At 64.7% G+C, this 230,686-nt stretch carries 170 protein-coding genes, 2 tRNA genes and 19 pseudogenes (2 of these 191 only partly in view); 93 read left to right on the top strand and 98 right to left on the bottom strand.

What is annotated here, in order from left to right; translation table 11 throughout:
- Positions 1-179, top strand: the end of a protein-coding gene (locus tag MPSD_RS18625) for an acyl-ACP desaturase (protein ID WP_223161290.1). Its footprint begins 826 nt before the window's first position; only the last 179 of its 1,005 coding nucleotides appear in the window; the start codon falls outside the window, past its left edge; the stop codon is at positions 177-179.
- A gap of 31 nt (positions 180-210) precedes the next feature.
- On the opposite strand, the gene MPSD_RS18620 is transcribed toward MPSD_RS18625, so the two are convergent.
- From MPSD_RS18620 to MPSD_RS18595, 6 genes are all read right to left on the bottom strand, one after another.
- Positions 211-1,173 carry a MerR family transcriptional regulator gene (locus MPSD_RS18620; RefSeq protein WP_086084823.1) on the bottom strand — a complete coding sequence of 321 codons (963 nt, stop codon included), beginning with the start codon at positions 1,171-1,173 and terminating at the stop codon, positions 211-213.
- Positions 1,170-2,681 (bottom strand): flavin-containing monooxygenase, encoded by a 1,512-nt coding sequence (locus MPSD_RS18615; protein WP_020786772.1) that lies wholly within the window; start codon positions 2,679-2,681, stop codon positions 1,170-1,172. The genes MPSD_RS18620 and MPSD_RS18615 overlap by 4 nt, the downstream gene beginning before the upstream one ends.
- On the bottom strand, positions 2,678-3,598 hold the full coding sequence (locus MPSD_RS18610; protein ID WP_020786773.1) for a hypothetical protein: 921 nt from the start codon (positions 3,596-3,598) through the stop codon (positions 2,678-2,680). Before MPSD_RS18610 ends, MPSD_RS18615 begins: the two co-directional genes overlap by 4 nt.
- A gap of 31 nt (positions 3,599-3,629) precedes the next feature.
- Positions 3,630-4,490, bottom strand: coding sequence for an SDR family NAD(P)-dependent oxidoreductase (locus MPSD_RS18605; protein ID WP_086084822.1), 861 nt, complete (start codon positions 4,488-4,490; stop codon positions 3,630-3,632).
- Position 4,491: 1 nt separating this feature from the next.
- Positions 4,492-5,487 carry an alpha/beta hydrolase gene (locus MPSD_RS18600; protein WP_188069158.1) on the bottom strand — a complete coding sequence of 332 codons (996 nt, stop codon included), beginning with the start codon at positions 5,485-5,487 and terminating at the stop codon, positions 4,492-4,494.
- A gap of 109 nt (positions 5,488-5,596) precedes the next feature.
- Positions 5,597-7,210, bottom strand: coding sequence for a (2,3-dihydroxybenzoyl)adenylate synthase (locus tag MPSD_RS18595; protein ID WP_232022887.1), 1,614 nt, complete (start codon positions 7,208-7,210; stop codon positions 5,597-5,599).
- A 235-nt stretch (positions 7,211-7,445) separates the two neighbouring features.
- On the opposite strand from MPSD_RS18595, the gene mbtG reads away from it, so the two are divergent.
- Complete coding sequence (gene mbtG, locus MPSD_RS18590) at positions 7,446-8,750, top strand: NADPH-dependent L-lysine N(6)-monooxygenase MbtG (RefSeq protein WP_086084820.1); 1,305 nt, start codon at positions 7,446-7,448, stop codon at positions 8,748-8,750.
- Positions 8,731-8,946, top strand: a complete 216-nt coding sequence (locus MPSD_RS18585) for an MbtH family protein (protein ID WP_011741377.1) — start codon at positions 8,731-8,733, stop codon at positions 8,944-8,946. Before mbtG ends, MPSD_RS18585 begins: the two co-directional genes overlap by 20 nt.
- A 4-nt stretch (positions 8,947-8,950) precedes the next feature.
- On the opposite strand, the gene nbtC is transcribed toward MPSD_RS18585, so the two are convergent.
- From nbtC to MPSD_RS18565, 4 genes are all read right to left on the bottom strand, one after another.
- Positions 8,951-12,025, bottom strand: coding sequence for a nocobactin polyketide synthase NbtC (nbtC, locus tag MPSD_RS18580; protein WP_086084819.1), 3,075 nt, complete (start codon positions 12,023-12,025; stop codon positions 8,951-8,953).
- Positions 12,022-13,341 carry a beta-ketoacyl [acyl carrier protein] synthase domain-containing protein gene (locus MPSD_RS18575; RefSeq protein ID WP_020786778.1) on the bottom strand — a complete coding sequence of 440 codons (1,320 nt, stop codon included), beginning with the start codon at positions 13,339-13,341 and terminating at the stop codon, positions 12,022-12,024. The genes nbtC and MPSD_RS18575 overlap by 4 nt, the downstream gene beginning before the upstream one ends.
- Positions 13,338-14,096 carry a thioesterase II family protein gene (locus tag MPSD_RS18570; RefSeq protein WP_086084818.1) on the bottom strand — a complete coding sequence of 253 codons (759 nt, stop codon included), beginning with the start codon at positions 14,094-14,096 and terminating at the stop codon, positions 13,338-13,340. The genes MPSD_RS18575 and MPSD_RS18570 overlap by 4 nt, the downstream gene beginning before the upstream one ends.
- A 109-nt stretch (positions 14,097-14,205) precedes the next feature.
- The gene (locus tag MPSD_RS18565; protein ID WP_020725936.1) at positions 14,206-14,772 is read right to left on the bottom strand and encodes a GNAT family N-acetyltransferase; all 567 of its coding nucleotides are present in this window, start codon (positions 14,770-14,772) and stop codon (positions 14,206-14,208) included.
- Positions 14,773-15,085: 313 nt separating this feature from the next.
- Between MPSD_RS18565 and MPSD_RS18560 the strand changes: the two genes are divergently transcribed.
- From MPSD_RS18560 to MPSD_RS18545, 4 genes are all read left to right on the top strand, one after another.
- Positions 15,086-20,098, top strand: coding sequence for a non-ribosomal peptide synthetase (locus MPSD_RS18560; RefSeq protein WP_020786780.1), 5,013 nt, complete (start codon positions 15,086-15,088; stop codon positions 20,096-20,098).
- Positions 20,095-24,633, top strand: coding sequence for a non-ribosomal peptide synthetase (locus tag MPSD_RS18555; RefSeq protein WP_086084817.1), 4,539 nt, complete (start codon positions 20,095-20,097; stop codon positions 24,631-24,633). The genes MPSD_RS18560 and MPSD_RS18555 overlap by 4 nt, the downstream gene beginning before the upstream one ends.
- A 35-nt stretch (positions 24,634-24,668) precedes the next feature.
- Positions 24,669-28,160, top strand: coding sequence for a non-ribosomal peptide synthetase (locus MPSD_RS18550; protein ID WP_119571741.1), 3,492 nt, complete (start codon positions 24,669-24,671; stop codon positions 28,158-28,160).
- Positions 28,161-28,443: 283 nt separating this feature from the next.
- Complete coding sequence (locus MPSD_RS18545; RefSeq protein ID WP_020786783.1) at positions 28,444-28,953, top strand: MTB12 family secreted protein; 510 nt, start codon at positions 28,444-28,446, stop codon at positions 28,951-28,953.
- Positions 28,954-28,990: 37 nt separating this feature from the next.
- Here MPSD_RS18545 and MPSD_RS18540 read toward each other — a convergent pair.
- From MPSD_RS18540 to MPSD_RS18530, 3 genes and pseudogenes are all read right to left on the bottom strand, one after another.
- A pseudogene (locus MPSD_RS18540) lies at positions 28,991-29,890 on the bottom strand (sigma-70 family RNA polymerase sigma factor).
- Positions 29,887-30,486 (bottom strand): carboxymuconolactone decarboxylase family protein, encoded by a 600-nt coding sequence (locus tag MPSD_RS18535; protein WP_086084816.1) that lies wholly within the window; start codon positions 30,484-30,486, stop codon positions 29,887-29,889. The pseudogene MPSD_RS18540 and the gene MPSD_RS18535 overlap by 4 nt, the downstream one beginning before the upstream one ends.
- Positions 30,487-30,580: 94 nt before the next feature.
- Positions 30,581-30,895 carry a type II toxin-antitoxin system VapB family antitoxin gene (locus MPSD_RS18530; protein WP_020786786.1) on the bottom strand — a complete coding sequence of 105 codons (315 nt, stop codon included), beginning with the start codon at positions 30,893-30,895 and terminating at the stop codon, positions 30,581-30,583.
- A gap of 272 nt (positions 30,896-31,167) precedes the next feature.
- Between MPSD_RS18530 and hrcA the strand changes: the two genes are divergently transcribed.
- The 3 genes from hrcA (at position 31,168) to MPSD_RS18515 (ending at position 34,200) form a co-directional block, all read left to right on the top strand.
- The gene (gene hrcA / locus MPSD_RS18525) at positions 31,168-32,199 is read left to right on the top strand and encodes a heat-inducible transcriptional repressor HrcA (protein ID WP_020786787.1); all 1,032 of its coding nucleotides are present in this window, start codon (positions 31,168-31,170) and stop codon (positions 32,197-32,199) included.
- A 74-nt stretch (positions 32,200-32,273) separates the two neighbouring features.
- Complete coding sequence (dnaJ, locus tag MPSD_RS18520) at positions 32,274-33,410, top strand: molecular chaperone DnaJ (protein WP_012395299.1); 1,137 nt, start codon at positions 32,274-32,276, stop codon at positions 33,408-33,410.
- A gap of 28 nt (positions 33,411-33,438) precedes the next feature.
- Positions 33,439-34,200 carry a 16S rRNA (uracil(1498)-N(3))-methyltransferase gene (locus tag MPSD_RS18515; protein ID WP_020786788.1) on the top strand — a complete coding sequence of 254 codons (762 nt, stop codon included), beginning with the start codon at positions 33,439-33,441 and terminating at the stop codon, positions 34,198-34,200.
- Between the two features lie 22 nt (positions 34,201-34,222).
- On the opposite strand, the gene MPSD_RS18510 is transcribed toward MPSD_RS18515, so the two are convergent.
- Together MPSD_RS18510 and MPSD_RS18505 are read right to left on the bottom strand one after the other, a co-directional pair.
- Positions 34,223-34,867: a maleylpyruvate isomerase family mycothiol-dependent enzyme gene (locus MPSD_RS18510; protein ID WP_086084815.1), complete on the bottom strand. Its 645-nt coding sequence runs from the start codon at positions 34,865-34,867 to the stop codon at positions 34,223-34,225.
- Positions 34,851-35,747, bottom strand: coding sequence for an alpha/beta hydrolase (locus MPSD_RS18505; RefSeq protein WP_086084814.1), 897 nt, complete (start codon positions 35,745-35,747; stop codon positions 34,851-34,853). Before MPSD_RS18505 ends, MPSD_RS18510 begins: the two co-directional genes overlap by 17 nt.
- A gap of 75 nt (positions 35,748-35,822) precedes the next feature.
- Between MPSD_RS18505 and MPSD_RS18500 the strand changes: the two genes are divergently transcribed.
- The 6 genes from MPSD_RS18500 (at position 35,823) to era (ending at position 40,564) form a co-directional block, all read left to right on the top strand.
- The gene (locus MPSD_RS18500) at positions 35,823-36,473 is read left to right on the top strand and encodes a TetR/AcrR family transcriptional regulator C-terminal domain-containing protein (RefSeq protein ID WP_020786791.1); all 651 of its coding nucleotides are present in this window, start codon (positions 35,823-35,825) and stop codon (positions 36,471-36,473) included.
- Positions 36,474-36,540: 67 nt separating this feature from the next.
- A complete protein-coding gene (locus MPSD_RS18495; protein WP_012395294.1) occupies positions 36,541-37,599 on the top strand; it encodes a PhoH family protein in 1,059 nt (352 codons plus the stop codon).
- An 18-nt stretch (positions 37,600-37,617) separates the two neighbouring features.
- Entirely contained in the window at positions 37,618-38,154 is a 537-nt protein-coding gene (gene ybeY, locus MPSD_RS18490; protein WP_011741360.1) for an rRNA maturation RNase YbeY, read from the top strand.
- Positions 38,151-39,473, top strand: a complete 1,323-nt coding sequence (locus MPSD_RS18485) for a hemolysin family protein (protein WP_012395293.1) — start codon at positions 38,151-38,153, stop codon at positions 39,471-39,473. The genes ybeY and MPSD_RS18485 overlap by 4 nt, the downstream gene beginning before the upstream one ends.
- Positions 39,466-39,672 carry a hypothetical protein gene (locus tag MPSD_RS18480; protein ID WP_020786792.1) on the top strand — a complete coding sequence of 69 codons (207 nt, stop codon included), beginning with the start codon at positions 39,466-39,468 and terminating at the stop codon, positions 39,670-39,672. Before MPSD_RS18485 ends, MPSD_RS18480 begins: the two co-directional genes overlap by 8 nt.
- Positions 39,662-40,564, top strand: a complete 903-nt coding sequence (era, locus tag MPSD_RS18475; RefSeq protein WP_012395291.1) for a GTPase Era — start codon at positions 39,662-39,664, stop codon at positions 40,562-40,564. The genes MPSD_RS18480 and era overlap by 11 nt, the downstream gene beginning before the upstream one ends.
- Here era and MPSD_RS18470 read toward each other — a convergent pair.
- A complete protein-coding gene (locus tag MPSD_RS18470; protein WP_020786793.1) occupies positions 40,561-42,060 on the bottom strand; it encodes an amidase in 1,500 nt (499 codons plus the stop codon). The genes era and MPSD_RS18470 overlap by 4 nt on opposite strands.
- A 61-nt stretch (positions 42,061-42,121) precedes the next feature.
- On the opposite strand from MPSD_RS18470, the gene recO reads away from it, so the two are divergent.
- Genes recO through MPSD_RS18455 form a run of 3 tightly spaced genes read left to right on the top strand, consistent with a single transcriptional unit; the run spans position 42,122 to position 44,242 of the window.
- Positions 42,122-42,919 carry a DNA repair protein RecO gene (recO, locus tag MPSD_RS18465; RefSeq protein WP_036427227.1) on the top strand — a complete coding sequence of 266 codons (798 nt, stop codon included), beginning with the start codon at positions 42,122-42,124 and terminating at the stop codon, positions 42,917-42,919.
- A complete protein-coding gene (locus tag MPSD_RS18460; RefSeq protein ID WP_011741355.1) occupies positions 42,912-43,802 on the top strand; it encodes a decaprenyl diphosphate synthase in 891 nt (296 codons plus the stop codon). The genes recO and MPSD_RS18460 overlap by 8 nt, the downstream gene beginning before the upstream one ends.
- Positions 43,802-44,242 (top strand): hypothetical protein, encoded by a 441-nt coding sequence (locus MPSD_RS18455; protein ID WP_015356468.1) that lies wholly within the window; start codon positions 43,802-43,804, stop codon positions 44,240-44,242. Before MPSD_RS18460 ends, MPSD_RS18455 begins: the two co-directional genes overlap by 1 nt.
- On the opposite strand, the gene MPSD_RS18450 is transcribed toward MPSD_RS18455, so the two are convergent.
- Both MPSD_RS18450 and MPSD_RS18445 read right to left on the bottom strand, forming a co-directional pair.
- Entirely contained in the window at positions 44,239-44,652 is a 414-nt protein-coding gene (locus MPSD_RS18450) for a Fur family transcriptional regulator (RefSeq protein ID WP_086084813.1), read from the bottom strand. The two genes, MPSD_RS18455 and MPSD_RS18450, sit on opposite strands and share 4 nt — an antisense overlap.
- A complete protein-coding gene (locus tag MPSD_RS18445; protein ID WP_011741352.1) occupies positions 44,649-45,044 on the bottom strand; it encodes an ArsR/SmtB family transcription factor in 396 nt (131 codons plus the stop codon). Before MPSD_RS18445 ends, MPSD_RS18450 begins: the two co-directional genes overlap by 4 nt.
- 192 nt (positions 45,045-45,236) lie before the next feature.
- Here MPSD_RS18445 and MPSD_RS18440 point away from each other — a divergent pair, with 192 nt between their 5' ends.
- A complete protein-coding gene (locus MPSD_RS18440; RefSeq protein ID WP_012395286.1) occupies positions 45,237-46,628 on the top strand; it encodes a glycine--tRNA ligase in 1,392 nt (463 codons plus the stop codon).
- A gap of 186 nt (positions 46,629-46,814) precedes the next feature.
- Here the strand turns inward: MPSD_RS18440 and MPSD_RS18435 are convergent, their stop codons facing one another.
- On the bottom strand, positions 46,815-48,017 hold the full coding sequence (locus MPSD_RS18435; RefSeq protein ID WP_420811943.1) for an ISAs1-like element IS2404/ISMul1 family transposase: 1,203 nt from the start codon (positions 48,015-48,017) through the stop codon (positions 46,815-46,817).
- Positions 48,018-48,806: 789 nt separating this feature from the next.
- Here MPSD_RS18435 and MPSD_RS18425 point away from each other — a divergent pair.
- The 6 genes from MPSD_RS18425 (at position 48,807) to MPSD_RS18395 (ending at position 55,044) form a co-directional block, all read left to right on the top strand.
- Complete coding sequence (locus tag MPSD_RS18425) at positions 48,807-50,345, top strand: phospholipase C (protein ID WP_086085906.1); 1,539 nt, start codon at positions 48,807-48,809, stop codon at positions 50,343-50,345.
- 626 nt (positions 50,346-50,971) lie between these two features.
- Entirely contained in the window at positions 50,972-52,174 is a 1,203-nt protein-coding gene (locus tag MPSD_RS18415) for an ISAs1-like element IS2404/ISMul1 family transposase (protein WP_420811942.1), read from the top strand.
- The gene (locus MPSD_RS18410; protein WP_086085779.1) at positions 52,150-53,664 is read left to right on the top strand and encodes a phospholipase C; all 1,515 of its coding nucleotides are present in this window, start codon (positions 52,150-52,152) and stop codon (positions 53,662-53,664) included. Before MPSD_RS18415 ends, MPSD_RS18410 begins: the two co-directional genes overlap by 25 nt.
- Before the next feature lie 286 nt (positions 53,665-53,950).
- Positions 53,951-54,268, top strand: a complete 318-nt coding sequence (locus MPSD_RS18405; RefSeq protein ID WP_012395276.1) for a hypothetical protein — start codon at positions 53,951-53,953, stop codon at positions 54,266-54,268.
- Positions 54,269-54,400: 132 nt separating this feature from the next.
- Positions 54,401-54,697: a type VII secretion system effector EsxM gene (esxM, locus tag MPSD_RS18400; protein WP_011739602.1), complete on the top strand. Its 297-nt coding sequence runs from the start codon at positions 54,401-54,403 to the stop codon at positions 54,695-54,697.
- Between the two features lie 62 nt (positions 54,698-54,759).
- Positions 54,760-55,044 (top strand): WXG100 family type VII secretion target, encoded by a 285-nt coding sequence (locus MPSD_RS18395; protein ID WP_011740938.1) that lies wholly within the window; start codon positions 54,760-54,762, stop codon positions 55,042-55,044.
- Between the two features lie 208 nt (positions 55,045-55,252).
- Here MPSD_RS18395 and MPSD_RS18390 read toward each other — a convergent pair whose 3' ends face one another.
- A complete protein-coding gene (locus MPSD_RS18390) occupies positions 55,253-57,241 on the bottom strand; it encodes a TPM domain-containing protein (RefSeq protein ID WP_020786799.1) in 1,989 nt (662 codons plus the stop codon).
- Between the two features lie 143 nt (positions 57,242-57,384).
- On the opposite strand from MPSD_RS18390, the gene MPSD_RS18385 reads away from it, so the two are divergent.
- Together MPSD_RS18385 and dnaG are read left to right on the top strand one after the other, a co-directional pair.
- The gene (locus MPSD_RS18385; RefSeq protein ID WP_020786800.1) at positions 57,385-58,662 is read left to right on the top strand and encodes a deoxyguanosinetriphosphate triphosphohydrolase; all 1,278 of its coding nucleotides are present in this window, start codon (positions 57,385-57,387) and stop codon (positions 58,660-58,662) included.
- Between the two features lie 41 nt (positions 58,663-58,703).
- Positions 58,704-60,674 (top strand): DNA primase, encoded by a 1,971-nt coding sequence (dnaG, locus tag MPSD_RS18380; RefSeq protein WP_020786801.1) that lies wholly within the window; start codon positions 58,704-58,706, stop codon positions 60,672-60,674.
- A 14-nt stretch (positions 60,675-60,688) separates the two neighbouring features.
- Here dnaG and MPSD_RS18375 read toward each other — a convergent pair whose 3' ends face one another.
- Positions 60,689-60,934 (bottom strand): hypothetical protein, encoded by a 246-nt coding sequence (locus tag MPSD_RS18375; RefSeq protein WP_011739606.1) that lies wholly within the window; start codon positions 60,932-60,934, stop codon positions 60,689-60,691.
- A gap of 206 nt (positions 60,935-61,140) precedes the next feature.
- On the opposite strand from MPSD_RS18375, the gene MPSD_RS18370 reads away from it, so the two are divergent.
- Positions 61,141-61,216: transfer RNA gene (locus MPSD_RS18370), tRNA-Asn, on the top strand.
- Between the two features lie 85 nt (positions 61,217-61,301).
- Here MPSD_RS18370 and MPSD_RS18365 read toward each other — a convergent pair.
- From MPSD_RS18365 to MPSD_RS18340, 6 genes are all read right to left on the bottom strand, one after another.
- Complete coding sequence (locus MPSD_RS18365) at positions 61,302-61,754, bottom strand: DUF4395 domain-containing protein (protein WP_012395272.1); 453 nt, start codon at positions 61,752-61,754, stop codon at positions 61,302-61,304.
- Between the two features lie 27 nt (positions 61,755-61,781).
- Positions 61,782-62,210 (bottom strand): thioredoxin family protein, encoded by a 429-nt coding sequence (locus tag MPSD_RS18360; protein WP_015356455.1) that lies wholly within the window; start codon positions 62,208-62,210, stop codon positions 61,782-61,784.
- Between the two features lie 10 nt (positions 62,211-62,220).
- Positions 62,221-62,907, bottom strand: coding sequence for a serine O-acetyltransferase (gene cysE / locus MPSD_RS18355; RefSeq protein WP_015356454.1), 687 nt, complete (start codon positions 62,905-62,907; stop codon positions 62,221-62,223).
- 2 nt (positions 62,908-62,909) lie between these two features.
- A complete protein-coding gene (gene cysK / locus MPSD_RS18350) occupies positions 62,910-63,842 on the bottom strand; it encodes a cysteine synthase A (RefSeq protein ID WP_020786802.1) in 933 nt (310 codons plus the stop codon).
- A complete protein-coding gene (locus MPSD_RS29580; RefSeq protein ID WP_015356452.1) occupies positions 63,839-64,255 on the bottom strand; it encodes a hypothetical protein in 417 nt (138 codons plus the stop codon). Before MPSD_RS29580 ends, cysK begins: the two co-directional genes overlap by 4 nt.
- 307 nt (positions 64,256-64,562) lie before the next feature.
- On the bottom strand, positions 64,563-66,209 hold the full coding sequence (locus MPSD_RS18340) for an NAD-dependent malic enzyme (RefSeq protein ID WP_086085778.1): 1,647 nt from the start codon (positions 66,207-66,209) through the stop codon (positions 64,563-64,565).
- A 416-nt stretch (positions 66,210-66,625) separates the two neighbouring features.
- Between MPSD_RS18340 and MPSD_RS18335 the strand changes: the two are divergent.
- The 3 genes and pseudogenes from MPSD_RS18335 to MPSD_RS18320 all read left to right on the top strand — a co-directional run.
- Positions 66,626-67,363, top strand: a pseudogene (locus MPSD_RS18335) (MFS transporter); the annotation flags it as partial.
- A 97-nt stretch (positions 67,364-67,460) separates the two neighbouring features.
- Positions 67,461-68,663, top strand: a complete 1,203-nt coding sequence (locus MPSD_RS18325; protein WP_420811941.1) for an ISAs1-like element IS2404/ISMul1 family transposase — start codon at positions 67,461-67,463, stop codon at positions 68,661-68,663.
- 22 nt (positions 68,664-68,685) lie between these two features.
- Positions 68,686-69,558, top strand: a pseudogene (locus tag MPSD_RS18320) (MFS transporter); the annotation flags it as partial.
- Between the two features lie 314 nt (positions 69,559-69,872).
- Here the strand turns inward: MPSD_RS18320 and MPSD_RS18315 are convergent.
- On the bottom strand, positions 69,873-70,505 hold the full coding sequence (locus MPSD_RS18315) for a PPW family C-terminal domain-containing PPE protein (RefSeq protein ID WP_232022590.1): 633 nt from the start codon (positions 70,503-70,505) through the stop codon (positions 69,873-69,875).
- Between the two features lie 324 nt (positions 70,506-70,829).
- Here MPSD_RS18315 and MPSD_RS18305 point away from each other — a divergent pair, with 324 nt between their 5' ends.
- The gene (locus MPSD_RS18305) at positions 70,830-72,032 is read left to right on the top strand and encodes an ISAs1-like element IS2404/ISMul1 family transposase (protein ID WP_420811940.1); all 1,203 of its coding nucleotides are present in this window, start codon (positions 70,830-70,832) and stop codon (positions 72,030-72,032) included.
- Positions 72,033-72,061: 29 nt separating this feature from the next.
- Here MPSD_RS18305 and MPSD_RS18300 read toward each other — a convergent pair.
- The 3 genes and pseudogenes from MPSD_RS18300 to MPSD_RS18285 form a co-directional block, all read right to left on the bottom strand.
- Positions 72,062-72,610 (bottom strand): annotated as a pseudogene (locus MPSD_RS18300) (PPE family protein); the annotation flags it as partial.
- Between the two features lie 905 nt (positions 72,611-73,515).
- Positions 73,516-75,213 (bottom strand): adenylate/guanylate cyclase domain-containing protein, encoded by a 1,698-nt coding sequence (locus tag MPSD_RS18295; RefSeq protein WP_020786806.1) that lies wholly within the window; start codon positions 75,211-75,213, stop codon positions 73,516-73,518.
- Between the two features lie 555 nt (positions 75,214-75,768).
- Entirely contained in the window at positions 75,769-79,977 is a 4,209-nt protein-coding gene (locus MPSD_RS18285; protein WP_086085825.1) for a bifunctional nitrate reductase/sulfite reductase flavoprotein subunit alpha, read from the bottom strand.
- Between the two features lie 445 nt (positions 79,978-80,422).
- On the opposite strand from MPSD_RS18285, the gene MPSD_RS18280 reads away from it, so the two are divergent.
- Both MPSD_RS18280 and MPSD_RS18275 read left to right on the top strand, forming a co-directional pair.
- Positions 80,423-80,899: an LppP/LprE family lipoprotein gene (locus MPSD_RS18280; protein WP_015356448.1), complete on the top strand. Its 477-nt coding sequence runs from the start codon at positions 80,423-80,425 to the stop codon at positions 80,897-80,899.
- A 223-nt stretch (positions 80,900-81,122) separates the two neighbouring features.
- Positions 81,123-82,646 (top strand): nitrate/nitrite transporter, encoded by a 1,524-nt coding sequence (locus tag MPSD_RS18275; RefSeq protein ID WP_020786810.1) that lies wholly within the window; start codon positions 81,123-81,125, stop codon positions 82,644-82,646.
- 376 nt (positions 82,647-83,022) lie between these two features.
- On the opposite strand, the gene MPSD_RS18270 is transcribed toward MPSD_RS18275, so the two are convergent.
- From MPSD_RS18270 to MPSD_RS29575, 6 genes and pseudogenes are all read right to left on the bottom strand, one after another.
- A complete protein-coding gene (locus MPSD_RS18270) occupies positions 83,023-83,706 on the bottom strand; it encodes a class I SAM-dependent methyltransferase (RefSeq protein ID WP_232022587.1) in 684 nt (227 codons plus the stop codon).
- Between the two features lie 273 nt (positions 83,707-83,979).
- On the bottom strand, positions 83,980-85,182 hold the full coding sequence (locus MPSD_RS18260) for an ISAs1-like element IS2404/ISMul1 family transposase (RefSeq protein WP_420811928.1): 1,203 nt from the start codon (positions 85,180-85,182) through the stop codon (positions 83,980-83,982).
- A 119-nt stretch (positions 85,183-85,301) separates the two neighbouring features.
- Positions 85,302-86,453: a cation:proton antiporter gene (locus tag MPSD_RS18250; protein WP_086085862.1), complete on the bottom strand. Its 1,152-nt coding sequence runs from the start codon at positions 86,451-86,453 to the stop codon at positions 85,302-85,304.
- Between the two features lie 74 nt (positions 86,454-86,527).
- On the bottom strand, positions 86,528-87,085 hold the full coding sequence (locus MPSD_RS18245; protein ID WP_015356444.1) for a flavin reductase family protein: 558 nt from the start codon (positions 87,083-87,085) through the stop codon (positions 86,528-86,530).
- 19 nt (positions 87,086-87,104) lie between these two features.
- A pseudogene (locus MPSD_RS18240) lies at positions 87,105-90,968 on the bottom strand (amino acid adenylation domain-containing protein); the annotation flags it as partial.
- Positions 90,893-92,584, bottom strand: coding sequence for an acyl-CoA dehydrogenase family protein (locus MPSD_RS29575; protein ID WP_036426452.1), 1,692 nt, complete (start codon positions 92,582-92,584; stop codon positions 90,893-90,895). The pseudogene MPSD_RS18240 and the gene MPSD_RS29575, both read right to left, overlap by 76 nt.
- Before the next feature lie 968 nt (positions 92,585-93,552).
- Here MPSD_RS29575 and MPSD_RS18235 point away from each other — a divergent pair.
- Positions 93,553-95,016, top strand: coding sequence for a tryptophan halogenase family protein (locus MPSD_RS18235; RefSeq protein ID WP_232022584.1), 1,464 nt, complete (start codon positions 93,553-93,555; stop codon positions 95,014-95,016).
- On the opposite strand, the gene MPSD_RS18230 is transcribed toward MPSD_RS18235, so the two are convergent.
- The gene (locus MPSD_RS18230; RefSeq protein ID WP_420811928.1) at positions 95,017-96,219 is read right to left on the bottom strand and encodes an ISAs1-like element IS2404/ISMul1 family transposase; all 1,203 of its coding nucleotides are present in this window, start codon (positions 96,217-96,219) and stop codon (positions 95,017-95,019) included. It lies immediately after the preceding gene.
- Between the two features lie 146 nt (positions 96,220-96,365).
- Between MPSD_RS18230 and MPSD_RS18220 the strand changes: the two genes are divergently transcribed.
- Entirely contained in the window at positions 96,366-96,569 is a 204-nt protein-coding gene (locus MPSD_RS18220; RefSeq protein ID WP_232022583.1) for a hypothetical protein, read from the top strand.
- Between the two features lie 49 nt (positions 96,570-96,618).
- Here MPSD_RS18220 and MPSD_RS18215 read toward each other — a convergent pair whose 3' ends face one another.
- A complete protein-coding gene (locus MPSD_RS18215) occupies positions 96,619-98,562 on the bottom strand; it encodes an acyl-CoA dehydrogenase family protein (RefSeq protein ID WP_020786817.1) in 1,944 nt (647 codons plus the stop codon).
- A 125-nt stretch (positions 98,563-98,687) separates the two neighbouring features.
- On the opposite strand from MPSD_RS18215, the gene MPSD_RS18210 reads away from it, so the two are divergent.
- Together MPSD_RS18210 and MPSD_RS18205 are read left to right on the top strand one after the other, a co-directional pair.
- The gene (locus MPSD_RS18210; protein ID WP_012395253.1) at positions 98,688-99,422 is read left to right on the top strand and encodes a VIT1/CCC1 transporter family protein; all 735 of its coding nucleotides are present in this window, start codon (positions 98,688-98,690) and stop codon (positions 99,420-99,422) included.
- Positions 99,419-100,579 carry an esterase-like activity of phytase family protein gene (locus tag MPSD_RS18205; RefSeq protein ID WP_086085487.1) on the top strand — a complete coding sequence of 387 codons (1,161 nt, stop codon included), beginning with the start codon at positions 99,419-99,421 and terminating at the stop codon, positions 100,577-100,579. The genes MPSD_RS18210 and MPSD_RS18205 overlap by 4 nt, the downstream gene beginning before the upstream one ends.
- Here MPSD_RS18205 and MPSD_RS18200 read toward each other — a convergent pair.
- Positions 100,552-103,079: pseudogene (locus tag MPSD_RS18200) on the bottom strand (ATP-binding cassette domain-containing protein). The gene MPSD_RS18205 and the pseudogene MPSD_RS18200 sit on opposite strands and share 28 nt — an antisense overlap.
- Before the next feature lie 151 nt (positions 103,080-103,230).
- The gene (locus tag MPSD_RS18195) at positions 103,231-103,707 is read right to left on the bottom strand and encodes a MarR family winged helix-turn-helix transcriptional regulator (RefSeq protein WP_012395250.1); all 477 of its coding nucleotides are present in this window, start codon (positions 103,705-103,707) and stop codon (positions 103,231-103,233) included.
- 118 nt (positions 103,708-103,825) lie between these two features.
- Here MPSD_RS18195 and MPSD_RS18190 point away from each other — a divergent pair, with 118 nt between their 5' ends.
- Both MPSD_RS18190 and MPSD_RS18185 read left to right on the top strand, forming a co-directional pair.
- Entirely contained in the window at positions 103,826-105,898 is a 2,073-nt protein-coding gene (locus MPSD_RS18190) for a DUF2232 domain-containing protein (protein WP_084472556.1), read from the top strand.
- Positions 105,895-106,755, top strand: a complete 861-nt coding sequence (locus MPSD_RS18185) for a CbiQ family ECF transporter T component (RefSeq protein WP_086085486.1) — start codon at positions 105,895-105,897, stop codon at positions 106,753-106,755. The genes MPSD_RS18190 and MPSD_RS18185 overlap by 4 nt, the downstream gene beginning before the upstream one ends.
- Here the strand turns inward: MPSD_RS18185 and MPSD_RS18180 are convergent.
- The gene (locus tag MPSD_RS18180) at positions 106,752-107,204 is read right to left on the bottom strand and encodes an Rv2324 family transcriptional regulator (RefSeq protein ID WP_012395248.1); all 453 of its coding nucleotides are present in this window, start codon (positions 107,202-107,204) and stop codon (positions 106,752-106,754) included. The genes MPSD_RS18185 and MPSD_RS18180 overlap by 4 nt on opposite strands.
- Positions 107,205-107,327: 123 nt before the next feature.
- Here MPSD_RS18180 and ddaH point away from each other — a divergent pair, with 123 nt between their 5' ends.
- Genes ddaH through MPSD_RS18160 form a run of 4 tightly spaced genes read left to right on the top strand, consistent with a single transcriptional unit; the run spans position 107,328 to position 111,812 of the window.
- Positions 107,328-108,203: a dimethylargininase gene (ddaH, locus tag MPSD_RS18175; RefSeq protein ID WP_020786822.1), complete on the top strand. Its 876-nt coding sequence runs from the start codon at positions 107,328-107,330 to the stop codon at positions 108,201-108,203.
- Positions 108,200-109,444, top strand: coding sequence for an ornithine--oxo-acid transaminase (rocD, locus tag MPSD_RS18170; RefSeq protein ID WP_020786823.1), 1,245 nt, complete (start codon positions 108,200-108,202; stop codon positions 109,442-109,444). Before ddaH ends, rocD begins: the two co-directional genes overlap by 4 nt.
- A 29-nt stretch (positions 109,445-109,473) precedes the next feature.
- Positions 109,474-110,943, top strand: a complete 1,470-nt coding sequence (locus tag MPSD_RS18165; protein ID WP_036426455.1) for an amino acid permease — start codon at positions 109,474-109,476, stop codon at positions 110,941-110,943.
- A complete protein-coding gene (locus MPSD_RS18160) occupies positions 110,940-111,812 on the top strand; it encodes a universal stress protein (protein ID WP_020786825.1) in 873 nt (290 codons plus the stop codon). Before MPSD_RS18165 ends, MPSD_RS18160 begins: the two co-directional genes overlap by 4 nt.
- Positions 111,813-111,842: 30 nt before the next feature.
- On the opposite strand, the gene MPSD_RS18155 is transcribed toward MPSD_RS18160, so the two are convergent.
- Genes MPSD_RS18155 through MPSD_RS18145 form a run of 3 tightly spaced genes read right to left on the bottom strand, consistent with a single transcriptional unit; the run spans position 111,843 to position 114,866 of the window.
- Positions 111,843-113,171, bottom strand: coding sequence for an ABC transporter substrate-binding protein (locus tag MPSD_RS18155; protein ID WP_012395243.1), 1,329 nt, complete (start codon positions 113,169-113,171; stop codon positions 111,843-111,845).
- Positions 113,168-114,007 carry a carbohydrate ABC transporter permease gene (locus MPSD_RS18150; RefSeq protein ID WP_015356431.1) on the bottom strand — a complete coding sequence of 280 codons (840 nt, stop codon included), beginning with the start codon at positions 114,005-114,007 and terminating at the stop codon, positions 113,168-113,170. Before MPSD_RS18150 ends, MPSD_RS18155 begins: the two co-directional genes overlap by 4 nt.
- The gene (locus MPSD_RS18145; protein ID WP_020786827.1) at positions 113,994-114,866 is read right to left on the bottom strand and encodes a carbohydrate ABC transporter permease; all 873 of its coding nucleotides are present in this window, start codon (positions 114,864-114,866) and stop codon (positions 113,994-113,996) included. The genes MPSD_RS18150 and MPSD_RS18145 overlap by 14 nt, the downstream gene beginning before the upstream one ends.
- 34 nt (positions 114,867-114,900) lie before the next feature.
- Between MPSD_RS18145 and MPSD_RS18140 the strand changes: the two genes are divergently transcribed.
- Genes MPSD_RS18140 through MPSD_RS18125 form a run of 4 tightly spaced genes read left to right on the top strand, consistent with a single transcriptional unit; the run spans position 114,901 to position 119,462 of the window.
- On the top strand, positions 114,901-116,418 hold the full coding sequence (locus MPSD_RS18140; RefSeq protein WP_086085485.1) for a TldD/PmbA family protein: 1,518 nt from the start codon (positions 114,901-114,903) through the stop codon (positions 116,416-116,418).
- On the top strand, positions 116,415-117,788 hold the full coding sequence (locus MPSD_RS18135) for a TldD/PmbA family protein (protein ID WP_015356428.1): 1,374 nt from the start codon (positions 116,415-116,417) through the stop codon (positions 117,786-117,788). Before MPSD_RS18140 ends, MPSD_RS18135 begins: the two co-directional genes overlap by 4 nt.
- Before the next feature lie 40 nt (positions 117,789-117,828).
- Complete coding sequence (locus MPSD_RS18130) at positions 117,829-118,683, top strand: carboxymuconolactone decarboxylase family protein (RefSeq protein ID WP_015356427.1); 855 nt, start codon at positions 117,829-117,831, stop codon at positions 118,681-118,683.
- Positions 118,684-118,688: 5 nt separating this feature from the next.
- A complete protein-coding gene (locus MPSD_RS18125; protein ID WP_015356426.1) occupies positions 118,689-119,462 on the top strand; it encodes a hypothetical protein in 774 nt (257 codons plus the stop codon).
- 289 nt (positions 119,463-119,751) lie between these two features.
- On the opposite strand, the pseudogene MPSD_RS18120 reads toward MPSD_RS18125, so the two are convergent.
- Positions 119,752-122,531, bottom strand: a pseudogene (locus MPSD_RS18120) (cation-translocating P-type ATPase).
- A 231-nt stretch (positions 122,532-122,762) separates the two neighbouring features.
- Here MPSD_RS18120 and MPSD_RS18115 point away from each other — a divergent pair.
- Complete coding sequence (locus MPSD_RS18115) at positions 122,763-123,314, top strand: VOC family protein (protein WP_020786835.1); 552 nt, start codon at positions 122,763-122,765, stop codon at positions 123,312-123,314.
- A gap of 101 nt (positions 123,315-123,415) precedes the next feature.
- Here MPSD_RS18115 and MPSD_RS18110 read toward each other — a convergent pair whose 3' ends face one another.
- From MPSD_RS18110 to MPSD_RS18100, 3 genes and pseudogenes are all read right to left on the bottom strand, one after another.
- Complete coding sequence (locus tag MPSD_RS18110) at positions 123,416-123,883, bottom strand: DUF6197 family protein (protein ID WP_015356423.1); 468 nt, start codon at positions 123,881-123,883, stop codon at positions 123,416-123,418.
- Between the two features lie 340 nt (positions 123,884-124,223).
- Positions 124,224-124,382: pseudogene (locus tag MPSD_RS18105) on the bottom strand (MMPL family transporter); the annotation flags it as partial.
- A gap of 231 nt (positions 124,383-124,613) precedes the next feature.
- Positions 124,614-125,402: a hypothetical protein gene (locus MPSD_RS18100; protein WP_232022581.1), complete on the bottom strand. Its 789-nt coding sequence runs from the start codon at positions 125,400-125,402 to the stop codon at positions 124,614-124,616.
- Between the two features lie 833 nt (positions 125,403-126,235).
- Between MPSD_RS18100 and MPSD_RS18095 the strand changes: the two genes are divergently transcribed.
- Positions 126,236-126,309: transfer RNA gene (locus tag MPSD_RS18095), tRNA-Ile, on the top strand.
- 44 nt (positions 126,310-126,353) lie between these two features.
- On the opposite strand, the gene MPSD_RS18090 is transcribed toward MPSD_RS18095, so the two are convergent.
- The 8 genes from MPSD_RS18090 to MPSD_RS18040 form a co-directional block, all read right to left on the bottom strand.
- Positions 126,354-126,548 (bottom strand): site-specific integrase, encoded by a 195-nt coding sequence (locus tag MPSD_RS18090; protein ID WP_232022580.1) that lies wholly within the window; start codon positions 126,546-126,548, stop codon positions 126,354-126,356.
- Positions 126,549-126,578: 30 nt separating this feature from the next.
- Entirely contained in the window at positions 126,579-126,983 is a 405-nt protein-coding gene (locus tag MPSD_RS18085; protein ID WP_020786839.1) for a site-specific integrase, read from the bottom strand.
- Between the two features lie 242 nt (positions 126,984-127,225).
- Positions 127,226-127,843, bottom strand: coding sequence for a nuclear transport factor 2 family protein (locus tag MPSD_RS31075; RefSeq protein ID WP_174524109.1), 618 nt, complete (start codon positions 127,841-127,843; stop codon positions 127,226-127,228).
- A gap of 939 nt (positions 127,844-128,782) precedes the next feature.
- A complete protein-coding gene (locus tag MPSD_RS30290; RefSeq protein WP_086085484.1) occupies positions 128,783-130,171 on the bottom strand; it encodes a PE family protein in 1,389 nt (462 codons plus the stop codon).
- Positions 130,172-130,407: 236 nt separating this feature from the next.
- On the bottom strand, positions 130,408-130,692 hold the full coding sequence (locus MPSD_RS18060; RefSeq protein ID WP_015356416.1) for a WXG100 family type VII secretion target: 285 nt from the start codon (positions 130,690-130,692) through the stop codon (positions 130,408-130,410).
- 117 nt (positions 130,693-130,809) lie between these two features.
- Positions 130,810-132,012, bottom strand: a complete 1,203-nt coding sequence (locus MPSD_RS18055; protein WP_420811939.1) for an ISAs1-like element IS2404/ISMul1 family transposase — start codon at positions 132,010-132,012, stop codon at positions 130,810-130,812.
- A 173-nt stretch (positions 132,013-132,185) separates the two neighbouring features.
- Positions 132,186-132,488: a WXG100 family type VII secretion target gene (locus tag MPSD_RS18045; RefSeq protein WP_015356413.1), complete on the bottom strand. Its 303-nt coding sequence runs from the start codon at positions 132,486-132,488 to the stop codon at positions 132,186-132,188.
- Positions 132,489-132,595: 107 nt separating this feature from the next.
- On the bottom strand, positions 132,596-133,654 hold the full coding sequence (locus tag MPSD_RS18040; protein WP_086085826.1) for a PPE family protein: 1,059 nt from the start codon (positions 133,652-133,654) through the stop codon (positions 132,596-132,598).
- Between the two features lie 2,249 nt (positions 133,655-135,903).
- Here MPSD_RS18040 and MPSD_RS18025 point away from each other — a divergent pair.
- The 5 genes and pseudogenes from MPSD_RS18025 to MPSD_RS30575 form a co-directional block, all read left to right on the top strand.
- Positions 135,904-136,611, top strand: a complete 708-nt coding sequence (locus tag MPSD_RS18025; protein WP_020786844.1) for a VOC family protein — start codon at positions 135,904-135,906, stop codon at positions 136,609-136,611.
- A 133-nt stretch (positions 136,612-136,744) separates the two neighbouring features.
- Positions 136,745-137,503, top strand: coding sequence for a glycine betaine ABC transporter substrate-binding protein (locus MPSD_RS18020; protein WP_015356409.1), 759 nt, complete (start codon positions 136,745-136,747; stop codon positions 137,501-137,503).
- Between the two features lie 407 nt (positions 137,504-137,910).
- Positions 137,911-138,645 carry a hypothetical protein gene (locus tag MPSD_RS18015; protein WP_020786845.1) on the top strand — a complete coding sequence of 245 codons (735 nt, stop codon included), beginning with the start codon at positions 137,911-137,913 and terminating at the stop codon, positions 138,643-138,645.
- A 310-nt stretch (positions 138,646-138,955) separates the two neighbouring features.
- Entirely contained in the window at positions 138,956-139,564 is a 609-nt protein-coding gene (locus MPSD_RS18010) for a sensor domain-containing protein (RefSeq protein ID WP_020786846.1), read from the top strand.
- Positions 139,565-139,879: 315 nt separating this feature from the next.
- Positions 139,880-140,146: pseudogene (locus MPSD_RS30575) on the top strand (hypothetical protein); the annotation flags it as partial.
- Between the two features lie 141 nt (positions 140,147-140,287).
- Here the strand turns inward: MPSD_RS30575 and MPSD_RS18000 are convergent.
- The 3 genes and pseudogenes from MPSD_RS18000 to MPSD_RS17985 form a co-directional block, all read right to left on the bottom strand.
- The gene (locus MPSD_RS18000; RefSeq protein WP_015356406.1) at positions 140,288-140,977 is read right to left on the bottom strand and encodes a hypothetical protein; all 690 of its coding nucleotides are present in this window, start codon (positions 140,975-140,977) and stop codon (positions 140,288-140,290) included.
- Between the two features lie 251 nt (positions 140,978-141,228).
- Positions 141,229-142,077, bottom strand: a pseudogene (locus MPSD_RS17995) (hypothetical protein).
- Positions 142,078-142,578: 501 nt separating this feature from the next.
- Entirely contained in the window at positions 142,579-145,317 is a 2,739-nt protein-coding gene (locus MPSD_RS17985) for a PE family protein (protein ID WP_119571740.1), read from the bottom strand.
- A 316-nt stretch (positions 145,318-145,633) separates the two neighbouring features.
- On the opposite strand from MPSD_RS17985, the pseudogene MPSD_RS29555 reads away from it, so the two are divergent.
- Positions 145,634-146,059, top strand: a pseudogene (locus tag MPSD_RS29555) (transposase family protein); the annotation flags it as partial.
- 698 nt (positions 146,060-146,757) lie between these two features.
- Positions 146,758-148,323, top strand: a complete 1,566-nt coding sequence (locus MPSD_RS17970; RefSeq protein ID WP_012395194.1) for a phospholipase C — start codon at positions 146,758-146,760, stop codon at positions 148,321-148,323.
- A gap of 42 nt (positions 148,324-148,365) precedes the next feature.
- Here the strand turns inward: MPSD_RS17970 and MPSD_RS17965 are convergent, their stop codons facing one another.
- Positions 148,366-149,802, bottom strand: coding sequence for an amidase (locus MPSD_RS17965; protein ID WP_020786851.1), 1,437 nt, complete (start codon positions 149,800-149,802; stop codon positions 148,366-148,368).
- Between the two features lie 103 nt (positions 149,803-149,905).
- Here MPSD_RS17965 and MPSD_RS17960 point away from each other — a divergent pair, with 103 nt between their 5' ends.
- A complete protein-coding gene (locus MPSD_RS17960; RefSeq protein WP_020786852.1) occupies positions 149,906-151,063 on the top strand; it encodes a zinc-binding dehydrogenase in 1,158 nt (385 codons plus the stop codon).
- Between the two features lies 1 nt (position 151,064).
- A pseudogene (gene arr, locus MPSD_RS17955) lies at positions 151,065-151,483 on the top strand (NAD(+)--rifampin ADP-ribosyltransferase).
- Here the strand turns inward: arr and MPSD_RS17950 are convergent.
- Complete coding sequence (locus MPSD_RS17950) at positions 151,480-151,908, bottom strand: nitroreductase/quinone reductase family protein (protein ID WP_015356399.1); 429 nt, start codon at positions 151,906-151,908, stop codon at positions 151,480-151,482. The pseudogene arr and the gene MPSD_RS17950 sit on opposite strands and share 4 nt — an antisense overlap.
- 30 nt (positions 151,909-151,938) lie before the next feature.
- Positions 151,939-152,784, bottom strand: a complete 846-nt coding sequence (locus MPSD_RS17945; protein WP_086085675.1) for an oxidoreductase — start codon at positions 152,782-152,784, stop codon at positions 151,939-151,941.
- A gap of 114 nt (positions 152,785-152,898) precedes the next feature.
- Here MPSD_RS17945 and MPSD_RS17940 point away from each other — a divergent pair, with 114 nt between their 5' ends.
- Positions 152,899-153,465 (top strand): TetR/AcrR family transcriptional regulator, encoded by a 567-nt coding sequence (locus MPSD_RS17940; protein ID WP_012395188.1) that lies wholly within the window; start codon positions 152,899-152,901, stop codon positions 153,463-153,465.
- 104 nt (positions 153,466-153,569) lie between these two features.
- A complete protein-coding gene (locus MPSD_RS17935; protein ID WP_020786855.1) occupies positions 153,570-154,400 on the top strand; it encodes an LLM class F420-dependent oxidoreductase in 831 nt (276 codons plus the stop codon).
- Positions 154,401-154,510: 110 nt separating this feature from the next.
- Here MPSD_RS17935 and MPSD_RS17930 read toward each other — a convergent pair whose 3' ends face one another.
- Together MPSD_RS17930 and MPSD_RS17925 are read right to left on the bottom strand one after the other, a co-directional pair.
- Complete coding sequence (locus tag MPSD_RS17930) at positions 154,511-155,866, bottom strand: aspartate aminotransferase family protein (RefSeq protein ID WP_012395186.1); 1,356 nt, start codon at positions 155,864-155,866, stop codon at positions 154,511-154,513.
- Positions 155,863-156,378 carry an Lrp/AsnC family transcriptional regulator gene (locus tag MPSD_RS17925; RefSeq protein ID WP_012395185.1) on the bottom strand — a complete coding sequence of 172 codons (516 nt, stop codon included), beginning with the start codon at positions 156,376-156,378 and terminating at the stop codon, positions 155,863-155,865. The genes MPSD_RS17930 and MPSD_RS17925 overlap by 4 nt, the downstream gene beginning before the upstream one ends.
- Before the next feature lie 121 nt (positions 156,379-156,499).
- Here MPSD_RS17925 and MPSD_RS17920 point away from each other — a divergent pair, with 121 nt between their 5' ends.
- The 3 genes from MPSD_RS17920 (at position 156,500) to MPSD_RS17910 (ending at position 161,356) form a co-directional block, all read left to right on the top strand.
- On the top strand, positions 156,500-157,990 hold the full coding sequence (locus tag MPSD_RS17920) for a gamma-aminobutyraldehyde dehydrogenase (RefSeq protein ID WP_086085674.1): 1,491 nt from the start codon (positions 156,500-156,502) through the stop codon (positions 157,988-157,990).
- 289 nt (positions 157,991-158,279) lie between these two features.
- Positions 158,280-159,497, top strand: coding sequence for a saccharopine dehydrogenase family protein (locus MPSD_RS17915; protein WP_036426461.1), 1,218 nt, complete (start codon positions 158,280-158,282; stop codon positions 159,495-159,497).
- Positions 159,498-159,637: 140 nt separating this feature from the next.
- On the top strand, positions 159,638-161,356 hold the full coding sequence (locus MPSD_RS17910) for an APC family permease (protein ID WP_020786858.1): 1,719 nt from the start codon (positions 159,638-159,640) through the stop codon (positions 161,354-161,356).
- Between the two features lie 16 nt (positions 161,357-161,372).
- Here MPSD_RS17910 and MPSD_RS17905 read toward each other — a convergent pair whose 3' ends face one another.
- Positions 161,373-162,131: a dienelactone hydrolase family protein gene (locus MPSD_RS17905; protein WP_086085673.1), complete on the bottom strand. Its 759-nt coding sequence runs from the start codon at positions 162,129-162,131 to the stop codon at positions 161,373-161,375.
- A gap of 347 nt (positions 162,132-162,478) precedes the next feature.
- Between MPSD_RS17905 and MPSD_RS17900 the strand changes: the two are divergent.
- Positions 162,479-163,285 (top strand): annotated as a pseudogene (locus tag MPSD_RS17900) (L,D-transpeptidase); the annotation flags it as partial.
- 132 nt (positions 163,286-163,417) lie between these two features.
- On the opposite strand, the gene MPSD_RS29550 reads toward MPSD_RS17900, so the two are convergent.
- The gene (locus tag MPSD_RS29550; protein ID WP_020786861.1) at positions 163,418-163,996 is read right to left on the bottom strand and encodes a hypothetical protein; all 579 of its coding nucleotides are present in this window, start codon (positions 163,994-163,996) and stop codon (positions 163,418-163,420) included.
- A gap of 465 nt (positions 163,997-164,461) precedes the next feature.
- Between MPSD_RS29550 and MPSD_RS17890 the strand changes: the two genes are divergently transcribed.
- Complete coding sequence (locus MPSD_RS17890; protein ID WP_020786862.1) at positions 164,462-165,742, top strand: PE family protein; 1,281 nt, start codon at positions 164,462-164,464, stop codon at positions 165,740-165,742.
- Positions 165,743-166,010: 268 nt separating this feature from the next.
- Here the strand turns inward: MPSD_RS17890 and MPSD_RS17885 are convergent, their stop codons facing one another.
- From MPSD_RS17885 to MPSD_RS29545, 6 genes and pseudogenes are all read right to left on the bottom strand, one after another.
- Positions 166,011-168,188 carry a glutamine synthetase III family protein gene (locus MPSD_RS17885; protein ID WP_086085672.1) on the bottom strand — a complete coding sequence of 726 codons (2,178 nt, stop codon included), beginning with the start codon at positions 168,186-168,188 and terminating at the stop codon, positions 166,011-166,013.
- A gap of 398 nt (positions 168,189-168,586) precedes the next feature.
- Positions 168,587-169,318, bottom strand: a complete 732-nt coding sequence (locus tag MPSD_RS17880; protein ID WP_020786865.1) for a TetR/AcrR family transcriptional regulator — start codon at positions 169,316-169,318, stop codon at positions 168,587-168,589.
- 71 nt (positions 169,319-169,389) lie between these two features.
- Positions 169,390-170,592, bottom strand: coding sequence for an ISAs1-like element IS2404/ISMul1 family transposase (locus tag MPSD_RS17875; protein ID WP_420811896.1), 1,203 nt, complete (start codon positions 170,590-170,592; stop codon positions 169,390-169,392).
- Between the two features lie 508 nt (positions 170,593-171,100).
- Entirely contained in the window at positions 171,101-171,229 is a 129-nt protein-coding gene (locus tag MPSD_RS30285) for a hypothetical protein (protein WP_020725846.1), read from the bottom strand.
- Between the two features lie 105 nt (positions 171,230-171,334).
- A complete protein-coding gene (locus tag MPSD_RS17860; protein ID WP_232022886.1) occupies positions 171,335-173,344 on the bottom strand; it encodes an ATP-binding protein in 2,010 nt (669 codons plus the stop codon).
- A 234-nt stretch (positions 173,345-173,578) separates the two neighbouring features.
- Positions 173,579-173,764, bottom strand: a pseudogene (locus tag MPSD_RS29545) (hypothetical protein); the annotation flags it as partial.
- Between the two features lie 173 nt (positions 173,765-173,937).
- Here MPSD_RS29545 and MPSD_RS17850 point away from each other — a divergent pair.
- Positions 173,938-175,140, top strand: a complete 1,203-nt coding sequence (locus MPSD_RS17850) for an ISAs1-like element IS2404/ISMul1 family transposase (protein WP_420811938.1) — start codon at positions 173,938-173,940, stop codon at positions 175,138-175,140.
- Positions 175,141-175,158: 18 nt separating this feature from the next.
- Here MPSD_RS17850 and MPSD_RS17845 read toward each other — a convergent pair.
- Positions 175,159-175,827: pseudogene (locus MPSD_RS17845) on the bottom strand (serine/threonine-protein kinase); the annotation flags it as partial.
- 805 nt (positions 175,828-176,632) lie between these two features.
- Between MPSD_RS17845 and MPSD_RS31070 the strand changes: the two are divergent.
- Positions 176,633-177,223, top strand: a pseudogene (locus tag MPSD_RS31070) (PPE family protein); the annotation flags it as partial.
- Positions 177,224-178,118: 895 nt separating this feature from the next.
- Here the strand turns inward: MPSD_RS31070 and MPSD_RS17835 are convergent.
- Positions 178,119-179,321: an ISAs1-like element IS2404/ISMul1 family transposase gene (locus MPSD_RS17835; protein WP_420811934.1), complete on the bottom strand. Its 1,203-nt coding sequence runs from the start codon at positions 179,319-179,321 to the stop codon at positions 178,119-178,121.
- A gap of 250 nt (positions 179,322-179,571) precedes the next feature.
- Positions 179,572-180,711, bottom strand: a complete 1,140-nt coding sequence (locus MPSD_RS17825) for a BTAD domain-containing putative transcriptional regulator (protein ID WP_086084933.1) — start codon at positions 180,709-180,711, stop codon at positions 179,572-179,574.
- Positions 180,712-181,098: 387 nt separating this feature from the next.
- On the opposite strand from MPSD_RS17825, the gene MPSD_RS17820 reads away from it, so the two are divergent.
- Together MPSD_RS17820 and MPSD_RS17815 are read left to right on the top strand one after the other, a co-directional pair.
- Positions 181,099-181,635 carry a MerR family transcriptional regulator gene (locus tag MPSD_RS17820; protein ID WP_232022576.1) on the top strand — a complete coding sequence of 179 codons (537 nt, stop codon included), beginning with the start codon at positions 181,099-181,101 and terminating at the stop codon, positions 181,633-181,635.
- Positions 181,607-184,558 carry a DUF4349 domain-containing protein gene (locus MPSD_RS17815; RefSeq protein WP_086084934.1) on the top strand — a complete coding sequence of 984 codons (2,952 nt, stop codon included), beginning with the start codon at positions 181,607-181,609 and terminating at the stop codon, positions 184,556-184,558. Before MPSD_RS17820 ends, MPSD_RS17815 begins: the two co-directional genes overlap by 29 nt.
- Positions 184,559-184,658: 100 nt before the next feature.
- Here the strand turns inward: MPSD_RS17815 and MPSD_RS17810 are convergent, their stop codons facing one another.
- The 4 genes from MPSD_RS17810 to MPSD_RS17795 form a co-directional block, all read right to left on the bottom strand.
- Positions 184,659-185,789, bottom strand: coding sequence for a mechanosensitive ion channel family protein (locus MPSD_RS17810; protein WP_086084935.1), 1,131 nt, complete (start codon positions 185,787-185,789; stop codon positions 184,659-184,661).
- 102 nt (positions 185,790-185,891) lie between these two features.
- On the bottom strand, positions 185,892-186,611 hold the full coding sequence (locus MPSD_RS17805) for a TVP38/TMEM64 family protein (RefSeq protein ID WP_086084955.1): 720 nt from the start codon (positions 186,609-186,611) through the stop codon (positions 185,892-185,894).
- A gap of 53 nt (positions 186,612-186,664) precedes the next feature.
- Positions 186,665-187,291: a hypothetical protein gene (locus MPSD_RS17800; protein ID WP_020786871.1), complete on the bottom strand. Its 627-nt coding sequence runs from the start codon at positions 187,289-187,291 to the stop codon at positions 186,665-186,667.
- A 539-nt stretch (positions 187,292-187,830) separates the two neighbouring features.
- Positions 187,831-188,613 (bottom strand): ribonuclease T2 family protein, encoded by a 783-nt coding sequence (locus MPSD_RS17795; protein WP_020786872.1) that lies wholly within the window; start codon positions 188,611-188,613, stop codon positions 187,831-187,833.
- A gap of 164 nt (positions 188,614-188,777) precedes the next feature.
- On the opposite strand from MPSD_RS17795, the gene MPSD_RS17790 reads away from it, so the two are divergent.
- Both MPSD_RS17790 and MPSD_RS17785 read left to right on the top strand, forming a co-directional pair.
- Positions 188,778-190,868 (top strand): hypothetical protein, encoded by a 2,091-nt coding sequence (locus tag MPSD_RS17790; RefSeq protein ID WP_020786873.1) that lies wholly within the window; start codon positions 188,778-188,780, stop codon positions 190,866-190,868.
- On the top strand, positions 190,861-192,192 hold the full coding sequence (locus MPSD_RS17785; protein WP_086084936.1) for an RNA-dependent RNA polymerase family protein: 1,332 nt from the start codon (positions 190,861-190,863) through the stop codon (positions 192,190-192,192). Before MPSD_RS17790 ends, MPSD_RS17785 begins: the two co-directional genes overlap by 8 nt.
- A 232-nt stretch (positions 192,193-192,424) precedes the next feature.
- On the opposite strand, the gene MPSD_RS17780 is transcribed toward MPSD_RS17785, so the two are convergent.
- Positions 192,425-193,267, bottom strand: a complete 843-nt coding sequence (locus tag MPSD_RS17780; RefSeq protein WP_015356380.1) for a PhzF family phenazine biosynthesis protein — start codon at positions 193,265-193,267, stop codon at positions 192,425-192,427.
- A 79-nt stretch (positions 193,268-193,346) separates the two neighbouring features.
- Complete coding sequence (locus tag MPSD_RS17775) at positions 193,347-193,763, bottom strand: DUF6632 domain-containing protein (protein ID WP_011740684.1); 417 nt, start codon at positions 193,761-193,763, stop codon at positions 193,347-193,349.
- A 113-nt stretch (positions 193,764-193,876) separates the two neighbouring features.
- Here MPSD_RS17775 and MPSD_RS17770 point away from each other — a divergent pair, with 113 nt between their 5' ends.
- A complete protein-coding gene (locus MPSD_RS17770) occupies positions 193,877-194,809 on the top strand; it encodes an SAM-dependent methyltransferase (protein WP_020786876.1) in 933 nt (310 codons plus the stop codon).
- The gene (locus tag MPSD_RS17765) at positions 194,806-195,441 is read left to right on the top strand and encodes a class I SAM-dependent methyltransferase (RefSeq protein WP_020725830.1); all 636 of its coding nucleotides are present in this window, start codon (positions 194,806-194,808) and stop codon (positions 195,439-195,441) included. The genes MPSD_RS17770 and MPSD_RS17765 overlap by 4 nt, the downstream gene beginning before the upstream one ends.
- A 22-nt stretch (positions 195,442-195,463) precedes the next feature.
- Here the strand turns inward: MPSD_RS17765 and MPSD_RS17760 are convergent.
- Positions 195,464-196,330: pseudogene (locus MPSD_RS17760) on the bottom strand (allophanate hydrolase-related protein); the annotation flags it as partial.
- Positions 196,331-196,642: 312 nt separating this feature from the next.
- Between MPSD_RS17760 and MPSD_RS17750 the strand changes: the two are divergent.
- The gene (locus tag MPSD_RS17750) at positions 196,643-197,071 is read left to right on the top strand and encodes a DUF6636 domain-containing protein (RefSeq protein ID WP_015356375.1); all 429 of its coding nucleotides are present in this window, start codon (positions 196,643-196,645) and stop codon (positions 197,069-197,071) included.
- A 51-nt stretch (positions 197,072-197,122) separates the two neighbouring features.
- On the opposite strand, the gene MPSD_RS17745 is transcribed toward MPSD_RS17750, so the two are convergent.
- Positions 197,123-198,133: a zinc-dependent alcohol dehydrogenase gene (locus tag MPSD_RS17745; RefSeq protein WP_036426471.1), complete on the bottom strand. Its 1,011-nt coding sequence runs from the start codon at positions 198,131-198,133 to the stop codon at positions 197,123-197,125.
- Positions 198,134-198,294: 161 nt separating this feature from the next.
- Between MPSD_RS17745 and MPSD_RS17740 the strand changes: the two genes are divergently transcribed.
- Together MPSD_RS17740 and MPSD_RS17735 are read left to right on the top strand one after the other, a co-directional pair.
- Entirely contained in the window at positions 198,295-198,843 is a 549-nt protein-coding gene (locus MPSD_RS17740; protein WP_012395158.1) for a hypothetical protein, read from the top strand.
- Positions 198,844-198,976: 133 nt separating this feature from the next.
- Complete coding sequence (locus tag MPSD_RS17735; protein ID WP_012395157.1) at positions 198,977-199,270, top strand: putative quinol monooxygenase; 294 nt, start codon at positions 198,977-198,979, stop codon at positions 199,268-199,270.
- Positions 199,271-199,299: 29 nt separating this feature from the next.
- Here MPSD_RS17735 and MPSD_RS17730 read toward each other — a convergent pair whose 3' ends face one another.
- The gene (locus MPSD_RS17730) at positions 199,300-200,349 is read right to left on the bottom strand and encodes an amidohydrolase family protein (protein ID WP_036426472.1); all 1,050 of its coding nucleotides are present in this window, start codon (positions 200,347-200,349) and stop codon (positions 199,300-199,302) included.
- 165 nt (positions 200,350-200,514) lie between these two features.
- On the opposite strand from MPSD_RS17730, the gene MPSD_RS17725 reads away from it, so the two are divergent.
- Complete coding sequence (locus MPSD_RS17725) at positions 200,515-201,264, top strand: class I SAM-dependent methyltransferase (protein WP_020786883.1); 750 nt, start codon at positions 200,515-200,517, stop codon at positions 201,262-201,264.
- Between the two features lie 24 nt (positions 201,265-201,288).
- Here the strand turns inward: MPSD_RS17725 and MPSD_RS17720 are convergent, their stop codons facing one another.
- Positions 201,289-202,497 carry a multidrug effflux MFS transporter gene (locus tag MPSD_RS17720; protein WP_086084937.1) on the bottom strand — a complete coding sequence of 403 codons (1,209 nt, stop codon included), beginning with the start codon at positions 202,495-202,497 and terminating at the stop codon, positions 201,289-201,291.
- Between the two features lie 164 nt (positions 202,498-202,661).
- On the opposite strand from MPSD_RS17720, the gene MPSD_RS17715 reads away from it, so the two are divergent.
- Positions 202,662-203,444 carry an MBL fold metallo-hydrolase gene (locus tag MPSD_RS17715; protein WP_020786885.1) on the top strand — a complete coding sequence of 261 codons (783 nt, stop codon included), beginning with the start codon at positions 202,662-202,664 and terminating at the stop codon, positions 203,442-203,444.
- Positions 203,445-203,471: 27 nt separating this feature from the next.
- Here the strand turns inward: MPSD_RS17715 and MPSD_RS17710 are convergent, their stop codons facing one another.
- Complete coding sequence (locus MPSD_RS17710) at positions 203,472-206,105, bottom strand: ATP-binding protein (RefSeq protein ID WP_086084938.1); 2,634 nt, start codon at positions 206,103-206,105, stop codon at positions 203,472-203,474.
- Between the two features lie 206 nt (positions 206,106-206,311).
- On the opposite strand from MPSD_RS17710, the gene htpG reads away from it, so the two are divergent.
- On the top strand, positions 206,312-208,258 hold the full coding sequence (gene htpG, locus MPSD_RS17705; RefSeq protein ID WP_020786887.1) for a molecular chaperone HtpG: 1,947 nt from the start codon (positions 206,312-206,314) through the stop codon (positions 208,256-208,258).
- On the opposite strand, the gene MPSD_RS17700 is transcribed toward htpG, so the two are convergent.
- The 5 genes from MPSD_RS17700 to MPSD_RS17680 form a co-directional block, all read right to left on the bottom strand.
- Positions 208,259-209,230, bottom strand: coding sequence for an aldo/keto reductase (locus MPSD_RS17700; protein WP_020786888.1), 972 nt, complete (start codon positions 209,228-209,230; stop codon positions 208,259-208,261).
- Between the two features lie 116 nt (positions 209,231-209,346).
- Positions 209,347-209,985 (bottom strand): TetR/AcrR family transcriptional regulator, encoded by a 639-nt coding sequence (locus MPSD_RS17695; RefSeq protein WP_012395149.1) that lies wholly within the window; start codon positions 209,983-209,985, stop codon positions 209,347-209,349.
- Positions 209,986-210,195: 210 nt separating this feature from the next.
- Complete coding sequence (locus MPSD_RS17690; RefSeq protein ID WP_011740670.1) at positions 210,196-210,381, bottom strand: rubredoxin; 186 nt, start codon at positions 210,379-210,381, stop codon at positions 210,196-210,198.
- Position 210,382: 1 nt separating this feature from the next.
- The gene (locus MPSD_RS17685) at positions 210,383-210,550 is read right to left on the bottom strand and encodes a rubredoxin (protein WP_015356364.1); all 168 of its coding nucleotides are present in this window, start codon (positions 210,548-210,550) and stop codon (positions 210,383-210,385) included.
- Positions 210,550-211,770: an alkane 1-monooxygenase gene (locus tag MPSD_RS17680; protein WP_015356363.1), complete on the bottom strand. Its 1,221-nt coding sequence runs from the start codon at positions 211,768-211,770 to the stop codon at positions 210,550-210,552. Before MPSD_RS17680 ends, MPSD_RS17685 begins: the two co-directional genes overlap by 1 nt.
- Positions 211,771-211,979: 209 nt before the next feature.
- Between MPSD_RS17680 and glgX the strand changes: the two are divergent.
- The 3 genes and pseudogenes from glgX to MPSD_RS17665 all read left to right on the top strand — a co-directional run bounded on the left by glgX (position 211,980) and on the right by MPSD_RS17665 (position 215,955).
- A pseudogene (gene glgX, locus MPSD_RS17675) lies at positions 211,980-214,124 on the top strand (glycogen debranching protein GlgX).
- A gap of 199 nt (positions 214,125-214,323) precedes the next feature.
- Positions 214,324-215,089, top strand: a pseudogene (locus MPSD_RS17670) (SDR family oxidoreductase).
- A 50-nt stretch (positions 215,090-215,139) separates the two neighbouring features.
- Positions 215,140-215,955, top strand: coding sequence for an SDR family NAD(P)-dependent oxidoreductase (locus tag MPSD_RS17665; RefSeq protein WP_086084939.1), 816 nt, complete (start codon positions 215,140-215,142; stop codon positions 215,953-215,955).
- 13 nt (positions 215,956-215,968) lie between these two features.
- Here the strand turns inward: MPSD_RS17665 and MPSD_RS17660 are convergent, their stop codons facing one another.
- Genes MPSD_RS17660 through MPSD_RS17650 form a run of 3 tightly spaced genes read right to left on the bottom strand, consistent with a single transcriptional unit; the run spans position 215,969 to position 218,948 of the window.
- Complete coding sequence (locus MPSD_RS17660; RefSeq protein ID WP_020786893.1) at positions 215,969-216,997, bottom strand: acyl-CoA dehydrogenase family protein; 1,029 nt, start codon at positions 216,995-216,997, stop codon at positions 215,969-215,971.
- Positions 216,994-218,172 (bottom strand): acyl-CoA dehydrogenase family protein, encoded by a 1,179-nt coding sequence (locus tag MPSD_RS17655; protein ID WP_086084957.1) that lies wholly within the window; start codon positions 218,170-218,172, stop codon positions 216,994-216,996. The genes MPSD_RS17660 and MPSD_RS17655 overlap by 4 nt, the downstream gene beginning before the upstream one ends.
- On the bottom strand, positions 218,172-218,948 hold the full coding sequence (locus MPSD_RS17650; protein WP_015356358.1) for a crotonase/enoyl-CoA hydratase family protein: 777 nt from the start codon (positions 218,946-218,948) through the stop codon (positions 218,172-218,174). The genes MPSD_RS17655 and MPSD_RS17650 overlap by 1 nt, the downstream gene beginning before the upstream one ends.
- Before the next feature lie 70 nt (positions 218,949-219,018).
- Here MPSD_RS17650 and MPSD_RS17645 point away from each other — a divergent pair, with 70 nt between their 5' ends.
- Positions 219,019-219,837 (top strand): SDR family NAD(P)-dependent oxidoreductase, encoded by an 819-nt coding sequence (locus MPSD_RS17645; RefSeq protein WP_086084940.1) that lies wholly within the window; start codon positions 219,019-219,021, stop codon positions 219,835-219,837.
- 36 nt (positions 219,838-219,873) lie between these two features.
- Here the strand turns inward: MPSD_RS17645 and MPSD_RS17640 are convergent, their stop codons facing one another.
- Entirely contained in the window at positions 219,874-220,380 is a 507-nt protein-coding gene (locus tag MPSD_RS17640; RefSeq protein ID WP_086084941.1) for a hypothetical protein, read from the bottom strand.
- 166 nt (positions 220,381-220,546) lie between these two features.
- The gene (locus tag MPSD_RS17635; RefSeq protein ID WP_020786898.1) at positions 220,547-221,374 is read right to left on the bottom strand and encodes a helix-turn-helix domain-containing protein; all 828 of its coding nucleotides are present in this window, start codon (positions 221,372-221,374) and stop codon (positions 220,547-220,549) included.
- A 131-nt stretch (positions 221,375-221,505) separates the two neighbouring features.
- Between MPSD_RS17635 and MPSD_RS17630 the strand changes: the two genes are divergently transcribed.
- Positions 221,506-222,438 carry a hypothetical protein gene (locus MPSD_RS17630; RefSeq protein ID WP_232022574.1) on the top strand — a complete coding sequence of 311 codons (933 nt, stop codon included), beginning with the start codon at positions 221,506-221,508 and terminating at the stop codon, positions 222,436-222,438.
- Positions 222,439-222,483: 45 nt separating this feature from the next.
- Here the strand turns inward: MPSD_RS17630 and MPSD_RS17625 are convergent, their stop codons facing one another.
- Entirely contained in the window at positions 222,484-223,821 is a 1,338-nt protein-coding gene (locus tag MPSD_RS17625; protein WP_020786900.1) for an adenylate/guanylate cyclase domain-containing protein, read from the bottom strand.
- A 143-nt stretch (positions 223,822-223,964) separates the two neighbouring features.
- Here MPSD_RS17625 and MPSD_RS17620 point away from each other — a divergent pair, with 143 nt between their 5' ends.
- From MPSD_RS17620 to MPSD_RS17590, 7 genes are all read left to right on the top strand, one after another.
- Positions 223,965-224,327 (top strand): bleomycin resistance protein, encoded by a 363-nt coding sequence (locus MPSD_RS17620; RefSeq protein ID WP_172607291.1) that lies wholly within the window; start codon positions 223,965-223,967, stop codon positions 224,325-224,327.
- Between the two features lie 193 nt (positions 224,328-224,520).
- Positions 224,521-226,311, top strand: a complete 1,791-nt coding sequence (locus MPSD_RS17615) for a heavy metal translocating P-type ATPase (RefSeq protein ID WP_223161134.1) — start codon at positions 224,521-224,523, stop codon at positions 226,309-226,311.
- A 195-nt stretch (positions 226,312-226,506) separates the two neighbouring features.
- Positions 226,507-227,508 carry an Acg family FMN-binding oxidoreductase gene (locus MPSD_RS17610; protein ID WP_012395134.1) on the top strand — a complete coding sequence of 334 codons (1,002 nt, stop codon included), beginning with the start codon at positions 226,507-226,509 and terminating at the stop codon, positions 227,506-227,508.
- A 61-nt stretch (positions 227,509-227,569) separates the two neighbouring features.
- On the top strand, positions 227,570-228,151 hold the full coding sequence (locus MPSD_RS17605; protein ID WP_086084943.1) for an Rv1733c family protein: 582 nt from the start codon (positions 227,570-227,572) through the stop codon (positions 228,149-228,151).
- 85 nt (positions 228,152-228,236) lie between these two features.
- Positions 228,237-229,373, top strand: coding sequence for a 4Fe-4S dicluster domain-containing protein (locus tag MPSD_RS17600; RefSeq protein WP_086084944.1), 1,137 nt, complete (start codon positions 228,237-228,239; stop codon positions 229,371-229,373).
- Positions 229,366-230,223: an FAD/NAD(P)-binding protein gene (locus tag MPSD_RS17595; protein WP_086084945.1), complete on the top strand. Its 858-nt coding sequence runs from the start codon at positions 229,366-229,368 to the stop codon at positions 230,221-230,223. Before MPSD_RS17600 ends, MPSD_RS17595 begins: the two co-directional genes overlap by 8 nt.
- Positions 230,224-230,686, top strand: partial view of an NADH-quinone oxidoreductase subunit B family protein gene (locus MPSD_RS17590; RefSeq protein WP_086084946.1) — the 5' portion only. Its footprint extends 293 nt past the window's final position; only the first 463 of its 756 coding nucleotides appear in the window; it begins with the start codon at positions 230,224-230,226; its stop codon lies off the right edge, out of view.

The following is a 230,686-nucleotide window of genomic DNA, read 5'->3' as shown; positions in this document are numbered from 1 at the left end:
GCGAGGCCGCGTGGATGCGCGACGATCTCGGTGTGCTGATCAAGGAGCTCGAACAAGCCGGCGACAAGTTCGACGAGTCCAAGCAGCGCTACCTCGAGCGCGAGGAGCGCAGGGCAGAGAAGATCACCGCCAGTCGGGTGCTCAAAACCGAAGGGACGCTTACCCTCAGCAGAATGTGATCACCGAGCCGGTTGGCCCGGCATCGGTGGCTCACGGTGCCTGCTGGCGCCGCAGGGCGGGTTGGGCCTCCGAGGATTGCTCGATGTAGTCCGAGAGTAGGCGGCTGACCAGTGACTCGATGGTTGATTCGATCGAGGACGCCAGCGTCGCGGTGATCGATGCGACGGCTTGGGTCCGGAACCGGATCAGCATGGTGATCAGCTCGGCGATCTCGGCGTCACCGGGCAGCGGCTCGCCCGGCTTGATCCGATCCACAACATGCTCGGCGCCGGCTCGCACCAGCAGGTCGCTGATCTCGTCGACCTTGGGAAGGATCTGCTCGTGCAGGTCGATGAGTTTGTCCATGCTGATGCCATAGCCCCGTACCTCGTTGAATGCGTCAATGAGTTTGGGGCGGGCAATGATCGCCTGGGTGCCGTCGATGCGGATCAGTCGCAGCGCCACCAGCCGTTCGAATGCCAGTGGATCGTCGACGCGCCGCTGAGCCTGGGCAAGTGGCATGGCTTGCGGTTTCTCGGTGGTCCAGCTGCCGACGATGGCCGTCTCCAAGCCCAGGACGTCGCCGAGGTTTCTGCCTTCCTCCCAGGCGCTAAGCATCTCTCGAACATGTGCGATGTTGTACCCCCGGTCGAGCATGGACGTGATGAGCCGAAGCCGGATCAGATGGGTGTCGTTGAACAACGCGATTCGGCCGACCCGCAGCGGCGGGGGCAGCAGGCCGCGGTCTCGGTACACCCGAATGTTGCGGGTGGTGGTGCCGGCCAGTCTGGCCAGTTCGTCGATCCGGTATTCACCTGAGGCCGCGCCACCATTGGAGTGCCGGACGGCCGCATCGAAAAGTTGTGTCACAGCGGCTTCGATGAACTCGCCAAGCTCCCGCGATTGGCGCCGGACACGTTTCGGCGTGCGCCGCACGTTGTGCAGCACGCTGGCTATGGTGCCGGGGTCGGGTCGCGCCGATCGGTCGTTGGTCATGTCACCGTTGGGGATCATGCCGTCGAGGTCACCAGGCTGCCGGCGTCTTGGGCGACCGCATGGTAGTGGCCGTAGCGGAAATCCCGCATTTGGCAAAGGTACTCGGTGGCAAACCCGGGAAACATCGACCCGTTGAACCCCTCTTTGGTGAGATACCAACTGCGGCAACCCGACATCCACGTCGTCTTGGCAAGCCGACGCTGGATTCGCTCGTTGTAGCGGCGCTGGACGTCTGCACGCACATCGAGATAGCGCAGGCGTTCGTCGAGGATCGTGGTGATGGCGCGCACCGCGTAGTCGAGTTGGCCTTCGATGTACACCAGCAACGAATTGTGCCCGGGCCCGGAGTTCGGTCCGGTCATGAAGAACAGATTGGGATATCCGTGTGCGTTGATGCTCTTGTAAGCCTGTGCGCCGTGGGCCCATTCATCGGCCAGCGACCGGCCGCCGATGCCGGTGACCGGGAAGGGAGGTCCCGTCAGATGGACGTCGTAGCCGGTCGCGAACATGATGCAGTCCAGGTGATGCTCTAGACCATCGCTGGTCCGGATGCCAACCGGGCTCAGCGTCGCGATCGGCCAGTCGATGAGTTTGCAGTTCGGGCGTTGCAGCGCGGGATAGTAGTCGCTGGAAACCAGCATGCGCTTGCAGCCCGGGCGGAAGTCCGGCGTCAGTTGGCGGCGTAACCACCGGTCTTTGACCTGACCGCGAAGATGGGCCTGGCCCAGTAACGCCACCAGCGACGTCAGCGGAGTGTTCCACACCAACGCGCCCGCGGTGGCCTCGTGGCCCCAGAACAGGGCTTGTCGCGCGAGTTGTTGAGCAGCGGGGACTTTGGTGAACAAGGCCTGCACGGCGGGTGGCGTGGCGACGTCGAGCCGTGGCAAGACCCAACAGGGGGTGCGCTGGAAGACCTTGACGAAGCCGGCCTGATTCACCAGTTCCGGGACGATTTGCACGGCGCTGGCTCCGGTGCCGACAACGGCGACTCGCTTGCCGCTGAAGTCGTAGTCGTGGTCCCAGCGCGCGCTGTGGATCTTGTGACCTTCATAGCGATCCAGGCCCCGGATGTCGGGGAAGCTGACATCGGAGAGCGGACCGGAAGCCAGGATGACGGTCCGGGCCCGAAACCTTTCGCCCGCCTGCGTTGTCGCGGTCCAGATGCCGGTGTCTTGGTTGAATGTGAGGCCAGTGACTCGTTGGCCGAACCGGATGCGATCACCGATACCGAACCGGTTCACCATGGCCTCGATGTGCCGGTAGATCTCCGCGGCGGGGGAGTAGGTGCGTGACCACTTGGGGTTGCGGACGAACGAGAACGAGTACAGCAGTGAGGGTATGTCGCAGCTGGCGCCCGGATAGGTGGTGTCGCGCCAGGTTCCGCCGATCCGGTCGCCGCGCTCCAGAATCACCACCTCATCGGGGTTGCTCAAACCGGCCTCGGCGAGTCGGATTGCCGCACCCAGTCCGGTGAGGCCCGCTCCCACAATCAGCGTCGCGTAGGCGTGATCGGGCGCCATGGTCACGCCGCTGGCCGATAGGTGAGTTCTTTGAACCAGCTGGGTATCGGCTTCAACAAGGGCTTGGGGTAGTAGTCCGACAGCCACACCATGGAGTTGGCCAGTAGGTGATAGGGGTGGCTCGGGTTGACCACCATGGCGGCATGGCGCTTGAGGACGCGGTACGCCGGAACCCGTGGTGTTTTCGCGCTGCGCTCGCCGAGTTGCCTGAAGCGCTTGACCGCGTTGTACAACCGCTCCGGTTCCATGCCCATGCCGGCCATCTCATTGCGCACCCGGTTGAGCAGCGGTATGTAGATGAGTGCGCCGATGATCAGTCCCGGCGAGGCGATATTGCCGACGAACTCGATCGCCAGCCGGCGCGCCGTGGCGTGCCCGATCATGTCGAGCACCTCGAAATCCACGGCGATGTGCCGGGATTCGTCGTTGTTGATCTTCTCGAACACCTGGTGGCACACCGGATCTTCGACGCTATCGAGGAGGAACTTCAACAGCGCCCCGTCGAGCGCCACTTCGAGCATCGGAATCACGGTGCCCAGCACGGACAGCGGCATGCCATCCGAGTAGGTGTCCAGCCATTCGATAGCCAACCGGATGTTGACGTTGGGTTTGGGAAGTTCGCCCTCGTCGAGCATGCCCCAGCGCTTCATCAGGGCTAGCTCGGCGTTGGCGTGGCGCTGTTCTTCGGCGTGAAAATACCGGTAGATTTCCGCGATTGTCGGGTCGGGGGCTTTCTTGGCCAGCGCGGCGAAGCCGCGCGCCCCGATGTTCTCGATCCAGCACAGGTCCGCCATGAATGCCTTGAGCTTGGGCCGGAATTCGGGCCGAATGGTATCGGCGCCCGGTGCTTCCCAGTCGATGTCGGCGAGCGCCCACTGACGATCCTTGATCTTGGCGAGCATAGCTTCCATGTCGATCGTCACCAGAAGCTCCTTCCGTTGGTGAAACGGGCTCTTAGCGCATCGTCGCCCGCAAAATCAGACCGGCCGCCCTGGTGTATGTGCCGGGCGCCATCCGCTTGATGTTCCACCCGATCTTGGCGTTCAGCTGGGGCATGCAGTACAGATCGCCGCGGTCGTTGGCGTCCAGACAGATGCGTGCCACCTTGTCGGGCGAAAATCCGGTCCAGCGAATGAGTTTGGTGACGACCTCGCTGGACTGCTCGCTGATCCGACCGGACTCGACGATGTTGGTCTTGACGAAGGTCGGGCACAGCACGGTGACATTGATGCCGGTGCCGGATAGTTCGGCGGCCAGGGTTTCCGATAGTGAGAGCACCCCAGCCTTGCTGACGTTATAGGCGGCCATGCCCGGAGCCGCGCCGAATGCGGCGGCCGAGGCGACGTTGATGATGCCCCGCGGGCCGACCGCCCGTCCGGCCTCCCGCAGGATGGGGGTGAAAACATGGCAGCCATGGATCGGGCCCCAGAGATTGATGCCCAGGGTCCATAACCAATCATCAAGGGGGATTTCGCCGATACCCGCGCCGCCAGCACCGACGCCGGCGTTGTTGATCACCAATGTCGGCGGTCCATCGAACCAGGCTTGTGAGCGTTCGGCCAGCGCCGTCACGTCTTCGATGCGTGAGACGTCGCAGCCGATCGAGATGGCTCTGGCGCCCGCCTCGGTCAGCGCTGCGACCGTGTTCTGGGCGGCCACTTCGTCGATGTCGCTGCAAACTACCGCGCTACCGCGGCGACCGAGTTCGAGCGCGAATGCGGCGCCGATTCCGCTGCCCGCTCCGGTGACCACCGCCAGGGCATCGTGGCTGGTCTTTCGGGACTTGCCCAGCAGCTTGTCCAAGGGACCCAACATGTCAGACCGCCTCGGCAGTAGCGTTGTCCTGCAATGAGCCTGCGATGAACGCGGAGGCGTAGGCCATGGCTTTGGCGGCCTCCGGAGTCATCCGCGGCAGTGCCTGGAATACGTGCATCTGATCGGGCCAGACCTGCAGTTCGCAGCGGCCACCGGCAGTGCGAATGTCGGCGGCCAGCTGACGCGCATCCGCCTCCAGCATCTCGGCCGCGCCGGCCTGGATCAGCGTGCTGGGAAGTGGCGATCCGCCCGCGACGTCGAGGCTGAGGCGGTGATGGGTGGGATCGATCCCGGCGTGGTAGAGGCCGACCACGCGCGCCGCGGTGGCCGCTTGGACGGCGGGATCGGGCTTCGTCCGTTCGCGTGCGGCCGAGAGCCCGAAGGTCAGGTCGATCAGCGGTGAGAACAGCACCAGTGAGGCCGGCGGCCGGGCGGCGACGTCGGGCTGCAAGAGCAAATCAACCGATAGGTGACCGCCCGCCGAATCGGCCACCACGACCATGCGTTCCGGCGACAAGCCGCATGCGCCCGGCAGCCAGTCCCACCCGGCCCGCACGTCGTCGGCGGCGGTGGGGAAGCGGTGTCGTGGCGCCAATCGGTAGTCGACGCTGAACACCGGTAGCCCGGTGAGTGAGGACAGCCAAGCCGTCAGGCGCCGGTGCGTCCGGGGTGAACACATGGTGTAGCCGCTGCCGTGCACGAAATAGATTGCGCCGCTGCGATTCGGTGCGGGCCCGGTCGGCAGGTGCGGCCCGTGGACCCATTCGCCGACGACCCGGCGCCCGTCTGGCAGAACAGAGTTCACCGGTTTCACGTGGGTGCCCGACAGTGATGGGCCGAGCGTGCCCATCAGCCGCGCGATGACCTGGCGCGTCATCCAGATTCCCCAGGCGCGCTCCGGCGGTATTGCCGCGGTGATGGGCGGCATCATTATCGAGCTCACCGCTACCGCGGTGCGGGACCGCAATGACCCGCGGACCGGAACGACGTCCGTCATAAAATGCAGTCAATACCAAATGGTGACATTAGTCAATGTCACTTTTTGTCGGTCGGCTATGTCGGCTCGGCGGACCCGCATGGCGGCGTGGCGGACGTGATTGCCCTGCTCAGGTCTCCGTGGTTGTCAGGATCTGGCTCGCGATCGCCTTCTTGTCGATCTTTCCCACCGGTGTGGTCGGCAGCGACGGCATCGCGACCAGCCGATCGATGCGGATATGTGCGGCCACGCCACGCTGCTCGAGATAGTCATTGAGTCCCGACAAGGTCTGCGGCGTCTGCGGTGGCCCCGCGAAAACAATTGCAGCGCAGATCAGCTCGCCCATATCCGGGTCCGGCAGTGGCACCGCCGCGGCCGAGCGGATCGCCGGGTGGCTGAGCAACTGTTCTTCGAGGTCCTGGGCCGAGATGGTCTCACCGCAGCGGCAGATGATGTCTTTGACGCGCCCGGTGACCTGCAGGTAGCCGTCGTCGCGGAGTCGGACCAAGTCGCCGCTGCGATAGAAGCCGGCTGGATCGAAGCAGCGCTCGTTGTCTCGGTCGGCGCAGAAGTAGCCGTTGATGGTGTAGGGACCGCGCACCAGTAGCTCGCCCTCTGCGCCGGGAGCCACCGGCGCGCCCGCGCCGTCGACAATGCGCAATTCGTCAGCGGAGCACAGGGGCCGGCCCTGGGTGTGCTCGAGGAGGTTCGGCGGATCTTCGAGGCGGGTGAAGTTCAGCAGTCCTTCGGCCATCCCGAAGACCTGTTGCAGCCCCGGGGTCAATGCCTCTCGTGCCTGGCGAGCATCCTCGGGCTCCAATCTGGAGCCACCAACTTGCAATAGCCGCAAAGACTTCGGGGTTACCGGCTCCCAATCACAGGCCTGGGTCCACAGTTTGGCCAGCGCGGGTACCAGCGCCGTGACGGTGACGCCGTGGCGCTCGATCAAGGTGAAGGCGGCCTCCGGGCTGGGGTCGGTGCTGAAAACGATGGTGGCGCCGACGGCCATCGAGCCGAGTATGCCCGGACATGCCAACGGGAAGTTGTGCGCCGCCGGCAGCGACACGAGGTACACGTCGTCAGCGGTCAGCCGGCACAACTGCGCACTCGCGGTGGCGTTGTAGACGTAGTCGTCGTGTGTTCGGGGGATCAGTTTCGGAGTGCCGGTGGTGCCACCTGAGACGAGTAACAAGGCGGGCGATGTGGTGTCGACATCGATGTCGGGTGTGGCGCCTTCGGACAGCGACGACCACGGCAGAAAGGGCCCGGACTCGCCGTCGATGATGACGTGGCGCAACTGGGGGTGAGCGGCGACCAACCGCTCGGCCATCGACCGGTAGTCGAAGCCGCCGGCGTGCTGCGCGACGATCAAACCCACCGCACCGCTGACCTCGGCGAAGTGGTGCAGTTCTGCCAGCCGGTGTCCGGTCAGGCACATCACCGGGATGGCTCCGGCGCGCAACAGGCCGAACAAGGCGACCGCGAACCGGCACGAATTGGGTAACTGCAGCAGCACCCGGTCGCCCGGTGCGATGCCCAGCGAAACGAAGCCCGCGGCGGCTCGATCGGCCAGTTTGTCCAGTTCGCAGAACGTATGGCTGGCGCCGGCGTCGACCACACCCACTCGGTCAGGCCAGCGTGCGGCCGCTTGCCGCAACAGCGAGCCGATGCTGCGACCGGTCCAATAACCGGCGGCGCGGTAGCTGGCCACTCGTTCGGGTGGGTACGGAATGAACCCGGCCACCGGCCCCGGTCGAGGCGGCTGGGCGGATGTAACAGGCACTCGGCGACTCCCCTTGGGGCGTGCGTTTCCCACCCCTCGGACCATAGGGTAGCGTACTCGAAGTTAGGACAGCCTGGGCTAAGGATGGGAGGTGGCTGGTGGGCGGCGCCACCCTCGCCGGGATGCTGGCGAACTGGAAATGGCAGCGCTATTACCCAACGTGCTCCCGCGGCCATGTGCGATTGCTGGGCGCCGCATGAGCGCCACGCTCGCGATTGTCGGGGCCGGCGCGAAGGCGGCGGCGGTGGCGGCGAAGGCGGCGGTGCTACGCGAGATGGGCGTCGAGGTTCCTGACCTGGTTGCCATCGAGTCAACCGGGGTGGCCGCGAACTGGCGAGCCGGCGGCGGCTGGACCGACGGCCGGCAGCGGCTGGGTACCAGCCCCGAAAAGGACGTCGGTTTCCCCTATCGGTCGGCGCTGTGGCCGGGCCGCAACGCCGAAATCGACGAGCGGATGATTCGGTTTAGCTGGCAGTCTTTTCTGGTCGACACCGACCAATTTGTCGGCTGGGTGGACCGGGGCAGGCCGTCGCCGGCCCACGACACGTGGGCGCAGTACTTGCGCTGGGTTGCCGACCGGGCTGGTCTGGAAGTCGTTGGTGGCGAGGTAGTTCAGCTGTCGGTCGACGAATCTCGCTGGGTGGTGCATACGGCCGACTCGAGTCTGACCGCAGACATGGTGATGTTCACCGGGCCTGGCCAGCCGGAAAGATCGATCCTTGCCCACGATCCGCGGGTGCTGTCGATTGCCCAGTTCTGGCACCGCGCGGCACAACATGAGCGGATTGTTGCCGAACGCGTCGCGGTCATCGGCGGTGGCGAGACCGCCGCATCAATCCTCAATGAGCTGTTTCATCATCGGGTTTCGGCGATCACGGCCTTCTCGCCGCAGGCGACCCTGTTCACCCGCGGTGAGGGCTTCTTCGAAAACTCTCTGTTCTCCGATCCCGCCGGGTGGCGCAATCTGGCCCTGTCGGAACGGCGCGACTGCATCGCTCGCACCGACCGTGGGGTGTTCTCGGCGCGCGTACAGGAATCCCTGCTCACCGACGAGCGAATCCGGCATATGCGCGGGCGGGTTGCTCGTGCGGTCAACCGCGACAACCGAATCTGGCTCACGCTGTCCACCTACTGCTGCGGTGAACCCCGCGAGACCTTGCATGACTTCGACCTCGTCATCGACGGTTCCGGCGCCGACCCGTTGTGGTTTCTATCGTTGCTGAGTCAGGATGCGGTGGACTTGCTGGAGCTGGGGCTGCAGGCGCCGCTGACCTGTCAGTGGCTCGAGGAATCCATCGGTGCCGATCTGGCTGTGTCCGGCGTTGCCCCGAAAATGTTCCTGCCGAATCTGGCCGGCCTCAACGAAGGTCCGGGATTTCCGAATCTGAGTTGTCTGGGTCTGCTGTCCGACCGCATCCTCAGTGCCGAACTCGGCCTAGCGCCCGCACCGGTTGGGACCAATCGGTCAAAGGGGAGAAGCGATGAGCACCAATCCGTTTGATGACGAAGACGCCATGTTTTATGTGCTGATCAATGACGAGGAACAGCACAGCCTGTGGCCGACATTCGCCGATGTGCCCGCCGGCTGGCGGGTAGCGTTCGGCGCGGACACGCGCGCCGATTGCCTGTCCTACGTCGAGCAGCACTGGGCCGACATCCGGCCCAAGAGCCTGCGCGACGCGATGGCCGGCAACTAACCGTTCACCGCGAACCGAGCTGGGCAAGCACGTCGGCGATCGACGCCCCGCCGAGCAGATCCGAGACCTCTAGCTCGTGATCAAACTCGGCCTTGACGCGCCGGCGTAGCTCCAGCGCCTGCAACGAATCCAGTCCGAGCGCGACCATGGGCACCGACGTGTCGATCCGCTCGGCGCGCTCCGCGCCAATCGCTGCGGCCAGCAGGTTGCTGAGTCGTCCCGGTAGGTCCGCCGGCTCGGCCGGCGCAGCGGTCTCGCTGACGGGCGAGAGCAGCTCTGATACCAGCGGGCCGTAGCCAAAGGTTTCCAGTACCGGGCGGGCGCGATCGAAGTTGAATGCCGCGACGATGGCATTGCGGCCGAGCCGCTGCATTCCCAACGCGATCGCCTCGGCGGGCGGCATCGGGATCACACCGATGGCGGCCAACTGCGCCATGCTCGAGGCATCGAGATCGAAATGCACGGTCCACTGGCCCCACTGCACGGAGACGCAGTCCAGCCCCTCGGCCCGCAGCCGGTGGGCCATCGCGTCCAGCATTCGGTTGGCCGCGGCGTACATGACCTGTCCGCGACCACCGATGGTGGCCCGTGCCGAAGAGCACAAAACGATGCGACAGCCATCAGTCCTGGGGAAAGCGTCCAGGACCTGCCCAATGCCGACAACCTTGGCGTAGAGCGCATTGTCGGCGTCATCGGTGGTGATGTCGGAGAACTCCACCGACGCATAAGCCACGGCGGCATGGATGATCAGATCCGCCGGTGTGGACCGGTGCTGCGCTGCCAACCGCGATACCGCAGCGGGGTCACCCACGTCGCATCGGGTGACAGCGATCTGGGCGGCTGTCGCCGAGCGGAGCTGCGCCAGGCGCTCCGCCACCGCAGCAGACTCGCCTGATCTGCTCACCAGAGTGATTCTCCGTGCGCCGCGGTGGGCGAAGTGGTCGCAGAATTCGAGCCCGAGGTTGCCGGTCCCGCCGATGATGAGCACGTGTTCTGGACACGCGCCCGCACCGTGCACCACCGCGCCCTCGCCCGCCACGATCCGTTTGGCATAGAAAGCGCCGTCGCGATATGCCAGCTCCGGTTCGTTGGCTGTGTGCAGCGCCGCCACAATGGGATGCGCCCAGTCTTGGGCCGTCGCTCCGGCCGGCAGATCCAGGTGGCGGAATCCCACGCCCGGGTGTTCGGCGCCGATGCTGCGAAAGCCCGCGCTTGCCGCCGCGTGCACCGGATCTGGCGGCCCATCCGCGGCGGTCGCCGCCTCACCGCCCACCGTCACCAGCCAGCAGTCGGTGACCCCGGTGTCGACTCCGGGCCACCACGCCCGGTTCGAAAAGAATCCTCCGACCTCGGCGGCGGCGGCGCGGCCATCCAGTTTCGGTGTTTCCGGAAGCAGAATGACCAGCGTGTTGACATCCGCTCCGGTGCCGTCATTTTCGCCATTGACCACCCGAGCCGTGGCCCCGGCCTGGTGGGCCGCGGCAGTCATCGCGGTGGCGAGCTGGGCGCAGGCTCCGGTGGGGTCAACAATCCCGACGACCCGTGGCGGCGTAAGCGAGCGCTGCGAGAGCCGCACCCATTCTTCGACCAGCAGACGCGCCGGTGTGGTGTCCGCGGTCGCGTCGGGGACCGACGGTGCTGCGGGAGCAACTGATACCGACGGCGGCTGACGACGGGGCAGCACCTCGTCATAGGGCAGCCACAACCGGATCTCGTTCATTCGGGTGTTGGGAAAGTCGAGCAACGGTAAGGCCTGGGCGCCGTCCGGCTCGGCGCGCAGACACTCCCATGGGTAGTTCAGGTCATGCACGGCCAGCTGGGCCAGATTGCGGGTGAATTCGCCCAGATCGGTGGCGGTGCGTTCGGAGGTTCCTACCACCATGGCGGGGCGGTCATCGGCTTCGTCGCGCAGGGCGGCCAGATTCTCGTGAATCGCCAACTGCAGCGTCGGATGCTCGGCCAGTTCGACGAACGTTTCGACGTCACGTTGCACGGCGGCGGCGATTGCCTTGTCGAACCGAACGATGTTGCGCAGGTTCCAAAACCAATAGTCACCGACAGGGAGCTCCGACGTGATGGGCGCGCCGAGAGTGGCACCGAGGCAGTCGATGTCGGTGTCGACAAAACTTGGGTGCTGCAGTTGGTCTTGGATGGCTGCACGAAGTTTGTCGGCACCGTCGTGGATCAAGCTGGTGTGTGCGGGATAGCGGACCCGGATAACCCGGGCGAAGGTGCCGCCCTCGGTCAAGGTGTCCACGATGCCCTGAACCGTTTCCCGTTCACCCGAAATACCTACCATGCGTGGGGAATTGACCACGGAGAGCTGCGCCCAGCCGGAGCATCGGGCGAGTAGGTCCTCGCACGTTTCCCGGTCGGCGGCGACGATGGCCATGGCGTAGTCAGCAGCAGCGAACTCGTCGGCGGCGTGGGCGCGGATACCGATGACGCGCACGGCGTCCTCGAGGGTAATCGTGCCGGAAACGTAAGCCGCGGCGACTTCCCCTTGGCTGTGCCCGATGGTGACGTTGGGCGCAATGCCGAATGATCGCCACATCGCCGCCAGTGCGGCCATCTGGGTGAACAGCGCCGGCTGGACGATGCCGGCGCTGCCATCATCCTGAAAATTCTTGTCGAGCAGATAGTTTCGCGGTGACCCGCAGGATTGTGCTTCGAACGCCTGGGCGCAGCGATCTACCTCGGCGCGAAACGCGGGCACCGATTCGTAAAAGAGCTGTCCCATACCGGGGCGCTGGCCTCCCTGCCCGGGAAAGACATAGCCGATGCGACGGCGGATGGCCGCCGGGTCGGTACGAATCAGGGCGGGATGCTCGTATCGGTCGATCATCGCCTGCAGGGCGTCGATCAACTCCGCACGCGTCCTGACCATGGCCAGGGCCCGGTGCCGGCGAGCGGCCCGCGTCCGAAACAGCATGGCGGAGATCGGGCCGGGGGTGAGGTCGGGATGAGCTGCGACATGGTCACGCAGCGCTGTGGCCTCGCTGTCCAGTAGCTCGGGCGTGTCCGCCGAGAGCAGGACGGGAATGGTGCCGTCCGGCAGGCGGTAGGCGGCCGCGCTCACTGTCCGACTCCGGTAGCCGGCATCGAAATGATGGCATGGGCATTGGCGCCGCCCGCACCGAACGAAGACACGGCACCGTAGCGAACACCGTGTTTGGGCTCCCACTCATGTAGTTTCGTCGCCAGCCGCAGGCCGGTCAGATCCCAGTCCACCGTTTTGGTTGGGTTGTCCGCGAAAAGGGTTGGCGGAATCTGACCGTGTTGGCCGGCCAGCAGCAGCTTGATCAACGCCAGGATTCCGGATGCCGCCTGCGAGTGTCCGGCATTGGACTTGATCGACCCGAGCAGGGCTTCCGACCCCGCAGCGCCGTAGGTCTTGAACAGCGCGATCAATTCGACTGGGTCGCCGGCAGGCGTTGCAGTGCCGTGTCCTTCGATCATTCCGACCTCGACCGGATCAATTCCCGCCACCTCCAGCGTCTTGCGAATAACCTGCTCTTGCGCTCGTACCCGGGGAACCAAGATTGGCTTGCCTTTACCGTTGTGGTTGGTGCGGATGGCCGCGATACGTCCGTAGATTCGCCGGCCCTCTCGCCGTGCTCGTGATTCCCGCTCGACGAGAACCATTCCCGCGCCTTCCCCCCACACGGTGCCGGTGGCGTTATCGGAATAGGCGCGGCAATGCCCGTCCTCGGAAAGGGCATTGAGTCTCGCGAACTCGTAAAACGCTCCGGGCGAACCCATCACGCACACGGCGCCGGCAAGCGCCCATTCGCACTCGTCCTCCCGCACCGCCGTGGCGGCCAGGTGCAGTGCGGACAATGACGAGGCGCACGCCGTGTCGACACTGATCGAAGGACCGATCAGGCCAAGACTGTGCGAAATTCGGGCGGCGCCCCCCAGTTGGCCCAGCGAGGCGATCCGATGACCGCTGTAGGCATCGGCTACCGATGCCCGTGGTCCGTACTCCATTGGCGACATGCCGACGAAACAGCCGCTCTCTGCCCCGGCAGTCGAGCCGGGGTTGATTCCGGAATTCTCCAGTGCCTTCCACGCGACTCGCATCGCAACCCGTTGCTGGGGATGCAACACGATGGCCTCGCGGGCGCTGATACCGAAGAAGCCAGGGTCGAATGTGGTTGCTCCATCCAGGAATCCGCCGGAATCGCAAACCTGCCCCCAACCTTCCATGTCGGATACCGACAACAGATCATCGACGGGCCAGCCGCGGTCGCGGGGAAAGGGACTCAGTAGTTCCCTGGATTCGGCAAGCGCTGCCCACAAAGAAGCCGGGCTGTCGATTCCGCCGGGTGCCTCGACGGCCATTCCGGAGATGACGATCGGGTCGGCTGCTCCGGCGGATCCGTTGGTGCTCATGCTTGCTGCCCGCACTGTGCGCTCGAGGCCAGCAACGCCGCGACGGCGTCGATGTGTGACCGCAAGTAGAAGTGTCCCCCGTCGAACATGGTGACCTTGGCGGTATCGGTGTGCTTGCCCCACCCGTAGAGATCGCCCAGTGTGATGTAAGGGTCCTGGTCGCCGCCCATGGCGTGAATCGGCGTCGCCACCTTGATGTCCTCGGCGCACGAGTATGTGTCAAAAGCGTGGTAGTCGGCCTTGATCACGGGAAGTGCCAGCCTCATGAGTTCGCGGTTGCTGAACACGTCCGTATCGGTGCCCTCGAGCGCGCCCAGATGGTTGAGGATTTCTTCGTCGTCGCTGGGATGTGCCGGCTTGGCCGCCGCGTTGCAGGGGGCCACCGCGGCGGAGACGTTGAGGTGCCGCACATCGATACCGTTGGCTTCGGCCAGGCGGACGAACTCGAACGCGACCAGCGCCCCCATGCTGTGACCGAATGTGATGATCGGGAGTCCGCGATTGTGCTCCGATGCCGCGAACTCGCTGAACGCGCCGGCAGCAATCTCGGAAATGGCGGCGCACGAGGGTTCAGCGGCCCGATCTTGGCGCCCCGGGTACTGAAAGACAATGACGTTGAACGTCTCGCTGAGGACCTTCGAGAACTCGCGATATGCCGACGCGCCCGCCCCGGCATGCGGAAAGACGAGCAGCGGAAGGCTTTCGGGGGCATCCGGTTCGTGGAATTGCCTGCCCCACCCTAGTTTGCGCGCCATGCAGCACTACCTCTCACTCGACCACTTCGCTCGTTGCGACAAGTTCTCGTTGTTGTGCGCACCGGTTCCAGCTCGCCGACCGCCGGTTTCGGTGCCGCCGCGGTTGGGCTCATCGGCGTTGCCGGTCACGGATCATCAGCGCGGCCCGCTTGTCCGGTAGATCAAGGTCGGCGGTGCGCTCGAACCCGGCACGTTCGAGCGCCCGGATCATTCGGGTGTTGTTGACGTCGGGCTCGGCGATGACACGGTCTGCGCTCGGATCCGCATCCAGCTGCCACGTCGAGACGATGCGCAGCAGATCCGCGGCGAGGCGCCGTCCCCGGCATTCGGCGGGACCTAGCAAACTGTGCAGGCCGGCATCGTGCTCGCGCGCGGCGTAGTGGCGGGCGAGCGGATCCAGATCGGCACGGTAGAGCTCCCAATAGCTGATCGGGGCGCCGTCTAGCAGGCCGAGATAAGGGACGGAATGCGCGCTGCAGTGTTGGTCGAACAGATACGAGGCGATCTGGGGCCGTGGCCACGGCTTGCGCCAGAAGCGCGCCACTTCGGGATCGTTCATCCAGGAATGCATCAAATCGAGGTCGCCCTCGGGGTCCAGCCGCCGCAGCGAGAACTCGCCCGAGAAGGCCTCATGATCCAGCGCGGCGCGACATTGTTGCAGGTCAAGCGCGTTCACTAGGTACCTCCCGACCATCTGGCCCGGATGGCCCGCCATCAGCGCCTGGGGCGCAGGATCGATCCGGTCTCTGTCTTGCCGTGATAGCCGCGACGGGCCGCAACAGCCATTCAACTTAGCGAAGGCTAACATAAGCCTGGTTTGGCGAAGGCTGTTCGGCATGCAGGGGCTTGCCCCCGGACAGCGCGCGGGCGTTGGCGAGTTGGAGGGGTTGGTTTGATGCGCGTCGTGTCGCTTGATTTCAGACCTGGGAAGCCGGGGCCCGCAGGTTCTGATTGGTCCGGCGCAGCGACGGTGAGGAGTGAGGCTAACCATGGCAGATGATGTCAGGACTTTGCAGGATCGCCGCCGGGAACTGTTGCGCCGGCGGATCGCCGAGAGCGGATTGGCGGCGGAGCAGTCGAGCGACCAGCCATGTATCTGCCCGGGAGAACGTTATCGTCTGTCGGACGGCCAGCGCCGCATGTGGTTCCTGCAGACGATGGACCCCGATGACGTCACGTTGAACATCTGCGTCGCGTACCGGCTGACTGGCCTGGTGGACGAGGACCGCTTGCATACCGCCGTCAACGATGTGGTTGCGCGCCATGCGATTTTGCGCACCACCTACGGGGTGGACACCGAAGGGGAGCCATACCAGGTATTTTCCGACGACGTTGAGGTCGGCTGGCGACGTGAGGATCTGACCCGGCTGCCCGAGGCCGGACATGAGCAGCAGATCGAGAGTCTGGCGGCCGACGAGTTCGGCCGTCCCTTCGACTTGACCAACGAGTTGCCGCTGCGGATCACCGTGATACGTACCCGCGCGGACGAATTGGTGTTGCTTCTGGTCGTGCATCACATCTGTTGGGACGACGATTCCTGGGAGGTCTTCTTCGGCGAGCTCAGCGCCGCCTACAACGATCTGCCGATCAACGACCCGGCAGCACAGTTCCTCAGCGTTGAGGTGCTGCAAAACTCTGCGGCTCCTAGCGTGGCCGACGTCGGCTACTGGGCGGAGACATTGCGTCCGCTGCCGGAACCGCCGGAGCTTCCCGGTGTGTCCGGTGCGAATCCCTGCAGGCGGGCGCAGCGTCGAGTTCGGCCGCTGCCCGCCGGCCTGTTCAGCAGGGTCGAGGAATTCGCCAGGAAGTGCTCCGCGTCACCGTTCATGGTGTTGCTCGCGGCATACGGCGTGCTGGTGCGCCGCTACACCGGAGCATCGGATTTTCTGGTCTCGGTCCCGGTCACCGAACGCAGTGGTGCCGCCGCGGGTGCCCTCGGATATTTCGGCAACACGTTGCTGCTGCGGATCACGACACGGTCGCAGGACACCTTCACCTCATTCGTCAACGAGGTACGGGAAACCTGTCTGGCCGGCTTCGCCCACCAATCGGTGGGCATCGACCGGGTGGTACGCGAAGCAAACCCGGAGCGAATGGGACGCGACGGGATGGACCTGCTGGTCCGACTCGGTTTCAACATGCGCAAGAGCGCCGGTGGCCTTGCGTTGGACGGCGTCGTGGTGCGCCAACTCGGCCTCGGTGCGGTAGCCGCGCATCTTCCGCTCTCGTTGACGATCGCGCTCGACCCCGATGATGTCTCGGTCGAATTCGAGTATCAGCAACAGCTGAGCTCTGTGCTGGTCGACCAGATGCTGGCCCATTACCTACAGCTGGTGGACAAAGCGCTGGCCGAGCCCGAGCGGCCGCTGTCCAGCCTGGACATCCTCGGCGCTGGCGAACGCGATAGCGTGCTGGCCCAGTCGCATGGCGAGCTTGTTGAAATGCCTGCCACCACGATGGTCAAGCTGCTGGAAGCGACCGCGTCGGCAGCCGGGACGGCCACAGCGCTGGCATTGGTTTCCGACGAGGCCGAACTGACCTACAGCGAACTACACCGGCGCGCGAATCGTTTGGCGCGCCGGTTTATCGGCCAAGGCTTCGGGCCTGAGGACATCATCGGGCTGCGGATGGCCAACTCGATCGAGTTCATCGTCGCAATGCTGGCGGTGCTCAAGGCCGGTGCGGCCTACTTGCCGATCGATCCCGCCTACCCCGACGAGCGCATCGACTACCTCATCACCGACGCTCGTCCGCAGACGGTCATCGGGCGGCCCGAACTCGACGTTGCCGAGCGGGCCGCGGCCGATAACTCGGATCTGCCACTCTCTGATGGCGACCGGCTAAGGCCCTTGCGCCCTGGGCATTTGGCCTATGTGATCTACACATCCGGCTCCACCGGCCGGCCCAAAGGGGTGGCGGTGTCGCATCACGCGATCGCCGAACATGTGCAGGGTTTCGTCGCCGAGTGGACCATGACGGCCGAAGACCGGTGGCTGCAGTTCTCGTCGGTCAGCTTCGATGCTTCGCTGGCGGATATCTTCGTCACGTTATTCCTTGGGGCACAGCTGATCGTGCCCAAGCCGGATGCCTTCGGCGACATCAGCTATGTCGCGGATCTGATCAGCCGCCGCGGCGTCACGGTGTTACACCTGGTGCCTTCCATGCTGAGCACCCTGCTACTGCTGCCCCAGGTCCAGCAGTGGCGGCAGTTGCGCCACGTTCCGGTCGGCGGAGAAGCGCTTCCCGGTGAGGTGGCGGACAGATTCGCCGGCTACTTCGACGCGGAGTTGCGCAATCACTACGGGCCGACCGAGGCGGTGGTCTGTTCCACACACATGGTGGTCACGGGCTCGCATGGTGCCCGAGTGGTGCCGATTGGTGTGCCAAACCGCAACGTCTACGCATACGTGCTTGACGAGCAACTCCATCCGGTACCGGACCAGGTGATCGGTGAGCTGTATCTGGGCGGCAGTCAGTTGGCGCGTGGATATCTGGGACGGCCAACTCTGACCGCGCAACGCTTCATCGCCGACCCGTTCAATCCCGGCATGCGGCTGTACCGAACGGGCGATCTGGTTCGCCGCAACCATTGCGGTGAGCTGGAATTCGTCGGCCGCGCCGACGAGCAAGTCAAGATCCGCGGCTTCCGCATCGAACTTGGCGAGGTCGAATCCGTGATCACCACGCATCCAGCGGTACGGCACTGCCTCGTCGTCGCGGAAGAAACCGAGGCCGGACCCATGCTTGCCGCGTACCTGGTGCCGGCGGCGGCCCAGGTCGACCTCGAGGAGATCCGGGCGCACACCGCAGCGGCAGTGCCGGAGTACATGGTGCCCGGCGCGTTCGCGGTGATCCCAGAGATCCCGATGACGGTGAGCGGCAAACTCGACAGGCGGGCATTGCCCGCGCCAACTCCGATCGCGACCCGACGCTACCGCGAGCCAGAGACGGCCACCGAGCGGTGGATATGCTCGATCTTCGCCCAGCTGTTCGGCCGGCAGCGGGTCGGCGCCGAAGACTCCTTCTTCGGGCTGGGCGGCCATTCGCTGCTGGCGGCTCGACTCGTTGCCCAGATTCGGGCCGAGTTCGGCGTGGACCTGACTGTGCGCACCATCTTCGACGCTCCGACTCCGGCCGGGCTGGCGGCCCGCCTGGTGGAACGGTTCCGCAACGATTTCGAACTCGACCTTGATAACTTGGCCGCCGACGACATGCCGTTGGATCCGAAACGGGCCCGCCCCGGATTCGTCAAATCGGCCAGGCCACAGTGGCTTCCACTGTCCCACTCCCAGCTCGCCGCCTGGTTTCAGCACCGGATCGAGGGCGCCCGCGAAGAGTTCAACATGCCTCTCGCGCTTCGCTTCGAAGGTCCACTGGACTCGGTCGCACTCGCCGCGGCACTCAACGATGTGGTGGCCCGCCATGAGGCGTTGCGCACCAACTTCGATGAGCACGAAGGCGTTCCGTATCAGATCGTGCACCCGAGCCGGACGGTGCAGCTAGCGGTCCGTGCGATCGACCAGGACGAGTTCGACGACGTATCGACTCAGCTACGCCGGCATGTGTTCACCCCGGAGTCCGGGCCGTTGCTGCAAGCCAACCTGTTGGTGCTGGGGCCGGATACGCACGTGCTGTTGTTGATCGTGCACCACATCGTCAGCGATCACGCGTCGCTCGAGATTGTTTTCGACGACCTGATCGTTGCCTACCGGGCCCGACTGCAACACAACGCGCCGCAGTGGGACATCCTGCCCATCCAGTTTGCGGACTACGCGGTGTGGCAACGAAACACGTTCGAGTCCAACTGGGGACAGACCGAACTCGACTACTGGCGCGATGCGTTGGCCGGACTGCCGGACGAGATTTCGGTGGCAACTGACCGCGCGCGTCCACGTGTGCTCGGCAAGCGCGGCGAGGTAGTGCAGTTCAGTGTCCCGGCGGCCCGTCGTTCTGCACTTACCCAACTCGCCGAGCGCAACGGCGCGACCGAGTTCATGCTCTATCAGGCCGCTCTGGCCGTCGTCCTGCACAAGCTCGGCGGCGGCACCGACATCGCGCTGGGCAGCCCGGTGGCCGCCCGGGTGGAACCGGCCACCGCGCAGCTGGTCGGTCTGTTCGCCAACGTCGTGGTGCTGCGCACCGACCTATCCGGTGATCCGACGCTGCGCTCCATACTCGTCGGCAGTCGCGACACGGTGCTCGATGCGTTGGCACACCAGGAGCTTCCCATCGAGCGGTTGGTGGAGGTTCTCAACCCACCACGCGCGCTGTCGCGCAATCCGTTGTTCCAGAACATGCTCAACTTCCGGGGCGAGGACTGGGCGCTGGTCCCGCGCGATCTCACCGGAAGGGGCGAAACCACGGTTGTGCCACTTCCGGTGAACTTCGAAGTCGCCCTGCTCTTTCTGGCCATTGGGATGAGCGTGACACTGAGTGGAGAACTCGACGTGCAGGTCATCGCCAACGCCGACCTCTACGAACCCGTGACGGTTGCGCTGATCGCCGATGCATTGGACGCCGCACTCGCTGCGTTCGCAACAACACCGGACCTCCCACTGTCGGCGGTGCAGCTGCTGCCCAGCGCTGACTTGGCAAAGCTGCTGGCCCCACCGCTGCCGGCCGGTCCCGCGGCGTCGCAGCCGGTCGCCGCTGGATCCGCGGAAACCGAGCGGCGGCTGACCGCCATGCTGGAGGAGTTGCTCGAGATCACCGGCATCGATCGCGACGAGAACTACTTCGCGTTGGGCGGCGACAGCATCATCGCCATCAAATGGTCGGCTCAAGCCGGTGCGCTGGGGCTGCCGTTTCCCCCGGCCATGGTGTTTGAGCACATGACCATCGCTGAGCTGGCCGCCGCCGTCGACGCGGCCAACGGCGAGCCCGTGGTCGAGGCGGATCCGCCACCGGCGCAGGAATATACGCCGATGAGCGCATCCGGCTTGGCTCCCGATGCATTGGCCAAGCTGAGCGCATCCTGGCTGCAGCAGGGAAGCGCATCGTGACCGCGGCTGCCCCACAGATCGAGGACGTCCTTGCCCTCAGCCCGCTGCAGGAGGGGCTGTTCGCGTTACACCAGCTGGCCGAGGACGGCGTCGACCTCTACAGCATGCAGTTCGTGGTCGATATCGACGGACCGGTTGACCTCGAATTGCTCCGTCGCAGCGCGCAAGCCATGCTGGACCGCCATCCCAATCTGCGCGCCGCCTTCTGGGATCGTGATGTGCCCAAGCCGGTGCAGATTGTGCCCGTCCATGCCGCGCTGCCGTGGTCCGAGCGGGTGGCGACACCGGCGGAATTTGACTCCATCGCACGCTCGGAGCGACGCCGTCCGTTTGATCTCAGCCGTGGACCGGCACTGCGGGTGGTGGTGCTCAGCGTTCCTGGCGAGACCAAGCGCCGGATGATCTTCACCGCTCACCACATCCTGGTGGACGGTTGGTCACTTGCGGTGTTCTTCACCGAACTGCTCGCGGTGTACCGAGCGGGGGGAGCGGCCGACGCGCTTCCGGCCGCGCGCCCCTACCGCGACTACATCGTCTGGCTCGCCAAACAGGACAGGTCGGCCGCGCTCGCCGGCTGGATGGACTATCTGCGCGGGGTGTCCGAACCGCTCATGGTGGCTTATGAGGCCACGGCGGGGCAGAGCAAGCCGGGGAAAACGGAACTGTTGTTGCCGGCGGCCGACACTGCGCGCCTGCGACAGTGGGCGGGGCGCCATGGCCTCACGCTGAACACCGCGGTGCTTTTCGCCTGGGCAGTCGTGCTGAGCAGGCTGACGGACCGTCGTGATGTCGTGTTCGGCACCGTTGTCTCCGGCCGTCCTGACCAGCTGCCCGGGGTGGAGACCATGGTCGGGCTGTTCATCAACGCCGTACCGGTCGTCCACTACGTGAGTGGTACGGAAGCTGTGGTGGCGCAATGCACTCAGGTGCAGCGCCAGTCATCGGCGATGCGCGACGTCAGTTACCTGAGCTTGTCGGAAATCCAACGCGAACATGGCCGCGGCCCCCTCTTCGACTCCCTGTTCGTGTTCGAGAATGCGCCGATCGACGACGCCATCCGCCCGGCCACCACACCCGACGGCGCCCAGTTCCTTCCCGTGGAGATGGAAAGCCTGACGCACTACCCGCTGACCGTGGTCTCGCACCTGCGCGAGGACGAGTTGCTGGTGCTGATCGAGGCCATAGCCGAGGCGCTGCCGTATCTTCCGGCCGCCGAAATTGGCGAGCGAATGCTGACCGTGCTGCGTCAACTTCCCGATATCGGCGACGGCACTCCCGACGACCTGGACATTCGGACCGCGGCTGAGCTGAAGGCACATGGCCTCCTTGCCGCGAGGTCGGCGCCCACCTTCGATACGACGGTGTGGGAAATGTTCGAGCGTCAGGTGCAAACCACACCGGATGCCGTCGCCCTGACTGCCGCGGGTGGTGTGCGCCATACCTATGCCGAACTGCACGCGCGGGCCTGCCGGCTGGCGGGGGAGCTAGCCGAGCACGGAGTCGGCCCGGAAACGGTTGTGGCGCTGGTGTTGCCGCGCTCGGAGCGATCCATCGTCGCGATTCTGGGGGTGCTGGCCGCCGGTGGGGCCTATCTACCCGTAGACGTCACCCTTCCCAGTGCGCGCGTCGAATCTATTGTGCGTCAGGCTAGCCCAGCGTTAGCCATCACCGAAGCCGACTATTCGCAGCTGGTCGGCAACGCCGTGCCGACCTTGGCGCTCGATGATCCCGCCGCGGTGGACAGTATTTCGCGGCGCAGCGCTGCCGCGCCCACCGTCGACCGTCGACCGGAACAGTCCGCCTATGTCATCTTCACCTCCGGATCAACCGGTGAACCCAAGGGTGTCGTCGGTACCAACGCCGCGGTGTTGAGCTATTTCGCTGACCACGCCGAGCGCGTATACCGGGCAGCCCGCGCCCGCCTGGGCCGGCCGTTGCGCATCGCTCACGCCTGGTCGCTGAGTTTTGACGCCTCGTGGCAGCCCATGGTCGGCCTGCTCGACGGGCATGAGATCCATCTGTTCGACGCCGATGAGATGCGCGACGCGGATCGCCTGGTGGAAGGCATCGCGATCGGTCAGATCGACATGATCGACACCACCCCGTCAATGTTCGTCCAGCTAAGTGCCGCCGGGTTGTTGGATCACAACCTCTCGGTTCTTGCCCTGGGCGGCGAGGCGATCAACACCGGGCTGTGGGATCAGCTTCGTGGGCTATCGCAGATGGCGGTCTACAACTGCTACGGGCCGACCGAGATGACGGTTGAGGCGGTGGTCGCCGCGGTCAAGGACTATCGGAAACCGACGATCGGTACTGCCAACGCGGGGACTTTCGGTTACGTCTTCGATTCGGCGCTGCGGATGGTGCCCGACGGCGTGGTGGGGGAGCTCTACCTGTCGGGGGCGCAGCTGGCCCGGGGCTATGTTGGCAGACCTGGGATGACGGCTGCTCGCTTCGTGGCCGACCTGCTGCGTCCGGGTCAGCGCATGTATCGGACCGGGGACTTGGTGCGCCGGTTGTCCCATGGTGGCTACGCCTACGTGGGCCGCGCCGACACCCAGGTCAAGATCCGCGGCTATCGCGTCGAGGTCGGCGAGATCGAGGCGGCACTGCGCGGCCAGCCCGGCGTGCATGACGCGGCGGTTTCGGTCCTGCGTCAGCAGGACCGCACCAGCCTGGTCGGTTTCGTTGTGTGGCAGGACAATATGCACGAGGACCTGATCAAGCTGCGCGCCGGTCTCACCGAGCGCCTGCCGTCCTACATGGTTCCAGCGCGTATCGTGACGCTTCCGCGGCTGCCGGTGAATGCCAACGGCAAGCTGGATGGTCACGCATTGGATCGGCTGGCCGAAGACGCATTGACGAGTGTCTCCGGGGGCACAGCGGTATCGGCGTCGACTGACACCGAACGCGTGTTGTGCGAACTGTTCGAAGAGCAGCTCAACGCTGTTCCGCACATCGATGATGATCTGTTCCTGTTCGGTATGGACAGCATCGTGGCAATCTCGTTGGCCCACCAGGCGAGACGGCAGGGACTTCGAGTGGACCCGCGGATGGTGTTGACCGCTACGACGATTCGCGAACTCGGTGCCGCAATCGATGCCGCGGTGGACTCGCAGGACGCCCCGGCCGACGCCGACTACGGTGCGGTGCTGCCGCTGCCGATGGTGTCCTGGCTCTATGAATACGGCAACTACCGCCGATTCACCCACACCGTGTTGCTGCGGCTACCCTCGGGCATCGACCGCTCGTCCATCGAACTGATGCTGCAGCTGCTGCTCGATGGACACGACACCTTGCGGTCAATTTTGACCGAAACCCCAGAGGGGCCGCGGCTGGTCACTCGCGAGCCCGCGGCGGTGCGTGCCGAAGACGTGCTGACCCGTATCAGGTTGCCCGAAGGCTCCGATGACGAACTGGCCTCGGCCGTCGCGCACGCCGCGCGGGTCGTGACCGACCAGATCGACCCATCCGCCGGTGCGATGGTGCGCGCCATCTGGTTCCGCGGCACCGAACATCGGGCTGACCCGGCGAATATGTTGCTGCTCACCGCTCATCACCTGGCCGTGGATGTGGTGTCCTGGCACATCATGCTGGGCGACCTCGCCGCGGCGTGGCGCTCGCTGCAGGCGGGCACGCCACCGAAGATATTGCCGGAGTTCACCTCCTACCGCCGGTGGTGCGAGCTGATGTGGCACCGGGCTTCGGCGCCGCAAGTACAGGACCAGCGCGACTACTGGGCGGCCCTGGTGCGCGAACCCGATCCGGCGTTGGGCCTGCGCTACCCGGACCCGACTCGCGATACCTGGTCCACGCTGCAACTCACGCGGGCAGCCATTCCGGTCGATGTCACGGAGAGGGTGCTGGGCGCGGTCAGACGCGACCAAGGCGTGCGCGAACTATTGCTGGCCGCAACAGCGATGGCGGTGGCAAGCTGGCGTCGGGTCCGTGCTCAGGATCCGGCGGCGGGGGTCCTGGTCGCGTTGGAGGGCCACGGGCGCGCTGATGCCGTACTCGATACCGACACCACCAACACCGTCGGCTGGTTCACCAACGCATTCCCGGTGCGCCTCGGCGCGGGCGCGGCGGCGGTGGATATCGAGCAGGCCGAGCGGGATCCGGTGGCCGCCCAGGACCTGGTCCATTCCGTCGTCAGCCACCTCGAAGCGATCCCGAACGACGGTTTGGACTACGGCTTGCTTCGGTACGTGGACGGCGTTGCCGAACTGGTGGACGCGGTCGATCCGCAGATCCAGTTCAGCTATCTGGGGCGCCTGGACCTCGGCGGCGTCGCCGATCAACCGTGGTCGCTGCTGACCGGGCCCTACCTCGACGCGCTTCCGATTGATCCGGAGCCGGATCTGCCCCTGCGTTTTGCGTTGAACCTCAGTGTGTTTGTCGGCGTGACAGCCGAGGGCACCCAACTGATCGGCAACTGGCGCTGGAGTGACGCGGTGTTCGAACGCTCCGACATCGACCACCTGACCGGCCTGTGGCAGCGCGGCATTGCCGCGCTCGCGGCCGGGTTGGACTAGGCGCCGAGTCAATAGACTGGTCGGAAAGGACTGGGATGGAGCCGCTCAGCACGGAGTGGATTAGCCGGGACGAGATCAGGGCCGCGATCGCGGCCCAACTGGATTGTCCCGCGGCAGATGTCGCCGACGACGACGATCTCATTCAGCTAGGCCTGAACTCGATCCGCATGATGTCGATGGCCGGACGCTGGCGCAAGCGCGGAGCCGACATCACCTTTGCGCAACTCGCCGCCACCGCGACGGTGCAGTCCTGGCACGAACTGCTCAACGCCGACCAGCTCGGATGTGCGGTAACTGCACCGGCCGACCGCCCCGAGTTGTTGTTGGAACCGGAGGCACCACAAGCCCCGTTCCCGTTGGCAACGATGCAGCACGCCTACTGGATCGGTCGCGCTGACGAACAAGAGCTCGGCGGCGTTGCCGCCCATCTCTACGTTGAATTCGACGGAACCGGAATCGATCCCGAGCGGCTGGAACGTGCCGTGTCCGACCTGGTTGCGGTGCATCCGATGCTGCGTACCCGATTTCTCGCCGACGGGACGCAGCAGACGATGCCCAGCCCGGGTAGGCCGGTGTTCGCCCTGGTCGACCTTCGGGGGCAGAGTGCGGACGAGGTTGAGTCCGCACTGCTGCAGATGCGTGAGCGTAACGGGCACCAGCGCCTGGCAATTGAAGACGGTCAGGTCATCGACTTCACGCTCACGCTGTGGGATGGCGACCGCAGTCGCCTTCATCTGGACGTCGACATGCTGGCCGGTGACGCGATGAGCTATCGGGTGTTGGTGTCGGACCTGGCGCAGCTGTACCGGGGCGCGACGCTGCAGTCTCCCGGCTTCAGTTACCGGCGTTATCGCACCGAATACGAACCGGACAGGGCGGCGCGCGAGCGGGACAGGCAATGGTGGCAGCGGCGGTTGCCGGAGATGGCCGGCGCGCCGCAACTGCCGACCGTGGCCGTGCGAGAACCCGGGGCGCCGCATCGGACCGAGCGCTACGAGCACTGGCTGGCGCCGGAAGCCAAGCAGCAGCTGATGGCCGGGGCGCATGCGCGCGGGGTCACGCCGGCCATGGCGTTGGCCGCGGTCTTCGCCGACACCATCGGCGGTTGGTCGGAGCAAGGTAAGTTTCTGCTGAATGTGCCTTTGTTTCAACGCGAATCGGTGCACCCGGACATCGATCGAGTGGTTGGCGACTTCACCTCGTCGATCATGCTCGAGGTCGACGTCACCGAAGACGTTTCGGTTGTCCAACGAGCTCGAGACATTCAACGCAGGATGTACGAAAGCGGTTCACACGCTGCCTATTCCGGTCTGGAAGTGCTGCGCGATCTAGGGAGGTACCGCGGCGAACCGGTGCTGGCGCCGGTGGTGTTTACCAGCGCTCTCGATCTCGGTGAGTTGTTTGCCGATGAAGTGATCGAGACCTTCGGAGACCCGGTCTGGATCATTTCGCAGGGGCCCCAAGTCCTGCTGGATGCTCAGGTCACCGAGTTACGTGGCGGGTTGCTGGTCAACTGGGATGCCCGCGAGTCAGCATTCCCGCCGGGACTGATCGACACGATGTTCAACCGGTTTACCGATGCGGTCAAGCGGTTGGCCGACGGCGACGCTGGCTGGGACGCCTCCGCCCCGGTGCAGTTGCCCGCCGCGCAGGCCGCGACCCGTGCAGCGACCAATGCAACCGATGGACCAGCCGGCGAAAAATGCTTGCATCAAGGATTTTTCGAGCATGCCGCGGCCAATCCGGACGCGCCGGCGGTGGTGTGGGATGTGGGCGATGACGGGGGTGTCTGGAGCTACCGAGAATTGCGCAGGCAGTCGCTTGCCGTCGCCGCAACGCTGCACGAGTGCGGGGTGCGACCGGGCGACGCGGTCGCCGTGCAATTGCCGAAGGGGCGTGCTCAGATCCCGGCTGTGCTCGGAGTTCTTGCCGCCGGGGGTACATATGTTCCGATCGGCTTCGACCAGCCGGAGGCGCGGCGCGCCAAGATTCTTCAGACCGCCGACGTTGTCGCGGCGCTGACCGTCGAGGGCGCGAGGATGGGCGACGCAATCCCGTGCGTATCCATCGATACGGCACGCGATCATCCGAAGCCATGGCCGGAGCCGGTCTTTCCCGATATCGGCGAGATCGCCTACGTGATTTTCACTTCCGGCTCCACGGGCCTGCCCAAGGGAGTCGACGTACCGCACAGCGCGGCGATGAACACGATTGACGCCGTCAACGAGTGGTTCGGCGTTGGCAGCGCCGATCGCGTGTTGGCGCTGTCCGCGCTCGAGTTCGATGCGTCGGTGTATGACATCTTCGGCATGTTCGCGGTCGGCGGCTCACTGGTCGCGGTTGACGCAGAGCAAAAATCGGCGCCGACCACCTGGGTGGAATTGCTGGTGCACCACCGCGTGTCAATCCTCAACTGTGTGCCGAGCATGCTCGACATGATCTTGGATCTCGGTGGTGATCGGCTGGGCAACTCCTTGCGGGCCGTCACGCTCGGTGGCGACTGGGTGGGCGCTGACTTGGCCCGCAGGCTAGCCAGGCAGGTTCCGGGATGCCGGTTCTCCGGTCTGGGCGGTGCGACAGAGACCGCGATCCACAACACCATCTGTGAGGTGGTGGGCGAACCACCAGCGCACTGGGCGACCGTGCCGTTCGGGCGTCCGCTGCGCAACGTACGTTGTCGCATTGTGTCGCCGTCGGGCCGCGATTGCCTGGACTGGGTAGCCGGCGAGTTGTGGGTCGGCGGCGCGAATGTCGCTGCGCGATACCGCAATGATCCGCAGCGCACCGCGGAGCGTTTCGTAGAGCACCAGGGGATCCGCTGGTACAAGACCGGTGACATGGCCAGGTATTGGCCCGATGGCACCATCGAGTTCCTGGGGCGTGCCGACCATCAGGTGCAGATTCGTGGATACCGCGTCGAGCTCGGCGAGGTGGAGAACGCGCTACGTGCCGTTTCCGGAGTGCGTCACGCCGTTGCGGCCGTAGTCGGTGCGAGCGCACCCAAGTTGGTTGCCGCCGTCGCGGCGGATCCCAATACGGTCGGCGATATCACCGCCGTACTGGCGGATCTGTTGCCGAGCTACATGGTGCCCACCCGCACGGTATTTTTCGAAAGATTCCCGCTGACCGCGAACGGCAAGCTGGACCGCCGAGCGGTGACCGCATTGCTGGAACCCGAAGCCTGCATAACCGAAGACCGGGCTCCACGCAACGACGTGGAGGCCGCGCTTGCCGAGATCGTGGCCGAGGTGCTCGATCAGGCCTCGATTGGCGTGCACGACGATTTCTTTGCTCTGGGCGGTGATTCGGTGCTTGCCACCGCCGTGATCGCGCGGATCCGCGACTGGCTGGACATCGATCACGTTCTGGTCGCGGACCTATTCGCGGCCAGAACGGTGGGTGCCCTGGCGCAGCGCCTACAAGACCGGGAGGCTGCACGCGGTACGCCGGAACGGCTATCGGTGATTGCCCGCCACTATCTTGACGTCGCGGCTTTGACCGATGAAGAGGTGCTCGCCGAAAGCTAGTACTTCATCGACACAGGCCGCGTGTCGATGAAACCTTTTGCGATTCACCATGAAGACGCCTCAACATGGACCGGCGATGGTCGGCATTAACGAATTCGGCGGTCATACCGATATCCTGGCGACCCGACCTCTCGTCCGGGTGGGCGACTCTCATAGCCGGCACACAGGTGTGCCACACCCTAGCCCTGGTATTCGCGGTTAGTTTGGAAGCGGCGGAACCGGGGAAATACAGACGAGACCACAGTCGCGACATGCGCAGAACATATGAGTCAAGGGGGAGAGCATGACCCTGAAATCGATCACCATGGGTATGGCAGCGGCGGCCGCGATCGGAGCCGCGGTCACGGGGGTGACCGTCGTCACTTCTGCCGCCGGGGCCTCCTACCAGGTGCAGCCAGTCGTCTTCGGTGCGCCACTGCCGCAGGACCCGGCACCGGCCCCGGCCACCGACGTTCCGGCGGCCGCCGAGCTGACCGGCTTGCTCAACAGCCTCGTTGACCCCAACGTTTCGTTCACCAGCAAGAGCGGTCTGGTCGAGGGCGGCATTGGCGGGACCGAGGCGCGCCTTGCCGACCACGAGTTGAAGAAGGCGGCGAAGAACGGGGACCTGCCGTTGTCGTTCACCGTGGCCAACATTGCACCGGCTGCCGCCGGCGCCGAGACCGCCGACGTGTCCGTCAGCGGACCCAAGTTCACCGCGCCGATCACCCAGAATGTGACGTTCGTCAACCAAGGCAGCTGGGTGCTGTCACGCAGCTCGGCGATGCAGCTGTTGCAGGCCGCGGGCCACTGATCTGCCGCACGGGCGGATAGCGCAGGCGCAGCACTGGCTATCCGCCCGGCCCGCTCAGACCGCTGATATCGAGTGTGGCGATTCGCTGCGGATCGGCCAGCACGTCGATCGCTGCGATGCGTCCGTTGCGCACCAGAAATCCCATCACCGCCGATGCCTGCTCGGAGATCGAGATGACGGCGCCGGCGGCCCCGTTGACCAGGGCGTTGAGCACCGTGCGCTCCGGGCCCGCGTAGCTGCGGGCCAGCTTGGCCACGGTGGCCGCGCCCTGGGCTCGAAATCGCGGGGTGTTGGGTCCGAAGTCGCCGCGCAACACCACGTCCGGATGTAGCACCGAAACCAGGCGCTCGAAGTTGCCGCTGCGCCCGGCCGCAAAGAACGCGTCGACGACTTCACGCTGTGCGCAGAGGTCGCCGGTCGGGAAACGGTTCCGCGCGCTCGATCCGGCGCCGTGCCCGGCTGGCCAGTTTGCGCGTCGCCTCGGGTGTGCGCTCGAGGATGGGTGCGATCTGGTCAAACGGGACCGCGAAGACGTCATGCAGCACGAAAGCCAACCGCTCGGCCGGGGCCAGCGTGTCCAGCACGACAAAAAGGCCAGGCCCACCGCATCGGCCAGCATCGCGTGGTGTTCGGGGTCGAACGCTGCGACGCCATCCACGATCGGATCCGGCAGCTGACCGACCAGCTCTTCTCGGCCCCGGCCGCGACGATCCCGCAATAGGTTCAGGCATAGTCGTGCCACCACGGTGGTCAGCCATGCATCGAGATTGACTAGCTCCTGGGCGCCCTGGGGGCGGTCTGTGGTGGCGTTGAGCCGCAGCCAGGCCTCTTGAACGACGTCCTCGGCGTCGGCAAGTGAGCCCAGCATCCGGTAGGCCAGCGCACCCAGCCGCGGCCTGGCCGCTTGGAAGCGCGCGAGCAATGCCGGATCGGTCATGGTGGCCCGGCGCCCTCGGGCAGCGCGCAGACCCGGTCGGACGAGAAGCCCGAGGACCCGATGCCCAGGGCGATGTTGAACCGGGCGCGCAGGTTGCCCAGCGTGATGATGTGGGTAAGCCCGACCAGCGCAGCCGCGTCGAAGTGGGCGCGCAGAGCCGCGAACAGTTCGTCGCTCACGGCGACGGGAGTGCGACTTATCGCGGCGGCGTAGTCCAGGATCAACCGGTCGACCTCGGAGAAGCAGGAAGCATCGCGGTAGTTGGCCAACGCCAGGAGCTCCTGGTCGCTGATTCCCAACTCCCGGGCAATCTGTGAACCCAGGTCGATGCAATATTGGCAGCCGACCGTGGTCGCGGCCTTCAATTCGGACAAGGCCCGGTGCCGCGCAGTGAGCACATCCAGTTTCGATTCGGCTTGTTCCAGCCTGCCGTAGGCGTTGAGCAATCTGGGGATGTGGGCATACATCCGCAGCGGTTCGAGCATGTCGGCCGTCGCGAGCCCGGCCATTCTTGCCAGCTTGCGCTTGGTGAAGAAGAACGCGATCTTGGCGGCTATGCCGGCGTCGTGGTCGCTGACCCCCACAAGGCGGGACATGGCGGCTCCTAACGGGTCGGTGGTCGTTATTGGGTATGACCCCCGGGGGCACGAAAATGTGACCAAACCGACCTGAGCCCCGCTGCCGGCGTGGCTACCTCAGACCGCCCGGCGGTATGTCCATGTCGAACACCCGCGCGTGCAGCACGGTGCGGTTACGCAGCGCCGCGCGGACCGCTCGATGTAAGCCGTCCTCGAGGTAGATGACGCCCCGCCACCGCACCGCATGAGGGAATAAGTCGCCATAGAACGTCGAGTTCTCGGACAGCAAGCGATCCAACGCGAGCACGGTGGTGGTTGTGACCAATTCGTCGAGCCGTATCTGCTGTGGCGGAATCTGGGACCAATCCCGATACGACAGTCCATGTTCGGGATATGGCTTGCCTTCCCGCACGCCCTTGAAAATCATGGGCGGATCGTCCCTGACGCGTTGTTTATGCCGGACAGGATCATGCGCAATAGGCTAGTCGCAACAAGTCCGATGGAATTGAAGTCTCCATGGACTGGTTGCGAAACTCCGATCTGGCCTGCGCCGCACCGGAGGTTCGCAACGACGCACAGATCTGCACTGCAGGGCGCGGTAGGCCATCGGCCGCCCGGCGATTGTGCGGGTCGGCGGTCAGCCACTGGTGAGACCGTAAAATGAACGCGGCCGGCTAGCTGCAAGGAGGTGAGAAGTCGATGGGAACTGCTGACGAGCGCCGCTTCGAGGTGCTGCGGGCCATCGTCGCCGACTTCGTTGCCACCCACGAGCCGATCGGTTCGAAATCGCTGGTCGAGCGGCACAACCTCGGTGTCTCGAGCGCCACCATACGCAACGACATGGCAGTGCTGGAGGCGGAGGGCTACATCGCCCAGCCACACACCAGCTCGGGCCGGGTGCCCACCGAGAAGGGCTACCGCGAGTTCGTGGACCGCCTCGACGATGTCAAGCCCCTGTCGATGGTCGAACGGCGGGCCATCCAGGGCTTTCTGGAATCCGGGGTCGACCTCGATGATGTGCTGCGCCGTGCGGTACGGCTGCTGGCGCAGCTGACCCGCCAGGTTGCCGTCGTGCAGTACCCGACCCTGTCGACCTCAAAGGTTCGCCATCTGGAAGTGATCGCGCTGACCCCGGCCCGGCTGCTGATGGTGGTCATCACCGACTCCGGGCGGGTGGATCAGCGCATCGTCGAGCTCGGCGACGTCATCGATGACCACCAACTATCGCAACTGCGCGAGCTGCTGGGGCAGGCGCTGGAGGGCAAGAAACTGGCGGCGGCATCGGTTGCGGTCGCCGACCTCGCCGGGCAACTCAGCGGCGCCGGCGGCTTGGGCGACGCGGTGGGCCGGTCGGCGACGGTCTTGCTGGAGTCGCTGGTGGAACACACCGAGGAGCGGTTGCTGATGGGCGGCACCGCGAACCTGACCCGCAACGCCGCGGACTTCGGGGGGTCGCTGCGCTCCATCCTCGAGGCCCTCGAAGAGCAGGTTGTGGTGCTGCGGCTACTGGCGGCACAGCAGGAAGCCGGCAAGGTGACGGTGCGAATCGGCCACGAAACCGAGGCCGAGCAGATCGTCGGCACCTCGATGGTGTCCACCGCCTATGGCAGCAATGACACGGTGTACGGCGGGATGGGTGTGCTGGGGCCCACCCGCATGGACTATCCGGGAACTATCGTCAGTGTTGCCGCGGTTGCCCTGTATATCGGCGAAGTGCTGGGTGCTCGATGACCGCGCACTCGCTACAGAATTTGTGGACAGCCGCGTAGCAGCGGCATAAGACCTCGCATAGGAAAGAGTCAACCGTGGCACGCGACTACTACGGCCTGCTCGGCGTGAGCAAGGGCGCTAGTGATGCAGAAATCAAACGCGCCTATCGCAAGTTGGCGCGCGAACTGCATCCCGATGTCAACCCCGATGAGGCGGCGCAGGCCAAGTTCAAGGAGATCAGCGTCGCCTACGAGGTGCTTAGCGATCCGGAGAAACGCCGGATCGTCGATCTGGGCGGTGACCCGCTGGAAGGTGCCGGCGCGGCGGCCAACGGCTTTTCCGGCTTCGGCGGGCTGGGCGATGTGTTCGAGGCGTTCTTCGGTGGCGGCTCGGCATCGCGAGGTCCGATTGGTCGGGTTCGTCCGGGCTCGGATTCGCTGCTGCGGATGCGGCTGGATCTCGAGGAGTGCGCGACCGGTGTCACCAAGCAGGTGACCGTCGATACCGCGGTGCTCTGTGATCGCTGCCAGGGCAAGGGCACCAACGGCGACTCCGCGCCGATTCCGTGTGACACCTGCGGCGGCCGCGGGGAAGTACAGACCGTCCAGCGTTCGCTGCTCGGCCAAATGCTGACGTCGCGGCCATGTCCCACCTGTCGCGGCGTCGGGGTGGTCATTCCCGACCCGTGCCACCAGTGCATGGGTGACGGCCGGGTGCGGGCCCGCCGCGAGATCAGCGTCAAGATTCCTGCCGGTGTCGGCGACGGCATGCGCGTCCGGCTCGCCGCCCAGGGGGAGGTCGGGCCCGGGGGAGGCCCGTCGGGCGACCTGTACGTCGAGGTTCATGAGCAGGCCCACGACATCTTCGTGCGCGAAGGTGACGACTTGCACTGCACGGTTTCGGTGCCGATGGTCGATGCGGCGCTTGGGGTCACCGTGACGTTGGACGCGATCCTGGACGGGCCCAGCGAGATTGTGATCCCGCCCGGCACCCAACCGGCCGCGGTGATCACGCTGCGCGGCCACGGAATGCCGCACCTGCGGTCCAGTGCGCGCGGCGATTTGCATGTGCACGTCGACGTAATGGTTCCGGTCAGGCTGGACCACCGCGACACCGAACTGTTGCGTGAGCTGAAGAACCGCCGTGGCCGTGACGTCGCCGAGGTTCGCTCGTCGCATGCCGCCGGCGGCGGGTTGTTCAGCAAGCTTCGCGAAACCTTCTCCGGGCGCTGACGCGGATTCAGGTCGCCGGGGCCCGGAGATGGTGGCAACGCTGTTCTATGTCGACACAGTGCCGGAGGCGGGAGAGCTGGCCGCACTGGACGGCGACGAAGGCTTTCACGCGGCCACGGTGCGACGGATCCGTCCCGGTGAGCAGCTGGTCCTCGGGGACGGCGCCGGCGAACTGGCCCGCTGCGTGGTCGAGCACGCAGCGCGGGACGGGTTGACGGCACGGGTGCTGCAGCGCTGGAGCGTGGCTCCGGTGCGTCCGGCGGTCACCGTGGTGCAGGCATTGCCCAAATCCGAACGTTCGGAATTGGCGGTCGAATTGGCGACCGAGGCCGGTGCGGACGCATTCCTGGCCTGGCAAGCCGCACGTTGCGTGGCCAACTGGGGAGGAGCCCGGGCCGACAAGGGGCTGCGCCGCTGGCGCTCGGCCGTGCGCTCCGCGGCCCGGCAGTCCCGCTGCGCGCACATCCCACCTGTCGAGGGGGTGCTATCCACGGCGGCGCTGATACGGCGAATCACCGCTGAGGCGCAAGCGGGTGCGATGGTATTGGCATTGCATGAATCGGCAACCGATCAGCTCGTCGATACTGCTGTGGCACAAGCCAAATCGTTGGTTCTCGTGGTCGGTCCCGAAGGCGGAATTGCGCCCGAGGAGATGGACGCATTAGCAGGCGCCGGAGCGGTTTCGGTTCGGCTGGGCCCGACGGTGCTGCGGACGTCGACCGCAGCGGCGGTGGCGCTGGGGGCGCTCGGCGTGCTCACCGAGCGCTGGGATAGTGCTGCGAGCCTGTGATCCTCTGGCGGCCAATGCTGCGCTAGTGCAGTAGCATTCGTGTTCGCAGCGTGTCGACGCCCTTGCCGCTGAGCTGATCGAGTGCCCATGGGCGACCGGCCAGTGCCGAAGCCAACTGGGCGGCGCCGCCTGTCACCGCCCAATCGCCTTCGCCGCTGGTCCAATCGACATCGTGAGCGCGCAGACTCAGTCCGCGTGCCCGTTGCGCCACCGGTACGAACGGGTTCGGAACCCGCACTTGGGTATTCAGCACGGCGACCAGGGCGTCGATGCCGACGGTGGGGGTTCGGTCCAACGCAAACGCGATGTCAAGTTCGTGAATCACGTGATCGCCCAGAAAGAGTCGCCGAGGGAATACCTGTCCGATCCCGCGTGGGTGGACCGCGAGCTCGGCGAATTCGGCGATCAACTCATCCGGATTGTGTCGCCGTGCTAGGTCGATGGCGAGCGCGGCGTTGGCGCGGTCGAATGAACCGCGCTGGCTGACCAGGTCGGCCGCCAACATGCGCAATGAGGCCCGATATCCGATCACCAGGTGGGCAAGTACGTCGTGGTTGCTCCATTCGCCGCACAGGCTTGGGGTGCCCCACTCGGCCGCCGACAGGCCGGAGGCGAATTCGACGAATCGAATATCGTTGTTGTGCAGAATGTTACGTGTCTTCGACATGGAGATGCTCCCGTAAGAAGGCGGTCTGGTCGGCAAGCAAGCTGTCGACAAGGGGTCGATCATAAATCTCGAAATGGTCACCGTCGTAGTGGCGCGCGATGCCGCGCGGCGCCCGCCCGGCCACGACCTCGGCATGACGCGGATCCATCAGTGTCTCCCGGCGGGAAACGCACACCAGTAGCGGCGCGCTGATCTGGCGGGCCGCCCGTTTGGTGCTGGTGACGCCGATGCCGAGGAGATTTGACGCGGCGATGCGGTTATCGAAGGACCCTCCCGGGTCGACGGTGGAGCGCCAGCCCTGCAGGGCGCCGGCCGCCGTCACCGCCGCCAGACTGCCCGGCGGTCCGACTATGGGGATGTATCGCCGCCGCAGGCCGGCGGCGCAGCGCAGGGCATCTTCGACAATTGCCGGCCCGGCCCGCAGCGTCGCCGCCAGCCCTAGCCGGCGCGGCGTTGCCGGGCCGTCCACGATGGGGCATTGCACGACGACCGCGCAAAGGTCCCGGCGGCGGGCCGCGATCAGCAGCACATGCATCGCGCCGAGGCTGGTGCCCCATAGCGCTACGCGACTCGCGTCGACGTCGGGCAGCGAGCGGGCGAACTCCAGCGCCGCGGCGATGTCTTGGCGGTGCCGACGCAGGCTGAGTCGTTGTCGCGGCGTGCCACCGGATGCGCCGAGATTCCGGTAGTCAAACGCGAGAGTGGCGATGCCGGCGGCGGCGAAGTGCCGCTCATATCGGGCCAGGGCCATGGTGTGGTTGGCGCCCAACCCGTGGGCGAGCACGACCAGCGGATACGGGCCCGGCCCCGCGGGGCGGGTGAACCAAGCCGCACAGCGGGTGCCCCGCGATTCAAAGGCGGTGCCCAACGTTGAAACCATGGCGCGACCTCCATACGTACGTTGTACGTGTTTACCTTACGTACGATGTACCTGTCAACGGTTTGGGAGGGCGACGTGCGAGCACGCTTCACGGTTTCCGACATCGCCAGTGCGGCACTGGCCATCGTCGACCAAGACGGGCTCAGCGGGCTGAGCATGCGCTCGCTGGCCGCGGCTCTGGGCACTGGTCCGATGACGCTGTACAACTACGTCAGGGATCGGCGCGAACTCGAAGCGCTGGTGGCAGACGCGGTAGTCGCAGACGTCAAAGTCCCCGCACCCACCGATGATTGGCGCGCTGACGTACACGCGATCGCAACAGCGATGTGGGAGACGATGCGCCAGCATCCCAACGCCATCCCGCTGGTGCTGACCCGCCGTACCGTATCGGCGTCCAGCTATATGGTCGCGGACCGGTTGATCGCCGCGCTCGGGCGCAGCGGGGTGGGCGATGCAGATCTGTTGGCGAGTTTTCGGGGGGTGCTCGGATTGGTCATGGGCAGTGCGCAGGCGGAGTTGGCCGGCCCGCTGGCCGGAACCGGACGGGAAAAGGAGCAGGTGGCCGTCGCGGCGCGGATCGGCGGTCTGGCCGGCGCCGGGCATCCGCACATCGCCGCGTTGGCGCAAGCCAGCCAACGGTCCACACCGGCGGCTGACTTCGAACGGGCACTGGACATCCTGCTGGCGGGCATCGAATCATTCGAACGCCGTCGCGACCGGCGCTAGACTGTGAATTCAGCACACCCGCCCACCCTCCACTTCGATAGGCCAGAAAGCAGGCATCGGAAGCCACGTGACGCCCCGCGAGACCCGCGCTGCTGACGCAGTTGGAGCCCGACCGGCCGACCCTCAGGTACGCAGCAGCATCGACGTTCCGCCCGACCTGGTTGTGGGCTTGCTCGGCTCGGCCGACGAGAATTTGAGGGCACTCGAACGCACCTTGACCGCCAGCCTGCACGTGCGCGGCAACACGGTCACCCTGGCGGGCGAGCCTGCCGACGTCGCCATCGCCGAGCGGGCCGTCTCCGAGCTGGTGGCGATCGTCGCCAATGGGCAGCCGTTGACTCCCGAGGTGGTGCGCCACAGCGTGGCGATGCTGGTCGGTGCCGGCAACGAGTCGCCGGCCGAGGTGCTGACTCTCGACATTCTGTCCCGCCGGGGAAAGACGATCCGGCCCAAGACGCTCAACCAGAAGCGGTATGTCGACGCCATCGACGCCAACACCATCGTCTTCGGGATCGGCCCGGCCGGCACCGGAAAGACCTACCTGGCCATGGCCAAGGCGGTCCATGCGCTGCAGACCAAGCAGGTCAACCGCATCATCCTGACCCGTCCCGCCGTGGAAGCCGGTGAGCGCCTTGGCTTCCTGCCGGGCACGCTGAGCGAAAAGATCGACCCGTACCTGCGGCCGCTGTATGACGCTTTGTACGACATGATGGATCCCGAGCTGATCGCGAAGCTGATGTCGGCGGGCGTCATCGAGGTGGCGCCGCTGGCGTATATGCGCGGTAGGACCTTGAACGACGCCTTCATCGTCCTCGACGAGGCGCAGAACACCACTGCGGAGCAGATGAAGATGTTCCTGACCCGCCTGGGTTTCGGATCCAAAGTCGTCGTCACCGGGGATGTCACCCAGGTTGACCTTCCGGGCGGCGCCAGGTCTGGGCTGCGCGCGGCGGTCGACATCCTCGACGATATCGACGACATTCACATCGCCGAACTGACCAGCGCGGATGTGGTGCGCCATCGCCTGGTCTCGGAGATCGTCGACGCGTATGCGCGATACGAGGAGCCGGGCTCGGGGATGAACCGGGCGGCTCGGCGGGCGTCGGGCACCCGCAATCGTCGATGATGGTGCGGTGAGCATCTTATGAGCATCGAGGTATCCAACGAGTCGGGCATCGACGTCTCCGAGACAGAACTCGTCAGCGTGGCACGATTCGTGATCGGCAAGATGGACGTAAATCCGGGCGCCGAGCTGTCGATGGTGCTGCTGGATACCGCCGCGATGGCCGACTTGCATATGCGCTGGATGGATCTTCCCGGGCCGACAGACGTGATGAGCTTTCCCATGGACGAGCTGGAGCCCGGCGGCCGCCCCGATGCCCCCGAGCCCGGCCCGGCGATGCTCGGCGATATCGTGCTGTGCCCGGAGTTTGCCGCCGAACAGGCGGCCGCGGCCGGTCACAGCCTGGGCCATGAGCTGGCGCTGCTGACGATCCACGGCGTGCTGCATCTACTCGGCTACGACCACGGTGAGCCAGACGAGGAGAAGGAGATGTTCGCCCTGCAGGATCGGTTGCTCGAAGAGTGGGTGGCCGAGCAGGTGCAGGCCTACCAGCAGGACCGTCAGGACGAACGGGATCGCCGCCTGCTGGACAAGTCAAGATATTTCGACGAGCCGTGAAAGGTCTGCCTCAGCTGCTCGGTGCGATCGCATTGGTCGGTCTGGGCGGATTGTTCGCCGCCATTGATGCCGCTATCAGCACGGTGTCACTGGCCCGGGTGCAGGAACTGGTGCGGGAGGCACGCCCCGGTGCGGTGGCCCTGTCCAAGGTGATGGAAGATCGACCGCGCTACATCAACCTGGTCGTGTTGCTGCGCATCGTGTGTGAGATCACCGCGACCGCGCTTCTGGTGGTGTTCTTCCGGCACAACCTCAGCATGAACGGGGGATTGTTCCTCGCGGCGGCCATCATGGTGGTGACCAGCTTCGTCGTCATCGGGGTGGGTCCGCGCACGTTGGGGCGCCAGAATGCGTATTCCATCTCGCTGGGTACCGCTGTTCCGTTGCAGGTGATTTCGTGGTTGCTGATGCCGATCAGCCGGCTTCTGGTGCTCTTGGGCAACGCGCTGACCCCGGGCCGGGGTTTCCGTAATGGGCCGTTTGCATCCGAGGTTGAGTTGCGCGAAGTCGTCGACCTAGCGCAGCAGCGCGGTGTGGTTGCCGCAGACGAGCGCCGGATGATCGAATCGGTCTTCGAGCTTGGTGACACCCCGGCGCGGGAGGTGATGGTGCCGCGCACCGAGATGGTGTGGATCGAAGGTGACAAGTCGCCCAGCCAGGCGATGACCCTGGCGGTACGAAGCGGACACTCCCGTATTCCGGTGGTCGGCGAGAACGTTGATGACATTCTTGGCGTGGTGTATCTCAAAGACCTTGTGCGGCAGACATTTTGCGCGCCCGACCAGGGGCGCAAGATTGACGTATCAGACCTCATGCGTCCCGCGGTGTTCGTGCCGGACTCCAAACCGCTGGATGCCTTGTTGCGCGAAATGCAGCATGACCGCAATCACATGGCGCTGCTGGTCGACGAATACGGGGCCATAGCGGGATTGGTGAGCATCGAAGACGTGCTCGAGGAGATCGTCGGTGAGATCGCCGACGAGTACGACGAAGCTGAGACGGCGCCCGTAGAGGCTCTGGGCGACAAACGATTTCGCGTATCGGCGCGACTGCCGATCGAGGATGTGGGGGAGTTGTACGGGATCGAGTTCGACGGCGATCTCGATGTCGACACCGTAGGTGGCCTGCTGGCTCTGGAGCTGGGTCGGGTTCCCCTGCCAGGCGCTGAGGTGATATTCCACGGCCTGCGCCTGCGTGCCGAGGGCGGCCCCGACCACCGGGGCCGGGTAAGGATCGGCACCGTGTTGGTAAGTCCGATGGAAACCGAAGAGACCGACGGCGCGGGCGATGGCGCCGCGGAAACCGGTGCCGATGGCTGAGCCGCTGGATGCGCAAGACGTCACGCTGGTGACGCTGGCGCGCGCCGAGGCCGACAGCGGTGCCGCCCTGCGCGATGTCGACGACCGCACCTATGTGGCTGTGCCCGTGGGCCTGTCGACACTCACGGCGCCACCCGAGTTGTCGCCGATTGCCTTGATGATGACCGATAGTTCTGGGGAACCCTGTTATGACGTCTGAATTCCATTCCGGCTTCGTGTGTTTGGTCGGCCGACCGAACACCGGCAAGTCGACGCTGACCAATGCCCTGGTTGGCACCAAAGTGGCGATTACCTCGATGCGGCCGCAGACCACTCGGCATACGATTCGCGGGATTGTCCATCGAGAGAGCTTTCAGATCATCCTGGTCGACACCCCGGGGCTGCACCGGCCGCGGACTCTGCTGGGCAAGCGGCTCAACGACTTGGTGCGCGACACGTACTCCGAGGTCGACGTGATTGGGCTGTGCATCCCGGCTGACGAATCGATCGGCCCGGGCGACCGCTGGATCATCGAGCAGATCGCTGCCACCGCGCCCAAGGTGAAGTTGGTTGTCATCGTCACCAAGATCGACAAAGTGCCCAAGGACCAAGTGGCCGCGCAGCTGGTCGCGGTCAGCGAATTGGTGACAAACTCCGCGGAGATCGTTCCGGTATCGGCGGTGACCGGCGCCCAGGTCGAGGTGTTGATCGACGTGCTTGCCCGCACATTGCCGCAGGGGCCGGCCTACTACCCCGACGGCGAGCTGACCGATGAGCCCGAAGAGGTTTTGATGGCCGAGCTGATTCGTGAGGCGGCTCTCGAGGGCGTGCACGACGAATTGCCGCATTCGCTGGCGGTGGTGATCGACGAGGTCAGTCCGCGGGAAGGGCGGGAAGACCTGATCGACGTCCACGCCGTGCTGTATGTCGAGCGGGACAGCCAAAAGGGGATCATCATCGGCAAAGGCGGTGCCCGGTTGCGTGAAGTGGGCACCGCGGCGCGAAGTCAGATCGAGAAGTTGCTAGGCACAAAGATCTACCTCGACTTGCGCGTCAAGGTCGCCAAGAACTGGCAGCGCGATCCCAAACAGCTGGGCCGACTTGGTTTCTAGCGCCGCGGCGGCCGGACACTGTGGATTGGGGGAGTGCTGGTCCCGGTGTTCCACCACACCTTCGGTTGCTTGGTCGCCCAGCCGCTGACCGCTTCCAACTCGGCGGCCAGCGAGATGAGCAGGCCTTCGCTCTCGGCCGGTCCCATCAACTGAACCCCGATCGGCAGACCGTCGACGGTGAACCCCGCGGGCACGTTGATCGAGGGCCAGCCCAGCAGATTCCACGGCCAGGTCAACGGGCATGCGGCAATGATGGCGCGATCGGTGGCCAACCCGCCCATATCGTCGAACGCGCGGGCCAGCGGCGGTGGCTGTGCGGTCGTCGGTGCCAAAACCACATCGACGATGTCGAAGATCGATCCCACCCGCCGTTGGGCGGCCGCTTCGTGGTGGCGCGCGTTGCGCAAAATGGCCTGCGAAAGCGCGTGCCCCGCGCGCATATTGGTCACCGTGCGGGGGTCCAGCGTGACACCGTTGCCCAGGCACTCCGCCCATTCCCACAGACCTGCGGTGGAGCGGGCGAGAAAGTCCCACGACAGCCGCAGGCCGTAGTCGGGGTTGCCCCGCTCCACGGTGTGGCCGAGCAGTTGGAGCTGTTCGCCCACTCGCCGCGTCGAAGCCAGGATCTCCGGATGCAGCTTTGCTCGAAAACCCGTGTAAGGGAACCGGGTTGACATTGCGATCTTCAATGGCCCGGGTGCTATACCGACGTAGTCGGATGCCGTCAAAGGTGCCGGCTTGTGCAGATCACCCTCGACGTTGCCCGACGCCGCGTCCAGTACCAGGGCGGCGTCGGCAACCGTTCTGGCCAGCACGCCGTTGACCGTGATGCCGTTGAACGTCTCGGGCCACGGCCAGGTCGAGATGCGACCGCGTTGCGGCTTGATGCCCACCAAGTGGGTCCAGGCTGCGGGAACGCGGATGCTTCCGGCGCCGTCAGAGCCGATCGCAGCAGTGACCAGGCCCGCGGCCACCGCCGCCGCACTACCACCCGATGAGCCGCCCGGTGTGTGCCGCCGTGCCCACGGGTTGCGGGTGTGCCCGAATCCGGGACCACTGGTGAATGGCCACTGGCCTAATTCGCAGGTATTGGTCTTGCCGATGATCACCGCGCCGGCCGCCTTCAGACGGCGAACAACCTCACTGTCGTGGGCGGCTGGCCGGACGTATCCCTGGGTGCCGAACGCGGTCGGCACACCGGCAACGTCGACGTCGTCCTTGACCGCGATCGGGATGCCCAGCAGCGGCGCGGCATCCCCGGCGGCCCGCCGCCGGTCCGCGGCCGCGGCATCGGCCAGCGCGGACTCGGTAAGCACCACCCGAAACGCGTTCAGGGTGGACTGGCTCACCTCGATCTCGCGCAGGGACCTGCGCGTCAGCTCAACGGAGGTCACCGAACCGGAGGCCAGTTGGTAGAGCAGGTCGGTGAGGGTAGGCAGGCGCGGGCCGCCGGACCCGGAAACGGCCCCGGAAGCGAACCCAGAAGCGCCAACCACGGGGTACGAGACTATCGGCGCGGATACCGGCGATGTCGCGGTGGGGTGCGAAACTATTATGATGCGGCTGTATCGAGACCGGGCTGTTGTGCTGCGCCAGCACAAGCTCGGTGAAGCCGACCGGATCGTCACCCTGTTGACCCGCGACCACGGGCTGGTGCGAGCGGTGGCCAAAGGTGTGCGGCGTACCCGCAGCAAATTCGGTTCCAGACTCGAGCCGTTCGCGCACATCGATGCGCAATTGCACCCCGGTCGCAACCTCGACATCGTCACCCAGGTCGTATCCATCGACGCCTTTGCCGCCGACATCGTCAACGACTACGGCAGGTACACCTGCGGCTGCGCGATGCTGGAAACCGCCGAACGCCTCGCCGGGGAGGAGCGTGCGCCCGCCCCGGCCCTGCACCGCCTGACGGTGGGTGTGTTGCGGGCGGTGGCTGACGGCAGCCGGCCTCGCGATCTGCTGTTGGATGCCTACCTGCTGCGTGCCATGGGCATCGCAGGCTGGGCGCCGGCGCTGACCGAATGTGCCCGCTGCGCCACGCCCGGTCCACATCGGGCCTTTCACATCGCGGCCGGGGGCAGCGTCTGCCCGCATTGCCGTCCGGCTGGCTCGACGACACCGCCGCTGGGCGTGCTGGACCTGATGTCCGCGCTGCATGACGGCGACTGGGAGGCCGCCCAGGGGGCGCCGCAATCACACCGCAGCTACGTCAGCGGGTTGGTGGCCGCGCACCTGCAATGGCATCTGGAACGCCAGCTCAAGACGTTGCCGCTGGTGGAGCGGTTCTACCAGGCTGACCGATCGGTTGCCGAACGTCGCGCTGCGTTGATCGGGCAGGATAGTGAATGTGGCTAAGAGCGCCCGGCGACTGAAATCCGCCGACTTCCCACAGCTGCCTCAGGCGCCGGACGACTATCCGACCTTTCCCGATACGTCGAGTTGGCCGGTCGTTTTCCCGGAGCTGCCGCCGTCGCCCGACGGCGGTCCGCGCCGGCCGCCGCAGCACATCTCCAAAACGGCCGCGCCACGGATTCCGGCCGACCGGTTACCCAACCACGTCGCCATCGTGATGGACGGCAATGGGCGGTGGGCCACCGAACGTGGGCTGCGCCGCACCGAGGGGCACAAGATGGGCGAGGCGGTGGTGATCGACATCGCCTGCGGTGCGGTCGAACTTGGGATCAAGTGGCTAAGCCTCTACGCCTTTTCCACCGAGAACTGGAAGCGCTCCGCCGAGGAAGTCCGCTTCCTGATGGGCTTCAATCGCGACGTCGTACGGCGACGCCGCGACGTCCTCAATCAAATGGGTGTTCGGATCCGCTGGGTGGGTTCGCGGCCGCGGCTGTGGCGCAGCGTCATCAACGAACTGGCGGTAGCCGAAGCAATGACCAACAACAACGACGTCATCACCATCAACTATTGCGTCAACTACGGTGGCCGCACCGAAATCGCCGAAGCTACTCGAGACATCGCCCGCGAAGTCGCCGCGGGCAGATTGAACCCGGAGCGGATCACCGAGTCCACCATCGCCCGTCACATGCAGCGACCCGACATCCCCGACGTCGACCTCTTTCTGCGGACCTCGGGGGAGCAGCGCTCCAGCAATTTCATGCTCTGGCAATCGGCATACGCCGAGTACATCTTCCAAGACAAGTTGTGGCCCGACTACGATCGGCGCGACCTGTGGGCGGCGTGCGAGGAATATGCCTCCCGCAATCGACGGTTCGGGAGCGCCTAGTGCCCTCCCTGCAGGATCGGCTGGCATCGATACTTCGCGACGTTCTCCCCGTCGAGGAGGAACCCGACGGCGCGCTGACGGTGCGCCACGACGGTACGTTCGCCTCGCTGCGAGTGGTCAACATCGCCGAGGATCTTGATTTGGTATCGCTGACTCAGATATTGGCCTGGGATCTGCCGCTGACCAAGAAGATCAGCGATCTACTGGCCAACCAGGCGCGCGACACCAACTTCGGCGCCGTCACCACGGTTGAGAAGGTCGCCGACAAGGCCGTGCAGCGCAACGCCGGGAAGGGTTCGGCGAAGACGCTCCCGAAGACCGTGGACGTGATGCTGCGCTACAACTTCCCCGGCGCCGGCCTGACCGACAACGCGCTGCGAACCCTGATTCTGCTGGTCCTAGACAGTGGGGGCCAGATCCGCGGCAAGCTGACTTCCTAGCGCAGCGCCGCGGCCCCGGGCCGGCGGCAATCTGAGCAGGTGCCGAAGATCTCGATGGTGTGGCTGACGTCGGAGAAGCCGTGCCGGGCGGCCACGTTGGCAGCCCAGGTCTCGACTTCATGGTCGGCCACCTCGATGGTGGACCCGCAGCTGCGGCACACCAGATGGTGGTGATGGTGCTGCGAGCACCGCCGGTAGACCGATTCACCGGTGTCGGTGCGCAGCGCGTCGACCGTTCCAGCGGATGCCATCGATTGCAGGGTCCGATAGACGGTGGTCAGGCCAATGTTCTCGCCGCGACGGCGCAGTTCGTCGTGCAGTTCTTGGGCGGAACGGAAGTCATCGACTGTTTCGAGCAATGTCGAAATCGCCGCTCGCTGCCGGGTTGAACGCACGCTTGTGCCGGTCATGCCGAATCCTCACCGGCGTGGGCGACCGCATCCACGACGATGTGCGCCAGGTGCTGATCGACAAGCCGATAGAGCACCTCGCGGCCGGACCGTTCGCCGGTCACCACGCCGGCGGCCTTGAGGATCTTCAAATGTTGGCTGACCAGTGGCTGTGGTACGCCCAATGCATCAACCAGTTCGTGAACGCAGCGCTGGGCTTCACGCAGCTGCAGCACGATGGCGATTCGCACGGGTGCGGCCAGAGCGCGCAGTAGCTCGCCGGCGCCCTCGAGGATTTCTCGCGGCGGCGGTGCGGGAAACGCGGGATGCTCGGCGAAGTCGCCAACATCGTGCTCGTGACGGGAAACGAAGTCGTCGTGGGCGGCCGTCGAAGGTGAGGGCGACGTCGCCATGTATTGAGTCACCGCCTCGAGGAGAGCACATAATCGGACCGGGCCGGACTGCCGCCGAAGCGGCGTGCGGCTGACTTCCACTGTCACATGCATGATGATGCATGTCAAAGACCGCCGTGCCGATCGCTACCATGGCTGAGGTTTTGTGCGCGGTGGCTTACCGGCGCACGAGTTTGCCCAATCGGGAAGGGAGTGGGTTGCCCCGTGGCGTCTGTCATTGACACCGTGGTGAACCTGGCAAAACGGCGAGGCTTGGTCTATCCGTCCGGCGAGATCTACGGCGGTACGAAGTCTGCGTGGGACTACGGTCCGCTGGGGGTCGAACTCAAGGAGAACATCAAACGGCAATGGTGGCGGTCGGTGGTTACCGGCCGCGACGACGTGGTCGGACTCGACTCGTCGATCATCCTGCCGCGCGAGGTCTGGGTGGCATCGGGCCACGTTGAGGTCTTCCACGATCCACTGGTGGAGTCGCTGATCACCCACAAGCGATACCGGGCCGACCATCTCATCGAGGCCTACGAGGCAAAACACGGTCAGCCGCCGCCGAACGGGCTCGCTGACATTCGCGATCCCGAAACCGGCGAGCCCGGCCAGTGGACCGAACCACGCGAATTCAACATGATGCTCAAGACCTACCTCGGCCCCATCGAAACCGAGGAGGGGTTGCATTACTTGCGTCCGGAAACGGCGCAGGGCATCTTCGTCAACTTCGCCAACGTGCTGACCACGTCGCGTAAGAAGCCGCCGTTTGGCATCGGTCAGATCGGCAAGAGCTTCCGCAACGAGATCACCCCGGGCAACTTCATCTTCCGCACCCGCGAGTTCGAACAGATGGAGATGGAGTTCTTCGTCGAGCCGTCCACGGCCAAGGAATGGCATCAGTACTGGATCGACACCAGATTGCAGTGGTACGTCGACCTCGGCATTGATGCCGAGAACCTGCGGCTATTCGAACACCCCAAGGAGAAGTTGTCGCACTACTCCGACCGCACTGTCGACATCGAATACAAGTTCGGCTTCGTCGGCAATCCATGGGGAGAGCTGGAGGGTGTCGCCAACCGGACCGACTTCGACTTGTCCACCCACTCCAAGCATTCCGGTACCGAACTGTCGTTCTACGACCAGGTCGAAGACGTTCGCTACACGCCCTACGTCATCGAGCCGGCAGCGGGGCTGACCCGTTCGTTCATGGCATTCCTGATCGACGCCTACACCGAGGACGAAGCTCCGAACGCCAAGGGCGGGGTCGACAAGAGAACCGTGCTGCGGCTGGACCCGAGGCTGGCGCCGGTCAAGGCAGCGGTGCTGCCGTTGTCACGGCACGCCGACCTGAGCCCCAAGGCGCGGGATTTGGCCGCCGAGCTGCGCAAGTACTGGAACATCGATTTCGACGATGCCGGTGCCATTGGGCGACGCTACCGGCGCCAAGACGAGATCGGCACCCCGTTCTGTGTGACGGTGGATTTCGACTCCCTCGAGGACGACGCCGTCACCGTGCGTGAGCGTGATGCCATGACCCAGGAGCGGATCGGGATCGCCAAGGTCGCCGACTACCTGGCGCCGCGTCTGAAGGGCTGCTAGACGTCGGGTCGGTCGGTGCTGTCGCCGGTTTGGTGTGCTTGCCGGCGCACCCGCGGCGGGAGTCTCGGCACCCGGTTGGGTGTTCTATCTGCCATCGCCCCTCGATGGCACGTCGGGCCGGCTGTCACCCCGGGATCGTGACCTGACGCGCGGCCCGGTGGGTGCCCAGGGCTCCGGCGTTGTTGATTAGCAGGCTTGTGAGCTGGGGAATTGTGGATTGAGGAGGTCTAGGCGGCGGTTGGCGGTCAAAGCGGTGATCCGGCAGGCTTCGGCGATGTTGTCGGCGCCGTTGAGGCGGTGCAGATTGATCGCGGTGTTGCGTAGCGTTGCTAGGACCTGTGCGCCGTTTCCGGTATGTGCCCTTTGACGGTCTTCGTCGAAGGTGACGTCGCGTATCCAGTGCAGGCTGTTCTCGATTCCCCAGTGTTGACGCATCCAGGTCATGATCGCGGTAGGGCGGGCGTGCTCGAACGGCAGGCTGCAGATGGCATAGACCACCTCCACGCTGCGCTGGTCGGTGGCGGTGATCAAGCGTTCACGAGTGATCCGGATGATTTGTTTTGCGTAGGGGAAGCCGATTCCTCGTGCAGCGGTGATGATTTGCGGGGTGCGGGTCTCGACACGGCCGTGGCCGCGGGAGTCGTCGGTAGCGGCTGTGGGCACCTCGGCCCAGGGCAGCGCGGTGATACGCGCAAGTATTTTGGCTTGGTTGGGCTTGACGATCATCAGGTAGTGCGACTTCAAGGTGGCGCAGATCAACTTCGCGGTGACGACCTGGGTATGCATCGCATCCACGGTGACCAGCCACCGCAAGCTACCCGGCAGCAGCGTGAGCAGGGCACGTACGCAGGGAATTTCATTGCTTTTCTCGGCGACAGCGAGTTGACCGAGCACCAATCGGGCACGGTGGGCGAACACCGACACGAGATGCGTGGCTGTCGCTTTGGCGCGTAAAGCACCACGCAGCATCTTGCCGTCCAACGCGATCGGCACCAATCCACTGGGGTCGCGGCTGGCCACGTGTGCAGTGAAGTAACTGCCCATCCTGGCGTTGAGGTCGGCGGGGTCTAGCCGAGACAAAACAGCGCGGAAGGTCTTCTCACTGGGCCGCCGGAACCGGACCCCTAATTGGGCCAACACATCATCGGGAGCGGTGGCCGCCCATGTGGCAAAACCAGCATAGCCGCGCATCCCCGCGGCAGTGGCCAGAACCGCGATCGCCAACAAAGCCATCAGCGAATACCTCCGACCGCGTGGGTCCCTCGGGTCTGGCACCGAGGCCAACACATCGAGAAACTCCGATCCGATGAGCTCGCTGCGCTCACCAGGACTCCAGCGGTCGAACACCTCTGGAACCGACGACACAGGCAATACTGAAACGGTAGGCACGGGCAACTCCAGACCAACGACGAACAGTAACCAACTCGATCGTTCTCCAGATAGCCCGTGCCTACACTCCGGCCCCAATAGCGCGGCACCAAAGATCATCAACCCAGCTCACAAGCCTGCTAATCAACAACGCCGGAGCCCTGGTTACGAAACCCTTATCGATGATTGATTTTCCGATCACGACCGGATTACTCGAGCCGCGAATCTTTTCTGGCTTGAGAATAAGATCCTAGTTGCTCTATTTTGTCGATACTCATGTGGATGAGAGACCCCTGAACAGGGGAAACGCTGTGTTGGTGGGGCCGGGGTGGGTCGAGAAATGGCTCTATGAGGGATCGATTAGGAATGTGAGACTAGATAAATTTTTGTCGTGACGCCTTTTAAAAAATATCGTTCCGCAGTTAGTGGCTATCGCTGCGCCGAACGGCCCGCGGGCGCCGATGCCACCGTGGCCCGCCGGCCTGCGCTCGGGGGATCAACTCCGTCATCCTTCGAAGGATCGCCGGGCCTTGTGGTTGTTGGTAGCTGGTTGCCGATGATCGACGGCGCGACCCCGGCGGTGGTTTTGGCGGCATTTGAATGCAATTCAGGCGACCCGTGAGTTGCCCGAAATCTGTCAAAACCCGCCGCATTGTGCTGCCGAAGCGAACGGCGAATATTGTTGTCGGTAACCAAAACCCAGAACGACACGCCGGTCGGCGTGCCGCTGTTGATCGCCTCCGTAACTATACCGTGATCTGGAGTGTTTTCAGGGAGGCAGATTAGGTGAGCGGCAACCCGTTCCGAGGAATGTCGCGCCGGGAGTTCATCGCCAAGATGACGGGCGCTGGTGCCGCGGCATTGCTGATGGACTATGCGGGGCCGGTCATCGAAAAGGCATATGGGGCCGGGCCCTGCTCAGGTCAGCTGACTGACATCGAGCACATCGTGCTGTTGATGCAGGAGAACCGGTCATTTGACCATTACTTTGGCACCCTCTCCAGCATTCGGGGTTTCAGCGACCCATCGCCGACGTTTCAGCAAAAAGGTTGGAATCCCAGGACGCAGGCGCTGGACCCAGTAGGGACCACCATTCCGTTCCGGCTCGACACCACCCGCGGCCCTTTCTTGGACGGCGAGTGTGTCAACGACCCGGAGCACCAATGGACCGCAATGCATCTCTCGTGGAACGGCGGCGCCAACGACAACTGGTTGCCCGCTCAGGCGAATACCCGCACGGGGCCGTACGTCCCGATGACAATGGGCTACTACACGCGCCAAGACATACCGATCCACCATTTGCTGGCAGATACGTTCACAATCTGCGACGGCTACCACTGCTCGCTGTTGACCGGCACTTTGCCCAACAGGCTGTACTGGATGAGCGCCTGGAATGACCCGGCTGGCACCAACGGAGGGCCTCAGCTCGTAGAACCCGGCTTTCTGCCGCTGCATCAATACAGCTGGCGCATCATGCCGGAGAACCTCGAGGACGCCGGCGTGAGTTGGAAGGTGTACCAGAACAAAGACGCGGGGCGCTTCATCAATACCCCGATCAGCAACAATGGCCTGGTCCAGGCTTTCAAGCAGTCCGGTGATCCGCGGTCGAACCTGGCCAGGTACGGCATCGCGCCGGGCTACCCGGTGGACTTCGCCGCCGATGTCAAGGCCAACAGACTGCCGAAGGTTTCTTGGTTGGTGCCGAACTTCCTGCAGTCCGAACATCCCGCACTTCCGGTCGCGCTGGGCGCTGTGGCCATGGTGACGGCGCTGCGGATCCTGCTGTCCAATCCCGCGGTGTGGGAGAAGACGGCCCTGATCATCAGTTATGACGAGAATGGTGGCTTTTTCGATCACGTGACCCCGCCGACTGCGCCCCCCGGGACGCCCGGGGAATGGGTAACGGTGCCGGACATCAATTCAGTCCCGGGGTCGGGAGGAATCCGCGGACCGCTGGGGCTGGGCTTCCGAGTGCCCTGCATTGTTGTGTCGCCGTTCAGCCGCGGGGGCTTGATGGTCCATGACATCTTCGATCACACCTCGCAGCTGAAGTTGATCAGCAAACGATTCGACGTGCCAGTGCCCAACCTGACCGCGTGGCGAGATGGCGTGGTCGGCGACATGACCTCAACGTTCAACTTCGCAACCCCGCCAAATCCGTCGCGGCCCAATTTGAGTCACCCGCTTCTGGCGGCGGTGCCAAAACTCCCGCAATGTATCCCGAACGTGGTGCTGGGAACCTCGGATGGAACTTGCCCTGCCATCCCATATCGAGTGCCCTATCCTCAGTCGATGCCCGGCCAGGAAAGCACCCCGGTGCGTGGGATTCCCAGCGGATTGTGTGTGTGACCAGAGCGCACTGAGGGGATCGCGGTACCGACGACACCCGGCGCGTCCTGATGGTGCGCTGCGGGTTCGCCCTGGTCGGCGTGATCCGGCGAAGTTCTGTGGATTCGATTGGCGGACAATGAAATTAGCCGCTACCGGCGCAGTCGCGTCATCGGTCGGTCCGATGTCTGAAAATGCTTATGCGGCAGGGGCGATTCGCGAGAACCCGTCATTTCCACAGCGGCGGCGGGGATAACACGCGCGCAAGATTGCGGCGCCATACAACGGTTGGGCCCGGTTCACGCATACGCGCGCTATTGGACATGGCAACAATCCCCGGATCACACGCCGGTCGGCATTTGTCGCCTCTGGGCGTCCTCAACATAAGGTGACCCACGACACGCCAAGGAGTGCGCATGGTGAGCCGAGACGCGTTCGCCGGAATGTCACGTCGAGAATTTATGGCTAAGGCCACCGGGGTTGGCGCTTTTCTCACAGACTGGGCAGGGCTCCGGCGTTGTTGATTAGCAGGCTTGTGAGCTGGGTTGATGATCTTTGGTGCCGCGCTATTGGGGCCGGAGTGTAGGCACGGGCTATCTGGAGAACGATCGAGTTGGTTACTGTTCGTCGTTGGTCTGGAGTTGCCCGTGCCTACCGTTTCAGTATTGCGTGTGTCGTCGGTTCCAGAGGTGTTCGACTGCTGGAGTCCTGGTGAGCGCAGCGAGCTCATCGGATCGGAGTTTCTCGATGTGTTGGCCTCGGTGCCAGACCCGAGGGACCCACGCGGTCGGAGGTATTCGCTGGTGGCTTTGTTGGCGATCGCGGTTCTGGCCACTGCCGCGGGGATGCGCGGCTATGCTGGTTTTGCCACATGGGCGGCCACCGCTCCCGATGATGTGTTGGCCCAATTAGGGGTCCGGTTCCGGCGGCCCAGTGAGAAGACCTTCCGCGCTGTTTTGTCTCGGCTAGACCCCGCCGACCTCAACGCCAGGATGGGCAGTTACTTCACTGCACACGTGGCCAGCAGCGACCCCAGTGGATTGGTGCCGATCGCGTTGGACGGCAAGATGCTGCGTGGTGCTTTACGCGCCAAAGCGGCAGCCACGCATCTCGTGTCGGTGTTCGCCCACCGTGCCCGATTGGTGCTCGGTCAACTCGCTGTCGCCGAGAAAAGCAATGAAATTCCCTGCGTACGTGCCCTGCTCACGCTGCTGCCGGGTAGCTTGCGGTGGCTGGTCACCGTGGATGCGATGCATACCCAGGTCGTCACCGCGAAGTTGATCTGCGCCACCTTGAAGTCGCACTACCTGATGATCGTCAAGTCCAACCAAGCCAAAATATTTGCGCGTATCACCGCGCTGCCCTGGGCCGAGGTGCCCACAGCCGCTACCGACGACTCCCGCGGCCACGGCCGTGTCGAGACCCGCACCCCGCAAATCATCACCGCTGCACGAGGAATCGGCTTCCCCTACGCAAAACAAATCATCCGGATCACTCGTGAACGCTTGATCACCGCCACCGACCAGCGCAGCGTGGAGGTGGTCTATGCCATCTGCAGCCTGCCGTTCGAGCACGCCCGCCCTACCGCGATCATGACCTGGATGCGTCAACACTGGGGAATCGAGAACAGCCTGCACTGGATACGCGACGTCACCTTCGACGAAGACCGTCAAAGGGCACATACCGGAAACGGCGCACAGGTCCTAGCAACGCTACGCAACACCGCGATCAATCTGCACCGCCTCAACGGCGCCGACAACATCGCCGAAGCCTGCCGGATCACCGCTTTGACCGCCAACCGCCGCCTAGACCTCCTCAATCCACAATTCCCCAGCTCACAAGCCTGCTAATCAACAACGCCGGAGCCCTGACAGACTGGGCCGCTCCGGTGATTGAAAAGGCTTATGCGGCCGGTCCGTGCTCCGGACATCTGACCGATATTGAGCACATCGTGTTGTGTCTTCAGGAAAACCGGTCTTTTGACCACTATTTCGGCTCGCTCTCGAGTGTGGACGGGTTCGACACCCCAACGTCGTTGTTTCAGCAGAAGGGTTGGGACCCGCGGACGCAATCGGTCGATCCGGCCGGTACCACGGTGCCCTACCGCATCGATACGACCCGGGGGCCCAACGGAGTTGGCGAGTGCGTCAACGATCCCGATCACCAGTGGATCGCCGCCCACCTGTCTTGGAATGGGGGCGGCAACGACGGCTGGTTGGCCGCGCAGGCCAGGACGCGGTCGCAAGCCAATACACCGGTGGTAATGGGTTATTACGCACGCCCGGACATGCCCATCCATTACCTGCTCGCCGACACCTTCACGATATGCGACCAGTACCACTCGTCGCTGTTGGGCGGGACAATGCCCAATCGGCTGTACTGGATCAGTGGAACCGTCAATCCTGACGGTGACAAAGGCGGCCCTCAAATCGTCGAGCCGACTATTCAGCCGAAGTTGACATTCAGCTGGCGTCTGATGCCAGAGAATCTCAGCGATGCCGGTGTCAGCTGGAAGGTCTACAACAGCAAGTTACTCGGCGGGCTCAACGACACATCGCTGAGCCGCAACGGATATGTGGGCATCTTCAAGCAGGCGGGAGACCCGCGGTCGGATCTGGCCCGCTACGGCATTGCACCGCGTTATCCCGCCGACTTTGTGCTCGACATCATGAACAACCGGTTGCCGCAGGTGTCGTGGGTCGTCCCCCTGACCGTCGAGTCCGAGCATCCCTCGTTCCCGGTCGCGGTCGGTGCGGTCACCATCGTCAACCTGATCCGGGCCTTGCTGCGAAACCCGGCCGTGTGGGAGAAGACCGCGCTGATCATTGCCTACGACGAACACGGCGGCTTTTTCGACCATGTGACGCCGCCGACGCCGCCGGAGGGTACGCCCGGTGAATGGATCCCCCCAACGGTCGACATCAACACGGTCGACGGGTCCGGCGGTATCCGCGGGCCGATTGGGCTGGGCTATCGAGTGCCTTGCTTTGTCATTTCTCCCTACAGCCGCGGCGGGCTGCTGGCTCACGAGCGGTTCGACCACACCTCGCAGCTGCAGCTGATCGGCAAGCGATTCGGGGTGCCGGTTCCCAACCTGACCCCATGGCGGGCCAGCGTGACCGGGGACATGACTTCTGCATTCAATTTCGCTGTCCCGCCCAACCCCTCGCAGCCCAACCTCGACCATCCGGCCAAACAACTGCCGAAGCTGATCAACTGCGTACCGAATGCGGTGTTGGGATTTCTTAACGAAGGGCTTCCGTATCGGGTGCCTTATCCCCAGACGACGCCCACGCAGGAGTCCGGACCGGTGCGTGGCGTCCCCAGCGGCATCTGTTAGTCGCTGAATATTTGCCTATGCCAAAGGAAGCCCACCGCCATCGCAGCCGAGCGGCATGGGGCCCACGCGGCGCTGGTCGAGGCGCAGGTCGAGCCGGCGCCGGCCAGACCGTCGTGAGCCGTTCGCTGTGCAAGTTGCACATCGAGCGGCGTCCGTCTGGGCCCCCAGAAAATTCGATCAATCGGGGCATATGGCCCGCGATATTGGCTTACGATGCGGGTGCTTGGTGGTTTGTGTTTCGCCATTGAGAGTTGGGGTCTTGAGATCGGCACTGGAAGGGGACAGCGTGCTATTGCCTCTTGGTCCGCCCTTGCCACCTGATGCTGTGGCGGCTAAACGGGGTGAGTCGGGGCTGCTCTGCGGCTTGTCGGTTCCGCTCAGCTGGGGTACGGCCGTTCCGCCGGATGACTACGACCATTGGGCGCCGGAGCCTGAAGAGGGCGCCGAGGCCGTGGTCGAAGAAAACGTGGATGCGGCAGCTGCCGGTACCGACGAGTGGGACGAGTGGGCGGAATGGAGGGAGTGGGAGGCAGCAAATGCCGAACCTCATTTCGAGATGCCCCGTACCAGCAGCGTGATACCGAATTCGCCGGCGGCCGGTTGAGAGAGAGGGGGAAGACAGTCATTCCTTCACGATTGATTGGCGGCTTGGGGATCCCGCAGTTGGCAATACCAACAATCAATCTGCATGAGTAATCCCAGGTAACTGAGTCGAGAGAATTAGGAGACAGGCAAGATGGCAACACGCTTTATGACCGACCCGCACGCTATGCGGGACATGGCGGGCCGTTTCGAAATGCACGCCCAGACGGTTGAGGACGAGGCCCGCAAGATGTGGGCGTCCTCGCAGAACATCGCCGGCGCGGGCTGGAGCGGTATGGCTTCGGCAACCTCGCTGGACACCATGGGTCAGATGAACACCGCTTTCCGCAACATCGTCAACATGCTGCACGGCGTGCGTGACGGTCTCGTTCGCGACGCGAACAACTACGAGCAGCAAGAGCAGGCCTCGCAGCAGGTCCTCCGCGGCTAACGTCCACCGCAGCGAAAGCTGTTGCAGCCAAACACTTTTACAAGCTAAGGAGAACAGGTTCAATGACAATTAACTACCAGTTCGGCGATGTCGACGCCCACGGCGCCCTCATCCGCGCACAGGCCGCTTCGTTGGAGGCCGAGCACCAGGCCATCGTTCGCGATGTGCTGGCCGCCGGCGACTTCTGGGGTGGCGCCGGTTCGGTGGCTTGCCAGGAGTTCATCACCCAGTTGGGTCGCAACTTCCAGGTGATCTACGAGCAGGCCAACTCGCACGGCCAGAAGGTTCAGGCCGCCGGCAACAACATGGCGCAAACGGACAGCGCCGTCGGTTCCAGCTGGGCCTGATAGGTCTGGAGAAGTTTCGGTTCGCGGCGGCGCACCGCTGGCCGGTGCGCCCGCCCTACCGAAAATGTGCACGTCCATGTACGGGTACCCGGTGCCCGCACGTGGACGTGCGCATTTTTGTGCCTGATGTTCCCTGTGCCTAATTGTTCCCGTTGTCCGCAACACGCCGAGACGGTCGAGACGGTTGCGTTGGCTGGGGGCGTGGGCGCTAGAACCGCCCGCCGCCGCCCAGGAAGCCGCCGCCGGATGAGTCGCCGGACGAGCCCGAGGAGCCGCCGAACGAGGTGGGGCTCCACCCGCCGAAACCACCGCGCATGCCTCCGCTGAGGAGGTCGCCGATGATGATGCCGCCAAGGACTGCGCCGGTATTGCTGCCGCCCTGGCGCGTGTAGGCGCGCTGGGCGGCCTGCACGTCGGAATTGGCCAGCGACTGCGCGTTCGCGGCCAGCGTCGAGGCCGCGTTGGCCTGGGCGATCGCTTCGGTCGGATTGGTCGATCGGTAGCTCTGTGCGGCGTCGAGTCGACGTCCGGCCTCGGCCAGCCGGGTCCTGGCTTCCGGCCCGATACTGCCGCGACGGGTATCGATGTAGTCCGAGACCGCGCGTATCCGCGACTCGGCCGTGAACAGTGCCTGTTCAAGTGAACGTCTGAGGTGTTCGGCGTTTGCCTGCTCCTGGGCGATGGCGGCCAGGAGTCGATCGAGATCGGCGTCTGCCGTGGTGAGCTGGGCAAATGCACTCAGTGGATCCGCGGCGCCGGTGACGCGAGCGTTATCGACGGCCCGAGCGGCCGCATCGCGGGCCGCGATCAGCTCTGCTGCGTAGGCCGATTTGTTGGCCGGTGACTTCTGCAATTGCTCGTTGGCGTGCTGGATGCCCGCCTGAATGTCAGCCAGCACCGACGGCATGGTGGCAACCGCATGTCTGATGTCGCCGGCCGCGCTGTCCACCGCGTCGAGCAGCGAACGAGCCTGACCGAGCGCGGACTCGGCGGCACGTACCGCATCCACCAAACCCGTCTGTTGGCCGCTGACTGCCTTTGCGGACAACTCACGTGCCGAGCTGATGTTGCTATCGGCGAAAGCCAGCAGTTCGTGGGCGGAGGTGACATTGGCGGAGATCGAACTCAGCGCGGTGGCCCCGAACTCGTCGTGCAGCTCGACCAGTCGCTGTTCGGTCGGGGCAATGCGGGTGGTGAGTTCGATGTATTGCTGGGTGAGCAGGTCCAGCCGGGCCGGTGCGTTGATCACCAAGTCACGCAGCTTTTCGAAGGCTTCGGTCTGGGACTCCAGTTCGCGGTCGGCGTTGGCGGCCGAAACGATCACCCGGGTTAGTAGGTCACGCCGCTGCGCGGGTGTCTCGGGGGTGCTGTCGTCAAGCTGCTGACGCACGCTAAACGCTTGGGATAGCGCAGCTTTGGCGTTGCGTACCGCCTGGGAAAACGGCGCGGTCCGTTGTTCGCCGAACTCGTCGATCGCCACGGCGAGCTCATTGGAACTGGTGCGCACGGCGTTGTCGACATCGACCACCATTGACCGGGACAGTTCGTCGAGGACGTCCAACGGCACCGCGGCGAGAGCCCGGGCATCGGTGGGGTCGACCCACCGTGCCGCAGCCAGTGCGTTGGTGCGCCGCCGGCTTGCGCGGTAGCGCATCACAATCCAGAAGATCGCGACGGCTACGGCGAGGACGCTCAGGACGACGAGCAGCGGTATTCCGCCGGACGGGCGTGGCGATTTGTTGAGTCCGTCCGCCGCGGCGACGGCAGCGCCGGCCCAGTCGCCGTCGCGCAGTTTGGGCTCGATCTTGTTGCGGCGCAGACTTTCGACCTGGCTGGAGGTGATCCCGTCCACGGTGGACGGCACCAGGAACGCGTAGGAGCGGGCGACGGTGGCCACGGCCAGTATCGCGTCGTAGTCACCCAGCTCGCTGGTTTGCATGGTGCGCTGCGCCCAGTTCGTGGCGCTCTGCCCGGAGAAATCGTCGACGTAGACCACCCAGAGCCGCACATGTAGCTCGGTGTAGAGCTGGTTGACGGCGGTTGTCACCTTCGCGCGACCCGAACTGGTGAGCGCGTCAGCGTTGTCGGTGACATAGCTCGCCAGCCGGAATGGCGGTTGTGCGCCGGAAGGCGGCGCCAACAGCAGCCCGGTGGTGAAGATCATCAAGATCACGCCAAGTAGGCGGGGGATGCGCATAGCCTAATTTAGCCTGGCGAGCACACAGTCTCATCGAAGCAAGGCTTTGCATGTCCGGGCGATTCGCCGCCGGAGGCAAACAGTGTCGGCGCGAGCGCCGGCCGTGGGTCCCGGCGGCGATCTGCCTGGCAGACTGTGGGGCGGTGAGCACAAAGCAACAGGAGCCGTATGGCGACTTCGACCGCCAAAGGCGCGTGGTCGAAGCGCCCAAGACCGCGGGTCTGCCGGGCACCGAAGGTCAACATCGCACCGACTTCGCCCGCGACCGCGCTCGAGTGTTGCACTGTGCTGCGCTGCGCAGGCTTGCCGACAAGACCCAGGTCGTCGGACCGCGCGAAGGCGATACGCCCCGCACCCGGTTGACCCACTCACTGGAAGTGGCCCAGATCGGGCGGGGCATGGCGATCGGCCTGGGCTGCGACTTGGACCTGGTCGAATTGGCGGGTCTGGCCCACGACATCGGGCACCCGCCCTACGGGCACAACGGTGAACGGGCGCTGGACGAAGTCGCCACCGGATGCGGTGGCTTTGAGGGAAACGCGCAAAACTTCCGCATTCTGACCAGCCTCGAGCCGAAAGTTCTTGATGAACACGGCCTTAGCGTGGGTCTGAACCTGACCCGGGCAGCACTGGACGCGGTCACCAAATATCCCTGGCCACGTGGCCGCGCGCGGCGCAAGTTCGGTTTCTACGACCAAGATCTGCAACCAGCGCTTTGGGTTCGGCAGGGGGCGCCGCAGCGCCGGCCGTGCCTGGAAGCCCAGGTGATGGACTGGGCCGATGATGTCGCCTATTCGGTGCACGACGTCGAGGACGGTGTCGTCTCCGAACGCATCGATCTGCGGGTGCTTGCCGACCATGACGAGGCGGCGGCGCTGGCCAAGCTGGGGGAGAGCGAATTCTCGCGGGTCAGTGCCGACGAATTGATGGAGGCTGCCGGTCGGCTGTCGGGGCTTCCCGTCGTCGCGGCGGTAGGCAAGTACGACGCGATGTTAGCGGCCTCGGTCGCGCTGAAGCAGTTGACCAGCGAGCTGGTGGGCCGGTTCGCGTCCGCCGCGATCGCGACTACCCGGGCCGCGGCCGGGCCGGGGCCGCTGGTGCGTTACCAGGCGGATCTGCACGTGCCCGAGTTGGTGCGAGCCGAGGTCGCGGTGCTGAAAATACTGGCGCTGCAGTTCATCATGTCCGATCCGCGGCATCTCGAGACTCAGGCCCGGCAACGCGAACGAATCCACCGGGTGGCGCAGCTGCTGTATGCGGGGGCGCCGCGCACGCTCGATCCGATCTTTGCCGCGGCATTCAATGCCGCCGGGGACGACGGCGCTCGGATGCGGGTCGTCGTCGATCAGATCGCCTCCTACACCGAGGGCCGCTTGGAACGTATCGACGCCGCGCAGCTGGGCGATGGGAGGGTCGGGTAAGCGGCCTGATGGCGTAGCTGTGCACGCTTTAGACTGAGCCGATGTCGGGTCCGGCGGGTACTAGAGATGCGGGTCGTCCCGGTTCGGGAGGCCGGTCGCGGATTTCTGATCGTGACATCGCCGCCATCCGCGAAGGCGCCCGCATCGAGGATGTCGTCGGCGACTACGTCCAGCTCCGACGCGCCGGCGCCGACTCACTCAAGGGTCTGTGCCCGTTTCACAACGAAAAGTCGCCGTCGTTTCATGTGCGACCCAATCACGGCCACTTCCATTGCTTCGGCTGCGGTGAGGGCGGCGACGTGTACGCGTTCGTGCAGAAGATCGAACACGTCAGCTTCGTCGAGGCGGTGGAACTGCTCGCCGACCGGATCGGTCACACGATCAGCTACACCGGCGCGGCCACCAGTGTGCAGCGTGATCGCGGCAGCCGCAGCAGGCTGATTGCCGCCAATGCGGCCGCCGCGGCGTTTTACGCCGAGGCCCTCGAGTCCCCCGAGGCGGCACTGGCCCGTAAGTACCTGACCGAGCGCAGTTTTGACGCTGCGGCCGCCCACCACTTCGGCTGCGGCTTTGCGTCGTCGGGGTGGGACTCTTTGACAAAGCATTTGCAGCGCAAGGGCTTTGAGTTCAAGGAACTGGAGGCGGCCGGGTTGTCCCGGCAGGGGCGACGTGGCCCGATCGACCGGTTTCACCGGCGCCTGCTGTGGCCCATCCGCTCCTCGGCCGGTGAGGTGATCGGGTTCGGGGCGCGGAGGTTGTTCGATGACGACCCGATGGACGCCAAGTACGTCAACACCCCCGAGACGCTGTTGTACAAGAAGTCCTCGGTGCTGTTCGGAATCGACCTGGCCAAGCGCGATATCGCCAGGGGGCATCAGGCCGTGGTGGTCGAGGGCTACACCGACGTGATGGCCATGCATCTGGCCGGTGTCACCACGGCTGTGGCATCCTGCGGCACCGCGTTCGGCGACGAGCACTTGGCGATGCTGCGCCGGCTGATGATGGACGACAGCTTCTTTCGGGGCGAGCTGATCTATGTCTTCGACGGTGACGAAGCGGGCCGTGCCGCCGCGCTCAAGGCCTTCGACGGTGAACAGAATTTGGCCGGTCAGTCCTTTGTCGCGGTCGCCCCGGACGGGATGGACCCTTGTGACCTGCGGTTGGCCTCGGGCGATACCGCCCTGCGTGACTTGGTGGCCCGACGGACCCCGTTGTTCGAGTTCGCGATCCGCACCGCCCTCGCCGAGTCGGACCTGGAGAGCGCCGAGGGCCGGGTGGGCGCGTTACGCCGCTGCGTACCGATGGTGGGTCAGATCAAAGACCCCACGCTGCGCGACGAGTACGCCCGGCAGTTGGCCGGTTGGGTCGGTTGGGACGATGTGGCTCAAGTCATCGACCGGGTGCGTGGCGAAGCGAAGAACGCCACCAGACCGAACCGGGGTGGTGCCGCGACCAAGACACCTCGTCGCGTCGCTCACGAGTCCACTGACACGGGCTCTGCCGAGCCGGCCGCCGCTCGCCCCGACCCGCGTGATCCGACGCTGTGGCCGCAGCGTGAGGCGCTCAAATCGGCGCTGCAGTACCCGGCGCTGGCCGGGCCGGTCTTCGACACCCTGACCGTCGAGAGTTTCACCCACCCCGGGTACGCCGCGGTGCGAGCAGCCATTGACGCGGCGGGCGGCACGGCGACCGGGGTCACCGGGGCGCAATGGATGGACATGGTGCGCCAACAGACCACTTCACCGTTGACCTCAGGGCTGATCAGTGAATTGACGGTAGAGACGATCCAGGTTGATGAGGAGAAACTGCCCCGCTACATCGGTGGTGTCCTGGCCCGGCTGCAGGAGGTCTGGATGGGCCGGCAGATCGCCGAGGTGAAATCCAAGCTCCAGCGGATGTCACCGATTGAACAAGGCGACGAGTATCACGCGCTGTTTGGCGACCTGGTCGCTATGGAGGCCTATCGACGCAGCCTGTTGGAACAGGCCAGCGGCGATGACCTCACCGCGTGAGACGGGGCGTCAGGTCAGGGTGCGGCCTTGGGTTGGCGTTCAACGACGACCGTTTGCGTGTCGATCTCGGTCAACGTGACGAACCCGGAATCGGGGGAGACGCGGTTGGCGATCTTGCGGCGTCCGGCGTCGATCACCGTTTTGGCGGCGGGGCTGCCGGTAAGCGCGCGATAGGTGCCGGCGATCTGCTCGTAACGGCGGCGCCCGGCCTTCGCGCCCAACACGTAACCCAGTCCCAGCAGGGCGACATACCCGATCAATGCTGTCCCTCCGACTAACGGTGCGGTTGCTTCTATCCTGCCTCACGGGCACGGCGGTGCGCTCGCCCGATCCCTCCAGCCGGGTGCGCGGCGCCGAAAAAACGACGATCGGGTGGGTATCTGGTCCCTCTGATAGTTGGGCGCAGGTCTACCAGTACGCTAGAGTCGTCCCGCGATCTGCGCCACCGTTCGCATGGACCGGTTAGTCCCCTGTAGCTCAATTGGCAGAGCATTCGGCTGTTAACCGAAGGGTTGGAGGTTCGAGTCCTCCCGGGGGAGCCAAGATAGTTAGACGGGTCGCTTGATCGATTGACCGGCATTCCGCGGACATCGCCGCTACCCGTTAACCCGCTGCGATAATTACCGCTCAGGCAATGGGTGCCCGGCGAAGGCGGGCGACCAGTGGGTAGAGCTGGCAGCCCAGGCAGATACCGAATGCCGCGTTGAGGAAGGCCGCGAACAACGCCAACGAGGTCGCGACGACGCCCCACAGCGGTACCCCGAGGGCAAAGCCGACGACGCCGGCGGCGGCGAAAACCAGTCCGACCAATTGGGCGAACCGCAGTGGCGGCACCGGCTCGAGTTCCCGCGCCGGTCCAAGTCGCGCAGCGGCGAGTTTGGCGAACAGGAATCCATAGGGGCTGCGGCGTGGACCCCGCAGCGCGGTGACGGCGAAGACCATGGTCTGGACGCCCAGGATCACCGCTGCGGCCCGGGTGCTGGAGATGGAGACGACCAGGGTGAGGATCAGGACCATCGTGGTGATCCACGCGGCAAATCGCGGGCCTCGTACATCCACTTGACTTGGATGGCTGGGCATCTGGCCGCTCCTGTCCGGCGGTGGCGGTTAGGTGAGCAAGGGGATCAGCGTTGCCCGCAGGTCAGCTACCTTCGGGACACCCGCGGTGCGGTATCGCTGCCGCCCGTCGGTGTCGAAGATGAAGGTAGTGGGTAAGGAGAGCACAGACAGCCGTTTCGCCGCGACCGGATTCGCGTCGATGTCGACCTCCACGTGTGCCACATCGGGTAGCTCCTCGCATACCTGATCGACCACGCGGCGCACCGCGGCGCAGGGGCCACACCAATTGGCGCTGAAGTGCATGACGGTGGGCCTGGTTTCAGATAGGCCAAGATCCGAGGTGTCCTGGTGCGCGCGGTCGGTCGAGGGGCCGGTTTCACGCAACACTCCCGCGCGGCGATTGACCGTCAGCCCGATCGCCGATGCCCCGGTCAGGGCCGCGACGATCGCGGAGGCGGCTATCAAAGTGGTGCTCATCGGCCAATCCTCAGATCGAGAAGTCTTCGCCGTGCCACACCCCGGCCTCCGGCGGCCGGATCACCCGCGCGTTGGGCGGGCGGTCGTCGACCTGCGCCTCCAACCTGGCCACCCTGGTCAGCAGCGACTGCAGGCTGACCCCCACCAGATCGGGTAGTAGCGAGTCGTCGTCTCCAGACGGCCCCTGGCGGCTGATGACCTGTCCGGGCACCCCCACCACCACCGCACTCGACGGGACTTCTTTGACGACGACGGAGTTGGCGCCGACGCGGCTGTCGTCGCCGATCTTGATCGGGCCCAGGATCTTGGCGCCCGCGCCGATGATCACCCGGTCGCCGAGAGTGGGATGGCGTTTGCCGACGTCGGTGCCGGTGCCGCCGAGGGTGACACCGTGGTACAGCGTGACGTCGTCGCCCACCTCTGCGGTCTCACCGATGACAACCCCGGTCGCGTGATCGATGAACAGCCCGCCACCGAGTACGGCCCCGGGGTGGATATCGACACCGGTCAGGATGCGATTGATCTCGCCCAGCGCGCGCGCCACCAGACGGGCGTTACGACGCCACAACCAGTGGCTGATCCGGTGTCCCCACACCGCGTGCACGCCCGGGTAGCAGAAGATGACCTCCAGCGTGGTGGGCCGGGCCGGATCACGCTGTCTGGCGGCCTGGATGTCGCGTCGTATCTGGGTCAGCATGGTCACTCGCTCAGATCCGCGAACAACACCGTGCTCAGATATCGCTCGCCAAAGTCGGGTAGGACGACGACGATGAGTTTCCCGGCGTTCTCCGGCCGGTGGGCTAGCTCGCGCGCCGCCCACACGGCCGCGCCCGACGAGATGCCGACCAGCAGTCCTTCTTCGGTTGCCATCCGTCGGGCCAGCTCGAGGGCATCGTCGTTGCCGACGGTTATCACCTCGTCGACCAGGGCGAGGTCGAGCACCGGGGGCACGAATCCCGCACCGATGCCCTGGATCGGGTGCGGTCCCTTCTGTCCACCGGACAGCGCCGGGGACGCCGCCGGTTCCACGGCAACAAACTGGGCCGAAGGCCTGCGCTGCTTGATGACCTGGGCAACTCCGGTGATTGTGCCGCCCGTCCCGACTCCGGATACGAAGATGTCGACCTTGCCGTCGGTGTCGCGCCACACTTCTTCTGCGGTCGTGACGGCGTGGACCGCCGGATTCGCCGGATTTTCGAATTGCTGGGGGATGAAGTATCGGTCGTCGGTCTTGGCCAGCTCCTCGGCTTTGGCGATGGCGCCCGCCATGCCCTCCGCGCCGGGGGTGAGGACGAGCTCGGCGCCGTAGGCGCGCAACAGCATGCGCCGCTCGATGCTCATCGTGTCCGGCATCGTCAGCACGCACTTGTAGCCGCGTGCGGCGGACACCATGGCCAGCGCGATGCCGGTGTTGCCGCTGGTCGGTTCGAGGATGATGGTGTCGGGTTTGATCAGACCGGCTTTCTCGGCCGCATCGATCATCGCGACCCCGATGCGGTCTTTGATGCTTCCGGCTGGATTGAACGATTCCAGTTTGGCGACGACATCGGCCGCTGCGCCGTCGGTGACCCGCCGCAGCCGGACCAGCGGCGTACCCCCAATCAGCTGGGTGATGTTTTCTGCGATGGTCATTGGCAGTCTCCGTCGGTGTCGGCGCCGCCCGCGGCGGCCACCCGGATGCGGTCGAACTCGGTTGTGGTGGGAGCAGGAGTCGTTGGCCAAACTGGGAGTCGGTGCGTGGCGCCGGCGGCCGCCTCGGTACCGGGGCGCCCGACGCGGCCAGTGCCGCTGAGGCTCAGGGGGATTGGCGCCCGTGGTTGGTCCGAGAAAGCGGAGCCGGAAGCGGTGGTGGGCTGGTCGAGTTCGCCGACGTCCGGGCCGGTACAAGTGCGCGGGTTAACGGCGGGAAACGCTGAGATGTCCTGCCGGACAACGCCGTTGCCCGGCTTTACCGCCACTCGCGCGGCGGCCGGGCTGATCAGATGGTGGTAGCGCGGTGTCCGGTCCGCCCGGGCTTTGCGGTTGGGTACGGATAACACAGTCATAGCGGGGTTGGTCTTCCTGAAGACTTTGGTCAGCTTGCGTCACAATCCATGAGGCGACAGAGGCGACGATTACTGGACGGTCAGAACGCGTCAGGAATCAACAGCAACAACAACAGTCCACGGCGGGGCAGCGCGTGAGGACAAAGCTCAGCTGTGCGGCCTGTTGCATGGCTCTACTATAAGGCATGCGGGTATTCCGCCTGTTCGGACGGCAGGGCCCGGCATGCGCGTCGAGTGGGCTTGGCTGCTGGCTCGTGCCGGTTCACGGCTGCGGGGCGGGTCTGGAGCGGTAGCGCGATCGCCGACACTAGTCGTATTCGGGCAGCCACATGGTTTCGCGAATGGCCTGACCTACGTCAGCATGGATTCTGGTGGCCACGTTGTCTGCGACGGCTGCTTGGTACACGGCCGCCGCGACCGTTCTCGAAATCCCCCGCAGGTTCTGGACATCCGGCAGCAGGGAATCCCCGGTCGTTGTCGGACTCGCCTGGTGCGCAGGGGCTTTCGCTGCCGCTCGCAGCATGCCCTGGGTCAACAACCGGGCCCCGGCCACGATCACGCCCAGCCCTATGCCGGGGAACACCAGCACGTTGTTGGCCTGGCCGATCGTGTAGGCGATGTCGTGGTATTCGACGGGTGCGACCGGGGTGCCGGTGGTAACCAACGCCTTTCCTCCCGACCACGCCAGCACGTCGGCGGACATGGCCTCCATCCGCGAGGTCGGATTGGACAGCGGAAAGATCATCGGGCGATCGCACGATTGCATCATCGCCTCGACCACCTCTTGGTTGAATGCGCCGGAGACGGTCGAGGATCCGAGCAGGACGGTCGGTGCGGCGAGCTTGATCGCGTCGACCAGGCCCACCCGATCCGAGGCGCCGACGCCTAGCCGGGCCCGGTTCTTGGCGTAGGGCACCTGGAACTCGCGCAGGTCAGCCATGTCGTCGAACAACAGGCCTTGTTTATCGACGGCCCAGATCTGCGACGTTGCCTGCTCGACGGTGGCGCCATCGGCGACCATCGCGTCACGGATCTGGTCGGCGACTCCAACCCCGGCGGTACCGGCGCCGAAGACAATCACCGTGTTGTCGCGCACCGGGACTCCGGTGACATGGGATCCGCCGTCAATGGCCGCCACCACCACCGCGCCGGTGCCCTGTACGTCATCGTTGAACACGCAGTAGTCCGCACCGTATGTCCGCAGGATCATCCGCGCGTTGGTCGGCCCGAAGTCCTCGAAGTGCAGCATCGCGCGGGGGAACAGCCGGTGGGCGATCTCGATGTAGCGCTTGATGAACTGGTCGTATTCCTCGCCGCGGCGCCGGGCATGGCGATTACCCAGATAGAACGGGTCCTGCAACAGCTGTTCGTTGTCGGTACCGACATCGAGTGACACCGCCAGACTGCGGCGAGGGTCGATGCCGCCGCCCGCGGTGTACAGGGCCAACTTGCCCACCGCGATCTGGATGCCCCCGACGCCCCAGTCTCCGATGCCAAGGATGGCTTCGGCGTCGGTGCAGACGATCAGGTCGACGTCGTCGGGACCCAGACCGAACGTTTCGAAGGCAGCAGCGATCTCATCGGGCTCATCGATGCTCAGAAACAATCCCCGTTGACTACGGTATTCATCCGAGAAGCGTTGGATGGCCTCTCCGACGGTGGGCGTGTACACCACCGGCATGAGCTCGACCAGGTGCTCGGTCAGCACTTTGTAGTACAGCAGTTCGTGGCGATAGTGCAGCTGCTCCAGGAGCAGATTGCGGCCCAGGTCAGTGGCCAGGCTTTGCAGCTGATGCCATACGCGTTCGGACTGTTGGTCCAGGGTGAGCACGGCGGCGGGCAGTCGGCCGGTCAGGCCCAGTGCTCGACGTTGCTCGTGGGTAAAGCCGACGCCGCGATTGAGACTTGGTGTGGACAACGCATCCGGAAACCGAGGCACCCGGGCATCGCTCATCGATAGCCTCCATCCGTGACTTGACGAGTTAAGCCACGGTAACGCCCCGCGGCGGCCCCGGGAAGATGATCGGCGCCTGCGCGTTTCTGCCGGCTGTTTCCCGGCGGACTGGTCGGGCTTCCGGTATCGCATACCGCTGTCGCTGAGGCGTTTTCGGCGTTGTCGGCCCGGACGCCGCGCTGGCCAAGCCGCGCCCTGGGCGCACGCTACGGGTGGGTTTGGGGAGCCCGGCCGGGACCATGGTGAATGATCTCTCGCCGCAATCGGGCATAAGGAAGCTGCCGGCACATATTTATTCACGCCAAGTTACAAATTCGCGGACACCGACGGTTATCGAAGCTTACAGTTCACCGCAGATCGTTGCCGAAATTCACGCAATCGGGACGCGCTCCCAATGCCTGATGAACGGGGCCGGTATGAACCGCACTCAGCTCCTCACCATCTTTGCCACCGGGCTTGGCCTATTCATGATCTTCCTTGACGCGTTCATCGTGAATGTGGCGCTACCGGACATCCAAAATACCTTTGGAGTGGGGGAGGACGGCCTGCAATGGGTGGTGGCGGCATACAGCCTCGGCATGGCGGTCTTCATCATGTCGGCCGCCACGCTTGCCGACCGCTACGGCCGCCGTCGCTGGTACCTGATGGGTATCGTCTTGTTCACGCTGGGATCGATCGCCTGCGGTTTGGCGCCCTCGATCGCGATGCTCACCGCTGCGCGGGGGGTTCAGGGTTTCGGTGCGGCAACGGTCAGCGTCACTTCACTGGCACTGGTGAGCGCCGCATTTCCCAACCCGAAGGAGAAAGCGCGAGCGATCGGGATCTGGACCGCGGTCGCCAGCGTGGGCACCGCTACTGGCCCGACGCTGGGCGGTCTGCTGGTGGATACGTGGGGGTGGCGGAGCATCTTCTACGTGAACGTGCCCATGGGGGTGTTCGTCATTCTGCTCACCGTCGGATTTGTGGCGGAGTCGCGCAACGCCCGGGCCGGCCGGTTGGATCTGTCTGGTCAGGCGCTGTTCATCGTCACCGTGGGAGCCTTTGTTTATGCCGTAATTGAGGGCCCCCAGATCGGCTGGACATCGCCGCTGATCCTTACTCTGCTCATCAGGGCTCCGGCGTTGTTGATTAGCAGGCTTGTGAGCTGGGTTGATGATCTTTGGTGCCGCGCTATTGGGGCCGGAGTGTAGGCACGGGCTATCTGGAGAACGATCGAGTTGGTTACTGTTCGTCGTTGGTCTGGAGTTGCCCGTGCCTACCGTTTCAGTATTGCCTGTGTCGTCGGTTCCAGAGGTGTTCGACCGCTGGAGTCCTGGTGAGCGCAGCGAGCTCATCGGATCGGAGTTTCTCGATGTGTTGGCCTCGGTGCCAGACCCGAGGGACCCACGCGGTCGGAGGTATTCGCTGATGGCTTTGTTGGCGATTGCGGTTCTGGCCACTGCCGCGGGGATGCGCGGCTATGCTGGTTTTGCCACATGGGCGGCCACCGCTCCCGATGATGTGTTGGCCCAATTAGGGGTCCGGTTCCGGCGGCCCAGTGAGAAGACCTTCCGCGCTGTTTTGTCTCGGCTAGACCCCGCCGACCTCAACGCCAGGATAGGCAGTTACTTCACTGCACACGTGGCCAGCAGCGACCCCAGTGGATTGGTGCCGATCGCGTTGGACGGCAAGATGCTGCGTGGTGCTTTACGCGCCAAAGCGACAGCCACGCATCTCGTGTCGGTGTTCGCCCACCGTGCCCGATTGGTGCTCGGTCAACTCGCTGTCGCCGAGAAAAGCAATGAAATTCCCTGCGTACGCGCCCTGCTCACGCTGCTGCCGGGTAGCTTGCGGTGGCTGGTCACCGTGGATGCGATGCATACCCAGGTCGTCACCGCGAAGTTGATCTGCGCCACCTTGAAGTCGCACTACCTGATGATCGTCAAGCCCAACCAAGCCAAAATATTTGCGCGTATCACCGCGCTGCCCTGGGCCGAGGTGCCCGCAGCCGCTACCGACGACTCCCGCGGCCACGGCCGTGTCGAGACCCGCACCCTGCAAATCATCACCGCTGCACGAGGAATCGGCTTCCCCTACGCAAAACAAATCATCCGGATCACTCGTGAACGCTTGATCACCGCCACCGACCAGCGCAGCGTGGAGGTGGTCTATGCCATCTGCAGCCTGCCGTTCGAGCACGCCCGCCCTACCGCGATCATGACCTGGATGCGTCAACACTGGGGAATCGAGAACAGCCTGCACTGGATACGCGACGTCACCTTCGACGAAGACCGTCAAAGGGCACATACCGGAAACGGCGCACAGGTCCTAGCAACGCTACGCAACACCGCGATCAATCTGCACCGCCTCAACGGCGCCGACAACATCGCCGAAGCCTGCCGGATCACCGCTTTGACCGCCAACCGCCGCCTAGACCTCCTCAATCCACAATCCCCCAGCTCACAAGCCTGCTAATCAACAACGCCGGAGCCCTGCTCTGCTCATGACCGCCGTAGTTGGCTGCGCCCTTTTCCTTTGGCTCGAGGGAAGGTCAGCGGATCCAATGATGGATCTGACGTTGTTTCGTGACAGCTCTTATGCGCTTTCCATCGGGACTATTTGCACGGTGTTCTTCGCGGTCTATGGGATGCTGCTGCTCACCACGCAGTTCCTGCAGAACGTTCGGGGCTACACCCCGGGGGCGACCGGCCTGATGATCCTCCCGTTCAGCGCCGGCGTCGCCGTCGTTTCGCCACTGGTGGGAAGCCTGGTTGCGCGGGTCGGCGCGCGCGTGCTCATCCTCATCGGGCTCGGTCTGTTGATGCTGGGGCTGCTTACGCTGATCGCCAGCGAGCACCGGAGCTGGGCCCTGGTACTGGTCGGCCTTGGATTTTGTGGCACCGGCGTGGCGCTGTGTCTGACACCGATCACCACCGTCGCCATGACCGCGGTTCCCCCGGAACGCGCTGGCATGGCGTCGGGCATCATGAGTGCACAGCGGGCGATCGGCTCGACGATCGGCTTCGCCGTGTTGGGATCGGTATTGGCCGCCTGGCTGTCGGCCACGCTCGAACCTCACCTGGAACCTGCGGTGCCCGATCCGGTCCAGCGACACACCATTGCCGAAGTCATCATCGACAGTGCCAACCCGCGCGCCCACGTCGGTGGGATCGTGCCGCGGCGGGAAATCGTGCACCGCGATCCCGTGGCGATCGCGGAGGAAGACTTCATCGAAGGCATACGCGTGGCGTTCTTCATCGCCACGGCATCACTAGGCTTCGTGTTTCTGGCGGGCTGGCGGTGGTTCCCCCGAGGCGGGGCAGGCATGCTCGGCGATGCCGAGCGCGAGGCGGACGCCGTCGGTCTTTGAATCGTCGAGGGAAAGTCGGGACGTCGGCCGGCCCGACGCCGCTGGGGTACTTCTGGGCCGCACGCCCCGCCAGCTGCGCTACGTTCCGGCACCAAGAGCTGGCCAAACCTGCACGATGTAGCCAAGCTTCGCCAATCCGGCGTCGTTGACCACGTCGCTGGACTCCGCTGCTACCTGCCGTACACCAGAAGTGCTATGTCCCAACGCCCTGCAGAACAAGGACCACAAGAAGTCGAGTTCCTTTGAGCCGTGGTGCTTCTCAGATAATGTGCTCCTCATCTGCGCCGCGAGGGTGTCTGAGTGGCAGGTATCGGTCAGGCGGGTACCGGCTCACCGCTTGTCGCGTTGGTCCAGTCGGTGTCCCAACTGTTCGGCAACATTGGCAATCGCGGGCTGTCGCTGAAATCGTTGCTCTCTAGCACCGTTACCCCCGCGGGGGAAGCGTGTGACTTCGCGGACAGGGTTCCGGCAAAGCCCGGTGCTGTTGAATCTTGCTGGCAAGCTACCGCCGTAGCCGTTGTGTTTGGATGAGCGAGCGTGCTGGCCGCCACCAGCCTGGCTTCCGGCGCTACGCTTGGCGGCCCATCGCCGGCCGACGCTACCGCAGAAGAACTGTCCCACAGCGGCTTTGCTCCGGTGTGTGCGGCCACAGGCTTGGCGCTCGCAGTCGCTAGTCCGGCGTCGGCGGGCGGCACGCCCACGCTCGCAGGCTGTGCGTAAAGGCTGAGCAGAAACGGAAGATTCTGGGCAATATCGATATCGAAGGCAGCCGACAAACCCCGCTCGGTACCGGTCAACGCGCATGCCGTTGCAACTGCGAACGGAGAACTAGCCGCCACGGCCAAAGCCAGCGGCACTGGAGCGATCGCCGCCGCGAGCAGCGCGATCATGATCGGGATGATGTTCTCGATGACGACTGTCGCCAGGGCCCAAACGACAAATGCCACCGTCCCAATCACGAACATGAGAGCCTGTAACAGCTCTCCCGCTATCAGGAGGGCAATCAGTTCCGATACGAAAAGATATATGAACTCGGCAAGTTTCGCGATAAACGCAATAATCGCCAGGATGGTTTCCCATAGGAATAGCGGTGCTGGGACGAGGGCGTCCGAGAGGGCGCCGGCGAGGCAGGGCTCCGGCGTTGTTGATTAGCAGGCTTGTGAGCTGGGTTGATGATCTTTGGTGCCGCGCTATTGGGGCCGGAGTGTAGGCACGGGCTATCTGGAGAACGATCGAGTTGGTTACTGTTCGTCGTTGGTCTGGAGTTGCCCGTGCCTACCGTTTCAGTATTGCCTGTGTCGTCGGTTCCAGAGGTGTTCGACCGCTGGAGTCCTGGTGAGCGCAGCGAGCTCATCGGATCGGAGTTTCTCGATGTGTTGGCCTCGGTGCCAGACCCGAGGGGCCCACGCGGTCGGAGGTATTCGCTGATGGCTTTGTTGGCGATCGCGGTTCTGGCCACTGCCGCGGGGATGCGCGGCTATGCTGGTTTTGCCACATGGGCGGCCACCGCTCCCGATGATGTGTTGGCCCAATTAGGGGTCCGGTTCCGGCGGCCCAGTGAGAAGACCTTCCGCGCTGTTTTGTCTCGGCTAGACCCCGCCGACCTCAACGCCAGGATGGGCAGTTACTTCACTGCACACGTGGCCAGCAGCGACCCCAGTGGATTGGTGCCGATCGCGTTGGACGGCAAGATGCTGCGTGGTGCTTTACGCGCCAAAGCGACAGCCACGCATCTCGTGTCGGTGTTCGCCCACCGTGCCCGATTGGTGCTCGGTCAACTCGCTGTCGCCGAGGAAAGCAATGAAATTCCCTGCGTACGTGCCCTGCTCACGCTGCTGCCGGGTAGCTTGCGGTGGCTGGTCACCGTGGATGCGATGCATACCCAGGTCGTCACCGCGAAGTTGATCTGCGCCACCTTGAAGTCGCACTACCTGATGATCGTCAAGTCCAACCAAGCCAAAATATTTGCGCGTATCACCGCGCTGCCCTGGGCCGAGGTGCCCACAGCCGCTACCGACGACTCCCGCGGCCACGGCCGTGTCGAGACCCGCACCCCGCAAATCATCACCGCTGCACGAGGAATCGGCTTCCCCTACGCAAAACAAATCATCCGGATCACTCGTGAACGCTTGATCACCGCCACCGACCAGCGCAGCGTGGAGGTGGTCTATGCCATTTGCAGCCTGCCGTTCGAGCACGCCCGCCCTACCGCGATCATGACCTGGATGCGTCAACACTGGGGAATCGAGAACAGCCTGCACTGGATACGCGACGTCACCTTCGACGAAGACCGTCAAAGGGCACATACCGGAAACGGCGCACAGGTCCTAGCAACGCTACGCAACACCGCGATCAATCTGCACCGCCTCAACGGCGCCGACAACATCGCCGAAGCCTGCCGGATCACCGCTTTGACCGCCAACCGCCGCCTAGACCTCCTCAATCCACAATTCCCCAGCTCACAAGCCTGCTAATCAACAACGCCGGAGCCCTGGCCGGCGAGGGTACCGATTTCGGCCTTGAGTACCGGCGGGGCTGGTGTGGTGTGGGGCATCGAGGCCAGTGTCGTGCCCGAGACGACTTGATAGGCGCTCATGGTGGTGGCCGCTTGGATCCACATCCGTGCGTAGTCGGCTTCGTTGAGCGTGATGGGGATGGTGTTGAGCCCAAAGAAATTGGTCGCGACCAGCGCCGTGTGGGTGGTGTGGTTGACGGCTAGCTCCGCCAGTGTCGGCATCGTTGCCAGCGCGCTGGTGTAGGCCCCGGCCGCCACCTCGTGCTCGGCCGCCGTCGCCGCGTAGCCGGCGCTGGTGGTGGTCAGCCAGGCTAGGTACGGCGCGTGCGCATCGACATAGCTCTGCGCGCTCGGCCCCTCCCACGTAGCGGCCGCTCCACCCAGCAAGGTGGTGAGCTCCTCTGCCACCGAGGCGTGTTCGGCAGAAAGTGCCGTCCATGCCGTTGCGGCCTCATACAGTGGGCCGGGGCCCGGGCCCGCGCTCAGCAAGGCCGAATGCACTTCCGGCGGCGAAGCCATCCATACAGACGCCGTCACGAGGGGGCTCCTGAAGTCATAGCTCCTCGGTCCGGGGCGGGTGCGTTGCCCTGGGTGCGCGGTTCCGCCAAAGCTGACGACAACGGATCTGCCCAAGCAGGCGGCGAGGCCAGCTTGCCCTGCCTCGCCAACAACAGAGCACTCAACGACGCCGCGCCCACCGGGCGCGCATCCCTAGGAACCACTGCTCCTCCGATCGTCAATACCTGACAGCTTTGAGGCCTTGAGGCTGCCCCTGGTCGCGAACAGCCGCGGCTAGGGCTGCTGGCCGCTGGGAAGGCAAATCCGCATTTGCGGCCGAGCGTAGCAAATGGTTGCCGGGCCTTCCGAAATCGACTGTTCGGTGAGACGTCTTGACAGAGAGGGCATTTCGACGGCTCAAACGCGTGGCTGTAAAGGAGGTGGACAGTACCTTTCGGTAAGGTATGAGTGGGGCATTTGTAAAGGTGATGACTGCTCACCCTCTGCTGTGGCGCAACAAAATGTGGCCGATCTTCGCCGGCCGCTGATGCGCCAGCCTTGGCGGACTTGTATCGATAATCCTGAGAATTGTCGAAACACGTTTAGCCACAGCGCTATTAGTTCACCGCGCAGGTTGAGTTGGGTCCCTCGAGGTAGCGCGGGAACGCTAAGCGGGACAATGAAATAGAAGTCAGCTCTGGTGATCCGACGCACGGTGGGCCGGTTGATGCGCGCGATGGGGCGTGGCGAGGGCCGGCGAGGTCTGGGGCACGACCATCTCGGTTGCCCGCAGGGCATGTGTCTCGCGGATTTTGGAGCTGCCGCACTTGATGCCAACCGCAACTCACGGGTTTGGTTGGCCGACATGACCCTGCTGGACCCGCATGCGGCACAAGTAGCGTGCGCATGATCTCAGTGGGGAACCGCGGCTGCTCCCAGTCCGATCACCGAACCATGTTGGACGGAAATCCGGATGTGCGGATCTGCGCCGGCAACGACTCGACCACATGTGTGTCACGGGGGCCGGTGGGGCAGTCGTTGGGGCTGGCCAGTTGCGTAAGCCGGTCGAGGTCCCGCAGCACCGTGTGCCCGCCCAATGTCCAGTGCTGGCTCTCGTCGGGGGCGCTTGCCTGCACTGTCTCAGCCGAACTCAGGACGCGGTGTGGATCCGATTTCGCCAGTTCGCACAATCGCGCCGCGATGTTGACCGGTTCACTGATGACGGTGTATTCGAACCGTTCGAATGCTCCTACATTGCCCGCCAGGACAGCTCCCGCGGCCACTCCAATCGCGGCCTGGCACTCGGGTACCTCGTTGGCGAGTCGATGAGCGATCGCGCGGACGGCGCCCAGCGCGTCGGTTTCTGGTGAAAGCGCCCGGATCGGGGCGCCGAAGATAGCCAGAGTTCCGTCGCCCTGGAACTTGTTGATCAGTCCGTTGCGTCGGCTCACCTCGTCGATGATGACGGCAAACATTTGATTGAATAGCCGCACAACCTCGGCGGGAGGGCGGGCGGTCACCAAACGGGTAGATCCGATGATGTCCACGAAAAGAACCGCAACGCAGCGCTCTTCGCCGCCAAGTTCGAAACTCTGGTCCTCGGCGGCAGCGGCGACGTCACGCCCGACATGACGGCCGAACAGGTCCCGGATCCGTTCACGCTGGCGCAGCCCCTCAACCATTGCGTTGAAGCCGCGCTGCAGTTCGCCGAGCTCGGTCCCGTCGAAGACATCGAGCTGACAATCAAGGTCACCAGATTCCACACGCTTGAGGGCTGAATGTAGATCGCGCACTGACGTCGCAGTCAGCCAGGCCGCGATCATGTTGCACAGCACGCCCGAGACGAGCGCGGCCGGCGCCAGCAACAACAGCACGAGCCCAAGATCGTTCCTGGTCAGGTGTTGTTGCGACATCGCGAACGCGACAGCGAGGATGATCCCCACCAGTGGAACACCCGAGCCCAACACCCACGACGTCGTGGCGCGTCCCATCACGCTGGGGGCAAGACGCCGTGTGGGCTGCCCGCCGCCAAGCGCGATGGTGGCCGCCGGCCGCAGCATCAGCTCGGCGAAGAAGTAACAGGTAGCCGACAGTGCGATGCCACTTAGGCTGGTGCCGCGAATGATCTTGGGGACGTACTCGTAACTGACGCGTCCGTAAAGGACGGCGAACAGTGCCGAACCGATCGTCCACGAGACCACGGGAACCAGGGCTAGGCGCCAGGGGGCGAGGAAAGCGTTGCATTGGTCCTTTGCCGTCAACGGCTGATTGTCGTTCTCCCATCGCAATCCGGCGAGGACCCGCTTGATGAGCCACACCCAGCCGAAGGTCATTGCCATGACAACGTAGACGGGCAGGACCCCCTCGGTGATCCACAGAACCTCTGGTGCGAACATGTCTGGGGTCGGGATCGCCACGATGACCAGGACCAGAACCAAAGCAACGCCGGCCAGGTTCGAGATCATCATGAAGCCGAATAGCACTGGCCTGGCACTGGATCCACACCGCAGCGATGCGGCGAGGTCGTCGGTGAATTTCCGGACCATCATGATCGGCAGGCGTCGGGGAGACGCGGTCGACTCGCCGGCCAGTCTGGCAGGGCTGGGATCGGTGCTCGCCGGTCCGGGCCGTTCCGGGTCCAAATATGACCTCCTGTATTGGGAATTCGGGCCTGTTTGTAGGTCTCGCGATAGAGGCAACAACGCCCGAACGGGAGAAACGGCTCTGCGGCGGGGCTTCAGTCGTGACCAAAACACCATGTGAATGCCGATTGCGTTACCGAAGATGTTACCCCATAAGGGGATATGAATGGCCTGGCTGCCGCAGCGTTAGGCCTGGAAGCCAGCGGCTGGGGTGGAGTTTTCGGTAGCCAACCGGGCACTGGGATATCGCGCCTTTCGGCCATCACAGATCGCGCAGCTCCGGTGGAAGCATCAGCAGTCCAATGCTATTGGTCACCTGCCGATATTCGCTTGGTTGCCGCGACCGAGCAGCCCAACACGGCCCGGGCTGATACCGAGATCACGTTTGCCTAGTCAGTATTGGTTACGTCACGTTTTTGTTGGATCCAGCGAGTACGTGTGCCAGAAGGTCAGTGGCCGGGTAGAGCAACGCTCGAGCGGGGAAGTGTCCAAGCAGGGCCGGCTCACTGTCGCGAGCAATCCACTGCGACCGCTGGCCGGATTCGATCGCCAGGCTCAGTAGACGTCGCGGTGGTAGCGCTTGTCCGCGCTCAGCGCGTGGACAAAAGCAGTTGCAGACTCTGGGTCCAGGCCGCCGTGCTCGGCCACGATCTGGCAGAGCATGCGGTCAACGTCTTTGGCCATCGGGTCGGCGGTGCCACAGACGTATACCTGCGCCCCGTCCTGTAGCCACTGCCACAGCTGTGCTCCGCGCTGCTGCATCAGGTGCTGCACGTAGACCTTGTCTCGCTGATCCCGGGAGAACGCCAGGTCCAGGTTGGTCAGCAGTCCGTCGCGATGCATGGCCTGTATCTCATCGCGGTAGTAGAAGTCGGTCGCGGCATGCTGCTCGCCGAAGAACAGCCAATTTGGCCCGGTGTGGCCGAGGGCGCGTCGTTCCTGCAGGAATCCCCGGAACGGCGCGATCCCGGTTCCCGGCCCGATCATGATCATCGGTGTGCGGGGATCGCTTGGAGGCCGGAAATTGCTGGATTTGCGCACATAGATCGCAATTTGATCGCTGGGGCTGCGGTCGGCCAGATAGGTCGAGCACACTCCACGCCGAGGGACGCCCTGAAAGTTGTAGCGCACCGGCGAGACTGTCAGATGAACCTCACCGGGGTGCTCTTTGGGGCTGGACGAAATCGAATATAACCGGGGCTGAATGGGTTTGAGTACACTCATCCACTCGTCGACTGAGGCGCGGACCGGTGACTGGGCGAGCAGGTCGACCGACTGACGGCCCCAGGTCCAATCGGCAAGGGCGGCTTTGTTCTCCGGGCGCATCAGCTCGGCAAGTTGGTTCGCGGTGTTGGAGTCCAGCGTCCGTTGCGCCACGAATCGCAGCAGGTCCGGGCTCAGGTGTGCGATTTCGAACGGGTCTGTCAGGGCGGCGCGCAACGACATCGTCCCGTGGCCGGCGACCTCGACTTCGGTGTGGCCGTCCAACCGGGTCACACCCAGCCACTCGTCGACAAGCTGATGGGCATTGCGTGGCCACACCCCAAGAGCGTCCCCGGCCTCGTAGCTGACCGTTTGTTCGGGAACCCGAAATACCAGTTGTCGAACGTCTTTGGCCGAGCGCGGCCTGCTGAGTGTGGTGTTGCGCATCACGCTGGTCAACAATGGGCGCTTCTTCGTGTAGCCCAGGGGGCGGCTGGCGATGCTGGCTGCTCGAACAGGCTCGGCGGTGATGACCGGCGGGGCCGTGCGGCGCAGCCCGTCGAGTACCTCCTGCAGCCACCTGGCGGCGGACTCTTCATAGTCGGGCTCGCAGTCGACGCGGTCGGTAATGCGGGAGGCACCCAGCTCGGCCAGCCGGTGGTCCAGGGCGCGCCCATGGCCACAGAAGTCGGCGTAGTTGGAGTCGCCCAACGCGAGAACCGAATAGCGCGTGCCGGCCAGGCTCGGGGCCGTTGCGGTGCAGAGCTCGCGCCAGAAGGCGGCACCGTTGTCCGGCGGTTCCCCGTCCCCGGTGGTGCTGGTGACAAGCAGCAACCGTTGGGTGGACACCAGATCGGCCACCGCGAATTCGTCCATGCCATGCAGTACAACCGGCAGCTCGGCGGCGCTCAGTTGTGCGGCGACGCTGGCGGCGAGTTCTTCGGCGGTGCCGGTTTGCGACGCCCACAACACCACGATCGGGGGTTGCTCGACGGCAGCTTCGGCGGCGTTGTCCGATTGGGCAGCGGCACCGGGCGTTTGGGGGAACGGCAAGGCGGGGGGTGTCTCGGCTCGTGCGAACATGCCCGCGAGTAGGCCGTCGAGCCACAGCCGGGTGCCGGTATCGAAGGGAGAACTGATGGGCAGGGTCGGCACCCCGGCCATGCGTCGACCGGTTTCTGAACGCAGCCCGGCTATCAGGCCCGCCAGGTAGGAGCGGGCGAACGGACCGAACTGCGGGGTGGGTTCGTTTGCGACGCCCAATAGCTCGGCAAGAGCGTCGACCTGCGTCACGCTGAATTGGGCTGTATCGGCGAGCAGCTTGGGTGCTGTCGCATCCGCGCAGGCGTCGGCGGGTTCGCCGGGTTCTGGTTGCAGCTGCGGCCTGGCGACCTTGGTCAGGGTGACCGCACAGGCGTTGTATTCCGGTTGGCGCGATATCGGGTCTACCGCGTCGTTGGTTACGGCGTTGATGGAGAGATATTCACCGAATGCGTCATTCCAGTGGAACGGGACAAAGCAGTTGCCGGGCCGGACGCGGTCCGTGATCACCACCGGCAACACGGCGCGGCCGCGGCGGGACGCGATCTCGATGTGGTCGCCTTCGCAGATCTGCATATCGGCGGCGTCGTCGGGATGGACCTCAACGAACGGGCCGGGGTTGAGCTTGTTGAGCTTGGCGATCTTGCCGGTCTTGGTCAGCGTGTGCCACTGGTGGGCTAGGCGCCCGGTATTGAGTAGGAATGGGTAGTCGCCGTCGGGCATCTCATCGGGCACCAGGTGCGGGCGGGCGAAGAACACCGCACGCCCCGTTGCGGTGGGGAACGCCAGCCGCGGGACGGTGCCATCGGCGCGAACGAATTGCAGCTGGCTGACACCGTCGTTGAGGTAGCGGATCGGGCTTCGGTTGCTCGCGCCGTCCGGCGGACACGGCCACTGCAGCGGGGTTTCGCGCAATCTGTCGTGGCTGATACCGCGCAGGTCGTATCCGGTTGCCGGATTGGAGAAGCGCTTGATCTCCTCGAATACCTCAGCGGCGGAGCTATAGCTGAACGACTCCGAAAAACCCATCTCGCAAGCGATCCGGGCGATGATCTGCCAGTCCGGTAGCGCGTCACCGACCGGATCAACGGCCTTCGGGAACAAGGACATGTTGCGTTCGCAGTTGACCATCACGCCGTCGGATTCGGTCCATAATGCGGCCGGCAGCAAGACGTTCGCGTACTCGTTGGTCTCGGTTTCAAAGAACGCGTCCTGGCTGATCACCAATTCGGCTTTCTCCAAGCCGGCCAGGACGGTTTTGCGATTGGCTACCGTGGCAACGGGATTGCTGCAGATGATCCAGCACGCCTTGATCTCGCCGTCGGCCATGCGGGAGAACATGTCGATGACGCCGCCGCTGACATCGGTGCGCAGCGCCCCACCGGGTAGACCCCATTGCTCCTCGACGAACTCCCGGTCCGGCGCCGACAACACCGAGCGTTGTCCGGGCAGACCCGGCCCCATGTAGCCCATTTCGCGTCCGCCCATGGCATTGGGCTGGCCGGTGAGGGAGAAGGGGCCGCTACCCGGCCTGCAGATCGCGCCCGTAGCCAGATGTAAGTTGCACAGCGCGTTGGTGTTCCAAGTTCCATGAGTGCTCTGATTGAGTCCCATTGTCCAGCAGCTCATCCAGTTCGCCGCCGTACCGATCCAGCGTGCCGCGGTGCGGATGTCCTCGCTGGGAATGCCGGGGATCTCGCTTACCCGGCCGGGGGTGAACTGCTCGAGGAAACTCGGCATCACCTCCCATCCCTCGGTGAACTCGGAGATGAACTGCGGATCGGTTTGTTCGTTCTCAACGATGAGGTGCAGCAGGCCGTTCAGTAGTGCGAGGTCGGTGCCCGGCGCGATCTGTAGGAACAGATCGGCTTTGTCGGCGGTCGCCGTGCGCCGTGGGTCGACGACGATCAGCTTGGCGCCGGACTTGACGCGTTCCATCATCCGCAGGAACAAAATCGGGTGGCAATCGGCCATGTTGGCGCCGATTACCAGAAACACGTCGGCGTGGTCGAAGTCCTGATACGAGCCCGGCGGACCATCCGCTCCCAACGACAGCTTGTAGCCCGAGCTCGCACCCGCCATGCAGAGCCGAGAGTTGGATTCGATCTGGCTGGTGCCGATGAACCCTTTGGTCAGCTTGTTGGCCAGGTACTGGGCCTCGATCGACATTTGTCCTGACACATAGACGCCGACGGCGTCCGGCCCGTGCTCATCGATGATGGCGCGTAACCGCATGGCGCACTGGGTGATGGCATCGTCGATCGGGATGGATTCCAGGTGCCCCGCTCGGTGGGCCCGCAGGTGCGCCGATTCCATCCGGCCGGGCGCGGCAAGCAGGTCCGCGGTGGTCGTTCCCTTGGTGCACAACCGGCCGAGGTTGGCCGGATGCGACTTGTCCCCAGTTGACTTGGCGACGCGACGCTTTCCCGTCTGCGGGTCGGTCGTAGTTTGCAGCACTATCCCGCAGCCGACGCCACAGTACGCACACACGGTTTTCACGGCGTCCTTGTTGGGCGCCATGAGTTCCCTGGCCACGCCGCATCCTTTCTTCCCTGCTGCACAAGGGGTTATGCGCTGAAATCTTGCGATAAGGATGTTTCAGCGCGGGATGTCGAAGGTTTCGGCCGTTTTACGGTTTCCTCGCAGCGGGCCGGGCCTGCCGGTGCGTTGTTGGAAACGGCACCAAAACCTTGGTTACGCAGTTGAGCCGATTCCGGTCATCCCCAAGGTCTTCGTCGACCCGGCTATCTGTCGCCAGGCTACCGCCGAAGACACCATCATTATTCGCCTGAGCTGGGGTTTTGACGAAATCCGGGGGACATTCACAGTTTGCGTCAAGCTCGCGAGACGCGCCTTCCCACGCCGTGATCCTGACCTCGGTATTTCGGGGTCTACAGACGTTGTCCAACGGGTTCACAGACTTCGCTAAGCTCGCGAAGTGCACCGTCACCTACGCGTGATTCTGATGATCCTGGGGCTGGTCCTGGGTTTGGGTGCCCCCGGCTGCGGCCACAAGTCTGCGCCACGGCCGACTACCGCGCCGGATACCTGCAAGAACTCCGATGGGCCGAGCTCCCAGACGGTGCGTCAAGCCATTGCCGCGGTTCCCGTCGGGGTGCCGAACTCGACTTGGGTCGAAATCGCGCGGGGACACACCAAGAACTGCCGCTTGTACTGGGTGCAGATAATCCCCACCATTGCCTCCGAGTCGACTCCGCAACAGCTGCTGTTCTTCGACCACAACACCGCGTTGGGTTCACCAACTCGAAACCCGAAGCCCTATATAAGGGTGCTGCCCTCTGGTCAGGACACCGTGACGGTCCAGTACCAGTGGCGGGTGGGTAGCGATCCGCAGTGCTGTCCGACCGGTAGCGGCACCGTGCGATTCCAGGTCGGGCCGGACGGCAAGCTCAAAGCGCTCGGTCCGATACCACACCAATAGCCGCGCTAAGCAGTCGTTTTCGTCTCGCCTCAGCAACTACTCGCTGTGAAGCACCCCCAAACCCGCCAGTGGTGTGCTCGACATCACTGGATTTGCCCTCTCTACAGCAGTTTTACAGCAGTTCCCCAGCAGTTTCAGGCTGCCTACGAGGTGCCTGGCGGCCCGAGTTTTGGCACGCTGGGAAATCGTTGTCGCTTCTCAGGAGGCGGGTCTAAGGAGGGTGATGGAACAGCAGATGCTGCTGCAACGCGAAGAGTCGCAGAGCAGTCCCGGCCGCTCGAATGCTGTAACCAGGCGCTGGGGTGGCTCCCGTCACATCTCCCATTGGGACGCTGAGGATCTGGTGGCCTGGGAGGCCGGCAACAAGCGCATCGCACGGCGCAACCTGCTCTGGTCGGTGGTGACCGTGCACCTGGGCTACTCGGTGTGGACGCTGTGGCCGGTGCTGGTGTTGTTCATGCCCGAGAATGTCTATGGCTTTTCTGCCGGCGACAAGTTTCTGCTCGACATGGTCGCGACACTGGTTGGGGCTGGCCTGCGGATCCCCTATTCGGTTGCCACCACGGTTTTCGGCGGCCGAAACTGGGCCACCTTCTCGGCGGCCGTGCTGTTGCTTCCGGTCGTTGGCACCATGGTGCTCTTGCTGCACCCGGGCCTGCCGCTCTGGCCGTATCTGGTGTGCGCGGCGCTAAGCGGGCTGGGCGGTGGCAACTTCGCGGCCTCGATGAGCAACGCCAACGCCTTCTACCCCCACCGACTCAAAGGATCAGCGCTCGGAATTGCCGGCGGCATAGGAAATCTCGGCGTTCCGGCGATCCAGTTGATGGGTCTGCTGATTATCGCGGTTGCCGGCGAAGGCAAGCCGTACCTGATCTGCGCGCTGTATTGGGTGTTCCTTGCGATCGCCGCAATCGGAGTGGCGCTGTCCATGAACAACGTTGCGCAGCACCGGGTTAAGGCCCGCCATATGCGCCCGATCGTCACCACGGTCCTGGCCAACCGCGACACTTACCTGCTGTCGCTGCTCTACCTCGGCACCTTCGGCTCGTTCATCGGGTTCTCGTTCGCCTTCGGGCAGGTCTTGCAGACCAACTTCATGGCGATTGGCGAACACGCTGCCCAGGCCACCCTGCACGCGGCCGAACTGGCGTTCCTCGGTCCGCTGCTTGCCGCGGTGGCCCGCATCTACGGTGGCAGACTGGCCGACCGGCTGGGCGGGAGCCGGATCACCCTTGTGGTATTCGTTGCGATGACAGTCGTTGCCGGGCTGTTGATCAGCGCAAGCAGCCTGGAAGGTCGGCACAGTGGCCCGATGCGCGGAGCCACCATGACCGGCTACTTCGTCTGCTTCATCGCTCTGTTCGTCTTGGCCGGCTTGGGCAACGGGTCCGTGTACAAGATGATTCCGACGATCTTCGCGGCATGTGGGCGCTCGTTGGATCATGGCCCGAGTGCCGGAGGGCTCGATCACCGCGACCGGCCGCGCGTCATCTCCGGGGTGGTGATCGGGTTCGTCTCGGCGCTTGGCGCTCTCGGCGGGGTCGGGATCAACCTTGCATTGCGCGAGTCCTTCGTCGCTACGGGCACGACGACCGATGCGTTCTGGCTCTTCATGGTGTTCTACGCCGGCGCGGCCGCGTTGACGTGGAAGGTCTACGTGCGCCGCCCGGTGGTTGGCATTCAGGCTCTGCCGCCGGCTATCGCACCGCAGCCGGCACCCGCGGCGGCGGAGCTGCTTGGCTCCTAGGGCTCGCACCGACGCGCGGATGCGGCTGACCGTCAACCGGAGTGCTGGCGGGCGGCACGGGGCATCGATCGTGGGCGCCCGGTTGACCGCCTCGGCACGTTCGCTGGCCAGGTCGCGCTGCGCAACGCCCATTGCGGCTCGATCGGCCCGCGCGTTATGGGGTTTCGAGTGCAAGAGCGGCGATCGCCCCGGCCAGCTGGCGTCGGAACCCGGCAGGCCGAAGAAACCCTGACGCCCAAACAAGGGCCTGCCCACTGGTGCCGGTCGCCAAGCTGGCCGGGTCCGACCTAGCGGGTGAGGATCAGCAACTTTCCTTGTGGATTATTGAAGTGGTTCTCGAAGAAGTCGGCACCAAATTCATCTAGCCCGGCTTTCGCTACGAATGGAGACCGCCACTCAATATCGGTGAACCCGACCACCGATGCGATATCCTCGATGCAGGATTTATGCCACCGGTACACTTCGAACACCAGGCCCTCGACTCGGGCTGGATGAAAATGAACCAACCCGCCGTTTTTTCCTCGGCCTTGGAGACGTAGTAGCCGAACTTCTCCTCCGAGTCCTTCTTGTCATGGAGTTCGATTCGGAAATCGGGATTGAAGCTGAAGGAGACGAAACGGCCGCCTGGCTCGAGCAACCGATAAACGTTGCGCATTGCGGTTTCCAGCCTCACCGGATCCGGCATGTAGTGAAGAAGATGAATCGCTGTCACGGTATTGAAGGTCCGCGATTCCTGCAGATTCAAGATATTGTCGACCCGGTAGTCGATCCCCAGCGGCTTCTGGTTCTCCTGACTCATTGCGAGGCTGATGAGCTCAGCTGACAGGTCGGAGCCGCTGACGGGTCCCGCTTTGACAAGAGTGCGAAACTGCCTCGTGTAGAACCCGTCGCCACAGGCCAGGTCGAGCAGGCTCTTGCCGGCAGCTTCGGTGAGGGCGTCGATGATGACCGGCTTCTGGCACAAATCATGGTAGAGCGCCATGTTTATCATACCGGCGGCATATTGTGTTGCAATATTGTTGTATTTTTCCCGGGTCAATTCCTGGCGATCGGCGTGCATGGTCAGTTGCTCCTTACTCTGCTGGCGGTGCTGATATTCCGCTGGATTTCTCTAACGGAACTGTTGAGAGGTCGACTAATGGGCTTCTGGGAGGGCGTCCTGTCGGCGAATTTCATCGTCCGGATCGATCGCAATTCGTGCCGCGGCAATTCGAAGGATCGGTGCGGCCATTACGGATGTTGCGATGGCGGTGAGTAGAACAATCGTATAGAAACTGTCGTTGAATATTCCCAGGTCGTATGCGGTATCGGCGCAGGGCTCCGGCGTTGTTGATTAGCAGGCTTGTGAGCTGGGGAATTGTGGATTGAGGAGGTCTAGGCGGCGGTTGGCGGTCAAAGCGGTGATCCGGCAGGCTTCGGCGATGTTGTCGGCGCCGTTGAGGCGGTGCAGATTGATCGCGGTGTTGCGTAGCGTTGCTAGGACCTGTGCGCCGTTTCCGGTATGTGCCCTTTGACGGTCTTCGTCGAAGGTGACGTCGCGTATCCAGTGCAGGCTGTTCTCGATTCCCCAGTGTTGACGCATCCAGGTCATGATCGCGGTAGGGCGGGCGTGCTCGAACGGCAGGCTGCAGATGGCATAGACTACCTCCACGCTGCGCTGGTCGGTGGCGGTGATCAAGCGTTCACGAGTGATCCGGATGATTTGTTTTGCGTAGGGGAAGCCGATTCCTCGTGCAGCGGTGATGATTTGCAGGGTGCGGGTCTCGACACGGCCGTGGCCGCGGGAGTCGTCGGTAGCGGCTGTGGGCACCTCGGCCCAGGGCAGCGCGGTGATACGCGCAAGTATTTTGGCTTGGTTGGACTTGACGATCATCAGGTAGTGCGACTTCAAGGTGGCGCAGATCAACTTCGCGGTGACGACCTGGGTATGCATCGCATCCACGGTGACCAGCCACCGCAAGCTACCCGGCAGCAGCGTGAGCAGGGCGCGTACGCAGGGAATTTCATTGCTTTTCTCGGCGACAGCGAGTTGACCGAGCACCAATCGGGCACGGTGGGCGAACACCGACACGAGATGCGTGGCTGTCGCTTTGGCGCGTAAAGCACCACGCAGCATCTTGCCGTCCAACGCGATCGGCACCAATCCACTGGGGTCGCTGCTGGCCACGTGTGCAGTGAAGTAACTGCCCATCCTGGCGTTGAGGTCGGCGGGGTCTAGCCGAGACAAAACAGCGCGGAAGGTCTTCTCACTGGGCCGCCGGAACCGGACCCCTAATTGGGCCAACACATCATCGGGAGCGGTGGCCGCCCATGTGGCAAAACCAGCATAGCCGCGCATCCCCGCGGCAGTGGCCAGAACCGCGATCGCCAACAAAGCCATCAGCGAATACCTCCGACCGCGTGGGCCCCTCGGGTCTGGCACCGAGGCCAACACATCGAGAAACTCCGATCCGATGAGCTCGCTGCGCTCACCAGGACTCCAGCGGTCGAACACCTCTGGAACCGACGACACAGGCAATACTGAAACGGTAGGCACGGGCAACTCCAGACCAACGACGAACAGTAACCAACTCGATCGTTCTCCAGATAGCCCGTGCCTACACTCCGGCCCCAATAGCGCGGCACCAAAGATCATCAACCCAGCTCACAAGCCTGCTAATCAACAACGCCGGAGCCCTGGGTATCGGCGATGATGATCTGAATAACGCCTCGCGCGTTTAGTCCTGCACCGAGCGCGACGGCCTCGGCGCCACTACGCCCGCTGCTCTTGGCGCCGATGTAGGCTCCGAGGAACTTGCTAGCCACCGCGGCGGCAAGTACCACGAGCGCCGCGGCGAGCGTGGTCCTGTCCGCTAGCCCCGTGAGGTCGGCCTGCAGCCCGGCGGTGGCGAAATACAGCGGAGCGAGAACATTGTTGACAACGGGATGTAGCGAATCAAGGCCGCTGCGGCGGTCCGGCGGCAACGCTGCCAACACGATTCCTGCGGCAAACGCCCCCAGGACTGGTTCCAGTTTGAGGGCGTGAGTTGCGGCGGCCGCCAGCATTACCAGCTCGACTGCGTAGGCCAGGATGGGCCGTGGGCCAGCGGAATGTTCTGCCGCTGCTGGTTGCTGGCGACTGTTGACCAAGACTTCGACTATTTTGCGGCCGATAATCGTTGCCGCCACGACCGAAATGATCAAGAAGACGGTCAGCAGCACGGTGCCTACGGATAGATGGGCGAGTGCCATCGCGCAGACGACGGATAGCAATACCCAATCTATTACGTTGTCGATGACCGCCGTAGCCAGAATGAGTTGAGCGATATCGCGGTGCATCAAGCCAAGGTCGGAGAGCGTCTTGACAATCACCGCGATCGCGCTGACCGAGAGCGCAACGGCGAGGAACAGCGCGAAGACGAGGCGGTTGGAGCCGCCGGTCAGCACGCTCGGCATCAGAAACCCGATACCGAGGCCAAACACGACCGGGACGAGTAGACAAGCCGCGCTGATTTTGGTGATGGCAAGCCGGTTGGATTTCAGCAGATTCAAGTCAACTTGCATCCCGGTAAGGCCCATCAGCAGTAGCACTCCGAAGGTGCCGACCGCGTCAAGACCCAACCGTTCGCTGACTTGCTCGGGCAGCAGCCAACTGGATAATCCTGGTGCAATCTGACCGAGTACCGATGGTCCGAGCAGCACCCCGGCGAACAAATCACCAGCGATTGCGGGCATTCCCAGCCGAATGGCCACTCTGCCAAGAATCGTGGCGGCGAGCAGCAGCAGCCCGAACTGTAGAAAGAATTCCAAGAGTTCGTCGGCGCGCACGTGCTTCCCCCTTTTCTCGTGTTGGGCGACGCCTTCGCTTTTCTGTTGCGAAGAGCTGGCTGGTGGGATCGGGCCTACGGCTGCTGGGTCGGGAACGCGGTGAACTGCCGCCGGCAATACAGCAGCGGGTTCATGTCTGCGCGGTAGTGGAGCGGTTGGTGATCCAGAATGATGGCGTCGATCTCGCCGAATAGAACTGTGTGGGTTCCCACGTTGCGGGTGGCCGTGAGCCGACATTCAGCGATGGCGTGGGCGTCTTCGTACAGAATGGGCAGTCCGCCTGTGGTGCTCGCTCGCCAGCGAACCTTGCTGAAGCGGTCCTCTTGAACGGAGGAAAAGACGCGGGCGGCGGACTCGCCGCCGCTGTGCAACAGATTCACGGCGAAGCGTGTGCAGTCTTGAACCGCATCCAGGGTGGTACTGCGGGTGTTCACGCACAGCAGCAAGGTCGGAGGCTCCATGGTCACGCTGCACATCGAGGAGCAGGTGAATCCGCGAGGAGCGCCATCGTGGTCGTAGGTGGTGACAATGGTTACGCCGCTGGGATAGCTGCTCATGAACTCGCGGAACACGTCCGGTGTAAGGATCTCCGGGCCCTGTTCGGCCGCGGTGTCTGGTGCGTCAACAGACATCGTGGACTCGTCTTCCTGGTTAGTCGGTCAGTAGTGCGGCAAGTTGCTCCACCGTGGCGCCCTGAAGGAGTTGCACGAGTGGGGGATCACAGGCGAATGCCTTTGCGATCCGCTCGCTGAGTACCAGTGCGTGAATGGAGTCGCCACCGCTATCTCCCACGCTGTCGGTGGTGTCCACGGACCGGTCCAACACGTCTTCCCAAATTCGCCTTAGATCCTCGCGAACCCGGGAGCGCGCATCGTCGGATATGTGTGCAGCGATACGGCGAGTGCGATGGAGAAGATTCAGCGCAGCTTCCGTCCCGAACCTGGGCAACGGTGCCGACCCTCCGTTCGCGACGGCAGCAACCGCATCACGGTAGGCATCGAGGATCGCGCTGACTTGTTCGGTTTGCAGGATGCGCGGATCGAATTCGATTCCGATGCCAAGCGTGTCGTTCTCTTTCACGAACACGGTGACCAGGGGAAGGTTGGTGTGTTCGATCAGTTTTCGCCGTATGGTCACGGACCGCTCCGCGGGGGGATCCGCCGTGTCCCGGGTTTGGTCCAGGCTGACGAAATTGAACGCCGTCTGGAAGAGTTCGCCGATTCCGATGTCGCGCTGAATTGTCCGCAACGGGACTCGACGATGCGGCAGCACAGCACGTTCTGCGGCGAAGGCCTCATCAATGAGCCCGATGTAGTCGGTCGAGGTCAATCGCATCCGCAGCGGGACCGTGTTGAGGAACATGCCGAGTACGTGGGCGGAGTCGTCGGTTTCCGGCCGGCCGTTGACGACCAAGCCGCTGACCACATCGTCGGTAGCGGCGAGTCGGGCGTTGACCACCATGTGTGCGGCGAGCAGCGTGCTCTTCAGCGGTACGCGGCGATTGCGGGCCACCTCTGACAGGCGCGCCTCGATATCACGCGGAAACTCCCACCATGTGGTCTCGAGGCGGCTGGAGCCGGATCGCTCCCCGGTAAAATGCGCGGTTTCGAGCCCTTGAAGCTGTTTGCGCCAGAACACTTTCGAGGCACTGCGCTCCGCTTGACGCTCGAGTGCGACAAAGTCGCGGAAGCTGGTCCGCAGCGGCGCTCGGAACGGCGCCGCTCCATGTCTCCGAAAGGTGTCGTAGCTGCTCAGGAGGTCGCGTTGCAGTTCCGCCACGCTCCAGCCGTCCAGCAGTGCGTGGTGGAAAGTCAGCCCAAGTTCGAAGCGGTTGCCATCACGCAGATGGATTACCACCCCAAATGGGTTGCAGCTCTGCCATTCGATGGGTGAGTGGGCCTCGTTGTCCATCCACCGCGATAGTGCAGCCTCTTGATCGGATTCCGAAAGACCGGACAGATCAACGACTGTGAGTGGTGTTGCCACCGATTCGTGCACTATCTGCAGTGGCTGCGAGTATGCGGCGAGCTCGAAGGTCGTGCGCAGAATCGGGTGTCTGGCCGTGATCTCGTCCAGGGCGGCGCGGAAGGCGGTCTCGTCCCACTGCGCCCGAACCAGGTAGCTGAACACATCGTGATAGACACTGGGCCCGTCGACCCTACTGTGAAAGAGCATCCCCGCCTGCAAGGCTGCCAATGGATAGGCGTCTGTCGCGGTTGCGGGTCGGTCGCCCTCCGCCCTGAAATCCGACTCCAACAGCATTGCCGTTGACCAGGATTCAACGCCTGAAGTGTCGTTCTCGGCTGACTCGGCAGACGTCAGCCCAGCAGCGAGCTCCTCCGGCGTTTGATACTGGAACAGATCTTGCACCGATACCGCGAGGCCGAGTTCTTTGGCCTTGACCGAGACCCGCACCGCGCGCATCGAGTCGCCACCAATCTCGAAGAAGTTGTCCGATGAAGCAACGGAGTCCAGGTCCAGAGCCTGAGCGAAGAGGTGCCGGATCTGATCGAGCACGGCGCCGTCACGATCTTTCGTCGAGGTGCGTACCGCAGTGGCGGTGGTTTGCGCAGCACCGTCGCTGGCCGCCCGTGTGGAAGCCCCCTTTGGCTCCGGCAACGCCTTCTGGTCGATCTTGCCGTTCACGGTGAGCGGCAGCGACTCCACGGCGACAATGGCTGCCGGCAACATGTAGTCAGGTAGGCGCGCTGCCAGGCTCCGGCGGGTCGGCCCGATTTCCGGTTGTTCGCCGGAGTGAGTGACAACGTAGGCCACCAAACGGGATTCGCCTCCATCGGAGCGCACCATCGCATGGCAGGCCGATACTCCGTCGAGCGCGAGGAGCGCGGCTTCCACATCGCCGAGTTCGATGCGAAAACCCCGGAGCTGGACCTGGTTGTCGAGACGGCCCAGGTACTCGATATCGCCATTGGGCAAGCGTCGCCCGGCATCACCGGATCGGTAGGGGCGCTCCCCGCCGCGAAACGGGTGTGGAATGAAACGCTGGCTAGTCAACTCCGGCTGGCCCAGGTACCCATTGGCCAACCCGTGACCGCCAACGCAGATCTCTCCCCGCACTCCGTAGGGGACCAGATTGCCCGCCGGGTCGGTTAGCAGGCATTCCAGGTCCGGCAGCGGGCGGCCGATGTTGGAACCGTTGGCGCCGAGGACATCTTCGCGACGCACCCGGCGTAACGTCACATGCACCGTTGTCTCGGTGATGCCGTACATGTTGATCAGTTCGGGGCGTGCGTCGCCGTGCGCATCGATCCAGGGGAGCAGATCAGCAAAACTCAGGTTCTCCCCGCCGAAGATCACGTAGCGCAAGAAGAGTCCGGCGTTGGTGTTGGCGTCCGCGTCGCGCAAAATCCGAAATGCTGAGGGCGTTTGGTTGAGGACGGTGATCCGCTCGGCGGTGAGCAACTCGCGGAATGCGACCGGGTTTCGGGTCACCAGATAAGGAACCACCACCACGCACCCGCCGTGAAGCAATGCCCCCCAGAGTTCCCAGACCGAGAAGTCGAACGCGATGGAGTGAAACATCGACCAACGGTCTTTGTTGGTGAAGGTGAATAGTTCCTCGGTCGCACTGAACAGACGCATCACGTTGTGATGGGTTACCTCGACACCCTTGGGGCGGCCAGTGGACCCCGACGTATAGATGACGTAGGCGACGTCTTCGGAGTCGACCTCGACCTGGACCCGTTGCGTGGGTTGATCGGAGATCTCCATCGAGTCCAATTCGAGGATCGTGGTGTCGTATCCGGCCACCACGTGCCGCAACGAGGATTCGGTCAGAATGGCTGAGGGAGCCGAGTCCGCAAGTACTAGCTCCGCCCGGCTTGCCGGCCAGCTGGCATCGATTGGGACATAGGCCGCACCGGTCTTGACGATGGCCAACACAGCGATCGGGATGAGATGGGTTCGCTCGAGCAAGAGCGCCACCTTGTCCCCGCGGACTACCCCGTTGGACATCAATAACCTGGCCAGCTGATTGGCCGCCGCGTCGAGCTCCGCGTAGGTCAGGCCGCTCCCGTTGGACCGAACGGCCTCTGCCTTCGGAGCCGCGTCCACCTGGGCTTCGAAGCCCAGGTGCAATGTTCGGTGCCGATGGGGGATATCGCGACGCCCGTCGACAGAACGCAACTCTTCGATTTCATGATCGGTCAGCATGGCGAAGCTTCTCAATGGGACGTCCGGCTCAGCCAACCCGCGGGTGAGAAGGGTGACCAGGTGTTGGGCCATCCGCTCGATGGTCCGGGGGGCCCACAGCGCGGTGCTGAAATCGAAGGTCAGATACAGATCCTTGTCGTCGGACTGCAGGACCAGTCCGAGCTTGAACAGGGCGCGCTTGGGATCATGTGGCACGGGAGTGGTTTGCGCCCGGTCGAACCGTGGACCGCGGGCGAGGGCGATTTCGGGCACGAAGGACACCTCAGTCAGCGACGCTGACTTTTGCAGCCGCGTGCCAAAGCGTTCCAGCAAGTCGGCGAACGGAATTTCGCCGTGGGCGGTCCACGTGGGTCCGATCGCGAAATCACCGGACCGGGCTCACCGCTGCCATCGGCGATGATCAACTCTGGCGCATTCGCTGGAAGCAGCGCGCGGGTCTGCTCGTCCGCAACGATGCAGCCGACGTCCGCGTCAGCGATCATGTCGCGCACTCGGCGAGTTGGGTGGGCAGGGTTGAGCATGAGCAATACCGCGCCGACCCGCAAAACGGCGATTGCGGCGATGGCCATCCGAGCGTCGCGGCTGAGGAAGACCCCGACGACATCGCCGTTTCGCACTCCCTGCGCGCGAAGGCGGTTGGCGAGCGCGTCCGCGTGCTCTCCGAGTTCGGCGTAGGTGATCCTGTGCCCGCTGGCGTCTCGTAGGGCGATTGCATCAGGGGTTCGCGCGATTTGGGCGTAGACCAGGTCGTGCACGGTCTCTTGCCAACCTGGAGCTTCGGGTCCGACGAGTGGCTCGCCTTGGCTGGCTTTGCCCCGTGTGGGGTGCAGCGTCGGATCGATTTCCGTTGCGTGGCAGGACAGAAACTCGTCGAGCGTACCGACCGAGTCGGCAAAGTTTGGTATTGACTGCAGAAAATCGCTACCCGTTGCCGGTCGCGCCGCGACGCTGACACGGGCCAGATGCCAAGCGTTCTCAATGAGGGCGCTGGCCGCGGATCCCCGCGGTACGACCGCATCCAGGATCGCCCACACGCCAAACCAGCCAAGGTCGCAGAAGAGGCCAGTCGAGCTTTCTGCGGTGAGCTCGCTGACCGTCTCGCGTAGCCGACTAGTTGCATCCGATGAGGGATCACGGTCGGCGATCCAGTCGTAGATGGTGTCGTCGTGCGCGGCCAACCGGCTGCCCAACTCGGTCAACAGGGCCTCAGAGGGCCCCTCGCCGATCCGCAGGAAGCGGACATCGCGCATCAGTTCGGCCACGCCGCTGGCCTCCATGTAGCCTCTCCATCCGAGCGTTTGCATCGCATCGTCGGTGGCGCGGTGGGCGAACTCCGAGGAGGCCACCTTCAGCGCTAGAGCTATTTCCTGGGGTACCTCGAATTCCGTTGTGATGGTGGAGAGTAGGGCCTCCACGGCGGCAATTTCGGCCGTGATGCGAGAGATCCGGCGCTGGAACACCGGGTCGTCGGCAAGGCGGCCGGTGCTCACCTGCCGGCGTGACGCGAAGCGGTACATCAATTGAGCGCCGCGTTTCAGCACGCCAAGGCTGATCGCACCCGCGCAGATTCGTCCAACTAGCAAACTGTCACCGATGACGTCCACCCCGCTGCCGACTTTGCCAAGAATTTGCCAGCTCTGTATGCGCACGTCTTCGTAGCGAACGCCAGAGATCGGCACGGACCATAATCCATACATGTCCTCGGGAGGCTGGATGGTGACTCCCGGACTGTCGGATGGCACCAACACGGCCGTCAACGCCACGCCACCTTCAACGATGAACGGGATCAGAGTGACGAAGAATGCGGCCAACGGTGCTCCGGTGATGGCGGACTTCGCCCCGGACATCACCCAATCGTCGCCATCTCTGACTGCTTTGCTGGTGAGGCCGCGCAGATTGGACCCCGACACATCGGGCTCAGTGATAGCGAGCGCGCATACCAAATTTCCGGAGCGCATATCGTCGATGTGACGTGACTGTAAATTTCGGCTTCCGTATCGGAGTACTGCTTGCAGAGCCGCGTGGTGCACGACCAGAAGAGCCGCTTGACCTGGTGTTATGCCGCCCATCTGTTCGGCTTCCGCGACCAGGCTCGGCAGGTCGACCCGGTCGCCGTCGGCTGTGGTGCGCGCAATGCCGAACTGTCGAGCGTCAGCGCGGCCTCTGCCCAAGGTGCAATCTGCACTTGGCGGGGTGAGCGAATCCGCGCCCGCTTGATGTTTGCCTCCAGGCTGCTTGGCGCCGTCGTCCGCTGTCTCGTCCTGGACGGTAGCCGTCATCCGCGTGCTCTCGATTCGGTTGGCGCCGGCCGGTCGGCGGCTGTGTTAGACATGAATAGACACGTTAGCAACTGGTAAACAAAAATACTATTTAATTGGTTGACTTTACCGGAGATGCGGTCCTACTGTTGGGCGGCGTCTACTGGGCCCACAGTGAAAGTTCGCCATGCCAAGAGCGGGTTATCATCGATTCGCCATCTTGTCGGCCTCTATCCCTGAAGTGCGGCCGATGGTTAATAACATAGATAAGCTACATGTACCGGCTGGGATGGCTGAGTCGGCGGTCGCACGGCTCGACCGTAGTGCCACCCACGTCCTGGACTCGGCCCGCGGCACGGCCCTTGCTTCCCCCCGGGGTGTGCCTTGCCGCGGGCTGTCTCGAGTCCGGACGGCCAGCTAGCCGGCTTGGACGTCTGGCCGGGAGACGAAAAGGCCAAGATCAGTGGATGTTTCGCGGCGTCCAGCGGCGCCGCCAAAGTGTGGAAGTCGGTCCTTCCCACAGCAGCCGTATCGCTGCCGCCCCGTGATCGGGCTCGGGACTGCGTCGTTACCCGCACTGGCTGGAGCGACACGCCAGCAACGTCAGAGCACCCGGACCAGACCGCACCTATGCGATCGGCCGACCAATCGGAAAGGAATTGAAGTCTGTGGATGACAACCTGATCAAGAAGGTCGTAGTTCTCGGCGGTGGCACCGCGGGATGGATGACGGCTGCATATCTTGGGAAGGCGCTGCAGGGCAATGTAGAAATCACCGTCCTAGAGGCGCCCTCCGTTCCGCGTATCGGCGTCGGCGAGGCCACCGTCCCGAATTTGCAGCGGGTGGTGTTTGACTTCCTCGGCATCCCCGAGGACGAGTGGATGCGCGAGTGCAACGCCAGCTTCAAGACCGCGGTCAAGTTCATCAACTGGCGCACCCCGGGTGAGGGATCACCTGTTGCCCGTCACTGGCGGGGGAGGCCGGACCACTTCTACCACCCGTTCGGATTGCTGCCGTCCCCGCAGCACATTCCACTGTCGCACTTTTGGGCCCGCAATCAGCTAAAGGGTGGAACCTCCGAGCCTTTCGACTATGCGTGCTTCCGTGAGCCCGCGATCATGGACGCCATGAAGGCGCCTCGGTACCTGGAGGGGACTCAGGCCACCTACTACGCCTGGCACTTCGACGCGGCGCTGGTAGCGGACTTCTTGCGACGCTTCGCCACCAAGAACCTTGGTGTCGTGCACGTGCAGGAAAAGATGACCTTGGCTGAAAAGGACAGCAACGGGTACATCACCGCGCTTCGAACCGAGGAAGGTCGCCGACTCGATGGAGATCTGTTTGTCGACTGCTCGGGCTTTCGCGGATTGCTGATCAATGAAGCGATGAACGAGCCGTTCATCGATATGAACGACCACCTGCTGTGTGACAGTGCGGTCGCCACACCGATCCGGCATGACGATGCGGCCAACGGTATTGAGCCCTACACCTCGGCGATCGCAATGAAGTCCGGCTGGACGTGGCGCACGCCGTTGCTCGGTCGGTTCGGGTCGGGATATGTGTACTCCAGTCAATTCGCATCACAAGACGAGGCCATTCGCGACTTCTGCAACTTGTGGCAATTCGACCCGGAAGACACGCCGCTGAACAAGATTCGGTTCCGGGTGGGACGCAACCGCCGGTCGTGGGTGAAGAACGTGGTGAGCGTCGGCCTCTCCTCGTGCTTCCTGGAGCCGTTGGAGTCGACCGGAATCTTTTTGATCTACGCGGCCCTATACCAGTTGGCCAAGCACTTCCCGGACCGCCGCTTTGACCCGGTGCTCATCGATCGGTTCAACCGAAAGATCGATACCCTATTCGACGAGACCCGCGATTTCCCGCAGGCTCACTTCTACTTCTCGCCTCGCACCGATACCGAATTCTGGCGCGCCAACAAGGAACTCACGTTGACCGATTCCATCAAGGAGAAGGTTGCGATGTACAAGGCGGGCGTGCCGGTCAATCCGCCAATTGCCACGGAGTCGTCGTACTACTCGAACTTCGACGCGGAGTTCGAGAACTTCTGGACCAACGGCAGCTACTACTGCATTTTCGCCGGTCTGGGGGTGCTGCCAGGGCTCCGGCGTTGTTGATTAGCAGGCTTGTGAGCTGGGGAATTGTGGATTGAGGAGGTCTAGGCGGCGGTTGGCGGTCAAAGCGGTGATCCGGCAGGCTTCGGCGATGTTGTCGGCGCCGTTGAGGCGGTGCAGATTGATCGCGGTGTTGCGTAGCGTTGCTAGGACCTGTGCGCCGTTTCCGGTATGTGCCCTTTGACGGTCTTCGTCGAAGGTGACGTCGCGTATCCAGTGCAGGCTGTTCTCGATTCCCCAGTGTTGACGCATCCAGGTCATGATCGCGGTAGGGCGGGCGTGCTCGAACGGCAGGCTGCAGATGGCATAGACTACCTCCACGCTGCGCTGGTCGGTGGCGGTGATCAAGCGTTCACGAGTGATCCGGATGATTTGTTTTGCGTAGGGGAAGCCGATTCCTCGTGCAGCGGTGATGATTTGCAGGGTGCGGGTCTCGACACGGCCGTGGCCGCGGGAGTCGTCGGTAGCGGCTGTGGGCACCTCGGCCCAGGGCAGCGCGGTGATACGCGCAAGTATTTTGGCTTGGTTGGACTTGACGATCATCAGGTAGTGCGACTTCAAGGTGGCGCAGATCAACTTCGCGGTGACGACCTGGGTATGCATCGCATCCACGGTGACCAGCCACCGCAAGCTACCCGGCAGCAGCGTGAGCAGGGCGCGTACGCAGGGAATTTCATTGCTTTTCTCGGCGACAGCGAGTTGACCGAGCACCAATCGGGCACGGTGGGCGAACACCGACACGAGATGCGTGGCTGTCGCTTTGGCGCGTAAAGCACCACGCAGCATCTTGCCGTCCAACGCGATCGGCACCAATCCACTGGGGTCGCTGCTGGCCACGTGTGCAGTGAAGTAACTGCCCATCCTGGCGTTGAGGTCGGCGGGGTCTAGCCGAGACAAAACAGCGCGGAAGGTCTTCTCACTGGGCCGCCGGAACCGGACCCCTAATTGGGCCAACACATCATCGGGAGCGGTGGCCGCCCATGTGGCAAAACCAGCATAGCCGCGCATCCCCGCGGCAGTGGCCAGAACCGCGATCGCCAACAAAGCCATCAGCGAATACCTCCGACCGCGTGGGCCCCTCGGGTCTGGCACCGAGGCCAACACATCGAGAAACTCCGATCCGATGAGCTCGCTGCGCTCACCAGGACTCCAGCGGTCGAACACCTCTGGAACCGACGACACAGGCAATACTGAAACGGTAGGCACGGGCAACTCCAGACCAACGACGAACAGTAACCAACTCGATCGTTCTCCAGATAGCCCGTGCCTACACTCCGGCCCCAATAGCGCGGCACCAAAGATCATCAACCCAGCTCACAAGCCTGCTAATCAACAACGCCGGAGCCCTGGGGGTGCTGCCTGGTCACACACTGCCGGCGATCAACTACCAGTCGGAGGCTATCCACGAAGCGGATGCGCTGTTCCTCGATGTGAAGCAAAAGCAGCGGCATCTGGTTGAAACGTTGCCCTCCAACTACGAGTATCTGCTCAAGCTCCACGGCAAGGACATGGAGCCCAACGATCCGATGGAGCCAGAAGTCACGTTCGTCGCCTGAGTAGCCCGCTGGTCAACGACCAAATGGCCGGACGCTGAGCGGTCCGATCTCAGTCAGGAAGATTCTCGGGATGCAGCATCTCGGCGTAACGCAGGGGCTTCGGGATGCCGAAACCGTCCACCAGCGTCCTGGCGTGCGGGCGCAGCACCCGGCATCGATCGTTGATGCCCCGGGTGACTGCCTTGGCGCGTTCGGTCGAGAGGTACCGGTGCTCGATGTACCACGCCTTGTCTTCCTCGATTACCGACAACGCGTACAAGTCGCAGACGACCCCCAATAGCTCGCGGGCCTGCTTGTCGGTGCATGACTCGATGCCGGCGACGAAAGCCTCGAGAACCACCCGGTCGATATGGGCCTGCGCGGCATGGAGCACGTGGTCCTGGACCGCGTTGAAGGCATCAAACGCCGACATTTCGTTGGATTTGTTCTGCAGCCGCCGAGCCACCGAGGACAACAGATAGTCTTCGCGATCTTCGAACATCTTGACTTGGGTGCCGCGGTTGAACAGGCTGCCTTCTTCTTCGTTGTCCTGGCGGGCGTCGACGATGCGCTGCATGATCGCTTCGGCCGCGGTGCGCTTCATCACCCGGTCGCCGACCGCGTTGGCCGCGAAACGCACCCACTCGACCGGGCTCATACTGCGGATGTCGTCGGCGTACGCGGTGAGCAGCTCCTTGGCGACCAGTTGGGTCAGCACGTGGTTGTCGCCTTCGAACGTGGTGAACACGTCGGTGTCGGCCCGCAACGCGATCAGCCGATTCTCGGCCATGTAGCCGGCGCCGCCGCACGCTTCGCGCGCTTCCTGAATGGCACGGCTGGCGTGCCAGGTGTTGGCGGCCTTCAGGCCGGCGGCGCGAGCCTCCAGTTCGCGCTGCTCTTCGGCGTCGGGGGAGTCCGTTGTCTGCAGGTCATGACATTTCGACACCAGTTCGTTCTGTGCGAACTGCAGCGCATACGAACGCGCGATCAGCGGGAACAGCCTGCGCTGGTGCATCAGGTAGTCCATGATCAGCACTTCGGTGTCGTCGTCATCGGGTGCACTGAACTGCCTGCGCTGCAACGCATATCGGGTGGCAATGTCCAGCGCAACCCGAGCGGCCGCGGCCGCGCTGCCGCCAACGGTGACCCGGCCACGGATCAGCGTGCCGATCATGGTGAAGAACCTGCGGTTGGGATTGTCGATCGGCGAGCTGTAGGTGCCGTCGGTGGCCACGTCGCCGTACCTGTTCAGCAGGTTCACCCGGGGAATCCGAACGTGATCAAAGGTGATGCGGCCGTTGTCGACGCCCGGCAGCCCACCCTTGTAGTGGCAGTCCGAGGTCGTCACACCTGGCAGATCGTTGCCGTCCTCGTCGCGGATCGGAACCAAGAAACAGTGCACCCCGTGATTGGCTTGTTCGCCGTCGATCTGAGTGATCAGCTGCGCGAAAACCGCTGCTATGGTTGCGGTTTCGGCCGCGCCGCCGATGTAGTCCTTGCGGGCGGTAGGGGTCGGGGAGTCGATGATGAACTCCTCGGTATCGGCGTCGTAGGTCGCCGTGGTTTCCAGTGACTGGACATCGCTGCCGTGTCCGGTCTCGGTCATCGCGAAGCAGCCGCGCAGCTGCAGGTCAATGATCTTTGGGACGTACTGTTCGTGGTGGCGCTCGGTGCCCAGATTTTCGACCGCGCCGCCGAACAGTCCCCATTGGACGCCCGCCTTGACCATCAGCGACAGGTCCGACATCGCCAGCATCTCGATCATGGTGATGGCCGCACCCACATTGCCGGTGCCGCCATGTTCTTTGCGGAAGCTGTCCTCGGCCGCTCCCGCCCCGGCCATGAATTTCATCTGTTCGGCAACCTTGGCGCGCGCGATGACGGTGTTCGGTGTGTAGTGCGGCCGGAATATCTCCAGGGTCAGTTGCTGCCGCATCTCGTTTTTCACGTCGCGGAACCGGCCGTCGAGGGCGTCGCGCAGATGTTTGGCTGTGTTGGTCATGTCCGGCGCCATACCCGAACCGTAGCTCGCTAAACCGGGGTGTGTGAGACACCAGCGTCTCGGGTTTGGCCCATCGGAGGCCGTCGGGGGCCCATCCTGACCGATCAGCGGAGGCTGAGGTGGGTTTAGATATTGCGATGTCGACCCCAGAACCAACCGATTCCAATCACAACCCCGAATCGGCTCTCGACGTTGGGCACGCGCACTCCGATGTGAGCGGAGGCTGGTTGCGAGCCGCGGCTTTCGGCGCGATGGATGGTCTGGTCAGCAATACCAGCCTGATCGCCGGTGTCGCGGCGGCCGAGAGCGTTCACGCCACGATCGTCAGTGGCATCGCCGGATTGTTGGCGGGCGCGTTCTCCATGGCACTGGGGGAATTCACCTCGGTGACCACGGCCAACGAACAGATCGACTCCGAGGTGCATGTGGAACGTCGCGCGTTGCGTGCCCGTCCGCAAGCAGAACGGGCCGAGCTGGTCGCGATGTTGGTGGACATGGGGATGACCGAAAAGACCGCCCAGACCGCCACCGACGAGATCCATCGCGACGAGAACCGGGCGGTCAACTTCCATATGGTCGGAGAAATCGGTGTGCACCCGGCCGAGAAGCCATCCGCATCGGCGGCCGCGATCTCGTCTTTCGCGATGTTCGCCATCGGTGCGGTCATGCCGTTGATTCCCTACTTGCTGGGATTCGGCTCGTTGTCGGCTGGGTTGATTTTCGGTGGAGCCGGCCTGTTGATCGCCGGTGGTGTGACCGCGAGGTTCACCCGTAAAGCGATTTGGTGGAGCGCTTTTCGGCAATTGCTATTCGGCTCGGTCGCGGTCGCCGCGACCTATCTGGTTGGGCTGCTTATCGCTTCGGTGATGTGAAACCGTTTCTCGGCCGGCTGCTGGCCTGCTTGCTAGTGGGGTGCGTGTTGTGCCCCGCGGTCTTCGGTTGCGCCCCGACACATCAGCGGGGCGGGGTGCGCACCCCAGCTGCGTTGCTGAGCTATCTCGGCCAGGCGCAGATCCCGTTCGGAGCCAGCGTCGATGGCGCCGTGATCGGCGGACTCTCGGGCATCAGTTACGACGCCGACCGTCAGGTCTACTACGTGATCAGCGATGATCGTTCCGACCGGGGACCCGGCCGGTTCTTCACAATGCGGCTGGCGCTGTCGGACATCGGCGTCAGCGACATCACCGTCACCGGTGCGTATTCCTTGCTGGACCGCGACGGTAAGCCGTTCGGGCCGCTGAATCGCAGCAGCACGCCACCGGTGATTTCCCCTGATCTGGAAGGCATCGCCGTGGACACCGCCCGGCGGCGACTGTATTGGAGCTCCGAAGGTGAGCGACTCACCGATCGGCAATCGGGGCTGTTGGACCCGTGGATCCGGATAGCGGATCTGGACGGCCGATATCTGGGACAGTTCACCTTGCCGCCGAATCTGGCGGTGTCCGCCCAACGCACCGGGCCGCGCAACAATCAGGCGCTCGAGGGTCTGGCGCTGACACCCGACGGTCGGTCGCTGTACGCCGCGATGGAAGAACCGGGTTTGCAGGACGAGCCGCCGGCCAACACCGGCCGCCAAGTGCTGACGCGTTTCACCAAATTCGACGTGGAGACGGCCGCGCCCAGCGCCCAGTACGCCTACCCCATGGAGCCGGCTGCATCGCCCGCGGTCCGCAACGGCGTCTCAGATCTGGTCGCCCTGTCGGATACGACGTTCTTGGTGGTGGAACGAACGGCGACGGTGCCTCCGGTCATCCGCATCTTCCGCGCCGAGATCGGTGCCGCGACGGACGTGCTGTCGATGCCAACGACTCACGGGACGCCGTTGACCCCGATGCGCAAGACGCTGGCCGCCGACCTGCCCGCCCTGGCCGGCACGGCGGCGGCCGCGGCATTGTCACCGCTGAACAACATCGAAGGAATCACGCTGGGACCGAAATTGGCGGACGGCCGTCAATCGGTGGTGCTGGTGAGTGACAACGACTTCTCACCCGCCAAGGTCACTCAACTCCTGCTGTGGGCGATGCCGTGATCTGCCGGGACGCCGGGAGCCCGTAGCCGGTAGCGGGCAAGTCCGGCTGCCACGACACCGAAGGTGACCAGCATGCCGATGTCGAAGGCCCACCAGCCCGCATAGTGCGCCCACACTTCATTGTGGGTGGCAAGCACGTCGACGCGGTGCAGATCAACCGTGGATGCGGTCGCCGCAAATCCCCAGTGGGCGGGGACAAACCACGCGATCTGGTCGAATCCCCAGGTTCCCACCAGCGGCACCAGGCCGCCGGCAAATAGTAAGGACGCCAGGATCACCGGTACCACCAGCGGCAAGACCTCGCGCAGCGAGCTGCCCAACGTCGAGAGCGTCAGCCCGATGATGGCGGACACGATGGTCGTGGCCGCCACGCTGGCATAGATCTCGACACCGGGGTTGGGGAGCAGCGCCGCGCCGTGCACCGGCTGGCCTTTGATGAGCAGAACGATGGCGGTGAGGATCGCGGCCTGAACGGCCGCGACCAGGCCGAACATGATGATCTTCCCGATCAGGTAGGCCGAAGCTGATAGCCCAACGGCCTGTTCACGGCGGAAAATCTGGCGCTCGCTGACCAGATCGCGAACGGTCAGGGCGGTGCCCATGAGCACCGCGGCGAAGTTGAGGGCCGCCAGGATCTCGACGGCTTCGTGGGGGTTGCCGCTGCCCGGGGGCGGTCTATCCAAGCCGGAATCGCCGGGAATCAGTAACGTCAGGGCACCCAACGCAAATGGCAGCAGCGCCAGGAAAACGAAGTACAGCCGGCTGGCGAGGAAAACCCGCACCTGGCGGCGAAGTATCAGGCGGACTTGCGCGCCGAAGGTGAGTTCGGCGGGGCGCCGTTCGGGTTCGAGCACCGACGGTGGTGTCGGTGACACCGACGCGCGTAGCCGGTTCTGAAACGATTGATGCGCGGCCTGCGGATCGGCACTGACCCGCGCGAAGATGTCCGGCCAGCTGGCGGTGCCCATCGTCGATTCGATCTGGACGGGAGGCCCGGCGAACGCCAAGGTCCCGGCCGGGGTAAGCAGCAGCACCTGGTCACACATGTTCAGGTGGGCCAGCGGCATGGATGCGACCACGACGACGCACCCGAGATCGGCCTGGCGGCGCAGCATGGCCAGCACATGCATCTCCTGCGCCGGGTTCAGCCCGGCGCTCGGTTCGTCGACCACCAGCAACGACGGTCGGGTGATGAGTTCGATTGCTATCGCCGCGCACCGTCGCTCGTCGGGTGTCAGTTTGGCCACCCGGGTGGCGCGTTGCGCGGTCAACTCGACTTCGTCGAGAACCTGGTTCACCACGCGCCGGCGATTGTCGGCCGAGGTGTCTGGTGGCAGCCGCATCCTGGCGGCATAACTCAGTGCCTGTTCGACGGTCAGCCGCGGGTGTACCCGGTTGTCCCGCGTTACCACCCCAATGCGCGACCGCATCGATTCCGGTTCGGCCGCGACGTCGTGACCATCGACGGTCAGGACACCGTCGCTGAGCGGTCGGGTGCGGGCCAGTAGCCCGGCCAGGCTGGAGTTGCGGGCTCGCGACGGGCCGACCACGGCGATCAACGAGCCTGGGCGCGTCGTGAATGAGACGTCCGAGATCAGCTCGTGCCCGTCGACGGTGAGCCCCAATTGATATGCCGCCGCGCCGATCGTGCGTGCGCCGGGCTTGAGCGGCAATCGGTTGGTCGACGGCAACTCGCCGGTGCCGGTGCCGGTGCTGGAACCGGAGTCGGAGTCGGAGGCGGAGGCGGAGGCGGAGTCGGTTTCGGCACGGCCGGGCAGCAGCTTGCGGGTGGCGTCGATCATCCGCTCCACCAGGCCCCGGCTCTTGGGCTGTTCCTCGCCCTCGGACGCAGCTGGTGCCGACGCCGCGGGTAACTCGGGGGTCGGCGGCGTCGGAGAGGACTGTGATGGCGGACGCGGTGGTGATGGCGGTGCTGGTGGGTGCGGTGGCATCGGGGGAGGGGCCGCGGGTGCGCCCAGGGGTGCCAACCGGATTGGCCGGGTCGCCCGCTCGAACGTCGACGGTGCCGGCGGTGGCGTGGCGATTCGTTGGGTCGCCGATGCGGTGGGAAGTTGCTGGGTGACCGACTCCGTCGGTTTGCCCGGGGGACGGGCTGCGGCGGGGCGGGCTCGGCCCGGGCGGGACGCGGCGGCGGATGCCCCGGGCCTCGTGGCGGATCGGCAGGTAGCGATCGCGCTCCGGCGGCAGCGGTGACCTGGAAGCGCAGCGGCGTTCCATGGTGGGGATCGCCGACGGTGATCGTGAGGCCGTCACGGATGTCGACGGTCGCCAACCGCGCTCCGTCAACGAACATGCCGTTGCGGCTTTGATCGATGGCCACCCAACGATTGCCGGCGAATCGCAGTGCCAGTTCCGGGGTTGGCCGGTCAAAGGTGTCAAAGGGTGCCGGGCCATCCAGGCGGATATCGAACTTGTTCCCGTAACCCACCAATGCGTCGCGGCCCGGAGCAAAGACGTAGCGCATCGATCCGAGCCACACGGTCAGAGGGAAACCGTTCGGTATCAAGATGCCTCGGTCCGCATGCCCGCCACCTTCCGTCACCGATCGCGTCCAGCTCCCCGGCCAACCGGTCTGGAACTAAGTGTGTACCCGCTGGACGGGTCTATCCATCCAGGATGCACCGCGTCGGTCAGAGGGTGTTGCGGCCTGGCGTGGCGGCCGCATTGTCCAGCAGGCGGCGCAGCACCTCGACCGCATCCGCGAGCACCTGGCGGTCCGACGGCTCGAGCCGGGCCAGCTGCGGTTCGATAGCGGCGGCCCGGTCGGTTCGCACCGCGCTCAATGTGCGCATTCCCTCTGGCGTAATACGAATCCGGACGGCGCGGGCGTCGCCCGGGTCGACGGTTCGGGTCACCATTCCGGCGTCTTCGAGCCGACGCACCTGAGTGGTCATCGTGGGCTGCGAGCAGTGGTCGACAGCGGCCAGGTCGCCGATGCGGGCTTCGCCCTGGGCCTCGATGGTCGCGAGCAGCCGTGCCTGAGCGGAGGGCAGCGGCATCTGGATGCGCTGCGTTGCCAGCCGATTCAGCCGCGCGACGACGGCCAGCAGATCTGCTCCAAGGCCGTGCGCAACCTGGGCTTGGTTGGCTGTGGCTGATGAGGTCATGTTCCTATCGTTTCATAGCTTTGCTAAGTGCCGCTAATCGTGGGGCCCATCACATCAAACCAGCGTATGGCGGTGTGCTGCGGCGCCCCGCCGGCCCGAGGCTGGCAGAATCGATGAAATGACCGCGTCAGCCCCGCTTGCGCCGCCCCACCGAGGCGGGCCGCTCCGGCCGGGCGAATTGGCGCAGGCCTCGGTGATGGCCGCGCTATGCGCGGTGACCGCGATCATTTCTGTCGTCGTTCCGTTTGCCGCCGGACTGGCGTTGCTGGGCACCGTCCCCACCGGATTGCTGGCCTACCGCTACCGCTTGCGGGTGCTGGTTGCGGCCACGGTCGCCGCGGGGTTGATCGCTTTTCTGATCGCCGGACTGGGCGGATTCATGGGGGTGGTGCACAGCGCCTACATCGGTGGCCTGACCGGAATCGTGAAACGCAAGGGGCGCGGCACACCGACGGTGATCGTCTCGTCCCTGATCGCCGGATTGGCGTTCGGCTCGGCCATGGTTGGCATGTTGGCGGCGCTGACGCGGTTGCGGCACCTGATTTTCAAGGTGATGACCGCCAACGTGGAGGGGCTCTCCTCGTTCATGGCGCGGATGGGCATGGAGGGCGCCGCCGAGGATCTGAAGCGCCACTTCGCCGAGGGTCTGCATTATTGGCCGTGGGTGCTGCTCGGCTACTTCACCGTCGCGATCATGGTGGTCTCGCTGATCGGGTGGTGGGCGCTGTCGCGCCTGCTGGAGCGGATGCGCGGAATCCCCGATGTGCACAAGTTGGACGCACCCGTGGACGGCGAAGCGACCTCGATCGAGCCGGTCCCGGTGCGGCTGGACAAGGTGCGCTTCCGCTATCCCGGTGCCGGACAAGATGCGCTGCGTGAGGTCAGCCTCGACGTTCGCGTCGGCGAACACATCGCGATCACCGGGGCCAATGGTTCCGGGAAGACCACGCTGATGCTGATCCTGGCGGGGCGGGAGCCGACCTCGGGCACTGTGGAGCGGCCGGGCGCGGTGGGTCTGGGCAAGCTCGGCGGCACGGCGGTGGTACTGCAGCATCCGGAAAGTCAGGTGCTGGGTACCCGGGTGGCCGACGACGTGGTGTGGGGTCTGCCGCCGGGCACCAAGATCGATGTCGACCAGCAACTTGCGGAGGTGGGCCTAGAGGGGCTCGCGGAACGCGAGACCGGCAATCTGTCCGGCGGTGAACTGCAGCGACTGGCATTGGCGGCGGCGCTGGCCAGGGAGCCGGCGATGCTGATCGCCGATGAGGTCACCACCATGGTCGACCAGCAAGGCCGCGAAGCGCTGCTGCGGGTGCTGTCCGGTCTGACGAAACGGCACCGCACCGCCCTGGTGCACATCACGCACTACAACAACGAGGCCGACTCCGCCGACCGCACGGTCGACTTGAGCGAATCGCCGGATAACGCCGAGATGGTCGAGACCGCGCCGGTGCCCGCGCCGGCTGTGGCGGTGAGCGTCGGAGTGCAGCGGCCGGCGCTCGAACTCATCGGCGTCGGCCACGAGTACAACATCGGCACCCCGTGGGCCAAGACCGCGCTGCGCGATCTCAACTTTGTGGTGGAGCAGGGCGACGGCGTGCTGATCCATGGCGGTAACGGCTCTGGCAAGTCGACGCTGGCTTGGGTGATGGCCGGGCTGGCCGTCCCCACCACCGGCGCCTGCCTGCTGGATGGTCGGCCCACCCACGAGCAGGTGGGTGCGGTCGCGTTGTCGTTCCAGGCGGCGCGCCTGCAGCTGATGCGTAGCCGGGTCGATCTGGAAGTCGCTTCGGCGGCCGGCTTCTCGGCCCGCGACGAGGACCGGGTGGCCGCGGCGCTGAGCGTGGTTGGGCTCGATCCCACACTGGCCAAGCGCAGCATTGATCAGCTCAGTGGCGGGCAGATGCGCCGTGTGGTGCTGGCCGGACTTCTGGCGTGCTCGCCGCGGGCGTTGATCCTTGATGAGCCGCTGGCCGGGCTGGACGCCACCAGCCAGCGTGGATTGCTGCGCCTGCTGGAAGACCTGCGCCGGGAACAGGGTCTGACGGTGGTGGTTATTTCGCACGACTTCGCCGGCATGGACGAGCTTTGCCCGCGGACGTTGCATCTGAACAACGGTGTCATGGAACCGGTCTCGACGACCGCCGCCGGAGGACTTGGGGGCCGAACAGGGGCAGGGGGCAAGCCATGACTGTTTCGTCGCCGAGCGCCTCGGCTACCCCAGAACGTGGCTCCCGGCGCGCCGCGCGACCGGTGGTATTGCTGGTGCCGGTGCCGCGCGGGTCTGCCATCCACGACCTGTGGGCCGGCGCCAAGCTGCTGGTGGTTTTCGCGATCTCGGTGCTGCTGACGTTTTATCCGGGATGGGTCACCATCGGGTTGATGGCGGCGCTGGTGCTGGTGGCGGCCTGGATCGCGCACATTCCTCGCGGTGCGGTGCCATCGATGCCGCGCTGGCTTTTTGTCGTCCTCGCGTTTGGTGGGCTGACGGCTGCGTTGGCCGGCGGTGATCCGATGGTCTCGGTGGGCGGTGTCGAGCTCGGTCTGGGCGGAGCGTTGAATTTCTTGCGGATCACCGCGCTGTCGATCGTGCTGCTCGCGTTGGGGGCGATGGTTTCCTGGACCACCAATGTCGCCGAAATCGGGCCCGCGGTCGCGACTTTGGGCCGGCCCCTGCGGCTGCTGCGGATCCCGGTTGACGAATGGGCGGTGGTTCTGGCGCTGGCGCTGCGCGCTTTTCCGATGCTCATCGACGAATTTCAGGTGCTCTACGCTGCCCGCCGGCTGAGGCCCAGACCGATGCCGGTGACGCGCAAGGCGCGCCGGCAGCGGCGCGGGATGGAAGTGATCGACCTGCTGGCGGCGGCGATCACCGTGACGTTGCGCCGGGCGGACGAGATGGGCGACGCGATCACCGCGCGCGGTGGCACCGGTCAGCTGTCGGCGAACCCCACGCGGCCGAAACTGGGGGACTGGGTGACACTGGCGATCACGGCCGCAACCAGCGGTGCCGCAGTGGTCATCGAGACGATGCTGCACGCCGCTTAGGGCTGGGGCCTCATCCGGTCGATCAGGTTCGACAGCACGACGACGCTTTCGCTGCGTTCGATGTCGGCACTCGATCTGATGCGTTCGAGCGCGGTCTCGAGGTGGCCCATGTCGCGGGCCAGTACGTGCAGGATGGCATCCGACGTGCCGGTCACGGTGGCCGCGCTGACCACCTCGTGGATATCTATCCACGCCGCCTGCAGCTGATCGGGCGCAATCCTGCCGTGGCAGAACACCTGGACATAAGCCTCGGTATGCCAGCCGAGCGCGTTGCGATCGACGATGGTGGTGAAGCCCTTGATCACGCCGTTGTCGATCATCCGGTCGACCCGGCGTTTCACCGCCGGTGCGGACAGATTCACCTTCTGTCCGATCTCGGCGAAAGTGGCCCGGGCATGGTCGGTCAGCTCGACCAGAATGCGGTCGTCGGTGTCGTCCAGGTGATCCATGTCACCCCTCTCGTCTCGGCGCGCAACAGATCGCTATACATGGGAATCTAGCGCAACATATTGATGGTCGACGCGCAATGATCATCGTTTGATTGTGCAAGAAAGGGCAAATATCTTTGTTTCATGACGGATTACTATGTCGCTGCGGCGGGCACACCGGCGGGCGCGCCGGCACGGCAAGAGTCCAGCAAGCGCACCCGGGCGGCCAGCCCGCGGCGCTATGCCATGACCCCCCCATCGTTTTTCGCGGTCGAATATGCGATCAACCCGTGGATGGACACCACGACGCCGGTTGACGCGGGGGTCGCGCTCGCAGAGTGGGAGCAACTGCGCCAGACCTATCTGGGGCTGGGCCACCAGGTGGAGTTGGTCGAGCCCGAGCCCGGGCTGCCGGGCATGGTGTACGCCGCCAACGGCGGGTTCATCGGAAACGACATCGCAATCGTCGCCAAGTTCCGGTTCGCCGAGCGGGCCGGTGAGTCCAAGGCCTACGCCCGCTGGATGTCGGCCATGGGATATCGGCCGGTGTCGACTCGGCATGTCAACGAAGGTCAGGGGGACCTGCTGCGGGTCGGCGAAATGGTGTTGGCGGGATATGGCTTTCGCACCGATCCGCGCTCGCACGCCGAAATCGCGGCCGCACTGCGCATGCCGGTGATCTCGCTCGAGCTCGTCGATCCTCGTTTCTATCACCTGGATACGGTGCTGGCTGTTCTGGACGACCACACCATCGCGTATTACCCGCCGGCCTTCAGTGCGGCGGCACGCGACCAGCTGCAGGCGCTGTTTCCCGACGCGATCCTGGTGAGCAGTGCAGACGCCTACGCCTTCGGTCTCAATGCCGTGTCGGATGGGTGCAACGTCGTAATACCCGCTGCGGCGACAGGTTTTGCGCTGCAGCTTAGTGAGGCCGGTTTCGAGCCGATCGGCGTCGATTTGTCCGAGCTGCTCAAGGGCGGCGGTTCCGTGAAGTGCTGCACATTGGAGGTACATCCATGACGATTCTCGACGCTCCGGTTTCGGTGGAGGTCGATGAAACCGGCGACGCGATTGCGTTGGTCGAAAAGCATGCCGCGCACAATTACTCGCCGTTGCCGGTGGTGGCGGCCAGTGCCGAGGGTGCCTGGATCACCGATGTCGAGGGCCGGCGTTACCTGGATTGTCTGTCTGCGTACTCCGCGGTCAATTTCGGGCACTGCAATCCCGAGATCATCGCAACGGCGCATGCCCAACTCGACACCGTGACGCTGGTGAGTCGCGCCTTTCACTCCGACCGCCTCGGGCCGTTCTGCGCGGCGCTGTCCGAGCTGTGCGGCAAAGACATGGTGTTGCCGATGAACTCGGGTGCCGAGGCCGTGGAGAGCGGCCTGAAGGTTGCCCGCAAATGGGGAGCCGACGTCAAAGGCGTTCCCGAGGGCCAGGCCAACATCGTCGTGGCGGACAACAATTTTCATGGGCGCACCATCAGCATTGTGAGTTTCTCGTCCGATCCCGTTGCCCGTGGTGGATTCGGGCCGTTCACGCCGGGTTTTCGTTCGGTGCCGTTCGGCGATTCCACCGCACTGGCGCGGGCGATCGATGAGAACACCGTTGCGGTGCTGCTCGAGCCGATCCAAGGGGAGGCGGGCATCGTCGTTCCACCGGATGACTATCTGCCCGACGTTCGTGCGCTGTGCTCGGAGCACAACGTGCTGATGATCGCCGACGAAATCCAGTCCGGACTGGGCCGCACGGGTTACACCTTCGCTTGTGACTATTGGGATGTGGTGCCCGATGTGTTCTTGCTGGGCAAGGCGCTTGGCGGTGGGGTGGTTCCGCTGTCGGCGGTGGTCGCCGACCGTGATGTCCTCGGGGTGCTCAATCCCGGCGAACACGGCTCGACATTCGGCGGCAACCCGTTGGCCGCGGCGATCGGTACCACGGTGGTCTCGATGCTGGAGCGCGGTGAATTCCAATCCCGTTCGGCCGAGCTGGGGGCCCGGTTGCACGCGCGGCTGGGTGCGCTGATCGGTGAGGGTGTGCTCGAGGTGCGGGACCTTGGCCTGTGGGCCGGTGTCGACGTCGACCCGGCGTTGGCCACCGGCAAGGAGATCAGTTTACGCCTCGCCGATCGCGGTGTGTTGGTCAAGGATACCCACGGCTCCACGCTGCGGTTTGCGCCGCCGCTGGTGATTACTGCCCAGGAAATCGACTGGGCTGTTCGGCAGTTCGCTGCGGTATTGCGGGAAGCAGGCTCATAATCAGCCTGACCCCGCAACAGGAGGCGCAGTTGCCGGCCACTTCGATCAGGCTAAGAGAACAGATGCTGCGGCGCCGCCCGGTGGGCGGCGCCCCTGTCGCAGAAGGTGCGGCAGGCAGCCTAAAACGGAGTTTCGGCACCTTCGAGCTGACCATGTTCGGAGTCGGCTCGACGGTGGGTACCGGAATCTTCTTCGTGCTGGCGGAGGCGGTGCCGGAAGCGGGGCCCGCCGTCATCGTCTCGTTCATCATCGCTGGTGTCGCGGCCGGTCTTGCCGCCATCTGCTATGCCGAACTGGCATCGGTGGTGCCCGTTTCCGGTTCGTCGTACTCGTATGCGTATGCCACCCTGGGGGAGGCGGTCGCCATGGGGGTGGCGTCATGCCTGCTGCTGGAATACGGCGTGGCCACCGCCGCCGTCGCGGTGGGCTGGAGCGGCTATGTAAACAAGCTGTTACACAACGTGTTCGGATTCCAATTACCCCAAGCGTTGTCCGAGGCGCCCTGGGATGAGCGGCCGGGTGAAGCGGCCGGCTATCTCAACCTGCCGGCGATCATCCTGATCGGACTCTGCGCATTGCTGTTGATTCGGGGAGTCAGCGAATCGGCCAAGGTCAACGCGATCATGGTGTTGATCAAACTCGGCGTGCTGGGCATGTTCGTGATCCTTGCGCTCACCGCCTACGACACCAACCACTTGAAGGACTTCGCTCCCTTCGGTGTTGCCGGTGTCGGCGCTGCCGCGGGCACCATCTTCTTCTCGTTCATCGGCCTCGACGCGGTGTCTACCGCCGGTGAGGAGGTGCGGAATCCGCAGCAGAGCGTGCCACGCGCGCTGATCGCCGCGCTGTTCGTGGTCACCGGGGTCTATGTGCTGGTTGCGTTCGCCGCGTTGGGAACCCAGCCGTGGCAGATGTTCGCCGGCCAGGAGGAGGCCGGGCTGGCGACGATTCTCGACAACGTCACGCACAGCGCATGGGCCAGCACCGTTTTGGCGATGGGTGCGGTGATCTCGATTTTCACCGTCACATTGGTCACGATGTATGGCCAGACGCGCATTCTGTTCGCGATGGGCCGCGATGGTCTGCTTCCGGCCCGGTTCGCGGCCGTGCATCCGCGCTTCCAGACTCCGGTGAGCAACACGGTGGTCGTGGCCATCGCGGCGGCAGTGCTGGCGGCGCTGGTGCCGCTGAACCGGCTCGCCGACATGGTGTCCATCGGCACGCTGACAGCTTTCATCGTGGTATCGGTCGGTGTGATCATCCTGCGGGTGCGCGAGCCGGCCCTGCCGCGCGGCTTTTGGGTACCGGGCTATCCCGTGACCCCGATCCTTTCGATACTGGCCTGCGGCTACCTGCTGTACAGCCTGCATTGGTACACCTGGATCGCGTTTGGCGGTTGGGTCGGGATCGCGCTAATTTTCTACCTGTTCTGGGGGCGGCACCACAGTAGGCTCAATGCCCCCGCGTTGCATGACAATCCGACCGGGGAGGAACGGTGACCGTCGTCGTCGGCTATCTGGCCGGCCGGGTGGGTCCCTCGGCGTTGCATCTAGCCGTTCGGGCCGCGCGGACATTGGACACCTCGCTGACGGTGGCGACCATCCTGACCAAGCCGTGGCTGACGCCCCCGCTAGCCAAGGGCGACTATTCGGAGTGGGCCGAGCAGGTCGCCGAAGACTCGGAGAAGGAGGCGCACCGGTATCTGCGCACCGTGGCAACCGGGATCGAGGTCAGTTACTGCCATCGTGAGCACCGGTCGGTGTCGGGTGGATTGATCGAGGTGGTCGAGGAACTCGATGCCCAGATGCTGATCCTGGGTTCCTTTCCGAACGGGCGAAGGGCCCGGGTGCTGATCGGCTCGACCGCCGACTGGGTGTTGCATTCCTCGCCGGTGCTGGTGGCCATCAGTCCCCGGCAGTACCACTCCCGCACCGACCGGCTGACCAGGATCACCTGCGGTTACGCCGCGACCACCGACTCGGTCGAGGTGGTGCGTCGCTGCGCCGAGCTGGCCAGGCAGTACGGGGTTCCGCTGCGGGTCATCACCTTTGCGGTCCGCGGCCGAACCATGTATCCGCCCGAGGTGGGGCTGCATGCGGAGGCATTGGTATTGGAGGCTTGGGCCGAGCAAGCGCGCGGAATGCTGGAAATGCTGCAGAAGGACGGCATCGTCGAGGAAGACGCTGTGCTCGAGGTGATCACGGGCAACGGTTGGCAGCATGCGCTGGATGCGGCGGACTGGGAAGACGGCGAGATCCTGGCGGTGGGCACCTCACCGCGCGGCGACATCGCCAGAGTTTTCCTGGGTTCCAACAGCGGCAAGATCATTCGGCACAGTCCGGTGCCGGTGCTGGTGTTACCCGGCTAGTCTCAGACCGGCCGCGTCGGTTTGTTCCAACTACCGCCGTGCGGCGGCGTTGGCCGCCGCCTGCGCCTCGCGCAGAATTGTCGCGACTTGGCCACGGCCGAGGAACATCTCATCGAAATAGGGCTTGAGCGCATCGTTGCCGGCGGCGAACCCCGCGCCCCCCGGTGCGGGAATGCGTGACCCGGACAGCACCGCGAAAAACGGTTCAACGTTGACGCCCTTGGCTTCCCAGAAGGCGAAGTAGGAGGGCTGGGCGGACCGCACCGCGGGAATGGCAACACCGTCGCGGCCCAGATACTCGTTGCCGGCGCTGCTCCCCATCCAGGCCAGCACCTGACGCACGGCGTCTGGATGCTGGGACGCGGAATTTCCGGCAGCGGCAATACCGTTGGTGACGCTGACCCGGCCCGCGGGGCCGATCGGCAGCATCGCCACCCCCCAGCGGAAGGTGGCATCGCGGGCCACCGGAGCCAGACTGTAGGTGCCGGACTGGAACAGCGCCATCCGGCCGGCCAGGAATTGGTTGCGGGAAAAGTCACCGTTGTCGTTGGTGTCTGAGGCGGGCGGCGCGACGTGATCGTTGTTGATCAGGCCGACGAGATAGCGGAACGCATCGATGGCGGGTGGATTGTCGAAGGCAAACTCGTTGTCGCGCATGAACACGCCGCCGGCCGAGCCGATGTAGTTGAGGTAGATGGCCTGCGGGTCGTTAGCGGCGTTGTATCCCCACTGGCGGACTCGCCCGGGGTCGAAACCCGGGGTGCCGCCAACATGCCCGTCGGCGTCGACGGTGAGCCTGGCCAGCAGTGCACGCAGCGTGTCGTCGGGACCGGGACTCCACCGCAGGCCGTCCAGCTCGGCCGGATCCACGCCCGCCGCGGCCAGGAGATCCGCGTTGTAGAACACCGCAATCCCGGCGTCGGTCAGCTGCGGCACTCCCCACAACACACCGTTGCGGGTGAACTGGTCGACCACCGCCGGCTCCCACTCGCCGGGATCGACGGCCGTGTCAATCTTCATCAACCGGCCGCTATCGGCGTAGGCGGCCAGGTAGGCGTTGGACAGCCAGAAGATGTCGTCAGCGCTGCCGCCGGCCACATCGGTGCGCAGCGTATCGAAATAGGTCGAAAAGGAGACCAGATTCGTGTGCACTTCGATATTGGGATGGGTGCGGCTGAACGCCGCAAAGGACTGTTGATATGCCGCGGCGATCGGCGCCGCCCACAGCCGGACCGTGACCACGATCTTGCCGCCGGGGGGTGCGTCGATGCGGTCCAGCGCCACCGCGGTGACGCCCAACAATGCCGCGATGAGCGTGACTGCCACAGCGACCAGGGTGGAAAAGCGGGGCCGACTCACTTGAGCCCCGACACCACGATTGACGAGACGATGTGGCGCTGCGCGGCGACGAACAGCACGATCAGCGGAACGATCGCAACCGTCGTCGCCGCCATCACCAGCGTCCACTGGGCGTTGAACCGGGACTGCAGATCAGCCGTGGCCACCGTGAGCACCCGCCACTTGTGGCCGCTGGTGATCACCAACGGCCACATGAAGTTGTTCCATTGCGAGACCACCGTGATCAGCGTCATGGCGGCCAGGACCGGGCGGCTGGACGGAATCACCACGTGTACCAGGACATCCAGGGTGTTGGCTCCGTCCAGGCGTGCGGCGTTGATCATGTCGTTGGGGATGATGCGGAAATGCTCACGCAGCAAGAAGATCGCGTACGGCGACCCGAACAGGAAGGGCAGCACCAAGGCCCAGAAGGTGTTGCGCAAACCCAGCTGGGCCATCATCAGATACAGCGGCACCACGGTGACCGTCGCCGGCACCATCAGGGTCGCGATGTAGACCCAGAACAACCCATCGCGTCCGGGAAACTCCAACCGGGCGAAGGCGTAGGCGGCCAACACCGAAAAGGTCATCTGGCCCAGCAGGATCACCGTCGTCATCAGGGCGGTCACCAGCGCCGCCCGGCCGAACCCGGCACCGCCCAAGTCGGCGTAATTGGCCAACGTCGGTGGGTGGGGTAACTGTAGCGGCGTACCCGTGGCGAATTGATGTGCGGAGGTGAACGAGGTGAGCAGTCCCAGCGCAAAGGGCAGCAGCGTGATCAGCGCGCCGAGCACCAGCCCGGCGTAGATCACCCTGGTGGGCACTCGGCGGGACAGGCGGCGGCTAAGTGAGGTCATAGCTGATCCGCCGCCGAAAATACATGTGCTGAACAAAGGTGACGCCGATGAGAATGACGAACAGCACCACGGCCATCACCGACGCCCGTCCGATGGCCGCCGAACCAAATGCCTCGGCATAGATTTGGTGCGCCACCAGCTCGGTGCTGCCCTCCGGGCCTCCGCCGGTGAGCGCGTAGACGATATCGAAAATTTGTGCGGCGCTCACGATTCCGGTGACCAAGACGAAGAACGTGGTCGGGCGCAGCATCGGCAGCGTGATGCGCCAGAACCGCTGCCAGGCATTGGCGCCGTCGGTGCGTGCCGCCGCGTGGATATCGTCCGGGATGGCCAGCAGGCCCGCGAGGAAGGACAGCGAGACGTAGCCGACGTTGGTCCAGATGACCACCGCGGCAACCACCGGTAGGGCGAGGTCGGGATCGGTGAGCCATTCGATGCGGCGCCCGAGCAAGGTGCTGATGGCGCCGTCGGTGGGCGCCAGAATCCAGCGCCACATCACCGCGATCGCCAGCGGCGCACAGATCCAGGGCAACACATAGAGGGTGCGGAAAAAGTTGGTGCCCGGCAGCCGGCGGGTCAGCATCATCGCCGCGAGCAAGCCCAACACCGTCTGGGCTGGCACCACGATTGCCACGAAGATGGCGGTGACCACCAACGAGTTACCGAAGTCGCCGTCGCGCAGCACCGAATGCCAGTTGGCCAGCCCGACGTAGCGCAGCGGTCCCAGCAGGTCCCAGCGGTACAGACTCAGCCAGATCACCACCAGGATGGGCAGCAACAGGAAGGCGAGAACCCCGAACAGGCTGGGTGCCAGCAGGGCATAGGCCAACGCGGTGGTTCGGCGTGGCGTGGCGCGCATGGGAGTATTAAAGCGTGATCGTTACGGTGGAGTCGTGACACCGAACCGGGGAATCGATGCCGAATTGCTGGACCTGCCGCGCCTTGCACTGGCCGACGCTGCGCTCTCGGCGGCCACCGCGGCTGGGGCCAGCTACGCCGACCTGCGTATTCAGCGCATCGGCACCGAAATCATCCACCTGCGCGACGGGGAGCTAGAGACCGCGATCCTCAGTCGTGAGCTTGGCTTCGCGGTCCGGGTGATCGTCAACGGCACCTGGGGATTCGCCTCGCACGCCGAATTGTCGGCGTCGGCCGCGGCCGACACGGCACGGCGGGCGGTGCGAGTGGCCACCACGCTGGCGGCGCTGAACACCGAGCGGGTCGAACTCGCACCCGAACCGGTGTACACCGACGCCGTATGGGTCTCCAACTATCAGATCGACCCGTTCAGCTTGCCGGCCAGCGAGAAGATCGCGGTGCTGGAGGACTACTCGGGGCGATTGTTGAGCGCTGACGGTGTCGATCACGCATCGGCGAGCCTCAACGCGGTCAAGGAACAGACCTTTTATGCCGACACCTACGGGTCGTCGATCACACAGCAGCGGGTGCGGTTGCACCCGTCGCTCGAGGCGGTGACCGTCGACTCCGGGGCGGGCATTTTCGATTCCATGCGCACCCTGGCGCCACCGACGGCGCGCGGTTGGGAAGTGGTCGCCGGCGACGAGATCTGGAACTGGACCGACGAGCTGGCCGAGCTGCCGTCGCTGTTGGCCGAGAAGACCAAGGCGCCCAGCGTGACTGCGGGACCCACGGATCTGGTGATCGACCCAACCAATCTGTGGTTGACGATCCACGAATCCATTGGCCACGCCACCGAATACGATCGGGCCATCGGTTACGAAGCCGCCTATGCCGGCACCTCGTTCGCCACCCCGGACAAGCTCGGGAGCATGCGCTACGGTTCACCGGTCATGAACGTGACCGCCGATCGCACCGTCGAATTCGGCTTGGCCAGCATCGGTTACGACGACGAAGGGGTGGCGTCACAGAGTTGGGATCTGGTGCGCGACGGGGTGTTCGTCGGATACCAACTGGACCGGGTGTTCGCCCCGCGGCTGGGCCAGCCGCGCTCCAACGGCTGCTCCTACGCCGACTCGCCACATCACGTCCCGATCCAGCGGATGGCCAATGTGTCACTGCAACCCGGAGCCGAGGACCTGAGCACGGCCGATCTGATCGGCCGCGTCGAAGACGGGATTTACATCGTCGGAGACAAGTCCTGGTCGATTGACATGCAGCGCTACAACTTCCAGTTCACCGGCCAGCGGTTCTTCCGCATCCGGGATGGCCGCCTGGACGGTCAGCTACGCGATATCGCCTATCAGGCCACTACCACCGAATTCTGGAATTCCATGGAGGCGGTGGGCGGCCCGTCGACCTGGCGGCTGGGCGGTGCGATCAACTGCGGCAAGGCCCAGCCCGGTCAGGTTGCCCCGGTCAGTCACGGCTGTCCGTCGGCCCTGTTCCGTGGCGTCAACATACTCAACACCCGTACCGAGGGCGGACGATGATCACTGCGCAGCACGTCGTCAACATCGTGTTGGACGAGGCGGCACAGCGTGGCCGCGCCGACGAGACCATGGTGCTCGTCGTCGACAAAACCGAGGCCACGCTGCGCTGGGCGAACAATTCGATGACCACCAACGGCCTGTCGACCCAGCGGCACATCACGGTGATTTCGATTGTGCGCCAGGGCGATAGCGCCTTCGTCGGCGCGGTGGTATCCGGCGAGGTAGACCCGTCGGCGCTGCCCGGTCTGGTGGCGGCATCGCAGGACGCGGCGTGTTCGGCCCCCGAGGCCGGCGATGTCGCACCGTTGCTGGCCGATGCCGGGGTGCCGGTGGACTGGGATGCGCCGGTAGCCGGCACCGGTCCCGAAGTGTTCGCCGACGTCGCCGCCTCGCTCAGCCGGGAGTTCCGGGGCGCCGACCGGCTGTACGGCTACGCCCACCACAGCGTTTCGACGACATTTCTGGCGTCATCGACGGGCCTGCGGCGGCGCTATACCCAGCCGGCCGGAGCGGTGGAGATCAACCTCAAACACGGCGATGCCAGCGCATGGGCGGGCGTCGGGACACCCAACTTCGTCAACGTGCCCACCGACCTGCTGCTCGAGCAGCTGTCGATCAGACTGGGCTGGGCCCAGCGCCGGGTCGAGCTACCCGCGGGGCGCTACGAGACGATCATGCCGCCGTCCACGGTGGCCGACATGATGCTCTATCTGGCGTGGTCCATGGCCGGCCGCGGCGCACAGGAGGGCCGTACCGCGCTGTCCGCGCCGGGCGGCGGCACGCGAGTGGGGGAGCGGCTCACCGACCTGCCGCTGACCCTGTTCTCCGATCCGATGGCGCCGGGGTTGGCGTGTGCCCCGTTCGTCGCGGTGAGCAACTCCACCGAGACGGTCTCGGTGTTCGACAACGGTATGGCCATCGATCAGGTGGACTGGGTCCGCAACGGGGCGATCAACGCGCTGGCCTATCCACGAGCCACGGCCGCCAAGTTCGACGCTCCGGTGGCCGTTGCGGCCGACAACCTGCTGATGACGGGTGGCTCTAACGATCTGGCCGACATGATCGCGAGCACCGAACGCGGCCTGTTGCTGACCACGCTGTGGTACATTCGCGAGGTCGACCCCACCACACTGCTGCTCACCGGGCTGACCCGAGACGGCGTGTACCTGGTCGAAGACGGCGAGGTGACCGCGGCGGTCAACAACTTCCGTTTCAACGAAAGCCCGCTTGACCTGCTTCGACGGGCCACCGAAGCCGGGGTCAGCGAGGTGACGCTGCCGCGGGAATGGTCCGACTGGGCTACCCGCACGGCGATGCCGTCACTGCGGATTCCGGACTTTCACATGTCGTCGGTCAGTCAGGCGCAGTAAGTGATTGCTGTGGGTGATGGCGCGCTCTAGCGTGTGATGGATGGCGGCTGCGGCTCCAGTCGGTGATGTGCTGGCCCGACTGGTTGTGGTGTCCCCGGGCGACGGTCGTATCGCGGGGCTGGTTCGGCAGGTCTGTGCGCGCACGCTCGGGCTGCCCGCGTTGCCCGCGGAGGTCGTCGTTGCCGAACCCCAGTCAGCAGCCGAGGCCGTTGTCGCGGAGTTCGCCGAACAATTCAGCGCGGACGTTTCTTCGATCAGCGCCGAACAACGGTCTCGATTGTTCAAGCAGCTGGGCGACTCCACATTGGGTGCCGTCGCATCGATCTTCATCGCCGACTTCGTGCCGCGGGTGCGGGCCGGGCTGCAAGCACTGGGGGTGGGCCGGGACTATCTGGGCTGGGTGGGGGCGCCCATCGAGTGGGATCACAGCACCGATCCGTCCCAGGTGGTGTTCAACGAATTTCTGCCCGCAGTGGCCCGGATGCGCGCCCTGGACCCGGTGATCTCCGAGCTGGTGCGGCTGCGCGGTGCGGCCCAGCACAACTGTCGGCTGTGTAAATCACTGCGGGAGAGCACCGCGCTGGACGCGGGTGGTTCCGAGCCGCTTTATGGCGAGATCGAGGGTTTCGAGCATTCTGTTGTGCTCGATGACCGCGCAAAAGCAGCGCTGAGGTATACCGATACGTTAATTTGGACCCCTGCGCACCTCGCCGTCGACGATGCCGCCGAGGTGCGCTCCCGGTTCTCCGAGGCGGAGGCCATCGAGCTGACTCTTGACATCATGCGTAATACCAGCAACAAGATCGCTGTGTCGCTGGGTGCCGATGCGCCCAGGGTCGAACGGGGCACCGAGCGTTATCGCATCGGTGCGGATGGTCAGACGGTGTTCAGTTGACGGGTGTGGCTAGCGGCCGCGGGCGACGGGTCATCGCGGCGAAGGCGGTTGTCGCCATCTTCGTGGGGGTGGCGTCGGCGTGCGGGCTGGCGGGCTGTTTTGGATCCGGCGGAAGGTCGGCGGCACCGAGGTTGCCCACCGGGGGCAACGAAGAATCACGGCTACCCCCGATCTATCCGGGCACGACGGTGTCGATTCCGCCGACGACCACCTCCGCGGGTCCGGCCAGCGGCATTCCGGGGGACGGCACCTTTCGGGTGGGAGTGGACATCAAGGCCGGCACCTATCGCTCGGCGGGTGGCGACTCCTGCTATTGGGAACGGCTGAGGGGGGTCGGCGGAACCCTCGACGAGGTCATCGCCAACGGCGCCGGTACCGGTCCCCAAGTGGTCCAGATCAGGCCGAGCGATGCGGCCTTCAAGACCCAACATTGTCCACCCTGGACCCTGGATTCGAGCGCCACCACGACCACGACCACGACAACCACCACGACGTCGACCACGCCCGTGACGTTGCCGGAAGGCGCCCAAGCCTGCCCGAACGTGTCCGGGCCCGCGGGCGGATTCGCCCAGTCGGCCGCGGGAACGCCGGCGACCTCCTGTCCCTTCGCCGAGCAGGTTCGGCTCGCCTACGGAGCCGGCGCCCCCGCCGGTGCCGCACCTCGACAGGTGGAGGTGGTCAGCCCGGTGACCGGTCAGTCCTACTCGATGACCTGCACCGCCAACGGGCCGCTGGTGACGTGCAGCGGCGGTGACGGCGCCATCGTCTACCTGTACTAGCGCCATCGCGGTGCGGCCCGCGGGCGGTGCCGTTCACCTTCTCGCCAGCTCTCATTCGCCTGCCGTATGTGTGTGGATTATGTTGTAGCACTGGAATGTTCGCTTGTGTCATGGCGCCGAGTCGACGTAGGTTTGGGGCGCTATGCAGGACATGGCAAGGGAGCAAAGTGACCATGGCCGGTCATCCTGATGTTGAGCGTCCCGCGAGCCCGAAGGGGGTCGCCACCGGGGAAGGCGGGATTCGTCTCTTCGACGGCCGCAGATGGACGGTCGAAAGCCCGCACGAAACTCACGACATCACCGTGTGCATCCGCGGCATGCAGTACGCGGACGGGCGCGTCGTGTCCCGAGTAGCGGTCGGCGGGCTGCTACCTGACCAGCCCCTCACGGCACACCGGGCTCGCGGGTTGGCGCGGGCATTGATCGCAGCAGCCGACGCCGCGGACGGCCCCGATGCGGTCAGCCCAAACCTATAGCGGGATAGACCGTTTGGCGGTATTCCGGCCCGCCGCCGCCGTGACCGTACCCGCTTATCCAATGCGTCGACGGCGAGCAGGATCGGCATGGAGGCCAGCGCGACGGCCCAGCCCCACAGCGGCGGGTTCCACTGGCCGAGCAGCCTCGCCACGGGTGGCACCCACATCACGATGAGCGAGAAGGCCAGCTCGATGAGCACCGCCGGCACCAAGAGCCGGTTGGTGAACCAACCGAGCGATCCAGGCCAGCGCGAGGAGGACCGGCAGGCGAAGACGTTCGCCGTCTGAGCCAGGACCACCGTCATGAACGCCGCGCCCGATGCCGCGGCCAGGTGCGCGCCGGTGGGAAACGGATCACCAACGCGCCAGCCCAGCGCCATCAGCGACACCAGGAAAGCCGTGAGGGTGAGGACGGCTTCGAGGGGCCCCAGCAGCCCGAAGGCCCGGCGCAACACGGTGCGATTCATCAGCCGGCCATGCACCGGCGGTCCGTCGAGCAGGTGCTTGGCGGGCGGCTCGGCACCCAGCGCAACCGCGGACAAAGTGTCGGTGCCCAGGTCGAGCGCCAGAATCTGCAGCACGCCCAGAGCCAGCGGAAACAGGCCGCCGGACAGCGCCCAGACCAGAAACGGCGCGAGTTCGGCGACATTGTCGGTCAGGTGGTAGGTCAGAAATCGCCGGATATTGACGAAGGTGGCGCGGCCCTGCTCAATGCCGGCCACGATGCCGGCGAAGGAGTCGTCGAGCAACACCAGGTCGGCGGCCTCGCGGGCGACGTCGGTGCCGGATTCGCCCATGGCCACGCCGATGTCGGCTTCATGCAGCGCGGGGGCGTCGTTGACCCCGTCCCCGGTCATCGCCACCACGTGGCCCCTGGAACGAAGGGCCCGGGCGATGCGCAGTTTGTCCTCCGGGGAGACCCGGGCGATGACGATGCCGTCGTGGTCGAGCAGCGCCGCCAGGTGTTGTTCGTCGGTGGGCAAGTCCGTCCCCGACAGCACCGGCGCGTCGGGGGAGCGCAGACCCACCTCGTTGGCGATGGCCGTGGCCGTGGCCGGATGATCGCCGGTGACCATCGCCACCTTCACGCCGGCCCCCCGACAGGCCCGCAGCGAGTCGCCGATGCCCTCTCGCGGGGGATCTTCCAACGCCACCAAGCCCAGCAGCCGCAGCCCCCGGTCGCACTCTTCGAGGTTGCGGGGGGTACGGCCGTCGCGTGGGGCCGCCGCGACGGCGAGCACCCGCAGCCCCCGGCCGGTGAACGTCTCCACCTCTTGCCGGGCTGCCGGGTTGTCGCCGCAGTGCGGGAGCACGCTGTCGGGTGCTCCCTTGACCAGAATCTGGTCCGCCGCGACCACGGCCAGCGGCGCAGTCGGGGATCGAAGGGCAAGCGCAGCGCCACGGAGCTGGTGCGACGGTCGTTGACGGTGTCGATGCCCACCCGGCGGGCCAAGGTGTCCAACGCCGCTTCCATCGGATCCCCGTGGGCGCGCCACCGTCCGTCGACCTCTTCGGCGTACCCGGTGGAACAGCGCTGGGCCGCCACGGCCAGTTCGCGCACCGGATCCGCTGCGCCGGGAGACGACCACGCCAGCTGCGTCGTTGGACCATAGCCGGCGCCCTCGACGCCCAGCGCGCCCGCCGGGGTCCAGGCCTGCACGACGGTCATCTGGTTGCGGGTCAGGGTGCCGGTCTTGTCGGTGCAGATGAACGTCGTCGAGCCCAGCGTCTCGACGGCCTCGAGGTTGCGGACCAGGATCTGACGTTTGGCTATCTGTTCGGATCCCCAGGCCAGCGACAGGGTGACGGTGGGCAGCAGCGCCTCGGGGACCAGGGCCACCGTGACACCGATGGCGAACACGAAGGCCTGTTGGGTCGGGTTGCCCACCAGCACCGAGACGAGCAGGAAGATCGCGCCGACGCTGACCGCGATCGCCGCGGTCAGGCGCACTACGCCGCGCAGGCCGCGGGTCAGCGGGGTGTCGGGTTTGGTGGTCGAGGTCGTCAGCCGGGCAATCCCGGCCAGGCGGGTGTGCTGGCCGATCGCGGTGACCCGTGCGCACGTGTCACCCTCGACCACGAACGTGCCCGCGAACAGCGGTTCACCGCTGGCCACGCCGCTGGCCTCGCTTTCACCGGTGAGCATCGAGGAGTCGACAAGCAACCGGTTCTCGGTGAGCACCACGGCGTCGGCCGGCACACGGTCGCCGCTTTCCAGCAGCGCGATGTCGTCGACCACCACATCCTCGGCGTCGATCACCTGCCGGCGGCCATCACGCCAGACCGTGATCCGCGTCGGCAGCATCTGTTGAAGCCGGTCGGCGGCCCGATCGGCGCGGGCCTGCTGGATCAGGGCGAAGACGCCATTGAGCACGATCACGGCAACGATCGCGATGCTCAATTCGGGGAGATCGGCGAAGAAAGCGAGCACCGCCGCGGCCCACAGCAACAAGGCGAAGAAATGTGTCAGCTCCCCGATCAGGCGCCGGCCCACCGAGGGCCGTTTGGCGGCCGGCAGCCGGTTGGCGCCATCGTGGGCGAGCTGTTCGCGGGCTTGTGCGGTGCTCAGCCCGGGTGGCAGGACGTCGGCCATCGCCCCTCCTCTCAACCGGTGCCGGGCCCGGCGCCGAGGGCGCGCGGTGCCCCGTGCTCGGACCCACCGCTGTCACCAGCCGAAATGCTATATCCGGCGCGGTCGTTGGGCAGCGGAGAAGTCCACCGAAGCGGTGGCCTTACCCGACGCCTACGGTGATAGTTGTCGGGTGCACGGGTCTGGGGCGCGGTGGTGCTCACGCGGTCTGGCCCGGTGAGGTAGGGAGGCGCGATGCGCTGGCGCGGTGTTCACCACGTGGAATTCAATGTTCTGGACTACGACAAGTCGATCGCCTTCTATGACGCGATGTTCGGCTGGCTGGGCTACATGAGCTTCTGGACCCTCGACATCGAATATCGGTCGACGTACTACATGGCTCGGTTCCCGTTGCCGCACAGCTACATTGGCATTCAGCCTGCCGACGGTGGCGGGCAGCTACGGCATCGGGACCAGAAGGTCGGCATCAACCACATCGCGCTGTGGGCCAGAAGCCGGGCGGAAATCGATCGCTTCCATCGAGACTTTCTGCTCCCGCGGGCAATCCCCGTCACCGACCCGCCCAGGGAATATCCCATCTACACACCCGGCTACTACGCGGTGTTCTTCGACGATCCGATCAATGGCATCCACTGGGAGTTGGCGCGGCTGCCGTCGGTTCCGTCCCCGCGTGATTTCTGGAAGTCCTATCGTACCCTGCGCGCTGTTTCGGCGGACCATCCGGAGTGGAAGCGCTCCGTTGCGCGCGAAGCCATGCGCAGCCTGCCGGGGCGAACGTCACGGTGATCTTGCTGCGTTGTCCCGTCGACGGGGCTCATCGGCCGTGGGGCACGGTTTCCCGCGGACCGTTGAGCCGGGGGTTTTGCGTCTGTCGTGGCGAGGTCGCCTCATCCGGAGCGACGATCCTTCCACTCGCAGTCCGGCGAATTCCACGGCACATCGGACAGGTGGGTGGGGCGGTGCCAAGGGGTGCGGTGCGGTGGGGTCGCCGATGACCGGGCGGGAATCCAAATCGGTTCGGTGTCAACGGCAGCCACCGCCAGGGCATTGGCTTTCGCCCGCTGTAGCAGCGTTTGCGCGTCGCTGACGGTGGTGTGCTGGTGGTCGTTGAAATCTTCGATACGGCGACCCCGGAACTGGCCCTGCAGTGCCCGCAGAGTCGCTTCGCTCACGGCATCGCGGACCCGCGGGTTGGGACTGGTGAAGACGATGGCCGCGTGGATGGACAGGCACGGGCGCCCCGCAGTCCAGGTGAAAGGTTGGCCTTTGGCCAGCTCGGGCTGCCTGTTTAGCACCTCGCGAGCCAGCGAGAGTGCGTGCATAACGTCTGCGGCAGTGACGGTGTCGTTGTTCATACGAGTCGCCCCCGGCAGTCGTTATGGAAGTTGTGGATTCGACGAAGCGTTCGAGCGGTTGGCCGGCGTGCCGGGCGAAGTCGACCCCGATGCGACAAACCACTGGCCGACGCGACTGCACCGGCAACAGAGCCTATCGAATCATGCTGTCCACCATCATCTTTCAAATGGCGGTGCGCACTGTCAAGCAGATGGACTGACTTGAGCAGCGCGCCGGCCGCGCCATAGCTTTGGCTGTCTCAGCGGGGCCGTTTGACCTGGGCAAATTCTTCTCCACTGGGGAAATCAGTCTCACCCTGAGGGGAAATGACGGGGTGTGCGGCCTGGCCGACTGGGGTGTTCATGGTTTCAGCGCAAGCCGCTTCCGCGGTGGAGTTTGGGGCCACCAGAACCAGCGACCAAGCAGCGCGGCGATCGCTGGCGTCATGAACGAGCGCACAATCAGGGTGTCGAACAGCAGGCCCAACGCGATGGTGGTGCCGACCTGTCCAACGGTGCGCCCCGGTCGGCGGGCAGCCGCCGATCGCGTGCTGGATGTTGTCCCCGGACCGCAGATTCCCGAGCGCAGTCGGATGCGCTGCGCTGCGTTTGTGATCCGTCATGCTGACTTGGTCGGCCTTGGTGGCCGTCGATGATCTATGCATTCAGCCAAACGAACCCACACGATTCATGCGAGACATCTTGCGTTCGAGGACACCACTTCTTCCTGGTTTACCGATGCGGCGACTATCTATTTGCTGACGTAGTCTTCGGGCAGCCCTTCTGCAAAGAACTCAAAGCTCGCCAGCTGCGTTCTTGCGCGGGGGTTCGCCGGAGTGGTTGCGCACCGGTAGAGGCGCTCGAGGAATCGGCGCGGCTCGACAATCACCGGTACAAGCCGCACATGAGACCGCACCCCGGATTTTCGTAAGCGGACCGCATTGCCGATCGGCCGGACCGTTAGGCATCCAAGGTGCTTTACGAATGTCTCATACGTCGATTGGACGATGCTAAAGAACCAGACCTCGTCGACGTCACGGGCAAGCGCACGGTGGAGCGCGTCCCGAATGATTTCGAGTACCGCACCGGCCGGGCACATCGGTGTTTTTGCAAGGGCGCCGATTTCTCGCAGTATCGATCTCGGATCGCCATCTACTGAGCGCAGGAAATCGAGTCCGTCTGATGATAGGGCGCCGGCCGTCGAGGTGTACGCCGGAAGGGAGGTGAAGTCGTCATCGGGGGCAATATCTCGAATCCGCCATGTCGCGATCGCGTGACCGGTAGGGTCCGAGGACCCGAGTGACTCTTCCTCGATCTGCGAGTCTGCCAGGTAGGCAATGGAATAGGTGACGTGCTGGCCGCGTGCATGATCGAGCTCTGCAGGCAAGGCTCCGTCCACCAGTGCGTCCGCCGTGACAAATTGGGATGCGACGTAGCTCTGTGCATGAATGCGGCGCGCAAGGTGAACAAGGCCGGACTGCTGGGCCTCGGTGAAATGAAGATATTTGAATTCGTCGCGTCGGAGAATTGATCGATCCATGCCGGAGTTCTCCTCAGCTTGGTTTCTGTCTAGTCGTTGAGTTTCGCAAGATTATGCGGTCTTACCGGCGGCGGGTCAAGTGTCAGAAATGGGACTAGTGAGGCGGCCGCGCCGTTCTCCTGGTTAGCGCGTTGATGATCGGTTCTGCTAGTGCTGGCTCATTGTATTGCGCGGTGTTTCATTCGCCTTGTTGGTGAGAAGTGCATTTGTCTCCACGCGGGTATTCGTGCAGGTCGCGGCGTTGGCGTGAGGAGCATTTTCGGGAGAGCGCAGGTGGAGAGTTTCTCAATTTACGAAAGTTCTTGACAGGGGTGTTTTGGTTTCGAATAATATGTGCCACGCGGGTGGATTTGGTGGGCTAGGTGCTTGTTGTTTTGGCTTTCCTGGCTGTTGCGTGTTGCGCCGTCCGTTTGGCTGGGTGCGTCGCGGATGGGCATTTCGATCTATGCCGGGGCACGCCGGTTAGGTGCTAATAGTCCGCATTGCGACAACCCTTTGCTTCACCTTCGCCGGCGATAAGAGCGCGCTGGTCGAGGGAGTCAAGACCTAGCCTGGAGCGCTCCTTCGGCGAAGCGCTGGGGTTGCGGGGGCGGCGCCGCACGGGCCGCGACTGCCCAGGGTGCCGATGGCGACCGGCGTGAGCACTAATGTCAAAATTGTGCAGAGGCTTCTAGGGCGCCCGAGAGTGGTCAAGACGCTTGATCGTCTCAGGCGCTTGCACAGCCACCGCCTGGCTGCACAGCGGGCGTCGTAGGCAAGCGATCGGAAGCGCCGGGGTATCCGGAAGCCGAAACCACGAGATCGGAAATCATGTCCGTAGCTAGATAGCGCCAGGGGCGGTAGCTCAGTTGGTTAGAGCCGCGGACTCATAATCCGTTGGTCGCGGGTTCGAGCCCCGCCCGCCCCACGTCAGAGGTGGTAGTTAGCCCACCTAATTATCTGATCCGACCGTTATTCGTACTTCATGGCGCGGTCCAACAGGGCGGCGACCTCGGTGTGCACGCGCCCGCGAGACGTGTATCGATCCTGCGTCATCGACACTTTGGAGTGTCCGAGGTGGTCGGCGCCTACGCGAGCGGATAGGCCTTCCTCGTCGATCAACGTCGTGACAGTCTTGCGGAACGAGTGGGTGGTAACGCCGGGCACGCCGAGTTGGTCGCGCACTTTCCGCCACTGCTACCCATGCATTGGCGAAATGACCGCAGTCGTTCCATCGACAGCAGGCACCCTTCGCGACCCCAACAACCCAGGCAATACGCGCACCACATTTCCGGTGGCCGCGATCGTCTGTTTCGACTCGTCGAAGTCGGTCCACCGCAACGCCAGCAGCTCGGATCGGCGAAGCCCGGTGGCGATTAGCACGGTGATCGGGTCAACAAGATCGTTTCGTTGGCAGTAGTCGTCGGCCCGCAGCCGCACCAGCAGGTCGTGCAGATCGTCGGCGCTGAGCGCCGTCGCGCCAGTTGGTCGTCGCTTGAGCCTGATCGGCTGAACATCGCGGACCGGGTTGGCGCCCAACGTGTTGGCCATTACCGTCAGCTGCAATCCGCCACGCAGAATTGTCTTCGCCTGGCGGGCCATCGTTGCGCCGTGGGCCGCGCGCATCGAACGGATTGCAGCGTCGATCCGAGCCGGTGTCGGCGTTCAGCTCCTCTACTTGCCGTTCGTGTCGGCCGAACACCAAAGACACCTCCCAACTGGAACGCGCTATGCGGGCGGGCTCAGCTATAGTCCATTTCCACCGCCCGGCACGACCAAATACGCCGGAATCGAATATGTGGCTTTACCGGCAGTCTCCGGGGACGGCTACGTCCCCGGCGTAGTCAGGCTGAGCACTTGTCCTCGAACAGCAGCATCATCCAACGCCCGTCCTCCTTCACGAAGTCCACTGTCTGGGTATCTGGCTCGTCCTCGTTCTCCACCGTCGCTGTCGCCGTGACCTTCGCGGTGTCGCCGGTGACGTCGATGGAGATGTCGTCGAAACTGAGGCGACCGGTATCGGAGCGATTTTGCCGGAGTTGCGACGCGTCGCCGAGACCCGACCGTTCCGACGGGCAGAAATAGCTCACATACTTGTTGAAGTCGGCATTGTTGTACGCCTCGACGACTCCGCTTAGGACCTCGCGAATCTGGTCTTCGTCGGACTTCGGCGGATCGGCGGCCGTTTGCGGCACAAGGATCAGTGCCGCTACGCCGACTGCGACAATGACAGCCGCGACCGCCGCGAGGCCGACGACAAACTTACGCCGACCCGGAGGACCTAGACGGCCCGGAGGCGGTGCAGCTACACCCCCTGTGGGGCCTGCCGGGAGTGTTTCGTCGTCGATCCACAGCTGCCACCCCGACGGGGGCGGAGGCCAGGAGGGATCGGGGGTCCAACCGGGGCTAGGAACCCAGCCGTCCTGTGGCGGCGGCCAGTTGGGTGGTGGATTGAAACGCATCGCGAGGTCCTCTCGGCCAGCCAGTTGCCGGTTAGCGTAGTTGAGGGGCTGCTGCGGTCGTACGCGTTCGGTGTCAACAGTCCATTGTCGGCGTCGCCTTCCATGCGCCGATCGGCCATCGCCTGCCACTTCCAGACTGCTCAAAATCGCGGCCCGAGCCGGCGAAGAGATCCCACCTCGCGTCGAATGCGACGGAAACGAATATGGGGCTTTGCCGGTAAATTGCTGCGCACACTGGCTCTTCGAGCAGTCGTTCTAGCGGGAGAGCCAGATACTCTGTTGGGCAAGCACGTACGGGTCTTTGGACAGGTCGAACATTTTCGCTGAGTAAAAGCGTTCAACGGCTTTTATGCGCTGATCTCGGACGCGGAATGCTTTGGGGCTCTTGGAGTGCGGTGTCGGTGATGGCGACCGCGACCCGAGGATCGAGGGCTGCTCCTTCTGTGCGCGCACTTCTTTGAGCTTCGGCGAACACGTGGTTTCGTTCCCAGGCCGAGCGTGACTTGGAGATAGTTTCGATTACAGCGGCGGCTTGTGACTGGATCCAATCCGGTGTGATCTCCACCCCGGGCCGTTCGCGTGCTGTGAGTGTGTCTGCCAGCATTGCGTCCAGCTTGGCTTGTCCGCCGAGGTATGTGGTGGCGTGATTGCGCCAGTGGGCGCGTTGTTGGCCTGGCGAGCTTGGTTCTGGTCTAGCTTCGCGGGTGTCGAAAGCCGCACGCTGCTAAAGGGAAAATTGTTCGGATGTTGTTGGTTCATGATCATGTGCGAGTTGAAAGTAGGCGACGAGTTCTTCGTATCGAGGTTTGATTGCGTTGCGGCGTGAAGATGGCAGTTTGCACAGATCGGCTGGGATGCCGACGATTCCGCGAACTGGGCGGTTGCGGCAGCCGATGGTGCCGGCTTCGCCGGCACCACTATCACCGCCAGATCCGACATTCACATAACCTCCGGTGCCGCCGTCCCCGTCGATACCGCTACGAAACCGCCGTCTTCACCGGCACCGCCAGCACCGGCAAATGCCCAGCCGTCTGGGCCGTCGTCACCACCGGTAGAGCCGCCCGAACCGCCGGTGTCTCCGGCACCGCCAGCACCGATGGTCGCGAAGCCGCCCGAACCACCGTTGCCGCCGTCGAAGCTTTCGGTGCCATCGGCACCGTCGGAACCAGTGACCAACCCACCGGTACCGCCGTGGCCGCCAGAACCATTGAAGTCGCCGTTGCCGGCGGTGCCGAACCAGCCGCCGTTGCCGCCGTTGCCGCCGTCGCCGCCGTTGTCGCCGCGGGCGATGCCGGTGGTTCCGCCGTCGCCGCCGTTGCCACCGTTGCCGCCGCTACCGAACCAGCCGCTGGTGCCGCCGTCGCCGCCGTTGCCGCCGTTGCCGAACCAGCCGCTGGTGCCGCCGTCGCCGCCGTCGCCGCCGTTTCCGAACAGTCCTCGGGCGTTGCCGCCGTTGCCGCCGTGTCCGAAGAGGCCGGTGTCGCCGGCGCCGCCGCCGTCGCCGCCGTTGCCGTAGAGCCGGCCACCGTGGCCGCCATTGCCACCTATGTCGAATAGGCGATAGTCGTTGGCGCTGCCGGCGCTGCCGCCGTGTCCGAACAGTCCTCGCGCGTCTCCGCCGTTGCCGCCGAGTACACCGGTACCGCCGTTGCCACCATTACCGGCTAGCCATCCGCCGGTACCGCCGGCGGCCCCGTTGCCGGATAGTCCGCCGTTGCCGCCGGCGCCTCCGTTGCCGATGAGCCATCCACCACGGCCGCCGGCACCACCGTGTCCGGACCAGCCGCCGTTGCCGCCGTTGCCGAATAGTCCGGCGGCGCCGCCGGCGCCCCCGACGGCGCCGGCGCCGTGTTGTTCGATTGCTCCGGCGGCGCCGTTGCCGCCGTTGCCGATTAGCCAGCCGCCGGCTTGGCCGGCGGTTCCGGCTTCGGTGGCGTCTGCGCCGTTGCCGATCATCATCCGACCGAACAGTAATTCCGAGGGCGCGTTGACCAGGTTGAGGATGAATTGTACTAGTTTGGAGAACTCTCCCGAGATCCATTGCGAGACATTGGTGTATTCCGCGTCTTCGTAGGTGTAGCCGGCTGCGCGTAGGGTATGCACGAATTGGTCGTGGAACTGTTCTGCTCGAGCGCTGAGGGCTTGGAATTGCCGGGCGTAGTCACCGAATACCGCTGCGAGTTGGGCTGATACCTCATCAGCGGCGGCGGGTGCGAGCACGGTGGTGGATGGGGCGGCTGCGTTGTTGGCTGCACTGATGGTGGAGCCGATACCGGCTAGATCGCCAGCAGCGAGGATTACCTCTTGTGGGACAACGTCTACGGGCACAACAACACTCCCCAAACTATGAACTCGGTATTTGATGGGTTACTCGTCGAAGGTGGGCTCGCGGCGTTGTGGGTTCGCGTCTGAGCCGGGTACTGCCTTGGGTTTCTTGGGTTTTGACTACTAGTTACTGCATCTGTGACTGGGCCGGGTGGCGGGTGGGGGCACGCACCGACGGGTGTGGTGTGGGCGCCGGGTGGGTGGCGGTTCACACCCTGCGGTGGTGCGGTTCCGGGGGGTTAGGCCCAGCTGGATCCGATTGATGTGTCGGTGGTGGCCATGTTGTTTCCCGCGGCTTGGACTTTGGCGCCGTGGGTGTTGGCTTGTTCGTAGATCATTTGGAAGTTGCGGCCGAGTTGGGTGATGAATTCTTGGCAGGCTGTTGATCCGGCGCCGCCCCAGAAGTCGCCGGCGCGTAGGACATCGCTGACGATCACTTGGTGGCGGGCTTCAAGTGCTGCGGCTTGGGCTCGGATGACTGCGCCGTGAGCGTCGACTTGGCCGAACTGGTAACTAATTGTCATGGAAACCCTTTTCCCTAATTACTGAACACAATCGTGGTGGGTGTATGAAGCCCTGCGGGGAAACAGTGATGAATAAACCCCGGGTTCACCCCCCGGGCAGGGCTCCGGCGTTGTTGATTAGCAGGCTTGTGAGCTGGGGGATTGTGGATTGAGGAGGTCTAGGCGGCGGTTGGCGGTCAAAGCGGTGATCCGGCAGGCTTCGGCGATGTTGTCGGCGCCGTTGAGGCGGTGCAGATTGATCGCGGTGTTGCGTAGCGTTGCTAGGACCTGTGCGCCGTTTCCGGTATGTGCCCTTTGACGGTCTTCGTCGAAGGTGACGTCGCGTATCCAGTGCAGGCTGTTCTCGATTCCCCAGTGTTGACGCATCCAGGTCATGATCGCGGTAGGGCGGGCGTGCTCGAACGGCAGGCTGCAGATGGCATAGACCACCTCCACGCTGCGCTGGTCGGTGGCGGTGATCAAGCGTTCACGAGTGATCCGGATGATTTGTTTTGCGTAGGGGAAGCCGATTCCTCGTGCAGCGGTGATGATTTGCAGGGTGCGGGTCTCGACACGGCCGTGGCCGCGGGAGTCGTCGGTAGCGGCTGTGGGCACCTCGGCCCAGGGCAGCGCGGTGATACGCGCAAATATTTTGGCTTGGTTGGACTTGACGATCATCAGGTAGTGCGACTTCAAGGTGGCGCAGATCAACTTCGCGGTGACGACCTGGGTATGCATCGCATCCACGGTGACCAGCCACCGCAAGCTACCCGGCAGCAGCGTGAGCAGGGCACGTACGCAGGGAATTTCATTGCTTTTCTCGGCGACAGCGAGTTGACCGAGCACCAATCGGGCACGGTGGGCGAACACCGACACGAGATGCGTGGCTGTCGCTTTGGCGCGTAAAGCACCACGCAGCATCTTGCCGTCCAACGCGATCGGCACCAATCCACTGGGGTCGCTGCTGGCCACGTGTGCAGTGAAGTAACTGCCCATCCTGGCGTTGAGGTCGGCGGGGTCTAGCCGAGACAAAACAGCGCGGAAGGTCTTCTCACTGGGCCGCCGGAACCGGACCCCTAATTGGGCCAACACATCATCGGGAACGGTGGCCGCCCATGTGGCAAAACCAGCATAGCCGCGCATCCCCGCGGCAGTGGCCAGAACCGCGATCGCCAACAAAGCCATCAGCGAATACCTCCGACCGCGTGGGTCCCTCGGGTCTGGCACCGAGGCCAACACATCGAGAAACTCCGATCCGATGAGCTCGCTGCGCTCACCAGGACTCCAGCAGTCGAACACCTCTGGAACCGACGACACACGCAATACTGAAACGGTAGGCACGGGCAACTCCAGACCAACGACGAACAGTAACCAACTCGATCGTTCTCCAGATAGCCCGTGCCTACACTCCGGCCCCAATAGCGCGGCACCAAAGATCATCAACCCAGCTCACAAGCCTGCTAATCAACAACGCCGGAGCCCTGACCCCCCGGGGCCCGGCGGTTGCGCGGTATTTATGTGTCGCTGCCCAGGATCTTCTGCGAGGTTTGTTCTTGTTGTTCGTAGTGGTTCGCGTCACGGACCAGGCCGTCACGGACTCCGTGGAGCATGTTCACGATGTTGCGGAACCCGGTATTCATCTGCGCCATGCTGTCCATCGAGGTCGTCGATGCCAGACCACTCCACCCGGCACCGGCAATGTTTTGGGTGGATGCCCACATCTTGCGGGCTTCGTCTTCGACTACTTGTGCGTGGTTTGCGAACCGGCCTGCCATGTCCCGCATTGCGTGCGGGTCAGTCATAAAACGCTCAACCATTACCTAACTCCATTAATAATAGACACCATAATTTCCCGGATCTATCCGATTCTTTGATTGTCTAATTCGGCGATCACCTACCCACACACAACAAACCCAGCTTTTCTCTAGACGATGCGGGGGATGATGCTGGGTCGTGATGAGGTCACCGCAACCCCGCCACCACTACCGCCGCTGCTGCTGCCAGCGGCTGCGGCACCGGCAGCGCCCATCGGCATGCCCATCGGCATCGGTGCCCCCAGGCGACCGGCTGGCGCACCAACAGCACTAACACCGCTCGACGTTGATGGCGTCGCAGCCATGACTGCGTTACTGGCCCCGCTGGTGGTCGGTGATACCCCCCAAGTTGGTGGCACCGACAACGCCCGCACGGAATGAGCTTGGCCCATGGCTGCAGATACCGCCCCCGCCTGGCTACCGGCAACACCGGCACCGGCAGTGGCCAGTGGGCCGGCGCCATCAGCAGCTGCTGACATGGCTGGCCCGAGCGCTGACATGCTCGCTGACAGTGCTACAGGGGCTAAACCCATGGCTAGTGGCATGGCGGACTTGGCCAGTTGTGATACCAGGCCTGACATCAGCCCACCACCAGCGGGTTGTTTGGGTGTGGCTGTTGGGATTGGTTCGGGCAGTGTGACATCGCCGGGTGGGGGTGTTTTCTCTTCCGATTTCAACGCGGTGATCAGCGATCGGGCTCCGCTGTCGTAGGCGGTCATTGCTGCGACGTCTTGAGCCCACATCTGTTCATAGGCGGCTTCGGTGGCTGCGATCGTGGGGCTGTTTTGTCCTAGCAGGTTGGTGGCGACCAGGGTGGCGAGCAGGCTCCGGTTGGCGGTGACTACTGCGGGGTGCACCGTGGTCGCCAGTGCGGTTTCGAAAACGTTGGCTGCGCTGATGGCGTGTGTTGCTGCGGTGTGGGCGTGCCCGGCGGCGTCGGTCAACCACGCAATATAGGGAGCTGCGGCTGTGGTCATGGCTACCGACGCGGGTCCTTGCCATGGGCCGCCGGCTAAATCTGTCGTTACTGACCCGAATGAGGTCGCTGCGGTGCTCAGTTCTGCAGCTAGCCCTTCCCAGGCTGCACCAGCGGCCAGCATCGGGGCCACTCCCGCGCCGGTATGCATCCGCGTCGAGTTCACCTCCGGCGGCAACAACCCATACAACACTCAACGCCTCCTAGAAACCTGAGAAACACTGACAGACAAACGATCTTCGGCGTATTCGCAGCCAACACGCTGGTTTTTCGACCGCGGCGACCGACCTGGAGGGAAGCTACCGATCCGGTATCGGCCTGTCAATCGTGATTCGGTGAAAACCCTCGGCGCTCATAGCTGATTCATGCCTACCCGCCCGCAGCCCCTGCACCACAAGTAATCCCAATCACACACCAACCCACCTGGGAACACACACCCACGACTAGCCGCCGCCAACGCAACCTGTGACCGCGCGGCGACGACGGCCGGCAGCGAATTCAAGCACCAGGCCCGGGGTATTGCGCTGTGTGGGTGTGGCGGTCGCAGACCGCGTTACCACGCCCTAGGCTCGTGGCATGTCGGCTACCGAAAAATGCTGTTGAACAGTGGATTCGCGTGAAGTGTGGCTGGTCGACATCACTACCGACCTAGACGTACCCGTCACGCTTGCGTACGCCACCGCGCCGGGCGGGCGGCTCGCGGCGCGGTTCCGGGGCTTCGCTGTCTCGGCATCACAGCGTTTATCGCGCGCTAACCGAACTGGCCGAAGCCGAGTTGACGCACGCTGACGACGCAGATCGTCTGCGCGCTATCGAGTTGCTCGTCGACTATCCGAGCCTGCAGGCGTGCGCAGCGTTCGAATTAACAACTCCGACAGTATCTTCGGGCGGTACCCCCATATGTCGGTACCAGCGCCCCGTCATCGCCATCTGAGCACCTAAGCCAGCTGGCGGCCAAACTCGCCCAACATCGCTATAGCGCCTACCTCAACGAGGTTCACACGTCGAGCGACGGCGTAGCCTCCGTGCACACTCACGTGCCAGGCCTGGAGCATTTCTACATGATCACCGACGGGGGCTCGGCCGTCGTACCGGGCCGCTGTGGCGTCAGGGCTTCGAATCAGCAGCCCCAACCCTAACGTTGGTGTCGTACAATATCGGTGTCAGCACTGCTCACCGTTCGGGCTTTGGTGTGTATAGGCCAGCGAAGCCGGCTCCTCGGCAGGTGCGGCCGCTGGAAGCCGTGCATCTAGTCCGGCTCGACGGCCAGCGACGTCTGGCTCGGACTTCGTCGCGGCCCCAATATTTCGGCTTCTCAACATTGGCGAACAGCGCATACCGGTGCTTGATCTCAGTGCGGACCTTGCGGAGCGCATCATCGAGGAGAGATGCAAGAGCCTCGAAGAGGGTGTCCCGTACCGCTTCGGTTTCGAGGATCGGATGTATGGCCGCCTTCTTGGTTACCTCGCCAACGCCAGAGTGCCGGGTCGCCGACCATAGACTGCAACACCCTTATTGCAGAGCGAAGGTAGTCCACGAGCTCTCCGTACGTCTGAGGATTTCCACGCCGCTCGACGATCACACTGCCCTGCAGTTCTCCCGACACGGTGACACAGTCTCCGCGCACGTCGATGGCGGCAACTCCTGCCTGCGCAGCGCGCTTGCGGACCGCGCACCTGCCAGCTCTGCTCTTGCAACTACGTGTTGGGCGAATTCGCGCCGCCCCCGTTGCGCATGCGCTGTGCCAATGGTGTAACCCGAAGTGGCACAGGGGCCGCCGATCTGGGAACCGCGTTTGTCGGATGTCAAGGTTCGGGCCTGCTGAGGCCACAATCGCTTTGGCCGCCTCGACCTGATGGAAAGCGGTTCGGTTCATCTCCTTGTATTCGGCGGTGGACAGCGATTGGTGGGTCTAGGCCGCCTTGTTCTTCAAGTCGGGCAGGTAACTCAGGTGTCTTGCGGATCCCTTGTCCGCCGTTTCCAGCAAGTGACCGCTCGCGCGGTGGTGAGGCGGTGAGCGGCTCGGCCGTCATCGGCTGTTGTGTCGGCGTCGATGACTTGCGTCGCGTCGCGAGCTTCGACGAGCCCGGGACAGATGTGCGCTCACCGCGTCACACGGGAATAACCACCACCGGCTCAGGACAACCTCATATGGCTGCCGTCGCCACATAGCGGATCGGCATCTGTCCGGATGAGGGTGCGGCGCGCGACACGCTCGATCGGCTTGTTCCGGCGCGGACACCAGAAGGTTGGATCAGCGGCGGCATCGCTCTCGTCGAACGCGTACGAGCGGCGCAAGTCTGTCGTTGACGTCTGCAGCTAGACGGGCCCGCAGGTGGCCGGTGCTTCGATAGGCTGCCCCTCATGGGAGCGCGGACCGGGTACGCGGACGGGACGTTCAGCTGGGTCGACCTTGCCACGACCGAGCCGGAGGCGGCCACAATGTTCTATGGCCAGCTCTTTGGCTGGACGCCGGAGGAGCGGCGCACGGCAGACGGGCGCGCGTACACGGTGTTGTGCCGAGACCGCCAGGAGGTCGCCGGGCTCTATGCCCTGCCTGTGGCCGACCCCGCCGGTGATCAGACGCGCTGGAACTCGCACATCTCGGTCGCCGACGTCGACGCAGCGGCCGCCCGCGCCCGTGCATTGGGAGGTGTCATCCTCGCCGGGCCACTGGATCTCGGAGACCGAGGAAAGATGGTGGTCGTGCGCGATCCGCACGGGTCCGTCATCCACCTCTGTCAGCCCGGTCGATCCTTCGGCGCGACTTGCGTGAACGAGCCTGGATGCCTGACCTGGAATGAGCTGGCCACCCCGGATGTCGATGCCGCGATCGCCTTTTACTCGCAGCTATTCGGTTGGCGCATCGATTTTCTCGACGGCATGCCCGTGCCCTACTGGGTGATTCGTGTGGCAGGGCGCGACAACGGCGGGATGCGCGCTCTGACAGCGGCGGACGCCGGTGTGCCGTCGCGTTGGCTGCCCTACTTCGTGGTGACCGACATCGCGGAGACTGGCGCTGCCGCGGTCGCCGCCGGCGGCGCGGTTCTCGCGGAGCCGACCGAACAGCCGAAGGGCGTCTTCAGCTTGCTGCAAGACCCGCAGGGGGCGAGCTTCCTGGTCTTCGAAAGCGACAAGCTTGACCCGTAAAGCGTGGAGCCGGATGTGATCCCGGCCAAGAATTTGGTGTTCGGCTCCGGTCCCGAGTGTCCAACCGAACCGCTTTGTCTGCCGCTGCTGCGCGCGCGATACGGGCTGACCTTCAAGGAATTTCGCGTCACCGATGCGGGCGGGGCCGCGCACCGTCGACGCGCTCGAAGCCGGAGAGATTCAGGTCGGCGTGCTCTTCACCACCGATCCACGTCTGCTGGCCGGCGACTTCGTTCTGCTCGAGGATGACCGCCATGCCCAGCCAGCCGAGAGTGTCACGCCGATCCTGCGCGACGAGTTGCGGGCGGCGCACGGCGAGCACCTCGCCGCAAGCATCGACGCCCTGAGCGCGGAACTCACAACCGAGCGCCTCGCCGAGCTCAATCGCCGCGTCCTTCTCGGGGCTTCTGCCGCGGCGGTGGCGGCGGAATTCCTCACCAAGCGGCGTCACGGCCTGACTCCGCGCACACCGCGCAGAAACCAACCGGCCATTGTCGTCGGCTCGGCCAACTTCGCCGAGAGCGTCACCGTGGCCGAGCTTTACGCCCATGCGCTGGCGGGCGCCGGCTTCCTGGTCGAGCGGCACCTCGGGATCGGCAACCGCGACACGTACTTTCCGCTGCTTCGCGACGGCACGGTCGGCCTGGTCCCCGAGTACGTGGGCAGCCTCCTCGCGTACCTGGACGGTAGCCGGGGCTCGATCTCGGATCCGCCCCAAGCCCATGCCGTGCTCGCCCAGGCGCTACAGGGAACGGGGCTGGTCGCTCTGCAGCCGGCGCCGGCCCAGAACAAGAACGGCATCGTCGTGACCGCCGCGACCGCGGCGCACTACGGCCTGACGAAGATCAGTGATCTCGGCCGGGCGATCGGCGAACCGGACGGGAACGGCTGACCGTCTCGGCTGCCGCCGGTTCGCAGCTGACGGATTGCGCCGCACTGCAGCCAGTCTCGACTGGCGTGGGAGGTCCCCGATCGTCGGTCCCACTGATTCACCGGGGACACGCGATCAGCACTGGACAACTTGGCTGATCGACCCGAACGGGTTCAGGGACCCAATTTCGCATTCTCGTCCGGTAAGAAGTCAAGGTGGAGTCCTGGTCTATGAGGTGCCGATCAAGAAAGGCCCATTGCACGTCGGGCTTTCCCGGTGCACCCAGTTACACCGACACTGGCGAGAGCCTGACGACCACAACCTGAAGAGACACGCCTACGACATTCTGCGAGAGGGATCGGATCACTCTCGAATTTCTTGAAACGAAGCACGTGCGATCTTGTACCGGGCGCTTTACGGTAGATGACGTGGTTGCCGTGGGTGGTTTGGAGGTTGTCGATGATCTCGGCCCGGCGCGGTGGTTGACCGAAAGCGTGCGCAGCTTTGCTGAGAACGTCGGGTCGGTAGTCCCGGACACCTTCGCCGCCTACGCTCGGGTGTTCCACCCCGCCGACAACCACGGTGACGCCGTGAGCTGGGCTCAGATCGCCCGAGCTAACCGAAAAATCGTCCATCCGCAGATGCAGTTCACCCGATTGATCGGCTACCGGTCTCGATATGCCTCGGGGTACTCCGATAGCCAACCCGGTCTCTTCGACGAAGCACCAGCGGTAGGAGCGCTGACTCCCGGCACCGCCGCCTCGCTCACCCGCGTTCTGTCGCACCACACCACCAGCGCTGACCACTGCTGGTTTGCGGTGTGGGCCGGCCGCGGCGAACTCCACCAGGCCTTTCATGACAGACCGACCTTCGCGCTTCCCAACCGCGACTACCATCTTGCTCACGGCCCCCTCGCCGCACTCACCCAGTCTTTGAGCACCGACAGCGGCTACTCGTGGCACCTCTCCGCCAACCTGTGCTGGCCAGGTGACCACACCTGGTGCCTAGCCACCGAAATCGACTTTGACAGCACCTACCTCGGCGCTTCGCAAGCCTGCATTGAAGATCTGGTGGCGGACTCGGAACTGGAAGCCATGCGGCTCGATGTCACCGCGGGCGTCACCGCCGACAGTGACACCCTCAACGAGGCACCGCCGGAGTAGCTACCAGAAGCCGCGACCCTTCTATGGGGCGCTGCCAAGTGTGCAACCGGTGAGACGGTGGCTGCCGATGCCGCCAATCCGGGGCTATCGTCGTTCTGCGCGCCAGCGGAACTGCCCGCATGTTGTGCCATGCGACCCCATGGACTCGCCAGCGTTCCGGCGCGCGAGCCGCCAGTCGCTTCGGGCTGTGAAGATCAGTTTGACCTGGGATAGGAGCTCTGCGATCTTCAATCCGATGAATTCGCAATTCCTTTGGCGACGGCGATCTGCGGGTGGGTGCCTGTCCGCGATTCGTTCGGTGGTGTCTGCGGTGGGCAACTCGGCGGTCATCGGCTGTTGTGTCGCCGCGATGTCCGCATGTGTCAACACAAGTGCCGAAGCCGCGCCGGGCGTGACTACCGACTCCTTGATCGTCGGCATCGATGACGTGCGCCGTATCGCTAGCTTCGATGGCCTCACGTCAGAGCAGGGATCAGACGTGCGCTCACCGCGCCACACAGACTCGGACGCTCCGGGGCCATGCCGGGCGGTCTTCGACCAGAACGTTGCGTTCGGCAGCGGCTGGGCACAGTTTCGGTCGGTGACATACAACGGAACAATCAACACCGGGCCGGGGCAACCTCATATGGCTGCCGTTGTCACACAGGGGATCGGCATCTATCCGGATGATGGTGCGGCGCGCGACGCGTTCGATCGACTTGTTCCGGCGCTGACAGCATGTTCCGATATGCAGGCTAAACACTACGATTTCACAATCGCTCAGCCGAATCCCTCGACCGTGGCTCTCAAGTCGGATCTATGGAATGTGATGTATCGCCTGCAATCTTCGGTACTGATTGATGTGGCGGTGTTGGGTCTTCCGCAGTCTGAGCAGACAGCGAATGCTGTAGTTGATGCGATCACCGATCGCATGAAGTAGTTGCTCAGGTCCGTTCTGGGCGGCAGCTCGCCAGCGGCGACAGCGAGCAATTCGGCTTCTGGTTGAGCGAGATTCCAGCGAATAGGACCTTGGGATCGTCTCAATGCGTAGCGGTGTTGAAGAACTCGACTGTCTTGGGGTGGGCACCCGCGGTGAGCGGATTGCGCCCACTCGTTCTCGACGTCAGGCCCACCGCCTGGCGCGCTCTAATACATGATTCTTGGCCCGGACGGCGTCAAGGCGAACCCAGGGAATTGGTAGACAGCGACATAGTTGACGAATGCAGACCGCTTTTTGGGTGATAAACGTGACCAACTGCAATTCGACACTAATCGACTATCGGCGCAGCTAGATGTCAGTCCGATACAGCTAGGACTTCGGACGAATGATGGTCTGAGTATCGACATTGCCGACGATGGCTCATATCACTTCACTGTCTACGGGCGAGGACAACTCGGCTTCGACAGGTCGGGCAGCCTCGACGATTCTCCATTGGTACTGCGAAAACGTTGTCACACGTCAAGCGGCCAAACGAGTGGGGATCGCGCAGAACGCTTCAAATGCGAGTACCAGATATCAAGTCGATGCTGGTGATCTCGGTCGGTGCAATTAGGGCCCTCCGGTTGTCGCTCGGTGAAGTGGGCAACATTCCGAAGCAAGCTGTTTAGAACGCAACACACTCTGAAGAGTCACGCCTACCACATTCTGCGAGAAGGTTGGACGCTAGGCAGTGGTGATCAGGCGCGCATCTAGTTGAGTGAGAAGCGGATTGATGAGGTCAACCACGACCCAGTGTCTGGTCTCGTCTACACCGACTATCACGCCTAGGTTGTAGATCGCGTTGTCAATATCAACGGTGACCGGAGAGCCGAGTACCCACTGTTCGATGGGCTTGTTTGCATCATCTGCGGCCAGGACCACCCGGGCGATACCAGTCGGAAGGTTCTTCAATTCTGGCGTTTCGACTGGGTCGAGCACGCGGCCGGTCACGATGTCTCCGTCGACATTGCTCCACGTTGCAGACGCCCTGCTTAGCCTGGCTGGTACCAACTCCTGAACCGTTGCGCCCGTAGCTGTTTGGTTATTGATCTCGGCGTCCACGGGAAGTGCCCAGTCTTGTCGGCCAGAGCCGAACACTGCCAGCGGAGACGTCGGGATTGTCCAGGGCTCGTTGGTGACTGCTGGTTGCTCCGTGCCGGGAGCGGCGTAAGTGATCTCGCCGACCTGGATTCGGCTAGGTGGTTGGCTTGCGTCCTGGGCCCGCATTACCGACACCGGTGCATGTGTAGCGCCTCGAGAACATTGCGCGGCGGTGATGAAGCCGGGCAGTCGCTGATCAGCACGGTTCGGGTCGGGGTAGTCGATGAGAAAGCCGGCCTTGCACACCATGGTCGCGGTTCCCTCGCCAACCATGATCGGAGATCCTGGTTGCAGCCGAGCCGCGGGGGCGGACGTCAAAATCGGCGCGTTGATCACCGGCGGGGCTGGGGCGAATGAGTCGGTGGCTTTGGCGCTCGGTGATGTTGTGCCCGAAGCCTTGTCGGTCGCTGCCGGGCCGCACCCGATGGCAGTGCTGAAAACTGCGGCCGCCGCTAGGACCACTGATACCGCTGTATATGCCCTTCCTGGCCGCCGAGTGATTCGCGGCATTCGCATCGGGGCAGTCACCGGGTCGGAGTTGGGGTTGGCGGCGGCGTCGGGCTCGGAGTCGGACTCGTTGATCCGTTTGGCCACTCTATGTGGCTGTCTACGATTTTCGCTCCGCACTCCGTCACCTCCCGAATCAGGTCTCTTTGGTCATCCAAGAGTTTGTCTTTCTTCGCCTGCAGTTCCTGCCCGCGTCGGATGTAGTCTGCTGCCTTCCTGCGCTCCTCAGGATCGTTCAGATTGAAGTCCCGCTTTTCGCGGTTGTATGCATTGATTTCATCGGTAAGTTGCGCGTCTCTCTGGTTCCACTCGTCTACCTTCTGCATGAGCTCTGCAACGTCTTCGGGGTCGCATCTTGCCGGCGGGGGAGGCGGAGGCGTGGTCGTAGTTGTCGGGTTATCCGCCGGGAAGACGTTGCCGATACCAGCCATCGCGGTAGTCACTTTGCCGGCGAGTTGCCCATCAAGGCTGATCAGTAGCCCTGCGCGCTGGCGGATGTCAGCGGCGAGTGCTTGGGCTTGGGCTTGACGAGTTGCTCGCTCGACGAGGGAGCCGCCCGTTGAGTAGTCGGTGACCGATAAGTCTTCGCCAACAACGAATCCGGCGTCACGGGCATCTTCAACCGCGTACCGAACCCGCGACCGGGCCGCGTACAAATCGGAGGCACCGACGCGAGCGATGCGGGCCGCCTCGTGCAACTGGTCGACCAAGCCGCTGACTTTGGTGTGATCGGCGTGGGTTCGGGTGTGCAGCGCGTCAGCTCCGATGCCCTTCCAGTCGACTGACAGACTGTCTCGCCAGATCTGGTTGAACACCTCTTACCAACGATAGCCGGCTGCCGTCCAGGAAGCGGCAGCTTCGGTCAGATGCTCCGTCGGTCAGGCCATCAGGTTCGACAAGGTAGGTAGTGATCCGATTGCGGCCGCCATTCGTCAGCAGTCTCTTGCCCGGTCCGCTACTGCGGCGATTTGCGCCGCTGACTTGGCCTCATTCGCGCGATAGCCGGTGTTGGCCTGTGCCACTTTGGTTGCACTTGCCTGCACCCGCCCCGTCAGCGCAGCGGCGATCGTGATGGCAGCATGCGCTGCGTTCACCGCCGCTGCAGAGGACTGACATGGCAACCCGGCCGATCGTGGTGGGTCGACGCCGAGTGCGGCGGACTGGGTATGCCATCGGCGGGCGGTTAACCGAATGTCCTCGGTCGCAGCTCGCAGGATGTCCATGTCAGGAGTGTAGGACGCAAGGGCATTTCGCGTATGCGGCCACGATCGCCGCAGGATCGCGCAGGCGCACCCGACGGTCGTGATGTGCACGCCGCGTCGAGGCCGCGGCACCGTCGCCTCCCGCCAGCGTGCCCCGCAAAACGCCTACCCGGCAGCGCCGATCGCGTTCGCGAACTGTTGGGGCGCATAGGTCAGCAGTCCCGGCACGATGCCACCGATGGGCGTGCCCATGATTGGCACGTCATAGGAGAACCCGGCAATCACCACCGTCGCGGTGTAGTCGTGGGGGGGAACCAGAATCCCGTTGACAGGGAAATTGATGACCGCCGAATCCACGATTGGTACCGACAACGGCACGGTCATCGTGCCTTGCCCGTTGAGAAAGCCGTTGGCAACGACGGCGGGAGCATCGACGAGTGCGCCGATCGCCGCCGGCCAGTCACCGGCCTGCACGGCGTTGGTCAGCGCTGTCACGCTGGTGCCGACCGCGTTCGCGGTGGTCACCGCCGAACCCGCCGCATCTAGGGTCAGCGCCACTGGCAGCCCGAAGGTGCCGGTAATCGCGGGCGGAACATAACTCGTGAACTCCACCGAAACGGTTGTGTCCGTGGGTGTCCGGATCACGTTGGCGACGTTGAATGCGGTGTCGCCTGGAATACGCAGGATTGGCAGCAGGTCTCCCACTGGGCCGAGCAGCTTGATGTTGGACAGATCGCTGGTGTCGACACCGGTGGCGACGAGCTTGGACAGGCCCTCCGCCATGTCGCTGGCCGCGCCGCTGAAATCGCCTGCCAACACGGCTTGGAAGGCCGTTTGGAAGGTCGGCGGTAGGCCGGCCAGCCCGAGGGTGAAGTCCCTGGTGGCATTGCCGAGCGCCGCGAAGATCAGCTGGCCATAGCCGAATTGGTTGCTGACTATCTGGCCCAGGAACGGCGCCGGGTTGGCGGCCCAGGTAGCGCCGAGGCTTTGCAGGTTGGTGATCGTATTGGTGAACAGGTCTTGGTAGGCGCCGCCGACAGCGGCAGTGCTGCTGGCCAGGCCGCCGGGAAGCAGAGCAGACACGGCGGCTGCGCCCGGCTGGCCACCGGGTGTGCCGCCCATGCCGCCGGCCCCACCGGCGCCGCCGGCCCCACCGCTACCGCCAAAGTTGAGCAGGCCGGTGGCGTTGCCACCGTTGCCGCCGTCCGCGCCGATCGTCGCGCCGCCGACGCCGCCGACGCCGCCGGTGCCACCAAGAGCGATGAGGCTACTGGCGTCGCCGCCGCTTCCACCGACCCCGGCGGCTCCACCCGTTCCGCCATTGGCGGTGGTGGTGCCGCCGGTGCCGCCGGTACCGCCGGTACCGCCGGTACCGCCGGTGCCGCCGGCACCGAACAGGCCGGCGGCGGTACCGCCGCTCCCACCGTCTCCACTGGCAGCCCCCTGGTTGCCGCCCCCGCCGTCGCCGCCGGCGCCGCCCGTCCCACCGGCACCGATGAAGCCGTTGTAGCCGCCGCTACCGCCAGCACCGCCGGCACCACTGGCGCCGGAGCCGGTAGCTGTCCCGCCGGCTCCGCCGGCTCCGCCGGTGCCACCGCTTCCGATGAAGCTGCTGCCTCCGGTGCCGCCGGTGCCGCCGGTGCCGCCGGAACCGCCGGTGCCGCTGAAGGTCGTTCCTCCGCCGGCGCCACCGTCCCCGCCGGCGCCGCCCTTGCCGAACAGCAGGCCGTCGGTGCCGCCGTTACCGCCGTTGCCGCCATGGCCTCCGTAGGACAGGCTGCTGCCGGTTCCGCCGGCGCCACCGGCACCGCCGGCACCGCCGTTACCGAAGAGGCTGGCGTTACCGCCCACGCCTCCATTGCCGCCGTTACCCGCGTTGTAAAGGACCGAGCTGTAATCCGACCCGAGGCCGCCGGCCCCGCCCGCACCGCCGTCGCCGTAGAGCAGCCCGCCGTTGCCGCCGTTGCCGCCATCACCTCCGGCGTAGCCGCTATCCGCATCCGGGGTCGTGCCGGCCCCGCCGACCCCGCCGGAGCCCCACAGCCCGACGCTGCCGCCGTCCCCACCGGCGTGGGAGCCGCCGCCGAGAATGGTCCCGCCGCCGGCCCCGCCAGCACCGCCGGTGCCGATGAAGGTGTTTCCGCCGTTACCACCGATGCCGGCTACCCCGGCGCCGCCCGCACCGCCGTTGCCGAACACGGCATTCCCGCCGTTGCCGCCGCCACCAAGTCCGCTTCCGCCGGTACCACCGTTGCCGAACAGCAGCGCGTTGCCGCCAACCCCGGCGGCGCCGTAACTCGTTGTCCCACTGCCGCCGGCCCCGCCTGTACCGCCGTTGCCGTACAGCACCCCTCCGTTGCCGCCGGCCCCTCCGCCGCCGACAAGGTAATCGCCGCCGTTCCCGCCGGCGCCGCCATTGCCAATCAGCCCGGCGTTTCCGCCTTTTCCGCCCGCTAGCCCGCCATCGGTTTGGCTGTATCCGTTGCCGCCGTTGCCGTAGAGCAGCCCGCCGTCCCCGCCGTTCGGGTTCGTCGCTGTTCCATCGATGCCGTTGCCGATCAGCGGGCGCCCTAGCAGCGCCTGGGCGGGCGCGTTCACCGCACCCAGCAGCGCCTGCCCGGCATTGGTGGCTTCGGCGGCGGCATACGAGCCGACCCCTGTGGTGAGGGCTTCAACAAAGTCGGCATGGAATGCCGTCGCTTGTGCGCTGAAGGCCTGATAGGCCTGACCGTGTTCGCCGAACACCGCCGCGATGGCCGCCGACACCTCATCGGCGGCCGCGGCCAGCACCGCCGTTGTCGGAAGGGCCGCCGCCGCATTGGCCACGCCGATGGCCGAACCGATATTCGCCAAATCCGACGCTGCCGCCTCCAGCATCTCCGGCGCCACAATCACATACGACATCTAATGCCACCCGGCCCTTCACCATTGAATTGTCCGCAGCACCAGAATCTAGCGTGACCGCCACGCCTTTTCGGCGTTACGGGCAATACTGTGTTGCCCGCGCCCGATCTTTGGTGGTCTCGGGCTTTGGTGGTCTCGGGAACTCCTTGTCACCGGCGGGTTCGGGCGATGGCCAGGGCTCCGGCGTTGTTGATTAGCAGGCTTGTGAGCTGGGTTGATGATCTTTGGTGCCGCGCTATTGGGGCCGGAGTGTAGGCACGGGCTATCTGGAGAACGATCGAGTTGGTTACTGTTCGTCGTTGGTCTGGAGTTGCCCGTGCCTACCGTTTCAGTATTGCGTGTGTCGCCGGTTCCAGAGGTGTTCGACCGCTGGAGTCCTGGTGAGCGCAGCGAGCTCATCGGATCGGAGTTTCTCGATGTGTTGGCCTCGGTGCCAGACCCGAGGGACCCACGCGGTCGGAGGTATTCGCTGATGGCTTTGTTGGCGATCGCGGTTCTGGCCACTGCCGCGGGGATGCGCGGCTATGCTGGTTTTGCCACATGGGCGGCCACCGCTCCCGATGATGTGTTGGCCCAATTAGGGGTCCGGTTCCGGCGGCCCAGTGAGAAGACCTTCCGCGCTGTTTTGTCTCGGCTAGACCCCGCCGACCTCAACGCCAGGATGGGCAGTTACTTCACTGCACACGTGGCCAGCAGCGACCCCAGTGGATTGGTGCCGATCGCGTTGGACGGCAAGATGCTTTCGGCTAACATTATTGTAACATTCGGCCGGGGCGCATGTCAATGGTCATCTGGAAGTCCCAGTTTTTTGCCAGGGAAAGTCCCGCTCCTGCTGTGGACGCCATGGGGCGACATCCAACGGCGACAGATGCGCGATAACGCGGGTGCTCGGCCGACCGCTGGCCCGCGGCGCCGCCATGTTCACGCTGATGGGGTGTTCGGCGCGCGCGTCACCACAGAGAATGCGGCCGATTTCGCCGCGGGTCGGGTCCGCCCCCGTCAAGGATGCCCCAGGCCGGGCGTGCCTTGATTCTGGTGCCGAAGTTGCAGTGTCCCAAGACAGTCCGGCTGCGAAGGGATGGGCGCTCGAGGGCATCGCGACGAATGCCCGTGCCGAGTCGGTGACACCCGAGGCGCGGTGAGCGCAAGCCGAATCCGCACGCGCCAAAGATCCGGTTCGGCACCGCGACAAATCACCGTCACGACGCCTCCACGCCCACATCGGCAAGTCCGCGGGCACACTGCCGGTCACACGCGCAGGGCGACGCAGATAGCCGGCGTCAATATTTGCCGGCAACTCCCAAAAGGCACCCCGAATGGGGAAACGATGTACCGCGGCTGGCGAACGACGTCAAAATCCGGACACGACACACCGGATGACCTTTGTGGCCAATCACCACCGCAAATATACCGTGAACCGCAGCGTCCAGCAGGAAAGGTATGTTGGTGAGCAAACACCCTGTCGATGGCATGTCGCGGCGAGAGTTCATGGCCAAACTCGCCGCCGCTAGCAGCGCCGGCGCAATGATGTCCTTGGCGGGTCCAGTGATCGAAAAGGCCTACGGCGCCGGTCCGTGCTCTGGGCATTTGACCGACATTGAGCACTTTGTGTTCATGCTCCAGGAGAATCGGTCTTTCGACCACTACTTCGGCTCGCTGTCGGGCATCAACGGATTCGACACGCCCTCATCAGCATTCCAGCAAAAGGGCTGGAATCCTCAGACCCAATCAATTGACCCCGCCGGCGTGACAATTCCCTACCGGTTCGATACCACCAGGGGCCCGCTGCTCAACGGCGCATGTGTCAACGACCCCGGCCACCAATGGATCGACATGCACCGGGCGTTCAACAACGGTGCCAACGACAATTGGCTGGGCGCGCAGGCCCAAGCCCAGACGCTGCAAGGCAACGTCCCGGTGACAATGGGTTACTACACCCGCCAAGACCAACCGATCCACTACCTGCTCGCCGATACCTTCACCATCTGCGATGGCTACCACTGTTCCCTGATCGGTGGAACCTCGCCCAACCGGCTGTACTGGATGAGCGCCTGGATCGATCCCAACGGCGAACAGGGCGGCCCGCTGCTGGTGGACCCCAACATCCAGCCGCAGGGCCGTTTCAGTTGGCGCACCATGCCCGACAACCTCAGCGATGCCGGAATCAGTTGGAAGGTGTACCAAAACAAGTTGCTGGGCGCGCTCAACAACACCGTCATCGGCTACGACGGCATGCTCAACGACTTCGTTCAGGCCCGGGATCCCCGCTCGAACATGGCCCGCTACGGCATCGCCCCGACCTATCCTTTGGACTTCGTCGCCGACGTCGCATCCAACCGGCTGCCCCAGGTTTCGTGGGTGTTGCCCGGGTTCCAGGTGTCCGAGCATCCCGGAGTGCCGGTGGCGCCTGCCGTCGGCGGCACCGCGATCGTCAATATCCTGCGCATCTTGCTGTCCAATCCCGCGGTGTGGGAAAAGACGGCGCTGATCGTCAGTTTCGACGAAAACGGCGGCTTCTTTGACCACGTCACACCGACAACTGCGCCGGAGGGCACGCCCGGAGAGTGGATTACCGTGCCCGACATCAACGCGGTCACCGGGTCCGGTGGCATCCGCGGGCCGATCGGCCTGGGCTATCGCGTGCCCTGCTTCGTGATCTCTCCCTACAGCCGTGGCCCGCTGATGGTGCATGACATCTTCGACCACACCTCGCAGCTGCGGTTGCTCGAGCAACGGTTCGGTGTGCCGGTTCCCAACCTGACCACCTGGCGACGGGGGGTGACCGGCGACATGACCTCGACATTCAACTTCGCCGTCCCGCCCAACGCATCACCACCGAATCTCGATCACCCCGCGTTGAAAGCCGTTCCGCAACAGGTGCAATGCGTTCCTGACACCGTGACGGTGTTTACCAAGACGGTGCCCCCATATCGGGTGCCGTTCCCTCAGGTGATGCCCAGTCAGGAGACCTCACCCACCCGCGGGATCCCCAGCGGTCCCTGCTGATTTCCGACACCGCGCAAAACTGTCCGCTTGCGGGCTGTGCGCTCAGATGTCGGGTGTGCGCTGCGCCCAGGGCTTTGCCTGCTCGAGCTGGCTGGCGATGCGCAGCAGCACGTCTTCGCGACCGTAGGCGGCGACCAGCTGCACTCCGAGGGGCAACCCATCGGGTGTCCACTCCAGCGGGAGACTGATGGCCGGCTGACCGCTGGTGTTGAACGGGGGAGTGAACGGTACGAATTCGCCCGCGCGCTGCATCGCCGCCATCGGGTGCTCGGGGGTGCTCACGATGGTGCCGAGCTTGACCGGCAACGAGGCAACCGTCGGTGTGAGCAGCAGATCCCAGCCGTCGTGCCACCAGGACTGGATCGCCCTGCGGAACGCAGCGATCGCCGACAGCGCCAGCGCGTAGTCGACGGAAGTGAAGTGCTTGGCGAAGTCGGCCTGGGCCCGGTTCACCAGCTCGAATTCATCCTCGCCCAAGGGACGGCCGAGTTGCTCCTCGAAGCGGCGCTGCGCCAGGCCCATATTGGTGCTCCACAGCGCGCCGAACGTCGAGTCGAATGAGGCGTCCTCCAACGCCGCCGGCCATGCCACCTCCACGTGGTGACCTAGCGACTCGAGCAGCCGGCCGGCCGCCTGGGTCGCATGAGTGACTTCCGCGTCGACCGGCCCACCGCGGGGGTGGTGGTCGAGGATGCCGATGCGCAGCCGACCGGGGTCCGCACCGAGTTCCTCGGTGTAGGGCCGTATCGGCGGTGGCGCGATCACCGTGTCGCCGACGCCCGGTCCGCGCGTCGCATCGAGCAACGCGGCGGTGTCACGAACGGTGCGGCTGAGGCAGTGCTCGACCGACATGCCGCTCTCCTCTCGGAGCGGGCCGAGCGTGATGCGGCCCTGACTGGGTTTGAGCCCGACCAGGCCGCAGCATGACGCCGGAATGCGGATCGATCCGCCGCCGTCGCTGGCGTGGGCGAACGGCAGAATGCCCGAGGCGACGGCCGCCGCCGAACCGCCGCTGGATCCACCGGGTGTGCGGCTGGTGTCCCATGGGTTTCGGGTTGGGCCCCAGGCGACCGGTTCGGTGGTCGGCAGGCTGCCGAGTTCGGGGCTGTTCGTGCGCCCGGCTATCACCAGCCCCGCGGCGCGGTACCGGCCGACCAGCGTGGTGTCGGCGTCCGCGATGACATGCGCTTGCTTGAACGCGAGGTTGCCGTTGCTGATGGGCTGTCCGGCGTAGAGCGCATAGAGGTCTTTGATCAGGAATGGCACACCGCGAAACGGGCCGCCGGGGAGATCGGCGCTGGCCGTCTCGCGAGCGTGGTCGAACCAGCGGATCACCACCGCGTTCAATGCCGGGTTGATGCGCTCGATGCGCTCGATCGCGGCCTCCAGCAGCTCGCTAGGGGATGCCTCGCCGGCCGCGACCAGCGCCGCTTGATCGGTTGCGTCCATCCAACGGGTCTGCTCGGCAAGGGTGCTCATGCAAGCCTGTCTAGCATGAGGTTTGTGGCCCGGGAAGATAATTGGCGCCGCGGTGAGTTCATATGCTCTGAGCATCCGTCCGACACAGGAGCGAGGCACCACTATGACCCAAGACCTTCCTGAGATCGCCCTCGAGCTGCGTTCAGTGGTGACATCTGAGGGCACGCTCGAACTCTCGTTGCACGAGGTTGCGGTTCCGGTTCCCGGCGCCAATGAGGTACTGGTGCGGGTGGAAGCCTCGCCGATCAACCCGTCGGATCTGGGCCTTCTGGTCGCCAGCGCCGACATGGCTACCGCGACGGTCACCGGCACGGCGCAGCGCCCCATCGTCACCGCCCCGATCGGAAAAGCCACTTTGGGAGCCCTTTCGGCGCGACTGGACCAATCGCTGCCGGTGGGCAATGAGGGAGCCGGCACCGTGGTGGCCGCGGGCTCGTCCGAAGCGGCCCAAGCCCTCATCGGCAAGAAGGTGGCCATCGCGGGCGGCGCGATGTATTCGCAATACCGGGCGATCGACGCTTCCGCATGTCTGGTTCTGCCGGACGGGGCCACGGCCAGAGATGGGGCATCGTCGTTCGTCAACCCAATGACGGCACTGGGAATGACCGAAACCATGCGCCGCGAAGGGCATTCGGCCCTTGTGCACACCGCAGCGGCGTCGAACCTCGGCCAGATGCTGGTCAAGCTCTGCCTCAAAGACGGGATACCGCTGATCAACATCGTGCGTAAGCCCGAGCAAGAGGAGCTGCTGAGATCGCTTGGCGCCGAGTACGTCTGCAACTCCACTTCGCCGTCGTTCTCGACGGACCTCGTCGAGGCTCTCAAGGCGACATCGGCCACGCTCGCCTTCGACGCGACCGGCGGTGGGACGCTGGCCGGCCAGATCCTCAGCGGCATGGAGCAGGCGGCCAACGCGACCGCGGCCGAGTACTCACGCTACGGATCGAGCGTGCACAAGCAGGTGTACATCTACGGCTCCCTCGACACCAGTCCCACGGTGCTCAAGCGGGACTTCGGGATGGCCTTGGGCGTCGGCGGATGGTTGCTCACCACGTTCTTGCAGAGCGCGGGGGCTGAGGCTTTTGTTCGGCTGCGAGCTCGGGTGGCCGCGGAGCTCAGCACGACGTTCGCCAGTCACTACACTCGCGAGGTTTCGCTGGCCGGCATGCTCAAACCCGAGGCGTTCCACGAATACGTCAAACGAGCGACCGGCGAGAAGTTCCTCGTGACTCCCAACGCCGTTCCCGCTGACGGGGATTAGTGTGCCCGCTGCACCCAAACCCTTCGAGGTCCACGAGTCGGGTGCGCTCCTGCATGGCACCAAAGCAGAGCTGTCGGTGGGGGACCTGTTGGTGCCGGGGCGCCGGTCGAACTACGGCGCGGAGCGGCTGTCGAACCACGTCTATGTCACCCAAACGCTGGATGCGGCGGTGTGGGGAGCCGAGCTGGCGACGGGTGAGGGTCTTACGTCGTGGAACCGGTCGGTGCGCTAGAGGACGACCCGAACGTGACGGACAAAAAGCTTCCCGGAAACCCGACTCGCTCCTACCGCACCCGAGAGCCGGTGAGAATCATTGGTGAACTCACCGACTGGGCGGGGCATTCCCCCGCACAGTTGCAGGCCATGCGGGACCGTTTGGCCCAGCTGCAGCGGCAGGGACGTGCCGTCATCTACGACTAGTCGGTGAAGTCGATCCGCACCGAAACCGGTGTGGTTTCCAGTGCCTTGACCACGGTTGCTCCCAGTCTGCCGAACTTGCGCCCTCGCGCGACGACGTCGTCGTCGGGCCGCAATGCCGCCACGCCCGTAGGCCACCGAGTCCCCTGGCGAATCCGGATATTCGGGTTGTCGACGATGTTGCGTCCCCAGCCCGAGCGGGTGCCGTGCTGACAGATGATCCACGCGCCGTTGGCATCGAATTGCGCGGACACCGGAACGCGGCGGGCCTGGCCGTTCTTGCGCCCGATCGTCTCCAGCTCGGTGGCCAGCGCGGTTCGCAGTCCCAGCTTGCCCATCCCCTTCACGGCGGGGTTGAGTAAGTAGCGTCCGAGCGCACGCTCCCTGCGGAACTTGCGGAGCGTCTTGTCGTCTTTGACGTTTGTCATGGCGACCCCTTTGAGTCTTTGAGTGATCCGTCAGCGCTCGGCCAGAACCGGTGTCGGTCGCGGCGAATTCAGTCCGGTTTGCTTGCGGATGCCGTTATCGAGCACGGCGGCCGGTGCGATGCGCTTGAGCAACGCGAGTTGTCGGGCGTGGCGACCGGCGGGGTAGCGCAGCTTGATCCGTTTGTCGGTGGCCGCGGCGTACGTGGCGTCAGCCACAACGGCGGGCAACTCGGCGTTGCGAATCTTGTTTGCCACCACTGCGCGCACGGCGGCGCGATTGTCGGCGTAGGCCGCCTGCGGTGTGTCGGCCTCCCACATGTTCGACTCGAAATCTGTTCGGGTGTAACTGGGTTCGACCAGCAGCGCGCGTACGCCGTACTCGCGAAGTTCGTGATCCAGCGATTCGGTGTAACCCTCCACGGCATGCTTTGACGCGGCGTAGAGGGCCGCATACGGCGCGGGGAGGAAGCCGAGCACCGAGCTGATGTTGATGATTCGCCCGCTGCCGCGTCGGCGCATGTGTGGCAGCACCTCATTGGTGAGGCGGATGAGGCCGAAGAAGTTGGTGTCGAACAAGGAACAGGCCTGGTCGATCGAGCTCTCTTCGGCGGCCCCGGCGATTCCCAGGCCGGCGTTGTTGACCAGCACGTCGATGTGTCCGGTTCTGTCGATGACTTCCGACACCACCGAGCGAACCGCGGTGTCGTCGGTGACGTCCAGCGCCAAGGTCTCGACACCGGGAATCGGAGCCAAGCGCTGCGGTGCGCGCGAGGTGCCGACCACGCGGAATCCCGCGCTGGCCAGTCGCACTGCAATGGCCGCGCCGATGCCAGAGGACACTCCGGTGATCAGTGCGACGGGCGGTGTGGATGTCATCGGGGTCCTCTCCCTGGTTTATACCGATGGGTCTACCTGACATTAGTAGACCAATCGGTATACTGCAACCGATGGGTGTGTTAGCGACCAGCGGACCCGAGGAAGGGCGAGACGATGACCGCGCGTGAGCGTCTGATCGAAAGCGCCATCGAGCTGCTGCGCCGTAACGGGGTTGCGGGGACCGGCCTAGCCGACCTACTCGAACACAGCGGCACCGCGCGCCGGTCGGTCTACGTGAACTTTCCCGGCGGCAAGTCAGAGCTGATGACCGAGGCTACCCGGACGGCGGGCCGGCTCATGGATTCCACTCTGGCCAGCATCGCCGCCGGCGGCGATCAGCCGTTGGTGGCGTTCGCGGACTCGTGGAAGCAGACCCTGCGCGCCAGCGACTACGCGGCCGGATGCCCGATCGTGGCCGCCGCGCTCGGGCGCACGGAGTCGCCGTCGGCCGCGGATGCAGCCGGTGAGGTATTCGGCGCTTGGCAGACGGTGCTTGCCGGACGCTTCCGGGCCCAGGGCGTGGGGGACGACACGGCCGAATCGCTGGCCACCACCGTCGTGGCCGCGGTCGAGGGTGCCGTGATTCTCTGCCTGGCCGCACGCTCCACCGACCCACTGGACCGGACCGTGCCGATGTTGCAACAGCTGATCGCTCAGCACACCTCGCGACCATCGGGGTAGGCAGTGAATCTGCCCCTGTCGCAGCCGTTTCGCTGCCCACGGAATAATTGGTCGGCGCGCAATGTCTCATCGGTGACGCGACGCAGACAGATAGGGGTAGTGCGATGAAGTTCGGGATCTCCACCTTCGTCAACGACGACAGCATCGATCCGGTGTCACTGGCGCGTGCGATCGAAGAGCGCGGGTTTTCGTCGCTGGTGATCGCGGAGCACACCCACATCCCGGCCAGCCGCGAAACACCGTATCCGGGCGGCGGCGAGCTGCCAGGGGTTTATTACCGCACCCTTGACCCGTTCGTCACACTGGCCGCCGCCGCGGCGGTGACGTCCAAGATCGAACTGTTCACCGGGATTGCGTTGCTCATCCAGCGTGACCCGATCACCACGGCCAAGGAAGCCGCAAGCATCGATTTTATTTCGGGTGGCCGATTCGTCTTCGGGGTGGGCGCCGGCTGGAACATCGAAGAACTACGCGACCACGGCACCGACCCAAAGACGCGCGGTGCGTTGCTGGACGAACGCATCGAGGCCATCAAGGCGCTTTGGACCGACGAACCGGCCGAATATCACGGCAAGTACGTGGACTTTCCCCCGTCCTACAGCCGGCCCAAGCCGGTGCGGCAGCCTCATCCGCCAATCTACATCGGCGGTAACTCCGATGCCACGGTGAAACGCGTCGTTCGCCATGACGCTGGCTGGATCTCCAACCCGCTTCCGGTGCACCAGCTCACCCAACGGGTGGACCAACTACGCAGCGCCGCCGGTCACGAAGTCCCGCTGGCGATGTTCGGAACACCGAACAAGCCCGACTATTGGCGCGCCGCCCAAGACCTGGGCTTTGGCCAGCTGGCGCTGCTGCTGCCCACCTGCCCGCGGGAGGAGTCCCTGCGGCTGCTCGACGAATACGCTGCCCTGGTGGCTCAATACCACCAGTAGAGGTCCCGGGAGGGCCCAGTTTCTTGCGCGAGCCTCTTGCGCGAGCAGACGCAAAATCGCGCCGCGGTCCGCGGCTCAGTGCGATTTTGCGTCTGCTCGCGGGGGCCGACTTAGAGTCGGCTCCAGGCCTCGCTGAGCACCCCGCGCAGGATCTGCTCCATCTTGTCGAACTCCTGCTGGCCACTGATCAGCGGCGGAGCCAGCTGCACCACTGGGTCCCCACGGTCGTCGGCGCGGCAGTAAAGCCCGGCTTCCAGCAGTGCGGAGGACAGGAAGCCGCGCAGCAGCCGCTCACTTTCCTCATCGCTGAAGGTCGCCTTGGTGTCCTTGTCCTTGACCAGCTCGATGCCGTAGAAGAATCCCTCGCCGCGGACATCGCCGACGATCGGCAGGTCGAGCAGCTTCTCCAGCGTGGTGCGGAACGCGGGCGCGTTCTGCTTGACGTGGTCGTTGAGGCCTTCCCGCTCGAAGATGTCCAGGTTGGCCAGCGCCACCGCGGAGGACACCGGGTGCCCACCGAACGTGTAGCCATGCGCAAACGTCGTCTTGCCGTCGTTGAACGGCTCGAACAGTCGGTCGCTGGCGACCATCGCGCCGATCGGCGAGTACCCGGAGGTCATGCCCTTGGCGCAGGTGATGATGTCGGGGACATAGCCAAAGTCGTTGCACGCGAACATCGATCCGATGCGACCGAAGGCGCAGATCACCTCGTCGGAGACCAGCAGCACGTCGTACTCGTCGCAGATTTCGCGGACCCGTTCGAAGTACCCGGGCGGCGGCGGGAAGCAACCGCCCGCGTTCTGCACCGGCTCGAGGAAGACGGCCGCGACCGTGTCGGGCCCCTCGAACTCAATCGCCTCGGCGATTCGGTTGGCCGCCCACAGGCCGAACTCCTTCGAGTCGTCTGCATACGGTGCGGGGGCGCGGTAGAAGTTGGTGTTCGGAATCCGCACGCCGCCGGGGGTGAGCGGCTCGAACGGCGCCTTGAACGCCGGCAACCCGGTGATGGCCAGCGCGCCATGCGGTGTGCCGTGGTACGCGGTGGATCGCGAAATTGCCTTGTACTTACCGGGTTTGCCGGTTTCCTTGAAGTACTGCTTGGCCAGTTTCCACGCGGACTCGACGGCCTCGCCGCCGCCGGTGGTGAAAAACACCCGATTGAGATCGCCGGGTGCATAGTGCGCGACGCGCTCGGCGAGCTCTATCGCGGTCGGGGTGGCGTAGGACCACAGCGGGAAGAAGGCCAGCGTTTCGGCTTGCTTGGCGGCGGCCTCCGCGAGTTCGGTGCGGCCGTGGCCGGCCTGCACGACGAACAGCCCCGACAGTCCATCGAGGTAGCTGTTGCCGCGGTCGTCCCAGATTGTGACGCCCTCACCGCGGGTGATGATGGGCGGCGTGATCCCGGCGCCGTGACGGGCGAAATGCCCCCACAGGTGGCGGTTGGCCTTGGCGGACAGTTCAGTCATTTGACTCCCCAATTGTATTGCTGTTTAACGAGTTTCAGGTAAACGAGTGTCTCGGTCGAGAGAACTCCGGGCAGCGCTCTGATTTCCAGATTCAGCAGATCGAGCAGATCGCCGTCGTCTTTGCAGACCAGTTCGGCGATCACATCGAATGTTCCCGCGGTCAGTACGACATAGTCGATCGCGGGAATAGCCGCCAATTGCTGCGCGAGTTTGGTGGTGTCGCCGGTGGCGCGGATGCCGATCAGCGCCTGGCGGGCGAATCCGAGTTGGATCGGGTCGGTGACGGCCACGATCTGCATTACTTCGGTCTCGATCAATCGCTGCACGCGCTGGCGGACCGCGGCCTCCGAGAGCCCGACCGTCTTGGCGATCGCCGAGTAGGAACGCCGACCGTCTTCCTGCAGCTCCTTGATGATCGCCTTGGAGAGGTCATCGAGCTGCGTGGCCGCGCCCAGGCCAGTCGGGCGCAGCTGTTCCGGTTGATTGCCAACCGGTGCGCCAGAACTAGTCATGGCAGACAGTATGCACGAAATCAGTGGAATATGTATAGCTTAACCACTGAAATCGATGCGAAATCCGATAAAAAGTGCGAAATGCGTAGCGGAACCGCACGTGGTCAGATATCTTATCGCCATGACAACGACTGTGTCGGTGGCCGGAAGTTGGATTAACGGTGCAGCTCACAGCACGGGCGGGCGCCAACATGCGGTAATCAACCCCGCGACTCAGGAAACCATCGCCGAGCTGGCCCTGGCCACACCGGCCGACGTCGACCGCGCTGTCGTAGCGGCGCGACGTGACCTGCCCCAATGGGCCGGCGTGACGCCGGCCGAACGCTCCGCCGTGCTGGCCAAGCTTGCGGACTTACTCGAGCAGCGCGCACCCGAACTGATCGCCGAAGAGGTGTGCCAGACCGGCAAGCCACTACGGCTGGCCGAGGAATTTGACGTGCCCGGCAGCGTCGACAACATCCGGTTCTTCGCCGGCGCCGCGCGGCGTTTGCCGGGTCAGGCCACCGCCGAATACTCCGCCGATCACACCTCGAGCATCCGCCGTGAGGCGATCGGCGTGGTGGCCACCATCACGCCGTGGAATTACCCGCTGCAGATGGCGGTGTGGAAGGTGATGCCGGCGTTGGCGGCCGGGTGCACCGTCGTCATCAAGCCGAGCGAACTCACCCCGCTCACCACGCTGACCCTGGCGCGGCTGGCCGCCGAGGCCAGTCTGCCCGATGGCGTGCTGAACGTCGTGACGGGACTGGGCGCCGACGTGGGGGCGGCACTGGCCGCTCACCCCGGCGTCGACCTGGTCACCTTCACCGGGTCCACCGCGGTGGGGCGCAAGGTGATGGCCGCCGCTGCCACGCACGGCCGCCGCACCCAGCTCGAGCTCGGAGGCAAGGCCCCGTTTGTCGTGTTCGACGACGCTGACCTGGATGCCGCGATACAAGGAGCGGTGGCCGGCGCGCTGATCAACTCGGGGCAGGACTGCGCAGCGGCGACCCGTGCCATTGTCGCGCGCGAGCTGTACCACGACTTCGTGGCCGGGGTGGCCGACGTGATGTCGACGGTCGTGATCGGCGACCCCATGGACCCCGACACCGACATCGGGCCGCTCATCTCGCTCGCCCATCGTGACCGGGTGGCCGACATCTTGGCCAAGGCTCCGGCGCAGGGAGCCCGCATCGTGGTGGGTGGCCGGATTCCGGATTTGGCCGGTGCCTTTTATCTGCCGACGCTGCTGGCCGACGTCGGCGAACAGTCACAGGCCTACCGCGAAGAGATCTTCGGCCCGGTACTCACGGTGCGTGCGCACGACGGCGACGACGACGCGCTGCGACAGGCAAACGACACCGACTACGGGTTGGCCGCATCGGCATGGACCCGCGATGTCTACCGGGCGCAACGGGCCTCGCGAGAGATCTCGGCGGGCTGCGTGTGGATCAATGACCACATTCCGATCGTCAGCGAGATGCCGCACGGCGGCGTGGCAGCGTCCGGGTTCGGAAAAGACATGTCCGAGTACTCGTTCGAGGAATACCTCACCATCAAACATGTCATGAGCGACATCACTGGTGTCGCTGAAAAGCCTTGGCATCGAACAATCTTTTCCACGCGAATCTAGTTCTTGAGATCGCCCGACGGTTTACCGGACCGGGGCGATCCGACCAGCCCGATTCAGCTCGACACGGAGAGTGGGGATTGATGAATCGTGCCCGCCGCGGGTGGGCAAGCGCGGATGTGATGCCGCAGAACCGATCTAAGCAATGCATCCCACGTGCCCGGTGAACGCCGAGCATGCCGAATCTGCCCGATACCGCGGGCTGGTCAGAAAGGTCTGGATACAGCGTGGCTAATGTCGAAGCGCCAGTTACATACTCAGTGGCGGTGGTTTCACAGTGACGACGACACCGATGCGCATCTTGTTGGTCGGCGCTGGCGGCGTGGGCTCGGCATTCTGCGCGATTGCCGCGCGCCGCAGCTTCTTCGAACATGTGGTGGTCTGTGACTACGACGAGGCGCGGGCCAGCCGTGCCGCGCAGGCGGTGGCCGATGCGCGGTTCTGCTCAGCCGCTCTTGATGCCGGATCTGCGGACGCGGTAGCCGCCGCGGTGCGCCGTCATCAGATCACCCACGTAGTCAATGCGGTCGACCCGCGATTCGTGATGCCGATCTTCGAAGGGGCGCTGGCCGCCGGGGCCGACTACCTGGACATGGCGATGAGCCTGTCTGAGCGCCATCCCGAACAGCCCTACCAGCTGACCGGGGTCAAGCTCGGTGACGAGCAGTTCGCCGCCGACGACCAATGGCGGGCCGCGGATCGGCTCGCGCTGGTGGGAATGGGAGTCGAGCCGGGGCTTTCCGATGTGTTTGCCCGCTACGCCGCCGATCACCTATTCACCGACATCGACGAACTGGGGACCCGCGACGGCGCGAACCTGACCGTGGACGGGTATGACTTTGCGCCGTCGTTCTCGATCTGGACCACCATCGAAGAATGCCTGAACCCGCCGGTGATCTGGGAGCACGATCGTGGCTGGTTTGTTACCGAACCCTTCAGCGAACCAGAGGTTTTCGACTTCCCAGACGGGATCGGACCGGTGGAATGCGTCAACGTGGAGCACGAGGAAGTGCTGCTGATGCCCCGCTGGGTCAAAGCCAAGCGCGCCACCTTCAAATACGGTCTGGGTACCGAGTTCATCGAAGTGCTCAAGACGCTGCGCAAGCTGGGGCTGGATCGCACCGAGAAGATCACCGTCGGCGGCGCGCAAGTCAGCCCGCGCGATGTGGTCGCCGCCTGCCTGCCCGATCCCGCCACGCTGGGGCCGAAGATGCACGGCAAGACATGCGCGGGGTTGTGGGTGACCGGAACTGGCAAGGACGGCAACCCGCGCTCGACCTATCTGTATCACGTCGTCGACAACCAATGGTCGATGAACGAGTACGGACACCAGTGTGTGGTCTGGCAAACCGCGATCAACCCCGTTGTGGCGCTGGAACTGTTGGCCAGTGGCACCTGGAGCGGCAGGGGAGTGCTGGGTCCGGAAGCGTTCGACGCGGTGCCCTTCCTCGAGCTGCTGAGTGCCTACGGGGCGCCGTGGGGCCTTCAGGAGGTACCTGCCAGGAGTTGATCGCCAAGCCGCGACCGCCGGCGACTCGCCGGTCGGCATGGTGACGCGCCCAGATCCGGTTTCGAGTTGCCACATCCTCGATAGCGGGGCACCTTGACGCTGACAAGAAGACCAGTCATCAACCGATCGAAGGAGATTGTGTGAGCCAGGGTGAGGCCACGAGCGTCGCGGTGGAAGGCAAGGGTCTCAAAGGTGGCGCCGTGGGGCTGCTATCCAGTGTTGTTATCGGTACGGCCTCCACGGCACCCGCCTACAGTCTGGCGGCGACGTCGGGACTCATCGTGGCAAGCCGCGGCGAGTTGCTTTGCGGCGTCAAGGCGCCGGCGATCGTGCTGCTCTCGTTCATTCCGATGTACATGATCGCCGTCGCCTACCAGGAGCTCAACAAGGCCGAACCCGATTGCGGGACGACCTTCACCTGGGCATCGCGGGCCTTCGGGCCGGTTACCGGGTGGCTCGGGGGCTGGGGCATCATCGCCGCCGACGTGATCGTGATGGCCAACTTGGCGCAAATCGCCGGTGCGTATTCCTTTACGTTCGTCGGCGAGCTTGGCTGGCAGTCGGCGAGCAACCTGGCGCACAGCACGTTGTGGTCCACGGTCGCGGGCGTCGCCTGGATCGTGGTGATGACCTACATCTGCTATCGAGGCACCGACGTCTCTGCGCGGATGCAGTACGTGTTGCTATCGGTGGAACTCGTTGTGCTGGTCGCTCTGGCGGCCGTCGCGCTGGCCAGGGTCTACACCAATCATGGCGATGTGGGCTCGTTGCGGCCCTCGTTGTCCTGGTTGTGGCCCAGCGGTTTGGACTTTGGCACCCAAATGGCGCCGGCGTTGCTCATCACCATCTTCATCTACTGGGGCTTTGACACCGCGGTGGCATGTAACGAGGAGACCGATGACCCCGGCCGCACCCCCGGGCGTGCGGCGGTGATCTCAACGTTTCTGCTGCTGGCCACCTATGCGGTGGTCACGGTGGCGAGTATCGCCTCCGCCGGTGTCGGCGTCGACGGCATCGGACTGGGAAATCCGGACAATTCCAACGATGTCTTCGCCGCGGTCGGGCCGGCCTTGTTCGGCGACGGCGTCCTCGGCAAGATCGGGCTGCTGTTGCTCTCGGCGTCGATCCTGACCTCCGCGTCGGCCTCGACGCAGACCACAATCCTGCCCACGGCGCGCACCACGCTGTCGATGGCGGTGTACAAGGCACTGCCCGCGTCGTTCGCCAAAATCCACCCTCGCTACCTCACGCCCACCGTGTCGACGATCGCGATGGGAGCGGTGTCGATCTTGTTCTATGTGCTGTTCACGCTGGTCAGCCGCAACCTGCTGAGCGCACTGATCGGTTCGGTTGGGTTGGTGATCGCGTTCTACTACGGGCTCACCGGATATGCCTGCGCGCACTATTACCGTGCGACGCTGACCAAGTCGCTGCGCAACTTCGTCAAGCGCGGCGTCGTGCTGCTGACCGGCGGGGTGGTGTTGACGGTGGTCTTCATCTTCGGCCTGATCGAGTACGCGAAGCGGGACTGGCTCGTCGAGAACGGCCACAATGTCACGATCTTCGGGTTCGGCGCGGTGGCGGTGGTCGGGGTGGGGTCCATGCTGCTCGGCGTGGTGGTGATGTTGATCTGGTGGGCGATCTCGCCCGGCTTCTTCCGCGGCCGTACGCTGCGGCGCCACAGTGCCGATCTGCTCCTCGAGCCGGCCGTGTCCCCGCCCGCGCATCTGGCCCTGCCCGACTCGGGAGACATGCAGACGGTGATTGCGGCAGACCTGTCGAACTTGCCGGCGGGCGAAACCGCGGTCAATCCGCAGACCGGCCAGCACTTGACCAAGGACACCAGCGGGGCGTCTTAGGCGTCTTAGGTCTAATTCAACCGGTGTTGCCCGGTTGGGCACCTAGCGTCGAACCGAAGAAGTCGCGCAACGCATCCCAGTGGCGGCGGGCCGCATCGGCGTCGTAGCCGGGGTTGTCCGCAACGGCGAATCCGTGTTCGGCGGCATAGGTTTCGATCGTGTGGTCCACTCCGGCCGCGGTCAGGGCCCTGCGCAGGGTTGCGGCCTGCTGCGGAGGGAACAGTGCATCGTTGTCTGCCGCGGCGACATACACTTTCGCGCGCATCCGGCTGGCCAGCAGGTGCGGACTGTTGGGACTGTCGGCAGCCAATTGACTTCCGTGGAATGACGCGACTGCCGCGACACGATCCGGACATCGTCCGGCGACGATCATTGAGACCCGTCCGCCTCTGCAGTATCCGCATACACCAAAGCTGTTGTCGCGCACCTCTGCTCGCGTACTCAGGTAGTCGAAGTAGGCATCGGCATCACTGGCCATCATGTCGGGGATCAAACTGTCTCCCAATGCCATCATCCGTGCCCGCTCGCCTGGATCGGTGAATGCCGACGGCAACGAGAATGGGGCGTAGCCACGATGGCGGTAGTACATGTCGGGTAGCAACACCGCATAGCCGAAACCGGCCAGGGTCGCCGCCATCTCCTGAAAGGTCGGCCGGAATCCGCCGACATCGGGATACATGACGACGCCCGGCACCGGTTCGCAGGTATCAGGTACGAACAGGCTCACCGGACAGCTGTCGTCGGGGGTGGACACGGTGTCTTGCACATGGCGCACAATGACGTTCTACACGCTCGCGCCACCCGGCGGGCGTCGGGAACGTCAATTTGCCGAGCCGCCGGCCCGCCGAACAACTCGGCGGCGAAGCCGCGCTGGGTCGCGAGGCGAGGCGATTTGTTGGTTGGCTCCGGGCCCGCGATTGCGCGGTCGTGCGGCGTTGCTTCAGCTCAATTCATCGTGATGAGTTTCGGTGAGACCATTTGTCACATCGGCCGCCTGTGACCAAATCTTTTCGAAGCCTTGACCATTCAGGTCACGCGTACTTACGCACCGTCTGCCATGTCGCCCCTAACATCGTCGAAACAACAATGACAATTTGGTCATCTCAAAGGGTGATAAACGCGATGCGGGCAGTTGTTAGGTCTGTTCTAGTGGTGATCGGGATCGCTGCGGCAGTGGTCGCAGGGCCAGGTGACGTACGTCTGGCGGGGATCAACCGGTCGCAGGGCTATTTATCGATTGCATCACTTCGACCCACGCGGGGCGAGGTGGTGGGTGTTGCGCACCCCGTGGTGGTGACGTTCAGCGGGCCGGTCGCCGACCGGCATGCGGCCGAGCGCGCCATCGCGGTGAAGTCGGCGCCCGCGATGACCGGTAGGTACCAGTGGCTCGACAACAACGTTGTGCAGTGGGTTCCCGATCAATTCTGGCCGGCGCACAGCACCGTGGCCCTCTCGGCGGGCGGCGTATCCTCGCAGTTCAAGACGGGTCCGGAGGTCCTCGGTGTTGCCGACATCGCAAATCACACCTTCACCGTGACTATCGATGGGGTCGACGCGGAACCGCCGCCTCGGTTACCCGCCCCGCACCACCGTCCCCATTGGGGTGAAGATGGGGTGCTTCCCGCCTCGATGGGTAGATCGGAGTATCCGACGCCGGTCGGCACCTACACCGTCTTTTCGAAAGATCGTTCGGTGATCATGGATTCGAGCAGCGTCGGAATACCCGTGGATGCTCCTGACGGTTATCGGCTCACGGTGGACTACGCCGTTCGCATCACCGGCCGCGGCCTGTATGTGCATTCCGCTCCGTGGGCGACACAAGCAATGGGGGTGGAGAACATCAGCCATGGCTGCATCAGCCTGAGCCCCGCCGACGCCGAATGGTACTTCAACACGGTCAACGTCGGCGACCCGGTGATTGTGAAGGAAGGGGTTCCCTCGCAAGTCAAGTCGGCCGATCCCATCCCCGCCCGCACAATCAAGTCGGCCGATCCCATCCCCACCCGCGCTGTTGAGGGACTGCCGGGCCAGCCCGAAGAGCCAGCACCGCCCAGCAACTGATCAGGGGTTGCAGCAGGGCGCAACCGGTTGGGTGGCCCCGGCTAACGTCGCGCCAGTGACCACCGTGGGTGCCGGTGGGGCAGGGGCCGGTGCCGGCGGGGGACCAGGTAGGACGACTGGGTCAGCCGTCAGCGCCGGGTCGATGGCGGTGGGCTCGCCTTTGCCCCCGGCCTGAAGCAGTAGTGGCGCGGCGGCCGGTCCCGGAGCCGCTACCGGCACCGGAGCGCCAACCGCCACCGGCACTGGTACTGGTACTGGTACTGGCGCGCCGGCTGGCAGTGGTACCGGGGCGCCCGCGGGCACCGGTGCCGGGATCGGTACCGGGCCGGCGGCGGGCACCGGCAGCAATGGGCCGCCCGCGACGGGCACCGCCCCCGCTACCGGGGGGCCGGGCAGGATCGGCGCCATCACTGGCGCCGCACCCGCCGCGGGTGCTCCAACCCCCGCCATCTGTTCCACACAACTGGGGTCGCCCGTTCGTAACGGCGTCGCCGCCGCGCTGGGGCTGAACGCAAAGGCGGCCCCGCACAACCCGGCACTGGCAACCACAGCGATGTTGATTCGATCAAACTTTCTCAACGACAACTCTTCTCATGATCGCGCTCAGAAGGTATCTCCGCGAACGAACGGTGCGGCGGAACTGTATCGCCGTCCGGAGATCTTTCCTAGACGAGCGGCCGATTTAGTTGCCGAACCGATGCGCGGCGGGGACGTCGTAACCGTGTCTTCTCCAAAACGATTTGCTACGGATGAGATTGGGTATCGATGAGCGCCGTCGGTCACAAGAGCATTTCGAACCAAACATGTTCGGTGACAGTCCTCTTGGCGGCAGCGGCACGCACTCTTGATGGCCGTGCACCGGCACGCAGTTGGCGCCTGCCGCTATGCTGGGGCGCCGGCGAGTTCGCGAGCGGAGCCTCAGGGTGCGTGAATCCTGAGCTGTCTTCCCGGATCGGGCTAACATTTCGGCTGATAGCTGATAGTTTTTGTGAAGTCGCGATCCGATGACTGTCGGGTTTTGGTAGTTGGAGTTGGAGTACGTTCATGCCGCACGTGACCACTTCGCCGAACCTGCTGGCCGCCACGGCCGGGGATTTGGCCGCGATCGCTTCGACGATGCGCCAAGCCAGTGCGGCTGCCGCGGCCCCGACGGCGGCCGTGCAGCCCGCGGGCGGCGACATCGTCTCGGCAGGAATCGCGTCGTTGTTCGGCGCGCACGCCTACAACTACCAGGTTCTCAGTGCCAAAGCAGCGGAGTTTCACGACCGGTTTGTCGAGATCCTGCAAACGAGCGCGCAAGCGTACGGCTCCACCGAGGCCACCAACGCCTCGCCGTTGGAGAAGGCGATCGGCGTGTTCACCGCGCCGGCAGAGGGGCAGGCCGGGGGACCCGGAACGGGAAACGGCGCCATCGGCGGCGGTCTGCATGGCGGTGCCGGCGGATTTGGCGATGTCGGTCAACCCACCGCTAACGCCGCACCGGTCGGACCCGCCGGCGCTACGGCCGCGGCCGGAACCGGAGGCAGTCCCGCCCAGGCCACGGTGCACTCCGGACCTGCGGCCGGCAACGGAGATGCTGCGTCGGTGGGCACCGGCGTACAACACGGCGGTGCCGGAGGTGGTAGCGGAGACGGCATGGCTAGCTCGCACGTCAGCGACGGCGGCGCGGCCAGGGCCGGCGGGGCGGCTAACTCGGCCGGCGGTACCGACGCGGCCGCCAGCTCGAGCGGAGCAGGCGGCGGTGGTTCGGCGGGCCAAGGTGTTGCCAGCACCGGTGGTGACCACGGTGCCGGTGCGACCAGCTCGGCCAGCGGCCACAGTCCTGGTCATGGCGTCGGGCTCGGCTCCGGCCTTGGCAGGTCATTGGATGGATATGGCACGGCCGCCTTGGCAGGCGGGCCGTTGGGGGCCGTGGGCAGCGGTGCCCCTGGAGCCGTCGGCGGTGTGGGCGAACTGTTGGCGCCGACGGCAACATCGGCGCTGCCGACAGCGGCCTCCGCGACGGCCGAACCTTCCTTGACGATGTCGACTAAAGCTCAACTGGTGCATGCAACCAACCCGCTGCAGCCGGTCAACCCGGCCCACTCGGACAGTTCGGCGAACCAAGGCGGTCCGGCGCGGCGGACCGGGGTTGAGCGCGACGGGCCGACCTTGTTCCTTCCGCTGACGAGCCTTCGTGGATTGCGCCGGCATTCAAAGAAGCGCTCGGGGCTTCGGGCCCAGAGCGGACGGTTGCGCGACTCCGGTGACGCGGTGAGCAGCCCGCGGTGGGAGCCTGACGACCTGTTGCGCGCTCTGGGTCTACGCCCGCCCGGACACCAGTAGGTGTCGCATCTAGCTGCGTAGTGCCGCGGGTGATTGCCGTGCACCGGCGTCGGTCGGGCGCGGCAGGGCTGGTGCCTATCACGGGATCAAGAGACCGGTGAAATCGCTCAAATATTGACGTGGCATCCGGTCGCGTGGGGATGGCGGCCGGCCTCGATGAGCAACCGGGTGCGCAGCAGCGGCCCCGGTGCTAGCGCAGAGCGCCGGGCGTGGGGGCTGAATCACCAGTGTCCGCTGACGCGGCCGACCCCCACGCCCGACGGGCTCATCACAGGATGTAGAGCATCTCCTGGTAGGTGGGAAGCGGCCACAAGTCATTGGCCACAACGCTTTCCAACGTGTCAGCGGCGCAGCGCACCGCGTCCATCGCGGGCAGCAGCGCCTCCTGGGCATGCTTGGCCTCGCTGAGCGCCGAATCCGCCGAGTGCTCGGACAACGCCATCTTCAGTGACGCCAGTGCCGCGGACAGATCCGACAGCGGAGCCGAAATCGCTTCCAGCGCGACCATGCTCGGTTCAACGCCAGCGGCCTTTAGAGCGGCGACGTTCTGGGCGAGTTCGGTCTGGTAGCGCATCGCCGCCGGCAGGATAACCGTCGTCCCCATCTCCAACGTCAGCCTCGCCTCGACCGCGATGGTCAGCGCGTACTGCTCCAAACGGACCTCGTAGCGGCTGTGCAGCTCTCGTTCATTGAAGACGTCGTACTTGTGGAAAAGGTCGATCGACTCCGGCTTGATCAACTCGGGAATGGCGTCCAGCGTGGTCTTGAGGTTCGGCAAGCCTCGTTCGGCCGCCTCGACCTGCCAGTTCTCCGAATAGCCGTCACCGTTGAACACCACCGCACCGTGTTCGGTGATGATCTCGGTGAGCAGCTTCTGCACCGCGGCGTCGAAGTCCTCCCCGTCCTCGACGGCCTTCTCCAAGACCGTGGCCATGTAGTCGAACGAGTCGGCCATGATCGTGTTGAGGATGGTCATCGGTACCGCAACCGTCTGGCCCGAGCCGGGTGCGCGGAATTCGAACCGGTTGCCGGTGAACGCAAATGGGCTGGTGCGGTTGCGGTCGCCGGGATCGGTGGGTAGCGGCGGCAGGGTGTCGACCCCAATAATCATGGTGCCCTTGCCCTTTGACGAAGTGGCCGCACCTTTGGCGATCTGCTCGAACACATCGGCAAGCTGCTCACCAAGGAAGATCGAGATGATCGCCGGTGGCGCCTCGTTGGCCCCCAACCGGTGGTCGTTGGTGGCCGATGCAACTGAAACCCGAAGCAGCCCAGCATATTTGTGCACGGCACGGATCACCGCGGCGCAGAACACCAGGAACTGCGCATTTTCGTGTGGCGTATCGCCGGGAACCAGCAGTGAGCCGAGCTCGGCATTGCCGACCGAGAAGTTGACGTGCTTACCCGAACCGTTGACCCCCGCGAATGGCTTCTCGTGGAACAGGCATTCCATGCCGTGCTTTTTGGCCAGCGTCTTGAAGACCGTCATCAGCAGCTGCTGGTGGTCAGAAGCGATGTTGGCCCGTTCGAACATCGGCGCCACCTCGAACTGGCCCGGGGCGACCTCGTTGTGGCGGGTCTTGGCGGGAATGCCCAGTTTGAACAGCTCCCGCTCGGTGTCCATCATGAAGCCCAGTACCCGCTCGGGGACTGCGTCGAAGTAGTGGTCGTCGAACTCCTGGCCCTTGGGTGGCTTGGCGCCGAAGACGGTGCGACCGGCGTTGACCAGGTCGGGCCGCGCCACGAAGAAGTGCCTGTCGACCAGGAAGTACTCCTGTTCTGGACCGCAGAACGAGACGACCTTGTTGAGTTCCTTGTGGCCGAACAGTTTCAGAATGCGCTCGGCATGGATGCCCATGGCCTGCTGGCTGCGCAGCAGCGGCGTCTTGTAGTCGAGGGCATCCCCGGTCATCGAGACGAAAATCGTGGGAATGCACAGGGTGTTGCCGTTCGGGTTTTCCAGAACATAGGCCGGGCTGGTGACGTCCCAGCCGGTGTAGCCGCGCGCCTCGAACGTGCTGCGCAACCCGCCGGACGGGAAACTCGACGCGTCGGGCTCACCCTGGATCAGCGTCTTGCCCGCGAACTCGGCCATCGTCTGTCCGTCGGCGGTGGGTTCCAAGAAGCTGTCGTGCTTTTCGGCGGTCAACCCCGTCATCGGGTAGAAGACGTGAGCGTAGTGGGTGGCGCCCTTCTCCAGCGCCCAGTCCTTCATCGCCACCGCGACCGCGTCGGCGACCGCAGGGTCGAGCCTGGCGCCTTTGTCGATGGTGGCGAGGACCGACTTGAACACCGCTTTTGGCAGCCGTGCCTGCATCTCCGCTTTGGTGAAGACGTTGGAGCCGAAGATCTCGCCCGGGGCCTCGCCCGCGACGAAACTGACGGCTGGGGGGACATATGCCTCGACGTTGTTGATCGCCTGCAGGCGAACTGCGTTTCCGCTCAACTGAGCTCCTACCAGTAAGGGGGTCCGCGACGTCCTGCACCGCGGAAGGCGGACCGCCTCACCATAGGAAGCATCGATGCCAAACTTGTTACGCCGGTGTCAACGATGTGTCCGCAACGGTTGCGAACGTGAGACACCGACCGGGGCGTGCTGGCCCGGAACCCAAGAACCCCGGGCCGGCACGGGTGCCGGATCGCATGGCGCGGGTAAACCGGATAAACAGCGAAGCCGGTAGCGCCGATTGCGGCGGGCCGGCACCGAACACGGGAATCTACTCGACGATTCCGCCGCCTCGACCGGCCCACCGCACCAAGACTGTCTCCCGGCGCCACTTGTCGACCAGGCCCGCGCTGCCGATGACGACGGCGAGCACGCCCGATCAACGATGGGCGCGGGACCTAGATTTCCCCAGTGAGGTAACGCTGCAGGTTCGGCGCGATGGCTCGCGCGATGTCCTCTGCCGGCATCGAGGCGAACGGCTCGATCTGCAAGATGTAGCGAGCCATGACGACGCCCAGCAATTGCGACGCGACTAGCTGGGCACGGATCATGCCCGTTCCCGCTGGATTGTCGACCAGCGACGCCATCTCGGCGGTGACGACTTCTTGCAGGAATGAGCGTGCCAAGTCCACATCGCCGCCGCCGAACAGGGAGCGCAGCGAGGCGATCAACCCCGTGCCGAGTTCGGAATCCCACATCGGCAGCAGCATGGACGGCAGCGCGAATCCGAGTTCAGCGGTTGGGGTGTTCTGCATGCGTTTCAGCACGAGCTTTGGGTCGATGGGAAGGTGGATCGCGGCGGCGAACAGCTGCTGCTTGGTGCCGAAGTAGTGATGCACGAGCGCCGCATCGACATCTGCCGCCGCGGCCACCGCCCGTATCGATGTTCGGTCGATACCGTTGCTCGCAAACAGTTCGCGAGCACTGGCGAGAATGCGCTGCCGAGTGTCGGAGCTGTTGCCACGGGGGCGACCGGGCCGGCGGCGCCGCTCGTTGGCGGGCGCGTTACCACCCCTGGTGTTGTCGACGTTGCGTGGCTTGTTGTGGGCCGATACATCTCGCGCGCCAAGCAGTTCCCCAGAACTACGAAGCCTTCTGGCTTGGGCCGGGTGCGTGGTTGTCGGCTGCATGCTCGCCGTCGTGGTGTTGTGAAGAACGGTACGTGCGCCTCGGAACGGGGCCAGGGCTCCGGCGTTGTTGATTAGCAGGCTTGTGAGCTGGGGAATTGTGGATTGAGGAGGTCTAGGCGGCGGTTGGCGGTCAAAGCGGTGATCCGGCAGGCTTCGGCGATGTTGTCGGCGCCGTTGAGGCGGTGCAGATTGATCGCGGTGTTGCGTAGCGTTGCTAGGACCTGTGCGCCGTTTCCGGTATGTGCCCTTTGACGGTCTTCGTCGAAGGTGACGTCGCGTATCCAGTGCAGGCTGTTCTCGATTCCCCAGTGTTGACGCATCCAGGTCATGATCGCGGTAGGGCGGGCGTGCTCGAACGGCAGGCTGCAAATGGCATAGACCACCTCCACGCTGCGCTGGTCGGTGGCGGTGATCAAGCGTTCACGAGTGATCCGGATGATTTGTTTTGCGTAGGGGAAGCCGATTCCTCGTGCAGCGGTGATGATTTGCAGGGTGCGGGTCTCGACACGGCCGTGGCCGCGGGAGTCGTCGGTAGCGGCTGCGGGCACCTCGGCCCAGGGCAGCGCGGTGATACGCGCAAATATTTTGGCTTGGTTGGACTTGACGATCATCAGGTAGTGCGACTTCAAGGTGGCGCAGATCAACTTCGCGGTGACGACCTGGGTATGCATCGCATCCACGGTGACCAGCCACCGCAAGCTACCCGGCAGCAGCGTGAGCAGGGCACGTACGCAGGGAATTTCATTGCTTTTCTCGGCGACAGCGAGTTGACCGAGCACCAATCGGGCACGGTGGGCGAACACCGACACGAGATGCGTGGCTGTCGCTTTGGCGCGTAAAGCACCACGCAGCATCTTGCCGTCCAACGCGATCGGCACCAATCCACTGGGGTCGCTGCTGGCCACGTGTGCAGTGAAGTAACTGCCCATCCTGGCGTTGAGGTCGGCGGGGTCTAGCCGAGACAAAACAGCGCGGAAGGTCTTCTCACTGGGCCGCCGGAACCGGACCCCTAATTGGGCCAACACATCATCGGGAGCGGTGGCCGCCCATGTGGCAAAACCAGCATAGCCGCGCATCCCCGCGGCAGTGGCCAGAACCGCGATCGCCAACAAAGCCATCAGCGAATACCTCCGACCGCGTGGGCCCCTCGGGTCTGGCACCGAGGCCAACACATCGAGAAACTCCGATCCGATGAACTCGCTGCGCTCACCAGGACTCCAGCGGTCGAACACCTCTGGAACCGACGACACACGCAATACTGAAACGGTAGGCACGGGCAACTCCAGACCAACGACGAACAGTAACCAACTCGATCGTTCTCCAGATAGCCCGTGCCTACACTCCGGCCCCAATAGCGCGGCACCAAAGATCATCAACCCAGCTCACAAGCCTGCTAATCAACAACGCCGGAGCCCTGGGAACGGGGCTTTGTCTATCACGGCTTCTTCCTTTCTGGGAAGCGCTTCTTGACCGCGTCACTTGCACGGGCAAACGCCATCGTTTGTTGCGCGCAGATTTGCCGCGGCGGTAGTAGCGGTTGTGTTGTGGTGTGCACGTCGGCATGCGTCATTGCGCTGACGTGTTTCCGCTGTCCGGCGGCTGGCGTGAGTGAATGAAACTCGAGTTGCCGCGACGCGGATGGGGGCGAGCCGTAGCGGGGCAGGTTGACGTCGCCGACCTGGCACCTGTGGATCCGGCTGCCTGGAACCGTGTTGGGTTCGCATGTCAGCACTATCGGGTTCCGACCTTTACAAATCCTTACCGTCGCCCGGTCGGTCGGCGTCAATCGCCGATGATCACCGGGGCAACCCGCGTTAAGCGGTGCAATTTCTCGCGTGCGGTGTTTGAATAGTCGGGCATTTCCCCAGGTTGTGGGATTTCCAACCAGCCGCCGGTGATCTTGGGCGTCACTGTTGAACCGCAGGGCGCAAAGGGCCGCTGGGGTTACGGCGCGCCGCTTATCCGGGTGAGCCGTCTAGGGGACAGGCCACGTAGGCCCGCAAAAGGTAGTTCTCATCATTCGCCCATGGCGACCATGACGGCCTGTTGAAAGCTCAGCGCGCTGCCTTGGTTCCAAGCCGCCTGATATTCCGCGTCGTCGAGCCCGGCGCGGGAGCGCTGTTCACACTCGTCGTGAAGTCCGGAGAAAAGTGCCATCAGCGGAAATCCAGTAGCCGGGCTCAGCACATTGGCCGCCGCCATCAACACGACGGCACGCCGGAAGTCCTCATTGGATCCGGCGCACCACGCCAGTGCCTCAAAATACTGCGCGGCCATCCACCGATCATTGAGTGCTCGACAAATTTGGATACCCTGCTGGAGCTGTTGCTCGGCGCGTTCGAACTCGCCTCGGCGCCATGAACTAATTCCGGTGCATACCAACACATATGATCGTTGCAACGATTCGCCGTGGGATTCGGACACGGCAAGGGCCTTCTCGAACCAGTCTGACGCATTCTCAACATCGCCCCAAAAGAGAGAGTCCCAACCCATGAGCAACATCGCGCAGCCCTTGGATTGCAGGTCGTCGGTTGCCGACGCAGCACGTCGGAGACAGTCTCGCGCGCGTTCGAAATCACCGTTGATCATCGCCATATGGCCGTCGGTGCATTCGAGCACGGCAATTACTCGTCGATCGGCCAGCGATTCGTAAAGTTGGCGTGCCTGCGCGACTAGCTCCGTCGCTCTCGGCAAATTGCCGCGAAAATTTGCGAACTCCGAAATGTGAGCCAACGCTCGGATGCGTTCGGGGCTGGGTAGGGGTGGTAACGCAGTCAGCGCGAGATCCAGCCAGCGGTACCCTTCGCTGAACATTCCGCGCGGAATCCAGATCTCGCGCAAATTTGCGGCCAATTCCAGCGCGGTGGCAGGTTCATGGGTGATGCAGAATTGCAGCGCTTCGCGCAGGTTAGGCGTTTCTGCGGTGAGACGACTCAACCATTCGATTTGTTGAGGTCCAAACCAATCGCTGTACGCTTGCGTCGCCAGACGGTGGTAGTAGTCGGCTTGGCGGTGGCGCAGTTGGTGGTGTTCGGCAGCGCTGAGGTGGGTGCGGCCGTAGTCGCGCAGGGTGTCGAGCAATCGGAACCGAACTTGGCCATCGTGCTCGGTGCGGATCAGGATGGACTTGTCGACAAGCGTGCACATCACATCCAGACACTGCTCGTCGAGCAAACTGCCGGCGCTCACATGCCGGGCGGCGGGCAGATCGAAACTGCCGGCGAAGACCGACAGTATTGCCCACAGGTGTTGTTCGGTGGGGGTACACAGGTCATGGCTCCACGCCACACAGCTGACGAGGTTTTGTTGCCGGGTGGGCGCACCGCGGTGGCCACGGCTGAGTAGGCGGTAGCGGTCCGCCAGACCGTCGGCGATCTGCTCGATCGACAATGCCCGTAGCCGGGCTGCCGCCAGCTCAATCGCCAGCGGCAAGCCGTCCAGGCGCGCGCAGACGCGGGCCACCGCCGCCGCATTGGCGTGGGTCAGGCGGAACTCGGGGACCCCGGCCCGGGCGCGAGCAACGAACAACTCCACCGCGTCATAGCGGGCCAGACTGCCCAGCGTGGAGTCGGCATCGGTTTCGGGCACCGCGAGTGGCATCAACGGTAGGACAGATTCCCCATCGATATCGAGGACTTCACGGCTGGTAGCCAGAATGTGTAGCTGCGGGCAGTGGTGCAGCAAGTTGTCGACCTGTTTGGCTACCGCGTCGATGATCTGTTCACAGTTGTCGATCACCAGCAGAGTCATGCCGTGGCCAAGAAATTCGACAAGCACGTCGGTTGGCGGCGCGCCCGTTTGATCGCAGACCCCCAGGGCGGCGATGGCGACCTCAGCTAGCATGTCGCCGTCGCGTAGCTCGGAGAGCTCGACGAGCCACACCTGATCGGAGAACTCGGCGCGCAACTGGCCGGCCGCGGCGATCGCGAGCGTGGTTTTTCCGACTCCACCCATGCCCGTCACCGTCACCAGCCGCGAGCTGTACAACGACTTTCGCAACTGCGCCAGCTCGTCGCGGCGTCCCACCAGCCCGGCCGGCAGAACCGGCACCCGGCCCGGTCCGTAGCGCTCCGCCCCGGAACGCGCCCCCGTCGGTATCCGGCGCGCCGACCGAATTCCCTCCTCACCGTTGGCTTCCGGCAGCGCCATCGCATCAACAGCCAGCCCAAGATCGGCTTGGGCCTGCTGGATCATTTCACCCAGCTTGAGCGCCGAAGGGCGATCCCCGGGCTCGCGGGCCATCGCCGCATTGACCACGTCCGCCACCTGGGTGGGAATATTGTTGTCACGCAAATCCGGGATCGACTCATTGGCGATCCGCAGGAATTGCGCCACCACCTGCTCACCATTGCGCCGTTCGAACGCCGCATCGCCCGTCAATCCGGCAAACAGGCTGGCTCCAAGCGCATACACATCCGACGCGGCGTTAGGCGATTCACCAGCCAACAACTCCGGAGCGGTATAGGCGGGTGACCCCAGGGCTCCGGCGTTGTTGATTAGCAGGCTTGTGAGCTGGGTTGATGATCTTTGGTGCCGCGCTATTGGGGCCGGAGTGTAGGCACGGGCTATCTGGAGAACGATCGAGTTGGTTACTGTTCGTCGTTGGTCTGGAGTTGCCCGTGCCTACCGTTTCAGTATTGCGTGTGTCGTCGGTTCCAGAGGTGTTCGACCGCTGGAGTCCTGGTGAGCGCAGCGAGCTCATCGGATCGGAGTTTCTCGATGTGTTGGCCTCGGTGCCAGACCCGAGGGACCCACGCGGTCGGAGGTATTCGCTGATGGCTTTGTTGGCGATCGCGGTTCTGGCCACTGCCGCGGGGATGCGCGGCTATGCTGGTTTTGCCACATGGGCGGCCACCGCTCCCGATGATGTGTTGGCCCAATTAGGGGTCCGGTTCCGGCGGCCCAGTGAGAAGACCTTCCGCGCTGTTTTGTCTCGGCTAGACCCCGCCGACCTCAACGCCAGGATGGGCAGTTACTTCACTGCACACGTGGCCAGCCGCGACCCCAGTGGATTGGTGCCGATCGCGTTGGACGGCAAGATGCTGCGTGGTGCTTTACGCGCCAAAGCGACAGCCACGCATCTCGTGTCGGTGTTCGCCCACCGTGCCCGATTGGTGCTCGGTCAACTCGCTGTCGCCGAGAAAAGCAATGAAATTCCCTGCGTACGTGCCCTGCTCACGCTGCTGCCGGGTAGCTTGCGGTGGCTGGTCACCGTGGATGCGATGCATACCCAGGTCGTCACCGCGAAGTTGATCTGCGCCACCTTGAAGTCGCACTACCTGATGATCGTCAAGTCCAACCAAGCCAAAATACTTGCGCGTATCACCGCGCTGCCCTGGGCCGAGGTGCCCACAGCCGCTACCGACGACTCCCGCGGCCACGGCCGTGTCGAGACCCGCACCCCGCAAATCATCACCGCTGCACGAGGAATCGGCTTCCCCTACGCAAAACAAATCATCCGGATCACTCGTGAACGCTTGATCACCGCCACCGACCAGCGCAGCGTGGAGGTGGTCTATGCCATCTGCAGCCTGCCCTTCGAGCACGCCCGCCCTACCGCGATCATGACCTGGATGCGTCAACACTGGGGAATCGAGAACAGCCTGCACTGGATACGCGACGTCACCTTCGACGAAGACCGTCAAAGGGCACATACCGGAAACGGCGCACAGGTCCTAGCAACGCTACGCAACACCGCGATCAATCTGCACCGCCTCAACGGCGCCGACAACATCGCCGAAGCCTGCCGGATCACCGCTTTGACCGCCAACCGCCGCCTAGACCTCCTCAATCCACAATTCCCCAGCTCACAAGCCTGCTAATCAACAACGCCGGAGCCCTGCGGGTGACCCGACGAACATCCCGGGCCCGGTCTCAAATCCCGCCTCCATCCGCGCGATGCCGAAGTCGCATAGCGCGGGCTCACCGTAATCAGTGAGCAACACGTTGGCGGGCTTGACGTCGCGGTGCACCACGCCCACCCGATGCGCCGACTCCAAGGCCGCCGCGATCTTCACCCCGATCCGCAGCACCTCCTCGACCGCCAACACCCCATAGCGCTCGATCCGTTGCTGCACAGACCCGCGCCCACAAAACGGCATCACCAAGAACGGCAGACCGCTGGCGGTTTGCCCCACCTGCAGCACCGGCACAATATTGGGACGCGCGGTCAGTCGGGCCATGGCCTGCTCCTCCCGCAGAAACCGCGGCCCCCACTCGTCCACATCGGCGGTCAACGTCTTGACCGCCACCACCCGGCCCAACTCGGCCTGCAGGCAGCGATACACCACCCCATACCCGCCTCGTCCCACCTCATACGCGTCGACAAACCCCAGGTCAGCCAATTCCGGCACCGCATTTGTGATGGTGATTTCGGAAAATTCGCCTACCCCACCGGTCGAACTCGTGGAATTGCGGTGTGGCCCTTGCAGACGACGCAGTACCTCATAGGACTCGTTCTCGGTCACGGCTGGGTCAGATGGGTGCCCACCGGCATCGGTACCCGTCATCGGACCTCCTGCGCCAACACTAGTCCCAGCAACCAGCGCACTCGACTTTCGCACTCGTGCACCGGCTGTATCAATTACCCCAACCGTAACGACTTGCTTTTTCGGAGCTTGTTGTGTGTCCGCTCTGGCCTCGGCAAGTACGCCGGGTGCACTTTACGGACCCACTCGTTGGGCACCATCGTCCCCCGAAATCATCCGGACCGCAGCAATTGCCGCCGCGGCCGGTGGTAGCGCCGCGCCAGGGGGCCGACAGCCATCCCTGCGACGCCGGCCGTAAGTCGCGGCTAGCGAGCTGGCACGGGCGGGATGGGCGGGGAAGGCCGCTGCCGCTCAACCGAATCAGGGGTGATAGGGCGGTCGATGCCCCGCGGTGCTTTTGACCTCCATCGCCCCCGGCCGCGGGCAGCGCCTCGCGCAACACCACTTCGACGGTCAGATCACCCACGCGAACACATGCCCACTTTCGCGCCCGCCCACAGAAATTCATCCAGAACGCTCTGATCATTGCTCTCGCCGCCCGCGTAGGAGTCCAGGCAACCCGGTTCAAGTACGTGGTCGGAGGCGTGCAGGAGGGCTCGGATTTTCTCATGGGTGAGATGCGGCTGGTGTGTGGTTAGCGCCTTTTGCCTGTTCAGTACTGGTGGGATGAATCTATTTGGGCCATGTCGGCAGGCGGAAGGTCTCAATTCTTCCTTTTTTTCTCGTTGCGCAACCTCGGTCGGGCCTGCCGCTGTACCGTCTGTTCCGCTGTAGGACTTTTCGGACATTTGCCCGGGGGCGGGTTTGTGGGAAGGGATAATGGGCGATGAGTTTTTTCGCGTTACCGCCGGAGATCAATTCGGCGTTGATGTTAGCCGGCGCAGGCTCGGCTCCCATGTAGGAGGCCTCCGCTGCCTGGAATGCCTTGGCTTCTGAGCTCGATGCGGCAGCGCAATCGTTTTCCTCGACGACCGCGGAATTAGCCGCCCAGGCCTGGCAGGGGCCGGCGTCCAAAGCGATGCTTGCCGCGGCAGCGCCGTATGCGGGGTGGTTGAACACCGCTGCAACCCACGCGTCGAGTGCATCGGCACAGGCCGAAGCGGTGGTGGGTGCGTTTGAATCGGCGGTGGCAGCCACCGTGCACCCGGAGCTGATAGCGGTCAACCGTTCCAACTTTGTGTCCCTGGTGCTGTCGAACCTGTTCGGGCAGAACGCGCCGGCGATCGCGGCCACCGAGGGAATCTATGAGGAGATGTGGGCACAGGACGTGGCCGCGATGGTGGGATACCACAGCGGAGCGGCCGCCGCTGCTGCCCAGCTGATCTCGCCCGCGGCGTCGGAGTGGCCGAACTATGGCTACGGCAATGTTGGTCAGGGTAATTTCGCGTTCTTCAACAACGGCACGCTGAACTTCGGTATCAGCAATGTCAGTCCGGACTTCACTCCTACTGATCCGATCACGTTGTTTGGTGGGGCGGGGGTCGCGAACAATGGTCTGTTCAATGTTGGTGCGTTCAACGATGGTTCGGTCAATATCGGTATCGGGAACGTTAGCCCGCATTTCACTCCTACTGATCCGCTGACTCAGTTCGGTGGGTTGGGTATCGGCAACGACGGCCTCAACAATGTTGGTGCTTTCAATGTGGGTAGCAACAACTCTGGTCTGCCGTTGCCGGGATTGGGGTTGTTGGGTCTGGCTAACCACGGGACCTTCAACCAGGGTTTCTTCAACACTGGTAACCACAACCTTGGGGCTTTCCTCAACGGCGACAACCTGGTTGGGATCGGCCCCCTGCGCTTCAACAGTGCAGACCTGGCCGGGCTACCAGGGGCGGCGTCGGAGTGGCCGAATTATGGCTATGGCAATGTTGGTCAGGGCAATGTCGGGTTCTTCAACAACGGCACGCTGAACTTCGGTATCAGCAACATCAGTCCGGACTTCACTCCTACTGATCCGATTACCCTGTTCGGGGGGCTCGGCATCGCCAACAACGGTCTGGACAACATCGGCGCCTTCAACAACGGTTCGGTCAATATCGGTATCGGGAACGTCGGCCCGCATTTCACCCCTACTGATCCGCTGACTCAGTTCGGTGGGTTGGGTATCGGCAACGACGGCCTCAACAATGTTGGTGCTTTCAATGTGGGTAGCAACAACTCTAGTCTGCCGTTGCCGGGGTTGGGGTTGTTGGGTCTGGCTAACCATGGGACCTTCAACGAGGGTTTCTTCAACACTGGTAACCACAACCTTGGGGCTTTCCTCAACGGCGACAACCTGGTTGGGATCGGCCCCAGGGCTCCGGCGTTGTTGATTAGCAGGCTTGTGAGCTGGGGAATTGTGGATTGAGGAGGTCTAGGCGGCGGTTGGCGGTCAAAGCGGTGATCCGGCAGGCTTCGGCGATGTTGTCGGCGCCGTTGAGGCGGTGCAGATTGATCGCGGTGTTGCGTAGCGTTGCTAGGACCTGTGCGCCGTTTCCGGTATGTGCCCTTTGACGGTCTTCGTCGAAGGTGACGTCGCGTATCCAGTGCAGGCTGTTCTCGATTCCCCAGTGTTGACGCATCCAGGTCATGATCGCGGTAGGGCGGGCGTGCTCGAACGGCAGGCTGCAGATGGCATAGACCACCTCCACGCTGCGCTGGTCGGTGGCGGTGATCAAGCGTTCACGAGTGATCCGGATGATTTGTTTTGCGTAGGGGAAGCCGATTCCTCGTGCAGCGGTGATGATTTGCAGGGTGCGGGTCTCGACACGGCCGTGGCCGCGGGAGTCGTCGGTAGCGGCTGTGGGCACCTCGGCCCAGGGCAGCGCGGTGATACGCGCAAGTATTTTGGCTTGGTTGGACTTGACGATCATCAGGTAGTGCGACTTCAAGGTGGCGCAGATCAACTTCGCGGTGACGACCTGGGTATGCATCGCATCCACGGTGACCAGCCACCGCAAGCTACCCGGCAGCAGCGTGAGCAGGGCGCGTACGCAGGGAATTTCATTGCTTTTCTCGGCGACAGCGAGTTGACCGAGCACCAATCGGGCACGGTGGGCGAACACCGACACGAGATGCGTGGCTGTCGCTTTGGCGCGTAAAGCACCACGCAGCATCTTGCCGTCCAACGCGATCGGCACCAATCCACTGGGGTCGCTGCTGGCCACGTGTGCAGTGAAGTAACTGCCCATCCTGGCGTTGAGGTCGGCGGGGTCTAGCCGAGACAAAACAGCGCGGAAGGTCTTCTCACTGGGCCGCCGGAACCGGACCCCTAATTGGGCCAACACATCATCGGGAGCGGTGGCCGCCCATGTGGCAAAACCAGCATAGCCGCGCATCCCCGCGGCAGTGGCCAGAACCGCAATCGCCAACAAAGCCATCAGCGAATACCTCCGACCGCGTGGGCCCCTCGGGTCTGGCACCGAGGCCAACACATCGAGAAACTCCGATCCGATGAGCTCGCTGCGCTCACCAGGACTCCAGCGGTCGAACACCTCTGGAACCGACGACACACGCAATACTGAAACGGTAGGCACGGGCAACTCCAGACCAACGACGAACAGTAACCAACTCGATCGTTCTCCAGATAGCCCGTGCCTACACTCCGGCCCCAATAGCGCGGCACCAAAGATCATCAACCCAGCTCACAAGCCTGCTAATCAACAACGCCGGAGCCCTGGGATCGGCCCCCTGCACTTCGACAGATAGATGCGGCTGGGCACAGCCGTGCTGGGCTATCTCGACGATCGACGATGCTCGGCGCATCACGCTCATCGCCGTTGCGGCCTAGGACACCCTGTCGGCTCCGGAGGCGGTTTCGAACATCAACTGGTGTTCGGCAATGCGAATCCGGTCACCTTCGGTTAGCGCGGTGCTGGTATGAACACGCCGACCAGAAACGGAAACGCCGTTCAGTGACCGCAAATCCACGATGACGAAGCTGGACCCGGTGTCAACGATCGCGGCGTGGTGACGGCTGACCTTGCCACCGGAAAGAACGATGTCATTGTCCGGGCTGCGCCCGATCCGGGTGGTGGTCGCGACCAACGGATACCGACGTTCGTTCGCGTCGCGTAGCGAGGGGCCGTGGGTGGCGTCCGGAATGGCCGGCATGTGGACCGACAGGGTGCTGATGGTTTCATCGGCGTTCGACTGGGCGGTCTTGCAGACGTCGAGTGGCCGCTGACGCAGGATTCGTCCATATAGCGCGCGCACCGTAGGAGCGGGGTCGACACCGAGGCCGTCTGCCAGCCTGTCCCGCAGTCGACGATAGGCATCCAGCGCATCGGATTGGCGTTCGGCCAGATAGTAAGCGGTGATCAGCTGCACCCAAAGCGGTTCCCGGTAGGGGTGGTCGGTGGTGAGTCCTTCCAGCTCGCCAATTACCGACTGGGCGCGGCCGCAAGCAATTTCAACTTCCGCGCGAGCGATTTGTGTGACCAGTTTTTCCTCGGCCAGTCCGGTGGCGAAGGCGTCGACGAAGGTGAAGTCGCGTAGGTCGTCGAGCACGGGACCGCGCCACTGGGCAAGCGCGGCCGAGAAGTGGTCGCTAGCCTGTTCAAAGCCCGAAGCCGCGGCGGCCCGTACCCCGGCGTTCTTTTCGGTCACGAAACGGCCGAGGTCGTAGTCGCCGTCAGCAACCGTGAGTCGATATCCCGGCGGCATGTTTGCCAGCAGTTCCCGGGTCTCGATGCCGGCGCCGGCCATCAGGCGACGCAGCTTTGACACATACGCATACAGCGTTTCTCGTGCCCCCGCCGGAGCCCCCTGTTCCCACGCCGCCTCGATCAACGCATCGATTGCGACGGGGCGGTTGCGATTGATCAGCAACGCGGCCAGCACCGCCCGTTGCTTGGGGGTGCCCAACGGCACGGCTACGCCATCGATCGTCATCTCCAATGGCCCGAGGGCGCCGAAACTCAACACGATCTTTCCGCCATCAACCCTGTCGCCCGCCTAGGGGAGCAGCACCGTTCACGACTCCCTATTCTGGGTGAGACGCGAGCCGTTGGCGGTGGGATTACCGAATCGTGCTCGTGAGCCGTTCCGCCTGGGCCGGTGGGCGCCGACTGGCCAGGCCCGAAGATCCGTCCGGATCCGCCCGGATCGAGTGGGCCGTCGTCGCAGTGCTTCAAGGTCGGAGACACCCAGACGTTGACAGTGTAATAGTGACAGTGTCAGTATCGACGGATGGCCGAGCGGGCGTCGTGGACGCTGGACGAGCTGGTGCGACGGGTTGCTGCCGGGCTGGCCGATCCCGCCTACCCGGGAGCGCCCAACGGCCGGGTTCGCTAGCTTCCCGATCGACGCTCGGTGCGGTGGTACACGACTACCGGGCTCGTCGACCGGCCGGTCATGCAGGGGCGCACCGCGTTGTATGGCCCGCGGCACCTGCTGCAGGTCATTGGGGTCAAACGTCGCCAGGCTGAGGGCCGTTCGTTGGCCGACATTCAAGCCGAGCTCGCCGGAGCGACCAACGAAACGTTGAGCAGGGTGGCCGCCGTTCCCGACGAACTGGTCACGGCCGCGGCGCGGGCATCGGCCGAGGTCCACCCGAGCCGCCGCAGCCGCTTCTGGGCCGATCGGCCGGTCACCGTCGAACCGGCGACCGACGGTGGCGGTGCTGACACTGTCACGTCGCTTGCGGCGGTAAGCCTGCCTGGCGGGGTGACGCTGTTGCTGCCCGCCGAGGGCCAAGGCCGCCCCGGTGACGACGACCTGCACGCGATCCGTGCGGCCGCCCGGCCATTGCTGCAACTGTTGGCCGACCGCGGCTTGCTGTCGGGCCTGCTATCCCAGGATGAGATGAACGGAGCCCATCATGACCGTGCGCATCACGCCGACGACTGAGGCCGATACGACCGGCCCCGTCGCCGCCGACGGCCAGCCTGGCCCGGGCGCGCTGAGCACCGACCGGGGCAGCCTGCCACTCGAACGCGTCGATGTTGGGGTCGATATCACCGGACTCACCAGCCGAGTCGAGCTGAGGCAAGACTTCGTCAACGCTTTCGACGTAGCCCTGGAAGCCAGCTATGTGTTCCCGCTGCCAGATCGTGCGGCGGTCACCCGCATGCGGGTGAGCGTCGACGGGCGCGATGTTGAAGCCGAGTTGCGCGAGCGTGAGGCTGCTCGCCGCGCGTATGACGAGGCCATCGCATCGGGACGATCGGCCCGGATCCTCGAGGAGGACCGGCCGGACGTGTTCACCATCCGGGTCGGCAATATCGTGCCCGGTCAACGGGTCACCGTCGCGCTCGCCATCATCAACCCGCTGACCTACGAGGATGGTGAGGCGACATTCCGCTTCCCATTGGTGGTCGCACCCCGCTACATCCCGGGTGAACCGCTGGCCGATATTGCTGTCGGCGACGGCTACGCCGACGACACTGACGCGGTCCCCGACGCATCTCGGATCACCCCGCCGATGCTGGTGGCAGGATTTGCGCACTCGGTTCCGGTGACCACCGACGTCGGGATCGACCCCGCCGGTTTCAACCTGTCGCAGGTGCGATCAAACATGCCCGCGGTGACCGGTGCCGACGGGCGCATACAGGTGACACCCGGTGCACCGGCCAACCGGGATTTCGTCTTGCGGCTGGACTGCGACGCCCAGGAACTCGCCAGCTCGCTGGTGCTGGTTCCCGATGCCGAGGGCGACGAGGGCACCTACCAGCTGACGGTGCTGCCGCCGGCCGGTGCCGCAACACCGCGCCCACGGCACCTGGTGCTGGTGCTGGACCGCTCCCGCAGCATGGCCGGGTGGAAGATGACCGCCGCCCGCCGCGCCGCATCCCGCATCGTGGACGCGCTCACCAGCGACGACCGGTTCGCGGTGCTGACCTTCGATGACGGCATCGAGTATCCGGTCGGTCTGCCCGCGGGGTTGACCGAGGCCAGTGACCGGCATCGCTATCGCGCGGTCGAGCACCTCGCTCGCGTCGAAGCGCGCGGCGACACCGAAATGCTCGCGCCGTTGCGGCGGGCGCTGGCCCTGTTGGGCCGGGAGCAGGTGGCCGACACCGATGATGCGGTGCTCATCCTGATCTCCGACGGGCAGGTCGGCAACGAGGACCAGCTACTGCAAGAGCTGTCCGGCGATCTGGGGCGGGTACGGCTGCACACGATCGGTGTCGATGAGGCTGTCAACGCCGGATTCCTGCGCCGCCTGGCCGGTGTCGGTGGGGGACGCTGCGTGCTGGTGGACAACGAGGACCGCCTCGACGAGGCCCTGCCCGGCGTCATCCAGCGCTGCGCCCGGACGCCGCTGGCGACCGGGCTGGAAGTACGTGCCGCGGGGTTCACGGCTATCGAGGACACCATGAGCCCGGCTCGGTTGCCCGACCTGTTGCCCGGGGTGCCGCTGGTGGTGTCCGGACGGTATCGGGGGAGTGCGCCCGGTTCGCTGACCGTGCGCGGCGCCACCGAGGCGGGCGCGGACTGGTCGATCACCGTGGCCGCGGAGCGCTGCGCGGTCCCAGCCGTGACGGCGCAATGGGCGCGGGCCCACCTGCGCGACCTCGAGGACGGCTACGCCGCGGCGCCAGCGGATACCCGAGACGACGTGGCGACGCGGATCGTCGACACGTCGCTGCGCTTCGGTGTCTTGTGCAGGTTCACCGCCTATGTCGCCAGTGAACTTCGGGACGGCCGCGTGGTAGCCGAGGGCGCCCTGCACCACCGGGTGATCCAGCCCGTCGCGGTGCCGGCCCCCCACGACCCGCCGCGAGTCAGGGGCGCGTCGCAGAATGCGGTATCGACCCGGCGGGCGGAAGGATCCGCCCGCGGCGACTCGGAAGCCAAGCGATCGAAAGCGCGAACGGTCAAGCTACGCAACGTAGTTGCGGTGGCGCTGGTCAGTGCGCTGCTGGTTGGCACCGGCTGGATCTGGTCGCTTAGCGGTGACGGCTTGTCCACCGCGACGCGTGATCAAAGCACCGGCATAGTGGGCGGCAAGCCTCCCGAAATCGCGGATTCAATCGGGATTCCGGAGACCAAGGGCAGCCTCGGCGGCACCGAGAACACGGTCGCGTTGCCGGAAGCGCCGCCGCCACCAAGGACCCCGGCGGACGGAACCTACAAACGGGACATCATCACCAACGGATCGCTGCAGATGGTCGTCGCAGCGCCCGCCCAAGCCGCCGACCAGCTCGCCGCCGCGGTCTCCGACGCCGGCGGCAGGGTCGACTCGCGCTCGGAACGCTCCGGGGCCTCCTCGCCCACGGTCAGCCTCGTCGTGCGCATCCCCGCCGACAAGCTCGACGGCGTTCTGGCCGACGCGAAGAATCTCGGTGAAGTGGAATCGATGTCGATCGGCCGCACCGACGTCACGTCCCAACGCGTCGACCTCGACGCCCGCATCGAGGCTCTGCAAACATCGGTGAATCGCCTGCGCGAGCTGATGGGCCGGGCCGGCAGTGTTGCCGACCTACTCGCCGCGGAGTCGTCGCTGACCGAGCGTCAGGCCGAGCTGGACTCGCTGCGTGCCCAGCGCACCACACTCGGTGACGAAATCTCCTATGCAACAATCAATGTCACTCTCTCGTCCAAGTCGACGGTGGCGCCCGGTGGTTTCCTCGGAGCCCTCGAACGCGGATGGCAGTCATTGATCGCGACTGTCGATGGCCTGGTGTTGACTATTGGATTTCTGCTGCCGTGGATCCCGGTACTAGGCGTGCTGGTGCTGGCGGTCGTTTGGGTGTTGCGCCGCAAGATCTTTTCGCGTGCCTCCGGAGTCGGCCACGGCACCGACGCAGACTTGGAGACGGAGTCGTAGCGCCAACTCGTCGGTGCCAGCTTGGCCTCCGATGTCGCGGCACAAGGGGCCGGTGTCCGGGCCACACACGCGACCACGGAACACCCGATCGCGCAGTCGACTAGCCAGGGTCCTGCTCATTTGCGCCGTTTCCGGCATCACGGCATGCGGGCTGTCCGGCGCAACGGGTGTCGGAATGCGCAACGCGCCAGCGCGGTAGGGCTGCGGGTTGGTTGCGCTGCAACCAGTCGACCATGCCTTCGCGGACCGCGCAGCGCAGGTCCCACAGGGCGCCGGCATTGGGCGCACTGACCAGTATCCGCACCCGCACGTGGCCGCCGACGGCGTCGGTCACCTGCAACGCGCCAACGCGCTGGTCCCAAAGTTCGCTGCCGGCCAGCTGGCGCTGTAGTTCGGCGCGCATCGCCTGCAGCCCAACCGCGAAGTCGACGTCGAGTTCGACGGTGCCCAGCAGTTCGGTGGCATTGCGCGTCCAGTTCTCAAATGGTGTCGTGGTGAAGTAAGTGGTGGGCAAGACCAGCCGTCGCTGGTCCCAGAGGTTTACCACCACATAGGTCAGCGTGATCTCCTCGATGCGGCCCCATTTATCCTCGAGCACAACGACATCGCCGACGCGGATGGCGTCGGAGAACGCTATCTGGATACCGGCGAAGACCGCACCGAGCGAGGTCTGCGCGGCAAGACCGGCCACCACCGACAGCACGCCCGCGGAGGCCAACAGGGCGGTGCCGAGCGCGGCGAAGGCGGGGAAGGTCATCAGGGCCGCCGCCAGACCCAACAGCACCACGGCGGCCACCGCCAGCCTGCGCAGCGTCGTCACCTGGGTCCGGATCCGTCTGCGGTGCAGATCGGCATCGGTCATCGTCGCGTCACCGCCACCGAACTGATTGATCGCGCGCCGCTCCGCGACGAGCACCAGGCTGGCCACCAGCCAGGTGATGGCGGCGATCAACAGCAGCACCAGGGTGTGGTCAACCCAGCCGTGTGAGGCCACGGCACCGTGCACGGAACCGTGTACCGCGACAATCGCGGCAATCACCATCAATGTGACCCGAAGCGGCTTGTGGGTAAGCGGCGCGATATCGCCCAGCAGTTCGCTGCGCCGGCCGATGCGTTTCAATATCCACGACAACAGCACGCCGAGCAGGTAAGCGCCGACCAGCGCACCGCCCACCCACGCCAGACTCACGGCGACACTAGCCGCGGATGGGAACTGAGACTGCTCCGGCATCGCGTGCGCTCACCTTCCAAACAAGATTCACGGGTCGCTGGCGACCGTACGGCAGCGCCGCCCAGCCGTCACCCGATGGTGTCGTCGTCGACGCGGATGAACCTAGGCCGACTCGGCCGGCGCCGGGTCGCTCGCGCGCTCACGCCACTTGCGGTACTCGCGCCGCGCGGTGACTGCCCCGACGATCGCGGTCACGCACCAGAGGGTGATGGCCGCGTACGCCAGCCAGGACGACAGGTTCATGATGGTGGCACCCAGCGCGGTGTAGACGAACGCGCGCGGCGCAGATCCGATGAGCGACCCGACGATCATCTGCCACAGCGGTACCCCAAAGGCCCCGAAGGTGTAGGAGGCCAGTGCGTCCGAGATGCCGGGGATGAAGCGCTGGCCAACCACCGCCCACAGCCCCTGACGTTCGATCCGTGCATCGAGACGATTGGCGCGGTCGGTGCCCAGCAGGACACGGGCGCTGTCCCGGCCCGCGCGCCGGCCGAGCAGGCTGGCGACCACCGCGGTACCCACCGTCGCGCCCAGGGTCACGAATGTGCCCAGTACCGGGCCGAACAGCACGCCGCTGCCGGCCGCCAGGATCGGACCCGGGACGAACATCGCGCCGAGGACGGTCGACATCACGACATACGCCAGCGGCGCCAGGGGGCCCGCCGCCGTGATCGCGCTACGGATCCCCGCGATGTCGATGACACGGGCCACGGCAACCAGATAGAACATCCCGAGCAGGAAACCGGCGAACAGCGCGAGCCGCACCAGGTGACGCCCCCGGCTGGCAGTTGGGGGCGCAGGATCGGTCGCGGTGTCGGTCATGGTGATATCCATCCTGCCGCACCACGCGCACGCCGATGAACCGGCTGGTGGGGCTAGGTTGCCACCTCGGCTGCGAAGGTGCCAGACGCCGACGTCCACTTGTCCGCGATGTCGAAGTTGCCGCAGACCCGGTTACCGTCGGTGACCAGCTGGGCCTTGCCCTTTGCCTGCGACATCTGCACCGTCGTCCGTCCGGTCACCCGGATCGAGAGATCGAACGTGTTGGGGTCTTTGCGGTCGCTGGAGGTCGTATAGTCGCCTTCCCCGGCATTCTGCGCGCCGTTGGTGAACTCCAGCTTGAGGAACGCCTCATCGGCCGCCAGTTCAATCTTGCGATCCTTGAGATCCGCCAGCGGACGCTTGGTGGTGCCGATGTACACCACGATGGCCCTGCCGTCACCCCCCAGGCCGGCCAGCGGGCGATCTGCCGCCGCGTAGACGGTGGACCAATTGATCCCATCCGGGTAGCCGCCGTTTGTCGAGCTGACGTTGACCGCGGTCGCCGCGGGGCATTCACCGCCGCTGGCCTGGGCCGTGGTTGTCGAAGATGCCCCGCTGGCCGTCGACTGGGTCGGCGTGGTTGGTCCGGACTTCGTCGAGTCCGAACCGCAGCCGACGGCGAGGAAGCCGGGGGACAGGAGCACCGCGACCGCCGCCGCTCGTACTAGCGCAATATGCATGCTTTCTCCTACTTCTTGAATTTCGGATTGGTGCATGAGCTGGTGCCCGGCCGGTCGCCAAACCACGGTCCAGCGATTGGGCGGGCAAAATGTCTGATGCCCGGCGTACCCACAGCGGGAATGCTAATCAGCTCGGGCGCCGAAGGATAAGACCCTACCCCGGGAGGGTATCGGTGTGATGTTCCCTGGTTGCGGTGCGGCAGTCGATCCGTCGGGGCCCGACCGGCAAGTCGACGTGCTGTAGGTAGGACGGATTCGTCGTCCGGCCGGCGCGCATCCATTTCCGTGGGCGTATCTATCGCATGGATGATGGCCCGCTGGTTTCGGATTCAGGTTCATCGCGGCGCTCGGGCCGGGCATTCACCGGCCGGTCACCAGCTTGCCGGGTCGGGTTGATGCCCGGGCCGGTGACACGGGATCGAAGTCCGTATGCGGTTGACCGGGGTGCAGATGCGAGGTGGGATGGTACCCGCGAAACGACCGCCACCGACGGCGTTGGGTTTATGCAGCGGTGGAGTTTGCAAAACTTGAGCAAATCCTCACGGCACACGTCCACGCCGGCATTGGGCGGATATCGTTGGGCCTTTGAAGAGCAAGTCTTGCAGTGACAGGGTGCTCTGGGTGGCGCCAAGTTCGGCGACGGGAGGAAGCGACAGTTGCACCTCGTAGACGACGATCTCTTTCTTGTCGACATCCCGGCAGGTGAGACTGACGCGCTCGCCCGCCCCGTCGCCCAGTTCGGCATCGATGCGCTCGCGTATCGTGCCGAGCGACAGTTGCCGGCCCTGCGCCTTCTCGAACACCGGATCGAGGATCCTGCCGAGCTGGTCGGCGAGTGTCACGGCAGCGCTGAAGTAGACCGCCGGTGTGACGCCGGAACAGCTGCCATGCGCATACCACTCGTGCGGCACCATGGCCTTGATGTCCGACATCATCGACTGCAACTTCGATTGCACGTCCTGCGGCAGATCCAGCGACGCGATGTCGGTATCGCGTAGATGGTCACGAGCCCGACCTTCGTCCGCTGTTGGCACGTCGCAGAACTGTTCGGTTGGGGGTTGGGGCCAGAGCCCGTGCAGGATCAATGTCCGCCCCAACTTCTCGACGTGACCGGATCTGCATCCGGAGTTGTTGCGCTCGACCCGGCACAGGCTGGGGCCCCAGGTCATCACGAGCAGGCTCGAGCTGCTGTTGCCGGGTTGTTTGGAGGGTGGCGGCGAGCGGTCCACCACGAGCAGGCCGAAGGCGACAGCCGCGACGACAATCGCCGCGAGACCGGCCGATATCGAAAGTACAGCCTTGTCGCCTCGCCGCAGTTGCATGGTCCACTCTTCTCAGCGGTGTTGAGCGGGAGATTCCCGCACTCGCCCAAACCAGTAACGCAGTACAGCTTTTCACGTCCGTGTGTCAACGTTGGTGGATCGCCCGCCAAAGATCACATGTGTTTGCCGCAGCCGACGAGCTTGCGGCGCCGGAAACGCGTCTCGTGAACGAGATCGATCGCTGGTTCCAGCGCAGAGCGCGCCGGGAAGGCCGCTTGGTTTCTCTCTACACGAGCCTGCTCACCGGCCGGATCTTCGCCTACTTCCGTTACCGGCTGCGGTCCGCGTTCCTGCTCGACACCAGCCGATTCGCCGTTCACGTCATCGAATTCCTGCTGCTGCTCTCCAGCCTCGGCGGGCTGGCCGTGTTTACCGTCATGGTGCTGCGAATCGGCAGCCTGATCGCCGGTGGCGGCTGGTGGGGGCTGCTCGAAGTCATGCGAGAGCGGCTGAGGGGTTTCTTCCGGGCCGGGGACCGGGACGCGGCCGAACGCGAAATTGGCTCTTGGTTGGTACTTTCGGTGATTGTCGCCGTGGTCTTGATGATCGGTGCCGGTGCTGCACTGACGTTGTTGCGCCCATCCGGCGACGACTCGATTGCGCACCTCTATGCACTTCTGGTGGTCCTGGAACTGGCGCTCGGCTTTCCGGTCCGAGTGATCCATTCCGGGATCTATGCCACCCGGCGCATCTACCGGCCCAGATGGCTGATGCTCGCTCCCACCTTCGTGCAGCTGGGAATCCTCACCGCCGGCCTCTACTGGTATCCCACCGCCGCGATCATCATTGCGATCGTCGCGTCCAACGCCATCGGCATTTGGGGCACCGTGCACTTCACCCTCGAGGTCTATCGGCTGACCGGGCTGTGGCCGAAGCTGGGGGCACCCTGGTACGCATTCTGGCGGCTGCTGCCCAAGATCCCGCCCTGGCTTGGTCTGCAGACAACGCTGTCGGGACTTGTGTTGCGCATGGACGCGATCATCGTGCTTGCCATTGTCGGCGTGTATGGGACAAGCACGCGATCGTTTGATCTCACCGCCGGTGTAGCGGCGTGGCGGCACGTCGATGTGTTCCAGTTCTTCTATTTGGTGCTGCCGTTGTTTTGCGGCGCCTTCGAGGGCGCGGGGCTTTTCTATTTCGACTTCGTCCGACTGCGCAGTATCCCGGCGCTCAGGGAATTTCGGCTCTTCTTCTTCCACCGGCTCCTGATGATGACGCCGCTCATCGCCCTGTTCTTCTGGTCGCTTGCCGCCGTGCTCGGGACCTATGTCCTGCACGACATTCCGCTGAGCTTCCTGTTTGCGTTGCTTCCGCTTTTTGTCGTGCGCAGTTTGATCGGGATGTACCAGATCCGGCTGTTCGCCGAAGGCCGCTTCGGCACCCACCTCTTGACCATCGTGTTGCTGGCCGGCTTGTTGTGGCTGGTATGGATGGACCGCAACCCCGCCTCTGACCTGATTCAGATCACCGCCGCGCTGATCGCCCAACTCGTCGTGCTGATCGACCTGCAGCATTATCGAGACCGCCGCCCACCTGCGCCGCCCACGCTGCTGATGCTGGGGGACTGGATGCGTGCGCTCGCCCGTGAGCAGGGGCCAGTCCTGGTCGGCAGCATCACCATCCCGGACTCGATCGCGGCCAAGCAGAGATCGGCCGCGGTGGCGCTGATGCGGCAAACATTCAGCGGTAAAGGGCATTTCGCGTTTCGGTCGGCAACGATTCTTGTCTACTACCAGCGAACCGCGAACGGCGATACCGCACAGCAGCCCCACCTGGCGCTCCAGGCGATCACCGGGGGCGCTGCCAACCGCGGCAACTCGTTGGGCATGCCGATGACTACCGGAGCGGCTGCCCTCGACCGTCTGATCGCCGAAAAATGGATCCTGCCAATGGACGATGTGACATCGCAGTCGGGTGATGTTGAAACGCTGTGCGCCGAGTTTCATGTGCTCTTTCCGGACGGCATCGTTTTCGACCTCGACACGTTCGCGGGGGCACGAGACATGCGCAATCTCGACCACGGTGTGTTGACCGCGGCGTTGCCCGCGGCAATAGCGAGCCTCGAGGGCGGCTCCATCGTGGTTCCCTTGGCTGATCGCCTGCTCACGCCGCTGTATCACGATGGCAGGCTGCGTCGGCTCATGCTGCTGCCTCCCGACCCCGAACCCGCGGTGTTCAGGCGCTGGCTGCAAACCATGAAGGCCTGGCGGTTCAGCTGGGGCACCATGGAGACGGGGCTGGGCCGCCATGGTTGAACCCGTTGACATCGAGCGACGACTGGCGGATCCGAAGACCTACGAAGACGCTATTCTGCGGATCTTCTCCAAGAAGCGCCGGCGCGGGTTGGCCTTCGGTGAGGCGGCCGGCGGCGTCACCTACTTTGGCACCGCAAGCCAGCGGCGCACGCTGTCGCGGGCGATAGCCCGCGGTGTCGGCAGCGGCCGATACCGACCGCAGCCGGTCGACCTCTGGATGCTCGAGACCAAAGGGAAAGTCCGCGCCGCCCACACGCCCGCGTTCAGCGATCACGTCGTGGGTTCGGCTCTGTTTCAGCTGCTTTCGCATAATGCGCGCTGCTACGGCCTGCCCGGCGTCTACTCCTATCTGCCTGGCCTGACGAATGTTGCGGCGGTGCGTGCTCTTGCCGGCTATGTGCGAGCTCACCGCCACCGGGTGGGCGACAAAGGCCCGCCGCTGTATGTCTTGCAGTCAGATTTCGAACACTACGGCGACAATCTGCCGGTCGGTCCGGACGCGGCGCTGTGGCCAACGCTGCGCGAGATCGCGACCCTCGGTAGTTCGAAGGGCCGCATCGGAGTTCACACCTGGGACCTCATCACCGCGCTGGCCCGCCCCATCGTGCGCGATGAGAGCGGGGTCCAGTTCACCCGGCGCTACGGCGTCGCGATGGGAACACCGCTTGTTCCGGTGCTGGGCAATCTGGCGGTCATACCCATGGACCGGGCGATCGTCGGTATCGAAGGCATCTTTTACGCGCGGTACAACGATGACTTCCTCATCGCTCATCCTGACCTCGCGGCGCTGCACGAGGCGGATGCGCGAATCGATGCGTTGCTTGACGAGTTGGGCGTCAAACGCAAGCTCGCCAAAGAGCTTCGCACCACCCTGAGCGCGACCGGCCAACCGTGCGCCTCCGATCCGGCCTACCGCGGCCGCAACCGGATCGACTGTCTCGGGATGTCCGTCACCCATGCCGAGACGATGGCGCTGGCGCCTCATCGGCTGCGTCGCCTCGCCGGTCGGATCACGACGCGCCTGGACGCGACCGGATCGGCCCTGTCGGGAATGCCGGCCGAGGAACGGGCGCGCCAGCTCGTCGAGGCCACCAACGTGATGCTCGATGTCACGAATCCCTTTGCGGTTTCCGGCCTATCGGCACTGCTCGAGACGACAACGGATCGGGGAGTGCTCAAGGACGTGGATTTCCGCATCGCGCGCAAGATCGTCCAGGTCGCCACGGGCCGGCCGGGTGTGCACGGCTTTCGGCTGCTTCCGCCCAGGACGCTGCGGCACCAGATGGGCCTGGTTTCGCTCGTGCAGGTGCGCAACTTGCGGTGATTGCCGGCATGCGGTTCGATCATGGGGAGGGCGCGGACCCCGCTTTCATGCGGCTTTTTTGAGGGACCACAGAGGCTACGGCTTTCGATCCCTCACTTTTTCCGTTTTTTCCCGCGTCCTCTCTTGCGCGCTGCCGGGTTGCGCGTCGGCCAGGGGCCGGACCCGATGACCTGGTCCACGGTCGGTGCGAGCCCCTCTTCGACGGGCTACGACGGGTAGCGGTGTGGCGTTGCTAGAACAGGGCGGTGCCTTTGAAGCAGGTGCTCGTCGCCCCGCTGACCCAAACGACACCGTCTGGATCGGTGGTTATCGATATTTCTCCGGCTCTGGCCAGACGCGCCCCTTGGGAGACTGTGTAGCTCAGCGGCGCGGTGCCCGTGCTGGTCAGCCACTGGGCGACGCCGGCGTTCATGCTGCCGCACACCGGATCTTCGGCGACCCCGACCCCGGGAGCGAAGGTGCGCAACTCAAACGCGTGTTCGGAACCCGACGGGTAGGCGCCGATCGCCCCCACCATGGCAGCGGACATCTGTGAGAAGTCAGGTTCAAGGTCGAGCACCTCTTGGGCGGTGGCCAGTTGCACGACCGCCCATCCGGGACCGTTGTCAACCCATTGGTGGGCCAGCACCTGGTCGCGAGCAATGCCGAATGCGGCGACGATCTGCGTCAGATAGGCCTCGTCCAGATCGCCCGTGCGTCGCATGGGTGGGGCGGCGAACGACAGCATGCCGTGATGGCGACGCAGTTGCACCAGGCCTGCGCCACACTCCTGCACGATGTGATCCGCACAGCCTGGGCTTTCGCGGTGCTCGAGCCAGGCATGCGCCGAGCCGAGGGTGGGGTGACCGGCGAAAGCAAGCTCCCCACCAGGAGTAAAGATCCGCAACTTGTAGTGGGCGTTCGGGTCTTCGGGCGGCAGCACGAAAGTCGTCTCCGAGAGGTTCGTCCAGCGGGCGACGCGCTGCATCGTTTCGTCGTCCAGCCCGGCCGCGTCGAGAACGACCGCGACCGGGTTACCCATATATGGCGTCGCAGAGAACACGTCGACTTGAGCAAAATCATATGAACGGGCCACCGGCGTTGGGCCTTTCGGATATCTGGCTGGCAAGGATTCGCCGCCGATCGTAGTTGGCCCGAGCGGGCCCTAGATGGGCCTACCCGGGTGTCTGGACTCGTCGCGGGGTTTCGGCGCCCCGCATCAACAGACCCAGGACAACGGCGACGATCACCAGAGCGGGCACATCACCGGCCAGGTGGCCGCGCTCGTGTGGGTCGCCGATCGCCTGCGCGGCCATGATCGCGGCGTGAACGACGCTCGATACCACCGTGAACCAGATCAGGCTGCGGTGGGCCAGCGGATCTCGTGCCGCGATCAGAAGGAAGACTCCAAGTGTGGTGTAGATGCCGATGATCATCGTCAGGTAATGCGATGACCCGTGACCCCAACTCCAGCCGGATGGCCAGATGATGGTGAGGGGGTAGACGGCGAAGGTGAAGATCAAGCCGACGGCGATGAGCGCCGCCCGTAACAAGTTGGTCCGATTCTGGGTGTTCGTGTCGAGGTTCGGCATCGCGCGACGCTTTCGGTTACTGCCATTGAGACATCAATTTTACGCCGGTTCAGCGCGCACCGGGATAGTGGTTATACTGACTAAGTATTTTCGGCTTCGATATCGGAGGGCGCATGCCACGCACAGACAACGACAGCTGGGACTTGGCCACCAGTGTGGGGGCGACGGCCACGATGGTGGCGGCGGCGCGGGCGATCGCCACCAATGCCGACAACCCCTTGATTGCGGACAGGTTCGCCGAACCGCTGGTTCGTGCAGTCGGCGTGGACTTCTTCACGCGCTGGGTCACCGGCAATCTGGTGGTAGCCGACGTCGACGATACGGAGTCTGGTTGGCAGCTAGCGCAGATGCCAGATGCGATGGCCGTGCGGACTCGCTTCTTCGACGCGTTCTTTCAGGATGCGACCCGCGCCGGCGTCCGTCAGGCGGTGATCCTGGCGTCGGGCCTGGACGCGCGCGCCTACCGATTGGATTGGCCGGCCGGGATGACGGTTTTCGAGATAGACCAGCCGGAGGTGATCGCGTTCAAGACCACCACGTTGGCGGGGCTGGGCGCAGTACCGCGAGCCGACTTGCGCACGGTGGCCGTGGATCTGCGTCAAGACTGGCCGAAGGCCTTGACGGAAGCGGGTTTTGACGCCGGTCGCCCTACCGCGTGGATTGCCGAGGGCCTCTTCGGCTATCTCCCTCCGGAAGCTCAGGACCGACTGCTGGACAACATCACCGCGCTCAGCGCCACGGGCAGCCGGCTGGCCTGCGAGGCGATCCCGAACAGGCCGCAGCAAGACGCCGAAAAGGCGCGGGAACTGATGCGCAAGGCCACCGCCAGATGGCGTGAGCACGGGTTTGAGCTGGAGTTCGGTGATCTCGGCTATGAGGGTGACCGAGCGGATGTGGAGTTGTATCTGCAAAACCTGGGCTGGCAGTCGGTCGGCACCCAGATGAGTCAGCTGTTGGCCGACAACGGTGCCGCGCCGATCCCGCATAACAATGACTCGGTGACCATGGCAGACACGATCTACTACAGTTCGGTCCTGACCGCATGACGACGGTGCCGCGCCGGGGCTTCAACGACGCCGTCACGGGGATCTGGAGTTTGTTGGCCCCGGCCTACGACTTGGCAATCCTGCAGCAATGGGTATATCGCCCGCCCCATGACGAGGTTCTCGCCCAGCTGCGCGCCCACAAATCTCGCAGGATTGCTGATATTGCTTGCGGCACTGGCATTCTCAGTGCTCGGATCGAGCGCGAACTGCACCCTGACGAAATCTACGGTGTAGACATGTCGCACGGGATGCTCGACCAGGCCCGGGCCAAATCCGATCGGGTGCGGTGGCTGCGCGGCCCGGCGGAGCAACTGCCGTTCGATGACGGCGCACTCGATGCCGTGGTTACCACCACCGCATTTCATTTCTTCGATCAGCCGGCGGCGCTGCGGGAGTTTCATCGAGTCTTGGCCCCCGGCGGCCTGGTGGCCGTCTCGTCCCTGAGCGCGCGCCAGCCCCTGCTGCAGCTCCCAGCGGCCAGCAAATGGAAACCCCAGCACAGCCCGTCGCCGGCCGAGATGCGGGCACTGTTCGAAGGCGCGGGGTTCACGATCAGCGATCAGCACCGCGTCCGTCGGCCGGTCTGGACGCGGCTGGTGCCTGATCTGATCACCGTCGGCACCAAGAGCTGACCGCGTTTCGGTCGCGACGGTTCTAGCGTTGCGCGGCCAGATAGGCCAGCCAGCCGCGGTAGGCGGTGATGTCGGTCGCGTCGCTGGTTGCGTCCTGGGTGGCCGTGAAACCGACCACCTCGCTGCCGTTTTCGAGTTCGATCGCGGTCAGCGCCATGGGTGGTGGTAGCGCGGCCAGGAAGCGCCCCAGGCCGGCTTCCGAGATTCGCTAGAGCTCGCCGCGGATGCCGGCGCCGGCGCCGGGATCGGTGCGCACGAGCGCGGGTTTGGCGGGCGTGGTGTCCAGGACGGTCAGGCGGTAGGCGTCGCTGGTGGTGATCGGCCCGCAATAGCGGGCGCCCAGCTCTTGTAGTTGGGGGTGCAGTGGCTGTCCGCGCAGATGAGCCCCGAAGACGGCCAGCTCAACCCCATGATTGACCAGCAACGGGGTGCTGACCCCGCTGAGGCGGGCCGCAATGTCGATGGCGACCTGGTCGCCGAAGGCCGCGGCGATGAGCATGACACCGAACGGCCTCGCGTCCGGCAGTGGTGCGGCGGGGATGGCGATCGCGGCCAAGTCCAGCAAGTTGCAGAAGTTGGTGAAGGTACCCATCCGCCGATTGATCCCGGCCGGATCGGCCGCAACGGCGTCCAAACTCGGGTGCTCGGTGGTGGTGGGTAGCAACAGTGCGTCGAAGCGGCCCAGAAGTTCGGCCGCAGCACCGCGCGCATAGGCGAGCGCGTGTAGGTCCGCGGCGAAGGCGGCCCCGGTGGTGGAGCGCGCCGCGGTGATGATGGCGGCCACCGTCGGATCGGCGCCGGACGGGTTGGTGTCGAGGAATTCTCCGACGGCCGCGTAGCGTTCGGCCACGATTGCGCCGTCATAGAGCAGGCGGGACCCGCACAATAATCCCCCGAGACAATCCCCCGAGACGGCGGCCCGCGGGCGTGGCCTTGCGGTTACCCGTGCGATCCGAGACCCCGAGCCCGGTGCGCGCGGGCTCATCAATCACCGGTCGATCCGCTAAACCTGTTGAACAACTGAATGTTTGGACGTCTTGGCGAGTTGGCCATTGCGCAGCGATGTCGTCGCGAGGTGAATCGCTTGTGCTGCGAGGTTGGTGGCCGTATCGGGTGGGGCAGGCGTTGGCCGGATGTCCCGGCCGGCAACGGATGCATTTTGCCCGCCTTGCAGCGACAACCGACGAGTAGGGTCCAAGCAATGACTCACCACCCGAAACGCCTGCTCGTTACAGTTGTCGGTGCGTTCGCGGCCGGCGTGCTCGCCCCGGCAACGGCTCACGCCGACATCGTCGGCTTCACGTCGCCCAGCGGCAACATCGGCTGCATGATCGACTCTTCGTCGGTGCGCTGCGATGTCCGTGACCGCACCTGGTCGCCGCCGCCGAAGCCCGCCGACTGCGAGTCGATGATGAATTATGGGCAGGGCATCGTGCTCACCGCCGGTCAGCCCGCTCGATTTGTCTGTGCCGGTGACACCGCGCTGGGCGGCGGGCCGGCGCTGGCCTACGGCGACAAGATCACCAAGGGATCGCTGCAGTGTGAAAGTGAGACGTCGGGGGTGACCTGCCGCGATATCGGCGACGGCGGAGGTTTCTCGATCTCACGCGACGGCTATCAGCTGTCCTGATCGGCTGCCCACGAGGGATAGCAGTCAGGGGTCGGCGCAACGGGTGGCGGTCTAGGGGAAAGTCACAACGATCTTGTCGGCCGTTCCCGGTGCGGTGGCGGCGGCAAGGGCATCCTGCACGTTGTCGAATGCGATGGTGCGGTCGACGATCAATGCATATCTCTGCCAATCGGCGACGATGTCTTTGGTGACGTCGAAGATTTCGGTGGGGTAGCCGATCGATCCCACCAGGGTGATCTCGTGGCTCATCACGGTGACCAGATCGACCTCGACCGGCTTCTTGTGGACGGCCACGATGCCGATGGTGGCCCCCTTTTTCGCGTTGGTCAGCGCGCTGTTGACGGCCGCGGGCGCGCCGGCGGCGTCCAGGTAGATGTCGGTGCCCGCCTTGCCGGGGAACAGTGCCTGCCCAGGACCGTGCAGATCGATGAGCCGTTGGGTGAGATCTTCCTCGGCGGAATTGATGACCGCGTCGGCACCCACTTGGAGCGCCTTGTCCAGGCGGGACGGGATGAGATCAGCGACCGCGACGTGCGCGGCGCCGACCGACTTGAACGCCAGCACCGCGCCCAGACCGATTGGGCCGGCACCGTAGATCAGGATCTTGTCAGAAGGCTTTGGCTTGCATTGGTTTACAGCATGGCGGGCCACCGCCATCGGCTCGTTGAGCGCGGCCACTTCGAACGGTATGTGCTCGGGAATGACCTCCAGGCTTACCCCGCGCACCGCCTCCTCGATGAGGAGATAGTCCGCCAGCGCGCCACTGGCTCCGCTGTTGCCGATGATGCCGTTGGGGGCGGCCATCGGATTGATGACGACGTGGTCACCGACGGCTAGGCCAGATACCCGCGAGCCGACCGCGACCACCTCGCCGGCGGGTTCGTGCCCGAGCGGCATCCGGCCTCGATGGGGCGGTAGGCCACCGATCGAGATGTAGAACGAATCGGTGCCGCAGATTCCGCAGGCGCGGATCTTGACCAACACGTCTTTGGGCCCGACCTGCGGGTCGGGTGCCTCGATGACGTCGGTGTGGCCCGGGGTCGTCACCACAGCGGACCTCATGCGCGTGCTCCCGTCGTCAACGGATTCTGGATTTGTCGGCCCGGGTGAGCGACCGTTTGGGGCCGCCCCGGCGGCTACGCCCACGTGGCGACGGTCCAGGCTGCCACCGAGCCTGCTCCCGAACGCTGCAAGGAGTCAATCCGCGAGAGAGGATAGCCAGGATGGCTCGAGTTCGATGGTGGCCGTATTGGCAGGACGTTGATGGCAGCGCCGGCAGTACCGGCGCTGCCCGCACCGGCGCCACGAACCCGAGAAGACCGGCCATCGCGGTGGCCGAACGGATGGTTGCGGGTGCGCTGGTGCTGCTTCCCAGCGCACTATTGTTGCTGCGCCTGGGCGAACCTTTCGCGATCTCGGCGATGGCGAGCACAACCGCTATCGTCCTGCACTCACCGAACCGTTACCGGCGCAGACCGCACGTCATCGCCAGCTGCTATGCCACCGGGTTGGCGATCACGGTCCCCATCACGTTGATCGGCATGCTCACCTCCATGTCCGGGCTGCTCGCGTCGACCATCGCCGCGGTGGTGATCGTGGCGGCGCCCGTGGGCCGCGTTCACCCACCAACCGCGTGCATCCCGCTGGCGATCACCAGATCACCGGGACCTGCCGCGATGCTGCTCGGATGGGTGACGTTTGCCGTCGTCGCGGTGGGGTTTCTGGCCGCGTTGTGGATGATGCTGATGCTGGCGACCCGGCGGCGGTGGTGACAGACTCGGCTTGACCTCGGTAGGTTCACCGGGGGAATGCCCTGGTAACGCCGGTGGCGGGGTACTGCTAATCTGCCCGCTGGCCAAGACGATTCGACCAAATCCGACGACCAAATCTGACAAGGAGACCGCCATGCCAGTCACCGTGACACTCGAACTCAGAATCAAGCCCGAGGCTGTGGGTGCGGCACGCGATGTCCTGGGGCGAGCGCTGCAAGATACCCGGGCCTTCGACGGAAACCTCGGCACCGACGTGCTTGTCGACGAGGACGACGAAGCGCACTGGCTGATCTACGAGCTTTGGGACACCGTCGAGCACGATGAGGCCTACCGCAGCTTTCGTGCCGGCCCCGGACGGATAACAGAGCTGCCGCCGTTGCTGGCCGCGCCTCCAGTCAAGATCAGATACACCACCACCGACATCTGACGGGTCTTACGCAAGACGCTTCGCTGAGGTCAGTTCGAGGTCAGCCGGTACACGCGGCTGGCGTTGTCGCGCAGTATCCGAGTCTGGTCGAACTGGTCACCGAGCACCTCGCGCAGGATCGAAATGGTCTGGGGCAAAGCCACGTTGGGCTTGTCGATGGGGAAGTTCGAGGACCAGAAGGTGCGTTGAGGTCCGAAGGCCGCCTGCAAGTGGCTGATCAGCGGCGCAGCCGCCTCGCGCAGTTCGTCGTGGCTGCGTGCTCCGGCGCCCAACACCGGCATCCCGAAGCCGCTGTGCTTGGCGACCACGTTGGGCAGTTCGGCCAGCGATGAGATGTCGTCGCGCCACCGCCCGAGGATGGCGCGGCGGTCCGCGGAGCTAGTGCCGGTGTGTTTGCCGGACGGACCGTATGCGCCCACCGGAGTGGCGTAGTGATCGAGGATGAAGGTGGTGTCGGGATATTCCCGCGCGAGCGTGATCGCGTCGGGTAATTGGTGGCCGTAGACCCACATGTCAAAGCTGAGCCCGCGCTCGGCCACCGCGGTGAAGCCGCGCCGAAAATCCGCGCTCGAGTACAGATGGGCGTTGGGCGTCCAATTCATGACGCCGCGGTCGTCGCTGTGCGCGCCGATGCAGCGCACCCCGCGCACCAACGCGCTCGCCTGCAGGTGTGCGTCCAGCAGTTCAGCGATACGTGGCGCCGACGGGTCGGCATGCACCACGATCGCGCCGAGGACCGGTGCTCCGGCAATGCCGAATGGCAGGGCGCTGACCCACTGCGTCTCGTCCACGCTGCCCAGTGGGTCTTTGGTCCGCCACCCGGCTTCCACGTGCACGACGGCGTCGACGCCGACGGGGGAGCTGTCTTGGAGGTAGTCGACCGGTAGGTAGCGATCCAGCAGGTAGCGCGGGTCACCGATGAACTCGCGCGAGGCGCGTGGAAAAAGCCGCAGCAGCGCTGGAAGCACCGCCGGCGCGCGGCGCACGATCTTCGCAACGCCGGACACTGCCCGGGGAGTGGCAAACGGGTCCCATTGGTGAACGTGGGCGTCCACCACCGTCGGTGCGCGATCCGTCACGTGACCACTTTCGCCGCTGCGCTGGTGTCGGTCTCGGGAATCGCAGAAATATGGGGGCGACCGGTCAGCGTTGGGTTCCAACCGCTGACCAGCTCAGAACATAGGCTGGACAGCAACCCGGGTGAGGAAAGAGGACGAACACAGAGGACAGGAAGAGGGGACAGGATGGTCACTGACTACAACCAGGGCGAAATCGCTGAACAGTACAAGAAGACGAAGGCGATCCCGGTGCGGACCAGGATCGAGGCCTACTCATTTCTGAAACACATTGGCGCCGTCACGGGCGAGAAGGTGGTTGACATCGCCTGCGGTGCCGGGGACTACACCCGCGTGATGCGGCGGGCCGGCGCCGCGCGCGTTGTGGGTTTCGATATCTCCGAGAAAATGATCGGGCTGGCCCGCGGGCAGGAGGCACACGAGCCACTAGGTATCGAGTATTTCGTTGCCGACGCCAGCCAGGAAGTGGCACAACAGGATTTCGACCTCGCGATCTCGGCCTATCTGCTGGTGTACGCCCGAGACCGCGACGAGCTAGCCAGGATGTGTCGCGGGGTGGCTTGCCGGGTTCGGCCGGGTGGCCGGTTTGTCACCCTCACCACCAACCCGGGCCTTTACACATTCGGACGAGTGCCCGACTACCGCAAGTATGGATTCCAGATCAAGCTGGCCGATGCCGCGTTCGAGGGCGCGCCCATCGAGTTGACGGCGTTTGTCGATGGCGCACCGCTGGTGATCGAAAACTACTACCTGCCGATTGCGGCGTATGAAGCCGCGCTGCGGCAGGCCGGCTTTCACGATTTCGTGGTGCACGTGCCCGAACTGGCGGCGGCACCTCAGGGCGAAGACGAGGGCGACTTTTGGGATGACTACCTCAACTATCCGCCCGCGATCGTCATCGAATGCGTCCGCGACTAACACGCTGGGCCGTCGGCGGGTGAGCTAGCCCGGCGTGGGTTTTTCGCCCTGGACTCGTGGCGTCACCCAGGCGAGTGCGGCGAATACCAGTGCGCCACAAAGCACATAGAGCCATCCCAGCGGAGCCTGGGTGCGTTCCGGACTGACTCCGACGATGGTCATGATCGCGGCGATGATCAGGTACGTCAGGGTGCCGAACAGTCCGCTGACCAAACCGAGGTTGCGACTGAACGCCCCGAGTGCTGCGGCCTGCGCCTGAGGGACCAACGCGCCGCACCTCGCGACCGCCAGCGATACCGCCAGCGTGATCGCCCAGGGATTGACACCAACCACGGGGGCCGACCCCAATAGCAGCGCCGCCCCGACCATGTAGAGCGTCCAGTCGGCAAATGCCAATCGGCGAAAGGCCATGCGAGTGGCCAGCATGCCGGTCGAAAAGCTGCCGAGCAACACCGCAACACCGACGACCAGCGCGATCAGACCATAGGCTGAGGGCGACAAGCCCATCTCGTCCTGATACAAAAACGGTGCGGCCACACCGAATGAGAGCTGCGGACCGGCCAATAACCCGAAAATCGCTGCCAACGCCAGGAACACGCGGTTGCGCGCGGTCACGGTCAGAACCTGCCACGTCTGGCCGAGTTCAAATCGGGTCCGGGACTCTTGATCCAGGGTTTCCGGTAGCGCCCAGGCGACCGCCAATCCCACCACGACGCTCAACGCCGCTATCAAGACGAAAACGTAGTGCCACGAAGCGTACTCGACAATGAACCCGCCCACTGCCGGGGCCAGAATCGGTGCCGCTGACCAGGCAGCACCCAGCAAGCCGTTGACCGATCTCAGGCGTGCACCTTCGAAACAGTCTGCGGCAATGGCGATTGCGATAACGATGAAGGCACTACACGCACCGCCCTGCAGGAACCGCAGCACCAGCAACATGGCAACGTTGTTGGCCGCCGCGCAGGCGAGGCTGGTCACCGTCAGCGCGGCCGCGCAGCCCATGAGCACCGGCTTGCGTCCCCAGGAATCTGACATGATGCCCACGGCAAGGTAGCTCAAGGCCATGCCGATCATGAACACCGTCACCGTGGACTGCAGGGCAGTAGCGGTGGTGCCAATACTGGTTTCCATCTGTGGCAGCGCGGGGGTGTAGGCGTCCATCGGAATCTGATTCAGCGGAACCACACACAGCAGCACCGCGACAATCCGTCGCGATGGCGCCGATGCTTTCACGGGCGTTGCCCCTCGGTCTGCCCGTGGCGTCGACGCATAGCTGCGAATCCTACGGGCAAAACGGTCCGCCGTGTTGGCGTGCCGGCCCCGGTCCGGCCCTTGTTAACTAGGCCGAGTTCTTGTAGCTGCATCGGTGTCATACCGGAATCGGAAGGAGCCCGCCGGTGAAGGTCCACCACCTCAACTGCGGCACCATGAATTCACCCGGCGCAGCACTGTTGTGCCACGTCCTGCTCGTCGAGGCCGGCAACGGGCTGGTCCTGGTCGACACCGGCTTTGGGGTACAAGACTGTCTTGATCCGCGCCGGCTGGGCGCGTTTCGTCACTTCCTTCGGCCTGCCTTGCTGCAGAACGAAACTGCGGTGCACCAGATCGAGCGCCTTGGCTACCGGCCGTCCGACGTTCGCCATATCGTGCTGACCCACTTCGACTTCGACCACATCGGCGGGCTGGCCGACTTCCCGGACGCTCAGGTCCACGTCACCTCCGCCGAGGCGCGCGGCGCCATCCACGCCCCATCGTTTCGTGAGCGCGTGCGGTATCGAAGCGTGCAATGGGCGCACGGCCCCAAACTGGTGGAGCATGGTCACGACGGCGAATCCTGGCGTGGATTCGCCGCGGCCAAAACCCTTGACACCATTGCTGACGGTGTGGTCCTGGTGCCGATGCCCGGTCACATCCGTGGCCATGCCGCGGTTGCCGTCGACGCTGGCGACCGTTGGATCCTGCATTGCGGCGACGCCTTCTATCACGTCGGAACATTGGACGGACAGTCCAAAGTGCCGTTCGTTCTGCGAAGCCAGGAAGAGCTATTCTCCTTTGACCGCAGGCAACTGCGTGACAATCAGGCGCGTCTAGCCGAGCTGCAGCGCCGCCAAAATCCGGGGCTGCTGATCATCTGTGCTCATGATCCCAGCCTCTATGCAGTCGCCAAAGACCTGTCATAGCCGACCTTCTTTGCCTGGGCGCCCCACTCACCGTGCTTGGAGTTCCGTTCTGGCGTGGTCGATTTGGTGATACGCATAGGTCGCCATGGCGGCGGTGGTCATGGCGGCACCGCTCTGGGAGAACGATTCATAGGCGTGGTCTCCAAGTGCATCGCGCAGGTGCGAGATGGTTGTTCTGAGCTCCGGGAACGACGCCTCGGTAATGGGGTGAAATGCGAAACCGGCGATGGTGGCAGCCGCCTCGTAGCGGCCCAGCCGATCGAAGAACGCTGCCAGTACGGCCAGCGGTGTGCTGATCAGGGTGGTGTTTCCGGCCTCGTGGTGATTATGAATCGCCAATGTGAAGTGGTCGAGCGCGGACAATGGATCACCATATTTGGCCTCGACGCGGCACAATACGGCGGCTAGGTGCGTCTCGCTGTTGCGGTTACCGGTGTCCTGGGCGATCCGCAAACCACGGCGCATGGCGGCAAGGGCGCTGGCGGGGTTGGTGTCGCGGAAGGTGAATCCATAGGCAAGTAGGGCGTAACACAGCGCCGCGGGGTTGCGGGTGGCTTCGGCGGACTCGATCAGCGCATCGGCCAGCTGCTCGGCTTCGTCGCATTGACCCTTGATCGTCAAGGCCAGCACCAGACATCCCAGGGTGAGTGTGTGCGTGTCGTGACCGAGCGCGAGCTGGGTGCGGCACAACTCGACCGACTGTTCAGGGTGCCCGCTGCTGGTATACGCACCGGATGGCCACCCCTCGATGCCGAACGGCACCTCGTAGCGGTCGGTGGCCAGCAACCGGGCGGCCTCATCGGCGTAGCGGATGGCTTCTTGGACGCGCCCCGTCGTATAGCACTGTGATGCCAGCACGTGCAGGAACGCGAGCTTGGGATGATCGACCGCTCGTTCGATCGCTTCCTCGACCCACGTCAGCGGCTCAAATCTGTTCACAAAAAAGCCGAGAAATCCCACCCAGGTGGCGATGCTCGCGGCATCGTCGAGGTCATTGTTGTCGGCGGTCCAGCGAAAGGCCAGGCGCAGATTGGCGAGTTCGGCGGTGAGCCACGTGTAGGCCTCAGGTTGCCGGGGGCTGTCCCACACCGCCGCCACGTCGGGCAACCGCTGGGCGAAGTGGCGGGCATGCGCCGTTCGAGCGGCCAGTGCCTGCCCGCGGGTGACCAGTTGCTCCTCGGCGAACTCGCGGATGGTCTCCAGCATCGAAAACCGTGATCGCCCCGAAAGCCGGTCGACGATGAGCAGGGACTTGCCCACCAACGCATCCAGCAAGTCCAGCACCTCGTAGTCGTCGTGAGTATCGGCGGATCCGGCTACCGCGCAGGCGCTTTGCAGATCGAAACCACCGGCGAACACCGAGCAACGCTCTAGCAGAACCTTTTCCGCGTCGCTGAGATGGTCGTAAGACCACGCAACGGCGTGACGCAGCGTTTGGTGACGTCCCAGGCCGCGCCGAGATCCGACCAGCAAGCGGAAGCGGTGATCGAGCCGATCACGCACCTCGATCGGGGTCATCGACGCCATGCGGGAGGCGGCCAGCTCGATGGCCAGCGGGATTCCGTCAAGACGCCGGCAGATTTCGGCGATCGCGGCCGCATCCTGGGCATCGGTCGGTGCGAAGCCGGGGGCAACACTTTGGGCGCGTTCGACGAAGAGGGTGCCGGCAGCGGACACCACGCCGCCACCGACATCCAGCGACGGCACCGACCACAGCTGCTCGTCAGGCACCTCCAGCCGCTCGCGACTGGTCGCCAGGATCCGCACGGTCGTCGAACCGGCGAGGATGGCTTCGATCAGGTCGGCCGCCGCGTCACGCACGTGCTCGCAATTGTCGAACACCAAGAGCCGGACCCGTCCTTCCAGCGCCGTGGCCACGCTCTGGGTTACGGTCTTTCCCGCTTGTTGGGTAATCCCCAGCACGGCGGCCACCGCGTCGGGCACCGCGGCCGGATCGGAAACGGCGGCCAGTTCGAAAAGCCAAACGCCATCCGGGAATTCATCAGCAACACGTGTTGCGACCTCCAGCGCCAGCCGAGTCTTGCCGACACCACCGACCCCGGTCAACGTCACCAACCGATGGACCTGCAACGCCGTCTGTACCTGGCCGATCTCCGCCGCACGAGCGACGAAGCTGGTCAGCGCGGGCCGCAGGTTGCCAGGACTTGTATCCGGTGCCCGCAAGGCGGGGAAATCGGTGCGCAGGCCCGGTGCCCGAACCTGGAACACCCGCACCGGGGCAGGCAGATCCCGCAACCGGCGTGACCCGAGATCTAGCAAGTCCACTCCGCTGATCAGATTTGCTGTCGAGTCGGTCAGCAGGATCTGGCCACCGTGGCCGGTCGCCATCACCCGCGCGGCGCGATTGAGCACCGCACCGAAGTAGTCCGCGTCATGCGGCTCGGCTTCGCCGGTCGCCAGCCCCATCCGCACCGGCAACTCGAGTGCTCGCTGTGCATCGACGGCGGCATCGACGGCGGATCTCGGCGACGGGAACGCGGCGCAGACGCCGTCGCCCGTGTGCTTGAACAACCAGCCCCGGTGCGTCTGGATCGTCCGTGTGAGCACCGCATCATGGGCCGCGAGGGCGGCCCGCATCCGATCGGGGTCGGACTCCCACCGGCGGGTGGAGCCCTCAACATCGGTGAACAGGAACGTCACGATCCCCGAAGGTGGACCCCCCCAGATCAGCGGCCACTAACGCAGAATGCCACACCGAAGGCGGTTCTACCTCGAACATTGCCGCAAAGTGTTCGGCTGGGCGCAGGGGCTGCACCGACCTCAGCGGCCTCGCTCGGTGACCCCCGTGACGTGTGTTTTCAACCATCTCGCTAAAATGGAGACGCCATGTCGTCGGAAGGAATCTCATGAACGCGCGTGTCGAGCAGCTGGAGTTTCAGGCGGAGGCCCGGCAGCTGCTGGATCTGATGATCCACTCGGTCTACTCCAACAAGGACTCATTTCTGCGGGAGCTGATCTCCAACGCCTCCGATGCGCTGGACAAGCTGCGAATTGAGGCCTTCCGGAACAAGGACCTCGAAGTCGACACCTCGGACCTGCACATCGAGACCGAGGCCGACAAGGGCGCGCGGACACTGACGGTGCGCGACAACGGCATCGGAATGACCCGGGCGGAGGTCGTGGACCTGATCGGCACCCTGGCCAAGTCGGGCACCGCCGAGCTGCGCGCGCAGCTGCGGGAGGCCAAGAACGACGCAGCCTCCGAGGAGCTGATCGGCCAATTCGGCATCGGGTTCTACTCATCGTTCATGGTCGCCGACAAGGTCGAACTGCTCACCCGCAAGGCCGGGGAGAGCGAGGCCACCAAGTGGGAGTCCAGCGGAGAGGGCACCTACACGATCGAATCCGTCGAGGGTGCTCCGCAGGGGACCTCGGTCACATTGCACCTCAAGCCCGAAGACGCCGAGGACGAGCTGTATGACTACACGGCGGATTGGAGGCTACGGCATCTGATCAAGAAGTACTCAGACTTCATCGCCTGGCCGATCCGCATGGAGGTGGAGAAGCGCGTCCCGGCCCCTCACGAAGAGGGTGAGGAGCCCGGCGAGGAGACCGTGGTCCTCGAAACCGAGACGCTCAACTCGATGAAGGCGTTGTGGGCCAGGCCCAAGGACGAGGTCTCCGCCGACGAGTACAACGAGTTCTACAAGCACATCGCGCATGCCTGGGATGACCCGATGGAGGTCATCGCCATGAAGGCCGAAGGTACCTTCGAGTACCAGGCGCTGCTCTTCATTCCCTCGCACGCCCAGCATGACCTGTTCAATCGGGATGCGGTCTTCGGTATTCAGCTGTATGTCAAGCGCGTATTCATCATGGGCGACTGCGACCAGCTGATGCCCGAGTACCTGCGCTTTGTCAAGGGTGTCGTCGACGCACAGGACATGTCACTGAACGTGTCTCGCGAAATTCTGCAGCAGGATCGCCAGATCAAGGCGATTCGCCGACGGCTGACCAAGAAGGTCCTGTCCACCATCAAGGATCTGCAGTCCGAGCGGCCCGAGGACTACCGCACCTTCTGGACCCAGTTCGGCAAGGTCGTCAAGGAAGGGCTGCTGGCCGACTTCGACAACCGCGAGACGCTGTTGGAGATCTCCTCCTTCGCCTCGACCCACAGCGAAGAGGAACCCACCACCCTGGCCGGCTACGTGGAGCGCATGAAGGAAGGCCAGACGCAGATCTTCTTCGCGACCGGGGATTCGCGACAGCAGATCCTCAAGTCGCCGCACCTGGAGGCCTTCCGGGCCAAGGGCTATGAGGTGCTGCTGCTCACCGAACCGGTCGACGAAGTATGGGTGGGAGTGGTCAACGAGTTCGATGGAAAGCCGCTGCAGTCGGTCGCCAAGGGCGGGGTAGACCTGGACTCCGACGGCGAAGGGAGCGAGGCCGAGCGCGAAGAGCAGCAGAAGGAGTTCGCCGACCTGCTGGGCTGGCTCAAGGAGACGTTGGGCGAACAGGTCAAGGAAGTGCGGTTGTCCACCCGCCTGACCGAGTCGCCGGCTTGCCTGATCACCGACACGTTCGGCATCACTCCCGCGCTTGCCCGCATCTACCGGGCCACCGGGCAAGACGTTCCGGTCGGCAAGCGAACGCTGGAACTCAACCCCGCCCATCCGCTGGTGATCGGTCTGCGCCAGGCGCAGGCGAGCGCTGACGACGATGCCAAGAAGGAGGCGGTCAGTGAAACCGCGGAGCTGCTCTACGGCACAGCGCTTCTTGCCGAAGGCGGTGCGCCAGACGATCCGGCCCGGTTCGCCGAGCTGTTGGCGGATCGTCTGACGCGAACGCTGTAACTAACGCCGGCCCAGCTTCTCGCGGACCGTGTCGGTGAGGAATCGCCGGGCCGACACGGGGTGAAAAGCCCTGGCCGCCTCGGTTAGTGCGGCACGCGCGTCCGCGCTGAGTTCGATGTCGGCTGCGGCAACATTGAACTCGAGTTGCTCCACGCTGGACGCTCCCGGGATGGCGACCACGCCGGGCAGGCTGATCAACCATGCCAGCGCCACCTGGGCGGGCTTTGCGTCGACGTCAGTGGCGACGGCGCGAAGCGTCTGCAGCAGCGGCTCGATCCGGCGCAGGTTCTCCGTGCCGAACAGTGGGTTGACGGCCCGAACACCGGCCGGCCGGTTGTCCACACCGTATTTGCCGCCCAGCAGCCCCTGCGCCAGTGGGCTGTAGGCGATGATGATGCGGTTCTCCCGTTCGGCGAAGGGAACCAGGTCATCGAGCGGACCGGGATGCGCCAGCGAGAAATGCACCTGGTTGCTGACGACGGGGCGCCCGAGTGCGGCGTCCGCTTTCTTCCAGCGCGCCAACGAGTAGTTGGAGACGCCGGCCGCTCCGATCCTGCCGGTGTCGAGGAGCTCGCGCATGCCCGGCATGATCACCGAATCGGGGACCACCGGGTTGGGCTGGTGGATCTGATATAGCGGGATGCGGTCGAGCTGCAACCTGCGGGCACTGGCCCGTTCGCGCTGCTTGACCACCGCCGGAAACGGCGCCACGGGCATGATCTTGCTGGCTACGACCACTTCGGCGCGCTCGTCGCCGAGTGCCTCGCCGAGAATCCGCTCACTCTTGCCCAGTCCGTAGACCTCGGAGGTGTCGAACAGGGTGACTCCCAGCGCACGAGCGCGCGCGACGATGTCGCGGGCGGCGCCGGAGGCGTACCGGTCCCCATAACCCCACTCGCGTGAGCCGAACTGCCAGGTGCCCAGCCCGATCCGGCTGACATTTCCGATTCCGTCGACCTCGAGGTGTTTCATGGTTCACACGGTATTGAGCGGTCTCCCTGCGTCTGGGCGGTGAGGGTGCGCAGAATGCCGGTCAGCACGGCGTGTCTTCGTGCAGACACGCACGCTCGCGGCGACGGCGAGTGCCGTCAGCGCGCCCTATTGACTGAGTCGATGTAGGGCGCGAGCAGGTGCGCCATCCCTTTGGCCGCCTCATCGGCATCACTCGGGGGCAGGGCGAGGTAGCTCAGGGCAGCCCGTACCACCGCCTGGCCCATCACCGCCGCGTCGTATTCGTTGGCGTTTACCCAGCTGTGCTGGAAGGTCTGGGACAGCTGTTCGGTGGCATGATCGACCAGGAACTGACTCTCGACGGTGATCAAACGCAGAATGTCGTTGGGTGCGTCTTCAGTTCGCAGCACCTGGGCTAGGGGGTCGTTGGCGACGCGGTGGAAGAAATCACTGAACACGGTCTGCATAGCGCTGTAGCCGTTGCCGTGGTTTTCGCTGATCGCCGTTTGCATTCCGGTGACGATGCTGTCGGTCAGGCGCAGGGCGTAGTGGCGCGCCAGGCCCCGGCGCGACTGGAATTCGTTGTAGAGGGTGCCCCTGCTGATGCCTGCGGCGGAAGCCACATCGGCCATGGTGATCGACGACCATTTCTTGACCAGCAGCAACCCGTGCATCGCGTCGAGAACCCCGTTATGCATCAGATTCGCAGCGGTGCTGCGATACGGATTGCGGGTTCGATGCTCGGGGTCGACCATGTAGCTGAGATTAGTGCGCATTGATAGTGCCTTCGACTTTCGGTCCACAATGTTGTTTTGGGTAGGCGCCGCCCGTGCATTTGCGAGAATGTCGACGACGTCGGTCCCGCCCGAATTAACTCCGGTAGGTCCTCGCGGGCCGGTTGTGACAACCGAAATGGCTACTGAAGGTTGCTATCTGGGGATATGGCCATACATGTCCGCATGGCCATATCCGGTGGGCTGATGGTGCTAGGTCCGGCTGACTTCGATCATCTCGAAGTCCGACTTTGCGGCGCCGCAGTCCGGGCAGCTCCAGTCGTCGGGAATGTCGTCCCAACGTGTTCCCGGGGCTATGCCGTCTTCGGGCCAACCTTGTGCCTCGTCATACTCAAACCCGCACTGCACGCAGCGATACAGCTTGAAATCGGTTGACATGTCAGGCCTCCTGTAGCTGGAAGTCGATCTTCTCCCGGACGCCGCAGTCTGGGCAGTTCCAAGTTTCATCGACATCGGCCCAGCTGGTGCCCGCCGGATACCCCTCGCGCGGGGCACCGACAGCTTCATCGTAGACGTAGTCGCACACCGGGCAGTGGTAAGCGGCCATCACCGGACACCGTAGGTGGCGAGGATCTTGTCGCGCTTGCGCGGATCGATGTTGACCTTGGTGATGTCGCCGTCGTAGTGCTCAATGACGCGGTGGTCCATCAGCTTCCGCCACAGCGGCGGGAAGTAGGTCAGCGTGATCAACGTGGCATAGCCGCTGGGCAGGTTGGGGGCGCCGTCCATGCTGCGCAGCGTCTGGTAGCGGCGTAGGGGATTGGCGTGGTGGTCGCTGTGCCGCTGCAGGTGGTACAGGAAGATGTTGGTGACGATGTGGTCGGAGTTCCAGCTGTGCACGGGTGCGCAGCGTTCGTAGCGCCCCGAAGCGGTGCGCTGCCGCAGCAGCCCATAGTGTTCGAGGTAGTTGACCGACTCCAACAGTGATGCGCCGAACAGTCCCTGAATGATCAGGAATGGCAGCACCTGCCAGCCGAACACGGCGGTCAGCGCGCCGAACAGAACCACCGACATGATCCAGGCGTTGAGCACATCGTTGCGCATGCTCAGGGTGGGCTTGTTGATGCGTTGCATGCGGCTCTTTTCCAGCTCCCATGCGGACTTGAGCGAGCCGAACATGCTGCGCGGGAGGAACATCCAGAAGCTTTCACCGAACCGTGCGCTGGCCGGGTCCTCCGGGGTGGAGACGCGGACGTGGTGGCCGCGGTTGTGCTCGATGTAGAAGTGGCCATACAGGGTCTGGGCGAGGGTGATCTTGGACAGCCACCGCTCCAGGTTCTCGCGTTTGTGTCCCAATTCGTGGGCGGTGTTGATGCCCACCCCGCCGACGACTCCGATGGTCATGGTGAGACCGATCTTGGAGATCAGGCCCAGTCCTGCGCCCAGTCCCAGCCAGCTCAAGTTGTCGGCCGACCACAGGTAGCAGGCCAAGACGAGGCTGACCATCTGCAGCGGAATGAAGGCGTAGGTGCAGTAGCGGTAGTACTTGTCGTTCTCCAGGCGCTCCATCACTTCGTCAGGAGGGTTCTCGCCGTCTGGGCCGAAGAACACATCCAGGGCCGGTAGCAGCAGGTAGAGCAGGAACGGTCCGATCCACCACAACACCGGAGTGACGGCGGTCCAGCCGAGCTTGCCGAACACCCATGCCAGCGCGAGGCTTGCCGGCAATGCCGTCGGCAGCACCAATCCCACCAGCCACAGGTATCGCTTCCGGTCTCGCCATTGCTGGACCGGATTTTCCGACTTTGGTTGCGCCACGGACGTCATGACGATCCTTTCTCAGTGTGGTCACTGCCCTGATCCAGGTAGTGCGGCCAGCGCGCCGGAGGGGCGACCGCTGGCATGTTTTGAACATATCAGAGGATTTGTGCAATCAATAGATAAATTTCTAGATTTGTTCAAACTGCCTGATCGTGCGGTGCCCACCGGGCCGTCGCGCCGTTTGACCGCGACGCCGATCGGGTATCAAGTTCGCCATGGCTGGCACCGCCGTTGCTCCCACACCCACCGGTGAGGTCTGGCCGGGCCGGGCCTACCCGCTGGGCGCGACGTATGACGGTATGGGTACGAATTTCGCGATCTTCAGCGAAGTCGCTGAGCGGATCGAGCTGTGTCTGTTCGATGCGGACGACACGGAGAGCCGGGTCGAACTGCCTGAGGTTGACGGGTTCGTCTGGCACGCGTATGTGCCGGCCATCGACCCCGGCCAGCGTTACGGATACCGCATCCACGGTCCCCACGATCCCCGCGCCGGGCACCGGTGCAATCCGAACAAGCTGCTGCTGGACCCTTATTCGAAGGCGATCGAAGGCACATTCGCCTGGAACCAGTCGCTGTTCGGCTATACCTTCGGTGACCCCGAGAGCCGCAATGACGAGGACTCCGCGGCCAGCATGCCCAAAGCGGTGGTGATCAATCCCTATTTCGACTGGGCAAACGATCGGCCCCCCGACCACCACTACGCCGACACGGTCATCTACGAAGCACACGTGAAAGGCCTGACACAGACCCATCCGGACATACCCGAACAGCTACGTGGCACCTATGCCGCGGTGGCGCACCCGGCAATCATCGACCACCTCAAAAGCATCGGTGTCACCGCGATCGAGCTGATGCCGGTACACCGTTTCGCCAACGACTCGACGTTGGCCGACAAGAATCTCTCGAATTACTGGGGCGACAACACGATCTCGTTCTTTGCGCCCGACCCGAAATATTCCAGCGCCATGCTGCCAGGGGGCCAGGTTCAGGAGTTCAAGGCGATGGTGCGCGCCCTGCACGAGGCGAACATCGAGGTGATCCTCGATGTCGTCTACAACCACACCGCCGAGGGCAACCATCTGGGGCCCACGCTCTCTATGCGTGGTATCGACAACGCCGCCTACTACCGGCTGGTCGATGATGACATGCGTTACTACGTGGATCACACCGGAACCGGCAACAGCTTCAATGTCAGCCATCCGCACTCGCTGCAGCTGATCATGGATTCGTTGCGCTACTGGGTCACCGAGATGCATGTTGATGGCTTCCGGTTCGATCTGGCGGCTACCCTGGCGCGCGAGTTCTATGAGGTCGATCGGTTGGCGACGTTTTTCGAACTCGTGCAACAGGATCCAACCGTCAGCCAGGTCAAGCTCATCGCCGAGCCGTGGGATGTGGGCCCCGGCGGCTATCAGGTGGGCAACTTTCCGCCGCAGTGGACGGAGTGGAACGGCAAGTACCGCGACACCGTTCGGGACTTCTGGCGCGGTGAGCCGGCCACGCTCGATGAGTTCGCCTACCGATTGTCCGGATCGGCCGACCTCTACGAGCACACCGGGCGAAGGCCGGTTGCTTCGATCAACTTCGTCACCGCCCATGACGGGTTCACACTGCGCGACCTGGTGTCCTACAACGACAAACACAACGAGGCCAACGGGGAGGACAACGACGACGGCGAGGGCCATAACCGCTCGTGGAACTGCGGTGTGGAAGGGCCCACCGATGACCCCGCGATCAATGCGCTGCGGGCCCGTCAGCAGCGCAACCTCATCGCTACTCTGATGCTGTCGCAGGGTGTCCCGATGATTTCGCACGGTGACGAGCTCGGGCGTACCCAATACGGGAACAACAACGGATACTGCCAGGACAGCGTGCTCACCTAGATCGACTGGTCCGACGTCGATACCGGCCTGCTGGAGTTCACCCATGCGGTGTCCGCACTACGTGCCAACCACCCGCTATTCCGTAGGCGGCGCTTCTTCAACGGAAAGCCGGTCGGTCGCCGTGGCGAAGCGGGGCTGCCCGACATCGCTTGGTTCGCCGCGGATGGATCAGAGATGGCTGACGAGGACTGGGGGGTCGGTTTCGCCAAGTCGATCGCCGTTTTCCTCAATGGTCAGGGCATCGCCGACCGGGACATGCGTGGCCACCGAGTCCTCGATGACTCGTTCATCCTGTGTTTCAACGCTCACTTCGAGCCCATCGACTTCACCCTCCCGCCGGTGGAGTTCGGCAGCGGTTGGCGGGTTGTGGTCGCTACCGCTGCCGCAACAGCGACTTCGGCCGGGGCTCTGCCGGCGGCGGCCACGATCGTCGTTGACGCGCGCAGCAGCGTGGTGCTGCAAGCGGTCACCGAGTAGACGTCGGCGATCTTCGGGCCACCGAACGCCTTACGCGGTCCGGGTACGGTCGATACGCTGTGGCTTGCGCGGGGCTCTTCGCGCAGCGTCGATGCGACCTTGCGCGCCGTGGATCGAAGGGAATCGCGCTGGCATCCTTCCAGGCCATGGCGCCGGGGGGAGTGACATCGGCTGGTGAAGGCGGGTTATGTCAAAGACCGTGGTGATCGGAGCCTCGAGCGGGCTGGGGCGCTGCATTGGTGTTGGACTTGCGCGGCGTGGCGATCATGTCGCACTTCTGGCCCGGCGGCGCGAGCGAACGGGGGCCGCCGCCAAGGAAGCGGGGCCGGGGACCGTCGCCGTCGAATGCGACGTTACCGATGAAGCGTCGTGCCGATCGGCGCTCGCCGCGGCGGCCGACGCGCTTGGGGGGATCGACAACCTCGTCTACGCCCCCGCCATCAGCCCCCTCGTTCGGCTGGCCGAAACCGACGCCGACACCTGGCGGCGGGTCTTTGACACTAACGTCATAGGCGCGTCGCTCGCGACGGCGGCGGCGTTGCCGCAACTGAGGGCCGCCGCGGGCAAGGCCGGTCTATCTCTCCTCGGACGCGGGCAGCCACGCGCCCCCATGGCCTGGCCTGGGTGCCTACGGCGTCAGCAAGGCGGCACTGGAACGACTCGTGGAGGCGTGGCGAGCCGAACACCCGGAAATCGGGTTCACCTGCGTCATCGTCGGAGAGTGCGCCGGCGGCGAGGGCGATGCTCAGACCGGCATGAACATCGGCTGGGATAGAGAGCTAGCTATGAAGGCCTATCCGCTTTGGCTGGCGCGTGGCTGCATGCCAGGCAAGTTGATGCCGGTCGAGGACTTGGTCAACATCGTGCACACGATCCTGCGCACCGACGCGGCTACCTCGATACCGGTCGTCATTGCCCGGGGCGCATCCGCTCCGGCCGGGGTGCTGGATGCGGGTCAGTCCTAGACTGAAAAATGTTGTTCCAGTGCGTGATTCAGTGAAGATTCGGGACCGTGATGAGTGACGAGGCGTTGGTTGCGGTGGTGACCGGGGCGAGCCGTGGGGCCGGGCGTGGTATCGCGGCGGCTCTGGCCGCGCGGGGCTGGCGGGTGTATGCGACGAGCCGCAGCGTCGCCGACGCGCCGCCCGGGGGAGTCGCGGTCCGGGTCGACCATCGCGATGACACGGCCACCGCCGCGCTGTTTGAGCGGGTGCAGCAGGAATCGGGCCGCCTTGATCTGCTGGTCAACAATGCCGCGGCGATCTCCGATGACTTGGTCGACCCCAAGCCGTTCTGGGAGAAGCCGCTTGCGCTGGCCGACGTACTCGATGTCGGTCTGCGGTCCTCTTATGTCGCATCCTGTTATGCCGCACCGCTTCTGGTGGCCGGCGGCCGCGGCCTGATCGCCTTCACCTCGTCACCGGGGTCGGTGTGTTACATGCACGGCCCGGCGTACGGGGCGCAGAAGGCCGGTATCGACAAGATGGCCGCCGACATGGCGGTGGACTTTCATGACACCGGCGTCGCAACGGTGTCGATCTGGATGGGCATCCTGCTGACCGAGAAGCTGCGAGGCGCATTCGGGCAACACCCAGACGGTCAGCGCACGCTCGCCAAGACCGCTGAGCACGCCGAAACCCCAGAATTCACCGGCTATTTGATCGATGCACTGTATCGGGATCCCGCTCTGGGCGAGCTGAGCGGACAAACCGTGATCGGCGCTGAGCTTGCCGAGCGCTACGGCATCACCGACGAGGGCGGACACCACCCGCCGTCTCACCGGCACATCTTGGGTGCACCGCGAACACCGAGCACCGTTGTGGTGCGGTAGCGCTCCGGCCCGGCTACCCGGTAATCAGACCCCACAACCCGGAGCCGCCCGCGTGCAGTGCGGCCTTGGTCACCTGCTCGTCCCAATAGTGGACCGAGCCGAACTCCGAACGCCAAGCCAATGCCGCGCGCGTGAATTCGTGCAGCCGGTGCTCTTCGGTGGTGCCGATGGCGCCATGCACCTGGTGGGCGTTGCGCACCACGACCGAGACGGCGTGGCCCACGCACGAGCGGGCAACCGCGACAAGAAAGTCCAAGTTCTGCGCCGACCATTGACTGGTGACGGCCTTGGTGAGTGCGGCCTCGGTCGCTGCCCTGGCCAGCGCGGTCTCGGCGGCGATGTCGGCGATTAGATTCTGTACCGCCTGGAACTTGGCCAGCGGACGGCCGAACTGGACGCGTGAGCTCACGTGCTCAACCGACAGATGCAGAATCTGGTCCAGCGCCGCGCAGACCTGGATCGCCCGCACCAGTGCCGACTTGAACTTCAGCGTTGAAACCACGGCTCCGGTGGTGGGCACACCCCGAAGGTCGAGATGGTCGGCACGGACCGTGTTACGCGGTTCGCCGATCATGTTGGCGCCGGGAGTGATAGTGAGTGTCTGCGCATCGACGTCGGCAAGGCGGTATTCGCCAGCCGATTGCCTGATCACCACGATGCGGTCGGCGTGAGAGGCCCATGGAACCTCGGTAGTGACCCCATCGGCGTCGAGTAGACACACCGTTCTTACCGCGGCGTCGGCGCCCATGTCATGGGCATCGAGCAACCAGCAAGCCAACAGATCATGTTCGGCCAACGGAATTCGCACCGCGTTGCGTACCGCTGCAGCTAGCAACTCGGCCGCCTCATACCAGCTGGCCCCGCTGCCGCCGCTGTCTTCCGCACCGGTGAGACGGGCCAGGCCAAGCTGCTCGAGTCGCTGCCACAGCGCCGGATCGCGCCGGCTTGCCTCGGTGGGGGGATGCGACGTGCGGTACTGGGCGAAGACCGCCTCCATCATGTTCACCAGGGCGGGGTCGACGGTGTGCACGGTGGCGCTCATCGCAGTCCCAATCCCCGCGCGATGACACCGCGCAGCACTTCGTTGGTTCCACCACGCAGGGTGAAGCCCGGCCGCTGGTCCAGCGCCGCGGTGACCAGGGCGGCGAACTCGGGATCGCGCGGGCGGTGCGGGGCGCCCGAGTCGGCCAGGTCGGTCGAGTCGGCCAGGTCGGCGAGTTCGGCTATGTCGCCCTCGGTGCTGCTGCCCAGCACCTTGACCACCGCCGCAGGTAGGTCGGCGGGATCGTTGCGCTCAAGTGCGCCAGCCACCGCGGCGGACATCTGGTGCAGGCCGGCGATGCGCGCCACCAGTCGCCCGAGCTGCTGGTCGCGGGTAAAGCGTTGCTCGGCCATGCTTTCGGCGGTAGCAGCCAGCAATACGAAGGTGGACAGGAAGCGCTCTGGTCCACTGCGCTCGAAGCTGAGTTCCGATGTCACCTGCGTCCAGCCGTTGCTGATTGCCCCGAACACCATCTCGTCGGGTACATGGGCGTTGTCGAGGATCACCTCGTTGAAGTGGTGGGCGCCATTCATGGAGATGATCGGCCGGGTCTGGACCCCCGGCCCGCGTAGGTCGACGATGAATTGACTTAGCCCGGCATGCCTGTGGTCGGGGTCCACCGGCGCGGTGCGCGCGAGCACGATGAACGCGTGGGCGCGGTGTGCCCCCGAGGTCCATACCTTTGTGCCCGACAACAGCCAACCGCCCTCGCCGCGTACCGCCCGGGTCCGCACGCTGGCCAGATCGGAACCGGAATCGGGCTCGCTCATGCCGATGCCGAAAAAGCACTCACCGCGCACAATCCGAGGCAGGAAGTGCGACTTCTGCAGTTCGGTCCCGTACTTGAGCAGTGACGGCACGATTTGACGGTCGGCTATCCAATGGGCGGCCACGGGTGCACCGGCGGCCAGCAGTTCTTCGGTGACGACGAATCGTTCCAGGAACGTGCGCCCGTGTCCGCCGTACTCGACGGGCACGGTCATGCCCAACCAGCCGCGGTCGGCGAGCGCGGCGGTGAAGTCCTCATCCCACGCCGACAGCCAGGCATCAACCGAGGGGGTGAACCCGCCGGCGGCGGACTGCTCGGCAAGAAATGCGCGGACCTCGCCGCGCAGGACATCGGCCCGGGGGGAATCGAGGGCCCCCGCGGGTGGCGCCAACCGGGGCAGCGCCATCAGCGCGTCCGCCACTTCGCAATGCGTTGTTGGTGTTCGGGGTCGCGATGGGCAAGTGGTTGCATGGCGGCGGCCATCCCCAGCGTCGACTCGAGCGAGCCGACCCGGGACTCTTGCAGCAGTCGCTTGGCCATGCGCAACGCGTGCGCGGGGTTCTTGACGATCCGCTCGGCCAGCTCCTGTGCCTGCGGCAGCAGATCGTCGTGGGGCACCACCCGGCTGACCATGCCCCATTCGAGAGCCGTTGCGGCATCGATGCGGTCGCCGGTCAGCGTCATCTCCGCGGCGCGCTCGTAGCCGATCGCACGCTGCAGAAACCAGGTGCCGCCGTCGCCGGGGATGATGCCGAGCGCGACGAAGCTCTCCGCGAACGAGGCTCGCTGCGATGCGATCCGGATGTCACACATCATCGCCAGGTCGCAGCCCGCGCCGATGGCCGCGCCGTTGATCGCACCGATGAGCGGGACTTCGAGACGGGCCAGTGCGCGCGGAATGCGCTGGATTCCGTCGGTGTAAGCCTGCCGCTGTTCGAGCGCGTCCAAGCCGAACATCCCGTCGCGGTTGGCCATTTCCTTGACGTTGCCGCCCCCCGAAAAGATCTTGCCGGCCCCGGTGAGAATGACCGCGCGGACGCTGGTGTCGATGTTCGCGTCGTCGACCGCGGCCTCGAATGCCGCGATGAAGTCCCTTCCGGTGATCGCGTTGCCCACATCGGGCAGGTTGATCGTCCAGGTCCGGATCGGTCCGTTGGTGGTGATGTCCAAGGCGGTGTTCATGAGGGCAACTGTAAGGAGTTGGTCCCCCACGTGGACCGGGCGGGCGCTGCCAGTGCCACGCTGTTCAACCATGACCGACATGACCAAATACGGTCCGTGGGTGGTGATCGCCGGCGGTTCGGAGGGGGTAGGCGCCGAGTTCGCCCGGCAGCTGGCTGGCGGCGGGCTGAATCTGGTGCTGATCGCGCGCGCATCCGGGCCGCTGGCCGATACGGTGCGACGCTGCCGGGAGACCGGCGTGCACGTGCGCACGATTGCCGTGGATCTCGTTGATCCCGAGGCGGTTGCGCTGATCTGCTCCGAGACGGCCGACCTCGAGGTCGGCTTGTTGATCTACAACGCGGGCGCCAACACCTGCCGGGAACAGTTCCTCGATGCCGAGCTAACCGAACTGGGTCGGGTGATCGACCTCAACGTGACGCGGATGCTCGAACTCGTGCACCACTTCGGGCGGCCGATGCGGGCGCGCCGCCGCGGCGGCATCTTGCTGGTCGGTTCGACGGCGGCCACCTACGGAGCGATGCGGCAGTCGGCATACGCCGGTGCCAAGGCGTTCAGCCGGCTGTTCGCCGAAAGCCTCTGGCTAGAGCTGCGCGAAGCCGGCGTGGATGTGCTTGAACTCGTGCTGGGGGTGACCCGCACGCCGGCGATGCAGCGGGCCGGGCTGAACTTCGATGCGCCGGGAATCTTGGTTTCCGATCCGGCCGACGTAGCCCGTGAGGGTCTGGACAACCTGGCCAACGGTCCGGTTGTCATCGCCGGTGACAACGCCGCACACGTGCACCGCGGCAGCGGAGCGGACCGGGCGGCGATCGTCCTGCGCGCGCATCGGGCCATGCAGGCGCTCATCGGTTCGCCCCCGCCACCTCCCAAAGGGGATCGCGCATGACCGATGCCGCCGATCTGGTGGCCCGGTGTGCGCGGATCAACTGCTTCCTCCGGTGACGAAGCAGCGGCTATTGCCGGTGTCGAGGAACACTTCGTCGACGGCGGACTGGTCGACGGTCGGAAACTCCAAACGATGCACTTGTTGGCCGGCTTCGATGACGGCCTCTTGGGACTCGTTGCTGCCGTCCTTCTTGCGCACCACCGCGGTCACCTTGCCGGACTTCGACATGTCTTGCGGCTCATGGAAATACCACACTTCGATACCCGATCCGGACGAAGTGGGCTGCCAACCGTCGGAATAGAAGCAGGCCGGGTTTCCCTCGGCGTCCGGTGGTGGGGGCGGGCATATCGACAGTCCGACGCAGGGTGCGGTGGTGGTTGGGCTCGCGCCGGTGCGCGTCGTCATCGGGGTGGCCGGGTTGACGGCCGATGTCGACGAACTCGGAGCAGATGCTGCCGGTGGTGCGGGCCGCCCGGATGCGCATCCGGCGATGACCGCGCAACCGGCCAGGATGATGACCGGCAACCGGAATGCCTTTGACATGACTGCCCTCTCCGCGCCGCGACTCGTCGGACCACTCCTCGGGAGATTATGTCGCCTGCAAACTCCGGCCGGCGGCCAAAACAGCCAATTGGCGACGACAGAATCTGGGCGTCATCTGGGCATCGGCGAATTAGCGGACCGACGACGTCGTCTGGTGCGTGCCAGGTCACGCGCTAGGGCGCGCGCTGCGTTGCTCGATGGCGTGTGCGCTGCGGCGCAGTCTTTCGCCGAGCTTGCGAATGCCGGCGCCGTCGAGGTTGGCAAATACCGTGGCCATCACGGTCATGGTGGCCGAACCGTCGGGCCCGCGGATCGGCGCCGAGATCGTGGCGACACTGTGGGTGGCGCCGCTGGTCAGCTCCTCATCCAAGACGTCGATGATGGCCAGGTCGGCATAAGCGCGGGCCAATTGGGTGGTGATCTCATCGACCTCGCCGTCGGCGCTGAGCGCGCGCAACGCCGTGTAGACCCGAACGTACTGCCGGGTGAGCCGTTCGACGACGAAGCCGCGCCGTTGAATCTGGTTGAGTACTAATGTCATTCGCTGCAGAAACCGGGGGTTTGGCGCCCCGAATGCCCGCAGCCAGTCTTGCTGGGCATCCGGGCTCCACCAGGCGACATAGTCTCGTCCGATCGGAGCCACGAACGGTGTGCGCATACCCCGCGAGATCCGCGGTCCGCGCGGGCACTCGCCGACGGTGTCGATGACAACCAGCGTGGCGTCTTCCCGGCGGGCCAGCATCACTTGGGTGCCGGTGGCGGCGGCCAGCTCTTGCAGATCGCCTCGGTGTAACTGTGCGGTGGTCGGCGTGTCCAATCCGGCGATGGCCGGCCCCCAGCTGTAGCGAAACGTTTCGGGATCCCTGATCACCCACTCCCGCGCGGCCAGCGTGGTCAGGATGGCGTGACCGGTGGCGCGGCTGATGCCGAGGCCGCGGCAGATTTCGGCCAGCGAGAACTGCTTGGCCGAATTATGGCCGAGCAGTTCCAGCACCGCGATGACCCGCTCGGTGGGCGGGGACGAGCCTTGACTGGAAACTGAGGCTGGGTCTACGGTGTCCGTCAAAATATCGAACGGTATGTCGATATTTCGACAGACGCAAGGGCCGGTGGTGAGGGCATGAAATGCGGCAAATGGGGACGCGTCGGTGTCGCCCGGGAGCAGACGACGGGGTCGACGAGACGGGCCGGGCGATGCGGATGACCGCACTGGCCAGTCCCACCACCGACCGCTTTTTGCCCGGCGCTGGCGAAGAGCGCCGAGTCAGCTCCTCGACGTGGCGGGCGTTCGCGGTGTGGACCGCGATCTTCTGGGGCGCAACCGCGATCTTTGCGGCGCTGTTCTACCTGGGCGTGCTGGACTTCACGACCAGCACCAAAACGTCTCTTTACGGCATCAGCATCTGGCTCAACGGTTGGTTCATCCCGCTGCTGCTCCCCGGGGCGCGCAAGCGGCCGCGGATGGCGCTGTTTCACGAGTGCCTGGTGTTGTGGATGGTTTCCTACGCGATAACCAACCTGCTCTGGGAGATCCCCTGGGTGATCTTTTCGCCGTTTGTTTTCCACGACCTGCACACCCTGGGCGATATCGTCGCCTACACCCCGTGGCTGCGCGAGAACGTCCTGCACATGTACTGGTGGGACCTGGCCTCATTTGGTTCGGTTGACCTTCGTACGGTCAATCACAATCCGACGTTCTTCACCCTGGAGATCTATGCCTTCGGCAACATCGCCGGCGCGCTGGCGTTTTGGCGGCTCAACAAGAGACGCTCGCCGATGCGGTACCTGATCCCAGTCCTGGGAGCAGGAGAACCGGTGGTGGCTACCTTCATCTTCTCGTTCAGCGAAGTGTTCGGGGGCTTCAAGAACATGGCCGGCGGCGTGGCCGATACCCTGCTTGCGCTGGCGTGGACCCAATATCAGTACTTCGTTTTCCCGCTCGTCTTCGGGTGGCTGGGATGCAAACTCCTGTACGAGGATTGGCGCCGGTTGAGCGGGTCGACGGGGCCCGCGCGGGTATCCCTGAACCGGACTGGCCAGCCGGCCGGGGACGGGTGAGAGATCGTTGAGCTGGGTGCCGCCGGCGCCGCGGTCGAAGCGGTATCAGGCCGCACTGACCCGATAGATCTCGATCTGTTCGGGGAGGCCCTTGAGTTGCTGGGGGCCAAGGCTTTCGAAGGTCAGGCCGGAGCCGGCGGTCAGATCGCGCACGGTGCGGCTGGCGAACACTTCGCCGGCATCGGCCAGCGCGCCGATGCGGGCGCCGATGTGTACCGCCATGCCGCTCCACTCCTGGCCCCGTCGCTCACACTCGCCCGTATGTATTCCGGCGCGGATCGCGATGTTGAGGGCAGCAAGGGCCGGGACCAGCTGCAGGGCGCAGCGAGCCGCCTTCGTTGGTGCATCAAACAGCGCGAAAACACCGTCGCCAGTGTGCTTGGCGCGGGTGCCGCCGTAGCGCAGCAGTAGGTTGTCGACCACGCTGTCATGGCCGTTGAGCTGGTGACGCCATGCCGTATCGCCCATGGTGCTGAGCTTCTCGGTGGAACTCACGATGTCGGTGAACAGCACGGTCTTCAGCACGCGTTCGTCGGCCGGCGCACCCGACTCCCCGGTGAAGAAGTCGAGCACCTCCCGGGCCAGATCGTCGATGATGTCGAACGGAGTGTGGGGACCGGGCGGCAGGAGGCGAAACTGAGCGTTGGGAATTGCCGCCGCCAGTGCCGCCGAGGATTCCAGGGGTACGAGTTGATCACCGGGGCGCGCCAGGACCAATGTGGGAACGCGGATCGAACCCAGCACGGCACGGGCGTCGGTCGCCATGAAGGCCTGCCGCCACAGTTTCGCCATCGAAGGGCTTGACACCGACCGTTGCAGCCTGCCGAATAGCTCTCGCATTCCGGGCACCTCGGCCGCTTGACCGTAGAACAGTTCCGCCAATGCCCCTCGGCCCCAGTCATCTTCGATCGCGCAGAGCTGCGACTGCACCTCAGCGGGGGTGAATCCCCAGGGAAAGTCCGGCAGATCTTGGGAAAACCGTGCGGCGGTACCGAAGAGGCTCAGCAAGCCCACCCGGTCCGGGTAGGTTGCGGCGAACAAGATGCTCACGGCGCCGCCCTCGCTGGTACCCCAGAGTGCGGCTGGGTCGAGTCCCACCGAATCGACGATGGCACGCAGATCTTCTAGGCGCTCGTCCAGCGAGAGCAGATGCGTCGCCGGGTCCGAGAGGCCGGTCCCACGTCTATCCCACACCACCAGCCTGACCTGTTGGGAGGCGCGCTCGATGCCGGGCGCATAGGGACTGCCTGGTTCGTCGATCGTGTCAACGTTGCTGACCATCCACCCCGGCACCCAGATCACCGTCGGCCCGGACTGCCCGAACACCCGGTACGCCAGGTGCACGTCGCCATTGCGGGCGTACCGGACTCGATCGTCACTCATCCAACGATGGTGACACCACAACGGTCACCCGCGCGCGGGACTCTGGTACTTCTACGCGCCGGTTTTTGGCCGTCGCCGCGATTAGGCAAAACCGGGGCGAGATCCGGTGCGGGACGCAGCTGACACACTGAGGTGTGGCTGAAATCGACTTCACTGCGATCGCGCCGATCTTGACCGTCCGGAGTCTAGATGCGGCGCTGGCCCGGTATCGCACGTTGGGCTTCGCCGCTCGAGCCTACGAAGGTCCCGACCGGTACGGATTCGTCGACCGAGGGCAGGTGTCGATCCATCTCACCGAGTGGGCCGACCATGACCCGCTGAGCACCTCTGCCAGTGTCTACCTCTATGTCGGTGATGCCGACTCGGTCTACACGCAGTGGCAAGCGGTGGAAAACCTCGGCGGCCACTTTCATGCGCCGCACGACACGCCCTACGGATTGCGGGAGTTCGCCTACGTCGATCCTGATGGCACCTTGCATCGGGTCGGCTCACCGCTGAGCCACTGACAGGTATCGCAGCGCCACGCGCCCGAAGTCCTAAGGCCCGGGCCGGCTGGGTATTACGGCCCTAGCCCAGCACGGTCCGGGAATGATCGACTGTGCTGGCACGGCGATCTGCTCACACCTGGGCTCTCGGCGTGCTGGACTCAGAAATGGCTGGTGTCGATAGGATTTTCCGGTGGTTGGCGATACTGCGACGATGGCCCACCGGTGGATGTTGCGGGTGCGCTGGCTGATCGAACCCACCCTGGTGGTGCTCACCGTGGGTTTGTTGGTCATCGGTGGCCTCGCCTGGCTCTTCGGTGCGCGGGTGGTGGCCGACGGCTGCTGGATCACGGCCACCGTGGTGGCCGTCGTGCCGGCGCTGACCTGGGTCGTTTTGGCGTTGCGCCGGGGTCAAGTCGGCGTGGACATCATCGCGGTCCTATCGCTGGTCGGCACCCTGCTGGTCCACGAATACCTGGCCGGTGCCTTGATTGCGGTGATGCTGGCGGGCGGGCGTGCGCTCGACGCGGCCGCGCAACGCCGTGCCACCCGGGACCTGAGGTTGTTGCTGGAGCGTGCGCCGCGGTTTGCGCGGCGACGCACCGGATCCGACGTCAGCCAGATCCCGCTGGCGGAGGTGGTCGTCAACGACATCCTGGTCGTGGGCCCGAGTGAAGTGGTCCCGGTGGACGGCCGGATCGCCGATGTGGTGGCGGTACTGGACGAGTCGGCCCTGACCGGTGAGCCGCTGCAGGTCGAACGTGGTGTCGGCGAACCGGTCCGCAGTGGTGTGGTCAATGCGGGCGGCGCCTTTGAGATTCGGGCGAGCGCGACGGCGGACGAGAGCACCTACGCGGGCATCGTACGGATGGCGCAGCAGGCCGGCGCCGAGAATGCGCCGATCGTGCGGTTGGCGGACCGTTACGCGGCCTGGTTTCTGCCGATGGCGCTGGTGCTGGCCGCGGCGTCATGGCTCGCCAGCGGCTCCGCGGTGCGAGCCGTTGCCGTGCTGGTGGTCGCCACGCCATGCCCGCTGCTGCTGGCAGCACCGGTCGCGATCGTCTCCGGCCTGTCCCGCGCCTCACGCATGGGCGTGGTGATTCGCGGTGGCGGCGCACTGGAAAACCTCGGTCACGCAACGACATTGATGATGGACAAGACCGGCACGTTGACGGTGGGGCGCCCCTCGGTGGTCGACGTGGTGAGCGCACCCGGTAGCGGCGGGACCGAGCTGCTGCGCCAGGCCGCCTCGGTTGACCAGCTTTCCCCGCACGTCCTTGCCGAAGCCATCGTCACCGAGGCGCTCAATCGCGGTTTGCAGCTGTCACTGCCGGCAGACGTCGTCGAGGAGCCGGGCCGCGGTGTCAGTGCCACCATCGACGGGCGGCGCCTGACGGTCGGCAAGCTATCGGCCGACACGGCGACCGGCCCTTGGGCGCGAGCCGCGGTCAACCGCGCCCGCCTCGGCGGTGCGGCAATCGCGTGGGTCTGTGTGGACGGCGACCCCCAGGGCGCGGTGTTGCTGCGGGATCCGTTGCGTCGGCAGGCGCCACGAACCATGCACCGGTTACGCCAGGCCGGCTTCACCCGGCTGATCCTGCTCACCGGCGACCGAGCCGAGCCGACTCGGGAGGTGGCCGCCATTTTGGGCCTCGACGAGGTCTATGCCGACCAGGGCCCGGCCGACAAATTCAGCGCGGTGCGCGCCGAAACCCAACGGGCAGTGACCGTGATGGTCGGCGACGGTGTCAACGATGCTCCTGCACTGGCGGCGGCCACGGTTGGGGTGGCGATGGGAGCACGTGGGGCCACCGCGTCTTCGGAGGCCGCCGACATAGTGTTGACCACCGACCGCCTCGACCGGTTGGCCGACGCGATGGATATCGCTCGGTGGTCGCGGCGCATTGCGGTACAAAGCGCCAGCGTTGGCATGGGCCTGTCCCTGCTGGCCATGGCGATGGCCGCACTGGGCTGGTTGCCGCCCGCGGCGGGTGCGCTGCTGTAAGAAGGCATCGACGTCGCGGTGATACCCTCGCGCAGGACGATTCTTAGCGCGTTTGCGCTGTGCTGCCGTGCTGATGGCGCGTTGGCCGCTTCGACAATGGCACAAAGTCCCTCGCTGCAGGGACGCCATGCCCTCGTATGGCCGATGTGATTGCGCAATCGTTGAGGAGGACGACTTGCCGAAGGAGCAGCAATCATGAATGCGCATTTCCCGGATGCCGGCACGGTCCGAACTGTTCTCACCCTCGCCTCGCGCGCGCCCTCGGTGCACAACACCCAGCCGTGGCGTTGGCAGGTTGGGGCAACGACGCTGCATTTGTACGCCGACACGAGCCTGCAGCTGCCCAACACCGACCCGGAGGGGCGAGACCTCATCTCGAGTTGCGGCGCCGCCTTGAATCACTGCGTCATTGCGCTGGCGGCGGTCGGCTGGCATGCCAAGGTGGCTCGTCTGCCGAACCCGGCCGATCCGACTCACCTTGCCGCGCTGGAGGTGTCCCGCCACACCCCCGACCAGCTGAACATCACCCTGGCCGCAGCGATACCGAGGCGCCGAACCGATCGGCGCCACTACAGCTTCTGGCCGGTTCCGGTAAGCGATGTTGCCCTGATGGCGGCGCGGGCCGCCCGCTGCGGGGTATCGCTGCGGCAAGTCGACGCCACGGACAAGTTGAACGCGATTGTGGCGAAGTCTGTCTGGGACCACGCCGCCGATGACGAGTATCTGGCCGAACTCAACGCCTGGAGCGGGCGGCACGCCTCGGCCTCCGGTGTTCCGGCTCGCAACACGCCCGTCTCCGATCCCGCGGCGCCGCTGCCCAGCCGGCTATTCGCCGGCTCAACGTTGGCGATGCCGGCCGATGCCGCGCCCGCCGATGACAATGCGGTGATGCTGGCGTTGGGAACTCGAACCGACGACCGGCTCGCCCAGCTCCGCGCCGGCGAGGCCACCAGCGTCGTGCTACTCACCGCGACAGCGATGGGTCTGGCCAGTTGCCCGGTCACCGAACCGCTCGAGATTGCCGAAACACGCGAGTCCGTTCGGACCGATGTGTTCGGCAACAATGACTATCCGCAGATGCTGCTTCGGGTGGGATGGGCCCCGATCAACGCCGATCCACTGCCGTCGACCCCGCGACGTCCACTCGCCGAGATCGTCGAGTGGATGTCTGACCGCGAACAATGCGGCACCGAATAGCCCCCTGGTGCGGCGTACGCGGCCTCGGGCGAGCCGCACCGCGGGGACGGGGAAAGCTGTGATGGAGACGTTCAAACTGGACCCACGGGACTGGTGGATCGCTCGCATCGCCGGCCGCAACCCACTGCTTCGGCGCGCCGACCGCGTCGAAGCCTTGGTCGTGCTGATCGTGCTGGCGGCATCGCTAGTCGCAATACCGGTCGCCGCGGTGTTGGGCGCGGTCGTCTTCAACGCACGTGCTGATCAATACGCCGAGCAGGCACAGGTGCGCCACCCCGTTACAGCGGAAGTGACCGGCACGACGCGCAACCCGAACACCGAAGCCGTTGTGGTGCAAGTGCGATGGCCCGGGGCGGCCGCGCAGCACTCCGGTTCGCTGCAACGCACCAGCCCGGTCAAGGCGGGCCAGCGTATCCAAGTATGGGTGGATCGAGACGACAATCTGGTGCGGCCGCCGACACCGACTTGGCACGCCGCCGTCGACGCGGTCGGCGTGACCATGGTGATCCTGCTGAGCATGTGCGTCGTGCTGGCAGCACTGGTGGCCGCGGTCCGTACCCAGCTCGATCGAGTGCGTGACGCACAGTGGGACCGTGAGCTCGGTTGTCTGCAAGACGATGACGGCAGGACGAATCGATATTGATGAGATGGCTGGCGGGCTTCACTTCGGCTGGCACAGGCCGAAATTCAGGCGTTGTGCCCTTTGGCGTCTGTCGTGAAATAGGCTGATGAGTGTGACGATGAACAGACCCGGGACAGATTCCGGCGCCGCGTTGTTGGACATGGCCGGGCTGCGTCGCCTCGTCGAGGTGCTGATGGGGCGGCAATATCGGGTGGTCGGTCCGACCTTGCGTGACAACGCGATTGTGCTTGCCGAACTCGAGTCCGCAGACGACCTTCCGCGCGGCTGGGGTGTTGACGTGGCTCCGGGGCACTATCGGCTGCGTCGTCGCGATGACGATGCGGCCTTCGGGCACTCGGCGGGACCGCAATCCTGGAAGCAGTTCCTGCATCCGCCGCGTCAGCGGATGTGGGCCGGCACTCGAGACGGGGATGGCGCAGCCGAATCCGAGCCGGAGGCCCCGCGTTACGCATTCCTTGGCGTGCGCGGTTGTGATCTGGCGGCGATCGCGACGTTGGGCGGGGTGTTGGGTCGTTCCGACTACCCCGACAGCGCATTTGTCGGTCGCCGGCGCCAGATCTTTGTGGTAGCGGTGAACTGCGCCGAGCCCGGGGGAGTGTGCTTCTGCGCGTCGATGGGCACCGGTCCCGGCGTTGGACCCGGCTACGACCTGGCGCTCACCGAGCGTGTTGGTTCCGACGGAGTCGGTTACGTCGTTGACGTCGGCAGTCCACAGGGCGCCGACGTGCTCGCCGCGCTGCCGCATCAGTCAGCCAGCAGCGGCGACGTGGCGTCGGCGCGCGCCGATGTCGAGGCCGCCGCCGACCGGATGGGACGGCAGATGCCCGAGGTCGATCTGCGTGACCTGCTGCTGCGCTCCCGGGAGTCGCCGCAGTGGGAGGAGGTGGCCAGTCGCTGCCTGACCTGTGGCAACTGCACGATGGTCTGCCCCACCTGCTTTTGCACCAGCACCGAAGACGTCAGCGATCTCACCGGCGAACACGCCGAACGCTGGCGGCATTGGGCGTCATGTTTCGAGTTCGACTTCACCTACGTCCACGGCGGCGGCAGCGTGCGCCAATCCGGCGCGTCACGCTACCGGCATTGGCTGACCCACAAGTTGGCTACCTGGCACGACCAGTTCGGCATGTCGGGCTGTGTGGGCTGTGGGCGATGCATCGCCTGGTGCCCCACCGGCATCGACATCACCGCTGAGATGAACAAGATGGTCGACGATGACTGACGCAGCGGCCGGAGTCGCAGCGCCGCCATCAGCGATGGCGCCAGTCCCGTATCGGGTGCGCAGTCGCGTTGTGGAGAGCCCGGATTCGGCGACGCTGTACCTGGAGCCGGTCAGCGAGGCATTGCGGCGCCCGGAGCCGGGCGAATTCATGATGCTCTACGCATTCGGGGTGGGCGAGGCGGCAATCTCGATCAGTGGCGATCCCAGCGTCACAGATGGGTCGATCACCCACACGATTCGCGCGGTCGGGGCGGTCAGCCGTGCCCTGCACGATGCCGCACCGGGCAGCATCGTGGGAGTGCGGGGCCCATTCGGCACGACCTGGGGGCTTGATGAGGCGGCCGGCCGTGATCTGGTCATGGTCGCCGGCGGTGTGGGGTTGTGCCCCTTGCGTCCAGCGGTCCTGGGCGCGCTGGCGCAGCGCTCTCGCTACCGCAGGCTGACGCTGATCGTGGGCGCCCGCTCCCGGGCGGATTTCGTGTTCGCGGCCCAGCTGGAAAAGTGGGCCCAGGACCCCGATATCGAACTGCACGTCACCGTCGACGTCCCGGTTCAGGGCTGGCGCGGCGAGGTCGGTCTGGTCACCGAGCCGCTGCGCCGACTTGCCCTGGACCCCGAACACGCCACCGCATTCCTGTGCGGGCCCGAACCGATGTTGCGGTTCGGGGCCGAAGCTCTGCTGGCAAAAGGGGTAGCGGCCCAAGATATTCGGGTCTCATTGGAGCGCAACATGCAATGCGGTGTGGGGTGGTGCGGTCACTGCCAGCTGGGACCGCTGCTGTTGTGCCGGGACGGGCCCGTCGTCAGCTATGACGTCGCCGGACCGCTGCTACGAGTGAAAGAGCTTTAGATGGGCCCAACCACTTTGGCTGTGTGGAAATTCGCCTCCTGCGACGGTTGTCAGTTGACCCTGTTGGACTGCGAGGACGAGCTGCTCACGCTTGCCGATCAGGTGCAGATCGCCACATTCGCCGAGGCGTCCAGCACCATGGTGGGCGGGCCCTACGACGTTTCGCTGGTCGAGGGGTCGATCACCACCCATCACGACGAGCAACGTATCCAAGAGATTCGGGCCCAGTCCAAGCTGCTGATCACCATCGGTGCCTGCGCGACCGCCGGGGGAGTGCAGGCGCTGCGCAACTTCGCCGACGTCGCCGAGTTCACCTCGGTCGTCTACGCCAAGCCCGAATACATCGACACCCTGGCCACTTCCACGCCGATATCCGCGCACGTCAAAGTCGACTACCAGCTGCACGGCTGCCCCATTGACCGAGGGCAGCTGCTCGATATTCTCGAGGCGCTGCTGATCGGGC

Origin of the sequence: Mycobacterium pseudoshottsii JCM 15466, assembly GCF_003584745.1 — a bacterium.
GTDB classification, from domain to species: domain Bacteria; phylum Actinomycetota; class Actinomycetes; order Mycobacteriales; family Mycobacteriaceae; genus Mycobacterium; species Mycobacterium marinum.
Note: the sequence above shows the minus strand (reverse complement) of the source record. Positions and strands in the feature narration are given on the sequence as shown.

Coding starts and splice junctions, on each gene's coding strand:
- MPSD_RS17775 (WP_011740684.1), bottom strand. CDS start 193,763: ATGCCGAACCTCGACACGAACACCCAGAATCGGACCAACTTGTTACGG.
- MPSD_RS17920 (WP_086085674.1), top strand. CDS start 156,500: ATGACAACGACTGTGTCGGTGGCCGGAAGTTGGATTAACGGTGCAGCT.
- MPSD_RS18390 (WP_020786799.1), bottom strand. CDS start 57,241: ATGCGCATCCCCCGCCTACTTGGCGTGATCTTGATGATCTTCACCACC.
- MPSD_RS18365 (WP_012395272.1), bottom strand. CDS start 61,754: ATGCCCAGCCATCCAAGTCAAGTGGATGTACGAGGCCCGCGATTTGCC.
- era (WP_012395291.1), top strand. CDS start 39,662: ATGACGTCTGAATTCCATTCCGGCTTCGTGTGTTTGGTCGGCCGACCG.
- MPSD_RS18480 (WP_020786792.1), top strand. CDS start 39,466: ATGGCTGAGCCGCTGGATGCGCAAGACGTCACGCTGGTGACGCTGGCG.
- MPSD_RS18510 (WP_086084815.1), bottom strand. CDS start 34,867: ATGTCGAAGACACGTAACATTCTGCACAACAACGATATTCGATTCGTC.
- MPSD_RS17645 (WP_086084940.1), top strand. CDS start 219,019: ATGACCGACATGACCAAATACGGTCCGTGGGTGGTGATCGCCGGCGGT.
- MPSD_RS18145 (WP_020786827.1), bottom strand. CDS start 114,866: ATGCGCGCCACGCCACGCCGAACCACCGCGTTGGCCTATGCCCTGCTG.
- MPSD_RS18515 (WP_020786788.1), top strand. CDS start 33,439: ATGGTGGCAACGCTGTTCTATGTCGACACAGTGCCGGAGGCGGGAGAG.
- MPSD_RS18190 (WP_084472556.1), top strand. CDS start 103,826: ATGACCGCGTCAGCCCCGCTTGCGCCGCCCCACCGAGGCGGGCCGCTC.
- MPSD_RS18060 (WP_015356416.1), bottom strand. CDS start 130,692: ATGACAATTAGTTACCAGTTCGGCCAAGTCGACGCTCACGGCGCAGTC.
- MPSD_RS17680 (WP_015356363.1), bottom strand. CDS start 211,770: ATGACGTCCGTGGCGCAACCAAAGTCGGAAAATCCGGTCCAGCAATGG.
- MPSD_RS18195 (WP_012395250.1), bottom strand. CDS start 103,707: ATGACCTCATCAGCCACAGCCAACCAAGCCCAGGTTGCGCACGGCCTT.
- MPSD_RS17915 (WP_036426461.1), top strand. CDS start 158,280: ATGCGCATCTTGTTGGTCGGCGCTGGCGGCGTGGGCTCGGCATTCTGC.
- MPSD_RS17805 (WP_086084955.1), bottom strand. CDS start 186,611: ATGACCGACACCGCGACCGATCCTGCGCCCCCAACTGCCAGCCGGGGG.
- recO (WP_036427227.1), top strand. CDS start 42,122: ATGCGGCTGTATCGAGACCGGGCTGTTGTGCTGCGCCAGCACAAGCTC.
- MPSD_RS18110 (WP_015356423.1), bottom strand. CDS start 123,883: ATGAACAACGACACCGTCACTGCCGCAGACGTTATGCACGCACTCTCG.
- MPSD_RS18210 (WP_012395253.1), top strand. CDS start 98,688: ATGTCGACCCCAGAACCAACCGATTCCAATCACAACCCCGAATCGGCT.
- MPSD_RS17695 (WP_012395149.1), bottom strand. CDS start 209,985: ATGCGCACTAATCTCAGCTACATGGTCGACCCCGAGCATCGAACCCGC.
- MPSD_RS17650 (WP_015356358.1), bottom strand. CDS start 218,948: ATGAACACCGCCTTGGACATCACCACCAACGGACCGATCCGGACCTGG.
- MPSD_RS18025 (WP_020786844.1), top strand. CDS start 135,904: ATGTTCTATGGCCAGCTCTTTGGCTGGACGCCGGAGGAGCGGCGCACG.
- MPSD_RS17880 (WP_020786865.1), bottom strand. CDS start 169,318: ATGCAGCCGACAACCACGCACCCGGCCCAAGCCAGAAGGCTTCGTAGT.
- MPSD_RS17800 (WP_020786871.1), bottom strand. CDS start 187,291: ATGCATATTGCGCTAGTACGAGCGGCGGCGGTCGCGGTGCTCCTGTCC.
- ybeY (WP_011741360.1), top strand. CDS start 37,618: ATGAGCATCGAGGTATCCAACGAGTCGGGCATCGACGTCTCCGAGACA.
- MPSD_RS17630 (WP_232022574.1), top strand. CDS start 221,506: ATGCGGCAAATGGGGACGCGTCGGTGTCGCCCGGGAGCAGACGACGGG.
- MPSD_RS31075 (WP_174524109.1), bottom strand. CDS start 127,843: ATGCGTTTCAATCCACCACCCAACTGGCCGCCGCCACAGGACGGCTGG.
- MPSD_RS17960 (WP_020786852.1), top strand. CDS start 149,906: ATGACCCAAGACCTTCCTGAGATCGCCCTCGAGCTGCGTTCAGTGGTG.
- esxM (WP_011739602.1), top strand. CDS start 54,401: ATGGCAACACGCTTTATGACCGACCCGCACGCTATGCGGGACATGGCG.
- MPSD_RS18605 (WP_086084822.1), bottom strand. CDS start 4,490: ATGTTGGGTCCCTTGGACAAGCTGCTGGGCAAGTCCCGAAAGACCAGC.
- MPSD_RS18570 (WP_086084818.1), bottom strand. CDS start 14,096: ATGGCGCGCAAACTAGGGTGGGGCAGGCAATTCCACGAACCGGATGCC.
- htpG (WP_020786887.1), top strand. CDS start 206,312: ATGAACGCGCGTGTCGAGCAGCTGGAGTTTCAGGCGGAGGCCCGGCAG.
- MPSD_RS17950 (WP_015356399.1), bottom strand. CDS start 151,908: ATGACAAACGTCAAAGACGACAAGACGCTCCGCAAGTTCCGCAGGGAG.
- MPSD_RS18130 (WP_015356427.1), top strand. CDS start 117,829: ATGGCGGCTGCGGCTCCAGTCGGTGATGTGCTGGCCCGACTGGTTGTG.
- MPSD_RS17740 (WP_012395158.1), top strand. CDS start 198,295: ATGGCTCGAGTTCGATGGTGGCCGTATTGGCAGGACGTTGATGGCAGC.
- MPSD_RS17595 (WP_086084945.1), top strand. CDS start 229,366: ATGACTGACGCAGCGGCCGGAGTCGCAGCGCCGCCATCAGCGATGGCG.
- MPSD_RS18135 (WP_015356428.1), top strand. CDS start 116,415: ATGATCACTGCGCAGCACGTCGTCAACATCGTGTTGGACGAGGCGGCA.
- MPSD_RS17725 (WP_020786883.1), top strand. CDS start 200,515: ATGGTCACTGACTACAACCAGGGCGAAATCGCTGAACAGTACAAGAAG.
- MPSD_RS18550 (WP_119571741.1), top strand. CDS start 24,669: ATGGAGCCGCTCAGCACGGAGTGGATTAGCCGGGACGAGATCAGGGCC.
- MPSD_RS17625 (WP_020786900.1), bottom strand. CDS start 223,821: ATGAGTGACGATCGAGTCCGGTACGCCCGCAATGGCGACGTGCACCTG.
- ddaH (WP_020786822.1), top strand. CDS start 107,328: ATGACGGATTACTATGTCGCTGCGGCGGGCACACCGGCGGGCGCGCCG.
- MPSD_RS18275 (WP_020786810.1), top strand. CDS start 81,123: ATGGAACAGCAGATGCTGCTGCAACGCGAAGAGTCGCAGAGCAGTCCC.
- MPSD_RS17795 (WP_020786872.1), bottom strand. CDS start 188,613: ATGCAACTGCGGCGAGGCGACAAGGCTGTACTTTCGATATCGGCCGGT.
- cysK (WP_020786802.1), bottom strand. CDS start 63,842: ATGACCATCGCAGAAAACATCACCCAGCTGATTGGGGGTACGCCGCTG.
- MPSD_RS18180 (WP_012395248.1), bottom strand. CDS start 107,204: ATGGATCACCTGGACGACACCGACGACCGCATTCTGGTCGAGCTGACC.
- MPSD_RS18000 (WP_015356406.1), bottom strand. CDS start 140,977: ATGGTTGGCGAGGGAACCGCGACCATGGTGTGCAAGGCCGGCTTTCTC.
- MPSD_RS18445 (WP_011741352.1), bottom strand. CDS start 45,044: ATGGCGACGTCGCCCTCACCTTCGACGGCCGCCCACGACGACTTCGTT.
- MPSD_RS18585 (WP_011741377.1), top strand. CDS start 8,731: ATGAGCACCAATCCGTTTGATGACGAAGACGCCATGTTTTATGTGCTG.
- mbtG (WP_086084820.1), top strand. CDS start 7,446: ATGAGCGCCACGCTCGCGATTGTCGGGGCCGGCGCGAAGGCGGCGGCG.
- MPSD_RS17615 (WP_223161134.1), top strand. CDS start 224,521: ATGGCCCACCGGTGGATGTTGCGGGTGCGCTGGCTGATCGAACCCACC.
- MPSD_RS18215 (WP_020786817.1), bottom strand. CDS start 98,562: ATGGCGCCGGACATGACCAACACAGCCAAACATCTGCGCGACGCCCTC.
- MPSD_RS17610 (WP_012395134.1), top strand. CDS start 226,507: ATGAATGCGCATTTCCCGGATGCCGGCACGGTCCGAACTGTTCTCACC.
- MPSD_RS17815 (WP_086084934.1), top strand. CDS start 181,607: ATGACCGTGCGCATCACGCCGACGACTGAGGCCGATACGACCGGCCCC.
- MPSD_RS18150 (WP_015356431.1), bottom strand. CDS start 114,007: ATGACCTCACTTAGCCGCCGCCTGTCCCGCCGAGTGCCCACCAGGGTG.
- MPSD_RS17770 (WP_020786876.1), top strand. CDS start 193,877: ATGCCACGCACAGACAACGACAGCTGGGACTTGGCCACCAGTGTGGGG.
- MPSD_RS17785 (WP_086084936.1), top strand. CDS start 190,861: ATGGTTGAACCCGTTGACATCGAGCGACGACTGGCGGATCCGAAGACC.
- MPSD_RS17655 (WP_086084957.1), bottom strand. CDS start 218,172: ATGGCGCTGCCCCGGTTGGCGCCACCCGCGGGGGCCCTCGATTCCCCC.
- MPSD_RS18270 (WP_232022587.1), bottom strand. CDS start 83,706: ATGCACGCCGATCGCCAGGAATTGACCCGGGAAAAATACAACAATATT.
- MPSD_RS18100 (WP_232022581.1), bottom strand. CDS start 125,402: ATGGATCGATCAATTCTCCGACGCGACGAATTCAAATATCTTCATTTC.
- MPSD_RS17985 (WP_119571740.1), bottom strand. CDS start 145,317: ATGTCGTATGTGATTGTGGCGCCGGAGATGCTGGAGGCGGCAGCGTCG.
- MPSD_RS17745 (WP_036426471.1), bottom strand. CDS start 198,133: ATGAGGTCCGCTGTGGTGACGACCCCGGGCCACACCGACGTCATCGAG.
- MPSD_RS17935 (WP_020786855.1), top strand. CDS start 153,570: ATGAAGTTCGGGATCTCCACCTTCGTCAACGACGACAGCATCGATCCG.
- MPSD_RS17735 (WP_012395157.1), top strand. CDS start 198,977: ATGCCAGTCACCGTGACACTCGAACTCAGAATCAAGCCCGAGGCTGTG.
- dnaG (WP_020786801.1), top strand. CDS start 58,704: ATGTCGGGTCCGGCGGGTACTAGAGATGCGGGTCGTCCCGGTTCGGGA.
- rocD (WP_020786823.1), top strand. CDS start 108,200: ATGACGATTCTCGACGCTCCGGTTTCGGTGGAGGTCGATGAAACCGGC.
- MPSD_RS17640 (WP_086084941.1), bottom strand. CDS start 220,380: ATGTCAAAGGCATTCCGGTTGCCGGTCATCATCCTGGCCGGTTGCGCG.
- MPSD_RS17600 (WP_086084944.1), top strand. CDS start 228,237: ATGAGTGTGACGATGAACAGACCCGGGACAGATTCCGGCGCCGCGTTG.
- MPSD_RS18245 (WP_015356444.1), bottom strand. CDS start 87,085: ATGTCTGTTGACGCACCAGACACCGCGGCCGAACAGGGCCCGGAGATC.
- MPSD_RS17970 (WP_012395194.1), top strand. CDS start 146,758: ATGTTGGTGAGCAAACACCCTGTCGATGGCATGTCGCGGCGAGAGTTC.
- MPSD_RS18085 (WP_020786839.1), bottom strand. CDS start 126,983: ATGGCCCGCCAGGCGAAGACAATTCTGCGTGGCGGATTGCAGCTGACG.
- MPSD_RS18115 (WP_020786835.1), top strand. CDS start 122,763: ATGCGCTGGCGCGGTGTTCACCACGTGGAATTCAATGTTCTGGACTAC.
- MPSD_RS18545 (WP_020786783.1), top strand. CDS start 28,444: ATGACCCTGAAATCGATCACCATGGGTATGGCAGCGGCGGCCGCGATC.
- MPSD_RS17965 (WP_020786851.1), bottom strand. CDS start 149,802: ATGAGCACCCTTGCCGAGCAGACCCGTTGGATGGACGCAACCGATCAA.
- MPSD_RS17810 (WP_086084935.1), bottom strand. CDS start 185,789: ATGCCGGAGCAGTCTCAGTTCCCATCCGCGGCTAGTGTCGCCGTGAGT.
- MPSD_RS18185 (WP_086085486.1), top strand. CDS start 105,895: ATGACTGTTTCGTCGCCGAGCGCCTCGGCTACCCCAGAACGTGGCTCC.
- MPSD_RS18575 (WP_020786778.1), bottom strand. CDS start 13,341: ATGAGCACCAACGGATCCGCCGGAGCAGCCGACCCGATCGTCATCTCC.
- MPSD_RS18450 (WP_086084813.1), bottom strand. CDS start 44,652: ATGACCGGCACAAGCGTGCGTTCAACCCGGCAGCGAGCGGCGATTTCG.
- MPSD_RS18045 (WP_015356413.1), bottom strand. CDS start 132,488: ATGGTTGAGCGTTTTATGACTGACCCGCACGCAATGCGGGACATGGCA.
- MPSD_RS17945 (WP_086085675.1), bottom strand. CDS start 152,784: ATGACATCCACACCGCCCGTCGCACTGATCACCGGAGTGTCCTCTGGC.
- MPSD_RS18505 (WP_086084814.1), bottom strand. CDS start 35,747: ATGGTTTCAACGTTGGGCACCGCCTTTGAATCGCGGGGCACCCGCTGT.
- hrcA (WP_020786787.1), top strand. CDS start 31,168: ATGGGAACTGCTGACGAGCGCCGCTTCGAGGTGCTGCGGGCCATCGTC.
- MPSD_RS18340 (WP_086085778.1), bottom strand. CDS start 66,209: ATGAGCGATGCCCGGGTGCCTCGGTTTCCGGATGCGTTGTCCACACCA.
- MPSD_RS17765 (WP_020725830.1), top strand. CDS start 194,806: ATGACGACGGTGCCGCGCCGGGGCTTCAACGACGCCGTCACGGGGATC.
- MPSD_RS18530 (WP_020786786.1), bottom strand. CDS start 30,895: ATGATTTTCAAGGGCGTGCGGGAAGGCAAGCCATATCCCGAACATGGA.
- MPSD_RS18285 (WP_086085825.1), bottom strand. CDS start 79,977: ATGGCGCCCAACAAGGACGCCGTGAAAACCGTGTGTGCGTACTGTGGC.
- MPSD_RS18620 (WP_086084823.1), bottom strand. CDS start 1,173: ATGATCCCCAACGGTGACATGACCAACGACCGATCGGCGCGACCCGAC.
- MPSD_RS29575 (WP_036426452.1), bottom strand. CDS start 92,584: ATGCGCTCCGGAAATTTGGTATGCGCGCTCGCTATCACTGAGCCCGAT.
- MPSD_RS18535 (WP_086084816.1), bottom strand. CDS start 30,486: ATGTCCCGCCTTGTGGGGGTCAGCGACCACGACGCCGGCATAGCCGCC.
- MPSD_RS18425 (WP_086085906.1), top strand. CDS start 48,807: ATGTCGCGCCGGGAGTTCATCGCCAAGATGACGGGCGCTGGTGCCGCG.
- MPSD_RS17690 (WP_011740670.1), bottom strand. CDS start 210,381: ATGTCAACCGATTTCAAGCTGTATCGCTGCGTGCAGTGCGGGTTTGAG.
- MPSD_RS18560 (WP_020786780.1), top strand. CDS start 15,086: ATGGCAGATGATGTCAGGACTTTGCAGGATCGCCGCCGGGAACTGTTG.
- MPSD_RS18280 (WP_015356448.1), top strand. CDS start 80,423: ATGATCCTGGGGCTGGTCCTGGGTTTGGGTGCCCCCGGCTGCGGCCAC.
- MPSD_RS29580 (WP_015356452.1), bottom strand. CDS start 64,255: ATGACTGTGTTATCCGTACCCAACCGCAAAGCCCGGGCGGACCGGACA.
- MPSD_RS18600 (WP_188069158.1), bottom strand. CDS start 5,487: ATGACGGACGTCGTTCCGGTCCGCGGGTCATTGCGGTCCCGCACCGCG.
- MPSD_RS17605 (WP_086084943.1), top strand. CDS start 227,570: ATGGAGACGTTCAAACTGGACCCACGGGACTGGTGGATCGCTCGCATC.
- cysE (WP_015356454.1), bottom strand. CDS start 62,907: ATGCTGACCCAGATACGACGCGACATCCAGGCCGCCAGACAGCGTGAT.
- MPSD_RS17665 (WP_086084939.1), top strand. CDS start 215,140: ATGAGTGACGAGGCGTTGGTTGCGGTGGTGACCGGGGCGAGCCGTGGG.
- MPSD_RS17660 (WP_020786893.1), bottom strand. CDS start 216,997: ATGAGCGCCACCGTGCACACCGTCGACCCCGCCCTGGTGAACATGATG.
- MPSD_RS17750 (WP_015356375.1), top strand. CDS start 196,643: ATGACTCACCACCCGAAACGCCTGCTCGTTACAGTTGTCGGTGCGTTC.
- MPSD_RS17930 (WP_012395186.1), bottom strand. CDS start 155,866: ATGACTGAACTGTCCGCCAAGGCCAACCGCCACCTGTGGGGGCATTTC.
- MPSD_RS17890 (WP_020786862.1), top strand. CDS start 164,462: ATGCCGCACGTGACCACTTCGCCGAACCTGCTGGCCGCCACGGCCGGG.
- MPSD_RS18360 (WP_015356455.1), bottom strand. CDS start 62,210: ATGAGCACCACTTTGATAGCCGCCTCCGCGATCGTCGCGGCCCTGACC.
- MPSD_RS17700 (WP_020786888.1), bottom strand. CDS start 209,230: ATGAAACACCTCGAGGTCGACGGAATCGGAAATGTCAGCCGGATCGGG.
- MPSD_RS17940 (WP_012395188.1), top strand. CDS start 152,899: ATGACCGCGCGTGAGCGTCTGATCGAAAGCGCCATCGAGCTGCTGCGC.
- MPSD_RS17925 (WP_012395185.1), bottom strand. CDS start 156,378: ATGACTAGTTCTGGCGCACCGGTTGGCAATCAACCGGAACAGCTGCGC.
- MPSD_RS18020 (WP_015356409.1), top strand. CDS start 136,745: ATGCGGGCGGGGCCGCGCACCGTCGACGCGCTCGAAGCCGGAGAGATT.
- MPSD_RS17685 (WP_015356364.1), bottom strand. CDS start 210,550: ATGGCCGCTTACCACTGCCCGGTGTGCGACTACGTCTACGATGAAGCT.
- MPSD_RS18395 (WP_011740938.1), top strand. CDS start 54,760: ATGACAATTAACTACCAGTTCGGCGATGTCGACGCCCACGGCGCCCTC.